The 227,997-nt window shown below is 63.9% G+C and carries 210 protein-coding genes, 3 tRNA genes and 1 riboswitch (2 of these 214 running past the window's edge); of the genes, 66 read left to right on the forward strand and 147 right to left on the reverse strand.

All coding sequences use genetic code 11. The features are described 5' to 3' along the window. From RQP54_RS01525 to RQP54_RS01540, 4 genes are all read right to left on the reverse strand, one after another. Positions 1–700, reverse strand: the 5' portion of a protein-coding gene (locus tag RQP54_RS01525) for an ATP-binding protein (protein ID WP_315677732.1). Its footprint begins 182 nt before the window's first position; 700 of the gene's 882 nt are visible here — the first part of the coding sequence; it begins with the start codon at positions 698–700; its stop codon lies off the left edge, out of view. 24 nt (positions 701–724) lie between these two features. Beyond that, positions 725–1,954 carry a bifunctional glutamate N-acetyltransferase/amino-acid acetyltransferase ArgJ gene (gene argJ / locus RQP54_RS01530; RefSeq protein WP_315676404.1) on the reverse strand — a complete coding sequence of 410 codons (1,230 nt, stop codon included), beginning with the start codon at positions 1,952–1,954 and terminating at the stop codon, positions 725–727. A gap of 15 nt (positions 1,955–1,969) precedes the next feature. Further along, a complete protein-coding gene (secA, locus tag RQP54_RS01535; protein ID WP_315676405.1) occupies positions 1,970–4,711 on the reverse strand; it encodes a preprotein translocase subunit SecA in 2,742 nt (913 codons plus the stop codon). Positions 4,712–4,818: 107 nt separating this feature from the next. Further along, positions 4,819–5,742, reverse strand: coding sequence for a M23 family metallopeptidase (locus RQP54_RS01540; protein ID WP_315676406.1), 924 nt, complete (start codon positions 5,740–5,742; stop codon positions 4,819–4,821). Positions 5,743–5,769: 27 nt separating this feature from the next. Between RQP54_RS01540 and RQP54_RS01545 the strand changes: the two genes are divergently transcribed. Next, the gene (locus RQP54_RS01545; protein WP_315676407.1) at positions 5,770–6,066 is read left to right on the forward strand and encodes a hypothetical protein; all 297 of its coding nucleotides are present in this window, start codon (positions 5,770–5,772) and stop codon (positions 6,064–6,066) included. Positions 6,067–6,084: 18 nt separating this feature from the next. Here the strand turns inward: RQP54_RS01545 and RQP54_RS01550 are convergent. From RQP54_RS01550 to RQP54_RS01585, 8 genes are all read right to left on the reverse strand, one after another. Then, a tRNA-Thr gene (locus RQP54_RS01550) sits at positions 6,085–6,160 on the reverse strand. 63 nt (positions 6,161–6,223) lie between these two features. Beyond that, positions 6,224–6,691 carry a ClpXP protease specificity-enhancing factor gene (locus tag RQP54_RS01555; protein WP_315676408.1) on the reverse strand — a complete coding sequence of 156 codons (468 nt, stop codon included), beginning with the start codon at positions 6,689–6,691 and terminating at the stop codon, positions 6,224–6,226. 27 nt (positions 6,692–6,718) lie between these two features. Next, on the reverse strand, positions 6,719–7,330 hold the full coding sequence (locus RQP54_RS01560) for a glutathione S-transferase N-terminal domain-containing protein (RefSeq protein ID WP_315676409.1): 612 nt from the start codon (positions 7,328–7,330) through the stop codon (positions 6,719–6,721). Between the two features lie 97 nt (positions 7,331–7,427). Next, positions 7,428–8,174, reverse strand: a complete 747-nt coding sequence (locus RQP54_RS01565) for a cytochrome c1 (protein ID WP_315676410.1) — start codon at positions 8,172–8,174, stop codon at positions 7,428–7,430. 18 nt (positions 8,175–8,192) lie between these two features. Then, entirely contained in the window at positions 8,193–9,605 is a 1,413-nt protein-coding gene (locus RQP54_RS01570) for a cytochrome bc complex cytochrome b subunit (protein ID WP_315676411.1), read from the reverse strand. A gap of 11 nt (positions 9,606–9,616) precedes the next feature. Continuing rightward, complete coding sequence (petA, locus tag RQP54_RS01575) at positions 9,617–10,213, reverse strand: ubiquinol-cytochrome c reductase iron-sulfur subunit (protein WP_315676412.1); 597 nt, start codon at positions 10,211–10,213, stop codon at positions 9,617–9,619. Positions 10,214–10,290: 77 nt separating this feature from the next. Next, positions 10,291–11,346, reverse strand: a complete 1,056-nt coding sequence (pdxA, locus tag RQP54_RS01580; protein ID WP_315676413.1) for a 4-hydroxythreonine-4-phosphate dehydrogenase PdxA — start codon at positions 11,344–11,346, stop codon at positions 10,291–10,293. A gap of 16 nt (positions 11,347–11,362) precedes the next feature. Beyond that, on the reverse strand, positions 11,363–12,172 hold the full coding sequence (locus RQP54_RS01585; RefSeq protein ID WP_315676414.1) for a Nif3-like dinuclear metal center hexameric protein: 810 nt from the start codon (positions 12,170–12,172) through the stop codon (positions 11,363–11,365). Positions 12,173–12,585: 413 nt separating this feature from the next. On the opposite strand from RQP54_RS01585, the gene RQP54_RS01590 reads away from it, so the two are divergent. Then, complete coding sequence (locus RQP54_RS01590) at positions 12,586–13,725, forward strand: S1C family serine protease (protein ID WP_315676415.1); 1,140 nt, start codon at positions 12,586–12,588, stop codon at positions 13,723–13,725. Positions 13,726–13,791: 66 nt separating this feature from the next. On the opposite strand, the gene tatC is transcribed toward RQP54_RS01590, so the two are convergent. The 14 genes from tatC to RQP54_RS01660 all read right to left on the reverse strand — a co-directional run bounded on the left by tatC (position 13,792) and on the right by RQP54_RS01660 (position 21,841). Further along, a complete protein-coding gene (gene tatC, locus RQP54_RS01595) occupies positions 13,792–14,580 on the reverse strand; it encodes a twin-arginine translocase subunit TatC (protein WP_315676416.1) in 789 nt (262 codons plus the stop codon). 33 nt (positions 14,581–14,613) lie between these two features. Continuing rightward, positions 14,614–15,066 (reverse strand): Sec-independent protein translocase protein TatB, encoded by a 453-nt coding sequence (gene tatB / locus RQP54_RS01600; RefSeq protein ID WP_315676417.1) that lies wholly within the window; start codon positions 15,064–15,066, stop codon positions 14,614–14,616. 31 nt (positions 15,067–15,097) lie between these two features. Further along, the gene (gene tatA, locus RQP54_RS01605) at positions 15,098–15,349 is read right to left on the reverse strand and encodes a Sec-independent protein translocase subunit TatA (protein ID WP_315676418.1); all 252 of its coding nucleotides are present in this window, start codon (positions 15,347–15,349) and stop codon (positions 15,098–15,100) included. 49 nt (positions 15,350–15,398) lie between these two features. Further along, the gene (locus tag RQP54_RS01610; protein WP_315676419.1) at positions 15,399–15,776 is read right to left on the reverse strand and encodes a histidine triad nucleotide-binding protein; all 378 of its coding nucleotides are present in this window, start codon (positions 15,774–15,776) and stop codon (positions 15,399–15,401) included. Next, complete coding sequence (locus RQP54_RS01615) at positions 15,773–16,180, reverse strand: hypothetical protein (RefSeq protein WP_315676420.1); 408 nt, start codon at positions 16,178–16,180, stop codon at positions 15,773–15,775. Before RQP54_RS01615 ends, RQP54_RS01610 begins: the two co-directional genes overlap by 4 nt. 31 nt (positions 16,181–16,211) lie before the next feature. Then, positions 16,212–16,601, reverse strand: a complete 390-nt coding sequence (locus RQP54_RS01620; protein WP_315676421.1) for a phosphoribosyl-ATP diphosphatase — start codon at positions 16,599–16,601, stop codon at positions 16,212–16,214. A gap of 5 nt (positions 16,602–16,606) precedes the next feature. Then, a complete protein-coding gene (gene hisI / locus RQP54_RS01625) occupies positions 16,607–17,020 on the reverse strand; it encodes a phosphoribosyl-AMP cyclohydrolase (RefSeq protein ID WP_409997537.1) in 414 nt (137 codons plus the stop codon). A 61-nt stretch (positions 17,021–17,081) separates the two neighbouring features. Continuing rightward, the gene (gene hisF / locus RQP54_RS01630; protein ID WP_315676423.1) at positions 17,082–17,861 is read right to left on the reverse strand and encodes an imidazole glycerol phosphate synthase subunit HisF; all 780 of its coding nucleotides are present in this window, start codon (positions 17,859–17,861) and stop codon (positions 17,082–17,084) included. Positions 17,862–17,864: 3 nt separating this feature from the next. Next, a complete protein-coding gene (gene hisA / locus RQP54_RS01635; protein ID WP_315676424.1) occupies positions 17,865–18,605 on the reverse strand; it encodes a 1-(5-phosphoribosyl)-5-[(5-phosphoribosylamino)methylideneamino]imidazole-4-carboxamide isomerase in 741 nt (246 codons plus the stop codon). Between the two features lie 60 nt (positions 18,606–18,665). Beyond that, positions 18,666–19,325, reverse strand: a complete 660-nt coding sequence (gene hisH / locus RQP54_RS01640) for an imidazole glycerol phosphate synthase subunit HisH (RefSeq protein WP_315676425.1) — start codon at positions 19,323–19,325, stop codon at positions 18,666–18,668. Positions 19,326–19,388: 63 nt separating this feature from the next. Next, positions 19,389–20,018 (reverse strand): imidazoleglycerol-phosphate dehydratase HisB, encoded by a 630-nt coding sequence (gene hisB, locus RQP54_RS01645; RefSeq protein ID WP_315676426.1) that lies wholly within the window; start codon positions 20,016–20,018, stop codon positions 19,389–19,391. Beyond that, on the reverse strand, positions 20,015–21,151 hold the full coding sequence (hisC, locus tag RQP54_RS01650) for a histidinol-phosphate transaminase (protein ID WP_315676427.1): 1,137 nt from the start codon (positions 21,149–21,151) through the stop codon (positions 20,015–20,017). The genes hisB and hisC overlap by 4 nt, the downstream gene beginning before the upstream one ends. Beyond that, positions 21,148–21,624 carry a PIN domain-containing protein gene (locus tag RQP54_RS01655; RefSeq protein WP_315676428.1) on the reverse strand — a complete coding sequence of 159 codons (477 nt, stop codon included), beginning with the start codon at positions 21,622–21,624 and terminating at the stop codon, positions 21,148–21,150. The genes hisC and RQP54_RS01655 overlap by 4 nt, the downstream gene beginning before the upstream one ends. Continuing rightward, positions 21,614–21,841 (reverse strand): CopG family transcriptional regulator, encoded by a 228-nt coding sequence (locus RQP54_RS01660; protein WP_315676429.1) that lies wholly within the window; start codon positions 21,839–21,841, stop codon positions 21,614–21,616. The genes RQP54_RS01655 and RQP54_RS01660 overlap by 11 nt, the downstream gene beginning before the upstream one ends. A gap of 278 nt (positions 21,842–22,119) precedes the next feature. Between RQP54_RS01660 and RQP54_RS01665 the strand changes: the two genes are divergently transcribed. Beyond that, entirely contained in the window at positions 22,120–22,860 is a 741-nt protein-coding gene (locus RQP54_RS01665) for a hypothetical protein (protein WP_315676430.1), read from the forward strand. Positions 22,861–23,002: 142 nt separating this feature from the next. Next, entirely contained in the window at positions 23,003–23,272 is a 270-nt protein-coding gene (locus RQP54_RS01670; protein ID WP_315676431.1) for a hypothetical protein, read from the forward strand. Positions 23,273–23,291: 19 nt separating this feature from the next. On the opposite strand, the gene RQP54_RS01675 is transcribed toward RQP54_RS01670, so the two are convergent. From RQP54_RS01675 to RQP54_RS01805, 27 genes are all read right to left on the reverse strand, one after another. Continuing rightward, positions 23,292–24,035 (reverse strand): YdcF family protein, encoded by a 744-nt coding sequence (locus RQP54_RS01675; RefSeq protein ID WP_315676432.1) that lies wholly within the window; start codon positions 24,033–24,035, stop codon positions 23,292–23,294. A gap of 51 nt (positions 24,036–24,086) precedes the next feature. Continuing rightward, positions 24,087–24,467, reverse strand: a complete 381-nt coding sequence (locus RQP54_RS01680; RefSeq protein ID WP_315676433.1) for a Rap1a/Tai family immunity protein — start codon at positions 24,465–24,467, stop codon at positions 24,087–24,089. Positions 24,468–24,515: 48 nt separating this feature from the next. Next, positions 24,516–25,832 carry a histidinol dehydrogenase gene (gene hisD / locus RQP54_RS01685; RefSeq protein WP_315676434.1) on the reverse strand — a complete coding sequence of 439 codons (1,317 nt, stop codon included), beginning with the start codon at positions 25,830–25,832 and terminating at the stop codon, positions 24,516–24,518. A 16-nt stretch (positions 25,833–25,848) separates the two neighbouring features. Then, positions 25,849–26,487: an ATP phosphoribosyltransferase gene (gene hisG / locus RQP54_RS01690; RefSeq protein ID WP_315676435.1), complete on the reverse strand. Its 639-nt coding sequence runs from the start codon at positions 26,485–26,487 to the stop codon at positions 25,849–25,851. Positions 26,488–26,489: 2 nt separating this feature from the next. Continuing rightward, positions 26,490–27,767 carry a UDP-N-acetylglucosamine 1-carboxyvinyltransferase gene (murA, locus tag RQP54_RS01695; RefSeq protein WP_315676436.1) on the reverse strand — a complete coding sequence of 426 codons (1,278 nt, stop codon included), beginning with the start codon at positions 27,765–27,767 and terminating at the stop codon, positions 26,490–26,492. A gap of 14 nt (positions 27,768–27,781) precedes the next feature. Continuing rightward, a complete protein-coding gene (locus RQP54_RS01700; protein ID WP_315676437.1) occupies positions 27,782–28,021 on the reverse strand; it encodes a BolA family protein in 240 nt (79 codons plus the stop codon). Positions 28,022–28,035: 14 nt separating this feature from the next. After that, complete coding sequence (locus RQP54_RS01705; RefSeq protein ID WP_315676438.1) at positions 28,036–28,791, reverse strand: ABC transporter permease; 756 nt, start codon at positions 28,789–28,791, stop codon at positions 28,036–28,038. Further along, positions 28,788–29,726 (reverse strand): ABC transporter ATP-binding protein, encoded by a 939-nt coding sequence (locus RQP54_RS01710; RefSeq protein ID WP_315676439.1) that lies wholly within the window; start codon positions 29,724–29,726, stop codon positions 28,788–28,790. Before RQP54_RS01710 ends, RQP54_RS01705 begins: the two co-directional genes overlap by 4 nt. A gap of 38 nt (positions 29,727–29,764) precedes the next feature. Then, on the reverse strand, positions 29,765–30,031 hold the full coding sequence (locus tag RQP54_RS01715; RefSeq protein WP_315676440.1) for a lipid asymmetry maintenance protein MlaB: 267 nt from the start codon (positions 30,029–30,031) through the stop codon (positions 29,765–29,767). Between the two features lie 3 nt (positions 30,032–30,034). After that, positions 30,035–30,664, reverse strand: coding sequence for an ABC transporter substrate-binding protein (locus RQP54_RS01720; RefSeq protein WP_315676441.1), 630 nt, complete (start codon positions 30,662–30,664; stop codon positions 30,035–30,037). Positions 30,665–30,698: 34 nt separating this feature from the next. After that, positions 30,699–31,439: a VacJ family lipoprotein gene (locus RQP54_RS01725; protein ID WP_315676442.1), complete on the reverse strand. Its 741-nt coding sequence runs from the start codon at positions 31,437–31,439 to the stop codon at positions 30,699–30,701. Beyond that, positions 31,440–31,916 (reverse strand): outer membrane lipid asymmetry maintenance protein MlaD, encoded by a 477-nt coding sequence (gene mlaD / locus RQP54_RS01730; RefSeq protein ID WP_315676443.1) that lies wholly within the window; start codon positions 31,914–31,916, stop codon positions 31,440–31,442. 10 nt (positions 31,917–31,926) lie between these two features. Beyond that, a complete protein-coding gene (gene mlaE / locus RQP54_RS01735) occupies positions 31,927–32,709 on the reverse strand; it encodes a lipid asymmetry maintenance ABC transporter permease subunit MlaE (RefSeq protein WP_315676444.1) in 783 nt (260 codons plus the stop codon). Continuing rightward, positions 32,706–33,548: an ABC transporter ATP-binding protein gene (locus tag RQP54_RS01740; protein ID WP_315676445.1), complete on the reverse strand. Its 843-nt coding sequence runs from the start codon at positions 33,546–33,548 to the stop codon at positions 32,706–32,708. Before RQP54_RS01740 ends, mlaE begins: the two co-directional genes overlap by 4 nt. Before the next feature lie 59 nt (positions 33,549–33,607). Further along, on the reverse strand, positions 33,608–35,074 hold the full coding sequence (locus RQP54_RS01745; protein WP_315676446.1) for a glutamate synthase subunit beta: 1,467 nt from the start codon (positions 35,072–35,074) through the stop codon (positions 33,608–33,610). Between the two features lie 12 nt (positions 35,075–35,086). Continuing rightward, positions 35,087–39,859, reverse strand: coding sequence for a glutamate synthase-related protein (locus tag RQP54_RS01750; RefSeq protein ID WP_315676447.1), 4,773 nt, complete (start codon positions 39,857–39,859; stop codon positions 35,087–35,089). A gap of 168 nt (positions 39,860–40,027) precedes the next feature. Beyond that, positions 40,028–40,735: a transposase gene (locus RQP54_RS01755; RefSeq protein WP_315676448.1), complete on the reverse strand. Its 708-nt coding sequence runs from the start codon at positions 40,733–40,735 to the stop codon at positions 40,028–40,030. Positions 40,736–40,749: 14 nt separating this feature from the next. After that, a complete protein-coding gene (locus RQP54_RS01760; RefSeq protein ID WP_315676449.1) occupies positions 40,750–41,220 on the reverse strand; it encodes a hypothetical protein in 471 nt (156 codons plus the stop codon). 37 nt (positions 41,221–41,257) lie between these two features. Further along, positions 41,258–42,166, reverse strand: coding sequence for an SAM-dependent methyltransferase (locus RQP54_RS01765; protein WP_315676450.1), 909 nt, complete (start codon positions 42,164–42,166; stop codon positions 41,258–41,260). 41 nt (positions 42,167–42,207) lie between these two features. After that, complete coding sequence (locus RQP54_RS01770) at positions 42,208–43,428, reverse strand: deoxyguanosinetriphosphate triphosphohydrolase (RefSeq protein WP_315676451.1); 1,221 nt, start codon at positions 43,426–43,428, stop codon at positions 42,208–42,210. 47 nt (positions 43,429–43,475) lie between these two features. Further along, positions 43,476–44,579, reverse strand: a complete 1,104-nt coding sequence (gene aroB, locus RQP54_RS01775) for a 3-dehydroquinate synthase (protein ID WP_315676452.1) — start codon at positions 44,577–44,579, stop codon at positions 43,476–43,478. Between the two features lie 60 nt (positions 44,580–44,639). Next, a complete protein-coding gene (locus tag RQP54_RS01780) occupies positions 44,640–45,185 on the reverse strand; it encodes a shikimate kinase (protein WP_315676453.1) in 546 nt (181 codons plus the stop codon). Between the two features lie 93 nt (positions 45,186–45,278). Beyond that, positions 45,279–47,378: a type IV pilus secretin PilQ gene (pilQ, locus tag RQP54_RS01785; protein ID WP_315676454.1), complete on the reverse strand. Its 2,100-nt coding sequence runs from the start codon at positions 47,376–47,378 to the stop codon at positions 45,279–45,281. Next, a complete protein-coding gene (locus RQP54_RS01790; protein ID WP_315676455.1) occupies positions 47,375–47,929 on the reverse strand; it encodes a pilus assembly protein PilP in 555 nt (184 codons plus the stop codon). The genes pilQ and RQP54_RS01790 overlap by 4 nt, the downstream gene beginning before the upstream one ends. Continuing rightward, entirely contained in the window at positions 47,926–48,606 is a 681-nt protein-coding gene (locus RQP54_RS01795) for a type 4a pilus biogenesis protein PilO (protein WP_315677733.1), read from the reverse strand. The genes RQP54_RS01790 and RQP54_RS01795 overlap by 4 nt, the downstream gene beginning before the upstream one ends. Before the next feature lie 13 nt (positions 48,607–48,619). Then, positions 48,620–49,261, reverse strand: a complete 642-nt coding sequence (locus RQP54_RS01800) for a PilN domain-containing protein (protein WP_315676456.1) — start codon at positions 49,259–49,261, stop codon at positions 48,620–48,622. Beyond that, a complete protein-coding gene (locus tag RQP54_RS01805; protein ID WP_315676457.1) occupies positions 49,258–50,337 on the reverse strand; it encodes a pilus assembly protein PilM in 1,080 nt (359 codons plus the stop codon). The genes RQP54_RS01800 and RQP54_RS01805 overlap by 4 nt, the downstream gene beginning before the upstream one ends. Before the next feature lie 260 nt (positions 50,338–50,597). Between RQP54_RS01805 and RQP54_RS01810 the strand changes: the two genes are divergently transcribed. Continuing rightward, positions 50,598–52,964 (forward strand): penicillin-binding protein 1A, encoded by a 2,367-nt coding sequence (locus RQP54_RS01810; protein ID WP_315676458.1) that lies wholly within the window; start codon positions 50,598–50,600, stop codon positions 52,962–52,964. On the opposite strand, the gene cyaY is transcribed toward RQP54_RS01810, so the two are convergent. Beyond that, on the reverse strand, positions 52,954–53,289 hold the full coding sequence (gene cyaY, locus RQP54_RS01815; protein ID WP_315676459.1) for an iron donor protein CyaY: 336 nt from the start codon (positions 53,287–53,289) through the stop codon (positions 52,954–52,956). The genes RQP54_RS01810 and cyaY overlap by 11 nt on opposite strands. Positions 53,290–53,298: 9 nt before the next feature. Here cyaY and lptM point away from each other — a divergent pair, with 9 nt between their 5' ends. Further along, entirely contained in the window at positions 53,299–53,439 is a 141-nt protein-coding gene (lptM, locus tag RQP54_RS19795; protein WP_409997518.1) for an LPS translocon maturation chaperone LptM, read from the forward strand. 19 nt (positions 53,440–53,458) lie between these two features. Here lptM and RQP54_RS01820 read toward each other — a convergent pair whose 3' ends face one another. The 3 genes from RQP54_RS01820 to RQP54_RS01830 all read right to left on the reverse strand — a co-directional run bounded on the left by RQP54_RS01820 (position 53,459) and on the right by RQP54_RS01830 (position 55,951). After that, entirely contained in the window at positions 53,459–54,094 is a 636-nt protein-coding gene (locus tag RQP54_RS01820) for a protein-methionine-sulfoxide reductase heme-binding subunit MsrQ (RefSeq protein ID WP_315676460.1), read from the reverse strand. Then, positions 54,094–55,086, reverse strand: a complete 993-nt coding sequence (gene msrP, locus RQP54_RS01825) for a protein-methionine-sulfoxide reductase catalytic subunit MsrP (protein WP_315676461.1) — start codon at positions 55,084–55,086, stop codon at positions 54,094–54,096. The genes RQP54_RS01820 and msrP overlap by 1 nt, the downstream gene beginning before the upstream one ends. A gap of 226 nt (positions 55,087–55,312) precedes the next feature. Then, the gene (locus tag RQP54_RS01830; RefSeq protein WP_315676462.1) at positions 55,313–55,951 is read right to left on the reverse strand and encodes a c-type cytochrome; all 639 of its coding nucleotides are present in this window, start codon (positions 55,949–55,951) and stop codon (positions 55,313–55,315) included. A 140-nt stretch (positions 55,952–56,091) separates the two neighbouring features. Here RQP54_RS01830 and yihA point away from each other — a divergent pair, with 140 nt between their 5' ends. Continuing rightward, positions 56,092–56,748, forward strand: a complete 657-nt coding sequence (gene yihA, locus RQP54_RS01835; protein ID WP_315676463.1) for a ribosome biogenesis GTP-binding protein YihA/YsxC — start codon at positions 56,092–56,094, stop codon at positions 56,746–56,748. Here the strand turns inward: yihA and RQP54_RS01840 are convergent. Then, on the reverse strand, positions 56,742–57,605 hold the full coding sequence (locus tag RQP54_RS01840) for a lipid A biosynthesis acyltransferase (RefSeq protein ID WP_315676464.1): 864 nt from the start codon (positions 57,603–57,605) through the stop codon (positions 56,742–56,744). The genes yihA and RQP54_RS01840 overlap by 7 nt on opposite strands. Beyond that, positions 57,602–58,441, reverse strand: coding sequence for a lysophospholipid acyltransferase family protein (locus RQP54_RS01845; protein WP_315676465.1), 840 nt, complete (start codon positions 58,439–58,441; stop codon positions 57,602–57,604). Before RQP54_RS01845 ends, RQP54_RS01840 begins: the two co-directional genes overlap by 4 nt. A gap of 180 nt (positions 58,442–58,621) precedes the next feature. Between RQP54_RS01845 and metK the strand changes: the two genes are divergently transcribed. The 5 genes from metK to RQP54_RS01870 all read left to right on the forward strand — a co-directional run bounded on the left by metK (position 58,622) and on the right by RQP54_RS01870 (position 65,593). Further along, the gene (metK, locus tag RQP54_RS01850; protein WP_315676466.1) at positions 58,622–59,803 is read left to right on the forward strand and encodes a methionine adenosyltransferase; all 1,182 of its coding nucleotides are present in this window, start codon (positions 58,622–58,624) and stop codon (positions 59,801–59,803) included. Positions 59,804–59,966: 163 nt separating this feature from the next. Continuing rightward, entirely contained in the window at positions 59,967–61,193 is a 1,227-nt protein-coding gene (locus RQP54_RS01855; RefSeq protein WP_315676467.1) for a glycosyltransferase family 9 protein, read from the forward strand. Next, positions 61,190–61,684, forward strand: coding sequence for a GtrA family protein (locus RQP54_RS01860; protein WP_315676468.1), 495 nt, complete (start codon positions 61,190–61,192; stop codon positions 61,682–61,684). The genes RQP54_RS01855 and RQP54_RS01860 overlap by 4 nt, the downstream gene beginning before the upstream one ends. 30 nt (positions 61,685–61,714) lie before the next feature. Continuing rightward, the gene (locus RQP54_RS01865; RefSeq protein ID WP_315676469.1) at positions 61,715–63,472 is read left to right on the forward strand and encodes an ArnT family glycosyltransferase; all 1,758 of its coding nucleotides are present in this window, start codon (positions 61,715–61,717) and stop codon (positions 63,470–63,472) included. Positions 63,473–63,685: 213 nt separating this feature from the next. Continuing rightward, positions 63,686–65,593 (forward strand): GspE/PulE family protein, encoded by a 1,908-nt coding sequence (locus tag RQP54_RS01870; protein WP_315676470.1) that lies wholly within the window; start codon positions 63,686–63,688, stop codon positions 65,591–65,593. A gap of 60 nt (positions 65,594–65,653) precedes the next feature. Here RQP54_RS01870 and RQP54_RS01875 read toward each other — a convergent pair whose 3' ends face one another. Together RQP54_RS01875 and RQP54_RS01880 are read right to left on the reverse strand one after the other, a co-directional pair. Next, positions 65,654–66,352: a hypothetical protein gene (locus RQP54_RS01875; protein WP_315676471.1), complete on the reverse strand. Its 699-nt coding sequence runs from the start codon at positions 66,350–66,352 to the stop codon at positions 65,654–65,656. Then, a complete protein-coding gene (locus RQP54_RS01880) occupies positions 66,349–67,530 on the reverse strand; it encodes a sialidase family protein (RefSeq protein WP_315676472.1) in 1,182 nt (393 codons plus the stop codon). Before RQP54_RS01880 ends, RQP54_RS01875 begins: the two co-directional genes overlap by 4 nt. Positions 67,531–67,604: 74 nt before the next feature. Here RQP54_RS01880 and RQP54_RS01885 point away from each other — a divergent pair, with 74 nt between their 5' ends. Next, positions 67,605–68,648 (forward strand): pirin family protein, encoded by a 1,044-nt coding sequence (locus RQP54_RS01885; protein WP_315676473.1) that lies wholly within the window; start codon positions 67,605–67,607, stop codon positions 68,646–68,648. A 28-nt stretch (positions 68,649–68,676) separates the two neighbouring features. Here RQP54_RS01885 and RQP54_RS01890 read toward each other — a convergent pair whose 3' ends face one another. From RQP54_RS01890 to RQP54_RS01910, 5 genes are all read right to left on the reverse strand, one after another. Then, entirely contained in the window at positions 68,677–72,333 is a 3,657-nt protein-coding gene (locus RQP54_RS01890; RefSeq protein ID WP_315676474.1) for a DUF748 domain-containing protein, read from the reverse strand. 34 nt (positions 72,334–72,367) lie between these two features. Next, positions 72,368–73,066, reverse strand: coding sequence for a Crp/Fnr family transcriptional regulator (locus tag RQP54_RS01895; RefSeq protein WP_315676475.1), 699 nt, complete (start codon positions 73,064–73,066; stop codon positions 72,368–72,370). Positions 73,067–73,279: 213 nt separating this feature from the next. Next, positions 73,280–73,963: a response regulator gene (locus RQP54_RS01900; RefSeq protein ID WP_409997519.1), complete on the reverse strand. Its 684-nt coding sequence runs from the start codon at positions 73,961–73,963 to the stop codon at positions 73,280–73,282. Further along, complete coding sequence (locus RQP54_RS01905) at positions 73,960–75,828, reverse strand: type IV pili methyl-accepting chemotaxis transducer N-terminal domain-containing protein (RefSeq protein ID WP_315676476.1); 1,869 nt, start codon at positions 75,826–75,828, stop codon at positions 73,960–73,962. Before RQP54_RS01905 ends, RQP54_RS01900 begins: the two co-directional genes overlap by 4 nt. Before the next feature lie 4 nt (positions 75,829–75,832). Continuing rightward, positions 75,833–77,737 (reverse strand): c-type cytochrome, encoded by a 1,905-nt coding sequence (locus RQP54_RS01910; RefSeq protein ID WP_315676477.1) that lies wholly within the window; start codon positions 77,735–77,737, stop codon positions 75,833–75,835. 66 nt (positions 77,738–77,803) lie between these two features. On the opposite strand from RQP54_RS01910, the gene RQP54_RS01915 reads away from it, so the two are divergent. Further along, positions 77,804–78,604 carry a crotonase/enoyl-CoA hydratase family protein gene (locus tag RQP54_RS01915; protein WP_315676478.1) on the forward strand — a complete coding sequence of 267 codons (801 nt, stop codon included), beginning with the start codon at positions 77,804–77,806 and terminating at the stop codon, positions 78,602–78,604. Here RQP54_RS01915 and RQP54_RS01920 read toward each other — a convergent pair. The 6 genes from RQP54_RS01920 to RQP54_RS01945 form a co-directional block, all read right to left on the reverse strand. Continuing rightward, the gene (locus RQP54_RS01920) at positions 78,601–80,403 is read right to left on the reverse strand and encodes a hypothetical protein (protein ID WP_315676479.1); all 1,803 of its coding nucleotides are present in this window, start codon (positions 80,401–80,403) and stop codon (positions 78,601–78,603) included. The genes RQP54_RS01915 and RQP54_RS01920 overlap by 4 nt on opposite strands. 15 nt (positions 80,404–80,418) lie before the next feature. After that, positions 80,419–81,258 carry a 2OG-Fe(II) oxygenase family protein gene (locus RQP54_RS01925; RefSeq protein WP_315676480.1) on the reverse strand — a complete coding sequence of 280 codons (840 nt, stop codon included), beginning with the start codon at positions 81,256–81,258 and terminating at the stop codon, positions 80,419–80,421. 71 nt (positions 81,259–81,329) lie between these two features. Then, complete coding sequence (locus RQP54_RS01930; RefSeq protein WP_315676481.1) at positions 81,330–81,701, reverse strand: response regulator; 372 nt, start codon at positions 81,699–81,701, stop codon at positions 81,330–81,332. A gap of 26 nt (positions 81,702–81,727) precedes the next feature. Next, positions 81,728–82,693 carry a chemotaxis protein CheX gene (locus RQP54_RS01935; RefSeq protein WP_315676482.1) on the reverse strand — a complete coding sequence of 322 codons (966 nt, stop codon included), beginning with the start codon at positions 82,691–82,693 and terminating at the stop codon, positions 81,728–81,730. Between the two features lie 130 nt (positions 82,694–82,823). Further along, positions 82,824–83,375, reverse strand: coding sequence for a cytochrome b (locus RQP54_RS01940; RefSeq protein ID WP_315676483.1), 552 nt, complete (start codon positions 83,373–83,375; stop codon positions 82,824–82,826). A 71-nt stretch (positions 83,376–83,446) separates the two neighbouring features. Further along, positions 83,447–84,517, reverse strand: a complete 1,071-nt coding sequence (locus tag RQP54_RS01945; protein WP_315676484.1) for an AraC family transcriptional regulator — start codon at positions 84,515–84,517, stop codon at positions 83,447–83,449. A gap of 127 nt (positions 84,518–84,644) precedes the next feature. Here RQP54_RS01945 and RQP54_RS01950 point away from each other — a divergent pair, with 127 nt between their 5' ends. From RQP54_RS01950 to lnt, 6 genes are all read left to right on the forward strand, one after another. Beyond that, positions 84,645–85,256: a DedA family protein gene (locus RQP54_RS01950; RefSeq protein WP_315676485.1), complete on the forward strand. Its 612-nt coding sequence runs from the start codon at positions 84,645–84,647 to the stop codon at positions 85,254–85,256. Next, positions 85,253–86,716, forward strand: a complete 1,464-nt coding sequence (locus RQP54_RS01955; protein WP_315676486.1) for an aspartate aminotransferase family protein — start codon at positions 85,253–85,255, stop codon at positions 86,714–86,716. The genes RQP54_RS01950 and RQP54_RS01955 overlap by 4 nt, the downstream gene beginning before the upstream one ends. Before the next feature lie 10 nt (positions 86,717–86,726). Continuing rightward, complete coding sequence (locus RQP54_RS01960; protein WP_315676487.1) at positions 86,727–87,455, forward strand: sulfite exporter TauE/SafE family protein; 729 nt, start codon at positions 86,727–86,729, stop codon at positions 87,453–87,455. A gap of 169 nt (positions 87,456–87,624) precedes the next feature. Then, positions 87,625–88,701, forward strand: coding sequence for an SGNH/GDSL hydrolase family protein (locus RQP54_RS01965; protein ID WP_315676488.1), 1,077 nt, complete (start codon positions 87,625–87,627; stop codon positions 88,699–88,701). A 147-nt stretch (positions 88,702–88,848) separates the two neighbouring features. After that, positions 88,849–89,388 carry a hypothetical protein gene (locus RQP54_RS01970; protein WP_315676489.1) on the forward strand — a complete coding sequence of 180 codons (540 nt, stop codon included), beginning with the start codon at positions 88,849–88,851 and terminating at the stop codon, positions 89,386–89,388. A gap of 10 nt (positions 89,389–89,398) precedes the next feature. Continuing rightward, positions 89,399–91,861 carry an apolipoprotein N-acyltransferase gene (gene lnt / locus RQP54_RS01975; RefSeq protein WP_315676490.1) on the forward strand — a complete coding sequence of 821 codons (2,463 nt, stop codon included), beginning with the start codon at positions 89,399–89,401 and terminating at the stop codon, positions 91,859–91,861. On the opposite strand, the gene RQP54_RS01980 is transcribed toward lnt, so the two are convergent. After that, positions 91,858–93,153 (reverse strand): FAD-binding oxidoreductase, encoded by a 1,296-nt coding sequence (locus RQP54_RS01980; RefSeq protein ID WP_315676491.1) that lies wholly within the window; start codon positions 93,151–93,153, stop codon positions 91,858–91,860. The two genes, lnt and RQP54_RS01980, sit on opposite strands and share 4 nt — an antisense overlap. Positions 93,154–93,184: 31 nt before the next feature. Continuing rightward, on the reverse strand, positions 93,185–94,594 hold the full coding sequence (locus RQP54_RS01985) for a glutamine synthetase family protein (protein WP_315676492.1): 1,410 nt from the start codon (positions 94,592–94,594) through the stop codon (positions 93,185–93,187). 248 nt (positions 94,595–94,842) lie between these two features. On the opposite strand from RQP54_RS01985, the gene RQP54_RS01990 reads away from it, so the two are divergent. Both RQP54_RS01990 and RQP54_RS01995 read left to right on the forward strand, forming a co-directional pair. Continuing rightward, complete coding sequence (locus RQP54_RS01990; RefSeq protein WP_315676493.1) at positions 94,843–96,357, forward strand: PLP-dependent aminotransferase family protein; 1,515 nt, start codon at positions 94,843–94,845, stop codon at positions 96,355–96,357. Positions 96,358–96,493: 136 nt separating this feature from the next. Continuing rightward, positions 96,494–97,738, forward strand: a complete 1,245-nt coding sequence (locus tag RQP54_RS01995; RefSeq protein WP_315676494.1) for a GGDEF domain-containing protein — start codon at positions 96,494–96,496, stop codon at positions 97,736–97,738. 241 nt (positions 97,739–97,979) lie between these two features. Here RQP54_RS01995 and RQP54_RS02000 read toward each other — a convergent pair whose 3' ends face one another. Further along, entirely contained in the window at positions 97,980–100,220 is a 2,241-nt protein-coding gene (locus tag RQP54_RS02000; RefSeq protein ID WP_315676495.1) for an NADP-dependent isocitrate dehydrogenase, read from the reverse strand. Positions 100,221–100,488: 268 nt separating this feature from the next. Here RQP54_RS02000 and RQP54_RS02005 point away from each other — a divergent pair, with 268 nt between their 5' ends. Beyond that, positions 100,489–101,109 carry a hypothetical protein gene (locus tag RQP54_RS02005; RefSeq protein ID WP_315676496.1) on the forward strand — a complete coding sequence of 207 codons (621 nt, stop codon included), beginning with the start codon at positions 100,489–100,491 and terminating at the stop codon, positions 101,107–101,109. 30 nt (positions 101,110–101,139) lie between these two features. Here the strand turns inward: RQP54_RS02005 and RQP54_RS02010 are convergent, their stop codons facing one another. From RQP54_RS02010 to RQP54_RS02030, 5 genes are all read right to left on the reverse strand, one after another. Continuing rightward, positions 101,140–101,445 carry a DUF2798 domain-containing protein gene (locus RQP54_RS02010; protein ID WP_315676497.1) on the reverse strand — a complete coding sequence of 102 codons (306 nt, stop codon included), beginning with the start codon at positions 101,443–101,445 and terminating at the stop codon, positions 101,140–101,142. A 55-nt stretch (positions 101,446–101,500) separates the two neighbouring features. Then, a complete protein-coding gene (locus RQP54_RS02015; protein WP_315676498.1) occupies positions 101,501–101,653 on the reverse strand; it encodes a hypothetical protein in 153 nt (50 codons plus the stop codon). A gap of 4 nt (positions 101,654–101,657) precedes the next feature. Continuing rightward, a complete protein-coding gene (locus tag RQP54_RS02020; RefSeq protein ID WP_315676499.1) occupies positions 101,658–103,238 on the reverse strand; it encodes a DUF3369 domain-containing protein in 1,581 nt (526 codons plus the stop codon). 2 nt (positions 103,239–103,240) lie between these two features. Next, the gene (locus RQP54_RS02025) at positions 103,241–104,818 is read right to left on the reverse strand and encodes a HAMP domain-containing sensor histidine kinase (protein ID WP_315676500.1); all 1,578 of its coding nucleotides are present in this window, start codon (positions 104,816–104,818) and stop codon (positions 103,241–103,243) included. Between the two features lie 235 nt (positions 104,819–105,053). Continuing rightward, a complete protein-coding gene (locus tag RQP54_RS02030; RefSeq protein WP_315676501.1) occupies positions 105,054–108,293 on the reverse strand; it encodes an error-prone DNA polymerase in 3,240 nt (1,079 codons plus the stop codon). Positions 108,294–108,455: 162 nt separating this feature from the next. Here RQP54_RS02030 and RQP54_RS02035 point away from each other — a divergent pair, with 162 nt between their 5' ends. Then, positions 108,456–113,072 carry a CHASE domain-containing protein gene (locus RQP54_RS02035; RefSeq protein WP_315676502.1) on the forward strand — a complete coding sequence of 1,539 codons (4,617 nt, stop codon included), beginning with the start codon at positions 108,456–108,458 and terminating at the stop codon, positions 113,070–113,072. 12 nt (positions 113,073–113,084) lie between these two features. Here RQP54_RS02035 and RQP54_RS02040 read toward each other — a convergent pair whose 3' ends face one another. Then, the gene (locus RQP54_RS02040) at positions 113,085–114,485 is read right to left on the reverse strand and encodes a DNA polymerase Y family protein (protein ID WP_315676503.1); all 1,401 of its coding nucleotides are present in this window, start codon (positions 114,483–114,485) and stop codon (positions 113,085–113,087) included. After that, a complete protein-coding gene (gene imuA / locus RQP54_RS02045; RefSeq protein ID WP_315676504.1) occupies positions 114,454–115,182 on the reverse strand; it encodes a translesion DNA synthesis-associated protein ImuA in 729 nt (242 codons plus the stop codon). Before imuA ends, RQP54_RS02040 begins: the two co-directional genes overlap by 32 nt. Positions 115,183–115,328: 146 nt before the next feature. Between imuA and RQP54_RS02050 the strand changes: the two genes are divergently transcribed. Further along, complete coding sequence (locus RQP54_RS02050) at positions 115,329–118,553, forward strand: EAL domain-containing protein (RefSeq protein ID WP_315676505.1); 3,225 nt, start codon at positions 115,329–115,331, stop codon at positions 118,551–118,553. A gap of 20 nt (positions 118,554–118,573) precedes the next feature. Here RQP54_RS02050 and RQP54_RS02055 read toward each other — a convergent pair whose 3' ends face one another. From RQP54_RS02055 to RQP54_RS02065, 3 genes are all read right to left on the reverse strand, one after another. Further along, entirely contained in the window at positions 118,574–120,727 is a 2,154-nt protein-coding gene (locus tag RQP54_RS02055) for a methyl-accepting chemotaxis protein (protein ID WP_315676506.1), read from the reverse strand. A 165-nt stretch (positions 120,728–120,892) separates the two neighbouring features. Continuing rightward, complete coding sequence (locus RQP54_RS02060) at positions 120,893–121,672, reverse strand: hypothetical protein (protein WP_315676507.1); 780 nt, start codon at positions 121,670–121,672, stop codon at positions 120,893–120,895. A 100-nt stretch (positions 121,673–121,772) separates the two neighbouring features. Then, a complete protein-coding gene (locus RQP54_RS02065) occupies positions 121,773–122,999 on the reverse strand; it encodes a multidrug effflux MFS transporter (RefSeq protein WP_315676508.1) in 1,227 nt (408 codons plus the stop codon). A gap of 94 nt (positions 123,000–123,093) precedes the next feature. On the opposite strand from RQP54_RS02065, the gene RQP54_RS02070 reads away from it, so the two are divergent. The 3 genes from RQP54_RS02070 to RQP54_RS02080 all read left to right on the forward strand — a co-directional run bounded on the left by RQP54_RS02070 (position 123,094) and on the right by RQP54_RS02080 (position 126,983). Next, positions 123,094–124,224, forward strand: coding sequence for an aminotransferase class V-fold PLP-dependent enzyme (locus tag RQP54_RS02070; RefSeq protein WP_315676509.1), 1,131 nt, complete (start codon positions 123,094–123,096; stop codon positions 124,222–124,224). 160 nt (positions 124,225–124,384) lie between these two features. Beyond that, the gene (locus RQP54_RS02075) at positions 124,385–126,064 is read left to right on the forward strand and encodes an AMP-binding protein (RefSeq protein WP_315676510.1); all 1,680 of its coding nucleotides are present in this window, start codon (positions 124,385–124,387) and stop codon (positions 126,062–126,064) included. A 13-nt stretch (positions 126,065–126,077) separates the two neighbouring features. Then, positions 126,078–126,983, forward strand: a complete 906-nt coding sequence (locus tag RQP54_RS02080) for an oxidoreductase (protein ID WP_315676511.1) — start codon at positions 126,078–126,080, stop codon at positions 126,981–126,983. Between the two features lie 94 nt (positions 126,984–127,077). On the opposite strand, the gene RQP54_RS02085 is transcribed toward RQP54_RS02080, so the two are convergent. Continuing rightward, the gene (locus RQP54_RS02085; protein ID WP_315676512.1) at positions 127,078–129,600 is read right to left on the reverse strand and encodes a cation-translocating P-type ATPase; all 2,523 of its coding nucleotides are present in this window, start codon (positions 129,598–129,600) and stop codon (positions 127,078–127,080) included. Between the two features lie 143 nt (positions 129,601–129,743). Between RQP54_RS02085 and rpoH the strand changes: the two genes are divergently transcribed. Next, positions 129,744–130,685: an RNA polymerase sigma factor RpoH gene (gene rpoH, locus RQP54_RS02090; RefSeq protein WP_315676513.1), complete on the forward strand. Its 942-nt coding sequence runs from the start codon at positions 129,744–129,746 to the stop codon at positions 130,683–130,685. A 48-nt stretch (positions 130,686–130,733) separates the two neighbouring features. On the opposite strand, the gene RQP54_RS02095 is transcribed toward rpoH, so the two are convergent. Genes RQP54_RS02095 through RQP54_RS02120 form a run of 6 tightly spaced genes read right to left on the reverse strand, consistent with a single transcriptional unit; the run spans position 130,734 to position 135,617 of the window. Continuing rightward, positions 130,734–131,558 carry a DNA alkylation repair protein gene (locus RQP54_RS02095; RefSeq protein WP_315676514.1) on the reverse strand — a complete coding sequence of 275 codons (825 nt, stop codon included), beginning with the start codon at positions 131,556–131,558 and terminating at the stop codon, positions 130,734–130,736. Between the two features lie 10 nt (positions 131,559–131,568). Further along, positions 131,569–132,138: an SCO family protein gene (locus RQP54_RS02100; protein ID WP_315676515.1), complete on the reverse strand. Its 570-nt coding sequence runs from the start codon at positions 132,136–132,138 to the stop codon at positions 131,569–131,571. A gap of 53 nt (positions 132,139–132,191) precedes the next feature. Then, positions 132,192–133,088: a heme o synthase gene (gene cyoE / locus RQP54_RS02105; protein WP_315676516.1), complete on the reverse strand. Its 897-nt coding sequence runs from the start codon at positions 133,086–133,088 to the stop codon at positions 132,192–132,194. Further along, positions 133,085–134,224 (reverse strand): COX15/CtaA family protein, encoded by a 1,140-nt coding sequence (locus RQP54_RS02110; protein ID WP_315676517.1) that lies wholly within the window; start codon positions 134,222–134,224, stop codon positions 133,085–133,087. The genes cyoE and RQP54_RS02110 overlap by 4 nt, the downstream gene beginning before the upstream one ends. After that, the gene (locus RQP54_RS02115; RefSeq protein WP_315676518.1) at positions 134,221–134,901 is read right to left on the reverse strand and encodes a hypothetical protein; all 681 of its coding nucleotides are present in this window, start codon (positions 134,899–134,901) and stop codon (positions 134,221–134,223) included. The genes RQP54_RS02110 and RQP54_RS02115 overlap by 4 nt, the downstream gene beginning before the upstream one ends. Further along, entirely contained in the window at positions 134,898–135,617 is a 720-nt protein-coding gene (locus RQP54_RS02120; RefSeq protein WP_315676519.1) for an SURF1 family protein, read from the reverse strand. Before RQP54_RS02120 ends, RQP54_RS02115 begins: the two co-directional genes overlap by 4 nt. 51 nt (positions 135,618–135,668) lie before the next feature. Here RQP54_RS02120 and RQP54_RS02125 point away from each other — a divergent pair, with 51 nt between their 5' ends. After that, positions 135,669–135,881, forward strand: a complete 213-nt coding sequence (locus RQP54_RS02125; protein WP_315676520.1) for a DUF2909 domain-containing protein — start codon at positions 135,669–135,671, stop codon at positions 135,879–135,881. Between the two features lie 50 nt (positions 135,882–135,931). Here the strand turns inward: RQP54_RS02125 and RQP54_RS02130 are convergent, their stop codons facing one another. From RQP54_RS02130 to RQP54_RS02160, 7 genes are all read right to left on the reverse strand, one after another. After that, a complete protein-coding gene (locus RQP54_RS02130; RefSeq protein ID WP_315676521.1) occupies positions 135,932–136,795 on the reverse strand; it encodes a cytochrome c oxidase subunit 3 in 864 nt (287 codons plus the stop codon). A gap of 37 nt (positions 136,796–136,832) precedes the next feature. Then, positions 136,833–137,402 carry a cytochrome c oxidase assembly protein gene (locus RQP54_RS02135; protein WP_315676522.1) on the reverse strand — a complete coding sequence of 190 codons (570 nt, stop codon included), beginning with the start codon at positions 137,400–137,402 and terminating at the stop codon, positions 136,833–136,835. After that, positions 137,381–137,536 (reverse strand): hypothetical protein, encoded by a 156-nt coding sequence (locus RQP54_RS02140; RefSeq protein WP_315676523.1) that lies wholly within the window; start codon positions 137,534–137,536, stop codon positions 137,381–137,383. Before RQP54_RS02140 ends, RQP54_RS02135 begins: the two co-directional genes overlap by 22 nt. Positions 137,537–137,547: 11 nt before the next feature. After that, positions 137,548–139,152 carry a cytochrome c oxidase subunit 1 gene (locus tag RQP54_RS02145; protein WP_315676524.1) on the reverse strand — a complete coding sequence of 535 codons (1,605 nt, stop codon included), beginning with the start codon at positions 139,150–139,152 and terminating at the stop codon, positions 137,548–137,550. 65 nt (positions 139,153–139,217) lie between these two features. Further along, the gene (gene coxB, locus RQP54_RS02150) at positions 139,218–140,033 is read right to left on the reverse strand and encodes a cytochrome c oxidase subunit II (protein ID WP_315676525.1); all 816 of its coding nucleotides are present in this window, start codon (positions 140,031–140,033) and stop codon (positions 139,218–139,220) included. A gap of 133 nt (positions 140,034–140,166) precedes the next feature. Further along, positions 140,167–140,397: a cytochrome c oxidase subunit II transmembrane domain-containing protein gene (locus RQP54_RS02155; protein ID WP_315676526.1), complete on the reverse strand. Its 231-nt coding sequence runs from the start codon at positions 140,395–140,397 to the stop codon at positions 140,167–140,169. After that, positions 140,394–141,320 carry a biotin synthase gene (locus RQP54_RS02160; protein WP_315676527.1) on the reverse strand — a complete coding sequence of 309 codons (927 nt, stop codon included), beginning with the start codon at positions 141,318–141,320 and terminating at the stop codon, positions 140,394–140,396. The genes RQP54_RS02155 and RQP54_RS02160 overlap by 4 nt, the downstream gene beginning before the upstream one ends. Before the next feature lie 55 nt (positions 141,321–141,375). On the opposite strand from RQP54_RS02160, the gene RQP54_RS02165 reads away from it, so the two are divergent. Genes RQP54_RS02165 through RQP54_RS02175 form a run of 3 tightly spaced genes read left to right on the forward strand, consistent with a single transcriptional unit; the run spans position 141,376 to position 143,353 of the window. Beyond that, positions 141,376–142,080 carry a ComF family protein gene (locus RQP54_RS02165; RefSeq protein ID WP_315676528.1) on the forward strand — a complete coding sequence of 235 codons (705 nt, stop codon included), beginning with the start codon at positions 141,376–141,378 and terminating at the stop codon, positions 142,078–142,080. A 25-nt stretch (positions 142,081–142,105) separates the two neighbouring features. Continuing rightward, entirely contained in the window at positions 142,106–142,579 is a 474-nt protein-coding gene (locus RQP54_RS02170) for a tRNA (cytidine(34)-2'-O)-methyltransferase (RefSeq protein ID WP_315676529.1), read from the forward strand. Positions 142,580–142,627: 48 nt separating this feature from the next. Next, positions 142,628–143,353, forward strand: a complete 726-nt coding sequence (locus tag RQP54_RS02175) for a hypothetical protein (RefSeq protein ID WP_315676530.1) — start codon at positions 142,628–142,630, stop codon at positions 143,351–143,353. A 24-nt stretch (positions 143,354–143,377) separates the two neighbouring features. Here RQP54_RS02175 and RQP54_RS02180 read toward each other — a convergent pair whose 3' ends face one another. Then, positions 143,378–143,833 carry a MaoC family dehydratase gene (locus tag RQP54_RS02180; RefSeq protein WP_315676531.1) on the reverse strand — a complete coding sequence of 152 codons (456 nt, stop codon included), beginning with the start codon at positions 143,831–143,833 and terminating at the stop codon, positions 143,378–143,380. Between the two features lie 196 nt (positions 143,834–144,029). Between RQP54_RS02180 and RQP54_RS02185 the strand changes: the two genes are divergently transcribed. The 5 genes from RQP54_RS02185 (at position 144,030) to RQP54_RS02205 (ending at position 147,473) form a co-directional block, all read left to right on the forward strand. Continuing rightward, a complete protein-coding gene (locus tag RQP54_RS02185; protein WP_315676532.1) occupies positions 144,030–144,293 on the forward strand; it encodes a hypothetical protein in 264 nt (87 codons plus the stop codon). 62 nt (positions 144,294–144,355) lie between these two features. After that, positions 144,356–145,216 carry a DUF692 domain-containing protein gene (locus RQP54_RS02190; protein ID WP_315676533.1) on the forward strand — a complete coding sequence of 287 codons (861 nt, stop codon included), beginning with the start codon at positions 144,356–144,358 and terminating at the stop codon, positions 145,214–145,216. Beyond that, positions 145,213–145,983 (forward strand): DNA-binding domain-containing protein, encoded by a 771-nt coding sequence (locus RQP54_RS02195; RefSeq protein WP_315676534.1) that lies wholly within the window; start codon positions 145,213–145,215, stop codon positions 145,981–145,983. The genes RQP54_RS02190 and RQP54_RS02195 overlap by 4 nt, the downstream gene beginning before the upstream one ends. 19 nt (positions 145,984–146,002) lie before the next feature. Further along, positions 146,003–146,470, forward strand: coding sequence for a DoxX family protein (locus tag RQP54_RS02200; RefSeq protein WP_315676535.1), 468 nt, complete (start codon positions 146,003–146,005; stop codon positions 146,468–146,470). Between the two features lie 112 nt (positions 146,471–146,582). Beyond that, positions 146,583–147,473 (forward strand): hypothetical protein, encoded by an 891-nt coding sequence (locus tag RQP54_RS02205; RefSeq protein ID WP_315676536.1) that lies wholly within the window; start codon positions 146,583–146,585, stop codon positions 147,471–147,473. Positions 147,474–147,491: 18 nt separating this feature from the next. Here the strand turns inward: RQP54_RS02205 and RQP54_RS02210 are convergent, their stop codons facing one another. Further along, positions 147,492–148,109 (reverse strand): ParA family protein, encoded by a 618-nt coding sequence (locus tag RQP54_RS02210; protein WP_315676537.1) that lies wholly within the window; start codon positions 148,107–148,109, stop codon positions 147,492–147,494. A 60-nt stretch (positions 148,110–148,169) separates the two neighbouring features. On the opposite strand from RQP54_RS02210, the gene RQP54_RS02215 reads away from it, so the two are divergent. Continuing rightward, positions 148,170–148,865, forward strand: a complete 696-nt coding sequence (locus RQP54_RS02215) for an NAD(P)H-dependent oxidoreductase (protein WP_315676538.1) — start codon at positions 148,170–148,172, stop codon at positions 148,863–148,865. Continuing rightward, positions 148,865–150,700, forward strand: coding sequence for a glutathione-regulated potassium-efflux system protein KefC (gene kefC, locus RQP54_RS02220; protein ID WP_315676539.1), 1,836 nt, complete (start codon positions 148,865–148,867; stop codon positions 150,698–150,700). The genes RQP54_RS02215 and kefC overlap by 1 nt, the downstream gene beginning before the upstream one ends. Here kefC and RQP54_RS02225 read toward each other — a convergent pair. Genes RQP54_RS02225 through pcaF form a run of 3 tightly spaced genes read right to left on the reverse strand, consistent with a single transcriptional unit; the run spans position 150,689 to position 152,868 of the window. Next, complete coding sequence (locus RQP54_RS02225) at positions 150,689–151,135, reverse strand: hypothetical protein (protein WP_315676540.1); 447 nt, start codon at positions 151,133–151,135, stop codon at positions 150,689–150,691. The two genes, kefC and RQP54_RS02225, sit on opposite strands and share 12 nt — an antisense overlap. Then, positions 151,132–151,662: a GNAT family N-acetyltransferase gene (locus RQP54_RS02230; protein ID WP_315676541.1), complete on the reverse strand. Its 531-nt coding sequence runs from the start codon at positions 151,660–151,662 to the stop codon at positions 151,132–151,134. The genes RQP54_RS02225 and RQP54_RS02230 overlap by 4 nt, the downstream gene beginning before the upstream one ends. Continuing rightward, positions 151,663–152,868: a 3-oxoadipyl-CoA thiolase gene (pcaF, locus tag RQP54_RS02235; RefSeq protein ID WP_315676542.1), complete on the reverse strand. Its 1,206-nt coding sequence runs from the start codon at positions 152,866–152,868 to the stop codon at positions 151,663–151,665. A 119-nt stretch (positions 152,869–152,987) separates the two neighbouring features. On the opposite strand from pcaF, the gene RQP54_RS02240 reads away from it, so the two are divergent. Continuing rightward, complete coding sequence (locus RQP54_RS02240; RefSeq protein ID WP_315676543.1) at positions 152,988–153,422, forward strand: DUF1841 family protein; 435 nt, start codon at positions 152,988–152,990, stop codon at positions 153,420–153,422. Between the two features lie 2 nt (positions 153,423–153,424). Beyond that, entirely contained in the window at positions 153,425–155,407 is a 1,983-nt protein-coding gene (locus RQP54_RS02245; RefSeq protein ID WP_315676544.1) for a site-specific recombinase, read from the forward strand. A 56-nt stretch (positions 155,408–155,463) separates the two neighbouring features. Here the strand turns inward: RQP54_RS02245 and RQP54_RS02250 are convergent, their stop codons facing one another. After that, positions 155,464–156,126 carry a c-type cytochrome gene (locus tag RQP54_RS02250; RefSeq protein ID WP_315676545.1) on the reverse strand — a complete coding sequence of 221 codons (663 nt, stop codon included), beginning with the start codon at positions 156,124–156,126 and terminating at the stop codon, positions 155,464–155,466. 135 nt (positions 156,127–156,261) lie between these two features. Between RQP54_RS02250 and RQP54_RS02255 the strand changes: the two genes are divergently transcribed. The 7 genes from RQP54_RS02255 to RQP54_RS02285 all read left to right on the forward strand — a co-directional run bounded on the left by RQP54_RS02255 (position 156,262) and on the right by RQP54_RS02285 (position 161,658). Next, the gene (locus RQP54_RS02255) at positions 156,262–157,116 is read left to right on the forward strand and encodes a MoxR family ATPase (RefSeq protein WP_315676546.1); all 855 of its coding nucleotides are present in this window, start codon (positions 156,262–156,264) and stop codon (positions 157,114–157,116) included. A gap of 15 nt (positions 157,117–157,131) precedes the next feature. Next, on the forward strand, positions 157,132–157,353 hold the full coding sequence (locus RQP54_RS02260) for a hypothetical protein (protein WP_315676547.1): 222 nt from the start codon (positions 157,132–157,134) through the stop codon (positions 157,351–157,353). Position 157,354: 1 nt separating this feature from the next. Next, positions 157,355–157,948, forward strand: a complete 594-nt coding sequence (locus RQP54_RS02265; RefSeq protein WP_315676548.1) for a GNAT family protein — start codon at positions 157,355–157,357, stop codon at positions 157,946–157,948. A 10-nt stretch (positions 157,949–157,958) separates the two neighbouring features. Next, positions 157,959–159,173 carry a VWA domain-containing protein gene (locus tag RQP54_RS02270; protein ID WP_315676549.1) on the forward strand — a complete coding sequence of 405 codons (1,215 nt, stop codon included), beginning with the start codon at positions 157,959–157,961 and terminating at the stop codon, positions 159,171–159,173. 137 nt (positions 159,174–159,310) lie between these two features. Beyond that, a complete protein-coding gene (locus RQP54_RS02275) occupies positions 159,311–160,066 on the forward strand; it encodes a substrate-binding periplasmic protein (RefSeq protein ID WP_315676550.1) in 756 nt (251 codons plus the stop codon). A gap of 76 nt (positions 160,067–160,142) precedes the next feature. Further along, a tRNA-Arg gene (locus RQP54_RS02280) sits at positions 160,143–160,217 on the forward strand. A gap of 85 nt (positions 160,218–160,302) precedes the next feature. Next, positions 160,303–161,658, forward strand: a complete 1,356-nt coding sequence (locus tag RQP54_RS02285; protein WP_315676551.1) for a tyrosine-type recombinase/integrase — start codon at positions 160,303–160,305, stop codon at positions 161,656–161,658. 97 nt (positions 161,659–161,755) lie between these two features. On the opposite strand, the gene RQP54_RS02290 is transcribed toward RQP54_RS02285, so the two are convergent. The 5 genes from RQP54_RS02290 to RQP54_RS02310 all read right to left on the reverse strand — a co-directional run bounded on the left by RQP54_RS02290 (position 161,756) and on the right by RQP54_RS02310 (position 165,608). Next, the gene (locus RQP54_RS02290) at positions 161,756–162,217 is read right to left on the reverse strand and encodes a lysozyme inhibitor LprI family protein (protein ID WP_315676552.1); all 462 of its coding nucleotides are present in this window, start codon (positions 162,215–162,217) and stop codon (positions 161,756–161,758) included. Positions 162,218–162,389: 172 nt separating this feature from the next. Further along, positions 162,390–163,187 carry a ParB N-terminal domain-containing protein gene (locus RQP54_RS02295; protein WP_315676553.1) on the reverse strand — a complete coding sequence of 266 codons (798 nt, stop codon included), beginning with the start codon at positions 163,185–163,187 and terminating at the stop codon, positions 162,390–162,392. Then, complete coding sequence (locus RQP54_RS02300; protein ID WP_315676554.1) at positions 163,184–163,852, reverse strand: hypothetical protein; 669 nt, start codon at positions 163,850–163,852, stop codon at positions 163,184–163,186. Before RQP54_RS02300 ends, RQP54_RS02295 begins: the two co-directional genes overlap by 4 nt. A gap of 94 nt (positions 163,853–163,946) precedes the next feature. Then, on the reverse strand, positions 163,947–164,531 hold the full coding sequence (locus RQP54_RS02305; protein WP_315676555.1) for a recombinase family protein: 585 nt from the start codon (positions 164,529–164,531) through the stop codon (positions 163,947–163,949). A gap of 60 nt (positions 164,532–164,591) precedes the next feature. Next, positions 164,592–165,608: an SIR2 family protein gene (locus RQP54_RS02310; RefSeq protein ID WP_315676556.1), complete on the reverse strand. Its 1,017-nt coding sequence runs from the start codon at positions 165,606–165,608 to the stop codon at positions 164,592–164,594. A gap of 189 nt (positions 165,609–165,797) precedes the next feature. Between RQP54_RS02310 and RQP54_RS02315 the strand changes: the two genes are divergently transcribed. Together RQP54_RS02315 and RQP54_RS02320 are read left to right on the forward strand one after the other, a co-directional pair. Continuing rightward, on the forward strand, positions 165,798–166,385 hold the full coding sequence (locus RQP54_RS02315; protein ID WP_315676557.1) for a hypothetical protein: 588 nt from the start codon (positions 165,798–165,800) through the stop codon (positions 166,383–166,385). 274 nt (positions 166,386–166,659) lie between these two features. Next, entirely contained in the window at positions 166,660–168,843 is a 2,184-nt protein-coding gene (locus RQP54_RS02320; protein WP_315676558.1) for an ATP-binding protein, read from the forward strand. Here RQP54_RS02320 and RQP54_RS02325 read toward each other — a convergent pair whose 3' ends face one another. From RQP54_RS02325 to RQP54_RS02350, 6 genes are all read right to left on the reverse strand, one after another. Further along, positions 168,844–169,620, reverse strand: a complete 777-nt coding sequence (locus tag RQP54_RS02325; RefSeq protein WP_315676559.1) for a lysophospholipid acyltransferase family protein — start codon at positions 169,618–169,620, stop codon at positions 168,844–168,846. Next, entirely contained in the window at positions 169,617–170,912 is a 1,296-nt protein-coding gene (locus RQP54_RS02330) for a dihydroorotase (protein WP_315676560.1), read from the reverse strand. Before RQP54_RS02330 ends, RQP54_RS02325 begins: the two co-directional genes overlap by 4 nt. Beyond that, complete coding sequence (locus RQP54_RS02335; protein ID WP_315676561.1) at positions 170,906–171,871, reverse strand: aspartate carbamoyltransferase catalytic subunit; 966 nt, start codon at positions 171,869–171,871, stop codon at positions 170,906–170,908. Before RQP54_RS02335 ends, RQP54_RS02330 begins: the two co-directional genes overlap by 7 nt. A gap of 85 nt (positions 171,872–171,956) precedes the next feature. Then, the gene (gene pyrR, locus RQP54_RS02340) at positions 171,957–172,460 is read right to left on the reverse strand and encodes a bifunctional pyr operon transcriptional regulator/uracil phosphoribosyltransferase PyrR (RefSeq protein ID WP_315676562.1); all 504 of its coding nucleotides are present in this window, start codon (positions 172,458–172,460) and stop codon (positions 171,957–171,959) included. After that, positions 172,457–172,876, reverse strand: coding sequence for a Holliday junction resolvase RuvX (ruvX, locus tag RQP54_RS02345; protein WP_315676563.1), 420 nt, complete (start codon positions 172,874–172,876; stop codon positions 172,457–172,459). The genes pyrR and ruvX overlap by 4 nt, the downstream gene beginning before the upstream one ends. Further along, entirely contained in the window at positions 172,873–173,475 is a 603-nt protein-coding gene (locus tag RQP54_RS02350) for a YqgE/AlgH family protein (RefSeq protein ID WP_315676564.1), read from the reverse strand. The genes ruvX and RQP54_RS02350 overlap by 4 nt, the downstream gene beginning before the upstream one ends. 21 nt (positions 173,476–173,496) lie before the next feature. Between RQP54_RS02350 and RQP54_RS02355 the strand changes: the two genes are divergently transcribed. Then, positions 173,497–174,975: a deoxyribodipyrimidine photo-lyase gene (locus RQP54_RS02355; RefSeq protein WP_315676565.1), complete on the forward strand. Its 1,479-nt coding sequence runs from the start codon at positions 173,497–173,499 to the stop codon at positions 174,973–174,975. A gap of 83 nt (positions 174,976–175,058) precedes the next feature. Here RQP54_RS02355 and RQP54_RS02360 read toward each other — a convergent pair whose 3' ends face one another. From RQP54_RS02360 to RQP54_RS02380, 5 genes are read right to left on the reverse strand one after another with little or no spacing between them, the layout of a single operon-like run. Further along, positions 175,059–181,271 carry an Hpt domain-containing protein gene (locus RQP54_RS02360; protein ID WP_315676566.1) on the reverse strand — a complete coding sequence of 2,071 codons (6,213 nt, stop codon included), beginning with the start codon at positions 181,269–181,271 and terminating at the stop codon, positions 175,059–175,061. 19 nt (positions 181,272–181,290) lie between these two features. Further along, on the reverse strand, positions 181,291–183,558 hold the full coding sequence (locus tag RQP54_RS02365; protein ID WP_315676567.1) for a methyl-accepting chemotaxis protein: 2,268 nt from the start codon (positions 183,556–183,558) through the stop codon (positions 181,291–181,293). 21 nt (positions 183,559–183,579) lie between these two features. Continuing rightward, positions 183,580–184,110 (reverse strand): chemotaxis protein CheW, encoded by a 531-nt coding sequence (locus RQP54_RS02370; RefSeq protein ID WP_315676568.1) that lies wholly within the window; start codon positions 184,108–184,110, stop codon positions 183,580–183,582. 11 nt (positions 184,111–184,121) lie between these two features. Further along, positions 184,122–184,487, reverse strand: a complete 366-nt coding sequence (locus RQP54_RS02375) for a PleD family two-component system response regulator (RefSeq protein WP_315676569.1) — start codon at positions 184,485–184,487, stop codon at positions 184,122–184,124. Beyond that, complete coding sequence (locus tag RQP54_RS02380; RefSeq protein WP_315676570.1) at positions 184,487–184,885, reverse strand: PleD family two-component system response regulator; 399 nt, start codon at positions 184,883–184,885, stop codon at positions 184,487–184,489. The genes RQP54_RS02375 and RQP54_RS02380 overlap by 1 nt, the downstream gene beginning before the upstream one ends. Positions 184,886–185,126: 241 nt before the next feature. Between RQP54_RS02380 and RQP54_RS02385 the strand changes: the two genes are divergently transcribed. The 3 genes from RQP54_RS02385 (at position 185,127) to RQP54_RS02395 (ending at position 188,139) form a co-directional block, all read left to right on the forward strand. After that, positions 185,127–186,026 carry a hydroxymethylpyrimidine/phosphomethylpyrimidine kinase gene (locus RQP54_RS02385; protein ID WP_315676571.1) on the forward strand — a complete coding sequence of 300 codons (900 nt, stop codon included), beginning with the start codon at positions 185,127–185,129 and terminating at the stop codon, positions 186,024–186,026. 11 nt (positions 186,027–186,037) lie between these two features. Further along, the gene (gene hemL / locus RQP54_RS02390) at positions 186,038–187,339 is read left to right on the forward strand and encodes a glutamate-1-semialdehyde 2,1-aminomutase (RefSeq protein WP_315676572.1); all 1,302 of its coding nucleotides are present in this window, start codon (positions 186,038–186,040) and stop codon (positions 187,337–187,339) included. A gap of 65 nt (positions 187,340–187,404) precedes the next feature. Continuing rightward, the gene (locus RQP54_RS02395; RefSeq protein WP_315676573.1) at positions 187,405–188,139 is read left to right on the forward strand and encodes an FFLEELY motif protein; all 735 of its coding nucleotides are present in this window, start codon (positions 187,405–187,407) and stop codon (positions 188,137–188,139) included. A gap of 109 nt (positions 188,140–188,248) precedes the next feature. Here the strand turns inward: RQP54_RS02395 and purH are convergent, their stop codons facing one another. Genes purH through dusB form a run of 3 tightly spaced genes read right to left on the reverse strand, consistent with a single transcriptional unit; the run spans position 188,249 to position 191,173 of the window. Beyond that, positions 188,249–189,847: a bifunctional phosphoribosylaminoimidazolecarboxamide formyltransferase/IMP cyclohydrolase gene (gene purH / locus RQP54_RS02400; protein WP_315676574.1), complete on the reverse strand. Its 1,599-nt coding sequence runs from the start codon at positions 189,845–189,847 to the stop codon at positions 188,249–188,251. Between the two features lie 43 nt (positions 189,848–189,890). After that, positions 189,891–190,124: a helix-turn-helix domain-containing protein gene (locus RQP54_RS02405; protein WP_315676575.1), complete on the reverse strand. Its 234-nt coding sequence runs from the start codon at positions 190,122–190,124 to the stop codon at positions 189,891–189,893. Next, positions 190,121–191,173, reverse strand: a complete 1,053-nt coding sequence (dusB, locus tag RQP54_RS02410; RefSeq protein ID WP_315676576.1) for a tRNA dihydrouridine synthase DusB — start codon at positions 191,171–191,173, stop codon at positions 190,121–190,123. The genes RQP54_RS02405 and dusB overlap by 4 nt, the downstream gene beginning before the upstream one ends. A gap of 160 nt (positions 191,174–191,333) precedes the next feature. On the opposite strand from dusB, the gene RQP54_RS02415 reads away from it, so the two are divergent. Then, complete coding sequence (locus RQP54_RS02415) at positions 191,334–191,810, forward strand: YqaA family protein (RefSeq protein WP_315676577.1); 477 nt, start codon at positions 191,334–191,336, stop codon at positions 191,808–191,810. A gap of 7 nt (positions 191,811–191,817) precedes the next feature. On the opposite strand, the gene RQP54_RS02420 is transcribed toward RQP54_RS02415, so the two are convergent. Next, positions 191,818–192,873, reverse strand: a complete 1,056-nt coding sequence (locus RQP54_RS02420; RefSeq protein ID WP_315676578.1) for an ABC transporter ATP-binding protein — start codon at positions 192,871–192,873, stop codon at positions 191,818–191,820. A gap of 50 nt (positions 192,874–192,923) precedes the next feature. Between RQP54_RS02420 and RQP54_RS02425 the strand changes: the two genes are divergently transcribed. Beyond that, positions 192,924–194,576 carry an iron ABC transporter permease gene (locus RQP54_RS02425; RefSeq protein WP_315676579.1) on the forward strand — a complete coding sequence of 551 codons (1,653 nt, stop codon included), beginning with the start codon at positions 192,924–192,926 and terminating at the stop codon, positions 194,574–194,576. A gap of 140 nt (positions 194,577–194,716) precedes the next feature. On the opposite strand, the gene RQP54_RS02430 is transcribed toward RQP54_RS02425, so the two are convergent. The 3 genes from RQP54_RS02430 to ychF form a co-directional block, all read right to left on the reverse strand. Then, positions 194,717–195,760, reverse strand: coding sequence for an extracellular solute-binding protein (locus RQP54_RS02430; RefSeq protein WP_315676580.1), 1,044 nt, complete (start codon positions 195,758–195,760; stop codon positions 194,717–194,719). 70 nt (positions 195,761–195,830) lie between these two features. Next, on the reverse strand, positions 195,831–196,736 hold the full coding sequence (locus tag RQP54_RS02435; RefSeq protein WP_315676581.1) for a DMT family transporter: 906 nt from the start codon (positions 196,734–196,736) through the stop codon (positions 195,831–195,833). Between the two features lie 40 nt (positions 196,737–196,776). Continuing rightward, positions 196,777–197,868, reverse strand: coding sequence for a redox-regulated ATPase YchF (gene ychF, locus RQP54_RS02440; RefSeq protein WP_315676582.1), 1,092 nt, complete (start codon positions 197,866–197,868; stop codon positions 196,777–196,779). A 31-nt stretch (positions 197,869–197,899) separates the two neighbouring features. Between ychF and RQP54_RS02445 the strand changes: the two genes are divergently transcribed. The 7 genes from RQP54_RS02445 to RQP54_RS02475 all read left to right on the forward strand — a co-directional run bounded on the left by RQP54_RS02445 (position 197,900) and on the right by RQP54_RS02475 (position 206,406). After that, positions 197,900–199,654: a 7TM-DISM domain-containing protein gene (locus RQP54_RS02445; protein ID WP_315676583.1), complete on the forward strand. Its 1,755-nt coding sequence runs from the start codon at positions 197,900–197,902 to the stop codon at positions 199,652–199,654. Beyond that, on the forward strand, positions 199,651–201,603 hold the full coding sequence (locus RQP54_RS02450; protein WP_315676584.1) for a 7TM diverse intracellular signaling domain-containing protein: 1,953 nt from the start codon (positions 199,651–199,653) through the stop codon (positions 201,601–201,603). Before RQP54_RS02445 ends, RQP54_RS02450 begins: the two co-directional genes overlap by 4 nt. A gap of 31 nt (positions 201,604–201,634) precedes the next feature. Next, on the forward strand, positions 201,635–202,762 hold the full coding sequence (locus tag RQP54_RS02455; RefSeq protein ID WP_315676585.1) for an FAD-dependent monooxygenase: 1,128 nt from the start codon (positions 201,635–201,637) through the stop codon (positions 202,760–202,762). A 21-nt stretch (positions 202,763–202,783) separates the two neighbouring features. Next, positions 202,784–203,506 carry a DsbC family protein gene (locus tag RQP54_RS02460; protein WP_315676586.1) on the forward strand — a complete coding sequence of 241 codons (723 nt, stop codon included), beginning with the start codon at positions 202,784–202,786 and terminating at the stop codon, positions 203,504–203,506. A gap of 59 nt (positions 203,507–203,565) precedes the next feature. Beyond that, the gene (locus RQP54_RS02465; protein ID WP_315676587.1) at positions 203,566–205,449 is read left to right on the forward strand and encodes a peptidase M61; all 1,884 of its coding nucleotides are present in this window, start codon (positions 203,566–203,568) and stop codon (positions 205,447–205,449) included. A 24-nt stretch (positions 205,450–205,473) separates the two neighbouring features. Then, positions 205,474–206,253 (forward strand): enoyl-CoA hydratase, encoded by a 780-nt coding sequence (locus RQP54_RS02470; protein ID WP_315676588.1) that lies wholly within the window; start codon positions 205,474–205,476, stop codon positions 206,251–206,253. Positions 206,254–206,329: 76 nt separating this feature from the next. Continuing rightward, positions 206,330–206,406, forward strand: a tRNA-Met gene (locus RQP54_RS02475). 47 nt (positions 206,407–206,453) lie between these two features. On the opposite strand, the gene RQP54_RS02480 is transcribed toward RQP54_RS02475, so the two are convergent. The 4 genes from RQP54_RS02480 to RQP54_RS02495 all read right to left on the reverse strand — a co-directional run bounded on the left by RQP54_RS02480 (position 206,454) and on the right by RQP54_RS02495 (position 209,606). Then, the gene (locus tag RQP54_RS02480; protein WP_315676589.1) at positions 206,454–207,464 is read right to left on the reverse strand and encodes a site-specific integrase; all 1,011 of its coding nucleotides are present in this window, start codon (positions 207,462–207,464) and stop codon (positions 206,454–206,456) included. Further along, complete coding sequence (locus RQP54_RS02485) at positions 207,461–207,676, reverse strand: hypothetical protein (RefSeq protein WP_315676590.1); 216 nt, start codon at positions 207,674–207,676, stop codon at positions 207,461–207,463. The genes RQP54_RS02480 and RQP54_RS02485 overlap by 4 nt, the downstream gene beginning before the upstream one ends. Further along, entirely contained in the window at positions 207,673–208,851 is a 1,179-nt protein-coding gene (locus tag RQP54_RS02490) for a replication initiation factor domain-containing protein (RefSeq protein WP_315676591.1), read from the reverse strand. The genes RQP54_RS02485 and RQP54_RS02490 overlap by 4 nt, the downstream gene beginning before the upstream one ends. A 431-nt stretch (positions 208,852–209,282) precedes the next feature. Further along, positions 209,283–209,606: a hypothetical protein gene (locus RQP54_RS02495; RefSeq protein ID WP_315676592.1), complete on the reverse strand. Its 324-nt coding sequence runs from the start codon at positions 209,604–209,606 to the stop codon at positions 209,283–209,285. 420 nt (positions 209,607–210,026) lie between these two features. On the opposite strand from RQP54_RS02495, the gene RQP54_RS02500 reads away from it, so the two are divergent. Beyond that, positions 210,027–211,481 (forward strand): DUF1254 domain-containing protein, encoded by a 1,455-nt coding sequence (locus RQP54_RS02500; protein ID WP_315676593.1) that lies wholly within the window; start codon positions 210,027–210,029, stop codon positions 211,479–211,481. A 15-nt stretch (positions 211,482–211,496) separates the two neighbouring features. On the opposite strand, the gene RQP54_RS02505 is transcribed toward RQP54_RS02500, so the two are convergent. Genes RQP54_RS02505 through RQP54_RS02540 form a run of 8 tightly spaced genes read right to left on the reverse strand, consistent with a single transcriptional unit; the run spans position 211,497 to position 218,035 of the window. Continuing rightward, positions 211,497–211,916: a YchJ family protein gene (locus RQP54_RS02505; RefSeq protein WP_315676594.1), complete on the reverse strand. Its 420-nt coding sequence runs from the start codon at positions 211,914–211,916 to the stop codon at positions 211,497–211,499. Continuing rightward, entirely contained in the window at positions 211,916–212,341 is a 426-nt protein-coding gene (locus RQP54_RS02510) for a rhodanese-like domain-containing protein (RefSeq protein WP_315676595.1), read from the reverse strand. The genes RQP54_RS02505 and RQP54_RS02510 overlap by 1 nt, the downstream gene beginning before the upstream one ends. A 17-nt stretch (positions 212,342–212,358) precedes the next feature. Continuing rightward, positions 212,359–213,402, reverse strand: a complete 1,044-nt coding sequence (locus RQP54_RS02515; RefSeq protein WP_315676596.1) for an amidohydrolase family protein — start codon at positions 213,400–213,402, stop codon at positions 212,359–212,361. 19 nt (positions 213,403–213,421) lie between these two features. Continuing rightward, positions 213,422–214,030 carry a YitT family protein gene (locus RQP54_RS02520; RefSeq protein ID WP_315676597.1) on the reverse strand — a complete coding sequence of 203 codons (609 nt, stop codon included), beginning with the start codon at positions 214,028–214,030 and terminating at the stop codon, positions 213,422–213,424. 30 nt (positions 214,031–214,060) lie between these two features. Beyond that, the gene (locus tag RQP54_RS02525) at positions 214,061–214,981 is read right to left on the reverse strand and encodes an MBL fold metallo-hydrolase (protein ID WP_315676598.1); all 921 of its coding nucleotides are present in this window, start codon (positions 214,979–214,981) and stop codon (positions 214,061–214,063) included. A gap of 3 nt (positions 214,982–214,984) precedes the next feature. Then, positions 214,985–216,112: an acyl-CoA dehydrogenase family protein gene (locus tag RQP54_RS02530; protein ID WP_315676599.1), complete on the reverse strand. Its 1,128-nt coding sequence runs from the start codon at positions 216,110–216,112 to the stop codon at positions 214,985–214,987. A gap of 24 nt (positions 216,113–216,136) precedes the next feature. After that, positions 216,137–216,808, reverse strand: coding sequence for an SDR family oxidoreductase (locus RQP54_RS02535; RefSeq protein ID WP_315676600.1), 672 nt, complete (start codon positions 216,806–216,808; stop codon positions 216,137–216,139). A 45-nt stretch (positions 216,809–216,853) separates the two neighbouring features. Further along, complete coding sequence (locus RQP54_RS02540; RefSeq protein WP_315676601.1) at positions 216,854–218,035, reverse strand: acetyl-CoA C-acyltransferase; 1,182 nt, start codon at positions 218,033–218,035, stop codon at positions 216,854–216,856. A 124-nt stretch (positions 218,036–218,159) separates the two neighbouring features. On the opposite strand from RQP54_RS02540, the gene RQP54_RS02545 reads away from it, so the two are divergent. After that, the gene (locus RQP54_RS02545) at positions 218,160–219,236 is read left to right on the forward strand and encodes an amidohydrolase family protein (protein WP_315676602.1); all 1,077 of its coding nucleotides are present in this window, start codon (positions 218,160–218,162) and stop codon (positions 219,234–219,236) included. An 18-nt stretch (positions 219,237–219,254) separates the two neighbouring features. Here RQP54_RS02545 and RQP54_RS02550 read toward each other — a convergent pair whose 3' ends face one another. The 7 genes from RQP54_RS02550 to RQP54_RS02580 all read right to left on the reverse strand — a co-directional run. Continuing rightward, positions 219,255–221,222: a methyl-accepting chemotaxis protein gene (locus tag RQP54_RS02550; protein ID WP_315676603.1), complete on the reverse strand. Its 1,968-nt coding sequence runs from the start codon at positions 221,220–221,222 to the stop codon at positions 219,255–219,257. A gap of 89 nt (positions 221,223–221,311) precedes the next feature. After that, positions 221,312–222,781: a thiamine phosphate synthase gene (thiE, locus tag RQP54_RS02555; protein ID WP_315676604.1), complete on the reverse strand. Its 1,470-nt coding sequence runs from the start codon at positions 222,779–222,781 to the stop codon at positions 221,312–221,314. A 91-nt stretch (positions 222,782–222,872) separates the two neighbouring features. Further along, complete coding sequence (locus RQP54_RS02560) at positions 222,873–223,775, reverse strand: thiazole synthase (protein ID WP_315676605.1); 903 nt, start codon at positions 223,773–223,775, stop codon at positions 222,873–222,875. 3 nt (positions 223,776–223,778) lie between these two features. Beyond that, entirely contained in the window at positions 223,779–223,994 is a 216-nt protein-coding gene (gene thiS, locus RQP54_RS02565) for a sulfur carrier protein ThiS (RefSeq protein WP_315676606.1), read from the reverse strand. Beyond that, positions 223,991–225,040: an FAD-dependent oxidoreductase gene (locus tag RQP54_RS02570; RefSeq protein ID WP_315676607.1), complete on the reverse strand. Its 1,050-nt coding sequence runs from the start codon at positions 225,038–225,040 to the stop codon at positions 223,991–223,993. The genes thiS and RQP54_RS02570 overlap by 4 nt, the downstream gene beginning before the upstream one ends. A gap of 14 nt (positions 225,041–225,054) precedes the next feature. Next, the gene (gene thiC, locus RQP54_RS02575; RefSeq protein ID WP_315676608.1) at positions 225,055–226,929 is read right to left on the reverse strand and encodes a phosphomethylpyrimidine synthase ThiC; all 1,875 of its coding nucleotides are present in this window, start codon (positions 226,927–226,929) and stop codon (positions 225,055–225,057) included. Between the two features lie 89 nt (positions 226,930–227,018). Next, positions 227,019–227,119: riboswitch (TPP riboswitch) on the reverse strand. A 35-nt stretch (positions 227,120–227,154) separates the two neighbouring features. Next, on the reverse strand, positions 227,155–227,997 hold the 3' portion of the coding sequence (locus RQP54_RS02580; protein ID WP_315676609.1) for a diguanylate cyclase. 450 nt of this gene lie beyond the right edge of the window; the window shows 843 of its 1,293 coding nt (coding positions 451–1,293); the start codon falls outside the window, past its right edge — the gene reads right to left on this strand; it ends in the stop codon at positions 227,155–227,157.

Here is a 227,997-nt window from a genome sequence, read left to right on the forward strand (position 1 = left end):
GGCTGAAGGGGTAGAAGCTCACCCACAGACCAAAGCGCTCGGAGAGCGAAATCTTTTCCTCCACCACTTCCCCAGGGTGGATTTCTCCATCCGCGGTGTGCTTGTAGCTCAGGTTCTCCGACTGGTATTCCGGCAGCAGGTGGCGCCGGTTGCTCGTAGCCACCACCAGCACGTTCGGGGTGGCGGCTGCCACCGAGCCATCGAGTATGGACTTCAGCGCCTTGTACCCGGCCTCGCCCTCTTCAAAGCTCAGGTCATCGCAGAACACCAGGAACTTTTCGGGCCGCTGAGCCACCAGTTCGACAATGTCGGGCAAATCCAGCAGATCGGCCTTGTCGACTTCGATAAGCCGCAGTCCCTGCGCAGCAAAGGCATGCAAGCAGGCCCGAACCAAGGAAGACTTACCGGTGCCGCGCGCCCCGGTCAACAACACGTTGTTTGCTGGCAACCCCTGCACGAACTGGGCCGTATTGCGAAAGATCTTCTCTTTCTGGGCATCGATTTCCCGCAGCTGGTCGGCATCGATGCGCCCCACATGCCGTACCGGCATCAACGCGGCATGGCCGCTGCGGCGGCGGTGGTAGCGAAAGGCGATGGACTGGCTCCAATCCGGCTCAGCAATGCCATGCGGCATCGCGGCTTCCATGCGGTCCATGAACTGCAGGGCGCGGTGGATAAAACGCAGCCAATCGGTTTCCATCATGCAGCCAGTGTCAAGCCTCGTTCAGGAGCGGTAATCTGCGTTGATGGTGACGTAGTCGTGGCTCAGGTCGCAGGTCCACACCGTGTCCACGGCCTGGCCGCGACCAAGCCCCACGCGGATGGTGATTTCGCTCTGCTTCATCACGCGTTGACCGTCTTCCTCACGGTATTGGGGGTTGCGTCCACCGGCCGTGACCACATGCACATCATCCAGGTGCAATTCGATCTGTGTCTGGTCCAGGTCGGCAATGCCGGCATAGCCGACCGCGGCCAAGATGCGCCCCAGGTTCGGGTCACTGGCGAAAAACGCCGTCTTCACCAAGGGGGAATGGGCAATCGCATAGGCCACCTGGCGGCACTCTTCAGTGTTGCGCCCACCTTCGACGCGGATGGTGATGAACTTGGTTGCGCCTTCGCCGTCACGGACGATGGCATGCGCGAGCTCTTGTGCCACCTCCACCAAGGCCTGGCGCAGGACAACGGCCTCCGCGCTGGTTTCCGAATCGACTACCGGGTTTCCAGCCTGGTTCGTTGCCACCAGCACGAAGGAATCGTTGGTTGACGTATCTCCGTCGATGGTGATGCGATTGAAGGACTGGTCGGCCAGCGAGCGCACCAGTGCATTCAGCACCGCGGGAGCAATACAGGCGTTGGTCGCCACAAAGCCCAGCATGGTGGCCATGTTCGGGCGAATCATGCCCGCGCCCTTGCTGATGCCAGTGACCACGACTTCGCGATCACCGAGACGCACGGTCCGCGATGCTGCCTTGGGTTGGGTGTCGGTGGTCATGATCGCCTGGGCGGCGTCGAACCATCGGTCTGGATGAGCGCCATCGATGGCGTCGCCCAGACGATCGATGATCTTCTGCACCGGCAACTGTTCCATGATGACGCCGGTCGAGAACGGAAGCACCTGCTCAGACGCTACGCCCAATCGTGCGGAGAGCGCCTCACAGGTACGCTTGGCATTGGCCATGCCTTCTGCCCCTGTACCGGCATTGGCGTTGCCCGTGTTGACGACGATGGCACGAATACCCTTGCCTGCAGCCAGGTGATCACGGCACACCTGCACCGGGGCGGCACAGAACCGGTTCTGGGTGAAGACACCCGCCACGTGGGCGCCCTCGTCCAGCAGTATCACGCACAGGTCCGTGCGCCCCACTTTGCGTACCCCCGCTTGCGCGGTGCCAATGCGTACCCCAGGCACAGCGGCCAAGGCACTACTCACAGGAATCGGAAGATTGACGGGCATAGGAATTCCAAAGGTTCAGGACAGCTTGCCGTGGCACTGCTTGTATTTCTTGCCGCTGCCGCAGGGGCAGGGATCGTTGCGCCCCACACGGGGAACATCGGAGGCTGACGGACCCGCGGCACTGGTGACCGCAGCGCCGGATTCATCGGGTGCGGTATAGGTGACATTGGCAATGTGCTCGGCCTTCTCTTCCATCGCTTCCGCGGCCTGCGCAATCTGCTCATTCGACTGGATGCGAACGGTCATCAGCACCTTCGTCACTTCGTTCTTGACCGCATCGAGCATCTGGCCAAAGAGCTCGAACGCCTCGCGCTTGTACTCCTGCTTGGGCTGCTTCTGTGCATAGCCACGCAGGTGAATACCCTGGCGCAGGTAGTCCAGCGCGCTCAGGTGGTCGCGCCAGTGCGTGTCCAGGCTCTGCAGCAATACCATGCGCTCGAACTGGGTGAAGCTCTCGGTTCCCACCAGTTCCACCTTGGCGGCGAAGTGCGCATGGGCGGCGGCGACGACGGCTTGGACAATGTCGTCGTCTGCGATCGCAGTTGCCGCACTGACCTTGCCCGCCAGATCCAGGTTCAGCTGCCACTCGTCCGCCAGGACTTTCTGCAAGGCTGCGATGTCCCATTGCTCTTCGACGGATTCGGCGGGTACGTACTGTCGCACCAGGTCTTCGAAGCAGCCTTCGCGCAGGGCGGCTACCTGTGCATCGAGATCTGCGGCGTCGAGGATGGCATTGCGCTGCTGGTAAATCACCTTGCGCTGGTCATTGGCCACGTCATCGTATTCGAGCAGCTGCTTGCGCATGTCGAAGTTGCGTGCCTCCACCTTGCGCTGCGCGCTCTCGATGCTGCGCGTCACGATGCCGGCCTCGATGGCTTCGCCTTCGGGCATCTTCAGCCGATCCATGATGGCCTTGACGCGATCACCGGCAAAGATGCGCATCAGCGCGTCATCAAGGCTCAGGTAGAAACGCGACGAACCCGGGTCACCCTGGCGCCCCGAACGACCGCGCAGCTGGTTGTCGATACGGCGCGACTCGTGCCGCTCGGTCGCAATGATGCGCAGACCACCAAGCGCCTTGACCTTCTCGTGGTCTGTCTTCCAGCGGTCCTTGATATCGGCGATTCGTGCCTGTTTTTGCTCGTTGGTCAGGCTCTCGTCGGCCTCGATCGCTTCCACTGCCTTCTCGATGCTGCCGCCCAACACAATGTCGGTACCGCGGCCGGCCATGTTGGTGGCAATGGTGATCATCTTCTCGCGCCCGGCCTGGGCAACGATGTCGGCCTCCCTGGCATGCTGCTTGGCGTTGAGCACCTGGTGCGGCAGCTTTTCCTTCTCGAGCAAGCGCGCGATGATTTCCGAGTTTTCGATCGACGTGGTACCTACCAGCACCGGTTGTCCGCGCTCGTAACACTCACGGATGTCAGCGATCGCCGCGGTGTATTTTTCCGCTGTCGTCTTGTAGACGCGATCCAACTGGTCTTCGCGCTTGCTCACGCGGTTGGGCGGAATCACCACCGTCTCCAGGCCATAGATCTCCTGGAATTCGTAGGCCTCGGTATCCGCCGTTCCGGTCATGCCCGCGAGCTTGGAGTAGAGGCGGAAATAGTTCTGGAACGTGATCGACGCCATGGTCTGGTTTTCCGCCTGGATCGCCACGCCTTCCTTGGCTTCGACCGCTTGATGCAGCCCATCGCTCCAGCGGCGCCCCGTCATCAGGCGCCCCGTGAATTCGTCCACGATGACAATTTCGCCCTGTTGCACGACATAGTGCTGGTCGCGCAGGTAGATGTGGTGGGCTCTCAGCGAGGCGTAGAGATGATGCACTAGCGTGATATTGGCCGGGTCATACAGTGACGCCCCTGCGGGGATCAATCCCAGTTCGGCAAAAATGCGTTCCGCTGTCTCATGCCCCTGCTCCGTCAGGAACACCTGGTGGCTCTTTTCGTCGACCGTGAAATCCCCGGGTTTCGTCACACCCTCACCCGTACGCGGGTCCGCCTCGCCTTCTTGGCGCACCAGGCGGGGGGCCACCTTGTTGATGGCCAGGTACAGGTCGGTGTGGTCCTCCGCCTGACCGCTGATGATCAAGGGGGTACGCGCTTCGTCGATGAGGATCGAATCCACCTCGTCAACGATGGCGTAATTCAGTTTGCGCTGTACACGGTCTGCGGTTTCGTAGACCATGTTGTCACGCAGATAGTCAAAACCGTACTCGTTGTTGGTACCGTAAGTGATATCTGCGTTGTAGGCCGCCTGCTTTTGCTCGCGCGACATCTGTGGCAGATTCACACCGACCGTCAAACCCAGGAAGTTGTAGAGGCGGCCCATCCAGGCCGCGTCGCGGTTGGCCAGGTAGTCGTTCACCGTCACCACGTGCACACCCTGCCCTGACAGGGCATTGAGGTAGACAGCCAGCGTCGCTGTCAGCGTCTTGCCCTCACCGGTGCGCATTTCGGCGATCTTGCCCTGGTGCAGAGCCATGGCACCTATCAACTGCACGTCAAAGTGACGCATCTTCATGACCCGCTTGGAGGCTTCACGCACCACGGCAAAAGCTTCCGGCATCAGCGCATCGAGTGATTCGCCTTGTGCGATCCGGTTCCGGAACTCCTGGGTCTTGCCTTGAAGCTGTTCGTCACTCAGGGCCGCCGTGCGGTCTTCCAGCGCGTTGACCTTGGCAGCGACGGCCCGGTATTGTTTCAGAAGACGGTCGTTGCGACTGCCGAAAATCTTGGTGAGGAAATTTGTGGCCATGAATCAGAGGTATTCGCAGGCAGTCCGGAGCAACCGCCTGGCTAACAGTCCCGCGACTGGGTAGATGGGAACGCCCCTGCCGCCTTCAAGGCCGCAGGGATAACCGTTCATTTTACTGCGGCAATTCGGCTACCCGCGTTGAGAAAGCGTTGAGGATCCTGCGGTACCCCATTGACGAGCACCTCAAAATGCAGGTGGGGTCCGGTGGAACGCCCGCTGGTACCAACGTCAGCGATGTGCTGACCGCGCTTGACCAGATCACCCTTCTTCACATAGACCTTGGAAGCGTGGGCATAACGGCTGATCAGGGCATTGCCATGGTCAATTTCCACCATGTTCCCGTATTGTGGATGAAACTCCTGCGTCACGACTCCCCCCCCCGCGGCGGCCACGATCGGCGTTCCGACTGCAGCCGAAAAGTCCAGACCTGTGTGCAGTGCCGATTGGGCCGTGATGGGATCGATGCGCCAGCCAAAGAGCGACCCGAGGTTGGCCTGCGCGACCGGTTGCTGGGTAGGAATCATCATCTTCTTGACCTTCTGCTCCACCAACCGCGACTCGACTGCAGTCAACCAATCCACTTCGGCATTAGTGCTCCCATCCACAGCCTCTACCAGCCGCGCCAACTCTTCCAGGCTGAGGTCATGGGACAGTACCAGCGCGCCACCCGAGCCTGGTGGTGTCTGGAAATCCGGTTTGGGCATGCCCGCGAGCGAGGACACGCGCTCGCCCAGAGACTCCAGTTGGCGCAGCTTCGCCTGCATTTCGCCGGTGCGACGCGCCAGAACTTCGATGTTTTCCTTCAGGAAGCGGTCGCGCTGGGCGAACTCATCCTTCACCACGATACGCACCAAGGTACCGATGATGGGCCAGCCCTCACGCGCGCCCTTGAGGAAGATCCAGTGGTACATGAATGCCGATGCCAGCATCAGGGCGAATGCACAGGCAATGAAGAAACCGATCAGCTTCAGTCCGCTGAGATGAAAGGCACGGGTCTTTGCGAGCCACGTGTCCGTGATAATCACCTGCATCCGCTTTCCCCACACTGTTGAAATGCCATGCCGCGCACCACTTCCAAAACGCTGATTCAGGCCACCCTGGAAGCCCCAGGTCTGGCACGCTACGCCAGCCTCATCGATCAGTCCCAGAAAATGCTCGCGGCGGTACAACCTCTGTTGCCACCCCATCTGCGAAACCACATAAAAGCTGGGCCACTCGCACCGGAAAACTGGTGCCTGTTTGCGGCAAACAACTCCGTCGCTGCGAAGTTGCGTCAGCTGCAACCCACTCTGGAGGCCCACCTCCGTAGCAAAGGATGGGAGACCACTTCCATTCGCGTCAAGGTACTTGCTTGAACAACCAAGGCGAAGAAGTGGTGCCGATTATCGGATTCGAACTGATGACCTACCGCTTACAAGGCGGGTGCTCTACCAACTGAGCTAAATCGGCACAGCTTCGCATTGTAGCGCAGAACACCTAGCTCGCTGCCCCACGCACCGCTGCGTCGTCAGCTCATTTGATCCGGGTCAGGGTCGGGCGAGCGCCTCCGCTCGGTGGGCGCGGCGGAGGTTCTGTTGCGGCATCGCTGCTCTTGACTTCCTTGACCACTGCAGCCTTTACAACCGAACCCGCCGCTTCCGGCTGGGCGGGCGCGGTCACGCCACCCTCCGCTGGCTGCAAGGGGAATGCCATGCCCTGACCATTTTCCCTGGCGTAGATGGCCAAGACGCGATGAATGGGCACATAGAGGTCGCGGGCAACGCCACCGAAACGGCCCTTGAATTCGATCGCATCGTTGCCGATGAGCAATCCGCTGGTGGCGTCCATGCTGATGTTCAGCACGATTTCGCCATCACGCACATACTCCATCGGCACACTCACGGTCCCATCCACCGCGACTGCGATGAAGGGCGTCAGACCGTTGTCCGCGCACCATTCGTACAAGGCACGGATCAGGTAGGGGCGGGTCGAACCCGGCATGGCGCTTTCGGACATCGGTGGTGCGCGTTACTTGCGCATGACCTTTTCGGAGGGCGTCAGCGCCTCGATGTAGGCTGGGCGCGAGAAGATGCGCTCGGCGTATTTCAGCAGCGGGGTGGCATTCTTGCTGAGCTCGATGCCGTAGTAGTCCAGGCGCCACAACAGGGGGGCGATGGCGACGTCGAGCATCGAGAAGTTCTCGCCCATCATGTACTTGTTCTTCAGGAACACGGGGGCCAGCTGGGTCAGACGGTCGCGGATATGGGCACGTGCCTTTTCCAACGCCTTCTCGTTGCCCTTGGCAGCGCGCGATTCGAGCGTGATCACATGGGTGAACAGTTCCTTCTCGAAATTCAGCAGGAACAGGCGCACGCGGGCGCGGTCCACCGGGTCGCCAGGCATCAGTTGCGGATGCGGGAAGCGCTCGTCGATGTACTCGTTGATGATGTTCGATTCGTACAGGATCAAGTCGCGTTCGACCAGGATTGGCACCTGGCCATAGGGGTTCATGACGCTGATGTCTTCGGGCTTGTTGTAGAGATCGACGTCGCGGATCTCGAAATCCATGCCTTTTTCAAACAGCACAAAACGGCAGCGGTGCGAAAAAGGACAGGTGGTACCCGAATACAAAACCATCATGGTCAAACACTCCTAAAAATCAAAAAGAGTGGACTGCAGCGCAGCCCACTCTGTCGTGCAATGCGTTCCGGCCCTCAGCCGGCAACCACGTCAATGCTTACTTCACGTCTTTCCAGTAAGACTGGTTCAAGCGCCAGGTCACAAAAATCATCAGTGCCAGAAACGCCATGACGAAATAACCCAAGTTCACACGCTTGGTCTGGGCGGGCTCTGCCATCCACTGCAGGTAATTTACCAAATCCGCCACCGCCTCGTCATACTGCTGCGGTGTCATGGTGCCAGGAGTGATCTGCTCCCAGCCGGTCACGTGGCCGCCATGGTCGAGCGAACCCTCGATGACGGGCTTGCGCAGACCCTGCAGTTCCCACAGCACATGCGGCATGCCCACATTGGGGAACACGAGGTTGTTCCAGCCGGTTGCCTTGGTCTCGTCCGGATAGAAGGTGCGCATGTAGGTGTACAGGTAGTCTGCGCCGGTACCGTTGGCGCCGGCACGCGAACGCGCAATCACGGTCAGGTCGGGCGGGTTGCCACCAAACCATTCCTTGGCCTGCTTGGGATCGATGGCTGCCTGCATGGTCTCACCGACCTTCTCGGTCGTGAACAGTAGGTTGTCCTTGATCTGCTGCTCGGTCAATCCGATGTCCTTCAGGCGGTTGTAGCGCATGAAGGCGGCCGAGTGGCAGCTCAGGCAGTAATTCACGAACAGCTTGGCGCCGTTTTGCAGCGCAGCCATGTCATTGATCTTGTTGGGCGCCTTGTCCCAGGCCATGCCGCCGGAGCTGGCATGCGCGCCCATGGCAAAGCCAAGGACCGAGAGGAGAACCAGAATTGTCTTTTTCATCATCGTCATCTCCAAAGCTCAGTGGGCGGTATAGGTCACACGGTCCGGCACCGGCTTGGTTTGGCCCTTGGCGCTCCACCAGGGCATCAGGAAGAAGAAACCGAAGTAGAACAGGGTGCCGACCTGGGAGACACGCTCACCCACGGGGGACGGGGGCTGCACACCGAGGTAGGCCAGCACCACGAAGTTCACCACGAAAATGGCATACAGGTACTTGTGCCAGTCCGGACGGTAGCGGATCGACTTGACCGCGCAGTTGTCCAGCCAGGGCAGGAAGAACAGGGTGATCACGGCACCACCCATCACCACCACACCCCAGAACTTGGCTTCGAAGATGTACAGGGCAGCGGCACCGACCACGGTGGCACCGGCGATGACTGCCTTGAACACGCTGGGCAGCTTGAGCTTGAGCACCGAGAAGGCACCCGCACCGATCACGCAGAGGATCAGGACGATCTTCATTTCATCGGTGATGGCGCGCAGCATCGAGTAGAACGGCGTGAAGTACCAGACCGGCGCAATGTGCAGCGGTGTCTTCAGCGGATCAGCAGGGATGAAGTTGTTGTACTCGAGGAAGTAGCCACCCATTTCCGGCGCGAAGAAGATCACGGCCGTGAACACCAGCAGGAAGCAGGACACCATGAAGATGTCGTGCACGGTGTAGTAGGGGTGGAAGGGTACGCCGTCCAGCGGATGGCCCTGGGCATCGCGCGGAGCCTTGGGGCCCTTGATTTCGACCCCGTCAGGATTGTTGGAACCCACGTCGTGCAGGGCCAGCAGGTGGGCGACCACCAAGCCGAGCAATACCAGCGGAACGGCAATCACGTGGAAGCTGAAGAAGCGGTTCAGGGTGGCATCGCCCACCACGTAGTCACCACGGATCAGCAGCGCCAGGTCCGGACCGACGAAGGGAACGGCGGCAAACAGGTTCACGATCACCTGGGCACCCCAATAGCTCATCTGGCCCCAGGGCAGCAGGTAGCCCATGAAGGCTTCGGCCATCAGCGCCAGGAAGATGGCGCAGCCGAACAGCCACACCAGCTCGCGCGGCTGGCGGTAGCTGCCGTACATCAGGCCGCGGAACATGTGCAGGTACACCACCACGAAGAAGGCCGAAGCACCGGTGGAATGCATGTAGCGGATCAGCCAACCCCAGGGCACATCACGCATGATGTATTCGACCGAGGCAAACGCCAGGTTGGCGTCCGGCTTGTAGTGCATGACCAGGAAAATGCCGGTCACGATCTGGATCACCAGCACCAGCAGGGCCAGCGAGCCGAAGGCGTACCAGAAGTTGAAGTTCTTCGGAGCGTAGTACTCCGACATGTGCACCTTGTAGGCGGAAAACGCGGTCGGAAAACGGTTCTCGAACCAGTTGGTGAGCTTTTCACCCGCCGACGCGTTGGGGGAAACTTCCTTGAATTCAGCCATGTTCTTGTTCCTCAGGCTTTCTTGTCTTCACCGATGAGCAGCTTGGTATCCGACAGATACATGTGCGGCGGGATCTCGAGGTTGTCCGGTGCGGGCTTGTTCTTGAACACGCGACCGGCCATGTCGAAGGTGGAACCGTGGCAGGGGCACAGGAAGCCGCCTTGCCAGTCATCCGGCAGCGAAGGCTGGGGACCAGCCTGGAACTTGTCAGAAGGCGAGCAGCCCAGGTGGGTGCAGATACCGACGGCCACGAAGTACTCGGGCTTGATGGAGCGGCCTTCGTTGCGGGCGTAGGGAGGCGTCATTTCCAGCTTGCGCTTGGACTCCGGGTCGGCGACCTTGTCGGTCAGCTTGGACAGCGCTGCCAACTGCTCCGGTGTACGACGGATGATCCACACCGGCTTGCCACGCCACTCCACAGTGATCTTCTCACCGGGCTTGAGGCTTGCGACATCCACTTCCACTGCCGCACCAGCGGCCTTGGCGCGCTCAGAGGGCTGGAAAGTGCTTACAAAAGGAACGGCGGTCGCTACACCGCCCACTGCGCCAGCGCATCCAGATGCGATCAGCCATGTGCGCTTACTGGAGTCGACAAGGGTTTCACTCATGAGAATCCTCAATGAACATCACTACTAGGGGAAGGGGCAATTGTAGCCGAGCCCACCAGCCCCTCATGACCGCCGGCTTACGACAATTGGCGGGCCATGCGGATCGCGGCCAGCAGGCTGGATGGATCGGCCAGCCCGCGACCGGCAATGTCGAAGGCGGTACCGTGGTCCGGGCTGGTCCGCACCAGGGGCAGCCCCAAGGTCACATTCACGCCATTCTCGACACCGAGGTACTTCACCGGGATCAGTCCCTGGTCGTGGTACATGGCGACTACCGCGTCGACCGGATCCGCACTGGCGGCCGACTGGCGCGCCTTCATGAACACCGTATCCCCCGGGAAAGGTCCCTCGATCCGCATGCCTTGCCGGCGCGCGGCCTCGATGGCGGGAGCGATGACCTGCTGCTCCTCGTCCCCGAACAGACCGCCCTCCCCGGCATGTGGGTTCAGGCCTGCCACGGCTATGCGCGGCTGCCTGCCCAGCATGCGACCGAGCGCCCGATGGGCGATCTGCAAGGTCTGCAGCACGTTGGCGTAGGTCACCGCTTCAATGGCTCGGCGCAGGGACACATGGATGCTGACCAGGACCGTGCGCAACTCCTCGTTGGCCAGCATCATGCGCACGGGCATGTCAGCCACGTCGCATCCTGCATGACGTGCTGCGGCATGCTGCAGCAACTCCGTGTGCCCGGGAAACGCATCGTAGGGTGCACCGGCAGCCGAAAGCGCTTCCTTATGCAGGGGGGCCGTCACCATCGCTGCCACCTGACCTTCCAGCGCCGCCTGGGCCGCCCAGGCTACGCAGTCACCAGCCAGGCGACCAGCCAGCGCATGCACCTGCCCCAGCGCCAGCTCTGGCACGGCGTCACCCACCTGGTACAGCGCCATGACGCCTTCAGGGCAGTGCCGTGCCTCGCCCGGATCAGCGATCAATCGCAGCACCGGAGCGCGAGCCAGGTGGCCACCGGCAACGAGGCTGTCGATGCAACGCTGCATCACACCGGCGTCACCCACCACGAAGCAATGGCGTACCGAATCAGGTGCCTGCACAAAAGCCTTGGCGATGATTTCGGGCCCGATGCCGCAGGGGTCCCCCAGGGTGACCGCAATCGGCTGCAAGCTTGGTGCATTCATGGTCGGCATCGTGGGCTCAAGCAGGGTTGTCGATGTCAACAAACTGGTGCTCCACGCCCCATTGGCTGGCGAGGTACTCGCCCAATGCCTGCACCCCGTAGCGCTCGCTGGCATGGTGGCCGCAGGCGATGTAGGCCACCCCGCACTCCCGGGCGTAATGCGCCTGGGGCTCGGAAATCTCCCCGGTGATGAAGGCCTGGGCACCGGCGGCAATGGCGGCCTCGAAGTAGCCCTGCGCACCGCCCGTGCACCAGGCAATGCGGTCGATCGGCCCCGGATGTCCTTCCACCAGCAACGACTGGCGGCCCATGACCTGCGTGACGTGGGATGCCAGGCTCTGCGCGCCCGCAAACTGCAGCGTGCCGTCGGCCGCACGTTGCAATCCCTCGGTGTCAGGATGGAACAGGTCAGCGTGCGGCCGCCCCAGGAAACCCAGCTGCTGCTCGCCGAAACGGGTGTCTGCGACCAGGCCGAGGCGCGCCCCCAGTTGCACGTTGTTGCCCCACTGCGGATGGGCATCCAGCGGCAGGTGGTAGGCCAGCAGGTTGATGTCGTGTTGCAGCAGCAACCCCAGGCGTTTGCGCATCCAGCCCGTCACCCTGCCATCGTGGCCACGCCAGAACAGGCCATGGTGGACCAGGATCGTGTCGGCACCCAAGACGATGGCCTGCTCGATCAGAGCCTGGCTCGCGGTCACACCGCTGACCACCCTGCGCACCCGGTCACGCCCCTCGACCTGCAAGCCATTGGGGCAATAGTCCTTGAATTTGTCCACCTCCAGCAGGGTGTGCAGGTGTGCGCAGAGTTCAGTGCGTTGCAGGATCATCGTTCACGGGCGGTTGTCATCGGTTCTCCAACGATGATGCCACGGACGCCTCCCAGTCACAGTCGCAACCAGCGCCCGCCGCAATCCATCGCTGCACCAAGCGTGCACACCAGCGACGCCACCAGCCACCACCGGCGTGGGCCAAATCGAGGGCGCCACAGCGGTAGCGGCTTGACTGCGCCTCCCAGCGCAGCATCCGGCAAGCACCGCGGCGGCGCAGGCTCAGTACCACCCCCAATGGGCAGGGCTCGGCAGCGCAGCAGACCCCACACCCGTTGCAGGGCTGGCCCACCGACGGCTTGGGAGGGGCCTCGCAATGGAGGTGAATGACGCGTTGGCGCATAAACCCCATTCTGCACTGCCTACCCGACCTACAATTTGTGCCAACGCGCCCTTTAGCGCGCCCCCGCACCATGAAGCGCACCTGGCTCCTGTTTTCCCAAGCCGTCACCGTCCTGCTGGCGGCCTATTTCGTCGTTGCCACCCTCAAACCCCAGTGGGTGGGCGGACCTGGCACGCGTAGCGGTACCGTGCCATTGATAGAAGCAGCATCCAATGGCGCGCAGGACATTCCGGCCGCCAGCTTCCGCCTGGCAGCACAGAAGGCGTCGGTTGCTGTGGTCAGCATCAGTACCCAGTCGGCACGCCAGGCTGCGCCGGGGGGCGACCCCTGGTCGCGCTTCTTCAACAGCGACCCCAACGACCAGCCCAGCGGCGGTCTGGGCAGTGGCGTCATCGTCAGCCCCAGCGGCTACATCCTGACCAACAACCACGTGATCGACGATGCCGACGAGATCGACGTGCTGCTGCAGGATGGCCGCCACGCCTCGGGCAAGGTCATCGGCACCGATCCCGACAGCGATCTGGCCGTGCTCAAGATCGAACTCGACAAGCTGCCGGCCATCGTCTGGGGCAACTCCGACACGGTGCAGGTGGGCGATCAGGTGCTGGCCATTGGCAACCCCTTCGGTGTCGGCCAGACGGTGACCAGCGGCATCATCAGCGCACTGGGACGCAACCAGTTGGGTATCAATACCTTCGAGAACTTCATCCAGACCGACGCTGCCATCAACCCAGGCAACTCGGGCGGCGCCTTGGTGGACACCGCTGGCAACCTGCTGGGGATCAACACCGCCATCTATTCGCAATCCGGCGGCAGCATGGGCATTGGCTTCGCCATTCCGGTCAGCACCGCCCGCCTGGTGCTGGACGCCATCGTCAAGGACGGCAAGGTCACCCGTGGCTGGATCGGCGTCGAGCCCAACGAACTCACTGCGGAATTGAAGGAAACCTTTGGCGTCAAGACCGACAGGGGCGTGATCATCACGGGTGTGCTGCAGAACGGCCCGGCGTCACGCGCTGGCCTGCACCCCGGCGACGTGATCGCCCAGGTGGAGGGCAAGCCGGTCAACAATGTCAGTGAACTGCTGACTGCCGTGGCCGCCCTCAAACCCGGCACGGCGGCCAAGTTCCAGCTTGAGCGGCAGAACCAGGCGCTGAGCCTGGACATCACCCCCGGTGTGCGGCCAAAGCCGAAGGCCATCCAGCGCTGAACGCGCGCTGATTTGCTACGGCTTTAATAGCTGCCTACGCAGCATCCACGCGGGCTACAGCCCGATTCAACGGGGAGCAACTTCCTCTTCGGCAGGCGCCTGGGTGTGCTTGATGAAGAGTTGCGCGGCCCAGATACCCACCTCATAGAGCAGGCACATCGGGATGGCCAGCGCCAGCTGCGACACCACGTCGGGTGGCGTCACCACGGCTGCGATGACAAAGGCCACGACGATGAAATAGCTGCGGAAGGCCTTGAGCTTGTCGATGCTGACGACGTTCATGCGCGCCAGCACAATGACCACGATAGGCACTTCGAAGGCCATGCCGAAGGCAAGGAACATCGACAGCACGAAGCTCAGGTAAGCCTCGATGTCCGGTGCGGCCGTGATGGACTTGGGCGCAAAACTCTGGATGAACTTGAACACCTGTCCGAACACGAAGAAGTAGCAGAACGCGACACCGATGAAGAACAGCACGGTGCTCGAAATGACCAGCGGCAGGACCAGCTTCTTCTCGTGCGCATACAGGCCTGGCGCCACGAAGGCCCACAGCTGGTACAGCACGACGGGCAAGGCCATCAGGAAGGCCACCATCAGCAGGATCTTGAGCGGCACCAGGAACGGGGAAATGACCGAGGTGGCGATCAGCGTGGCCCCCTTGGGCAGGTGCGCCACCAGCGGCGCGGCCAGGATGTCGTACAGCTCACCGGGGCCGGGGTACAAGGCCAGGGCAAGCGTACAGACAGCAATGGCGATGGTGGCCTTGACCAGGCGGTCACGCAGCTCGATCAAGTGCTGCACGAACGGCTGCTCGGTGCCGGCCAGTTCGTCCGGCGGGGTGTCGTTGGATGCCATGGGTCAGAAAATGTTCGGTGCGCCCGACGCTGGTCAGCGCGCTTTGGGCGGGCGGAAACGCGCCACACGCGCCGCTCCCGACTGGGCCTTGGTGCGCACGCCCATGCGGGCCTTGTACCACTGGGGTACCGCGCCCTGCTTGAGGCGGAAATTCTTGCGCGGGTGCTGGTACTGCGGATAGACCGGTGTGGCCTCGGGCAGGGCCTGGTCGGTGGCCTCCTGCCAGGACTTCTCGAACTCGGAGGCCTGGGTCTGGATGCTGTTTTCCATGTCGCGCGCGGCCCCTTCGACCGATTCGCGCATCTTCTTGAGCTCGTCGAGCGCCATGGAGCGGTTGACCTCGGCCTTGACGTCGGCCACGTAGCGCTGCGCCTTGCCCAGCAAGGCGCCCAGCGTGCGCGCCACGCCCGGCAGCTTTTCCGGGCCGATGACGATCAGCGCCACGGCGCCGATGAGCGCCATCTTCGATATGCCGAGATCAATCACGCGTGCAGTGCTTGCAGGAACTCAGGAGGAATCAGGACTTGGGCGTGGCTTGCACGTCGATCGTGTCCTTCGCAGCAGTCTGCGGTGCTGCGTGCGACACCTGCTGAGCAGGCGGTTGCGGTGTAGCAGGTGTCTCCGGTGCGGCGCCGTCCCGCATGCCGTCCTTGAAGCCCTTGACGGCACCACCCAGGTCAGAGCCGATGTTCTTGAGCTTCTTGGTGCCAAAGACCATGACCACGATCAACAGAACGATCAGCCAGTGCCAAATCGAAAACGAACCCATGATGAACTCCTAAAGTCGGTGACGGATTTTAGACTGCCGCTGTGCCGAATCAGCCACGCAACCAGGGGCGGCTGCCCCCCATGACATGAAAATGCAAGTGTCGCACTTCCTGCCCGCCTTCCACGCCGGTGTTGGTCACCAGCCGGAAGCCCCCATCGGGGTAAGGGTTGCAGCCTTCCTGCGCCGCCAGCTTCGGCACCAGCGCCATCATGCGGCCCATCAGGCCCGCATGCGCATCCGTAATGTGCGCCATGCTGGGGATGTGCGCCTTGGGAATGATCAAGAAATGCACCGGCGCCCACGGGGCAATGTCGTGAAAACAGTAGAACTCATCGTCCTCGTAGACCGGCCGCGACGGAATCTTCTTGGCAACGATCTTGCAAAACAGGCAATCGGGGTCGTGGTCGACCACTCCATGGGTGCTCATGCGTGAATCTCCTGGCCTTTGTTCATGGCGATGAAACCGGTGGCGATGCGGTAGAGGAACCACACCGAAATGATGATCCAGGCAATCATGCCAGGCAGCAGCAACAGCGCCCACAAGGGCAGCGTCACCAGGTACAGCACTCCCGCTGTAACCACAGAGCGGATGCGGTAACGGAAATGCGAGGCGTGCCAGGTGCCCTCGGCACTGTCGCGCTGGGTCCAGTCAATGAGCAGCGCCACGATGAGCAAGGTGGTGCCGAACTGGGCACCGGGCACCATGGCTGCCACCGCCACGAGCAAATGCAGCACGTAGCTGATGACGCCAATGGTGTTGAGGCGCTGCAGCAACGCCAGGTCAACCGGGGCTACCGCCTTGGGTGTCACATCGGTGAAATCTTCGCTCATGGGAAAACCTCCAGAGTTCGGGTTCGGGCAATCAGACTGCGCCACCCTCTCGGGCCGCGAGTTTGCGCAGGGCCTTTTCCTCGATGCCACTGGTGCCTTCACGGCGCTCGAGCTCGGCAATCACGTCGGCAGGCGTCAGGCCATAGTGGGCCAGCGCGATCATGCTGTGGAACCACAGGTCGGCCACCTCGTAGACGATCTTGGTCGCGTCGCCACCGTGGTCGGCATCCTTGGCGGCCATGACGACCTCGGTAGCCTCTTCGCCGATCTTCTTCAAAAAGGCGTCCGGCCCCTTGGCCAGCAGCTTGGCCACGTAACTGGCGCTGGGGTCGCCCCCAGCCGCTGGCTTGCGGCTTTCGATCACGGCAGCCAAGCGCGCCAGCGCATCCTGGGACAAAGAAGTGGGTGTATTCGCAGACATGGTGCTTACTTGTAGATGCTCTCAGGGTCTTTCAGGACCGGATCCACCGCCGTCCACTGCCCGTCGCGCAATACGCTGTAGAAGCAGCTGTGGCGGCCGGTGTGGCAGGCAATGCCGGGCGTGTGCCCGGTCTGGGTCACTTCCAGCAGGATGACGTCGTTGTCGCAGTCGATGCGGATGGCGTGCACAGTCTGCACGTGGCCCGACTCCTCGCCCTTGAACCAGAGCTTGTTGCGCGAGCGGCTGAAGTACACCGCACGGCCCAGCTCGGCGGTCTTCTGCAGGGCCTCGCGGTTCATCCAGGCGAACATGAGAACGTCGCGGCTGCCCTGCTCCTGCGCGATCACGGGCACCAGCCCCTTCTCATCCCACTTGATCTGATCCAACCACTGCATGCTATGTTCTCGGTGGTGCGCCAGTTGCTACCAATTCAGTAGCTGCCTACGCAATTTCTACGCGGGCCAGAGCCCGATTTCATGGTCAAAGCCGTACCGGAATGCCACGCGCAGCCATGCGCGCCTTGGCCTGGGCCACGGTGTATTCGCCGTAATGGAAGATGCTGGCGGCCAGCACCGCATCCGCCCCGCCCTGCTGCACGCCATCGGCCAGGTGGTCGAGGTTACCCACTCCACCGCTGGCAATCACCGGCACGCTCACGGCGTCTGCCACGGCGCGGGTCAGTTCCAGGTCGAAGCCGCTCTTGGTGCCGTCACGGTCCATGCTGGTCAGCAAAATCTCGCCCGCGCCCCGGCGCGCCATCTCGGTCGCCCAGGCCACGGCGTCCAGACCGGTGTTCTTGCGTCCCCCGTGGCTGTACACATCCCAGCCGGCACCCCGGGCGAGCGCATCTTCGGCACTGCGTCGCTTGGCGTCGATGGCCACCACGATGCACTGCGAGCCGTACTTTTCCGAGGCGTCGTTGATGACCTGCGGGTTGGCCAGCGCAGCCGAATTGAAGCTGGTCTTGTCGGCCCCTGCGTTGAGCAGGCGGCGCACGTCTTCCACCGTGCGCACCCCACCGCCTACGGTGAGAGGAATGAATACCTGGGAGGCCACGGCCTCGATGATGTGCAGGATCAGGTCGCGCCCGTCACTGGTGGCGGTAATGTCCAGAAAGGTCAGCTCGTCGGCACCCTGGTCGTTGTAGCGCGCGGCAATCTCGACCGGGTCGCCCGCATCGCGCAGCTCGACGAAGTTGACGCCTTTGACCACGCGACCACCGGTCACGTCCAGGCAAGGGATGATTCTCTTGGCAAGCACCGGTCAGCCGTTCAGTTCGTCAGCGCGCTCTTGCGCCTTCTGGAAGTCCAGATCGCCACTGTAAATAGCGCGGCCGCAGATGACGCCTTCGACACCCTCATCTTCCACCGCGCACAGCGCCTCGATGTCGGCCATGTTGGACAGGCCGCCCGACGCGATAACGGGAATGGTGAGCGCCTGCGCCAGCTTGACCGTAGCCTCGATGTTGATGCCGGTGAGCATGCCGTCGCGGCCGATGTCGGTGTAGATGATGGACTCGACACCGTAGTCCTCGAACTTCTTGCCCAGGTCCACCACCTCGTGGCCGGTGAGCTTGCTCCAGCCGTCGGTGGCTACCTTGCCGTCCTTGGCGTCCAGGCCCACGATGATGTGGCCGCCGAACGCAGTACAGGCGTCACGCAGGAAGCCGGGGTTCTTGACCGCCGCGGTGCCGATGATGACGTAGCGCAGGCCGGCGTCGAGGTAGCGCTCGATGGTGTCCAGGTCGCGGATGCCGCCACCGAGCTGCACGTCGATCTCGTCGCCCACGGTCTTGAGGATCTTCTTGATGGCCTGCTCGTTCTTGGGCTGGCCGGCAAAGGCACCGTTCAGGTCCACCAGGTGCAGGCGACGCGCCCCCTTGTCCACCCAGCTGCGCGCCATCACGTCCGGTTGTTCACCAAACGTGGTGGATTGGTCCATATCACCTTGTTTCAGGCGCACACAGTGGCCGTCCTTGAGGTCAATTGCGGGGATTAAAAGCATGATGCTTCAGAGCGTGGGGAGTGGAGGAAAAAGAAGCGCGCAGCGTCGCCAGGAAAGAAATCAGGGGTTCCAGTGCAGGAAGTTGCGGTACAGGGACAAACCGTGGTCGGCACTTTTTTCGGGGTGGAACTGGGTCGCGAAAATATTATCGCGTGCCACCGCACAGCTGAAGCGTGCGCCGTAGTCGGTTTCGCCCACACTGTGGCGTGCATCGGACGGTTTGGCGTAGTAGCTGTGCACGAAGTAGAAGTAGCTGCCATCCGGCACATCGCCCCATACCGGGTGTCGCTTGTCGGTGCCCGCGCCGGTCTGCCAGACCTGGTTCCAGCCCATCTGCGGTACCTTGAAGCGGCTGCCGTCTTCCTGCAAGCGGCCTTCGAGCTCGAAGCGCACCACGCGACCCGGAATCAGCCCCAGGCAGTCCACGCCCTGCTCTTCGCTGTGGTCCAGCAGCATCTGCATGCCCACGCACACGCCCATGAGCGGCTTGTTGGCAGCGGCGTGCATCACGGCATCGAACATGCCGCTCTCATGCAGGTCGCGCATGCAGTCGCGCATGGCGCCCTGGCCTGGCAGCACCACGCGCTCGGCATCCATCACTTCCTGGGCCGTGCGGGCCCAGACCACGTCCACGCCAGCGTCTGCGGCCACATGCATCACGGCCTGCGTCACCGAGCGCAGGTTGCCCATGCCGTAGTCCACCACTGCCACTTTTTTCATGCTACAAATTTACTAGCTGTTTACGCTGTATCGACGCGGGCCAGACGGCCTTTTGGCTCGATTCTACAGACTACCCTTGGTCGACGGAATGACCCCGGCCGCACGGGGGTCGCGTTCGAGCGCCGCACGCAGTGCCCGCGCGAAGGCCTTGAACACCGTCTCCGCCTGGTGGTGGGCGTTGTGGCCCTTGAGGTTGTCGATGTGCAGCGTCACCTGTGCATGGTTCACGAAGCCCTGGAAGAATTCGTGCATGAGCTGGGTGTCAAAGCTGCCGATCATGCCGCTGGTGAATGGCACGTCCATCACCAGGCCCGGCCGGCCGGAAAAGTCGATGACCACGCGGCTCAGGGCTTCGTCCAGTGGCACATAGGCGTGGCCGTAGCGGTAGATGCCCTTCTTGTCACCCACGGCCTTGGCCACCGCCTGCCCCAGGGTGATGCCCACGTCTTCGACCGTGTGGTGGCCGTCGATATGCAGGTCGCCATCGGCTTCGATGTCGAGGTCGATCAGTCCATGGCGGGCGATCTGGTCGAGCATGTGGTCGAAGAAGCCGATGCCGGTGGACAGGCGGCTCTGGCCCGTGCCGTCCAGGTTGACGCGCACCCGGATCTTGGTCTCGTTGGTGTTGCGCACCACCTCGGCCACGCGGGGCAAGGCGGTGGAGGGAACTTCGGTCAGGGCGTAATCGGTCATAGTGTGTCCTGCAGGGCCGCGAGCAGGGCGCGGTTTTCGTCGGCGGCGCCCACGGTCAGGCGCAGGCAGTTGGCCAGCAATGGGTGCATTTTAGAAACGTTCTTCACCAGAATGCCACGGGCCTTGAGGCCGTCGAACACCTGTTGTGCCCGGTCCACAGCGCCTTCGAAGCGCACCAGCACCATGTTGGCGTCGCTCTCGAACGCCCGCACGCCCGGCATCGCCCGAAGTGCTTCCAAAAGAATAGCGCGCTGCGCACAGATTTCGCGGGCCTGGGCCGCAAACACCTCCTGGTGTTCGAGCGCGAACAGCGCGCATTCGTAGTTGAGTACGCTCACGTTGTAGGGCGGGCGCACCTTGTCCACCTCGGCCACCAGGGCGGCGGGGCCCACCATGTAGCCCAGGCGCACCCCGGCCAGGCCGAACTTGGAGAGCGTGCGCATCAAGAGCACATGGCCATGGTCCTGCGGGCGGGCACGAATCTCGTCGATCCAGCTGTGGCTGGAAAACGGCTGGTAGGCCTCGTCCACGGCCACGATACTGCCCGCGCTGGCAGCTGCCTCGATGACCGTCGCCATGGCGCCGCGGTCCCACAGGTTGGCCGTGGGGTTGTTCGGGTAGGCCAGGTAGACGATGGCCGGTTGGCGGGTCTGGATGGCCTGCACCATGGCCGGCACATCGAGCGCAAATTCGGGGGTGAGCGGCACGCCCATGAAGTCCAGCCCCTGCAGCGCGGCGCTCATGGCGTACATCACGAAGCCGGGCACGGGGGCCAGGATGGCGGGGCGCGCTTCACCGGCCGCCACCGGGCGGTCGCAGGCCATGGCCAGCAGCGAAATCAGCTCGTCCGAGCCATTGCCCAGCATGATGTCGTAACCCGCGGGCATGTCGGCGTACGCGGCCAGCGCCTTGCGCAGGTCGTTCACGCGGCCATCGGGGTAGCGGTTCAGCGCCAGGGCACCCAGGCGCTGGCCCAGTTCAGCCTGCAGTGCGGCGGGAAGCGGGTGCGGGTTCTCCATGGCGTCGAGCTTGACCATGCCCTTGGAATCCTGGATGGCATAGGCATGCATGGACTGCACATCCTGGCGGATGCGGCGTGCAATCACAGCGTCGGTGCTAGCGGTCGTACTCATGGTGCGGGGGTCTCCACGGCGAAGCCAGCGCCTGCCAGCGTGCCGACAAAGGGGTTGAAAGCGGTCACGCCGTCAATCTGCTGCAGGTGGGTAAGCTCCGTGCTCAGCACGTAGCGGGCGCCGCTCTGGGCGGCAGCGGCCACCACCAGGGCATCCCAGTACGGCAGGCCAAAGCGCGCTTCCACGCCCCAGGCGGTTTCCACCGTCTGGTGGTCCACCTGCCAGGGCTTCCACAGCTGGTAGCGACGCAGCTTTGCGCGGGCATCCCCAGCGGGCATGCCAAAGCGCTGGGTGGCAATCACGTAGTACTCGGACAACACCTGCGTGCTCACGCGCCCGCAGCGCCCCTGCCACAGCGCTTCCATCCAGGCGCGCGCCGTGGCGCGGCGGGTGGCGTCGTGGGCGTCATCCACCGCCAGCAACACCGCGGTGTCGACAAAACACACCGGGGCCAACGCAGTTTCAGCGGCCATGCGTCACCTCGCGGGCGGGCAACGGCTGGCCGTTGGAGTCGAATGTGGACGTGTCCGCCTGCCACTCGCGCTGCGCGCGCGCATAGGCGTCGTCGTGCTGCATCTTCTCGGCCAGCATCTCCCCCACCAGCCGCGACACGCTGCTGCCGCGCTTGGCCGCCTCGATGCGCACCCATTCGAGCACGGTGTCTTCCACGGTGATGGTGACGTTTTTCACGAAATCAGTGTAACACGAAATTCGTGTAACACTGATTTCGTGGTTAATACCTTCAATCAGTTCCGGGCCGTGCCAGTGCTACAGTCCAACGCAAAACAACGCATGCTCGCCATGGCACTATCCCCACCCACCGCTCCGTCAAGGCATCTGCCGGGTTTGTCGCTATCTTTAGATGAGCGCCTTGCGCATATTCCACGCGGGCTGGAGGCTGTTTTTATGGGTTTTCAACCGAACGAATTGGCGGAATCCTGCCGTCTACATTACGTTGGGCACGACACATGATTCGCTTTTTTGCTTTGGCTGTAGTCGTTCTGACCCAAAGTTGGCCCGTGATCGCCGCACCTGAGGAAGTGAAGCCGGGAACATACTACCGAGAGGGCGGCTCCGGAACACTTTTGATCGAAAAACAGGGCCTAGACGGGCAATTCTTTCAGATCGAGACCATCGGTGGCAACTGCCACCTGTGCTCAGTTGGCGGCAGAGTGCACCAAACGTCAGGGCACGCAGACGAGGGCAACGGCCTGACGTGCACGGTTTCGTTCCAAACAGTCGGCACATCGATCAAAGTCGAACCGCTAACGGAGGAGGGTTGCAGAGACTTCTGTGGCGCGCGGGCCGGCTTCGACGGCGTGTATCGAGCACTTTCCAAATCATGCACACCGGAAGGTCGCCAAACACGATGGGACCAGTCCCTGTCCCACTACAAGGCCAAGCGCTACAAGGCATCAAAGAACGCGTTGCGCAGTCTCATATCCGAGTGCAAGGCGCACATGAACTGGATTGAGATCGATCAGGTGCGAAATGACCTTGCCCTGTCGCAGTATCACGACGGCTCCCCCGCTGATTGCCTTGCCACCTTGAAGTCAACGTTGGCGGGTCGCCTCGACGACGAGGAGGACCTTAAGAGGGGCGACACCATCTTCCTGCCGCCATGCGATTTCGACAACTACATCACTGTGGCGAAGGCTACTTGGTTCAATCGGGCGTTGTGCGAGAAAGCCCTTCATCCGTCACGCTGAGGCCGGCGAAGCCCAACCCCTCGCTGGAGCGGACCTGCACCGGCGTGGCACTTTACCCGGGAAGTGCTAGCTATCAACATGCTCGCCACGGGCCAATCGCAATGCAGTGTCTGGCCTGCTGAACTCAATAGCTAAATCGCATATGAACTTGCTCCTTCTGATTGCAGCCTTGGTCTTCACATGCCTGGCCTACGACGCGTGGAAGCTCTCCGTCCCTGCGGACAAGGTTCCCTATTCAGTCACAGCGGACGATTTAGGACAACCGCTCGATGGCATCCCGTTGATGGAGCAATCCAAACGAAAGGATTGGAATTCGCGCTATGGCTTGGGCGATCTGAGCCAGACATTCTGGCTTTGGACCATCCTGGCGCTGGCCTGTGCCATCGGCGCGGTCGCTGGACTGGTCGGATAGCCCGCCGCTGGCAGCGACTTCAACTGCCTCGCACCCAGTAATACACCCGCCCAATCCCCTCACGCACCGCCACATCCGTCCAGCGCAACGCATTGGCGTCGGGCAGGAAGTCCATCACGGTGGTTTGCTTCTCCGGCACCTTAAAGTCCACCGGAAACGGAAGCACGCGCAGGCCCTGGGCTTCGAACAAGGCCCGGGCGCGGGGCATGTGGAAGGCGGAGGTGACCAGCAGCACCGTGGCACCTTCCGTGGGAAACAGGCGGCGTACCTCGGTGGCTTCCTGCTGGGTGTTTTCCACCGGGCCGGTCAAGACGATGGCCTGTGCAGACACGCCCTGCTTCACCGCAAGATCACGCAGGATGTCACCCTCGGCGGTCTCGGTCACCTCCCACGGCAGCTTGCCGCGCGTGAACACGAGCTTGGGGGCCTTGCCCGCGGCGAACAGTTCCAGCCCACCAAAGAAACGGTCCGGGTCGCTCCACTCCTGCACCACGCCATGGGCGCCGGGCACGGCAGCGAGCATGCCGCTGAGCACCACCACGGCATCGGCGCGCGGCATCTCCGACGCCACCTGCCGCACGGCGTGCCGCTCCACTGAGCGAAACACCATGTCCGAAAACCATGGGGAAGCACAGAGCCACAGCAGCGCCACCCCGCATACGGACAGCCAGCGCCTGCGCGTCAGCACACCGGCCAGCACCAGGGCGCAGACCAGCACGATGGGGGACAGCAGCAAGGGAAGGAGCTTGTGCAGGTAGATCATGGTGTGGATCGGAGGCGGCGAAAACAAGCCAGGGCACGGCGCCCGGGCAGATCATTCACACGGGTAGGCGGACGTGAGCGCCTGCTGCATGACGAACTGCACCGGCATGTCGGCCTCGTACAGGTCGCGGTTGCGGCGCAGTTCGCTGTCAAACAGGTCACGGGCCATGCGCGGCTCCAACCGGCGCCCGCCCAGGCAGACGACGGGCTGCCCGCCTGCACGCTCGGCCTGCGCACTGGCTTCCAAAGCGCCTTCCATCACGCCCACGAGGTAGTAGCGCACATACAGGTCGCCATGCTTCTTGTCCGACTTTTCCAGGGCGCGCAGTTCGCGCAGGGACATGGCCTGTACTGGTGCACAGACGTTCCAGAGCAGACAGACCAAGCCCATGACGGCCAGGATGCGGGGGAGAAAACGGGGTGAAGGGTTCATAGGGGTAGGTCGTACTGCGTGGCGAACTCTTACACCCCATGCGGCCGTTTACTTCAGCCGCATCTCGGCCGCACGGGCATGGCCTTGCAAGCCTTCGCCGTAGGCCAGTTCGGCCGCGACCACACCGAGCTTCTGGGCCCCGGCTTCGCTCACCTCAATGAGGCTGGAACGCTTCTGGAAGTCGTACACCCCCAGCGGGCTGGAGAAGCGCGCCGTACCGCTGGTGGGCAGCACGTGGTTGGGCCCGGCGCAGTAGTCGCCCAGGCTCTCGCTCGTATAGGCGCCAAGGAAGATGGCACCGGCGTGCTTGAGCAGCGGCTCCCAGCGGTGCGGATCGGTACTGCTGACTTCCAGGTGCTCGGGCGCAATGCGGTTGGAGATGGCGCAGGCCTCTTCCATGTTGCGGGTATGGATGAGCGCGCCACGGCCGGTGAGGCTCTTGGCGATGATCTCGGCGCGGGGCATCTCCGGCAGCAGGCGGTCGATGCTGGCCTGCACCTGGGCGATGTAGGCCGCGTCGGGGCACAGCAGGATGCTCTGGGCCAGTTCGTCGTGCTCGGCCTGGCTGAACAGATCCATGGCCACCCAGTCGGGCGGTGTGCTGCCATCGGCCAGCACCAGGATCTCGCTGGGCCCGGCAATCATGTCGATGCCCACCTTGCCGAACACGCGGCGCTTGGCCGCCGCCACATAGGCGTTGCCGGGCCCGGTGATCTTGTCCACGGCCGGAATGGTGGCCGTGCCATAGGCCAGCGCGGCCACAGCCTGCGCACCGCCGATGGTGAAGGCACGGGAAACACCGGCCACATAAGCGGCCGCCAGCACCAGCGCGTTCTTCTCACCACGTGGCGTGGGCACCACCATGATGATTTCACCCACACCGGCCACGTGGGCGGGGATGGCGTTCATCAGCACGGACGAGGGGTAGGCGGCCTTGCCACCGGGCACGTAGATGCCCACGCGGTCCAGCGGCGTGACCTTCTGGCCCAGCAGGGTGCCTTCCTCGTCGCGGTAGCTCCAGCTCTCACCCGAGGCCTTTTTTTGCGCTTCGTGGTAGCTGCGCACGCGGCGTGCGGCGGCTTCCAGGGCACTGCGCTGCTTTGCGGGGATGCTGTCGAACGCTGCTTTCAGTTCGGCCTGGGTCAGCTCCAGCGCGCGCATGTCGGCGGCCTGCAGGGCGTCGAAACGCGCGGTGTACTCCAGCACCGCGGCGTCGCCGCGGGCCTGCACATCGGCCAGGATGTCGGCCACGCGCTGCTCGATGGCGGCATCGGTATCGGCAGACCAGTGCAGGCGTGCCTGAAACAGTTGCTCAAAATCGGCCGCAGCCGTGGAAAGATGTGCGGGAGCAGCTACCAAACTCATAGCAACAGTCGGTTCTTTAGGGAGTGACGGCACCGGCAAAGGCGTCGATGATCTTGCGCAGCGGTTCGCGCTTGAGCTTGAGCGCAGCCTGGTTCACCACCAGGCGCGAGCTGATGTCCATGATGCGCTCCACCTCGACGAGCTTGTTGGCCTTGAGGGTGTTGCCGGTGGAAACGAGGTCGACAATCGCGTCGGCCAAGCCCACCAGCGGCGCGAGTTCCATGCTGCCGTAGAGCTTGATCAGGTCCACGTGCACGCCCTTGCTGGCGAAGAATTCACGGGCAATGGCCACGTACTTGGTGGCCACGGTCAGGCGCGAGCCCTGCTTCACGGCTGACGCGTAATCAAAGTCTGCACGCACCGCCACGCTGATGCGGCACTTGGCAATGTTCAGGTCCAGCGGCTGGTACAGGCCGTCTCCGCCATGCTCCAGCAGCGTGTCTTTGCCCGTAATGCCGAGGTCGGCACCGCCGTACTGCACGTAGGTGGGAACGTCGGTGGCACGCACCACCAGCAGGCGCACGTCGGGCAGGTTGGTGTCGAGGATGAGCTTGCGCGACTTTTCCGGGTCGTCTAGCACCTCGATACCGGCCGCCTTGAGCAGCGGTACGGTTTCTTCAAAGATGCGGCCTTTGGACAGTGCGAGGGTAATCATGTCTATTTGATGCGTTCAATGTCTGCGCCGATGCCGCGCAACTTGGCTTCCATCTGGTCGTAGCCGCGGTCGAGGTGGTAGATGCGGTCCACCACAGTCTCCCCGTCTGCCACCAGGCCGGCGATCACGAGGCTGGCCGAGGCCCGCAGGTCGGTAGCCATGACGGTGGCGCCCGAGAGCTTGGGCACGCCCTCCACGACCGCCACCTTGCCGTCGATCTGTATATGCGCACCCAGACGCACCAGTTCGTTAACGTGCATGAAGCGGTTCTCAAAGATGGTCTCGGTCACCTTGGACGCCCCCTGCGAAATGCAGTTGAGCGCCATGAACTGGGCCTGCATGTCGGTGGGGAAGCCTGGGTACTCGTGGGTGCGGAAGCTTTGCGCCTTGAGGTGGGTGTAGGCCGGCCCCTGGGCCTGGATGCGGATGCCGCCGTTCACCGCGGTCACCGTGGCACCGGCATCGCGCAGCTTCTCCACCACCGACTCCAAATGGTCGATGCGGCCGTGCTGCAACACCACATCGCCGCCCGTTGCGGCCACGGCACACAGGAAGGTGCCGGTTTCGATGCGGTCCGCCACCACCGTGTGGGTGGCGCCGTGCAGGCGCTCGACACCTTCGATGCGGATGCGGCTCGTGCCGTGCCCTTCGATCTTCGCGCCCATGGCAATGAGCATTTCGCACAGGTCCGGAATCTCGGGTTCCTGGGCGGCGTTTTCCAGAATGGTCTCGCCTTCGGCCAGCGCGGCCGCCATGAGGAAGTTCTCGGTGCCGGTGACGGTGACCATGTCGGTGGCAATGCGCGCGCCCTTCAGGCGCGTCCAGCCCTTGGGCAGCTTGGCGATCATGTAGCCATGCTCGACCACGATTTCGGCGCCCATGGCGGCCAGGCCCTTGAGGTGCTGGTCCACCGGACGCGAGCCGATGGCGCAGCCACCGGGCAGCGACACGGTGGCTTCACCGAAGCGTGCCAGCAAGGGGCCCAGGGCCAGCACCGACGCACGCATGGTCTTCACCAGCTCATACGGGGCCTCGGGATTGGATAGCTGGCCAGCATTCACGGTGACGGTGCCGTCTGCCCCCTGCTCCACCTGCACGCCCATGTTGCGGATGAGCTTGAGCATGGTGTTCACGTCCTGCAGGCGCGGCACATTGCGCAGCGTGACGGGGTCGGCCGTGAGCAAGGTGGCACACAGCTCCGGCAGGGCCGCGTTCTTGGCCCCGGAAATGGCGACGGTGCCGTTCAGCGGCAAGCCGCCGCGAATGAGAAGTTTGTCCATGGTGCTTGTGTGGTTCAGGCCTGCTGGGCCCATTCAGCCGGGGTGAACGCGCGGATCGAGAGCGCATGCACTTCGTCGGTCTTCATGCGGTCGCCCATGGTGGCATAGACCGCCTGGTGGCGCTGGATCAGACGTTTGCCTTCAAAAGCGCTGGAGACCACGGTGGCATACCAGTGGCGGCCATCACCTTCAACGACGCAGTGGTCACAGGCAATGGCGTTGGCAATGAGGGATTGGATCTGGTCTGCGGTCATCGTGAAAAAGGAAATTAGCTGCGGATCTTGTAGCCGGTGCGCAGCAGGTGGATGGCCACGGCACTGACCAGCGCCCAGGCCACCGCCACCACGCCCAGGCTCAGCCAGGGCGACACGTCGCTCACGCCGAAGAAGCCGTAGCGGAAGCCGTCGATCATGTAGAAGAACGGGTTGAAATGACTCAGCCCCTGCCAGAAGGACGGCAGGGAATGGATGGAATAGAACACGCCGCTGAGAAACGTCATGGGCATGATGATGAAGTTCTGGAACGCGGCCAGCTGGTCAAACTTTTCCGCCCAGAGCCCGGCAATCAGTCCCAGGGTGCCCAGCAGGGCCGCGCCCATGATGGCAAACACCACGATCCACAGCGGTGCCACAAAGCTCAGGTGCGCAAACCAGGCAGTCACGAGGAACACACCACCGCCCACCACCAACCCGCGGGCGATGGCCGAGCCCACGTAGGCCACGAACCAGTGCCAGTGCGACAGCGGTGTGAGCAGCAGGAACACCAGGTTGCCCATGATCTTGCTCTGGATCAGCGACGAGGAGCTGTTGGCAAAGGCGTTCTGCAGCACGCTCATCATCACCAGCCCCGGCACCAGGAAAGCCGTGTAGCTGATGCTGTCGTACACCTTCACGTGGTCTTCGAGCACATGGCCGAAGATCATGAGGTACAGCACCGAGGTGAGCACGGGCGCCGCGATGGTCTGGAAGCTGACCTTCCAGAAGCGCAGCACTTCCTTGTAGAGCAGGGTTTGCCAGCCGTTCATGCTGCGGCTCCCACGGGTGCCTGCGAGCGCGTCATCACGTCCAGGAATACGTCTTCGAGGTCGGCCTTGCGGATTTCCACGTCATGGGCCACCAGCCCGGCTTCGCGCACGGCGGCCAGGTAGTGTTCGATGGCTGCTGCGTCGTTGGCGGGGAACTGCACCACGCGGCCGGTGATACGCGCCTGGCGCGCCAATTCGGGCGGCAGGTCAGCGTCGAGCTTGAAACGCAGCACGTTGCTCGACGCGTTCTTGAGCAGGCTGCTGGTGCTGTCCAGCGCCACGATCTTTCCGGACTTGAGCATGGCCACGCGGTGGCACAGGGCTTCGGCCTCTTCCAGGTAATGGGTGGTCAGCAACACGGTGCTGCCCTGCTTGTTGAGCTTGGCGATGAATGCCCACAGGGTCTGGCGCAATTCCACATCGACGCCGGCCGTGGGCTCGTCCAGCACGATGACGGGCGGCTTGTGCACCAGAGCTTGCGCCACCAGCACGCGGCGCTTCATGCCGCCCGAGAGCTGGCGCATGTTGGCATTGGCCTTGTCGGCCAGGCCCAGGCTTTCCAGCAGCTCGTCGATCCAGGCCTCGTTGCCCTTCACACCGAAATAGCCGGACTGGATGCGCAAGGTTTCGCGCACATTGAAGAAGGGGTCGAACACCAGTTCCTGCGGCACGACGCCGAGGTTCTTGCGGGCCTGGGCATAGTCGGCCTGCACATCCGCACCGAGCACAGCCACACGGCCGCTGGTGGCACGGGTCAAGCCGGCCAGGATGCTGATGAGGGTGGTCTTGCCGGCCCCGTTAGGCCCCAACAGGCCGAAGAACTCGCCTTGCTCGATTTGGAGAGAGACCCCATCCAGCGCCGCAAACGTGCTGCCCTTGGGGCCCCGCGGAGAAGGATAGTGCTTGGTGACGGACTGGAAGGAAATGGCAGGCATGGGAGGGGTGATTTTACCGCCCCAGGGGCATGGCCCTGTCAGGCGCTAGGCAGCAACCCCGAAATGCCGTAGAGCTTGGCCAAGTCCAGCAGGCGGCTGGGAAGCCCCTGCACCGCAAATCGCTTGCCGGCACGGGCGCACTCCCGGCGCAATTCGAGCAGCACCGCCAAGGCTGACGAGTCGAAGTGACGCAGCTTGGCCGCATCCACCACCACCTGCGCCGCTTCCGAACGCAGACCGTCCGTGAGCTGCTTGACGCAGGCCTTGGCTTGCTCGTGGGTCAGGGTGGCGGGCAGGCTCAGCATGGTTTACCCCTTCTTGGCGGCATTGCTCTTGTTCAGGTCGACCAGCATGGTGATCAGGCCGTCGATGCCCTTGGCGTTGATCTGCGGACCGAACTGGCTGCGGTAGTTTTCCACCAGCCAGACACCCAGCACGTTGAGGTTGTAGATGCGCCAACCGGTGCCTTGCCCAGGCGTTTTTTCCAGGCGGTAGTCCAGTTGGATCGGATCACCCCGGCCCTTGATTTCAGTCCGCACCAGCACTTCCTTGTCTTCGGGTGCCGCGCGCAGCGGCTTCATGGCTATGGTCTGGTCGCTGACCTGGGCCAAGGCACCGGCATAGGTGCGCACCAGCAGGGTCTTGAATTCGTCCTGCAGCGCCTTCTGCTGTTCGGGTGTGGCCTGGCGCCAGGCCGGGCCCACGGCCGATGCCGTCATGCGCTGGAAGTTGACGTTGGGCATGATGCGGTTATCGACCAGCGCAATGATCTTGTTGAGATCGCCGGAGCGCAAGGACTTGTCGGCCTTGATGGTGTCGAGCACATCGTTGGACAAGCGCTTGACCATGGCGTCGGGCGCTTCGTCTTCGGCATGCGCCCACCCGGCAAACAAGGCCAACCAAACCACCGCAACACCCCACCACACACGCTTCAACATCAGACGCTTCCTTCTTTCTCCGTGATCCGCCCTGTTACTGCCCAGGTTCCGGGGGCAGTTCATCATCCGGCGGGTTTCCATCGTACACCTGATTGCGTCGGCGTTGCAGATAGGCATCCCGCATGAAGGTGTACTTGTCCAAGGCAGCGCCATCCAGCACCTTGCTGGCCCCCAGCAACTGGGCACGCGTGTCCACAACCTTAAGTACCACTGCACCGGTGCGGCTTTGTTCATCCGTGATCTGATTCACGGGATTGCCCCAGTTATCCACCGGCAAACCTGCCGTATCCCGCAGGGTGGACGGGCCCAGCAGGGGCAGAACCACATAGGGCCCGTTGCCCACCCCCCAACGCGCCAGCGTGAGCCCAAAATCGGCCGTATGGCGTTCGATACCGAGATCACTGGCCACGTCAATGAAACCGAGCAGGCCCACCGTCGTGTTGAGCATCACGCGCCCAATGCTGTCGCCGGTTTCACGCGGGCGCAGCGCCAAGGCATTGTTCACCACGGACCACATGTCGGTCAGGTTGCCAAAGAAATTGCCGATCCCTTTTTGCACTACCGTGGGCGTCACCTTCTGGTAACCGGTCGCTACGGGCTTCAGAACCGCGGTATCCAGGGTGTCGTTGAATCCGAAAACGCCCCGATTCCAGGACTCCCAGGGGTCGCGCGGATCCGGGTTGGCAACCGTGGCACAACCGGTCAGTGCCAATGTGCACAGCACCAATACAGCCTGTAGCCAAGGCATCCGCCAGCGACCCTGCATGACTTGCATTTACTTGCCGTCCTTGCTCGGGCCATCGGCGGCCTTGCTGTAGAGGAACTGGCTGATCAGGTTTTCCAACACCACGGCAGATTGGGTTGTGGTGATGGTGTCACCCTCCGCCAAATTGGCGCCATCCGCGCCAGCCTCGATTCCGATGTACTGCTCGCCCAGCAGACCGCTGGTCAGGATCTTGAGCGAACTGTCCTTGGGAAAGGCATAGCGCTTGTCCATGGCCAATCGAACGCGTGCCTGGAAGGTCTTGTCATCAAAGCTGATGGCCTCGACCCGCCCGACCACGACACCGGCACTCTTGACGGCCGCCTTGGGCTTGAGACCACCAATGTTGTCGAACTTGGCGGTCACCAGATAGCCGCGGTCAAAGCTCAGGGACAGCAGGTTGGCCGACTGCAGGGCCAGGAACACCAGCGCCAGCGCCCCGATCAGGACAAACAGGCCAACCCACACATCGTTTTTGGAACGTTGCATACCGATTCCTTCAAATACTGAACATCATGGCGGTCAGGACGAAGTCCAAGCCGAGCACCGTGAGTGACGCCACCACCACCGTGCGCGTAGTGGCACGGGCCACGCCTTCCGGCGTCGGCAGCGCCTCGAAGCCCTGCAGGAGAGCAATGAAGCTCACCGCCAGACCGAACACAAAACTCTTCACCACGCCGTTGCCAACGTCCTGCCAGACGTCCACACCGCCTTGCATCTGGCTCCAGAAACTGCCGGCGTCGATACCGATCATGACCACACCCACGAGCCAACCGCCCAGGATACCCACGGCACTGAATACCGCCGCCAGCAGCGGCATCGCGATCACGGCGCCCCAGAAGCGCGGGGCCAGGATGCGACGCACCGGATCCACCGCCATCATTTCCATGGCCGCGAGCTGCTCGCCGGCCTTCATGAGCCCGATTTCCGCCGTGAGCGAAGTTCCCGCCCGTCCGGCAAACAGCAGGGCGGTGATGACCGGCCCCAGCTCCCGCACCAGGCTCAGGGCCACCAGCAGCCCCAAGGCCTCAGCCGAACCGTAGCGCTGCAAGGTGTAGTAGCCCTGCAGACCCAGCACGAAACCGACGAACGTGCCGGATACCGTGATGATGGCCAGGCTGTGGTTGCCCATGAAGTGGATCTGGTCGCGCACCAGACCAAAGCGAGCCATGGTGCTACCCAGGCTGCCCAACAGGCGCAGCATCAATCGGGCCCCATAGCCCCAGCCAGCCAGCATCTGGCGCACCTGCCAACCGAGTTCTTGGGGGCGCAGCAGCTTCATGCAGCAGTCTCCACGCCGAAGTCGGCTTCCATCGTTGGCGCCGGGTAGTGGAAGTGCACCGGCCCTTCGGGCAGGGCGTGCACAAACTGGTGCACCAACGGATCCTCGCTGTGGCGCACTTCGTCCGGGCTTCCCTGCGCGACGATGCGGCCGTTGGCCAGGATGATGACCTTGTCGGCAATATGAAAGGTCTCTTCCAGATCGTGCGACACGATCACGCTGGTAAGTCCCATGGCGTCGTTGAGTTCGCGGATCAGCCGCGCGGCCGTACCCAGGGAAATCGGATCCAGCCCGGCAAAGGGTTCGTCGTACATCACGAGCTCCGGGTCCAGGGCAATGGCGCGGGCCAGGGCCACCCGGCGGGCCATGCCGCCCGATACCTCGGCGGGCATGAGCGCATGGGCACCACGCAGGCCGACGGCATTGAGCTTCATGAGCACGATGTCACGGATCAGCGGCTCGGGGAGGTTAGTATGTTCGCGCAAGGGGAAGGCCACGTTGTCGAACACGCTGAGGTCGGTAAACAGGGCACCGAACTGGAACAGCATGCCCATGCGACGGCGTGCCGCATACAGGGCTTCGCGACCCAACCGGGCCATGTCCTGGGGGGGCAACTGGCTATCGTGGGCACCGTGGAGCAGCACCTGCCCCGCCTGGGCCTGGACCTGCCCCCCGATCAGGCGCAAGACCGTGGTCTTTCCACCGCCCGACGCGCCCATCAGCGCCGTTACCTTGCCGCGTGGAATGGAGAGCGACACGCCGTCCAGAATGCAGCGGTCCCCGTACCCGAAGGTTACGTCCTGCAGTTCTACCAGCGAAGAGGAATGTGCGTCGACCATAAAAAAAGAGGCCGGGTCTGAAACCCGGCCCCGCATGATAAGGGATTACCCTTTGGCTTTCATCGTGGCAGGTTGCTGCTTCCCATCAGGAATGCATCCACCGCGCGGGCGGCCTGGCGGCCTTCACGGATGGCCCAGACCACCAGGCTCTGGCCGCGACGCATATCACCGGCGGCAAACACCTTGGCCACGTTGGTGGCATAGCCCCCTGCGTCTTCCGTGCTGGCCTTGGCATTGCCACGTGCGTCCTTGTCGACACCGAAGGATTCCAGCACGGTGGCGACCGGGTTGGTGAAGCCCATGGCCAGCAGCACGAGGTCGGCCTTGAACTCTTTCTCGGACCCGGCCACTTCGACCATCTTCCCGTCCTTGAATTCCACCTGCACAGTCTTGAGGCCGGTGACCTTGCCGTTCTTGCCGATGAATTCCTTGGTGGAGATGGCGAACACGCGCTCGCAGCCCTCGTCGTGGCTGGAGCTGGTACGCAATTTGAGCGGCCAGTAGGGCCACACCAGGGACTTGTTTTCCTGCTCGGGTGGCATGGGCATCACTTCGAACTGGGTGACGCTGGCGGCACCATGGCGGTTGCTGGTACCCACGCAGTCGGAACCGGTGTCGCCACCGCCGATGACGATGACGTGCTTTCCGTCGGCGCGAATCTGGCCCTTGAGCTTGTCGCCGGCATTGACCTTGTTCTGTTGCGGCAGGAATTCCATGGCGAAGTGAATGCCATCGAGGTCACGGCCGGGCACAGGCAGGTCGCGCGATTGCTCGGCGCCACCGGTCAGCAGCACGGCGTCAAAGTCCTTCTGCAGCTGGGCCGCAGACACAGTCTCCTTGGCCCAATTGGTCACCTTGGAGTCCTTGGGCCACTCACCCACCACCACACCGGTGCGGATCGTCACGCCTTCGGCCTTGAGCTGCTCGACGCGGCGGTCGATATGCGACTTCTCCATCTTGAAGTCGGGAATGCCGTAGCGCAGCAGGCCACCGACGCGGTCATTCTTCTCGAACAGGGTCACGTCGTGGCCGGCACGCGCCAGCTGCTGGGCTGCAGCCAGACCTGCGGGGCCCGCCCCCACCACGGCAACTTTCTTGCCGGTCTTCTGCGCAGCAGGCTGCGGCACCACCCAGCCTTCGGCCCAACCACGGTCAATGATGGCGTGCTCGATGGACTTGATGCCGACCGCGTCGCCGTTGAAGTTGATGGTGCAGGCCGCTTCGCAGGGTGCGGGGCAGATGCGCCCCGTGAACTCCGGGAAGTTGTTGGTGCTGTGCAGCGTGTCGAAAGCCAGCTTCCAGTCGCCGCGGTACACCAGGTCATTGAAATCCGGAATGATGTTGTTGACAGGGCAGCCGTTGTTGCAGAACGGCGTGCCGCAGTCCATGCAGCGAGCCGCCTGCTTGGTGGCCTGCTTGTCGTCGAGCCCGATGACAAATTCCTTGTAGTGCTTGAGGCGTTCGGCCACGGGCTTGTAGCCCTCTTCGATACGCTCGAACTCCATGAAGCCAGTTACTTTTCCCATGATTCTTCCTTCTTACTTGGCTTGAGTCGCTACTTTTTTGGTAGCTGTCTTCGCAGTATTCACGGCGGCTGCAACCTCTTTCTTGGCATTGATCTCGCCCAGGGCACGCTTGTACTCGTGCGGAAATACCTTGACGAACTTGGCTCGCGAGGCTTCCCAGTTGTCCAGCAGTTCGCGGGCGCGGCGGCTGCCGGTCCAGCGGTTGTGGTCTTCCAGCAGCTTGCGCAGCTGGGCTTCGTCGCTCAGGCCTCGGTGCCATACGGCGCGGTCCACGGTGGCTTCCTGCTCGTAGGACGGCAGAACCTTTTCCAGACCGACCATCGCGGTGTTGCAGCGTTGTGCAAACAAGCCGTCCTCGTCGTAGACATAGGCAATACCGCCGCTCATGCCGGCCGCGAAGTTGCGCCCGGTCTTGCCCAGCACCACCACGGTACCGCCAGTCATGTACTCGCACCCGTGGTCACCGGTGCCTTCGACCACCGCGGTGGCACCCGACAGACGCACGGCGAAGCGCTCGCCCGCCACGCCGCTGAAGAAGGCTTCGCCCGTGGTGGCACCGTACATGACGGTGTTGCCGACGATGGTGTTGCCCGTCGCAACACCACGGAAGTCGATGCTCGGGCGCACCACCACGCGACCGCCGGAAAGACCCTTGCCGGTGTAGTCGTTGGCGTCACCGATCAGGTACAGCGTGATGCCATTGCATAGGAACGCGCCGAAGGATTGACCGCCCGTACCTTCCAGCTGGATGCGGATGGTGTCATCCGGCAGACCTTCAGGGTGCACCTTGGTCACCGCGCCGGACAGCATGGCGCCCACCGAACGGTTCACGTTGCGTGCCACTTCCATGAACTGGACGCGTTCGCCCTTCTCGATGGCCGCCTTGGACTTGGCGATCAGCACGTTGTCGAGCGACTTCTCCAGCCCATGTTCCTGGGTCTGGGTGTGGAAGCGCGGCACATCGGCACCAACGGCGGGTTGGGCGAACAAGCGCGTAAAGTCCAGTCCCTTGGCCTTCCAATGGGCCAGACCCTGGCGCATGTCCAACAGGTCGGAACGTCCCACCATGTCGTCGAACTTGCGGATACCCAGCTGCGCCATGATCTGGCGCACTTCCTCGGCAATGAAGAAGAAGTAGTTCACCACATGCTCGGGCTTGCCGGAGAACTTCTTGCGCAGTTCGGGGTCTTGTGTGGCCACACCCACGGGGCAAGTGTTCAGGTGGCACTTGCGCATCATCACGCAACCTTCGACGACCAGCGGTGCCGTAGCAAAGCCAAACTCGTCAGCACCCAGCAACGCGCCAATGGCGACATCGCGACCGGTTTTCATCTGGCCGTCGGCCTGGACACGGATGCGGCTGCGCAGGCGGTTCAGCACCAGGGTCTGCTGGGTCTCGGCCAAGCCGATTTCCCATGGAGAACCGGCATGCTTGATGGACGACCACGGCGATGCTCCAGTACCCCCGTCGTGGCCGGCGATCACCACATGGTCGGCCTTGCACTTGGCCACGCCGGCGGCGATGGTGCCAACACCGATCTCGGACACCAGCTTCACGGAGATGTCACTGTGCGGTGCCACGTTCTTCAGGTCGTGGATCAGCTGGGCCAGGTCCTCGATCGAGTAGATGTCATGGTGCGGCGGCGGCGAAATGAGGCCCACGCCCGGAACGGAGTGACGCAGCTTGCCGATGTACTCGGACACCTTGCCACCCGGCAGCTGGCCGCCTTCACCGGGCTTGGCACCCTGGGCCATCTTGATCTGGATCTGGTCCGCGCTGGACAGGTATTCCGCGGTCACGCCGAAACGACCCGAGGCCACCTGCTTGATGCGCGAACGCAGCGAATCGCCATCCTGCAGCGGCAGGTCGACTTCGACGACGTCCTTGCCGATCACGGAGGCCAGGGTATCGCCCTTCTTGATCGGAATGCCCTTGAGCTCGTTGCGGTAGCGCGCTGCGTCCTCACCGCCTTCACCGGTGTTGCTCTTGCCGCCGATGCGGTTCATGGCCACTGCCAGCGTGGCATGGGCTTCGGTGGAGATCGAACCGAGCGACATGGCGCCCGTGGCGAAGCGCTTGACGATTTCCTTGGCGGGCTCAACTTCTTCCAGCGGGATTGCCTTGGCGGGGTCGATCTTGAACTCGAACAGACCACGCAGCGTCAGGTGGCGCTTGCTCTGGTCGTTGATGATCTGGGCGTATTCCTTGTAGGTATTGAAGTTGTTTGCGCGGGTGGAATGCTGCAACTTGGCAATCGCATCCGGCGTCCACATGTGCTCCTCACCGCGGGCGCGCCAGGCGTACTCGCCGCCAGCGTCCAGCGCATTGGCCAACACCGGATCAGCACCGAATGCGGCCTTGTGCATGCGAATGGCTTCTTCGGCAATCTCGAACACGCCAATGCCTTCCACGCGGCTGGGGGTGCCGGTGAAGTACTGGCTGACGGTCTTGGAAGACAGGCCGATGGCTTCGAACAGCTGGGCACCACAGTAGCTCATGTAGGTGCTCACGCCCATCTTGGACATGATCTTCGACAAGCCCTTGCCGATGGCCTTGATGTAGTTGTAGATCGCTTTCTCGGCACTCAGGTCGCCAGGCAATTCCTTGTGCATGTCGGCCAAGGTTTCCATCGCCAGATAGGGGTGCACGGCTTCGGCGCCGTAGCCGGCCAGCACGGCAAAATGGTGCACCTCGCGGGCTGTTCCTGTCTCGACCACCAGGCCTGCCGTGGTGCGCAAACCTTCACGCACCAGGTGCTGGTGGATGGCAGACAAAGCCAGCAATGCGGGAATTGCCACCTGGGTCGCGCTCAAGGCGCGGTCGCTGATGATCAGGATGTTCTTGCCGCTCTTGATGGCATCGACCGCTTCGGCGCATAGCGAGGCCAGCTTGGCCTCTACGCCTTCACGCCCCCAAGCCAATGGGTAGGTGATGTCGATGGTGTAGCTGCGGAACTTGCCCTGTGTGTGGGCTTCGATGTCGCGCAGCTTGGCCATGTCCGCAAAGTCCAGCACCGGCTGACTGACTTCCAAGCGCATGGGCGGGTTGACCTGGTTGATGTCGAGCAGGTTCGGCTTGGGTCCGATGAAGGACACCAAGGACATCACGATGGCTTCGCGGATCGGGTCAATGGGAGGATTGGTCACTTGCGCGAACAACTGCTTGAAGTAGTTGTACAGCGGCTTGTTCTTGTCGGAGAGCACGGCCAAGGGGCTATCGTTACCCATGGAGCCAATGGCTTCTTCTCCGGCCGTGGCCATGGGCGACAACAGGAACTTGATGTCCTCCTGGGTGAAGCCGAACGCCTGCTGGCGGTCCAACAGGGTTGCGCGGTCCGTGACGCGCTTGGGTTCGACGCCTGCCACAACCTTTGCCAGCGCCTCTTCCGTGCGACGCTCGGTGAACGACACATCGTCGAGCTTGATGCGCAGGTTCTCGATCCACTGCTTGTAGGGCTTGCTGTTGGCCAGCCCTGCCTTGAGCTCCTCGTCGTCGATCATGCGACCCTGTTCCAGATCGATCAGGAACATCTTGCCGGGCTGCAGGCGCCATTTGCGCACGATCTTGTTTTCCGGCACCGGCAGCACGCCGGACTCGGAACCCATGATCACTAGGTCGTCGTCCGTGATGCAGTAGCGCGAGGGGCGCAGACCGTTGCGGTCCAGTGTGGCGCCGATCTGGCGACCGTCGGTGAATACGATGGAAGCCGGACCGTCCCAGGGCTCCAGCATGGCAGCGTGGTATTCGTAGAACGCGCGGCGTCGGGCGTCCATCATGGTGTGTTGTTCCCAGGGCTCGGGAATCATCATCATCACCGCTTGGCTGATGGGGTAGCCTGCCATGGTCAGCAGTTCCAGGCAGTTGTCGAACGTAGCAGTGTCGGACTGTCCAGCGAAGCTGATCGGGTAGAGCTTCTGCAGATCGGGGCCGAGCACCGGGGAGGACATGACGCCTTCGCGCGCCTTCATCCAGTTGTAGTTGCCCTTGACCGTGTTGATTTCGCCGTTGTGCGCAACATAGCGGTAGGGATGTGCCAAGGGCCACTCGGGGAACGTGTTGGTCGAGAATCGCTGGTGCACCAAACCGAGTGCGGACACGCAGCGGGGGTCCTGAAGGTCCAGATAGTAGGTACCCACCTGATCGGCCAGCAGCAGCCCTTTGTAGACCACGGTGCGGCTCGACATGCTGGGCACGTAATACTCTTTGGAGTGGGTGAGCTTCAAGGCCTGGATGTTGGCGCTGGCGGTCTTGCGGATGACGTACAGCTTGCGCTCCAGCGCGTCCTGCACGATGACGTCGTTTCCACGACCAATAAACACCTGGCGCAAGATCGGCTCTTTCTCGCGCACGGTGGGCGACATCGGCATGTCGCGGTTCACGGGCACATCACGCCAGCCCAGCAGCACCTGCCCTTCGGCAGCGATTGCGCGCTCCATCTCCTGTTCGCAGGCAAGTCGGGATGCGTGTTCCTTGGGCAGGAAGATCATGCCGACGCCGTATTCCCCCTGTGGCGGCAGCGTGACGCCCTGCTTGGCCATCTCTTCGCGGTATAGCGCGTCAGGGAGTTGGATGAGGATACCGGCACCGTCGCCCATGAGCTTGTCCGCCCCCACCGCACCACGATGATCCAGGTTCTCCAGAATCTTCAGTGCGTTCTTGACGATGTCGTGCGACTTCTGGCCCTTGATGTGGGCGACAAATCCAACGCCGCATGCGTCGTGTTCGTTGTCGGCCGAATACAGACCGGTTTCCTGAAGGTGGCGAATCTCGGCAGCCGTAGTCATGGCGCACTCCTAATGAATGTCAGAAAACCGCAGGATACCGCACTGCAGCATGGTTTCCAAAGTTTTTAAATGGGGACAGACCCTAAATTAAAAGACAGGAAGTCAATCAGTACTTTATTGGGGACACATTTAATTTGATAGCGGTAAGCACTTATCCATCAATGGATTTCAAAGGTTCGATGAGTTTTTCACTGCCGCCGCGGGACGGCCAGGACGGCCTTTGGTCATGCGACGGGTGGTTGCCATTTGCAATTTGGCAACAAAATCCGGATCGCCTAGAGCCCAGCCTCTAAGTGCACTGGAAGCAATTTCCTCGTGTTCCTGCGCCGTTAACCCCTGCTCTACCAACACTGCGTACTTGGCTTCTCGGGCAAAGGGGGTGTTCCCCAGACTCCAGTACTGGGCTGGAGAAACAAGAAACGAATCAACTCTATGCCCAGCATAGTGGCCATGGCTCGACCAGGCGTAGTCAGACGGACGGGCAGCCTGAGAACGTAAGACCGGGTTCCAGTCAAACGACACCATGCAGGGCAACATGTATCGGGCCGCTTGGATAACGGTAGACCGGTACCGCCCCTCCCAAAGGGTCCCGCGACGGCGGTACCGATCGTTGAAATAGCGCACGTAGGCCCTGCCGACCGCCTGCATGGCTTTCGCCAGTGACTCTGCCTCTGCGATAGTGACCAACAATTGGAAGTGGTCATCCAAAAGAACATAGGCATGAAGTTGCACACGATGGCCGCGACAGGCACTGGCCAGACACTCGAGAAAGAACAAGCGGTCGGCCACCTCGGGAAAGAGGTTCACCCCACCCAACCCTCGTTGAATGACGTGATGGGCCTGCCCTGCTATGGCAAGCCGCGCCAGTCGGGCCATGGCAACGCCAGCGTCTACTGTTTCGGAGCCTTGCTGACGCGCACTTTCGATCCCGTCGTCACAATGATGACCGGCTCACCCGCTGCAAACACCTCCGCACCTTTGGCCTGCACCACCGCACGACGTTCGCCATTCTTCAGCTGAACGAGGATTTCCACCGCTTCTTCTCGTGTAGACATCCGCTCGATCGCATTGCCTGCGGCAGCGCCAGCAACACCGGCCAGCACACCCAACACTTGCGCCTCGCGCTGCACCCCACTGCCACCGTACCCCCCGATGGCACCGACCACACCACCCACCGCGGCACCGACGCCGGACTGGCTGCCGTCAACGGTCACCGTGCGAACCGAAAGCACCGTACCGTCCTGCACTTGCGCCATGCGCTGCGCGTCACCACGGGCAATCACATCCGGGTTGCTGCTGGCACAACCGACTACCATCGCCGCCACCAACACCACACCAAGCAGTTCCAATCGCAGTTTCATTTCTTGCTCCATTGCATTTCAACCCAGACTTAACGCCTCATTGCGTCGATTGGTTGTCCACCCCATTGTCCGGCAGATGTGTAAAGCGGCGATGAAGCAGGTCTTCTAGCCCAAATTGCTCCAGCAACTCGCGCAGACGCCGCCCAGCGCTTCTGTTCATACGGCCGGTGAATCGAGCAAGGATGAGCTCGTTCTTCATGCTGTGCTCCCAGCCAACCAACTCGGTTACTGTCACGTCGTAACCACAGGCTTCAAGGTATAGGCAACGCAGAACGTTCGTCAATTGGCTTCCCATCTCGCGCGTGTGGAGTGGGTGGCGCCACAGCTCGGCCAAGGACGATTTGGACAGCTGCAACGCCTTGCTGCGGTTCAGTTCGCGGGCCATCTCTGCCTGGCAGCAGGGTACCAGCACCATATGCTTTGCGTGTTTCGCCAGGCCGAAGGCAATCGCGTCGTCTGTTGCCGAGTCACAGGCATGCAATGCGGTGACCACGTCGATGCGCTCCGGCAGCTCCGCGCTTTGGGTGGCATCTGCCACGGAAAGATGCACAAAGCGCATGCCGTCAAAGCCCAGCTTTGCGGCCAGGGCCTGCGAACTGGACACCAGTTCACGGCGCGTCTCAACACCATAGATGGCATCTCCAGGCACCCGTCGCTGCCTGAAGAACAAATCGTACAAAATGAACCCAAGGTAGGACTTTCCCGCGCCGTGGTCGGCAAGGGTCAACGCGGTCTGTTGCTTGGCCAAGTCTGTGAGCAGTTTTTCGATGAAGCCATAGAGGTGATTCACCTGCTTGAGCTTGCGCCGGGTGTCCTGGTTCAACCGTCCCTCTCGCGTGAGGATATGCAGTTCCTTGAGCAATTCAATGGACTGCCCATCCCGCAGATTGAGCTCTTCAAGCGGGTTCGAAGGCGTGTTGTGCTTGCGCTTGGGGACACCAGTCATAGTGATGAAATGGAAATCAATATTCGAGCCGGATGCTGGATTTACCCGGCCATTCCCGGTTTCCCGGTCAGGCGACTGTATTCACGGGACGCAAACCTATCGGTCATACCTGAAACATAGTCAGCCACTATGCGTCGCAACTTCGATGGTGAGGACGGGTCTCCCGCTACGAGTGCGTTAGCCTTAGCCGCATACCCAGACTGCATTTCGCCAGGTTCGGCGCTGTAGATGTCGAACAATTCGCGCAGCATGGCTTTTGCGCCTTCTCTCGAAGCGATCACCTGGGGATGACGATACAGGTTTGCAAACAAGAAAGACTTCATAGCCTTGGTTTGTTCACGCATTTCCGGGCCGAACACCACGATGCGCGGCGAAAGGCGCACTTCGTCGACGTTCTGGGGTGCAAACTCTGATAAACGGCCATTCACACTGCGGATAACGTCGTACACCTGCTCGCTCAACATCAACCGCACCGTCTCATACAGGCAACGACGCTGGCTACTGGACAAGGCCAATTGGGGAGCATCCCGAAGAGCAGCCTCGTGGAAGCGCCTAAAAAGGGGAACCTCACGCAACTGATCGATAGTCAACAGACCCGACCGGACGCCATCGTCGATGTCGTGTGCGTTGTAGGCAATCTGGTCAGCCAGATCGCATAACTGAGCCTCCAGACTGGGCTGCTGGCCCGTCAAGAACCGCGCTGCCACCCCCCCACGATTCCCATCTGCCACGGGCTCTTGCGCTTCGATCAAGCGGGCATTTGCGAGCGAGCAGTGTTTGAGGATGCCTTCCCGGGACTCAAAACACAGATTGAGTCCATCAAAGTGCGGATAGCGTTCTTCCAGCACATCGACAACGCGAAGACTCTGCAGGTTGTGTTCGAAGCCTCCATAGGGTGCCATGCATTCATGCAGAGCGTCCTGCCCTGCATGGCCAAAGGGAGTGTGTCCTAGGTCGTGAGCCAGGGCGATAGTCTCGACGAGATCCTCATTCAGTCGCAACGCGCGTGCCAGAGAGCGCCCCAATTGGGCCACTTCAAGGGAGTGCGTCATTCGCGTTCTGAAGAGGTCACCTTCATGATTCAGGAATACCTGCGTCTTATAGACAAGGCGGCGAAATGCCGTGGAATGAACGATTCGATCGCGATCACGCTGAAAGTCATCCCGGGTCGGAGCCTGCGCTTCCACCAATCGACGGCCCCGCGTGCGTTCCGCATGGCACGCGTACGTGGCAAGGTCTCTGCTGCTGGTCACCACTTGCATGGCGCTGTGTGTGCTTTCAAGGGGATCACCGTTGTGCGAACAACTTCCTAGGCACAGCATCTCTCGATGACCTGCCTGACGATATCATCGTCAACGGCTTGCATCGTTGCCCTGCCACTACCGTGAACCACGACATAGCGTATTGCCCCTGCGTCCGCTTTCTTGTCCACGCGCATCAATTCAAGGTAGCGCCCAGCATTGTCTGTCGAGTCCAGAACCGGCCCTTTCATTGGCAACCCAGCGCGCTCTATCAGCCGACGAACCCGAGACAGGAGATCTCCGTCGATGAGCTCCAATTGGGCTGACAACTCAGCCGCCATGACCATACCGCAACCCACCGCCTCGCCATGCAGCCACCGCCCATATCCCATACCAGCTTCGATGGCGTGGCCAAAGGTGTGCCCAAAATTGAGAATGGCTCGCAGCCCTGACTCTCGCTCGTCCTTCCCTACCACCATGGCCTTGATCTCACAACTGCGTCGAATCGCGTATGCCAAAGCCTCGGCATTACGAGCGAGCAATGCATCCATGTTGGATTCGAGCCAGCCCAAAAAATCCATGTCCGCAATGGGACCGTATTTGATTACCTCGGCCAATCCGGCTTTCAGTTCGCGCTCCGGAAGCGTATTAAGGGTACCGATATCGCACACCACCATCAGAGGCTGGTAGAACGCACCGATCATGTTCTTGCCCATCGGATGATTGATACCGGTCTTCCCTCCCACCGATGAGTCGACCTGCGAAAGCAACGTCGTCGGCACCTGCACGAAAGGTACCCCCCGCATATAGCAGGCGGCGGCAAAACCAGTCATGTCACCAACGACCCCTCCCCCCAAGGCAAAGAGAGTGGTTTTGCGGTCACACCGTGCTGACAGCAGAGCGTCAAACACCAGATTCAGGGTTTCCCAGTTTTTATAGCCCTCACCATCCGGCAATTCGATGATGTGCACCTGTTGGAACTTGCTCTCGATGGCATCCCTCAGGGCTGCCGCGTAGAGTGGTCCAACCTGCGTGTTAGTCACGATCAGTGCATGATTTCCTGCGGGAAGACCGGCGAATACATCGCGGTTTAACAGTCCGCGCCCGATGCAGATTGTGTAGCTTCTCTCGCCTAGGCTGATAGGAACATGCTGTGTTGCAATCTCGGTCATCCACCGAGTTTACTTGCTAACCCGACACCAATGCCCCACTCGACCAGCCAACACGCCCCCTTAGGACGCTGTTCTACCAACTGTGTCGAAGTGACATCCAGCCAAGTCAAGTTGCATCACGATCATGTTGACCAACGTAGACACAGAAGGCCGGCCTGTTTCCATTACAAAATGGGCCGTTTCTCGGTAAAGAGGATCACGCTGGTCAAGCAGTGCACGCAATTTGTCCAGTGGGTTGCCTCCTTGCAGTAGCGGACGGCTGGTGTCATTTCGCAACCTGCGAAAAATATCTTCAGCGGTGGAATGCAGATAGATGACCTTGCAGTGGTCACGCAAACATCGCCGGTTCGCCTCCTTCAACACTGCCCCGCCGCCCGTAGAGATCACCCGATCCTCTAGAGAAGTGGTGATTTCGGCAATCACGAGCTGTTCCACCTCACGAAAGCTCTGCTCACCGTGCCGCTCAAAATAGTCCCGGATGGGCATGCCGATGCGAGATTCAATAACGGAGTCTGAATCAATGAACGGCAACCGTAGCCTCTTCGCGAGTTGCCGACCGACCGTGGTCTTTCCGACTCCAGGCAAGCCAACCAAAGCTATGTGCATACAAAACGTGGGCGACAACGTAGTCGCGCTTGCTCAGTCTGACCGGCAACGCAGAGCCCATTGGGCCCCACGAAAGCTGCCTAGTGACCTCTGTTACCGGGTTCCTTTGACGTCACCCAGCACCTTGGGCGTAATAAATACCAACATCTCACGCTTTTCCTGCGAGGTCGAATTGCGACGGAAGAGGGCACCAATTCCGGGAAGATCACCAAAGAATGGGACTTTGTCCACCGTGTTGACCTGATCCTCGGTAAATATACCGCCAATTACCACAGTACCGCCGTTGTCCACCAAGACCTGCGTTTGAATATGCTTGGTATCGATGGCGTATCCGGCCGTCGTTTGGATACCACGGGTATCCTTGTTCACGTCGAGATTGAGAATGATATTGCCTTCAGGTGTGATTTGAGGGGTCACTTCCAGCTTTAACGAAGCCTTTCTGAATGCAATCGATGTCGCTCCACTCGCTGATGCCACTTGGTATGGAAACTCCGTGCCTTGCTCGATCAGTGCCTTGTTCTTGTCAGCAGTGACCACACGCGGGCTAGAGACCACCTTGCCTTTGCCATCAGATTCCATTGCGGAAATTTCCAAGCCCAAGAACCGATCTGCCCCCGCGCCGAATAGAGCGATGGCAAACGTTCCAGTCGCACCAGTCGCGGGAAGATTCACGAACTGGCTGAGGTTGTCATAGGTCGCGCCCGACACCCCTGCCGCCCCCAAGGCGTTGGAGTAGGTCGTGCCGACGTTGGCACCCTCGCTTGCCGTGGAGGTGGTAACTGGCCTACCCCCGAGTTTGACACCCAACGCTTTTGCAAACGTATCCGATGCTTCGACAATACGTGCTTCGATCATCACCTGAGGCACAGCTATATCTAGCTTCGCAATCAAAGCTTGAACCTGCTCAAGCTTTGATGGTATATCAGTAACAAAGATTTGGTTGGTACGTGGCTCTGATATCACACTGCCCCGCGAACTAAGCAGCCTTGCGTTGGATGACGCCCCGCCGCCGCTACCGGAAGAAGTCAGCTGAGTAGCGATGTCCGCCGCTTTCGCATAGTTAATCTGAAATGACTGCGTGCGCAACGGTTCGAGGCTTTGAACAGCGGCCTGCGCCTCCAGATCAAGCTTTTCCTTGGCAGCGATTTCATCCTTGGGGGCCACCCAAAGCACATTGCCAGATTTACGCATGCCCAAGCCCTTGGCTTGCAAGATGATGTCCAAGGCCTGATCCCATGGGACATCCTGCAATCGCAAGGTTACAGATCCAGTGACAGAATCGGAGGTCACGATATTGAAATTCGTGAAATCGGCAATCACCTGCAACAGGGCACGCACTTCGATATTCTGGAAGTTCAGCGACAATTTTTGTCCGTTGTAGCCAACGCCTTGCGTGAGCTTTTTGGGATCGTCACGAACTTCCTTCACCTCAACGACGAACTGCTCATCACTCTGGTAGGCACTGTGCTCCCACTGGCCGCGTGGCTCGATCAGAACGCGGACGCGGTCACCCTGCTGCGTCGTGGTGACCGTCTTGATCGGTGTTCCGAAATCACCCACATCCATTCGGCGGCGAAGACCCTCAGGCAGCGTGGCCTTTTTGAACTCGACCACCAAGTTCTGTCCTAGCTGCCGTATATCCACACCGACCTGATTGTTGGGCAGGGTAACTATCAGACGGCCAGCGCCATCATTGGTTCGCCGGAAATCCATGTCCCGCAATGGCGCATTGTCCTTCGCCCGGACTTCGGCAAACACCGTGGGTGAATTGGGTTCCGCAGCCGACTGGACCGGTTGATCCAACAACACCAAAAGGGATTTTCCCTGCAACTGCGCCTTGTAGGTTGCAGCGGCTTTCAGGTTTAAAACGACGCGCGTGCGCTCACCGGCCTGGACCACTGTAATTGACTTCAGGTTGCCCTGATTGACCTCGACACTGGAACGCCCCATGGCATTGGTTACTCCCGGAAAGTCCAGGGCAATGCGTGCTGGCGATTGGATGGCGAAGCCTGTGGGAACAGAGGACAAGGCGTCCGACAAGTCAATCTTGACGGCCTCCGTTCCGCCCTGAACCAGTCCCACCACAGATTCGATGGCGATTTGTGCATACGCAACGCCTGAGGCCATAAACAGCACCAACGCACCAATCGCTCGTGACAGTCGGACTCCTCGCTCAACCGCATCGTTCTTCATTTCGACCCCTCTTGCAACTGCATGGTTGCCACACGTTCAATCCATTCGCCGACGGCGTCCTGTACGATTTCGCGCAGAACCACTTCTGTCTCTGAAATCTTCGTCACTTTCCCGTAATTCTGGCCAAGGTAACTGCCAACCCGCACCTGGTACAGCAGGTTATCAACCTTTACCAAAGCGACGTGCTGTCCCGCCTTGATGATGCTTCCCACCAGCACCATCGTGTCGAGCGGAAAGGCCTCCAGTGGCTCCTTGCGTCGCGCCAACTCGGGCGCAATTAACGCTGCATTTGCCGCGGCCTGGGAAGAATCGCGCTTCAATGCCTGCGTCAGTTTCTGGTTGCTGAATGGCTCGATCGCCGTCGCATTGGTGTACGGCTCTGGCTTGAACTGTTTGGGCGCCGGAATCGGTGCGACTTTGGGCTGGGTCTTGTTCCGTTCGTCGGCCATCCACTGGCGAATGTCGTCTTCTTTGGAAGCACCACACCCGGAAAGCAACACCGCCCCCCAGAGAACTGCGAACGGTACGCGAGCATGAGAAGGCAGTTTCATTTCTCACCCTTTCCGCCAGCTTTAGCTTTTCCCTTGCTCTGGGCCGCGACTTCGTCTTGATCCAGATACCGGAATGTTTTGGCGGTGGACTCCAAAATGAGCGTCCCATCATTGCGCGGAGTAATGCTCAAATTATTGAGAGTAACGATGCGTGACAGATGCGCGATATCTGACGCAAAAGCTCCGATATCGTGGTACCTGCCACTTACCTTGAGGGCAATCGGCAACTCCGCATAGTAGTCCTTCACAACCAGCTGCCCGGGCCGAAAGAGGTCAAACTGTAGGCTTCGACCAACCCCTGCCTGATTGATGTCAGACAAGAGTGCATCCATTTCTGCCTTGCTTGGCAGCTGCTTCTCCAACTGACTCACGTATTGCTGCACTTGCTCACGCTGCTTTTTCAGTACATCTAGATTGACCGCCTTGGCCAATTTGGTGGTGTAGTCCGCCCTCAGCTTTTCCTCTTTCTGCTGCTCTTCTTCCAATGAAGCCTGCGAGGAACTTAACCACGCAAACCACAACACTACAACGACACTAACAGCCACAACCGCGTAAAGAGCATAACGAGGCAATGCGGGCCACATGGATGGATCGCGCGGATCCAGATCCTTGAACTGGGCAGCGACCTGGACTTGTAAATCCTGGAAGTCAATTTTCTTGGGGAAGTTGTTCACCATCACGCCACAGCCTTCACAGTTTGGATGCAGCCATCGCCGGCCCTGATGCCGCAGAAGCGGGCGAGGTAGCAATTGCCGCCGCTTTTTCTGCCTCACTTGCACGCACAAGCTTGACTCGAACGATGAAGTTATATACACGCTTTTGTTCACGCGGCGACAAGGCTACTGTCCCCGATACGATTTCCAGCAATTCAGGCTTGGCAAACCATGGCGTGTTATTCGCGAAATTTCGCAGCAACTCCGAAACCCGGTCATTCGATTGAGCCACGCCGTTGATCGTGACAAGTTGATCCAACTGCACCAGCTTTGCAACGTAGACCCCATCTGGCAACTGGTTGACAATTTGGGTCAGCAAATGAACTGGCAGATTTCGGTCAGACTGCAGGTCTTCCACGGCTTGTTGCCGCGCACGCAATGCCCTGATCTCCGATTCAAGCCCCGCAATGTCCTTGATCTGGGCTTCCAGTTTCTTGATTTCGCTCTCGAGCAGAACATTGGTTTCCTGCTGAAGCGTGATTGCGGCCTGGTACCACAGGAAAACAGCACCCGAAACGATTCCCCCCAGCAATGCGGATGCCGCCAACAGCGCATGGAACAAGTCGCGCCGACGCTTTCGGGCGGCTTCGCGATGCGGAAGTAGATTGATCAGTATCACTGCGCAAACCTCCGCAAAGCCAAACCACACGCCGTCAAATAAGATGGAGCCTCCCTCGTCACCTTCTTCAGTTTGATGGAGCCCCCCATTTCCATACCCTCAAACGGATTGAGCAGACTGCACGGGAAACTGGTGTGCTGCGTCACTGCGGCGGTCAGACCTGGCAATGCTGAACTCCCGCCCGCCAACATGATGTAGTCCACTTTGTTGTGCGGAGTACTGGTGAAGAAAAACTGCAAGGCTCGACCAAGCTCCTGCACCATGGAATCAATGAAAGGCCGCAACACCACCGATTCGTAATCTTCAGGCAACTCACCGCTGCGCTTCTTGGACTCAGCCTCTTCCTGGGAAAACCCATACTGACGAACCAGCAACTGGGTCAATTGCGCCCCCCCAAAGGCCTGGTCCCTGTCATACAGGACCTCCTCGTTGCGCAAAACCTGCATCGACGTCGTGAAGGCTCCGATTTCAAAAAGGGCAACAATGAGATCCTGTCCCCCTTCAGGGAGCTGTTCCACCAAACGTCCTGCAGCCAGGCGAGATGCATACGACTCCACATCAACAATCACCGGCGTCAGCCCGACCGACTCGGCCAGCCCTTGAACATCCTGAACCTTTTCCCGCCGGGACGCCGCAATCAGAACCTCCACATCTCCAGGCGACGACACGCTCGGACCGATCACGCAAAAATCCAAGGCAACTTCTTCGAGCGGAAAGGGTATGTATTGATTGGCCTCAGTCTCCACCTGCTGTTCCAGCTCCGCCTCCGACAAACCGCCTTGAAGAATGATCTTCTTGGTAATCACAGCGGACGGCGGCAACGCCATAGCCACATTCTTAGTCTTGGTCCCGCTTTTCTTGATCAATCGACGCAACGCCTCGGTGACTTCATCAAATTTCTCGATGTTGCCATCACTGATCCACCCACGCTCAAGAGGCTCAATGGCGCAATGTTCGAGCACCAAGTTCCCCGCCTTGTCATGCCCCAATTCAACGAGCTTGACACTGGACGAGGAAATGTCCAATCCCAACATCGGCGCTGGTTTACGACTAAACAACGTCCCCAATGCGATCAACTCAGTCCCCTGTAATGCCCCCCAAAGTCGGGGGAAAACTTAAGAATTCACTTCAATGCTATCAGCAAGATGCTTGTCCGGTAAAGATTTTTTCCGTCTTTCAGCAGTCAATTCGTTGCCAAATGTTCACGAGTCTACGCCGTTCAAGCAGACAAAGAAACCCATGGCCACCCCGCTTCGCGCATTGCGACCGCGTTTTTGTCGCGGTCCGCAGGGCGGATGCGCCATTTTTATAATGCGAGAATCGCATGACCGAGCCTATGACAAAACACAACGACGCCCCCCAAGAATCACCCAAACCGCACAAGGCCCTGCACTGGGCGGTTGACGTCCTGATCTGGAGCGCCGGGCTCGCCACAGCCTTGGTACTGAGTCTGGGCATCGTCATCGCTATCGCGCTGGCGGTGGCCTACCCTAGCCTTCCAGACATTTCCGATCTGTCCGATTACCGGCCGAAGCTGCCACTGCGTGTCTTTTCTGTCGAGGGTGATCTTTTGGGCGAATTCGGCGAGGAACGCCGCAATTTGACGCCAATCGCGGAAATTCCAGAGGTCATGATTAACGCTGTCCTGGCGATCGAGGATGCACGCTTCTACCAGCACGGCGGCGTCGACTACATCGGCGTGATCCGTGCGGGTCTTGCCAATGTGGGCCGCGTAAAAAGTCAGGGCGCCTCCACCATCACCATGCAGGTCGCACGCAATGTGTACCTGTCATCCGAGAAGACCTTTACGCGCAAGATCTATGAAATCCTGCTGACATTCAAGCTCGAGCATCTCCTCACTAAAGACCAGATTCTCGAGATCTACATGAATCAAATCTACCTGGGCAACCGCGCCTATGGCTTCGCGGCCGCCTGCGAAACCTATTTCGGCAAGCCGCTCAAGGACATCACCATCGCCGAAGCCGCCATGCTGGCGGGGCTGCCCAAGGCACCTTCGGCCTACAACCCGATCGCCAACCCCAAGCGCGCACGCAGCCGCCAGCTCTACATCATCGACCGCATGGAAGACAACGGCTTCATCACGGCAGAACAGGCGAGCGAAGCCAAGAAGCAAACACTCAAGCTCATGCATGGCTCGTCCAGCCAGCGCATCCACGCCGAGTACATCGCCGAAATGGTTCGCCAGCTGATGTATAGCCAGTACGGCAATGAGACCTACACCCGGGGCCTGGACGTCCATACCACCGTCAGTTCCAGCCTCCAGGACGCAGCCTACAAGGCATTGCGCCGAGGCATCATGGACTACGAACGGCGCCAGCATTACCGCGGCCCCGAGAAGTTCATCCAGTTGCCTGCAAACGCTGGGGAAACCGACGATGCCATTGACGAGGCACTGGAAGAGTTTCCCGACAATGGGGATGTGCTGACGGCTGTGGTGCTGCAAGCCGACGCCAAGCTGGTCAAAGCCGTGCGCCAAAACGGTGAAGTGCTGGAAATTTCAGGCGACGGTCTCAAGCCAGTCCAATCCGGCCTGTCGGAAAAAGCGCCGCCCCATCTCAAGATTCGTCGCGGTGCGGTGGTACGGGTGGTTCGTACGCCCAAGGGCAGCTGGGAAATCACTCAGCTTCCCGAGGTGGAGGGCGCTTTCGTGGCCATTGACCCCAACAGCGGCGCCATCAAGTCCTTGGTCGGGGGCTTTGACTTTGCCAAGAACAAGTTCAACCACGTGACCCAAGCTTGGCGCCAACCTGGCTCCAGCTTCAAGCCCTTCATCTATTCTGCAGCGCTTGAAAAAGGCTTCAATGGTGCTACCGTCATCAACGATGGGCCGTTGTTTTTCGACGCTGGCGTGACTGGGGGCCAACCCTGGGAGCCCAAAAACTATGACGGCACGTTCGAAGGTCCGATGACTTTGCGCCGCGGTTTGGCGAAGTCCAAAAACATGATCTCCATCCAGGTGCTCAATTCCATTGGTCCAGCCTATGCCCAGGAGTGGATCACTCGCTTTGGGTTTGAAGCCGAACGCCACCCTCCCTACCTCACCATGGCGCTTGGGGCCGGTTCGGTCACGCCCATGCAAATGGCCAGCGCTTACTCGGTGTTTGCCAACGGCGGTTATCGAGTCAACCCCTGGCTGATCGCGCGCGTCAGCGAGCAGCGCGGAAAAACCTTGCTGGAGACCACGCCACCGACCCTGGAGGGAGCGGAGCGGGTCATCGAACCGCGCAACGCCTTCGTCATGACCAGCCTGCTTCAGGAAATCACCCGCTCCGGCACGGCAGCGCGGGCCCAAGTAACGCTCAAGCGCCCCGATCTCTACGGGAAGACCGGGACTACGAACGACTCCATGGATGCCTGGTTCGCTGGGTTCCAGCCCACCATCACCGCAGTCACATGGATCGGCTACGACACGCCACGCAAACTGGGCGACCGGGAGACTGGCGGCGGACTGAGTTTGCCGATCTGGATCAGTTTCATGGAGACAGCCCTGAAAAACATCCCTGTCATGGAGCCTAGCGCGCCCGAGGGCGTGGTGTTCTCGGGCGGCGAATGGTACTTTGAGGAGTTTGCCAAAGGGCACGGTGTAAGCAGCCTGGGCGACACCCCGAAACCCGAAGCCGAACCCGGCGCGGCCGGCGCCTCCGAGGACAAGAAGAAGATTCTGGACTTGTTCAGGAACTAGGCCTAAAGGCTAGCGCCATACCGCTCTGGTCGCTGGCACAGCGCGAGAGTGTGGCGAAAAATTCAGCGCCACTCTTGGTGTCATACCAAGCCTGTTCACGCCAAACGAAGTGGTATCCCCCGTCACGCGCTGCCAGCCAGACTTCGTGCAGGGGTTTTTGCAGGTTCACCACAATCTGGCTGCGGTTGGCAAACGTGATCGTGACCATGCCCCCTACGCGCTGGTTGTCCAGGTCCGCGTCCGTCGATTCATTGAGCGTGTCACAGCCCTGCTCCACCGCCCGCAGCAGTGCTTCAGCGCGGTCCAAATACTCCAGATCATTCATAATTTACCTATGCATCGATACAAAAAAGCGACTTTCCTGGCAATCGTCTGCATGCAATTCTTGCAGGCCTGCGGCCAGACCGGAGCCTTGTACTTGCCCGCACCCGACTCGAGGCCGAGCCCACGCCCCCCCACGACATCGCCACAATAGCTATACCATTTATAGCTGTCTACGATCGTGCTTCCGAGACTTGCAGACGATTTCTTGCCCATCGTAACAGTCTGAATGCCAGCAACAGAAAGAGGATGCTGGCGTACCACCAGACCTCGGTGAAATTGTGTTTACCCTGGCGCATCCAGTAGAAATGCAGCACCACAACTGGTACCACGACAAACACCAGACGGTGCAATTGCCGCCAGCGCTTTCCCCCGAGCCAACGCACAGCACCGTCCCAGGATGTGGCGGCGAGCAGCAGCAACAGACACCAGGCGCTAAACCCAAGCAAGATAAAAGGACGTTTGCGGATGTCCGCGCCTATCCCCCCCCAGTCCAAGCCCATATCCAATCCGGCGTACAGGCTGGCGTGCAGCATGGCATAGAAGAAACAGAACAACCCCAGCATCCGCCGCAAACGCGCCAGGCCAGACCAGGACATGACAATGCGCACCGGCGTCACAGCCAGGACAATGCACAGAAAGCGCAGCGTCCAATCGCCGCTGGCACGGATCAAGGCTTCGGCCGGATTGGCCCCCAATCTATCCAACAGTGCCAATCCGAGCAGCTGAGCCGCTGGCAGCAGTGCCAGCACGAATACCAGCACCTTGGTTCGCGCCCCCCAATCAATAGCGCCATGGTCAGCGGACATCAGAAATATCGGCGCAAGTCCATGCCTGCGTACAACTGTCCAACCTGGGCTTCGTAGCCGTTGAACATCAGGGTTTTGCGCTTGCGGCTAAACAGGCCATCTTCACCCAGGCGCCGTTCGGTCCCCTGACTCCAACGGGGGTGGTCCACATTGGGATTGACGTTGGAGTAGAAACCATATTCGCCAGGCGCTGCCTTGTTCCACGCCGTCGTCGGCATTCTGTCCGTCAGGCGAATCCGCACGATGGACTTTGCGCTCTTGAAACCGTACTTCCAAGGCACCACCAGTCGTACCGGTGCACCGTTCTGGTTAGGTAGCACTTCGCCATACAAGCCCAGGGCCAACAACGTCAGCGGATGCAATGCTTCATCCAGACGCAGACCCTCGGTATAGGGCCAATCCAGCACATTGGAGCGCACCCCGCGCATACTGTTCGGATCCACGGCACTGGTGAACTCCACGAACTTCGCACTGCCTAGTGGCTCAAACTGCTTGAGCAGAGCCGACAAGGAATAGCCGACCCAGGGAATCACCATCGACCAGCCCTCGACGCATCGCAGCCGATAGACACGCTCTTCCAACGGCGCCAGGCGCAGCAGTTCGTCCAGACCCAATTTGCCAGGGCGACGCACCAAGCCCTCGACTGCGATCTCCCAAGGCTTGGTTTTCAGGCCATGGGCATACTGGGCCGGCTCGCTCTTGTCGGTACCGAACTCGTAAAAATTGTTGTACCCCGTGACATCCTTGTACGGTGTCCACTTCTCCATGGTCTGGGCGCCGTCCACACCACTGGTCTGGCGCACCAGCGCTTGGAGTTTTCCCGACCCAGGGGCCTGGGAATCGGCGGCACTCGAAACACCAGGAGCAAGCCCCAGCAAACCGAGTCCGCCGCCAAATTGCAACAAGGTACGACGCTGACGGAACAGGTGCTCAGGGGTGATTTCGGTTGCCTGGGGCGGCTGGTAACCGTAGGGGTGGCTGTGGATCAACATGGGTGGCCTTTGCGTGTGTTTTCCCTTGGTCGGGGAAGCCGGCAGGTTTCTTACACAGCCCATTGTCGGACTTCATGACCACGATTGCATGGCATCACAGCGGAGCCCCTTACACCCCAGGTGCTTCCCTGACTTCAACAACAGGTCCGCCTCGGAAAAACAAAGGCCACCGCGATGGGTGGCCCTTGTGTGACTGTAACCGCAGCGAATGCGGCGCGATGAGGAATCAGCGCAGTCCGGCGATGTAGTCCGCCACCGCCTTGATTTCCTTGTCGTTCATCTTGGCCGCGATTTGCGCCATCTGGGTGCTGTTACCCCGTGCGCCATCACGGAAGGCGGTCAGCTGGGCCACTACATAGTCTCCCCACTGGCCAGCCAAGCGCGGGTACTGGGCGGGGATACCGGCTCCGTTCGGGCTATGGCAGCCCGCACAAGCGGCAATCTTGCGGTCGGCAATCCCACCACGATAGATGCGCTCTCCCAAGGTCACCAGAGTCTTGTCGGCCGATGCACCAGCCGCAGCCTTCTTGTTGGTGATGAAGTAGGCCACGTTCTTCATGTCATCGTCTGACAAAGCGGTGGCGAAACCTTGCATCACCGGGCTGGCGCGCTTGCCGCTCTTGAATTCCTGCAACTGCTTGATGATGTACTGTGGATGCTGTTGTGCCAGCTTCGGGTAGGTGGGCGCGGGAGAGTTGCCGTCCATGCCATGGCATCCAGCACAAACGGCAAAGGTGGCTTCACCCTTGGCGAGGTCCGGCTTGGCAGCGGCCGCAGGCGCGGCGGCGGGATGGGCTTCCTGCGCAACGGCCGACAAGGCCAAGGCAGAAGCAGCAGCGAGAATCAGGGGAGCAATCAACTTCATGGGATTACGATGGTCTGTGGGCAAAACAGCGCCATTCTACAATGGCGCCATCGGGCACCAGAAAGCATTCCATGACCTCTCCGCAAGCTACTTCACCTTCCGCCCGCCAACCCGCCGACAAAAACAGGGAAACGATAGCCATGGGCTGGTTGCACACCGCCCGCTTTCTGACCACTGCGCCCCAATTGCACTTTCTTCCGGCGCTGGATGTACCCGAAATCGCTTTCGTGGGCCGCTCCAACGCAGGCAAGTCGACCTGCATCAATACGCTGACCCAGCAAAAGCAGCTGGCCTTTGCCTCCAAGAAACCCGGACGCACCCAGCACATCAACCTTTTTTCCCTGGGCAAGCAAGGGGTGACCGACGCAGTACTGGCCGACCTGCCTGGCTATGGCTACGCCGCAGTGCCCATGCAGGACAAACTGCGCTGGCAGAAGGTCATGGCCAATTACCTGGTCACACGCGAAAACCTCAAGGCCGTCGTGCTCATGTGCGACCCACGCCATGGCATGACCGAATTGGATGAAATCCTGCTCGACGTGATCCGTCCCCGGGTGGAGGAAGGCCTGAAGTTCCTGGTCATCCTGACCAAGGCCGACAAGCTCACGCGTGCAGAAGCCAGCAAGGCTCTGGCCATTGCAAAACTGCAGGCCGGTGGCGGTGAAGTGCGGCTGTTTTCGGCTCCCAAACAGATCGGAATTGCCGACGTGGCGACCCTGCTCTGGGATTGGACCCACGATGCATCCATCCCCGCTGCACCCCCTCCCGCAAACGAAGCGCAGAACACCGGTCAATAAGGCGATTGCATTCCTTCGGGTCGGTCCTTGAAGCGTTTGTGCACCCAGTAGTACTGGGCCGGGTCGCGTTCAATATAGGCTTCGAGTTCCCGGTTCATGCGCCGGGTGTCGGCTTCCAGGTTGTCACTGGGAAAATCCGACCATGGGGGCAGAATCCGCACTTCGTATCCGGCAGGTGTCAGCGTCGTCACCACCGGCACCACTTGCGCCCGCCCCAGCTTGGCAAAACGCGCCAGCGAAGGCACGGTTGCCGCTGGTTCACCGAAAAACGGCACGAACAGCGATTCCGATGGATCGAAATTCATGTCCGGCAGCAGATACAGCGGTTCACCTGCGCGCACGGCCTGCACGATGGGTTTGACCCCAGCCAAACGCGCCACCATTTCGGGCGCACCAAAGCGTTGGCGTCCCTGGTAGATCCAGGCGTCGGCCGCTGGGTTGAGCTGGGGCGAATAGATGGTGGCAAATCGCCGCTGCAGCTGTTGGGTCAGGGCGGTCCACGCCGCATCCAAGCCCATGAAATGCGGAGCAAACAGCACCGTGGGCGTCTGCCCAGTCAAGGCATCGAACGCCCCCACGATCTGCAGTCGCGCGCGCACCGTGGCGGCAGGCGCATGCCATAGCCAGGCGCGGTCCAACCACGACTGTCCAAACAGAACAAACACCCGCCGCACCACACTGCGACGATGTTCTGGCGTCCATTGGGGAAAGCACAGGGCCAGGTTGGTCTGGACCACGCGCCGACGCGACGCCACTGCGGCGTACAGAAACCAACCCAATGCGGCACCCAGCGCCCGCACCACAGGCAAGGGCAAGCGCGCAGCCAAGCGCATCATCATCAATAGCAGCTTGGTCATGCAATGCCCTCAGGGGCAGTTTTGGGCGCCTTGTACCGGGCGTAACCCCACAGGTACTGCGCAGGCGCCAGACGCACCAATGCTTCCATGGCCTCGTTGACCTGGGTTGTGGCGCGCGTCAGGTCGGCCTCCAGATCGTGGCGAAGCGGCTGCACGTGCACCGTGTAACCGCGCCCCCAAGGCAAGCGCTCTCCCCAACCGAGCAACACCACGGCCCCCGTCTGCAGCGCCAGGCGGGCAGCCAATGTCATGGTGTAGGCGTCGCGCCCAAAGAAAGGCACCCAGACCCCCATGCCGGCCGGTGGCACCTGGTCGGGGAGCAGGCCGACACAGCCTCCGGCCCTGAGCGCCTTGATCAACTGCTTGACCCCGGCCAACGTGGTTGGTGCCGTTTCCAAGCCCGGGCGATGGCGCGCATGGTCCACCAAGGGTCGCAGCCACGCCTTGCGCGCGGGCCGGTACAACACGGTGATGGGGCGTTTGGCGCCATAGCGCTGGGCATAGGCCTGCGCGGTAATCTCGAAGCAGCCCAGGTGGGGTGTCAGGAATACGATGCCCCGCCCAGCCGCCAGCGCTGCCTCGATGTGCTCCGCCCCCTGCCATTGGACTGGAACTGGCGCCCCGAACCATATCCGTGGCAGCTCACTGACCATGCGCCCCGCCGCAAACACCGCACGCCAACCAACCTGCGCTTGCAAACCCGCCTGCGCCACGTTATCGCGAAAACGCTGGCGATAGTCCGGCGAGAACAGGTAGGCCAGCAAACCCAGCACGCTCCCCAAGCCATGAAGCAGGCTCAATGGCACCAAGGCCAGGAATCGGAAAAGGGCTTGCATGGGTGGGCTAGAATCCGGGCGTCGCTGAGTTATGGAACTACTTGCAGGGCGACAGCGCAGGGGCCGGCCGCCAAAGGCCGCCATTGTGCCCTGTCTGTGAAGACAGTTCTGCTAAAGCGTTCGCTGCAGGCCCCAAGCCCAGGCAACGCGAGAGTTGTACTTTTTTTGGAGCACTGCCACATGTCAAACGACTTCCTTTTCACGTCCGAATCCGTTTCCGAAGGCCATCCCGACAAGGTGGCCGACCAGATTTCCGACGCCATCCTCGACGCCATTTTCAAGCAGGACCCCAAGTCCCGCGTGGCCGCCGAAACCCTGACCAACACCGGCCTGGTCGTGCTGGCCGGTGAGATCACCACCAATGCCCACGTGGACTACATCCAGGTGGCGCGTGACACCATCAAGCGCATCGGCTACGACAACACGGAATACGGCATTGACTACAAGGGCTGTGCCGTGCTGGTGGCCTATGACAAGCAGTCCAACGATATCGCCCAGGGCGTGGATCACGCCTCGGACGACCACCTCAACACCGGTGCCGGCGACCAGGGCCTGATGTTCGGCTATGCCTGCGACGAGACACCTGAGCTGATGCCCGCGCCCATTTACTACGCCCACCGCCTGATGGAGCGCCAAGCCCAGCTACGCAAGGATGGCCGCCTGCCTTTCCTGCGCCCCGACGCCAAGAGCCAAGTGACCATGCGCTATGTGGACGGCAAGCCCCACAGCATCGACACCGTGGTGCTGTCCACCCAGCACAGCCCCGACCAGTCCGAGACCCAGACCACGATGAAGGCCAGCTTCACCGAGGCCATCATCGAGGAAATCATCAAGCCGGTGTTGCCCAAGGAATGGCTGCAGAACACCCGCTACCTGATCAACCCAACCGGCCGCTTTGTGGTGGGTGGCCCTCAAGGCGACTGCGGTCTGACCGGCCGCAAGATCATCGTGGACACCTACGGTGGCGCCTGCCCCCACGGCGGCGGCGCGTTTTCCGGCAAGGACCCCTCCAAGGTGGACCGTTCCGCCGCTTACGCTGCCCGCTATGTGGCCAAGAACGTGGTGGCTGCAGGGTTGGCGCGCCAATGCCAGGTACAGGTGGCCTACGCCATCGGCGTGGCCAAGCCCATGAACATCACGGTCTACACCGAAGGGACCGGCGTCATTTCGGACGACAAGCTCTCCGCCATCGTGGCCGAGGTGTTTGACCTGCGCCCCAAGGGCATCATCCAGATGTTGGACCTGCTGCGCCCTATCTACGAGAAGACCGCCGCCTACGGCCACTTCGGCCGCGAAGAACCCGAGTTCACGTGGGAAAAGACGGACAAAGTCGCAGCCCTGAAGGCTGCGGCCGGGCTGTAAGCCCGCGGCACAAGGTGCCGTGTCCGTCTTTGGGCGATGCCCATATGGCGAAGCCATGTGGGCAGAGACCACAAGACGTATCGGTACAGGCTCACATCGGCTCTGCCGATGTGAAGGGCCGCAAGGCCCGGCCAAAACCAATAGCTGAAACGATAATCCCACCATGAAAATCCAGACACAACGCTTCATCGACCGCTGGGTCGGCCAGCTGCTGTGTGCGTTGGTGTCTGCGTGGGTGCGTTTCACCGGACTCTTCGGTAGCCCTGCCCGCATGGGCCAGGCACCGAAAAACATCCTGGTCATCCTGCTGTCCGAAATGGGCAGTATCGTGCTGGCCGGGCCAATGTTTGCCCAACTGCGCCGCCAGTACCCCGGCGCCGCGATCCACATCCTGCAACTCAAGAAGAACCAGGAAGTCTCCAGGCTGCTGTCGCTCACATCGCCCGAGTACATGCATTCGCTCGACGACAGCTCGGGCGGCTCGCTGATCCGCGACATCCTGGCCGTGAGCCTCACGATGCGCCGTTTGGGACTGGATGCGGTGATTGACTGCGAGCTGTTCTCGCGTGTCAGTGCCCTGCTCTCCTTTTCCACCGGGGCACCGGTGCGGGTGGGCTTCACACCCCACACCCAAGAGGGGCTGTACCGCGGCAGCTTCATCAACCACAGCATTCCCTACAACCCGTACCAGCACATCAGCAAGCAATTCCTGTCGTTGGTCGATGCATTGCAATCGCCCGACGCAATGCCACGGAATCGCGCCGGGGCCATTCGCGACATTCCGTCCGAGCCTGAACTTGCCGTGCCGTTCACGCCGCAAGAACTGGCTGCCTACCGCAGCAAGGTCGAGAGCGACCACCCGGTGACGGCAACCCGCAAGTTGGTGCTGGTGTATGCCGGGGGAGGCATCCTGCCCGAGCGCGCCTGGCCGGCCAGCCACTACGCCCGCGTGGTGCAAGGCCTGTGTGCCGAAGGGTACGCGGTGGGCCTGATCGGACTCAAGGACGATGCGGCACTGGCCCGTGACCTGAAATTGCAGGTTGGCAGTGAGGCCTGCATCGACCTCACCGGCTACACCAAGAGCATCCGCGAACTGCTGATGCTGATGCACGCCAGCCGCCTGCTGATCACCAACGATGGCGGACCCAGCCACTTTGCCACGGTCACTCCGATCCAGACCATGGTGTTCTTTGGGCCCGAAACAGGCAAGCTGTACGGACCCTTGGGCAAGCGCACCATTATTCTGGAAAGCGGCATCGCCTGCTCGCCGTGCCTGACGGCCTACAACCACCGGCTGACCTTCTGCGACGGAGACAACCAGTGCCTCAAGCGCATTGCCCCCGACCCCGTGTTGGCCCAGGCGCTGGACTACCTGCGGACGATTGCATGAGCATGCTGTCCTCGGTGCAGCGCACCGTGCTGTGGGGCCTGCGCCTGCTGGAACGCTACCGATTCCTCAAATTCGGCATCGTCGGCGCCAGTGGTGTCGTGGTCAACCTGACGGTGCTGTACCTCGGACACGAATACCTCTTCAATGCCATCGAGGCCAGCTACAAGAAGCCTTACCTGTCGCTGGCACTGGCCATCACGCTCGCCACGCTCAACAACTTCACCTGGAATCGGCTGTGGACCTGGGCCGACCGTGTGCGCGTGCTCGAAGCCGGCGAAAGCCACCCCATCAGCCCGCGACTGCTGGCCAAGGAGTTCGGCCAGTACGCCACGGCGTCGGCCTTCGGCAGCGCCTTGCAATACGTGCTGACCCTGCTGCTGTCGAGTTCCATGGACTACCGGGTGGCCAATATCATCGCCATCGTGGCCGCCAGCGTCAGCAATTTCCTGGCCAACGACCGCTGGACCTTCAAGCGCAAGTCGGACGACTGAGCGCGCGCCGTGGCCATGCCGCCTGACTTCATGCCATTTCGCCACCAAGCCCGCGCCAATATTGCGTTGATAGCTCTTGTTTTTATAGCAGCCCTACTGTACCTGCTGGGCCTGGGCAGTCCCTATGCGCCCACCAATGGCGACGAGATGGTGTACATCCACATTGCCCGCATGACTGCCGAGAGCGGCCACTGGCTGCCGCTGCAGTCCGAGCTGGTGGGCACGCGCAACACCAAGCCCCCGCTGCTGATCTGGCAGGCCATGGTCGCCGGTGGCTGGGGCCAGTGGTGGTCGCTGGCGGCACTGCGCCTGCCCAGCGTGCTCTATACCTTCGCAACGACGGGCATGCTGGCCTTCTTCGCCCACCGCCTGCAGACCGATGCCGCACAGAAGTGGCGCACGGCCTGCATCGCGGCCGCGCTGTACCTGTTGTTCTTCTCGACCTTTCGCTATGGCCGGGCCTACCTCACCTCGGCCCCGGAGACCTTCTGGCTGGCCCTGCCCATGTGGTGGGTGCTGTGGCAACGCCTGCGCCAGGCCGAGCAGCAACACATGGGCTGGCTGGCCGCCACCCTGATGGGCGTGGCCATGGGCCTGGGGGCCGCCTACAAATCCTTCGCCCTGGTAGCACCCGCCGCTGCAAGTGTGTGGGCGGCTTGGCTGCTCACGGCCCCCCGCATCACCTGGCCGCTGCTGTGGCGCACCAGTCTGCAGCTGGCCTGGAGCACCTTGATCGGCGTGGGCCTCTTCGCCCTGTGGTTCGTGCTCGATCCCGATCCGGCCGCAGTCTGGCAGGAATTCGTGGTCGCTGAAAACGCCGGAAAGATGTCCGGCGGGCTGGGCTACTGGCACGCTGCCCTCTTCGGCGCCTACCCGATGTGGACACAGCTGTATGCCTACCCGGCCAATGGGGGGCTGCTGGTACTGGTGGTGGGCGGCTTTTGTCTGTGGGCCGTGTGGCAGTTGCGCCAGCGGGGGCAACTGGCAGCGCTGGCGCATCCGCAGCGGGTGGTGTTGGCCTGGGTGCTGGTCTGGCTGGTCGTGTTCACCCTGCCCAGCCAGCGCTCCGAGCGCTACCTCATTCCCGCCATGCCCGCCATCGCCATCGCCATGGCATTGGTCTGGGACCGCATTCCCCGCATCTGGTTTGCGCTGACCCTGCTGCTGCTGGCCCCAGCCCTGATACTGCTGGCCCGCATCGGCTGGGTCATGGCCGACATGGGTGTGTCCGGGAACACCGATGTTGCTCTGGTTTTGGTAGCTTCCAGCACAGGTATTACGGCGGTTTCAGCCGGATTTTTCTTCAGAAACTGGACCAGGACCGCCGCCCTGGCAGCCACCGCCGCCGTGTACGCCTGCTTTGGCGCGATGGTGGCGCCGCTGTCCGCTGCCGATACCGCCTGGGGGCCGGACATTCAGCAGGCGCTCCGTGACAAGCGTGTGGCAGTGCCCAATGGGTTTACCGGCCAGTACGAACGCTTCCATTTCCGCCTGGACCATGCGCGTATCACGCCCTATGACGCCGAGGGGCGCAACACTGGCGCGCTCTACCCCGACATGGCAAGCGATGCGCGTCTGATGCGTTTGTTGCGGGAATTCGATGCCGTGGTCTGGCTGCAGGACGATCTGGCTGAAACGGAGCCTAGCTGCACACCGCAGTGCCGGGTATTGGCGACGCGCTGGCATGTGAAAAGCCGGCACAAGACGGGAGAGGTCACGCTGGACAACCTGTGGTACCCGCAGCAATGGCTGTTCCGGCGCGAATGGTTGCTTGTTCCTGCCATGTGAGCAACAAAGATAAAGCCACACCCGGAACGGGAGCGGCTTTGAGGAGGACCATTCGCTGGTCCTGCCAATACTGTGCGCGATCGGAACATCGGGAAGACAAGTAGTGGATGGGCTTCACCTGCGACATCGGAAGCAACGCTGCACGAAGTTGACACAAATCAACCATCGGTCATAGTGGAAGTGCGAGCATGAAGCAACCTGACAGAGCATTCCATGAGCCACTACCCCCACGACCAGGATGTCGATCCGCTGCTCAGCGGTGATTTTGCTGCCCCCGTTGCAGCCCCCCAGCAGTGGCCCGAACATGACACCAGTCCGGCGCCACTGCTCCCACCCTCCGTGGGATGGGATGAGCGCAACGACGGGCGCGCTCGGCATCTGGACGCCCTGCGCGACATGCTGCACCACGGCACCTACCATGTCATGCCTGCCGAAAGCTGCAGCGCCATGCTGAAGGTGGCTGGGCAAGCCTGCCTGGAGAAGGCGTTCGAGCTACGCATCAGCCATCCGCACGAAGACACGGCCGAACTCGCCGCCCATCTGGTGGCGATGCACCAGCAGGGCGTTTCGCAGGCCTGCGACATGAACAAGGCCTTGCGCATTGCCAGTGTGCTGGCCCATGTTCCGGTCGTCGACCTGACCGAGATGCAACCGACACCGCAGGCACTGGCCAGCCTGCACTCCGACATTGCCGAACGTCTGCAGGTTCTACCCTTGATGCGCGAGGCAGACGTGCTGCTCGTGGCCCTGGGTTCACCCATGGACGGCGATGCCCAACGCATGCTGCGATTTGCCAGCCAATGCCGCATCGTCGCTGTCCTGGCGCAGGCGACGCAGATCCATGCTGCCTTGCCGCGCTGCTATGGCAGCCACACCGAGTCCGAGGAGTTGGAGTCGCTGGCCATCAGCGCCATCGAAGCCGACAACGATGCCGACGAGCAGCGCCTGTGGAGTGAAGCCGAGGCGCTGGCGCGCCAGGCGCCCATCGTGCGCCTGGTCAACAATATCCTGAGTGAAGGCATCTCCCGCCAGGCTTCCGACATCCACCTGCGCCCAGGCCCACAGACCTTCCAGGTGCTCTACCGCATCCATGGCACCCTGGTCGTCGCGCGCACCATGCGCCGCGCGCTGCTGCCGCCGGTCGTTGGGCGCATCAAGATCCTGGCCAGCATGAACAGCGCCGAACACCGGCTGCCCCAGGACGGGCGCATCCGCTACAGCGAAAGCCAGGCCGATGTGGACCTGCGCATTTCCATCATCCCGTCCCAGTTCGGCGAAAGTGTGGTGATACGCGTCCTGGCGCGGCGCGCCGACATGCGCAACCTCGACGCCATCGGCTTCGAGTCGACCGACCTGGCCCGTCTGCGCGATCTGCTCCGACGCAGCATGGGCATCGTGCTGGTGACCGGACCGACCGGCTCAGGCAAGACCACGACACTGTATGCAGCCTTGCAGGAAGTGGCCCAACAGAACGTCAACATCATCACGGTCGAAGATCCCATCGAGTACGAACTCGAGAACATCATCCAGATCCAGGCCAACCCAGTGATCCAGTTCACCTTTCCGCGGGCCCTGCGCCACATCCTGCGCCACGACCCCGATGTCATCCTGATCGGCGAGATGCGGGATTTCGAAACCGCCAAGATCGCCGTGGAGAGCGCCCTGACCGGGCACCTGGTGTTCTCCACCTTGCATACCAATGACGCCCCAAGCGCTCTGGTGCGCCTGATCGAAATGGGTGTGGAGCCCTACCTGATCCGCTCCGCCGTCATCGGTGTGCTGGCTCAGCGCCTGGTGCGCAGCAATTGCCCGCACTGCCGCGTGGAGGAATCGGTCGATGTCCTGATGCGGTCCAACCTGGGGGTCGGCCCCGACGAAGTGTTCTACCGCGGTGCAGGCTGCGAACACTGCCACGGCACCGGTTTTTCGGGTCGTCAGGCGATCTACGAGCTCATGACCATGGACAAGGCCCTTGCGCAGTGTGTGGGCGCCTCCGTGGCGGCCGACGTCTACCGCGAATCGGCCGCCGCCAGCGGCATGGTCAGCCTGGCAGCGAACGGCGTCAAGCTGGCGCGCACCGGAGCCGTGTCACTGGCCGAAGTCTACCGGGCCTGCATGTAGCCGTACCACCAGCCCCATGAACATAGTAAACCGGCCCAACCCGGCGGAATGAATGCGTAGTCAGCTACCTTTTCGGTAGCAACACCACAACCTGTGCAGCAACAAACCATGGCACAGCAGCATCAGCCATGGATCCAGCATGGCATCCCAGACATTGCCGCTGGGAAGGTGCATCAACCCGTAGCACAGCAGCACCACCACACCCGTGAGCGCCGCACGCTGCTGCTGCCAGCTGCCGCCCCGCCAGGCCCATGGCGCCAGCAGGCAGGCAAGCAACAGCACCAGTGCGCCCGGGGCAAATCCTGCCGGATAGAGGTAGAACGGCCACAACGCAAAGCTGTCCAGCAGCAGTACCCAGCCCAGCAGCGCACCCGCCCCGGCCCAGTCGCGGGCCTGCGTCAGTGCGGCCTGCGCCCCACGCGCCCACCGAAGGCCTGCCGCCCCCGATGCTGCCAACACGCCCAGTGCCACAGCACCCGCCGCAAGGCTCGGTGCCTGGAAGGCCAGGCCGAGCCAAAACGCCGGCGACCACGCTCCGGGCAACAGACACCATCCACAGACCAAACCGCTTGCAGCCAGTACCACGGCCCTGGACGGTACCCCTGCACGTCGGCGCCCCAGGCACCCCAGCAACGCCACCCCCACTGCCGACAGCACCAGGCCCCAGCCCAGGCGCAGCCAGGATTGCTGCCAGCCCAGCGCAGGCAGGGCCGCACTCGCTTCCCCCCAGAACTGCCACAACACGGTCGGTAGGTTCACGGCGTCTCCTGCGGAGCCAGTCGCTGCCAGGCCAGGCGAGCACGGTCTACGGTATAGGCCACCCACAGGCTGCCCTCGGCCCACAGCAGGGCCGGATAGGAAAACTCGTCCTCCACCTGCCCGGTGCGCAAGGCCAGTTGCTGCTGCCAGTGGATGCCGTCATGGCTGCGGGCCAGGTCCAGGCGCTCACGTCCACTCTCGATCGGGTTGTAGGCCAGCAGGTGCTCGCCCGCACCGAGGCTCCATGCCGCGACGGAGGCATCCGGGTTGGGGAGGTCCAAATCCGGCAAGTCCTGCCAGCGACGCCCGCCGTCGGTGGTTTCGGCCACCGCCACGCGGTGTTTGAGGCTTTCGTCGCGCATCAGCGCCAGCCAATGCTGCGGGCCCAAGGGGAGCAAGGCCGGCTGCAGCACATGGTCGCGTGACGACACCCGCGCCATGCCCACCAGACGGCCTTCCCGGTCCAACCGCAGCACGGCCGGAATCTTGGCGCCCAGTTCGAAATGCACCGGCAGTGCCATGCCACCATCGTCCAGCGGCAGTGGCCCGTTGCGCACCAGGAAACTCGTGTTCCACAGCCACGACAGCGGGAGCACCCGCTCTGGCTCAAATTGCAGTTGCTCCAGCGCCTGTGACGGCCCCTTCTGGCGCAGGTGCAGGATGCGGGCCGCAGCCCAGCCCCCGCCCCCCGTAGCCACCACATAGAGGTGCATGCGGCCCTGCGCATCACGCCAGGCCACCGGATTGCCCAGTCGGCGGATGCCGTGGCCCAGCAGCTCCCCCATCGCATGGCGGTTGACCACCGTGCGCGGCGCAGTCCAGGCCTGCGTGGCGCGCAGCCACTGGGCGGCGACGATCTGCACCTGCGGTCCGCTTTCGCGCTCACCCGAGAACCAGAACAAGGTCAGCAAGGCCGGATCGTCGGGTGCCATCTCCACCAGCGAAGCCGCATGCCCGGCCTTGGCGCCGTCGGGGTTGGGCACATCGCCCTGCGCCACGCGCTGCAGCGTCTTGGCACGCACCGGTGTGCCCTGGGTTGACTGCACCGCCGGCATGCGTGCCGCCGAACTGTCCATCGGTGCTTGCAGCCACACACCGAGGGCAGCGGCCAGCACCACGCCCGTGGCCCACAGCCCCAGGCGCACACTGCGGTAATGCAATAGCACGGTCCGATCCATGCGCCGATCTTAGTCGCTGGCACCGCAGTTCCCCCACGCCACAGAGGCGAAACCAATCGGGCGACAATGCCGCCATGTCCAGCACCCCCCTGATCCTTTCCGCCGCAGCCCTTCAACCCGGCCCCTGGCCCACCATCGACCCGTTCCTGTTCTGTGTCCACCACCACGACGCGTACCCCGAGGGCACACCCGAGCAAGGCCTGGCGCCGCAGCATTTGCGTGGACGGGACCTGGGCCAGGACTTCAGCGGCCAAAACGGTTTCAGCCTGTACCACGGCCACCCCGTGCCGGGCTTTCCGGCCCACCCCCACCGGGGCTTTGAGACCGTCACCGTCACCCGCGCCGGAATGATCGACCACAGCGATTCCCTGGGCGCCACCGCCCGCTATGGCGAAGGCGATGTGCAGTGGCTCACTGCGGGTGCCGGCATCCAGCATTGCGAGATGTTTCCGCTGCGCCACACCGACCGCGCCAACCCGGCCGAGCTGTTCCAGATCTGGCTCAACCTCGACGCCCGCTTCAAGATGGCCACGCCGCACTTCTCCATGTTCTGGGCTGAGGACATTCCCCGCGTCACCCACACCGATGCACAGGGCAAGACCACCGAGGTGGTGGTCGTGGCCGGGAACCTGCACGGCACCCAGGCACTGCCGCCACCACCCGAGTCCTGGGCCAGCCGCGCGGGCAGCGACGTGGCCATCTACACGGTGCGCATGGACGCAGGCGCGCAATGGACCCTGCCCGCAGCAGCCGGCTCGGACACACGGCGCATGCTGTACTTCTTCCTGGGTGACCAGCTGCGCTTGGGTGATCAGGTAGCCGACCGCCACTGCGCCGTGGAGGTGGATGCGGCCCAGGACTGCCCTTTGCATGCGGGCGGCACGGCCTGCGAGGTGCTGGTGTTGCAGGGCCGCCCCATCAGCGAGCCCGTCGCCCAGTACGGCCCCTTCGTGATGAACACCCGGGCCGAGATCGAACAGGCATTTGCCGACTACCGCCGCACCGAATTCGGTGGCTGGCCTTGGGGACGCCCTGACCCGGTACACCCCGCCACCCAGGGGCGCTTTGCACGGCGACCGGATCACAGTGTCGAGGAGCCGCGCGGCGCCAGCGCCTAACGCGCAGGGGCGCTGACCAGCGCCCGGCTCAAGGCATCTGCAAGGACAGCTCGGCGCGCGGCGCCCAGGTCACGTCGAAGCCGCTGGTCTTGATGGCCCCCAGGAACACCCGCTCCACGGGCACCTGGCGGCTCGCCAGGTACTCCTTCACCGCCACGCCACGGGCCAAGGCCAGCTCACGTACCGACTCCTCCGAGACGGTGATGCTGTCCAGCAGCAGCTTTTCCATGTCGGCATCGCTCAGGTCCTTCACCATGCCCACCAGGTTGCGTGGCTTCTTGACGTCGGAGCGGCGATACACCTGCTTGAGCAACGCGGAATACTCACCCGAGTCAACAGACACCACTGCCGTAGCGTCCTGCCCGTCAATCACGGCACGACGGCGCTTCTCACCCAGCAGCAGGGTATTGAGCCGCTCGCGCTTGAGCGCCTCGCGCTCAAGCGCGAAGCTGGCTTCGCCCACCACGGTCATGCGGATGGATGGCCGCTCGACCAGCGCTTTGGCCAGCTTGTCCAGAGTGGCCGTGGCATCCTTGCCCAAGCTGCTCTTGCCGTCGGGAAAGGGCACGGCGTTCATCTCGTCACCGCCGCCACCACCGAAGGCACTGGCCAGCAGGTTGAACGGCGCCGTGACGGCCTTGACGATCAGGTTGGTGATGATCTTCCAGACCACGGCGCCGATCTTGAACTCCGGGTCGTTCAGCGAGCCACTGATGGGCAGGTTGATGTCGATGACGCCATTGCGGTCGGCCAGCAAGGCCACCGCGAGCTTGACCGGCAGGCTATTGGGAGCGCCTTCGACCTTGTCGCCAAACTGCAGCTGGTTGAGCACGATGTTGTTGGTCGCATCGAGCTTGCCGTCGGGCTGCACCTTGTAGCCCACGTCCACGCTCATCTTGCCGCGTTCGATGCCGTAGCCCGCGTACTTGATGGCATAGGGCGATAGCGGCGAGAGTTCCAGGTCGCGCACCTTGCCCTGGATGTCCAGCGCCAAGGGCTTGGCCAGGGGGTTGAGCTTGCCGCCGATGAACAGCGTGGCCGTTCCTTCGGCCCGCCCGCGCACTTCCAGATCGGCCAGCTGCACCGCACCATCCACGGGGCGCGACGAAAACTGGCTCAGGCGCCCGTTGAGTTCACTGAGGTTGGCCGAGTAGTTGGGCTGGATGAACCGGTCCGAGAACTGCACCCGGCCGTGGGCCAGCGTGACTGGCCCGACGTCGATCACCGGCTCGCCCACGGCGGCCGCAGGCGCAGCTGGCGCCGAAGCGGCCACAACGGGCGCTGCAGACGAGGCCGACGGGCTGTCGGTCTTGACGATGTCCTGCAGGTTCAGGCGGCCTTGCGGGTTCACGATGACACGGGCATAGAAGTCGTTGAGGCCCACTTCCCGCAGCTTGAGCTGCAATGGCGCACCCGGCGTCATGCGCAGCACCACGCCCGGCAGGTTCAGCGCCTTCCAGCTCAGCAGCTCGTCGCGCCCCTCGTCCCCGCTGAGGGTGTTCATGCGCAGGTCTTCCAGGGCCAGGTCCGCATCGACCTGGACGCTGGGGCCCTGGGGGGTGTCGCGGTACTGCACACTGCCATCGAAATTGGCGTCGGCGCGCACCACCTCCACGTTGAGGCGGTCGGCCACATAGGGCACCAAGGCGTGGGCGGGCACGTCCTGTGCCAGCAACTTGCCCTGCACCGCCAGCGGCGACCAGGCGGCAGTGCCGTTGAACTGCAACTGCCCGGCAGTCACTTCACCCGACCGCAGCTTGGCCCCGAGGCGGATGCTGGCCGGCTCCTTGCCGGCGGCACTGAATTTCTGAACGTGCACCTGCAGCGCGCTCAGCTCCAGCCGCACGCTCGGGCGCACACTGCGGTCGCGCAAGCGCATTGTGCCGGCATCGACCAGCGCCTCATCCACACGGATATCCCAGGGCTTGCCTGCTGCCTGCGCTGGCGCATCAGCTTGCGAGGGTGCGGTGGGGCGCAACCAACGCTCGAACATCCACTGGCCTTCGGGCCCACGCTCCACGTCGGCCGACGGGCCAGCCACACGGACCTTGCCCACACGCAGCGTGCGCCGGGCCAGATCCACCTGGGCATTGTCGACCTCCAAGGCCTTGACCTGCGGCAGCGCCGCGCCCTCGGTGCCTGCTTGCACCAATGCCAGGTCGCGGGCGCGCAGGCGCTCCAGCGTAGCCTGCAGCTCGCCCCCCTTCCAGCGCAGGGCGGCATTGGCGTCCAACACACCCGCCAGCTCAGGCACCAGGAATTGCGCCACATAGGGTGCACCCATGGCCAGCGACAGCTGCTGCACCGCCAGCGAGGCCTGGCCCGCATCGGACGTACCCTGGGCCTGGAAGCTCAGCTCGGCCGGTTTCTTGGCGGCAATGCGCAGGCTGCCCTGGGCCTGGGCAGCCTGGTCGCCTGGTGGCCACTGGAGCTGGCTGGCTTCCAGTGCCATCTGTTCCAGGCGCAGCTGGGCCCGCGGGGTGGTAGTCTGGTCGGTCCATTGCAGCTCGCCACCGTGCAGCTTGAGCTGGGCCAGCGCCACACGCCAGGGTGTCGCCCCAGTTTTGGAGTCATTTTGGCCTGTAGCCCGCGTATTTACTGCGTGAACCGCTTCTTTTTTCGTAGCGACAGTTACCGGCTTGGAGCCTGCATCGAAATTGAACTGGCCATTTTTCAGCCGCTCCAGGGCGAGCTTGGGTCCGTCCAGCTCGACCGAAGCCAGCTCCACCAGTCCAGCCAGCGGCTCGATGCGGGCAGCATTCACGCGCAAGGCATCCAGGTCCAGCAGCGGCTGACCACGGGCGTCCGTGACCGAGACTGCACCCAGCGCCACGCTACCGGACACCTGGACGCTGGCAGATGGGGCTTGCTCGAACTTCGCGCGCAGGTCAGCGTCCAGCACCGCGCTCTGCAGGCGCACCGGCAAGGCGGCGGGCCAGTAGGCCAGGTAAGGTTTCACATCAAGCTGATGCACGGCCAGTTGGACTTCTCCCTTGCGGGCCTCGGCAAAAGGGGTGGCTTGTGCCGCGGAGTCCCAGGCGCTGCCATTCACTTCCAGCGCCAGATGCGGCTCCACGTTCACGTTGCGCTGGGTCGGCAGGGTGCTGACAAAGGGAACCGCCAGATGCAGCTTGCGCACGCGGTGCTGCACCACACCCTTCGGCGTGGTATCGGCAAAGTCCAGCGCGCCGTCGTTGATGACCAGGTTGTACAGGGCCAGTCGCGCCGGGCTGCTGCTTGGCGTGTCGGACGGTTGGTTCAGCTTGGCCAGAATGTCATCGATGTCGTAATGCCCATCGCCCTGGTGGGTGAGGCGCACGTGGGGCGCATCGATCTCCACCGCGTCGATCACCGGGGCCAGGTGCAACAGCGACTCGAGCTCGGCGTCGACGTAGATGCGCGCGATTTCCAGCTGTGCCGCAGCCTGGGCAGGGTCTGCCCCAGACACACGCACGTCACGCAGCGTGAGCTCCAGCGACCAGGGTCGAAAGTCCACCGCGCCTATCGTCAGCGCACGCCCCAGCGCAGCACTGCCTAGCCTCTCCGCCTGCGCCTTGACCACGGCCGGTACCACCAGCCACGCGATCAGCCAGCCCAGCAGCAGGCCACCGGCACCCCAGGCCAGTCGCCGCCCCCAGGCAGATTGGAAAACTCTCTGGAATGGTGTGTGCGCATGCGTGTCCATGCGCACATGATACGGACTGGCGCCCGCGTTGGACTCAGTGCGTGCCGTAGCGCGCCAGTCGATGCACGTCGAGCAGGCGAATCTCGCGTCGGCACACCTCGATCAGACCGTCGGCCTCCAGTTGGTGCAGGACGCGCGAGAAGTATTCCGGGGTGAGTGAGAGCCGCGAGGCAATCGTTGCCTTGCTGACCGGCAGCGCTACCGTGACCACACCCGGATTGGCCTTTGCGCCAAGGTCCACGTCACGCAGCAGGTAGCCAATCAGGCGTTGCATGCCGTTCTGCAACGAATAGCTTTCCACGTCCATCAGCAGCCGCTGGAACCAATGCGAGATGCCACTGAGCATGCGCAGCGAGAACCCGGGATTGCGCTGGATTTCCTCAAACACGGCTTCCTTGCTCACGGAGAGGATCAGACTCTCCTGCAAGGCCTGCGCATTGAGCAGGTGCGGTTCGGGCAGGAACATGGTGGCTTCTGCAAAGCTCTGCCCGGGTCCGACCAGCTCCACCACCTTCTCCATGCCGTTGCTGGAGGCCACGTACAGCTTGACCTGGCCGGAGATGACGAAGTGGAACGCATCGCAGTGTTCGCCAGCCCAGTACACCATGTCGCCGCGCCCGAACCGTCGCAGCTGGCTGCCGCGCGCAACCTGCTCGCGCTCGGCCTGCGAGAAGCCGCTGAACAGCGGCATGTTGGACAAGTGGCGTTGTGCATCGAAGCATTCTGCGAGCATGGTGCAATCCCTGTGGTGCGTTGATTTGTGTCAACTTTAGGGGGGCAAGCCCGTCGTGAAACTAGCTCTCTAGGGGGTAAAACAGGCCGCGAAGAACTACCCCGCGACAAGACAGCCTAGTTCGAAAGAACTAGCCGGCAAGGGATTCAAATTCGCTTGATCTGGGTCAACTCCAGGCCGCCAGACCTGCCCTAAAAGCAGTCTGGAACGGCGTCAGTTGAGCCCGTTTTCCACGGCCACCACTGCCGCCTGCACCCGCGAACTGACCTGCAGTTTGCGCAGCACCCCCTGCACGTGGATCTTGACCGTGGCTTCGGCAATCCCGAGATCACGGGCAATTTCCTTGTTGCTGGCACCGCGCGCGATGCCACGGAGAATTTCCCGCTCACGGGCCGACAGGCTGTCCAGCGGCGAAGCGGCGGCCAAGGGCTGTTCGAGTGGCGCCGGAACGGACGCGGCACCAAGGTAGGCCGTCACCAGCTTTCCAGTCATCTCCGGCGCCAGCACGGTCTCTCCGCGTGCGGCGCGCACCATGGCGTCAATCAGCTGGTCACCATCCATGGTCTTGAGCAGGTAGCCGGCAGCACCTGCGCGCAGCGCAGCGGCCATGTCCTGGGCGTCTTCACTCACCGTGAGCATGACCACACGGGTACGCGGCGCCAATTCCAGCAAGGCAGCAATGCTCTCCACCCCGGTGACTCCTGGCAGATGGTTGTCCAGCAGGATGAGGTCCGGCTGCAATTCCAGCGCGCGGCGCTGCGCGACACCTGCGTCGGCCGCGTCGCCCACGACCACGATGCGCGGATCGCGCGCCAACAGTGAACCCAGGCCACGGCGGAACAGGGTGTGGTCGTCGACGATGAGCACACGCAGAGAATTCGACAGACTGATGTTCATGCCCGCGACAATACCAGCACTACCTTGGTCCCATGGTGCCGCTGTGAATCGACCTCCAACCGCGCCCCGATGCGTTGGGCACGCTCGGCCATGATGCCCATGCCCACGTGGGTCTCGGCACGGGGAGCATCGGTGGCAAAGCCCAAGCCGTCGTCCTCCACCTCGAAGCGCCAATGCGGCTGCCCGCGCACCCGCAGGTACACCTGCTTGGCACGCGCATGCTTGCGCACGTTCGACAGCGCTTCCTGCAGGATGTGCAACACCTGGATCTGTACGTCCGCGTCCAGAGGGACGCCCAGACTCTCGACGTCCAGCACCGCACGCACACCGGTCTGGTGCTCGAACTTGCGCAGCGTGGTCTCCAGAGCCGGGACGATGTCCTCGGTGTTGGTGCGGGTGCGGAAATGCATCAGCAGTTCGCGCACATCGCCATAGCATTCGCGCACACCGGCATCGATTTCCTCCACCACCGTGTGGACCTGCGCAGGATCACCGCCCGATACGGCGTCACGCAGCAGGTTGACCTGGATCTTCAGGAACGCCAGCGACTGGGCAATCGAATCATGCAGCTCGCGGGACAGGTGGTGCCGCTCGCCCGATACCGCTGCTTCGCGCGCCAGGGCCGAATGGCGCAGGTTTTCCATCGCATTCGCCAACTGGGTATTGAGCGACTCCAGCAGCGCACGCTCTGCGGCCGTCGGCTCGGTGGGACTGCGGAAGAAGAAGTTCACTTCACCCAACAGACGGTCGTGAAGCAAGATGGGAACGGTGTAGATGGAGCTGAACCCGGCGCGCTCGCAATGGCGAAGCGATGTCGCCGGCAAGCTATGGATCGGAATCACCCGCATGCCCACGTCGTCGGGCGTCGGGCGTCCGCAATAGCATTGGCCCGCATCGAGGCAATTTTCCGCCTCTACCATGGCCTCGGGCAGGCCGTTGGAAGCGAGGATCAGGTAGCGCGCATTGGCCTGGTCTGACCAGCGCAGCGCCACTCCGTCCGCCTTGGCGATGCCTTGCACTGCACCGGTGAACGCCTGTGCAAGTTCGTCCAGCTTACTGGCCCGACCCACCAGGGCGCTTACTCCGTAGAGCTGCTCCAGGCGCTCGTGCTTTTCGTGCAATTCTGCCGTCTTTTCCTGTACCTTGCGCTCCAGTGAACCGTAGAGCTGTTCCAAGTGTTCGATCAGGGCATTGAAACCCAGCGCGAGGTCATCGAACTCCAGGGTGCTGTCGCGGGAGACACGGGTGTTCCATTGGCCACGTTGCACCTGACCCATGGCACGGTGCAATGAACCCACCGGCTCCAGAACCACGGAGTAGGCCCCGACCATCAAGCCGATCACCCAGATACTGAACACGACCAGTACCCCCGTGTGCAGGAACTGCAGCAGCGATGTCCACTGGGCCAGCTGCAATTCGACCGTCTGGACAAAGGCTTCAATCGTCGCAACGAAGGCCTGTGTGTCGGCCCGCAGTTGGCGCGTATCGCTGGCGGAACCAGCAATCCACCGCGCCGAATAGGCTTGCCAGCTGCGATCCACCTCCATAAACCGTTCGCGGCTCGTCCCGTCCCAGGGCACAGCCAGCGGCCGGACCGGATTTCCATGACGCAGCAGGTCAAGGCTTTGGTCGAACTCTGACTTCAAGGCACTGACTTCTTCCGGATCACCCTGCATGACTGCCAGTGAAAGGCGGTAGGCCTGCATGCGCATCCGACCGGCCTCGTTGACCGCGGCGACGCCGCCATCCAACTGGAACGACAGCCACAAGGTCAAGGCCATCGCCGCCAAGGCACACACCACCAGGGGCACGCCCAGCACGGCCAGCTTGGTCGCCAGCCCCCATCGTCGTTGTGGGTTTGCCATGGTTTCAGCGACCTCTTTGGTTGCGCGCCAGCGTTACCTGCGCCTCATCCACGCCACGCGCCTGGTTGCCCCAGGATTGGCGCACGTAGCTCAACACGCGCGCCACCTGCGCATCGCTCAGGGTCAACACAAAAGGCGGCATGCCGAAAGGCCTGGGGTTACGCTGCGTAACCGGTGCAAAGCCGCCATGGAGCACGGTGTATATCAGGTTGTTGGGCTGCGCGGACTGGACTGCACGGCTACCCGCCAGGGCAGGATAGGCACCGGCCACGCCCTCACCGGCTGTGCCGTGGCAATCGGCACAGTGCTTGCGGTAAAGGGCCTCTCCCTCGGCATGCTGTGAGGCCGACAGCGTGGTGCCTCTGGGCGCAGGCGCTACCACCCCTTGCGGCACCAGGCTTTCCAGGTATTCCGCCAAGGCCTGTGCATCATCGGGACGCAGGTATTGGGTGCCGCCCTGCACCACTTCGGCCATCGGCCCACTGGCCTGACCATGGTCGGCCATGCCGCTCAGCAGCAGGCGCACGGTGGCGTCGCGCTGACCCGCGGGCGTGCCGGCTGCCGCGGCGTCGCGCAGCGACGGCGCCCACCAGTTGCCCACCGGCATGCGTGCACCCGACAGGGCCTCACCCGTACTGCCACCCAGCGCGTTGCGCGGCGTGTGGCATTCACCACAATGCCCCACACCCTGCACCAGGTAGGCACCGCGGTTCCATGCAGCGCTGCGTGCGGTGTCAGGCACATAAGTCTGCGGGCTGAAATACAGAGCCCGCCACACGCGCAGTGCGGCCTGGCTACCGAATGGCCAGGCCAGCGCATGGGGACGCTGGGGTTGCACCACCGCCGGCACCGTCTTGAGAAACGCCAGCAGCGCATCGCTGTCCTCGCGGGTCATGCGACTGAAACTGGTGTACGGAAACGCCGGACTGAGCAACCGCCCGTCGCGCGAGCGTCCATGGTGCAAGGCCTGCCAGAAATCCTCGCTGCTCCAGGCACCGATACCGGTACTGGCGTCGGACGTGAGGTTGCTCGAATACACCACACCAAACGGCGTCTCGATGGGGCGCTGGCCGGCATACAGAGCACCGCCCTGCGCGGTGTGGCAACTGGCGCAATTGCCCAAGCGGGCCAGATAGGCTCCTTGTTGAACCTGCGCATCCTTGCCTTGCGGCAAGGCTGTCACGGCTGCAGGCACAGGGGCAGTACCGCAACGACGGGGTGTTACGCCCTGGGGCCAGGGCGTGGGCTGTGCTTGCGGTGCCGCATGCGCAGGGACGGGCTGTGACGCCAGCCAGTGGGTGACGGCTGCCACGTCCTGGGCCTGAAGCGCCTGGGCCACTTCGGCCATGCAGTCGGGCGCGTGGGCTTGGCGCTGGTGGGTTCGCCAGGCACCCAACTGGGCATTGAGGTAGTCGCGCGGCAATCCCAGTAGGCCAGGCACCTGCGGCAGGGTGCCGGTCAGGGATCTGCCATGGCATTGGGCGCACGCAGGCAAGCCCAAGGCCGGATCGCCCTCCTGGGCCAGTTGGCGCCCCCGGCGCAGCAGGGCGGCGTCCACACCCGGCGTGCTGGGTGCCGGGTAGGGCACCTGCAATTGTGAAAAATAGTGTGCGATGTCGTGCAGGTAGGCATCGGGCAAGGGTGCCAGCAAGGCCTGCATGGGGGCGTAATGGCGCCGACCCTCGCGCAGGTTGAGCAATTGGTTGTAGAGGTAGGCTTGGGGTTTCCCGGCCAAGCGTGGGTAGTAGCCATCCGGACCGGCGCGACCCTGTGCGCCATGACAGCCGGTACATGCCAAGGTGCGCTGCGCCATGCTGTCTTCGAACGGTGCCGCGAACACGCTGTGGACCACGCACATCAGCACACTTGCCAACACGGTACGGAAAGGGACAATGAAGCTTTCGAACATGGCACGGATTATCAATACTCCGACCCCTATCTGCCGCCCAATGGCGCCTTAACCCAGCATGCCCCTATGACATCTGCCGTTACCCTGGAGCGCGTCGACTCCATCACCGTGGTGACCCTTGACCGTCCCCAGGTCCGCAATGCAGTCGATCGTGAGACCGCGCTGGCACTGTATGCAGCGTTTGCCGCGTTCGACCAGGACGCGGACAGCCCCGTCGCAGTCTTCCATGGCGCACACGGAAACTTCTGCGCCGGATGGGACTTGCAGGCAGGTGCGCAACTTGCACAGGATCCCCAGGCGCGGGACCGGATGGACTACCTGCAGTGGCCTTCCGACCAGCCCCATCCTGCAGGCCCGATGGGGCCTTCACGCATGCTGCTGTCCAAACCCGTGATTGCTGCCGTATCCGGTGCTGCGGTGGCCGGCGGCATGGAGCTGGCCCTGTGGTGCGACCTGCGGGTGGTGGAGCAAGACGCCTACTTCGGCGTCTACTGCCGCCGCTTCGGCGTGCCGCTGATCGACGGTGGCACCGTGCGCCTGCCACGACTGGTGGGCATGGGCCATGCAATGGATCTGATCCTGACTGGACGCAAGGTGGAGGCCAGCGAGGCATTGGCCATGGGACTGGCCAACCGCGTCGTGCCGACTGGGCAGGCCCGCACGGCTGCCTTGGAGCTGGCCCAGCAACTCGCGCGCTTCCCGCAGGCCACGCTGCGTGCCGACCGCGCCAGCGCCTACGCCCAGTGGGACGTGCCCCTGGAGCAGGCCTTGCGCCAGGAATGGGACGCAGGCCGCAGCCGAATTGGCGATGCCCTGGAAGGTGCAAAAATGTTCAGCCGCGGCACCGGGCGCCACGGGCAGTTCTAAAGCCTGCCGCCGTCGCTTTCCTGAACCGCAAAGTGGGCAGGCGCCAGGCCCGACCGGTGGCGCATCACCATCGCTTCCCAGGCGGCTTCGAGACTGCGGATGTAACGCCGCGTATCGAACAGGGGGGCACTGGGCCGCGCCGCAGTCAGGCGCGTGCGCAAGGCCGTCCGCTGCGCTTCGTTGCGGGAAAGCTCGATGACTCGCTGCACATAGTGCGTCGCATCACGACACACCAGTTCGGGCATCCCCACCGCAAGGACTGTGCTGGCAGCGACCCGGCTGGCAAAACTGCGGCCAGCCCAAGTGACCAAGGGCACTCCCATCCACAGGGCATCACTGGCCGTGGTATGGGCGTTGCAGGGCCAGGAATCGAGCGCGAGATCCGCCAGCGGAAGACGCGCCAAGTGCTGGGCCTGGGGTAACCAGGGCGCAAACACCAGCCGCGTTGCTTCTATACCCTGGGCTTGCGCGGCGTCCACAAAGTTCTGCCGCGCCAGCGGGTGACCTTCCAGCAACCAGAGTACGGCATGCGGAACGGCGCGCAGGATCTCCAGCCAAGCCGAGAACACCTCGGGGCCAATCTTGTAGTGGGCATTGAAGCAGGCCAGCACCACCGCTGTCTCGGGCAAACCCGCGGCAGCCCGCGAAGGAAAAGCGTCAGGCAGCACCCTTGCGGCATCATTTGGTTGGTAGCAGTGGGGCAAGCGTGCAATCCGTTCACTGAACAGCCGTTCATCGCCTGCCGGGATCACGCAGGCGTCCGCTATCAGGTAGTCCCACCAGCAGGTACCCATGCTGCCAGGGTAGCCGAGGAAATTCACCTGCACAGGAGCAGCGTGGGCAGCAAAAATGCCTGGACGTCCATTGTGGGTCGCGCCCTTGAGGTCTATCGCAAGGTCAATCTCCAGCGCACGGGCCCGATCGGCCACCGCCTGGTCAGAAATGTCGTGGACTTCAATGAATGCATCGGCTGCGCCCATGGCCCGCAGCTGGTAGGCATCGCGGGTTGGCGGCCCCCAGGAAAAGCACAGCACTTCAAAACGCGCTCGATCATGGTTATCCAGCACGCCGGCCAGCAGGTGCATGGTGGCATGGTCATGAAAATCGCTGGAGAAATAGCCTATGCGAAGCTTGTCGCCGGCTGTCACACCGGAGGCTGGGCGCACTGCATGCCGTGCCTGTGCACGCGAATTCCACAGCCGAGCGGCAGTGCGTTGCACCTCAGGCTCATCGCAGAGCGCGAGGGTCGTAAACGCCTCTGCCACCGGCATCTCGCACTGCAATCCCTGCAGCACCAGCGTGGCATGTCGCTGGGTATGCTCGTCCCATTGGGCAAGATGGCGCCGCGCCAACCAGCACGCCCCGAGCACACCCGCATGGTCGCAGTAGGGGTCAACGACCGCCTCCAGCACATCACGGGCGGCGGGATAGTCCTTTCGCTCCAGCAAGACGGCCCCGAGATTGACCCGGGACTGCTGATGGTCCGGCGCAAAGTCCAGTGCCCGCGCGTAGGCCTGCTGAGCATGTGCCAGAGCCCCCTGCATTTGCCAGATGACACCCTCTTGGCAGGCGACCTCCGCCGCTGGCATGCCCAGTTGCGCAGCCTGCGCCAGCGCCTCCAACGCCTGATCAAAGCGATGCAATTGCGCAAGCACCAGCGCCCGGTTGTAATGCCAGGCGCCCGTATGCCCCAGGCGCGGACCAATCGACTCAATCTGCCCAAGGGCTTCGTCAAATGCCCCTCTCGCGTACAAGGCAGCTGCGTAGTGCTGCGCGGCCTGGATGTCCTCTTCCTGCATCGCCAGACAAGGCCGCTACTTGACGCCCAACTCCCGCAATCTCTCGAGCAGGTAACTCTGCGCGGTGTGACGCGGTGACAGCACCACTTCATCACGCGGGTGCAAGAACAACGGCAGCGACACCCGGCTGTGCCGTGCCTCCTCACCGCTGGGGTTGATCACACGGTGCTGGGTAGAGGGGTAATAGCCCCGCGACGCCTCGGCCAGCATGTCTCCAGTATTGATGATCAGCATACCGAAATCGCAGGGAACGTCCACCCAGCGTCCGTCGCGTCCGAGCACCTGAAGACCAGGGGCGTTGGCTGCGGGAAGAATGGTCAGCAAGTTGATGTCACCGTGTGCAGCGGCCCGCAGCGCCCCCGGGGCTTCATCGCCGCGCAGGGGCGGATAGCGCAACACGCGCAGCAGGCTGTTATGCCGACCGGAAATCATCGACGGCAGCGGTTCGCTGAACTGTGCTTGCACATCCGCGGGTGTATGGTCCTGCACCCAGCCCAACAGTTCCGACGCCAATGCCGTGGCCTCCGCGTAATAGGTCAGGGCATCGTCACGCAGGTCCGCAGGAATCCGCCCCCACGGATAGACGTGAAAGAACTCCTTCAGGTCCTTGAGCGCATGTCCCTTGGCTGTCTCGGAAACCTCGGTGGAGAAATATCCATCCTGGGTCTCCTTGGAAAACGCAAAGTGGTGCTTTTCGTCACCATCAAAGAACGCGAGCCAGTCGCGATAGATCTTCTCGACCAGGCTCTGCGACAACGGGTGGTTCACCAAGACTCCAAATCCGGTATCCCGAAGCGATTGGGCAAACCGAGCAGGGGCATCGGCTGCCGCATAGTCCACCACCTGCACCTGCATGCTGTTCTCCTGTTGAATTGCTGCAATAACCAGGGTAGCCGGACCGTCTTGCCGCCCCAGCAGTCTGGGGTTCAGGCCAGCCCGCAGAACTTCTTGAACGGGCCAAGCACGGCCTCGCCCCGAAACGGCTTGACGATCCAGCCATTGACACCGACTTCCTTGCCGCGTTCTCGTATGTGCGCGTTGTCCTCGGTGGTTAGCATGATGATGCGCACGGCCGTGTTGCCCAATTCGTTACGAACCTTTTCGGCCATGGCCAGGCCATCCATGACCGGCATGTTGATGTCGCTGACCACCAGCTTGATGTCGGGGTCGTTGCGCAGTTGCTGCAGTCCGTCGCGGCCATCGGTTGCCGTGACCACATCAAAACCGTTCTTGCTCAGGAACCCCGAAACCAGCTCCCGCATGGTGTTGGAATCATCCACGACCAGAACATTCGCCATTGCCTTTTCTCCTTGTGCCCGACCCTTCAGAAAAGGTCCAATTCACCCGTGTTGTCCGATTCTGCCGTAGGGACAGAAAACTCTGCAAACTGCTCAGGTGACCAGTGCAGGTTGAAGATGAAACGCTGCACGATGGTCAACGGAACAGCGTGCGATCGCGTGCGGTCGCGCAGGTGGTAGCGAATGCACAGCTGCGGGTCCGGCGACCCAAACGAAATGTATCTGTGCGCATGATTGATGACGATGGGCACCTGGGTCTGCTGGTTGGCAAAAGCCTGTGGGGGAATGTAGCGGTTTTTGAACGCGCCCCAGATCAGGTTGGTGATCTCGCCCAGCATGTTGTTGATTTCGCGAAAATTGAAATCGCCCCCCACACCTTCGTAGCTGAGGCCCTGAACGAGCCCCTGGCGCAAGGCATCCTCCTGCGTCTGCAACATCATGTACCCACGGCACCAGGTGCTCTCCAAGGCAATCAGCGTCGAGATTTCACCGTGGATGATCCGGTCGTGCACCACATAGGGAGGGTCAGCGTCGACCTGGGCATTCGGGAACATGGAACGCAGGCTCGACAAGGACAGGTCCACCACGCCCCGCACCAGACTCACCGGGTACAGCAGACTGAAGATGGTGCGTTCCACGGCGGTGCGTAGCGCATCCATGTCACCCGCTTCCCAAAGCAGCGCAAAAGTCTGTTTTTCGTCCGCGCTCGGCTCGCGCCCAGCGCTGCGGCGCAGGAACACCGGCAACTCCGGTCGCTGGGCCCGAATGGCCAGCCCCAGGCCAATCCCATCGCCCTGGGCACAGGGCATGTCCTGTGCCAGCAAGACGCCCGCCAGATCCTTGTGTTCGTCCAAGGCCAGCAGTGCCTCAGCCGCCGATCTTGGTAGCGCCACCAGCCCCAGTTCGGCACAGAACGCACGCAATCGATCACGCTGGACGGAATCACTTTCCAGCAGGAGAACTTTGGCTTCCAGTCGCGTGATGTCCGTCATGGCTGTATCCCCAAAAGGTGGATAAATGGCATGACGGCCATGCTACACCGGCAGCGCCCCCACCGCGCTCAGGATTTACACCAAAGCCAACACCCTTTGCACTTCGATGCCCCGGTTGCGTCAAGCCACTTCAGCGCTTGCCGAACCACATGCGCCCGAGCGTTCCATCACGATTGACGAAATGCCGCATCAGGGCGCCTGCGACATGCAAAACCACCAGCAGGGCAATTCCCTTGGCGATCCAACCGTGGGCGATGCGCGGCGCGACCTCATGCAGATTTGCAGGCACCGCTCCGCCCACGCCGCCCCACACCACCTCGGACAGCCCCGTGGTCAATGAGGTGGCCAATCCAGAACCCACCATCGCAAACACCAATACGTACAAGCCAACGTGCACGACCTTGGCCAGTGCATCCTTGGCGGCACTGCCGCTGCTTGGCGTGGGCTCGACCGTTTTCACGGTCAGCACATGCACGCCCAGACGCACGAGCATCAGGACCCCGAGCAAGACACCGAAGCTCATGTGCCCCTTGAGTGCCCCCACCTTATCCGGCGCATCCAAGGGCATGGGGGCCAGGGCAAAGGTTCCCATGCCCAATGCGAGCAACAGCATCAGACCCGTGAGCCAATGCAGTCCCACGAGCAAGGGATGGTGGCGAGTGGCTTTTCGTGCGTTTGTCATAGCGATTGACTCCGTGCGTTGTTGAAGTGTGTGGCATGCTAAGCGAACAACGTCGGCATTGGGGTGCCACTTTATGGTGCTGTGGTGTTTTCCCCTTCGCCGCCAAGCACCTTCCGCAAGTGCCCCTCGCGCGCGCGTTGTCGCATGCTGCGCGGACTGCACCCGAACCATCGTTGGCAGCTACGCGCCAGGACGGAAGGTTCGGCATACCCTAGCATGTAGGCCATCTCGGTAAAACTCGGGGTGGTCGGCTGCTGCAGAAGCTCCACAAACCGCTCCCGCCGGACTCGGTCTGCCAACTCATCAAATCGCACGCCCTCTGCAGCAAGACGGCGCTGCAAGGTCTTGGGATGCATGGCCAGCGTCGCGGCCACGCTGACCTGCTGCACCCGCCCGAGCGCCAGGCGCTGTCGCAGCAGGCGGCGCACCTGCTCGACCACGGACTGCATGGCTGCACCGTAGCGCTGCTCGATGTAGGACTGCGCCATCTGCAACAGCAAGGGGTTGTGCTGGGGCATCGGCATTGACAAGTCGCTGCGCTGCAGGCGCACTGCGACAAACGTCGCTCCGAACTGCACGCCACATCCCATGTAGTGGTGGTAGGTCGCACCGACGCTGGCAGCGCGGTGCGGCAACAAGACCAGCTCCGGGCGCACGGATCCATCCGATAGCCAGCGCAGCACCTGCACGATCCCGAGGACAACAAATTCGGTGCTCTGCACTACGCTGATATCCCTACCGGCGCTGGTATTGACCACCACATCCACCAAGGATGGATCGGAGCTGACCGGAACCAAGGAGGCGCGCATTGCCGGACTGAAGACATAGCCATATTGCGCTCCCAGGGCCAAGGCCTGGCTGAGCGTCTGCGCATGGCGCATGACCAGTGTGAGGGGGCCTTCGAGATAGGCGTTCTGATGCTGTGCAAGTCTCAGCCCGAAGTCGGCGCAGCCTGCCTCCTCGGCACAGGCCTCAAGCAGCCGCGCAAAGGCACCGTAGGGAACGAAACCCTCCGGGTCAGTCAGGACGTCTGGTGCCAATCCGGCGGCCCGCAAGGCCGCAGGCACCTTGAGTCCGACTTCGCGGGCCGCTTCTGCAAAACCCTGCAAGGCGGCTGCGCGGATGAGTTCACCATGGTCCATGCCGTTTGTCCTTAAATGTCAAATCATTGTCCATTAATGTCAAGAATATTCCTACCCACCAGCGCACACTTGGGTGCAGCGTTTGACGCTCAGGACCCTGCGCCTGAGCCCCCACGGAGACCTGCCCATGATGGAAGCTATCTGGCCGGTACTGCAGTCACTGCAGGGCCTGCCTGCCTATGCGCTGCTGCTGGCGCTATTGTTCGGGTGCGGCATCGGACTGCCCATGAACGAGGACATCGTGCTGCTGGCCGCAGCGGCACTGACCCTGCAGGGCATCATGGAACCGGTTGCACTGATTGCGGTGGCGTGGGTCGGACTGATCGCCGGTGACGCGCTGATCTTCCACTGGGGCTATCGCTATGGCGCGCAGCTGCTGCGCCACCGCTTCTTCGCACGCATGCTGCCGCCGCAGCGTTTGGCCGCCATGCAGGCCACCATGACACGTTTTGGGCCCGCCTACATCTTCGTGGTGCGCTTCCTGCCTGGCATCCGCACGGCCCTGTTCCTGGTGGCAGGGATGTCCCGCATGCCCTACCGCTATCTGTTCATCTACGACGGCCTGGCCGCCTGTATCGAGCTGCCCCTTCTGGTATACGGCGTGCGCTATGTCGGCGGGCGCTGGCAGCAGATTCTCGATGCGCTTCAGCAGGTCCAAGGCTATCTGCTACCGGCCGTGGTGGTGCTGATCAGCGCAGCCTGGCTGCTGCACCGCCGAACCCAAAGGAAACCCACATGAAATCCAAGCACTCCACGGCGCTGCCGCGCAAAGGCCGTGCCACTGCCGACGTCCTGGCTGACTTGCACACCTATGGCGCCGACGACCCCGACTACAAGCACGGCAGGCTATGGAGCCTGGTGTACTACCTCGACGAGGACTATGCTGATTTCCAGGCTCAGGCATACCAGGCATTTTCGTCGGCCAATGGACTGAACCCGACGGCCTTCAAGAGCCTCAAGCAGTTCGAGACGGAAATCATTGCCGGCGTCTCCGAGATGCTGCATGGCACGCCCGAGGTCTGCGGCGTCGTGACTTCCGGCGGCACCGAAAGCTGCCTGTTGGCCGTGAAGACCTACCGCGACATGGCGCGCGCACGCGGCGTCAAGCAGCCAGAGATGGTCCTTCCCGTGACCGCCCATGTCGCCTGGTTCAAGGCTTCCGAGTACTTCGACGTCAAGGTCCACCTGCTGCCCTTGGACGAGAACCTGCGTGCCGATGTGCGGAAACTGCCCGGCCTCATCAACCGCAACACGGTGATGATTTTGGGTTCGGCGCCCGAATACCCGCACGGCACCATCGACCCGATCGAAGCCTTCGGAGCCATCGCCGTCAAACGCGGCGTACCGCTGCATGTGGACGCCTGTGTCGGCGGCTTCATCCTGCCCTTCATGGAAATGAACGGTCGCACCCTGCCCTTGTGGGACTACCGCGTGCCCGGCGTAACGTCCATCTCGGCGGACATCCACAAGTACGGTTTTGCGTCCAAGGGTGCCTCCACCATCACCTACCGCAATCTGGACTACCTCAAGCACCAGATGTTCGTGCAGCAGGACTGGCCCGGTGGCGTGTTCGCTTCCCCCGCGCTGCTCGGCACGCGCCCGGGCGGCGCCTATGCTGCCGCCTGGGCAGCCATGCAGCACTTCGGCCAATCCGGATACCGCGATCTGGCCAAGCGCACGATGAAGGCCTTCGACACCATGAAGAAAGGTATCGAGGCCATACCCGACCTCTACGTCATGGGGTCCCCCTCGGGGCCGCTGCTGGCCTATGGCTCGTGCAACCCGGACGTCAACATCTACGCCGTGGGCGACCAGATGGACGCCAAGGGCTGGAAAGTAAACCGCCTGCAGAACCCCGACGGCCTGCACGCCATGATCACGGCCGGCCACCTGGAGGTGGTCAACGACTACCTGCGCGATCTGCGCGAGGCAGTGGCTACCGTCAAGGCCCACCCGGAACTGGCCCAGAGCGGGAGCGCGGCCACCTACGGCCTCATGAGCCATCTGCCCTTGCGTGGCATGGTGCGCCAGAAAGTGCTGGACATGTTTGCCCAGATGTACCGCGCCGGTGGACAGGACATGGACCTGCATGCATCCGCCACGCCAGCTACGGGCTGGGTAGGCCGCGCACAGGCACTGGCCGAGAAGGCCGCCCACTGGTACGTCGAACGCGCCCAACGCAGAGCCACCCTCCGCTGACCGCTTGGCAATGGACACCGCATGGATCGCCCTGGGCGGATTCATCCTGCTGGGCTTCACCCTCGAAGCGATCACTGGTTTCGGGGGCACGGTCATAGCACTGGCACTCGGAGCGCTGCTGCTACCGATTGCCACACTGGTCCCGGTGCTCGTACCCTTGTCACTGGCCATGGGCATCGTGCTCGCCTGGCGCCACCGCGGTCACCTGGACCAACGCCTGCTCTGGGCCTTGATCCTGCCAGCGATGACGGCAGGCACCGCACTGGGCTATGTCCTGCGTCCGACCTTGGACCCCGCAGCCATGAAAACCGTGTTCGGTCTGCTCGTCAGCTGGACCGCCGCACGCACGCTGTGGCAACGCCTACGGAGTCGACCCCCCTCGCACCGACCGGCGTGGCGGTCGCGTGCGATCACGTTCGTGGCAGGCATCACCCATGGTCTCTACGCCAGTGGCGGACCCTTGCTCGTCTATGCCCTGTCAGGCATGCGCCTGGACAAGGCGCGTTTTCGCGTCACGCTCATCGCTGTCTGGCTGGTGCTCGATGGCGCCCTCAGTGCCGCGTTCTGGCTCGATGGGCGTTTGCAGACAGCCTGGCCTTCGGTATTGCACTACCTTCCCATCGTCGCCCTCGGTACCTGGCTCGGTGAAAGCTTGCACGCCCGTGTCAGCGAACGCCACTTTGAGACCCTGACCGCCCTACTGCTCCTGGTCACGGGCATGCTGCTGACGTTTCGGTAAGCCCTCTTTCCGAGGGTTTTCACCAAAAATCTGCCGCCCCTAGGGTAAGCCCCATAACCGCCTACGCCGCAAGCACGCAGACTCCGCGCCGGTCAGTATTGTTCGTTTGCCGTCATATTGGTTCGTTTTCTACCGTAAACCACTTTGCTTTCACGAAAGGTGACAAGACATGATGACTCGATTCCAAGCGGCCCTGCTGGCCGTAGCGACGCTGGTGTTGGCCAACGGGGCCTCGGCAAGCACCCTCAACCAGAACGTGTCCTGGACCATTGACCGGGCCGGAACCACCACAAAATACCGCGTGGTCGCCTATGGTGATTCCATCTACGCCGGCTACAACGGTTCCACCACCAATGCGGCCAAGTACTCCGCGCCGACAGTCGACGCCGAATATCTTTCAGCGCTATGGAACGCCGACATCGAGAGTGTGCGCCGTACCAAGTCCGGCGCCGTGGCCTCGGACATCTACAACAACAAGATCGTCGCCGAGCGCTCCTACATGCAGGCCACCAGCACGCGCGCCGTGACCTTCGAAATGTGCGGCAACGACGGCCTGCAGGCCCGCACCGCGTTCAAGAAGCAGACCGGCACCTGCGACTACAGCGGCATGGATGCCGGCGTGAACAGCTGCAAGACCTATGTGGCCATGGCCATGGACTACATCAACGCCAACGCCTACTCCGGGGTCAAGGTCAAAGTGATCTCGAACCTGCACTACCCTGGCTACGACGCTGACAACGTACAGAGCACCTGCAAGGATGCCACCACAGGCACCACCGTGAACCTGCGCGACAAGTTCCTGCCCAAGCTCGCCACCATGAACTACTGGATGTGCGAATACGCCCGCCAGAAGGGCTTCAAGTGCGCCGACAACTTCGCCCAGTACATGGGCGCGGACTACGACGCCAATGGTGACGGTCAAGTGGACTCGGAAGCGTTGCGCTATGTGGCCGGCGAAAGCGAAGCCAGCTACCTGGCCCGCATCACCGGCACGCTGAAGTCGACCATCCGCGACTCCAACGCCCACTTTGTCTCGGCCAGCACCAGCTACGACTACATCCAATCCGACGACACCCACCCCACCTATACCGGGGGCACCGTATCCGCCGGCCTGCTGGGCGGCACCACGGGCTCCGGTGCGCCGCGCTACACCTCGTTCACCAGCGGCAAGAGCCCGATCTGGAACCAGTATGGTCATGAGCGAATGGGCTGGTCGGTGTCCACCTTCAACCCGACGGCACCCTGATTGGCATTGAAAAACCACAAGTCTCCTCCGCCGGCCGCCGGGCCGACGGGGACCACGCACTGGGGCCCCAATCGGGCCCTTCTTGTTGTCGCCGTCGCACTCGCGCTGGCCGGGCTGGCGTACCTGCTTTACCCTGCAGACGGTGCCATGGACACTGCTGCAGTGCCGGTGACGGCTGCCGTTGCCCTGGCAAGCCCGCCCCAAACCGCAGCCGCCGAGACCTCGGTGTGGCAATTGCAGGCCCAGGTTCCTACCGCGAAGTCGGCCACCGTCGGGCAGACGGGAACCGACGCCCCTCCCGGCATCGACCCCACGAAAGATCTCTCCCACTACGTGCCGCGCGGTGCCAAGCCCACCATGCCGCAGGTGATTGAACGACTGCATGAGGCCGGGGTGTACACCGGGCTAGGCGCCTTCAACCCGCCCGGTACACGACCGCCCAAGGTGGGCCTGGCGGTCCCTGAGGACTACCCCCTTCCCACCGGCTATGTGCGGCATTACCAGTCCACTGACGATGGCCAGCGTGTCGAGCCCATCCTCATGTTTGCGCCCGACTTTCAGCTCTACGATGCCCAGAAGCGCCCCATCGACATGCCCAAGAACCGCGTAGTGACCGCTGAACTCGCGCCGCCCGGCTTCCCGATCCGGCTGATCGCCATACCGGCACCGTTGGCCAACCCGCAGTGAGCCCATGGTGATGGACAGGCTTCGTCGATACGCTGGTCTCCACCTGGTAGGCGGCCCGATTCTTTCAGCGGTCTTGTGCGGCTTGTGCGCCTTGGGCGGTGGGGGCTGGATGCTCAGCTTCGTGATGCTGGTGCCGTGGCTGCGCAGCCTGGACCGTCTGGCCACGGTGCGTGCGACCCTGCTCAGCGCCTGGCTCATGAGCATCGCGTTCACGGCGGCTGCCTTCTGGTGGTTCGGCATGGCCATTGGCGACTACACCGGGGTCGGCGCGAGCACCGGCATTGTCGTGCTGCTGGTCGCAGCGCCCCTGTTCCAACCCCAGATCCTGCTGTTCGCACTGGTGCAGAGGCTAGCGCTGGCACGGTGGGGGAGCCGTGTTGCAGCGCTGGCCGCAGTCGCGGCGTGGGTCGGTACCGAATGGCTCTGGCCCAAGATGCTGGGCGACACGCTCGGGCATGGCCTGTATCCATCGGTCGTCCAGCGCCAGTTCGCCGACCTCGGTGGCAGCGCCGCGCTGACGGTGTGCCTGCTGCTGTCGAACATGGCACTGGCAGCCGCCTGGGCCCGGCGGCACACGCCACACCGAGCTTGGCTGCGCCCGCTGCTGGCGGCGCTGGGTGTGCCCGTTCTGCTGGGGAGCTACGGAGGCTTCACCCTGCTGATGCACCCCCTTCCCGCCAGCGAATCCCTGCGGGTAGGCCTGGTGCAGGCCAACATCGTGGACTACGAGCAACAACGCCAGCGCCTGGGTGCCGAGCAGGTCGTGCGTGACGTACTCGACACCCATTTCGCCATGAGCTATGACGCGGTGGAGCGCCAAGGTGCCGATGTGGTCCTGTGGTCGGAAACGGTGTATCCCACCACCTTCGGCAACCCCAAGAGCGAGGCCGGTGCGGAGTTCGATGCCGCGATCCGCAGCATCGTCGATGCCGCTAACGTGCCCTTCGTTATCGGTACCTATGACCGCGACACTCACGGCGAGTACAACGCCGCCGCGTTCGTCCAGCCTGGCAGTGGTCTGCTGGGGTTCTACCGCAAGACCCGTCTGTTCCCTCTGACAGAGTACGTACCCGCCTGGCTCGACAGCGCCTGGTTGCGCGAATGGTTGCCCTGGACTGGTAACTGGCGGGCTGGCAACGGTGCGCGGGTGTTCCCGTTGCGCCTGCGTGACGGACGTGAGGTACCGGTGATGACCGCCATCTGCCTGGACGACGTCGATACCCAGCTGGCGCTCGACGGCGCCCAACTGGGTGCGCGGGCGCTACTGATCCTGTCCAACGACTCCTGGTTCACGCGCTACCCGCAAGGCGCTGCTCTGCACCAGGCCGTTGCCGCCTTTCGCAGCATCGAGACGCGCCTGCCCCAGTACCGCGTAACCACCAACGGCTACAGCGCCGTGATCGACCCCACGGGAACGGTGGTAGTGGCTTCCGCCATGGGAGCCCAGGCGCTGGAGGTCGGAGAACTACCCCTGCCTGCGCGTTCAGGCACGTTGATGACCCGCTGGGGCGACTGGGTAGGGCCAGCCGCCAGCGTGTTCCTGGCCTGGCTGAGCCTATTGACGGCGGCGGGCTGGTGGCGCACGCTGCGAGGGTCCACTGCGGCGCTTGATGTGACCATTAGACCCCTTCCCTCCCACGTGTTCGTACTTTCCGCACCGGCCCGAGCTGTAGCGGCTGGGCTTCGCGCCATCGCACGCCTGAGTCTGCTTGGCCTGGGCGCTGCCATGCTGCTCGACGACAACCTGCGCGGCAATACCCTGGCCCAGATGCGTCTGTTCGCACTGTGGTTTGTACTGCCCGAACTGCTCTGCTGGGCCGTGCTGTGGTCCTACCGGGCACGCCTGCACCTGACCGGCGAAGGACTGGTGCTGGAGCGTGGTCCACAGCGCATGGAGCTTCCCCTGCGTACGGTGAGCCGGCAGCAGCTGTGGGATCTGCCGTTGCCAACAGGAGGGTTGACACTGCTGCGAGACACTGCAGGAAGCTCGGCACTGCATCTGGCCACGCGCCAGCCCTTGGCGCTAGCGCATGCCCTGGCCTTGCGGGGGGTGGCACCAGTCGCGCCCGAGCCCGCCGCACGCACACTGCACCACTACGCCCTCACCCTGTATTCAGCGGCACGCGGGCGCCTGGATTCCCCTGTGGTCAAGTACCTGCTGTATCCGCTGCTTCTGGCCATCCCGGCGTTCCATCTGCACCAGAACATTGCCTACGGCGGCGGCCTGGGCGAGCTCTACACCTTTGGCGCCCGTGCCTACCTGGTGACCTTGGGGCTGTGGTGGGGGGCCTGGGCCATGGGCGTGTTCCTCACTGCTGCAGCGTTGCGGGCTGCCATCGAGGTCGGATCACTGCTCTCCGTGGCGATCCGCCCCGAGGCCGCGCCTGGGGCCCGCTTGCATCTGGAGCGGGTCGGGCGAGCCCTGCTCTACCTGGCACTACCCGGCTGGCTGGCGCTGCACGCCAGCTTCTAGACGAAATCGCGCACCCGGTAGTAGCCCATCCCGACGGCCTGCATGAGGCCGCCGAGGCGCTCGCCGCCAGGGAACGGAGGATTCACGATGCCGGCAAACCAGTCCAGGCGCTCGGTGTTGCCCTGCATGGCTTCGGTCACCAGGGTGGCGGCCACGCGCGTGGGCACCAGGCCGTGGCCGCAGAAGCCCTGGGCCCAGAACACGCGCTTGTTGCGGTGGCCCCAATCCGGCATGCGGCGCATGGTGATGTCGATGTGCCCGCCCCAGGCATAGTCCATCCTCACGTTCTTGAGTTGCGGAAAGGCGCGCAGGATGTTGGTCTTCATGGCCTGCGGCAGGTTGGTCGGTGTACCGCCAAGGTAGGTGCACTTGCCCCCAAACAGCAGGCGGTGGTCGGCCGTGGTGCGGAAGTACTCCAGGATGAACTGGTTGTCGTACACCGCGTGGTTCTGCGGAATCAACGAGCGGCATACCGACTCGCCCAGTACCTCGGTGGTACCGATGAAAGTGCCCACCGGCAGCATGCGTGCCGCCAGTCGTGGCTCCACCCGGTCGACATAGGCATTCGCCGCCAAGACCAGTTGGTCACACTGCACCTGCACACCGCCGGCCACGCGCACGGTGATGGCCTGCGGCCCCTCCACATAGCTCTCCACCTTGCTCTGCTCGAAAATCTGCACGCCGGCGCGTTCCGCCGCACGCGCCAGGCCAAGCACGTATTTGAGCGGATGAATGTGTGCGCCCTCCGGATCAATGATGCCGGCCTGGTAGCGCTCCGAGTTCAGGTACTGGGGCAGGCTGGTATTGTCCACAAAGCGCAGCTTGTCGTAGCCCCATTCCTGCTGGCATTCGCTGATCCAATCGGTCAGGTCGGCCACACGGCGCTGCAGCACCGCCACCTCGAGATGTCCTTCGACCAAATCGCAGTCGATCTGCTCCTCGCGCATCAGGGTGCGCATGCGCTGCACCGCGCGGCGGGATTCGTCGAACATCTCCTTGGCTCGTGCATAGCCCATCACGCCCTTGAGACGCTGCATGCCGCAGGGAAAGCCGATGATCATCTGCCCCCCGTTGCGCCCCGACGCTCCCCAGCCGACGCGGCTAGCCTCCAGCACTGCCACCTTCTTGCCGGCCCGCGCGAGGTCAAGCGCACAGTACAGACCGAAGAAACCGGCGCCGACGATACACACGTCCACGCGCAAGGACTCCGCCAGGGAAGGCCGAGGCAGCAGGCGGTCGCCCGCCGTGGCGGCGTAATAGGTATCGGTGTGTTGGGTATCGCTGCGGAACATGAAGGGCTACTTTCTACGGGGGTGGGAAAAATCAGGCCAGTTCAATCAGGTGGGTCAGGTCCCACTGCTGGCGCGGGTCGGCGAGAGCGGCACGCTCGTCATGCTCATGCCGCTTGATGGCCACATAGGTGTCCACCAGTGCATCGCCCAGCAGGGCGCGCATCACCGGGCTCGCTGCCATAGCTTCCAACGCCACCAACAGATCGGTGGGCAAAGCATGGGCTTGCGGGTCGGTAGCCTGGGGCGGCTGCGCCGCTTGCAGCCCCACCAGCCCCAGGCCCAGGGTTGCAGCGACGGTGAGATAGGGATTGGCGTCGCCTCCGGGCAAGCGGTTCTCCACCCGGCGCGCCAGGGCGCTGGACGACGGAATGCGAAACGCCAATGCGCGATCTTCCGCGCCCCAACTGGCATGCGAGGGCGAGGCATTGCTCAGTGCGATGCGATCGAACGCCATGTCATAGGGAGCAAACACGGCCATGGCCGCCGGCGTGTGGGCCTGCAAACCCGCAATGAAATGACCCAGGGCGTCGCTACTCTCGCCATCGGGGTGTGAAAACAGGTGCGGCCAGTCGCCATCCGATGCGTCGCGCCGCTGCACGCTGAAATGCCAGTGCATGCCGGTACCGGGCTGGTCGAAAAAAGGCTTGGCGGCAAAGCTGGCCAGAAAGCCATGGCGGGCCGCAATTTCGCGGGCCAGCCGCTTGAAGCGAAACACGGCGTCGGCCTGTTGCAGTGCTGGCCCGGGCAGGAAGTTCACTTCGTATTGGGAGAAGGCCGATTCATGCGCATGGCCGGACAGCGGAATGCCCATGCAGGCACAGGCGGCGTACAGTTCATCGAAATAGGCATCGAAATGGCTGGCACGCTCCAGCGACAGGGCTTCACAGGCCGACTCACGGGCCGGGGCCCCGGGGTAAGCACGGGCTGCGCCCAAGCTCACTTGCCCGGCAGATTCCTCGCGACTGAGCAGGAACAGCTCCAACTCTGGCGCCACCAGTGCCTCCAGCCCCTGCGCGGCCAGGTCGGCCACCACGCGGCGCAACGCGGCGCGCGGCGACAGTTCGCTGGCATCGATTTCTCGGCCCAGGTGCGGCGACCACCAGCGGCCCGTAGGTTCGCAGATGACGCTGGCCTCGCCCGTGCGACCCGGTCGAGGTACCAGCGTGCCCAAGTCTGGCACCAGGTGCATGTCCACATAGCTCTCGGGCAGCAGCGGGCCAAACACGGCCTCGGGCTCGCCGCCGGTCAGGGTCAGCCCCAGCACCACGGATGGTAGCTTGCAGCCCCCCAGGGCCAGGAAGTCGTCGGCGTGGACACGCTTGCCACGCGCCACCGAAGTGAAATCACCCAGGGCGCATTCAATGGAACGGGCACCGGTGCGTTCCAGCGCGGTGCGCGCCTGTTCCGTGTCAACAAGGGGAAGAGGGGTGGTGGGGTTCATGACGAGCTCGTATCCGTTGCTGAGCGATGGTATGGCCATATTGGACCATTCATATAATCCACTTTATTATTTTTTCGATGGTCCAATTTTGAATTGGGCCAGTGGTTCAAAAGTGGCCTGTGGCGCAAGCCGCAATGCTGTACCCACGGCGAAGCAGTGCTTGTCACACAATCCACGCCAGATCCACCCCCCTTGCTTCTGGAAATCCACCGTGCGCACCAAGCCGCAGCACCCGCAGGAACACCGCCATGGCTGAGGCCAGCTCTGCCCATACTGCGCTGGCCACTTGGCTGTCTGCGCGCCTGCGGGCCCAGCCCGGGCAGCCCCTGGGCACGGCACTGGCCCAGGCCTTGCGTGATGGTGTCCTGCAGGGTGCACTGGCGGGCGGTCAGCGCTTGCCGTCTACGCGCTGGTTGGGTGAGCGCCTGGGCGTAGCCCGCAACACGATCGTGGCGGTCTATGCCCAGCTGACCGACGAAGGCGTGCTGGTGGCTGGTCTGGGTTCGGGTACGTTCGTCAGCCAAGCCCTGCCCGCACGCGTACCCGCATCCCCCACGGAAGTGGCCCCACATGCCACGCAAGCGCCATTGCTGTCGGCACGCGGCCAGCGTTACCAGAACCACCCGATCCACCGCTTCTGGAGCAAGGAGCCCTTCTGTCCGGGTGGATTTGACGCCAGCCTGTTTCCGCAGGCGCTGTGGAACCGCCTGCTGGCCCAGTCTCTGCGCCAAACCGATGCCGGCCTGCTGGGCGCTGGCGAGCCAGGAGGAGCACCCGCTTTGCGCATAGCCATTGCCGAGCACATCCGCACCAGCCGCGGGGTGCGCTGCGAACCACGCCAGATCATCATCACCGATGGCACAGCCCAGTCGCTGGAACTCATTGCACGACTGCTGTGTGACCCGGGTGACCGGGTCTGGGTCGAGAACCCCTGCTACTGGGGGGCCAGCCAGACACTGTCCGATCTGGGACTGCAACTGGAACCACTGGATGTGGACGACGACGGCTTGCCGCTGCCGCCCTCGCGCACCGCGCTGCGACCACGCTTGGCCTACCTGACGCCCTCGCACCAGTTCCCCACCGGCGCCGTCATGCCCTTGGCGCGACGCTTGCAGTGGCTGGCCCATGCGCGAGAGCATGGGCTGCTGCTGGTGGAAGATGACTACGACAGCGAGTACCGCTACACCGGCAAGCCTTTTCCTTCCCTGCTGGGTTTGGACAACGAGGTGGATGGCGGTGAACACGTGCTGTACCTGGGCAGCTTCAGCAAGACCATGTACCCCGGCATCCGGGTTGGCTTCATGGTGGTCCCTCCGACACTGGCCGAGGTGTTCGGCCAGGCCTCGGCCGACTTCTACCGCGACGGTGACCAACTGGTGCAGCAGGGGCTGGCGCGCTTCATGGCCGAAGGGCACTACGCCACCCATGTGCGCGCCCTGCGCCGCGAGTTCGGTGCCCGCCGCCAGGCCCTCGTAGCGGCGCTGCACCAGCACCTCCCTCAACTGATCACGCCAGAGGGGCCGTTGCGCCTGCTCGGAGGCGAACGTGGCGTGCACCTGACCCTGGGCTTGCCCGACGCCGTGGACGACCAGGCCCTGGCTCTGGCTTGTCGCGCACAAGGGGTGACGGTGGTACCACTGTCGGTGTACTGTGTCGGGAATATCCACTGCGGGCTAGTCATGTCCTTTGCTGCCAGCCCCATCGACCAGCTCGAGGCCCTGGTAGCCCGCATGGCGCCGGCACTGCGGCAGTGCCTGTCTTAGCCGTCGATGCCGCAGGGGGCACCGAAGCGGTGCGTGTGACGGCCCATGCAGCATCGGCGCGACGCTACCCAATCTCGTCCGTGACTGCGGCAGGGCTTGTTGATAGGATGGCATTCAGACGCCGCGCTCATTTTCCATGCTGGACATCCGAACCCTCCTGATTGGCCTTGCTCTGCTGTGGGTAGTGCGTGCCGCGGCGCTGGTGCTCGCCTACCGCCTGCAGAAGCACTATGCCCCGATACGGTACTGGGCCATCGGGTCCAGTCTCGTCGCCATCGGATTCCTGGTCGTGGCGCTACGCGGCCCCATCCCCTTGGCGGTATCCGTGCTGCTCGGCCACGGGCTGGTGCTATGCGGGTGGGCATCCATCGATCTGGGCCTGGTGCGTGCTGCAGGCTGGAGGCCACCGCAGCAGGCGTTTGCCTGGTTGGTGGTGCTGACCTCGCTGGGGCTGGCCTGGTTCGTTCTGGGCGTTGACGACTACCAGACCCGTACCGTGCTGATCACCGTCACGCCCGGCATCATGGATGTCTATGCCGCTTATTGCTGCCTGCGCCCCCGGCAGGCATCCGCAGCCCGGCATGCCGTGCTGCGCTGGATCGGCTGGATGCAAGTCGGTATCACCCTGGCCAACGGCATCAAACTCTGGTTCGTCCTGCAGCACTCAGGCCCTGTGCTCTTTGCCGCCGACTGGCGCAATGCCCTGTTCTACCTGTACGTGATCGCCTACGCGGCATTGCAGACCGCACTGCTCATCCTGCTAGCGGCCCAGCGCATCGAAGACCGCCTGGGGGTCTCCATCCGGGCCCAGGCCAGGGCCCAGGAAACGGTGCGGCGGTTGGCCTATTTCGACCCCCTTACCCAGTTACCCAACCGCCGTCTGCTGGATGACCGCCTGCAGCAAGCACTGTCGCTGGCCCGCCGCAACCGGCAATGTGGGGCTGTGCTGATGCTGGATCTGGACAATTTCAAACCGCTCAACGACAGCCAGGGCCACGCAGTGGGCGACCTGTTGCTGCAGGAAGTGGCCCACCGGCTGACGGCCTGCCTGCGTGCGGCCGATACCGCTTCCCGCGTCGGGGGAGACGAATTCGTGGTCGTGCTGTCCGGTCTGTCGGCGACCATACCGGAGTCCGAAAGCCAGGCCTTGGCCGTAGCGGAAAAGATCCGCCTTGCACTCGGAGCGACCTACACCCTTTCGATAGGCACCCAAGTGGAACCGATCGAGCACCGTTGCACGGCCAGCATTGGTGTCGCGTTGTTCTGCACCGGCAGTGCCGGCGATGCGCTCAAGCAAGCCGACCAGGCCATGTACCAGGCCAAGGCGGCAGGCCGCAACCGCGTCGAACTGTTTCGATCGGCTGCACCACAAGCAGCCTAGGTCAGGCCGCAGCCGAGCGGGCTGTGCCTGTGTTGCAAGCCTCGACTACCCAATGCGCGATGCGAACACCGATCCAGCGTGCACCGTGGCTTTGCCTGCAGGGCGCGCAAACGAACTCGTGCTCTGCTTTTCATAGTAGCCCGCACAGAACCCATGTGGGCCAGAACCAACAACTACCCATCAATGCAGCGAGACCGCTGGTATCGTGCCACGGCACCAGCGGTCCCGCCTGGCAGTGGCCTCAGCCCCCGCTGACGGCCGCCAGGGCCGCGTTGAGCGTGGCGCTGGGGCGCATGACCTGGTCGAGCTTGGCCAGGTCAGGCCGGTAGTAGCCGCCGATGTCGGCCGGTTTGCCCTGCACTGCAGCGAGCTCGGCAACGATGGACTGCTCCTGTTCGGCCAGCGACTTGGCCAAGGGCGCGAAATGGGCTGCCAGCTCGGCGTCTTCGGTCTGTGCTGCCAGGGCCTGGGCCCAGTACAGGGCCAGGTAGAACTGGCTGCCGCGGTTGTCGAGCTGGCCGGTGCGCGGAGACGGGTTCTTGTTGTTGTCCAGCAGTTGGCCGGTCGCTGCGTCCAGGGTCTTGGCGAGCAGTTTGGCCTTGCCATTGCCGTTCTTCAGGCCCAGGTCCTCGAGTGACACCGCCAAGGCCAGGAATTCACCGAGCGAGTCCCAGCGCAGGTGGTTCTCTTCCACCAGCTGCTGCACGTGCTTCGGTGCCGAGCCACCGGCACCGGTTTCGTACATGCCGCCACCGGCCATGAGCGGAACGATGGACAGCATCTTGGCGCTGGTGCCCAGTTCCATGATGGGGAACAGGTCGGTGAGGTAGTCGCGCAGGATGTTGCCAGTGGCGCTGATGGTGTCCAGACCGCGGATGACGCGCTCCAGCGTGTAACGCATGGCACGCACCTGGCTCATGATCTGGATGTCCAGACCGGAGGTGTTGTGCTCGTGCAGGTACATCTTCACCTTGGTGATGAGCTGCGCCTCGTGGGGGCGGTACTGGTCCAGCCAGAACACCACGGGCATGCCCGAGTTGCGGGCACGGTTCACGGCCAGCTTGACCCAGTCGCGGATGGCGGCATCCTTGACCTGGCACATGCGCCAGATGTCGCCTGCTTCCACGTTCTGGCTCATCAGCACTTCGCCGGTGTTGATGTCGGTGATGTTGGCCACGCCGTCTTCGGGAATCTCGAAGGTCTTGTCGTGTGAACCGTACTCTTCGGCCTGCTGGGCCATGAGGCCCACGTTGGGAACGGTACCCATGGTCTTGGGGTCGAACGCGCCATGCCACTTGCAGAAGTTGATCATCTCCTGGTAGATCCGGGCGAAGGTCGATTCGGGCATCACCGCCTTGACTTCCTTCAGACGGCCATTGGCATCCCACATCATGCCGCCGTTGCGGATCATGGCGGGCATGGAGGCGTCCACGATGATGTCGTTGGGCGAGTGGAAGTTGGTGATGCCCTTGGCCGAGTCCACCATGGCCAGCTCGGGGCGGTGGGCGTGGCAGGCGTGCAGGTCCTGCTTGATCTCGTCCTGGGTACTCTGGGGCAGCGTGGCAATCTTGTTGTACAGGTCGACCATGCCGTTGTTCACGTTGATGCCCAGTTCGTCGAACAGCTTGGCGTGCTTGGTGAAGGCGTCACGGTAGAAAATGCGCACACAGTGGCCGAACACGATGGGGTGCGAAACCTTCATCATCGTGGCCTTCACGTGCAGCGAGAACATGACACCGGTCTTGCGGGCATCCTCGATTTCCTTTTCGTAGAACTCCAGCAGGGCCTTCTTGCTCATGAACATGCTGTCGATCACCTCGCGGTCCAGCAGCGACACCTTGGGCTTGAGCACGATGGTCTTGCCGCTCTTGGTGATGAGCTCCATCTTCACGTCACGGGCGCGGTCCAGGGTCATGGACTTTTCGCCGTGGTAGAAGTCGCCATGGTGCATGTGGGACACGTGTGAACGCGAGGCCTGGCTCCACTCGGCCATGCTGTGCGGGTTCTTGCGCGCGTATTCCTTCACGGCCTTGGGCGCACGGCGGTCGGAATTGCCCTCGCGCAGCACCGGATTCACGGCGGAGCCGATGCACTTGCCGTAGCGTGCACGGATGCTTTTCTCCTCGTCGGTCTTCGGGTCTTCGGGGTATGCCGGCACGGCAAAGCCCTGACCCTGCAGCTCCTTGATGCAGGCCTTGAGCTGGGCCACGGAAGCACTGATGTTGGGCAGCTTGATGATGTTGGCGTCCGGTCGCAGGGTCAGCTGGCCCAGTTCGGCCAGGGTGTCGGGTACGCGCTGTTCTTCCTTGAGGTATTCCGGAAATTGCGACAGCACGCGCGCCGCGACGGAAATGTCGGCGGTCTCCACCTTCAGGCCCGCAGGTGCGGTGAACGCACGAACGATGGGCAGAAAGGACGCGGTGGCCAGGAGGGGCGCCTCGTCGGTCAGGGTGTAGATGATGGTGTTTTTCTGGTCACTCATGGGAGTCTCCTGGTTTTGATGGGTATGCAGCAGGCACCTGCTGCGTCGTGTGCGGGCGCGAGCCCGTGATCTTGAGCGAATTTTCTTGCTTCGGTCTGACCGGTATCATATATTTTGCAATTAGATTTCACATTGCAAAATATCAATAATCGCTGCCACCTGGCCCTCAAGGTCGCCCTGATTCGGTTGGGGCCATGCTCGTAGCATGCCGAAGCTGCCGAATGACCGCAACTACCATGCGAGACCATTCTTGATGCAGGACAATGGCATGACCCATCTCGATTGCTCAGCACGCGGCACCTTCCGAGGTTTGTGGCTTTTCGTTTCTGCCACAGCATTGGCCGTGCCTGTGGCCGTATCGGCCCAAACCGCCAGCCCGGACTGGAGCCTGGGGGTATATGCCGGCAAATACCATGATGCCGAGCCGGCGGGTGCCCTGACCGGGAAGGCGAATTACGTCGAGCACTACATGGTCGCACTCACTGGCAGCAAGACACTCTGGAAGCACCCACAGTGGCCGGTTTCGCTGGAACTCGATGGCATGCTCGGGCAACAGTCCGGCAAGGCCACGCTGACCGAGGTGGCAATTGCACCGGCACTGCGCTTTACCGCGTTCCAGTGGAAGGATGCGATACGTACAGACCTGCGGCTCGCGCCATTGGGGCTTTCCTACACCAGCGAGGTCGGTCCCATGGAATACGGGCCCGATGGACGCGGCAGTCGCACCCTCAACTACCTGTTTGTGGAAGCCGCCTTTTCCCGCCCCACATCAGCGTCCAATGAATTCTTTGTTCGCCTGCACCACCGTTGCGCCATCTACGACCTGCTCAACAACTACGGTGCCAACGGTGAGGACTTCCTGACACTGGGCTGGCGGCACAGGTTCTGAATCGACCGGCCGCGCTGTCCTCGTGCCTGCCTACACAGGCATGCCGAGCAAACGGCCCGTAATCTTGCGGGCCAGGGGAGCCACGAAGAAGATCACGGGCACCGCCACCACGTAGGCGATACCGAATGCCGTTGCCCAGCGATGCAGAAAATCCGGAGAAAAGCCAACGTTCACTGCCGTAATGACAAAGGTCATGATGAACACCATCATGGCGCCCATGACCAGGGAGAAGACGATCTGGAATTTTTTCTGGGGCTGCATCGGCAAGCTTTCGTTGAACGGAACAACACCACGGCAGAAGGTGCCAGCGTGCTGACCTACCACGCTGGGTCGCACGGGAAGGATTGTCGCATCCCGGGACTGCGCGGAAGCGGCAAGCCCGATCCGTCGCTCAATGACAATCCCGACGCCGGGTCGCCAGCGCACCCAGCAGCGGCGTAAGGTCTTCGAGGTGGTGGGCGACGAGGTGGCGCAGCTGGCCACCAGTCTCACCGTCGCGCTGCCACGGGCCGGCCACCGCCATCAGGCGGCTCTGGTAGACCACGACGCTAGTGGCCCTCGTCCACAAGCCAATCCGGCATTCCGCGATCCAGAAAGGCCTTCAGGGCATCCACAACGTCTGGGTCAAACTGCGTCCCCCGCCGCTCCAGGACATAGGCCAATGCCTGATCGAACGGCCACGGCTCCTTGTAGGGTCGGCTGTGCAGCAAGGCATCGAATACGTCCACCACAGCCACAATGCGCGCCGCCAGTGGAATGGCGCTTCCCTTGAGGCCGCGCGGGTAGCCACGGCCATCAAAGTGTTCGTGGTGCCCCCCGGCAATGGCCGCTCCCAGGCTCAGGGAACTTTCACCTTCCACCATCTGCGCCGCCCGGGCGAGCACCGTCTCACCAACCAGGGCATGCTGCTCCATGATCTGACGCTCCTCGGGCGTGTGCTTGCCCGGCTTGAGCAGAACCGCGTCGGGTGTACCCACCTTGCCGACATCGTGCAGGATGCTGGCCAGGCCCACATAGGACATGAAAGTGGTCGTGGTTTCGTTCGGGAACTTCTGCGCCGCCCTGAGTTCGACGGCAATGGCCTCGGTCAGCTTGCAGACCCGCCGTACATGGCCACCCGTCGTGGCGTCGCGCGATTCCGCCAGATCCGCCAATGCGACGACGGTAGCCTCCTGCGTCATCCGCAGCTGCGAAAACATGTGCAGGTTGTCAAACGCTGCGGCGATCCGGTCGCAAAACACGTTCAGCAGGCTTCGCTCGACGTCGCCCAGCGGCCACGGCGGGGAGAATGCCACGGCGAACTGGTGCCCATGTGCTGCCTCGATGAACAGCACATCGACCGCTTCGCTGAAGTGGTTCTTGCGCTGCTGGATGGTGCTGCCAATGATGTCGTACCAGGGGTGCTCAGTCGGCAGCAGCGCGTGCTCGACCAAAGGCGTAGCACTTCCGGTGGATGCCATCACGATGGGAACTGGCTGCGTGCCGGCGGTGTCCTTGCGCATGACGCACAGCACGCCGTCCGTACCAAAGCTCAGAATCGCCCCGACCTGCGTCAATACCCCGGAAGCCAACTCCTGCAACGAGCTCATCTGGTACAGATTGCTGGACGCCTCCAGAATGCGGTTGAGGCCCCGACGGTTGGCATCGATGGTCACCAAGCCTTCGTAGCCACGCAAGGACGTGATCAGCGTGGTGAAGAGCTTCTGGGTGGTGAGTTCGGTCTTGGCCTTGTAGTCATTGATGTCGTAGTCGACGATGACCTGCTGCTCGGGCGCCTGCCCGGGCTGACCGGTGCGCAGCACGATGCGCACCAGGGTGTTGTTGAGCTCGTCCCGGATACGCCGCGCCAACCGCAGGCCCGCATCCTCGGTTTCCATGACCACATCCAACAGCACCAGGGCGATGTCGGGCTCGCGCGCCAGCAGTTCAAAGCCTTGTTCGCCCGAATAGGCCGAGAGTATTTCGATGCGCCGCCCCTTGAACACCACCTGGCCCAGCGCCAGACGCGTGACTGCATGGATGTCGGGTTCATCGTCCACCACCAGCAGTCGCCAAGGCTTGAGCGCCTGGGCCGGCGCCTCCTGGGGAACGTCATCTTCCAGCCAGTCATCACTGTCCGTGGTATCCATGTTCATCTTTCTCCAACGTCGGACACAGTTTTTGTGGAGCCTCGTTGAGGCTGGGGAGCCACACGCGGAACAGTCAACTCAAAACACGCCCCATGGGGCACCACGTTCTGTACCGCGATGGTTCCACCAAGGTGTTTGGTGACGATGTTAAACACAATGTGCAACCCCAGTCCAGTGCCGCCCTGCCCACGCCGTGTGGTGAAGAAGGGTTCGAAAATCCGGCCCAGGTGCTCGGCGGGAATCCCTCGCCCGTCATCACGCACAGCCAGGCAGACCTGGTCCGCCTTTTGGGAGACGATGACCTCAATGGTGCCGGTCTGTCCCGGCTCGAAGGCATGCGTGATGGCATTCATGATCAGATTGGTGAGTACCTGGGCCAATAGCCCGGGGTAGCTGTCCATCTGAATGGCATCCGGGCAATTCAGCACGACTTGCGCATGGCCCTTTTTCAGGGCCGGATGCAGGCTGGTAGTGAGCTCGTCGAGGTAAACCCGCACATCGAAGGCCCGGCGCTGTTCGCTGGTCTGGTCGACCGCCACCTGCTTGAAGCTCTGGATCAGATGGGCCGCGCGCTCGGCATTGGCCATGATCAGCTTGACGCTCTCGCCGGCGGTTTGCAGGTACGCGGCTATTTCGGACTTGCGCACGGCCCCCTCTGCCATGGCCTGGGTTGTGCGCAGCGTCTCCTGTTGCAACACCGATGCACTGGTGATCAGTATGCCCACCGGCGTGTTGATCTCGTGGGCAACGCCTGCAACCATGCCGCCCAAACCTGCCAGCTTTTCGGACTGGATGAGTGATTCCTGTGCGGCCTGCAGGTCATGGTATGCCTGCTCTGTTTTCTTCATTGCTTCACGCGCAGCGTCTTCGGCCTGCGCCCGCCGAGCAATCACCTGACGCAGACGCCGCTGCGTTTGGTTGAAGCCGCGTATCACCTCTCCGAATTCGTTGCGGCTGGTTTCCGGTAGCTCCTCGGCATCCTCCCCATGGTGCTGGGCCAGTTCGAACAGCGCGTCGCGCAACTGGCCTATGGGTTTGAACACCATGTTCAGACTGATGATCAAGGCAACGACCAACACCGCATCCAGCAGCACGATTTCCACCATGCGGTTGACCAGTGACGCCCGCAAAGCGGCGTCAATGCCGGCGCGGGTGAATACCACTTCGACCCGGCCGATCGCCACGCGGGCGTCGCTTGTGCTGGAACGGTCCTGCGTATCGGCATCGACGAACAGCGTGGCGGTGGTGGTGGTATGCAAGGCGCTGGCCCCTGCGCCAGGTGCAGCATCGGCTTGGATACCTGCCAGCCGCACCGATTTGGCGTCGAACACCGTGATGGCGACGACTTCGCTGGAACCCATTTCCGCCTCCATGATGCGGCGGGATTGGGGAGCGTCGTAGTTCCAGACACTCGCGGGCAAGGAGGTGGTCAGGCGCAAGACCACCGCTTTTTGGCGCTCTACAAACCCTTGCTCCAGTTCGCGCGAGAGGCGTAGCTGGCTGTAGACACCGAAGCCGGCCAAGGTGAGCGTGACCAGCAACACAAACAACGCAGTCAACCGGAATCGAATGGAATGCATAAACCCCGTTCAATGGGACGCCCAACCCAGTCCTCGCAGTCCACCGTGGCCTGAGGCGATTCGATGGGACTGCGGGTCAAGTATTGCACGAGTATGTGGCCACCGGATGCTTTTTTCCCCCGATGCACGCGACCCCTTCCTTGCCTGGGAAACGCTTCGACTGGCTCCCCACATGGGTTACTGACCGGGCTGCGCCCAGCACCCCAGAGCGCGGGCGGTTTCAGCCGCACCGAAGTCAATGGAAGTCCCGGCTTCGGGTCGCCAGCTCACCCAGCAGCGGCGTGAGGTCTTCGAGGTGGTGGGCGATGAGGTGGCGCACCTGGCCGCCGGTCTCGTCGTCGCGCTGCCACTGCCCCGCCACGGCCATTAAGCGGCTCTGGTAGACCACGTCGCGAAAGCGCTCCTTCACCTTGGCCCAGACGATGACGTTGACGCTGCCGGTCTCGTCTTCCAGCGTGACGAACACCACGCCCTTGGCGGTCTGCGGGCGCTGGCGTGCCGTCACCAGGCCGCAGGCCCGCACCCAGCGCCCGCTGGCAACATCCGCCAAATCTGTCGAGCGCAGGAAATTTCTGTTCCGCTTCCATTTTGACAGCTGCTCACGCAATAAAGTCAAGGGGTGAGCACGCAAACTCAAACCCGATGCGGCGTAGTCGAACACCACTTCCTCGCCCAGCGGCGCGGCATGCAGCACCAGCGGCAGTTCGTCCACCGGCGCTTCGCGCAGCAGTTCGGGCGCGGCGTGCAGGGCCGAGGCTTCCCACACCTGCTGGCGGCGGTGGCCGCTCAGACTGTGCAGCGCATCGGCACTGGCCAGGGCACGCAGGTCGCCGGCGTCGAGGCGGCAGCGCAAGGCCAGGTCCTGCACGCTGGCAAAGGGCTCCACCCGGCGCTCCCCTGCAATGCGCTCGGCCACCGCCTGGTGCAGCCCGCCCACCATGCGCAGGCCCAGGCGCACCGCGGGCTGGGGCGCCAGGTCGGCCCACACCAAACCGTGCTGGCTGCCGGGCGTGGCGGCCTCCAGGCTGCAGTCCCAGTCGCTGTGCTGCACATCCACCGCGCGCACTTCCACGCCGTGGCGGCGGGCGTCCTGCACCAGCTGCGAGGGGCCGTAGAAGCCCAGCGGCTGGCTGTTGAGCATGGCGGCCAGAAAGCAGGCCGGCTCGTGGCGCTTGAGCCAGCAGCTCACGTACACCAGCAGCGCAAAGCTGGCGGCGTGGCTTTCGGGAAAGCCGTACTCGCCAAAGCCCTCGATCTGTTTGAACAACTGTTCGGCGTATTCGCGCGTATGCCCGTTGGCCAGCATGCCCTGCACCATGCGCTCGAAGAACACAAGCACGCCGCCCTTGCGCTTCCAGGCCGCCATGGAGCGGCGCAGCTGGTCGGCCTCGCCCGCACTGAAACTGGCCACCGCCATGGCCACCTGCATCACCTGCTCCTGGAAGATGGGCACGCCCAGCGTGCGTTTCAGGGCCTCTTCCAGCCCCGGTGAGGCATAGGTCACCGCCTGCGGATTGGCGCGCGCCTTCAGGTAGGGGTGCACCATGCCACCCTGGATGGGCCCTGGGCGCACGATGGCGACCTCCACCACCAGGTCGTAGAAGCAGCGCGGCTGCAGGCGCGGCAGCATGCTCATCTGGGCGCGGCTCTCGATCTGGAACACGCCCACAGTGTCAGCCGCGCACACCATGTCGTAGGTGGCGGCATCCTCCGCCGGGATGTCCTGCATGCGCCAGGCAACACCGCGCCAGGCCGTCATGAGCTGCAGGCAGCGGCGGATGGCCGAGAGCATGCCCAGCGCCAGCACGTCCACCTTCAGGAGGCCCACCGCATCGAGGTCGTCCTTGTCCCACTGGATGATGGAGCGATCCGGCATGGCGGCGTTTTCCACCGGCACCAGGGCCGTGAGCGGGCCTTGGGTGAGCACAAAGCCACCCACGTGCTGGCTCAGGTGGCGCGGAAAGCGCTGCAGCGTGCGCGCCAGTTCCAGCCAGTGCTGCAGGTGCAAGGGCTCCAGGCCCAGTGCCGCCACCAGCGCATCCATGTCCTGCGCATCCACCGCTAGCCCCCGTGCTTGCGCCACCTTGGCCAGGGCCGTGTGCAGCCGCTCGGTCAGCACCTCACGGCTGTACATGCCCGGGTGCTCCTTGCATAGGGCGGCCACCACGTCTTCGGGCAGGCCCAACGCCCGGCCCACGTCGCGCAGGGCGCTGCGCGGGCGGTAACTGATGACGGTGGCGGCAATGGCGGCGCGCTCCCTGCCGTACTTGGCGTAGATGTACTGGATGACCTCCTCGCGGCGCTGGTGCTCGAAATCCACGTCGATGTCGGGCGGCTCGTCGCGCTCGCGCGAGATGAAGCGCTCGAACAGCACGCTGGAACGCGCCGGGTCCACCTCGGTCACGCCCAGGCAGTAGCACACCGCCGAGTTGGCCGCCGAGCCGCGCCCCTGGCACAGGATGCCCTGGCTGCGCGCAAAGCGCACGATGTCATGCACGGTCAGGAAATACATCTCGTAGCGCAGCGCAGCAATGAGTTCGAGCTCATGCTCCAGCTGCGCACGCACCTTGTCCGGCACGCCCTGCGGGTAGCGCACTTGCGCGCCCTCTTCGGTGTAGTGGCGCAGGGTCTGGGCCGGAGTCTGGCCCGGCAGCACGGCTTCCAGCGGGTAGTGGTAGCGCAACTGGACCAGGCTAAAGCGACAGCGCTGCGCCACCTCTGCCGTGGCCGAGAGCCAAGGCTGCGGGTACAGCGCCTGCAGGCGGTCGAGGGGGCGCAGGTGCGCTTCGGCACTGGGCTGCAGCGCCGTGCCGCACTGCGCCACTGAGCACCCCAGCCGCACGGCGGTCAGCACGTCGTGCAGGGGCTTGCGGCTGCGCACGTGCATCAGCACCCGGGGCAGCGCCAGCACGGGTACGCCTGTGAAGCGCTGCAGCTGCTCCAGGCGCAGGCGCTGCAGGTCCGCATCGTGCGTGGCCCCAAGCTCCGCCCCCAGCCACAATTCACTGCCAAATTGGCACCTGGCCCATGTCAATATTGCGTAAGCAGCTTCTATTTTGATAGCAAAAGGAAGCTGCAGCAGCACTACACAGTGCTGCAGGCTGGCCCAGCCGGAGTGCAGCCAGTCCACCCGGTACTGCCCCTTGGGCGCACTGCGCCGTGCAGCGGTGATGAAGCGGCACAGCGCCCCCCACCCGGCCAAGGTACGGGGTAGCACCACCACCGTGAAATGCACCGCAGCCTGCCCCGGCAGCGGCACCTGGAACGAGGCCCCGGGCAGCAACGGCAGCCCCAACGCCTGCGCTGCACCGTGGGCGCGCACCACCCCGGCCACCGAGGCCTCGTCGGTGATGGCCAGCCCACCGTAACCCAGCTGCTGCGCCCGCGCCACCAGCTCTTCGGGCTGCGACGCCCCCTGCCCGAAGCTGAAGCTGCTCAGGCTGGCGAGTTGGACAAAGGGGCAGAGGTCGGACATGGTTGAATACTGTATTTTCATACAGTATTTTCCAGGGTGAAATACCCCTGCCGCGTGATATTGCTTTTTGCCCGCTTCCGTTTAGCATGGCGCCAAGGTCCGCCGGTACACGCTCTTCTGGCAGGCTGACACCGCCACCAAGCGCACTACAGGGAGAGTCATGTGAGTCCACTGCAGCGGAACCTGCGCTTGCTGGGAGAAGTCCTCCTGATTCTGGTGCTGGCCGAGTTCGGCATCATGCTGCTGCTGTCCTGGCTCGCCCCCGGGATTGCGGGGCTGACCGAAGCCGTGGTCGATGCGGCACTGCTGGCCTGCCTCACCACCCCGCTCATCTTCTGGCGTGCCAGCACCGCCCTGCGCCACCAGGCCGCCTCCACCGAGCCGTCGCATGCCGATGCCGTATCGCGCCGACGCGCCCTGGCCATGGCGCTGGGCGCGCAGGTACTGGGCCTGGCACTGACCGGCGGCCTGCTGCACTGGAAGATGCAGGATGCGCAGCAGGAGCAGGATACTGAACTGCAGTGGCGCGTGGGGCGCCTGAGCCAGGAAATCGAGCGCCGCTTCACCCAACCCCTGTACGGACTGCGGGGTCTGCGCGCGACCTATGCAAGTACCTCCGACATGACCCATGCCGAATTCCGGCGCTGGGTGCTGAACCGCAACCTGCCCGTGGAGTTTCCCGGCATCCGCGGCTTTGGTTTCATCGAGCGCGTGCCGCGCGCGCACCTCGACGCCTACCTGCAGATTGCCCGCCAGGAAATCGGCCCGGAATTCCAGGTCCGTACCCAGGGCCAGGCCAGCGACCTGCTGGTCATCCGCCACATCGAACCATTCGAGAACAACCGGGCCGCACTGGGCTTCGATATCGGCTCCGAGCCCCGCCGGCGCGAAGCCGCCGAACGGGCCATCCACAGCGGACAGCCGGCACTGACCGAACGCGTCGAACTGGTGCAGGACAGTAGCAAGACGCCCGGGTTCCTGTACCTGTTGCCGGTCTACAGCACCGACACCCCTTCACCAGACACCCTGCGCGGTCTGGTGTATGTCCCCATCGTGGCCCGGGAGTTGCTGGAAGGCGCTACCGCGGTAGCTGGCGACCTGGTGGACTTCGCCATCTACGACGGCCCCGCCGACGCCGACCACCTGGTCTACCGCAGCACGCCCCATGCGGTGGGCCCGGCCGAGGCCCAGGCCAGCACCACCTACCTGGCGGTAGGTGGGCGCAACCTGACGCTGCAGTTCTGGCCCTCGCCACTGGGAGTCAGCTCGATGCAGAAAGACTCCACCCTGCTGGTCATGGGCGGTGTGGGTGCCCTGGCCAGCACCTTGCTGGCGGCGGCCATCTGGCTGCTGGGCCAGTCGCAGCAACGGGCCCAGCGCCTGGCCCAGGCCATGACACAGGACATCCAGCGCCTGAACCAGGTGGCCAACCATACCCAGGACGCGGTGGTCATCCTCGACCCCACCGGCCACATCACCTGGGTGAATGAAGCCTTCAGGCGCATGCGCCCCGACCCCACCCTGCCGCTGCTGGGGCAGCACATGCTGGAGATGCCAGTATTCGTGGACGGCACCGATGAGGCCCGCGCCACACTGACCCATTTGCTGGAACAGGGCAAGGCAGGAACGATTGCACTGTCGTTCACCGCACGCTCGGGCCGAGTCCGCTACATTGATGCCCAGTTCACGCCCTTCCAGGACGAGCGGGGCCAGCTGGCAGGTTTCATCGGCGTGGGTTCAGACATCACCGAGCTCAAGTCCACCGAACTGCGGCTGCAGGCGGCCCTGCGCAGCTCGCAAGCACTCCTCACCACGGTGGAAACGCATGCCATCGTGTCGTTTTCCGACCGCCATGGCACCATCACCGACGTCAACCAGAGCTTTTGCGCGGTGTCGGGATACAGCAAGGAAGAATTGGTTGGGCAGAACCACCGCATCGTCAACTCGGGCGAACATCCCCCTGCGTTCTGGTCCGAGATGTGGGGCACCATTTCCAGCGGCCGCCCCTGGCGTGGAGAGATCTGCAACCGGCGCAAGGACGGCGCGCTGTACTGGGTGGACAGCATGATCGCCCCTTTCATCGGCGACGATGGGCTGGTCGAGCGCTACGTATCCATCCGCACCGAAATCACCGAGCGCAAGGCCAACGAAGCGGCCCTGCTGCAGGCGACCCACCGCCTGGAACTGGCCGTCGAAGGCAGCAACGAAGGCTTGTGGGACTGGATGGACATTGGCCAGGATGCGCAATGGTGGTCCCCCAGCTACTACCGGCTGCTGGGCTACACCCCGCAAGAACTGCCGGCCCGCGCCAGCAGCTTCCGAGACCTGCTGCACCCCGACAGCGTGGAGCCGAACCGGCGCATGCTCGACGCCGCACTGGCCAACTCGGCCGAGTTCAACCTGGAGGTGCAATTGCGCACCGGGTCGGGCGCATACCGCTGGTTCCACACCCGTGCCAAGGTGTACCGCGACAGCACTGGCCAGCCCCGGCGCATGGCCGGTGCCACCCAGGACGTGACCGAACGGCGCCAGGCCCAGACCCAGCTGGAACAGGCCATGCACGCAGCCCAGGCCGCCACGGTGGCCAAGGGCCAGTTCCTGGCCAACATGAGCCACGAACTGCGTACCCCCATGAATGCCGTGCTGGGCATGCTCAGCCTGCTCGACAACACCGAACTCAATGCGCAGCAGGAAGACTATCTGCGCAAGTCGCGCAGCGCCGCCGAATCGCTGCTGACCCTGCTCAACGACATCCTGGACCTGTCCAAGGTAGACGCCGGCAAGATGGAGCTCGACCCCCAGCCCACGCCGCTGGACCCTTTCCTGCAGGACCTGTCGGTGTTGCTGAGCGCCTATGTCGGCAAGAAGCCGGTGGAATTGCTGTTCGACATTGACCCGGCCTTGCCCGACACCGTGCGCGTGGACGCCAACCGTCTGCGCCAGGTGCTCATCAACCTGGCGGGCAATGCCGTGAAGTTCACCGAACAGGGCAACGTGGTGGTGCGCCTGGCGCTGCTGGAACGGCTGGGGGAACGGGTGCGCATAGCCTTTTCCGTGTCCGACAGCGGCATCGGCATCAGTGCCGAGCAGCAGGCCCGCCTGTTCCAGTCCTTTTCCCAGGCCGAAGCCTCCACCACCCGCCGCTTCGGCGGTACCGGGCTGGGGCTGGCCATCAGCCAGCAACTGGTGCAGCTCATGGGTGGCAAGATTGGGGTCGACAGCCAAGTCGGCCGCGGAAGCACCTTCCATTTCACCCTGGACATGGTGGCGGTGGCAGACGCAGAGGCTGCCACGGCGCAGCCTGCGCAGCAGGCCCTGCACGTACTGCTGGTGGAAGACAACGCCCTGGCGCGCCAACTCACCGAAGCCATGTGCGCGGCCAATGGCTGGCAGTGCACGGCGGTCGACAGTGGCGAGGCCGCACTGGCCCTGCTGGAAGCCTCGCCCCAAGGCACGCCGCCCCACTTCGACGCCGTGCTCATGGACTGGAACCTGCCCGGCATCGATGGCTGGCAGACCGCCGCGCGCCTGCGTGCACTCGCAGCCCCGTCGGGAACGCACACCCCACCGACCATCATCATGGTCACGGCCAATGCGCGCAGGAACCTGGACCAACTCTCGGCGCAGGACCAGGTGCTCGTCAACGGCTACCTGGTCAAGCCCGTCACCGCGCACATGCTGCGCGATGCCGTGCTCAACCGCGCCGAAGGCCGGCACCGCGTCCGGCAAAGCCGGCGCAACAACGCCTCGCACCCGCTGCGCGGCCTGCACATCCTGGTGGTGGAAGACAACCTGATCAACCAGCAGGTAGCCGAAGAACTGCTCAGTGCCCAAGGCGCGCGGGTGTCGCTGGCAGCCAACGGGCGCGCCGGTGTGGAAGCGATCGCCGCAGCCAGTCCGCCGTTCGATCTGGTGCTGATGGACATCCAGATGCCGGTCATGGATGGCTATGCCGCCACGGCGTACGTGCGCCAGCAACTGCAGCTGCCGGATCTTCCGATTGTGGGCTTGAGCGCCAACGCCATGGCCAGCGACCGTGCCGAGTGCCTGGCCGCGGGCATGAACGACCATATCGGCAAGCCCTTCGACCTGCACCGGCTGGTGGCCCTGATCCTGCGCCTGACGGGGCGCACGGCGGCACCGGACGACGCTCCCGCCGCAGCACAGGCCAGCACCAACCAGAACATGGACCTGCCCGCCGCGCTGGAGCGCATGGGCGGCAAGAAAGACTTGTTCCTGCGCAGTGCCCAGGAGTTTGCGGCCCAGTTGGGCCAGCACGCGCCGCAACTGCGTGAGCAGCTGGCACGTGGTGACCTGGCCGCAGCACGCATGCTGCTGCACACGCTCAAGGGCACGTCGGCGCTGGTGGGCTGCTTTGCGCTTTCACGCCAGGCAGCGCAGCTGGAAAGCCAGGCGCAGCGCGGTGACACCGCCGGGCTGCTGGCTGCGCTGGAGCCGCTGGACCGGCTGCTGGCCCAGACAGGCACCGATCTAGCGGTGGCGCTGGCCGCGTTGGGCGGCACAGCGCGGCCCGACGCCGCCCCTCCGCCGTCGACTGCACTTTCGGATGCGGCTCGCCAGGCGCTGGAACGGCTCGCCCCCTTGCTGCACGCCGAAGACTTTGGCGCGCTGGAGTGCTACGCCGAACAGCGCGTGCCGCTGGAAAGCCTGCCAGCCACCGAACTCGCCGATCTGGACGCGGCCCTGCAGGCGCTGGAATTCAGCCGCGCCCACGGCATCGTCCAAACACTGCTCGCCCACGAAGACACCAGCAGCTGAGCGGGCCCGCAGCTACCCCCACACCCCGTGCAGGTACCACGGGGTTTCGGCATCGCTGCGGGCAGCCAGACGCTCGCGAAACACCCACACCAGCCCCACACCCGCTAGCTGCGCCAGCCGGTAGTCGCGCAGCACCGGCACCCCGTCCAACCACCCCGTCTCCAGCCGCTGCACCGGGCCCAGCAAGCGCAGCCGCTGGGGCGCGACCCGGCTCGGCGGCTCCAGCAGCAGGGGCGGCAGCAAGCGCGCGGCCTGCGCCAGCGCCGCAGGTGCAGCCGCTGCATCCATGCCCCATTGAGCACCAGCCCAGGAAGAATGTGCGTGAACAGCTCTTTTTTTAATAGCAACTGGATGCGGAGGCAGGGTTCCGGTGTGGGGGGCCCAGTGCTGCATGGCCTCGGGCTGGTGTGCGTCGCACAGCTGCACCCCCAGCACCTGCTCGGCACCCAGCCGCGCCGCCAGCCGCTCCAGCGTGGGCTGCAGGGCTTCACCCTGGCGCTGCACCTGCGCCAGCAGGCTGTGGCTCTCGCCGCCCATCGGCGCCGTCTGGCGGCTGTGCAGCTGCAGCACCAGCACCGGTGCCGGCAGCTGCACCCGGGCCAGGTGCTCGGCCAGCAGGCGCTGCAGGTGCGCCATGTCCTGGGTCGGCTGCGCCGTGCGCAGCAGCAGGCGTCCGCAGTGGTCGCCCTGGTGGTAGGCATCGCGGTGGCGCAGGTTGGCCCGGCGTGCGTCGAGCTCCCACACCAGCTCCAGTGCCAGCACCCCATGCTGGCGGGCGCGCAGCCACTCCAGCAGCAGCGCCAGCAGGCGCCGCGCACCGAACAGCAGGCCCGGCGCACTGTCGACACTGGCGGCCAGCTCGACGCGCTGTGCAAACCGCGCCGGGGCCTGGAGCCAGTCGTAGGTCTCGGGGGCATCGCCCCAGGCGCGGTCCAGGGCATCGAGCAGGCCCTGCCCGAAACGGCGCACCACCCCGCCCCGTGGCAAGGCCCGCAGCTGCCCCCAGGTGCGCACCCCCATGCGCGCCAGCAGCTCCGCATGGGGCCGCGCCGCAGCCAGGGCCTGCAGCGGCAGCGCCTCGGGCGGCAGGGGCGCATGCAGTGGCGAACCGGCCAGCAAACGCCCAACAGCTACCAAAGATGTAGCGCCTTGCGCATATTCCACCGGGGCCAGCGGCTTGTTTTCGATGTAGATCCGGCGCAGCAGGGCAGCCTGGCCACCAAACAGGCGCACGCTGCCCGAGAGCTCCATGACCAGCACACCATCGACCTGCGCCACCAGCGGCGTGCGTTGCAGGCAGCGCCAGGCCAGCACGGCGGCCACGTTCTCACTGCCGGGGGCAGGTGCCAGCGGCTGCACCGGGCCGGGCGCCGCCGCGGCCTCAGGCGCGGTGCGCAGTGCCAGCCACCACATGCGTGTCTCCCGCCGCCAGTACCGTCGCCACGGCCGCCACCCGGGCGCCCAGATGCACCGGGGCCTGCAGCGGCGGCCCGCGGCGCTTGATTACCTCGACCTGCAGCGCGCTGTCCGTTCCATGCGGCGCCAGCCCCAAGCCCAGCCGCAGCACCGCCGCCGAAGCCTGCTGGCGCGCACTGTGCTCACGCAGGGCAAAGAACAGGCTGCCATGCTGCACAGCGGCCAGGTGCAGACGCCGCAGGTGGGCCGCCTGTGCGCCGTGCGCCGGGCCAGGCAGCCACAGCAGCACCGCATCGGCCTGGGCACAGCGCAAGGCCTGCTCGGCAGCCCACAAGCGCTCGTGCTCCTGGTCGGGTGCCAGGCGCAGCCACACCAGGCGCTGCGCCGCCAGGCCCTGGGCCGCGAGTGCGGGCGCAAACGGAACCCCAGGGGGTGCCACCAGCACCACCGCCCCTTGCCCGCTGCGCGCCAGCGCCGGCAGCAAGAGCCGCCACTCGCTGTGCTGCCCCGGAGGCTGCAACAGCTCGCACAGGGCCCCCACCGGCCACCCTCCGCCCGGCAGCACGGCGTCGAGCGCTGCATGGCCGCTGGCCAGCACCGGCTGGGGCGCCGCCGACAGGCTGTCGGCACGCCACAGACCGGCATGCAAATGGGCAAGGGATGCAGCCGTTGGAGCATCCGGAAGGGCAGACATGGTGGAAGAAGCCAGGCATTTATACTGTGTTTTTGTACAGTATATCGAGGCTTTTCCCTGCTGTACAGCCCTGCCCTGGCCTGCATTGGCACAAAACATGCGTACTGCGGCGGCATCCGTTCGACCAAGGTGCAAAGGCTCCACGCATGACGCTATCGCAACGCTTTCTGAAGTGGCTCGGAACCCTGAGAGTGAGCCGCAAGCTCATGCTCATCTACCTGCTCGACCTCACTGCGGTGATCTACGTCTCGAGCATCCTGATCCACGAGAAATACCTCGGGATCGATTTCGCCCGCAAGGAAATTGTGGGAACCCACTACATCGAGGCGGTCCGGGCCACACTCATGACGGCGTACACCTCGCCGGGCGCCGATCTCTCGGCCCCGCTGCAGAACCTGGCCTTCATCCGCAAGGACGAGGACGACAACCTGCAGGCGCACCGGGAAGCCGATGCCTTCGAGATGGCCCTGGGCCAGGCCCGGCAGATGCACCACGAAGCGGCTTCGCAGTCACAGCAGTGGCAGAGCATCCAGGCCCTGAACGACTCCGCGTCGGAGTTGATCCGTACTGTAGGCAACCAGTCCAACCTGATCCTGGACCCGGACCTCGACAGCTATTACGTGATGTCACTGGTCGTGCTGCGCTACCCCGAACTGCTGCGCTCGATCACCTCCATCGATGCCTATTTCCAGTCTCCGTCCGCGCACCCGCATGCCAACCAGACCGTGGACATCCTGCGCCTGCGGGGCGGACTGGACGCCGCATGGGCCGGCATCGAGGCCGATCAGATACAGGCGCAGCGCGCCGGTACACCCCAACTGCAGGGGCGGCTGCAGCCATCGCTGCGGTACCTGCAGCAGTCGGTGGGCAAGTTGCAGAGCTATCTGGCAGAACAGGCGCAGGCCCCGACCGAGCGGGACGCGGCACAGACCTCACAGCTGACGCGGGCCGCCATGCTTGCGCTCGACAGCGCCTGGCACAACCAGCTGGAAGACCTGGAAGGCCTGCTGCATACGCGAGTCTCGGGACTGTTTGCCCGCATGTGGCTGCACCTGGGAACCGCCCTGCTGCTGCTGATCGGCATCCTGACGCTGGTAACGGTCGTGGCGCGTCAGATCGCCACGCCCCTGGACCACCTGGCCAAGGTAGCCAACAAGGTGCGCAAGAGCAATGACCATACGCTGCGCGCCCACTGGGACAGCCAGGACGAGATCGGCCAGCTGGTGTGGGCCTTCAACGACATGCTCGAACAGCTGGACCGCGACCGCCTGATCCAGCAGGAACTCGCCGCCAGTGCCCGTGCTGCCCAGGCACAGAAGGAGTTCGTGGAGGCCCTGCCTGTGCCGCTGGTGGTGACCTCGGTACCGGAACACCGGGTACTGCATTCGAACGCATTCGCCCAGCCGTGGCTCAACGACCAGCAGCTCGACCCGTGGCGCCACGGTCTCGAACCGGGTGTACGGGCACGCTTCTTCCAGCGACTGGCCGACCAGGGGCACGTGGACGAGTTCGAGGCACGCTGGAAATCTCCCACCGGTCCGATGTGGGCCGTGCTCTCGGCCCGGCGCCTGCAGTACCAGGGGCAGGACGCCTTGCTCACCGCATTCACCCCGATCAACATGCTCAAGGTCATGGAGCAACGGCTGGAGCTGTGGGCCAAGGTGTTCGAAGCCTCCAACGAAAGCATCATGATCATGGACGCGGGCCTGAAGATCGTGAGCGTGAACCGGGCCTTCTGCCGCAGCACCAGCTACGACTTCTATGAAGTCGTGGGCGAATCGCTGACCACCCTGATCAGCGAGGGCGACCAGGCGCTTTCGACCCAGCTACCCGAACTGCTGCAGAGCCAGGAGTCGTGGCAAGGGGAAGTCTGTCTGCGCCGACGCTCCGGCGAAACCTACCCGGCCTGGCTCATGGTATCGGCAGTGCGCGACAAGCAGAAAGACGGCGCGATCACCCAGTTCATCGGCATCGCGCTGGATATCACCGACCGCAAGAAGAACGAGGAACGCATCCGCTTCCTGGCCCTGCACGATGTGCTCACCGAGCTGCCCAACCGCTCGCTGTGCGTGCAACGCCTGGATCAGGCACTCAACCAGGCGCGCCAGACCGGCGAGCAGGTGGCCGTGCTGTTCATCGACCTGGACCGTTTCAAGGCCATCAACGACACCCTGGGTCACCACATCGGCGACGGGCTGCTGCGTTCGGTGGCTGCACGGCTGGGCCAGGCCGTGCGCAGCCGCGACACGGTCAGCCGCCTGGGTGGCGACGAGTTCGTGGTCATCCTGCGTCACGTGGTCAGCAAGGACGAAGTGACGGCCCTGGTCGAGCGGCGTTTGATCCCCCTCATCCGCCAGGCGCACGAGGTGGAAGGCCAGGAACTGCACGTCTCCTGCAGTGTCGGCATCGCCGTCTATCCGCATGACGGCAAGACCATCGAAGAACTGATGCGCCGCGCCGACGCAGCCATGTACGAAGCCAAGACGGCCGGGCGCGACATGGCACGCTTCTACTCCCCAGAAACCGATGAGCGTGCACTGCGGCGCCAGGCCATGGAGGCCCAGCTGCGCAAGGCACTGGAGCGCAACGAGCTTCACCTGTGCTACCAGCCGCGCCTGCAGGCGGGCAGCCTGCAACTGCTCAGTGCCGAAGCCCTGCTGCGCTGGAACAACGCCGAGTTCGGTGCCGTTCCTCCGTCGGAATTCATCCCCCTGGCGGAAGAGGCAGGGCTGATCCGATCCATCGGTGCCTGGGTCATCCAGCAGGCCTGCCTGCAACTGCAAGCCTGGAGCCTGCGGGAGCAGGAAGGCATGCCCAGCCCGCTGCAGGAGGTGCGCATCTCGGTCAACCTGTCGGCAGCCCAGCTCGGCGACCCGGAACTGGTGCCCGAGATCCGCGCCATGCTGCAAGATGCCGGCATCCGTCCGGACCGGCTGGAACTCGAGATCACGGAGTCCCAGCTCATGGACAACGCATTGGTGGCACAGCAGCAGATCAGTGCCCTCAAGGCACTCGGGCTGCACCTGTCGATCGACGACTTCGGCACAGGCTACTCCAGCCTGGCCTACCTCAAGCGCTTCGACATTGACCGGCTCAAGGTGGACAAGTCCTTCGTGCAGGACATGCTGCACGACAGCGCCGACATGGCGATCGTGCGTGCCGTCATTGCCTTGGGGCACTCACTGGGCCTGGAAGTGGTGGCAGAAGGGGTGGAAAACCTGGCCACCGCACAGGTGCTTACCGCGCTCAACTGTGACGAGCTGCAGGGCTACCACTTCAGCCGCCCGCTGGCCAGCGATGCCTTCGCCGCCTGGGCCGAAGCGCCACGCAACGATATCGGCACCGCATCGACCCGGCAGGGACAGCGCTGAACAGGTTGGGCGCTACCGCCTCAGAAGGTCTCCCACCCGTCATCCCCGCCCGCGGCCTTGGGGGCCGGTGCCGGTTTGGGCGCAGCCACCGGCGCGCTCTTGGGTGCGGGTTTCGGTGCCGGCTTCAGGGGCGTGGTGTGGGCCATTGCGCTTTTCGCAGTGGCGCTTTCGCGCCGCTCGGTGCCGGCGAAGGGCTTGGCACTGGAGTTCGGTGCGCGTACCTGCATCTTGCTCGGGGCCTGGTGGCCGTCGGCCAGCTTGAACACCGCCACCGTCTGCACCAGTTCCTGCGCTTGGGATTTGAGGCTCGACGCTGCAGCCGCCATCTCTTCGACCAGGGCCGCGTTCTGCTGCGTGGTCTGGTCCATGGAGCCGATGGCCTCGCTGATCTGGCTCACGCCCAGGCTCTGTTCGTTGGAAGCCGCGCTGATTTCGCCCATGATGTCGGTGACGCGCTGGATCGAGGCCACGACTTCGGTCATGGTGCTACCGGCCTGGTCCACCAGGGTGGTGCCGTGCTCTACCTTCTCCACGCTGGCAGTGATCAGGGCCTTGATTTCCTTGGCGGCTTCGGCAGAGCGCCCGGCCAGGGCACGTACTTCGGAGGCCACGACAGCGAAGCCTCTTCCCTGTTCTCCGGCACGCGCGGCTTCCACCGCAGCGTTCAGGGCCAGGATGTTGGTCTGGAAGGCGATGCCGTCTATGACGGAGATGATGTCGGCGATCTTGCGGCTGGAGTCGTTGATGTCCTTCATGGTGTCGACGACCCGACTGACGACTTCACCGCCCTGGACGGCGACGGAAGACGCATTGGTGGCGAGCTGGTTGGCCTGGCGGGCGGCGTCGGCGTTCTGGTTCACGGTGCCGCCGAGTTCGCTCATGGAGGCGTTGGTTTCCTCAATGGCAGCGGCCTGCTGCTCGGTGCGGGCGGAGAGGTCGTTGTTGCCTTGGGCGATTTCGGCGGAGGCGGAAGCCACGGACTCCGAGCCCTGGCGTACCGACGAGACCACCTGGGCCAGGTGCTGGCGCATGTCGTCCATGGCCTGCATGAGCTGGCCGAACTCATTGGTGCCGCGCACCGGCACAGCCACCGACAGGTCGCCCTTGGATACCGCGGTGGCCACTTCCACCGCCTCGCGCACGGGTTCGGTGATGCTGCGAATGAAAGCCCAGGACAAGGCAACAGCGCCCCCCAGGCACAGTACCAGCACCGCCAGCACCAGGTACTGGAACCGCTGGAAGCGGGACACCCGCGACTGCAGCGAATCCGCCAACAGGTTCATGGCATCGGCATTGAAGGCATACAGACCTTCAATGGTGCGCGTGAACTCGTCGAAGTACTGGGGCGCCGGGAAGATGAGTTCTTCCGCATTGAACACCTTGGTGTCGGCCAGCCCGCGGGCGCCCTCCACCAGAACCTTGGCCGCATCCGCCTTGGCAGACAGCGCGGCCTTCAGGTCCGGGTTCAGGTTCATGGCACGGTTCAGGTTACGGTACATGTCCCCCAGCTGCTCGCCAATGCGCTTGTCCAGCGCGATCAGACCGGCCCGCGCTCCGGGTGTCATGTTGCCCACGGTCAACAGGTTGGCCCCCTGGGCTCGCATCTGCCCCAGACTTTCCCCCAGCGCGAGCATGTTTACGAGCGACGACTGGATCAGGAAGAAGGCATCGGCTTCGCTGTCGGTGGCCAGACCGAAATCGACCAGCACCCCTTCGTTCATGACCAAGATCTTGGAGATCAGCTGGGTGTGCAATCGGGTGCTGTCCGCGGCCTTGAGTTCCTTGCTGTCCACCCCTTTTTCCACCACCACCCAGGCTTTGCGGATTTCGTCCCAGGCAGCCATCGTGGGTGCCGAGACACCGATGCGCTTGAACTCTGCCTCCAGGGCGTCCATGTGCTTGTTCACGGAGTCGCGTGCGGCAGGCCGACGCTGTGCCAACGTCTCATTGCCCCCCAGCGCTCCGGCCGACAGGCCGCGGTGGATCTGGGCAAAGCGCACCACGTTGTTGAGGCTGGCCACAGCCTCGCGGGCACTCGCCTCCCGTTGGGCCGTGCGGACTTCGGAGAGTGAGTTCTGCAGGTACAGCGTGGTCGGCAGCGCCAGCATGACCAGCGAAATGACGCCCAGGATCAGAAACTTGGACGCCAGCGAAAGACGATGCAGCAACGGCATGATCTCCTCCCTTGGAATTTACATTGCACACAAAGCGTCGTGCATGTTCTTGGAAATATACAAGGCTACCACCACGCGTTCCATTGGAACATGACTTGAGTCAATACACCCAGGAGAATCCGGACGTCTGTCGCACTCGCCCTGCTGCGCGCGACCCGCATGGTGTCAACGCCCCATCCCTGCGGGGTTCAGTGCATCTTTCCAGGCCGGGTCACTGGCCAGCTTGCGCACCATACCCTCAAGGTAACGCTGCAGGGCTGGCTGCCCTTTGGGCAGCATGAAGCTGCGCTCGAAGCTCTCCACCGGACGCACAGACACCTCGATGCTGGTGTCGAAATCACTGACCTGCTTGCGCAAGTAGCCGATCGAACCGCTGGGGACCCAGGCGAAATCCACCCGATCGCGCTTGAGCTTCTCGACGTTGCACAGCAGGTTGTAGCAATCCTCGCGCATCAGGCGACCGGCCTGGACCAGCGGGTCGAGCAGCCCATAGCGGTGCCCGAGCGTGGCCCCAAACCGCAGCCCGGCCAACGATTCAGGGCCGGTATAGCGAATGGCGCTTCCCTTGCGCGTGAGCAGGTGGTTGCCATCGGCCATGTAGGGCGGGCTCCAGGCATACGTGCTCGTCGCATCCGGCCCGAAAAAACGCGGCACAGCCCAGGGCACCACCCACAGGGCGGCCGGATCGGCCAGGTACAGGTCCAGGCGCTTGCGCGGCAGCACTTCGGCCACAAAACGGTACTGGCCATTGGCATGGCGTGTGAGGTATTCGGCCAGTTCGAAGGTCAGGCCTTCTTCGGCACCGGTCTGGAATGGAGGGTAGTCGTATTGCGACATCAGGCGAACGGTCACCGCACCCGATACCGGTGTTTGTGCCCACGCCATGCCACACGGCAGGCTGATCAGCAGCAGCCACCACCATCGAACGCTGTGCAACACCCTCATGGACACTCTCCTGGGACGGACCGGATTCGGAATCGGTACCGCACCATGGTACCGACCTCCCAGGCCAAATGCCAGCGGCCCGAGGGCGCCCACCTGCCCCTCAGTGGCCGGTTTCGCCTATCGTCGGCCAGCGCCAGCGGATGTAGAACCACGAACACAGGCCCAGGCCCATCATCAGCAGCGACGCCAGCGCCAATGCCACCGTGGAGTGCATGACCAGCGGAGCCACCACACCGGCCACCAAGCCGTTGGCACTGGAGCCAATGAACATCTGCAGGCTCGACGCCATGCCACGGCGTTCGGGGTGCAGGTCCAGCACCAGCAGGGTCACCACCGGCACCATCAGGGCCCAGCCGAAGGCGAACACCGCAATCGGGAACAGTGCCCAACGCACGTCGGCCTGGAACAGCGCATTGAGCACCAGGTTGAGCACCCCGATCAGCAGCATGATGACAAAGCCATGGCGGATCTGGCGCTTCGGGGCCATCTTGCCCGCCAGGCGCCCGCTCACCGCCGCGCCCCCCATGATGCCGCTGATGGTGAGGATGAAGAACCAGAAGAAATGCTGTGGCGTAAGCCCCAGGTGCTCGCCCAGGAACACCGGGGCGCTGAGCACGTAGAGGAACATGCCGTTGAACGGGATGCCACTGGCCAGAGCCAGCAACAGGAAACGCGGGTCCGACCCAAGCTGCCAGTAACCGGCCAACAGGTTGCTGGGGTGGAAGGATTGGCGCTGCTCCTCGTGCAGGGTTTCGGGCAGCAGGCGGTAGATCGCCAGCCACAGCGCCACACCGATGGCACTGAGGAACCAGAAGATCGCATGCCAGCTCACCTGCACCAGCAGCCAGCCCCCCACCATGGGAGCGATGGCCGGGGCCACGCCGAAGAAGATGGTGACCTGGCTCATGACCTTCTGGGCCTGGTCAGGCGGGAACATGTCGCGGATGATGGCGCGTGAAATCACGATGCCCGCCCCCGTGGACAACCCCTGCATGGCACGGAAGAAGATCAGCTGCCCGATGGTCTGCGACAGTGCGCAGCCCACGCTGGCCAGGGTGAACACCGCCAAGCCCCACAGCACCACGGGGCGCCGCCCCACGCTGTCGGAGATGGCGCCGTGGAACAGGCTCATGAAGGCAAAGGCAAACAGGTAGGCGGAGAGCGTCTGCTGCAGCTGTACCGGGCTGGCGTCCAGCGTGCGGCCCATGTCGGCAAAGGCCGGCAGGTAGGTGTCGATGGAAAACGGCCCCAGCATGCCCAGGAGAGCGAGCAGGATGGCAAAAGCCCACTGCGGGGCCTTCCACAGGTCTTTGGCGTTCGGATTCATGGCATTCGGGTGTGCGGACAGCACCCCATTGGAACACGACGGCGGCATCTGCTAAGCTGATCCGCATCATTTGCCCCTATGGATTGGAGTGACCATGCCCGGACTGCTGCCCCACATCGACCCCGACGGACTGCTGGAGTTTTCGGTGGTGTACACCGACCGTGCGCTGAACCACATGTCGCAGCGCTTCCAGGGCGTCATGAAGGACATTTCCGCCATCCTGAAGGAGGTGTACCACGCACGCTCCGTGGCCCTGGTACCGGGCAGCGGCACCTTCGGCATGGAAGCCGTGGCGCGCCAGTTCGCCACGGGCAAGAAGGCGCTGGTGATCCGCAACGGCTGGTTCAGTTACCGCTGGACCCAGATCTTCGAGATGGGCAATATTCCTGCCGAATCCACCGTGCTCAAGGCGCGGCGCACCGGCACCGAGAAGCAGTCGCCCTGGATCCCCTGCCCGATCGACGAGGTGGTGGCCACCATCCGCACCCAAAAGCCCGACGTGGTGTTCGCACCGCATGTGGAAACGGCCGCCGGCATGATCCTGCCCGACGACTACCTGAAGGCCGTGTCCGACGCCGTGCACGAACACGGCGGCCTGTTCGTGCTGGACTGCATCGCCTCGGGCGCCATGTGGGTGGACATGCAGGCCACCGGCGTGGACGTGCTGGTGAGCGCACCGCAAAAGGGCTGGAGCAGCTCGCCCTGCTGCGCCATGGTCATGCTCAGCGAGCGCGCCCGTACCGCCATCGACAGCACCACCAGCACCAGCTTTGCCTGTGACCTCAAGAAGTGGCTGCAGATCATGGAAACCTACGAAGGCGGTGGCCATGCCTACCATGCCACCATGCCTACCGATGCGCTCACGCGCCTGCATGCCGTGATGCAGGAGACGCGCGACTACGGCTTCGAGAAAGTTCGCCAGGAACAGCAGGAACTCGGCGCCAAGGTCCGTGCCCTGTTCGAGAGCCGGGGAATCCGAAGCGTGGCGGCCGATGGATTCAAGGCCCCAGGCGTGGTGGTGAGCTACACCGAAGACGCCGGCATGCAGTCGGCCAAGAAGTTCATCGCGCTGGGGCTGCAGACGGCCTCGGGCGTACCGCTGCAGTGCGACGAACCCGCCGACTTCATGACCTTCCGGGTGGGCCTGTTCGGGCTGGAAAAACTGCACAACGTGGACCGCAGCGTGGCCCACCTGGCCAGCGCGCTCGACCAGATGCAGGGCTGATGCACACAACAGTGCCATTCCTGAGACGGCGCTCTAACTGGCACTAGGATTTACCCGAATTTAGCGGTTTTTGGTGCCGATTTTGGGGTTATTCAGCGGGGGTTTCGCTTAATTCGAACGACAATGCTTTTCAGTGTTCGTTCCTTTCCCGGAGATATTGATGGCTGCCCAAAAACTGATTCTCGATTATGTCTACGACCACGAAGCCAAGCTGGCCGACCAGGTTTTCATGACCCAACCCCTGGGTGGAGACGCTGTGGCGGACTACACCTGGGCCCAGACCATGGACCAGGCACGGCGCATGGCGGCCTACATCCAGGCACAGAACTTCGAACCTGGTGCGCGCATTGCCATCCTGTCCAAGAACTGCGCCCATTTCATCATGGCCGAGCTGGCGATCTGGATGGCTGGCGGTACCACCACGGCCATCTTCCCCACGGAAACCGCCGACACCGTGAAGTTCGTGCTGGAGCACAGTGGTGCGAGCATGCTGTTCGTGGGCAAGCTCGACACCTTTGACCAGCAAAAGCCCGGCATCCCCGCAGGCCTGCCCTGCGTATCCTTCCCGCTGGCACCCAAGAACGACTACACCAGCTGGGACTCCATCGTCGCCAAGACCCAGCCGCTCAAGGGCAAGGTGTCCCGCAAGCCAGAAGACATCGCCATCCTGATGTACACCTCGGGCTCCACCGGCACCCCCAAGGGTGTGATGCACAACTTCAAGGGGGTGACCGAAGCCGCCAGCATCGAGATCGACGCGGTGCGCGATTTCATCGGACGCGACGTCCCGATCCGCATTCTTTCCTACCTGCCGCTGTCGCACGTGTTTGAACGTGCCTGGGTGGAGTGCACCTCGCTGGTCTATGGCAAGACCCACCTGTTCTTCGCCGAGTCGCTCGACACCTTCGTCAAGGACCTGCAGCGCGCCAAGCCCACCGTGTTCCTGTCGGTGCCGCGCCTGTGGCTCAAGTTCCAGCAGGGCGTGTTTGCCAAGATGCCGCCCAAGAAGCTCGACCGCCTCATGGGCATCCCGATCCTGGGCAGCATCATCCGCAAGAAGGTGCTCACGGGCCTGGGTCTGCAGCACGTCAAACTGGCCGGCTCCGGCTCCGCGCCCATTCCCGCCGAGCTGATCGCCTGGTACCGCAAGCTGGGCCTGAACCTGATGGAAGGCTACGCGATGTCGGAAGACTTCGCCTGCTCGCACTTCTCCACGCTGGAAATCAACGCCCCCGGTGCCGTGGGAACCCCGCTCAAGGGCGTGCAGGTGCGCATCAGCGAAGAAGGCGAAGTGCAGATCAAGTCCCCCGGCACCATGGCCGGCTACTACAAGCGCCCCGACCTGGACGCTGAGGTGTTCACCGAAGACGGCTACTTCCGCACCGGCGACAAGGGCGAACGCCGTGCCGACGGCCTGCTCAAGCTCACCGGCCGTGTCAAGGAACTGTTCAAGACCGCCAAGGGCAAGTACGTGTCGCCCGCCCCCATCGAGAACAAGATCAACGCCAACCCCATGATCGAGCAGAGCATGGTGTCTGGCGTCGGCCAGGTGTCTGCCTACGCCATGGTGGTGCTGAACGAGACCCTGCGCCCCAAGCAGGACAACCCCGAAGTCCGCAAGGAAGTCGAGGCCGAGCTGTCCAAGATGCTCAAGACCATCAACAGCGAGCTGGCGGACTACGAGCAGCTGCGCATGTTCGTGGTGGTGCGCCAACCCTGGTCGATTGAGAACGGCTGCCTGACCCCAACCATGAAGATCAAGCGCGCCAAGATCGAGAACGTGGCCGAAGCGCAGCTGGAAGCCTGGTACAACACCAAGGGCGCCGTGATCTGGGCCTGAGGCACAGCGCCCGATGGCCTTCGACCTGAGCCAAGCGCCCCGCCAGAGCGGGCGCTGCGCGCTCATCACCGGGGCCAACATCGGCCTCGGCTATGAAACCGCCAAAGCCTTTGCGGGCTTGGGCGGTTCTGTCATTCTGGCCTGCCGCAATGTCCAGAAAGCCCAGGCCGCCCGCGACAGCATCCTGGCCATCCATCCGCAGGCTGAAATCCTCGTCGAGCAACTCGACCTCAGTGACCTCGCCAGCGTGCGGGCCTGTGCGGCACGCATCCTGGCCCAACGCCAAACCCTGGACCTGCTGATCAACAACGCCGGCATCATGATGCCGCCCTACAGCCTGAGCACGGACGGATTCGAGAGCCAGTTCGCCGCCAACTACCTCGGCCACTTCGTGCTCACCGGCGCCCTGCTGCCCTTGCTCAATGCCACGCCGGGCGCCCGCGTGGTCACGCTCAGCAGCCTGGCCCACCGCTGGGGCCCGATCCGCTACGACGACCCCCATTTCACCCAGGGCTACGACAAGCGCCGCGCCTACGGACAGAGCAAGCTGGCCTGCCTGGTGTTCGCACTGGAGCTGCAGCGACGCCTGGCTGCCAGCGGCGCGGGCACCCTGTCGGTCGCAGCCCACCCGGGTGTGGCCGCCACCAACCTGGGCCAGCACTTGCCTGGGGTGGCCCGCTGGCTCATGCCGGTGGCTGGGCTGATTTTCAATACGGCCGAAGGCGGCGCTTGGCCTACGCTGTACGCAGCACTGGGCCAGGACATTGCCGGGGGCGACTACTGCGGACCCTCGCGCATGCGCCAGATGAGCGGCCCGGCCACCAAGGTCGGCTGCAGCCGCACCGCCCGCGACCCCGAGCAGGGCCGCAAGCTCTGGACGTTGTCCGAACAACTCACGGGCACCCACTACCTGGATTGACTGCGGCTGCGCCAGGGGCGGTGCAGCACCGCTGCGGATGCTACCGTTTTGGTAGCTGCCTACGCACTATTTTCGCTGGCTAGCGCCCGATTTGTCACGCCGCGGCCGAAACTGCGGACTGCAGTGGCAGCAGGCGCTTGTGCAGCAGGAACACCGCCAGCATCGCCACGCCTACGCCCGCGGACAGCAGCCACTGCCACCCGGCCAGCACGGCAAAACCAAAGGCCGCGGCCACCGGTGCCACGGTGGTGACCAGCAGCAAGGCCGCCAGCGTGCCGCCGAGCACCGCGAGGCTCACGCCAGGCAAGTCCCGCAGCAAGGGCACGTCCCAGTGCGCAAACCGACTGGGCAGGATCAGCATGGCATTGCCCACCACCAAGGCCACGAAGGCGGCACTTGCTGCAGCGCCCGTGGCCCAGCCCTGCTGCAATGCGGCTGCGTACAGGCCCAACACCGCCAGCGTGATGCTGCTGCCCTGCAGCACCGCCAGGAGCGCCTGGCGCCGCCCCAGCAAGGGCTCGGTGGCGCGGCGTGGCGGTCGGCGCATCAGATCCTGCGTGCCCCGCTCGGCCTCGAATACCAGCGTTCCCGTGGGGTCGATGATGAGTTCCAGAAAGGCGATGTGCAGCGGCGCCAGGATCAGCGGCAGCCCCAGCAGCACGGGAATGAGCGACAGCCCCACGATGGGCACGTGCACGGCGAGGATGTAGACCATGGCCTGGCGCAGGTTGGCAAAGGTGCGCCGCCCGCTTTCGATGCCGCGCACGATGGAGGCAAAGTCGTCGTCCAGCAGCACCAGCGCGGCCGCCTCACGCGCCACGTCGGTACCGCGCTGCCCCATGGCCACGCCGATGTGGGCCGCCTTCAGGGCCGGGGCGTCGTTGACACCGTCTCCGGTCATGGCCACCACCTCGCCATGCGCCTTGAGGGCTTCGACCAGCGCGAGCTTCTGCTGCGGCCGCACCCGGGCGAACACGTTCACGTCCACAACCTGGGCGCGCAGGGTGGCCGCTTCCATGGCGGCCAAGTCGTCACCCGTCAGGACGCCCGTGGTGGCAATACCGGCCTGCGCGGCAATGGCCGCTGCCGTGCGCGGATGGTCACCGGTGATCATCACCACCCGGATGCCCGCCCCCTGGCACTGGGTGATGGCAGCTGGCACTTCAGCGCGCAAGGGGTCGGCCAAGCCCACCAGCCCCAGCCATTCGTAGTCGAAATCGTGCTGGATGAGCGGCCACTCACTTTCCTTGGCGTGGCGGCCCTTCGCCACGGCGAGCACCCGCAGCCCCCGCGCGGCCATGGCCTGCGCCTGGGCTGCGACTTGCGCGCTCTGCACCGCATCAAGGTGGCACAGGTCGGCCACCGCTTCGGGCGCACCCTTGCAGGCGACCACATCGTGGGTGCCGCCCCCCATGCGCCAGAGGTGGCTCATGGCCAGGAGTTCGGGTGAGAGTTCATATTCCCGCGCCAGCGTCCAGGCGGCGCGGCGCTCACCGGCGGCCGGCGCCAGGTGCTGGGCAGCACTGCGGTGAAAGGCCTGTTCCATGGGGTCATGGGGCTCGATTTCGCTCGCCAGCACGCTGTATTCCAGCAGCTCGTGGAAGCGCGCTGACCACGGGTCCGTTGCCAGCGCGGCCGGATCGATCTCGCGGCCTTCGACGCACAGGGCCGCAACCGACATGCGGTTTTCCGTCAGCGTGCCTGTCTTGTCCACGCACAGCACCGTGGTCTGGCCTAGGGTCTCGATGGCGTTGAGACGGCGCGTGAGCACCTGCCCTGCGGCCAGCCGCCGCGCGGCCAGCGCCAGGAACACGATCATGACCACCGGCAATTCCTGCGGCAAGAGACCCATGGCCAGGGTGATGCCCGCCAGCGCCGCTTCCAGCACGCCACCCCGCAGCAGCCAGAACAGGGCTGCCAACAGCAGGCTCAGGGCCACCCCGATGACCAGCAGCCGCCGCGTCAGCAGCGCCATTTCCTCGCGCAAGGGCGAAGCCTGCAGCGCGATGCCCTGCAGGGACGCACCGATGCGGCCCAGCTCGGTATGCCTGCCGGTGGCCAGCACCCGCGCCACGCCTTGCCCCTGCACCACCAGCGTGCCGGCAAACACCCGCGCCGCCTCGCCGGTCTTGGGCACGGCCTCGGACTCGCCCGTGAGCATGGACTCGTCGGTGGCGAGTTCGTGCGCCTGCAGCACCTCGGCGTCGGCCGGCACGCGGTCGCCTTCGGCCAGCAGCAGCACGTCACCGCGCACCACCTCACGCCCCGCAATGCGCAGGGTATGTCCATCGCGCAGCACCAGGGCGCGGGGGCTGGAGAGGTCGCGCAGCGCCTCCAGCGCATTGTCGGTACGGCGCTCCTGCAGCACCGTGGTGCCCATGATGATGACCACGAAGCCCAGCAGCACCAGCGCGTCGTGCCCGTCGCCCATGGCCCAGTACAGGGCACCGGCCCCCAGCAGGAGCAGGAACATGGGCTCGCGCACCACTTCCCAGGCCACGTCCCAGACCGTGCGGCGCTGGTTCACCCCGAGTTCGTTGGGGCCGTCCTCGGCCAGTTGGCGTGCCGCCTGGGCGGCGCTCAGCCCCGCAGGGGGCGTAGTCGGTGGTGTACCCATCTGGGTATTGTGGCCCCATACCGCTCGCCCTGTCCGCCCTGCTTTTGGTTGGACAAACCTAGTATTAACCCTAGGTTACATGTTGTTTAGCACTCAACTCAGGAGAGTGCTAATATTTGCCCATGAACACAAGGAGTTCGGGTATGACTAACCAATTTGGATCGACCAGCACTGCCGTTGCCCTGCGCAATCCGTGGGCCGTGGTTCCCTCGTTGGGGAACCTGGATGCCTACATTACCGCGGTCAACCGCATGCCCTTGCTCACTTTGGAAGAGGAGCAGGAGTACGCACGCCGCTTCAAGGACGAACAGGACCTGGAGGCCGCCTCCAAGCTGGTGCTCTCGCACCTGCGCCTGGTGGTGTCCATTGCCCGCCAGTACCTGGGCTACGGCCTGCCCCACGGCGACCTGATCCAGGAAGGCAACGTGGGCCTGATGAAGGCCGTCAAGCGCTTCGACCCCGACCAGGGCGTGCGCCTGGTGAGCTACGCCATGCACTGGATCAAGGCCGAAATCCATGAATACATCCTGAAGAACTGGCGCATGGTCAAGGTCGCCACCACCAAGGCCCAACGCAAGCTGTTCTTCAACCTGCGCTCCATGAAGCAGCGCTACAAGAGCGACGACGCCGCCGCCGACCTGGACACCTACCGCGACACCCTGAGCAGCGAGCAGGTGGACGCCATGGCGCGCGAACTCAACGTCAAGGCCGAGGAAGTGATCGAGATGGAAGCGCGCATGGCCGGTGGCGATGTGCTGCTGGACCCCAGCCCCAGCGACGACGGCGAAGAGGCCTTTGGCCCGATCGCCTACCTGAGCGACGAGCGCCACGAGCCCCTGGCCGTGATCGAAGCGCACCAGCGCGACGTGATGGCCTCGGACGGCCTGGCCGCCGCCCTGGACGTGCTCGATGCCCGCAGCCGCCGCATCGTGGAAGAGCGCTGGCTCAAGGTCAACGACGACGCCACCGGTGGCATGACCCTGCACGAACTGGCCGCCGAGTACGGCGTGAGTGCCGAGCGCATCCGCCAGATCGAAGTGGCAGCCATGAAGAAGATGAAGACGGCGCTGGCGGCCTACGTCTGAGTGCGGCGCACAACCCTCCGCTGAAAAACCGGGCCCTGCCCGGTTTTTTTACGCCTGCTCGGCCTTGCGCAGCGTACGCAGCGCCCGGCGAGTGATGTAGCCAGTCGCCCGGCCCGGAGATTCACGCTCCCAGCGCGCACAAAGCTCTGCCACCCAAGCTGGCTGTGTCTTGCTCGCATCGTTGAGCCAGTTGGCTACCGAGTTCTGCACGTAACGGCTGGGGTCGGCGCGCAACGGTTCCAGCAAGGCCAACACGCGCCAGGGCTCGGCCTTGAGCACCTCGATCTGCGCACACCACACGCCGCGCGGGCGAGTGACCTCGGTGGCGAAGCGACGCAGGTTCTCGTCCGCTTCTCGCGTCCAGGGTTGCAGCAGCCCCAGGGCCTCGTCCAGGCGGGCGATCACGTCGTTCCGTACGGCTGACCAAGCCATCTCGCGTACGCCGAAATGGGGGTCCGCAGCGAAGGGGCGCACGCGCTGCAACTGAGTGGCCATATCCGCAGGCGCGCACTGCAGCCAGAACGCCGCCCAGCAGCGTGCGACATCACTGGGGTGCTGCGCCAAGCGCGTCGCCACTGCATCGCGCTGCGGGTGCTGCTGCGCCATGTCGTACAGCGCACGGGCCACGTGATTGTGGCGCTGCAGCGGCTTGATGGCGTCGAGCATGGCCAGGGTATCAATCAGCCGCTCGTCGCTGGGGTTCAGCCCAATCTGCGTGGCCACTACCGGCGCCAGCAGGCGCACGTCGATGGCCATGTACTCCACTAGGTTGACGGTGGCGACCTCGCCCGCATGCAAGGCGCGCAGCACCTCTGCAGGAATGGCGGAAAAGCGCACTGCGCCCGTGCGGCCATCGAGCGGGTGTGCGGCCACGATCAGCGCCTCAGTGCGCTTCGTCGAGCAGCAGATTGATGTCACCCGCCAGCACCTTGGCGCCGCTGCCATAGCGGGTGAACAGGCGCAGCTGGCCCTTGGTGTCGTAGACGTAGCTGCCGGCCGAGTGGTCCATGGTGTAGCTGGTGGCGGTCTTGCCTTCGACCTTCTTGTAGTAGATCTTGTACGACTTGGCCAGCTCGGGCAGCTGCTCCGGCGTCGGCCGCAAGGCGATGAAGCTGGGGTCGAAATTGGCCATGTAGGCCTTGAGCAGTTCGGGCGTGTCGCGCTGCGGGTCTACGGTGACGAACACGCCTTGCAGCTTGTCCCCCCGGGGCCCCAGCAGCTGCTTGACCTCGGCCAGTTCGCCCATGGAGGTGGGGCACACGTCCGGGCACTGGGTGTAGCCGAAGAACACGACCACCACCTTGCCAGCAAAGTCTGGCAGCTTGCGAAGCTGCCCGTTGTGGTCCGTCAGCTCGAAGCCGGTGGCGTAGTTGGCGCCGGTGACGTCGATCGAGGCGAACGCTGCCTTTTGCTGGGTGCACGCAGAAAATAGGGCTATACCCCCCGTAACCATTGCAAAGCTAGCTATGGATTTAAGAGCGTTTCGTTTGGAGTGCATGGTGTGGTTCAGAGCAGGTAGTGGTCCAGCAGCAGGGCCGAGAACAGGCAGCTCAGGTGGATGAGCGAGAAGCGGAAGGTCTTGCGGGCCAGTTCGTCCGAGTAGTTCTGCAGCAGCTTCCAGCCATACCAGCAAAAGCCCAGGCTCAACACCAGGGCCGCGAGCAGATAGAGCCAGGAATTCATGCCGTAGATGAAGGGCAGCAGGCAGGCCGCCATCAGCACCAGGGTGTACAGGAAGACCTGCAGCCGGGTGAACTCGCTGCCGTGCGTGACCGGAAGCATGGGCAGGCCGGACTTGCGGTAGTCCTCCACCCGGTACAGGGCCAGGGCCCAGAAATGCGGCGGTGTCCACAGGAAGATGATGAGGAACAGGATGAGTGCCTCCGGCCCCACCTCGCCCGTCATGGCGGCCCAGCCCAAGACCGGCGGCATGGCCCCCGACGCGCCGCCGATGACGATGTTCTGGGGGGTGAGCGGCTTCAGGATCACGGTGTAGATGACGGCGTAGCCGACGAAGGTGGCAAAGGTCAGCCACATGGTCAGCGGGTTCACCCACACGTACAGCACGGTACTGCCAATGGCGCACAGGCCCACCGAGAACAGCAGCGTCTGCAGGTCGCCCAGTTGCCCCTGGGCCGTGGGCCGCCAGGCGGTGCGCTTCATCTTGGCGTCGATGCCCTTTTCCACCAGACAGTTGAAGGCGGCGGCGGCACCGGCCACCAGGTAGATGCCGAAGCAGGCGATCAGGATCAGGCGCAGCTGGGCACCGTCCGGGGCCCCGGGCACGGCCAGCACCATGCCGATGAGCGCGCAGAAGACGATGAGCTGCACCACCCGCGGTTTGGTCAGGGCATGGAACTGGCGCCAGATCTCGCGCGAGAACAGGTCGTTTAGGAAGCTCATCGCGCGCCCTCCCAGGCTCCGGCAGGCACTCGCCGCTGCGCTGCATGGACTTGCGGCACCGCCAGCACACTGGTCAGCACCACCAGCATGGCCCCGGCACCGCCAGTGTGCAGCAGGGCCGCCAGCAAGGGCCAACCGAGCACGACATTGCTCACGCCGGTCAGCACCTGCAATGCCAGCAAACCCGCAAGCCAGCGCCCCTGGCGCAGGCCGGCCACATGCAGGCGCCAGGCCGTGCATGCCAGCACCAGCACGGTGACCAGCGCCAGCAGCCGGTGCATGAAGTGGATGGCCGTGATGCCAGCGGTACTCAGGGGTGTGCCATCGGCCAGCGTGCCCAGCGGACGCCACAGGCTCAGTGCCTGGTTGAAATCCATCTCAGGCCACCAGCTGCCATGGCAGGTGGGGAAGTCGGCACAGGCCAGCACCGCATAGTTGGTACTGACCCAGGCGCCCGACAGGGCCTGGAGCACCAGCATGGCGGTGGCCAATGCGGCCAGCGAGCGCAAGGCCGGAGCGGGTGCCGCAGGACGCTGCGCTTGCCCACGCACCGCCTGCATGGTCAGCAGTACGAGCAGGCCGTAGCCGCCCAGCAGGTGCAGTGTCACGATGGCCGGAAAGAGCTTCATGGTGACGGTGAGTGCGCCGAAGGCACCCTGCATGCACACCCACAGCAGGGTCAGCATCGGCAAGCCCAGCCCGACATCGGCCTCACCCGCGCGGCGCAGCATCCAGGCCATCGCCACCATCACGATGATCAAGGCGCCCACACTGCTGGCCAGGTAACGGTGCACCATCTCGATCCAGGCCTTGCGGTGGGTCACCGGCCCGGTGGGCATCTGGGCCTGGGCCTGGGCGATCTCGCCATGCGCACCGACAGGCGAGGCACTGCCATAGCAGCCAGGCCAGTCGGGGCAGCCCAAACCGGAGTCCGTCAGGCGCGTGAAGGCACCGAACAGCACCAGGTCGAAGGTCAGGAACAGGGTCAGCACCACCAGGGCCTGCAGGCGGGCACGGGGCTGCTCCGAGCGCTTGCGCCACCACACCCAAGCGATCGGGCCCGCAGCCAGTGCGGCACCCAGCAGCAGCAGGTGCAACACCGGCGAGAAGTCGTAGTTGGGAACCGTCGGCATCATGGTCGTCCCGGTCCGTCCCAGGCCACGGAGGCCCGCAGCAGACGCTCAATGTCACGGCGCGCCTTGGTCGAGTCAGCCACGCTGAAGTTGGCTGGCAGGCGCATCATGGTGTTGCCCATGGGGTCCACCACAAACAGGTGATCGCTGACCGACTTGCCGGCGGCCGGTTCGAACCAGGCCTTCAACACCGATTCGTCCACACGCAGCACCACCGCATCCCCCAGCGGTTGCTTCATGGCCGGATCGACCGGTGCGGCGTCCGGAATCAGCCAGACCCAGTCCACGCGTTTCTTGTCCTGCCCGAGGCTGGCGCGCAGCTGGCGCGCCAGGAACAGGCGCTGCTGGCAGGTGGGGTCGCAGGCACCGCCCTGCACGCTCACCAGCAGCCACTGGCCCTTGAGCTGGGCCAGGGGCATCGGCTTGCCCTCCAAAGCGGTGGCCTGCAGGGATTCCACGGGCCGAGCCGGGTAGATCAGTTCACCAAAACCCGCCTTGCCCTGCGGACGCACGACAAAGTAGGCGTAGTAGGAAGCGATGACCGGCAGCGAACAGACCAGCATGATCGCCAGCAGTTTCAGGCGACCCGAAGGGCGCGGCGTCTCGGCCACGGATTCCTGCGGGGTGGGCAGGCTGTGGACCACCAGGCCCAGGGGCTCGTCTCGATCGAGTTGACTCATGTCGGTGTCTGTCGGCGCACACTCGCCGCTCCATAAAAAATCAGCAATGCCAGGGCCATGCCCCACCACTGGTAGGCATAGCTGCGGTGGCGGGCCACGCGGTCTTCGGGTGGCGGCCAGTGTTGCACCAAGGGCTGCACTGCGTCGGGGCTGGTCTGCAACAGCACTACAGGCTGTACGGGGAACTTCTGCTCGGAGGCAAAGCGCTGCAGGTCCAGGCGCGGCCAGAGGCGGGGAAACTGCTCATGGTTAGGCATCAGCAGGAAGTTCTTGTTGACCGGCACGGTGGCGATGCCTTCGATGGTGACCGTACCGGCGGGCGTCTGTACCGCGGGCAGCGCCTTGCGGCTGCCTCCGGGCCAGGCAATCCAGCCCCGGTTCACCAGCACCCGCATGTCGCCACCTTCGATGCGCAGGGGAGTAACCACATGCACACCGGGCACGCCGTTTTCCTGGCGGTTGTCGACGAAGAACTGGCCTTGCGGTTCGAACTGTCCGCGCACGGCCACCGGCGCGTCCTGCAGGCCGTCAGCAAGCACCGGCTGCGGTGTCAGCATGAAAGGCCCCTGGTGGGTACGCGCTTCGAACTGGGCAATCTCGGCCGCACGCCGGTCGGCCTTGCCGTCTTGCCACAAGCCCAGATTCACGAACACGACCAAGCCCACCAGCGTCGCCAGTGTGGGGGCCAATCGGGGTTGAAACTTCAGGGTGGGCACGAAAAATCTCTGGCGGGGATAATGGGCGACTATCTATTGCTGCCCCGCCCTATGCTGACGAAGTTGCTCATTGTCGCCGTTTTGGTGTTGATCGTTTTTAACCTGTTCCGTGCCCTGGCAGCCTTGCTGAACAAGGACAAGGCCAAGGACCCTTCGGCTGTCGTCAGGGCACTGACGATCCGTGTCGCACTCTCGGTGGGGCTGTTCGTCGCGCTGCTCGTGGGGGCCTACTTCGGGATCATCCCGACCCACGGCCTGCGCTAAAAAAACGGCCCGCCGTACAGTGCACGGCGGGCCGCAGTGGGTTTTGACGTTTACAGCCAGTAGACAAACACGAACACGATCAGCCAGACCACGTCCACGAAGTGCCAGTACCATGCCACCGCTTCGAAAGCGAAGTGGTCGTCCTTGGAGAAGTGGCCCTTGAGGCTGCGGCCCAGGATCACGGCCAGCATGATGGCACCCAGGGTCACGTGCAGGCCGTGGAAACCGGTGGTGATGAAGAAGGTGGCACCGTAGACACCCGCGCCCAGGGTCAGACCCAGCTCATGGTAGGCGTGGATGTATTCGTAGGCCTGGAAGCCCATGAACACGGCACCCAGCAGGATGGTGGCAGCCAGGCCCCAGACCAGCTTGGTACGCTGACCAGCGATCAGGGCGTGGTGCGCAATGGTCAGCGTGACACCGGAAGTCAGCAGCAACAGGGTGTTGATGGCGGGAATGCCCCAGGCACCCATGGGGGTGAAGGCTTCACCCAGCGGGCCGGCATTGGGCCAGGCAGCCTTGAAGCCAGCATAGGGGGTATAGGCCTCTTCGTAGCCACCGAGTTCGGGCAGGGAGATGCGACGGATGTAGAACAGCACGCCGAAGAAGCAGGCGAAGAACATCACTTCCGAGAAGATGAACCACACCATGCCGATGCGGTAGGAACGGTCTTCCCACTTGGTGTACTTGCCGCTGCGGTTTTCGGCGATGACCTCACCGAACCAGCCTACGATCACGTACAGGATGAAGGCGGTACCGAGCAGCATGCTCCACACACCAGCTGGCACGCTGTTGAGCTTGAAGATGAAGCCCAGCGCCAGCAGGAAAATGCCTGCAGACAGGAAGGTGGAATAGTTGCTCGCGGCAGGGACAAAGTAATGTCCCTTGGCTTGCTCGTGGGTTGCGTCAGTCATGCTTACGTCCTTTTGATACCTGTCTCAATTTTCAAATTCAAGTCCGCGCTTTCGGTGCCTCGAAGAAGGTGTACGAAAGCGTCACGGTTCCCATATCCCGGCGCAACTCCGGGTTCACCACAAACACCACCGGCATGGTACGCACCTCGCCGGGCTGGAATGTCTGCTGGCTAAAGCAAAAACACTCGATCTTCTGGAAGTACGGCGTGGCCACGGCGGGTGTCACACTGGGTACCGCCTGACCGACAAACACTTGCCGGCTGTTGTTCTTCACGGTGTAGGTGGTGTGCACCACCTCACCGGGACGCACCTTCATGGAAAAGGTTTCGGGGGCCAGTTCCACCGACACACCGGGCATGGTGTGGCTCAGGAACTCCACCTTGACCCAGCGGGTCATGTCGACCTGCGTGTTCAGCGGTGCCGCCACAGCCTGCGCATTGGTACGGCCATTGAAGCCGGTGATGCGACAGAACACGTCATAGATCGGCACCAACGCGAAACCAAAGCCAGCAAAGAAGACCGACACGCCGACCAGCTTCCAGGCCAGGCGGCGGTTGTTCCTCTTGCGGGGCCCTGCGGCCAGGGTCACATCGGCCGCAGTTTCCATAGCGCCATCACAAACAGGAAGATCGCGACACCACCAAAGGCCCATGCCAGGCGCACGTTGTTGCGCTTGCGGGCCACCCAGACTTCTGCCGGAACAGAGGCCGTTGGGGTGGTGTCTTTCACGTTCTCAGACATGCGTACCCTGCTTACTTGATGGTGGGCTGCACGTCAAAGGTGTGGTAGGGCGCGGGCGACGGAACCGTCCACTCCAGGCCGTCAGCACCTTCCCAGGCCTTGGCTTCGGCCTTCTGGCCACCGCGCACGCACTGGATCACGTTGTAGATGAAGATGAGGTGCGACACACCCAGGATGAAGGCACCGATGGTGGACAGCTGGTTCCACTCGGTGAACATCAGGGGGTAGTCAGGGATACGACGCGGCATGCCGGACAGACCCACCAGGAACTGGGGGATGAAGGTCAGGTTGAAGCCGACCATGACGACCCAGAAGTGCAGGCGCCCCATGCGCTCGTTGAGCATGTGACCGGTCCACTTGGGCAGCCAGTAGTACACGGCAGCCATGGCACCCATCACGGTGGTGGGGTACAGGGCGTAGTGGAAGTGGGCCACCAGGAAGTAGGCATTGTGGTACTGCGGGTCAGCCGCGGCGTCGGCCAGCACCAGGCCGGTCAGACCACCCCAGCCGAACAGGATGACGAAGCCCACGGCGAACAGCATGGGGGTCTCGAAGCTCAGCGAACCGCGCCAGATGGTGGCGATCCAGCAGAAGAACAGCACCGCCAGCGGCAGCGAGATCAGCATGGTGCTGTACATGAAGTACAGCTGGCCACCGGTAGACATGCCGGAGGTGAACATGTGGTGGGCCCACACGACCACGGACAGACCGGCGATACCCCACATGGAATAGACCTGTGCCTTGTAGCCGTACACGGGCTTGCGCGAGAAGGCTGACAGCACGTGGGGCACGGCGCCGCAGATGGGCAGCAGCAGCACGTACACCTCGGGGTGGCCCATGAACCAGAAGATGTGTTGCCACAGCACCGGGTCACCGCCACCAGCGGCATTGAAGAAGTGGGTGCCGAAATGGCGGTCCATCAGCACCATGGTCACGCCACCAGCCAGAACGGGCATGATGGTGATGAGCAGGATGGCGGTCATCAGGAAACCGTGGGCGAACAGCGGCATCTTGAACAGGGTCATGCCAGGGGCACGCATGTTCAGGATGGTCACGATCACGTTGATGGAACCCAGGATGGAGGACACACCCAGCATGTGCACGGCGAAGATGGCGAAGTCCATGCCCCAGCCACTTTGCACCGACAGAGGCGCGTACATGGTCCAACCCGCGTCCACGGCACCCGGGCCGATGCCGGCCAGGCCCAGGAAGAACGGCAGCACCAGCATCACAGCGGCGGGCGGCAGAATCCAGAAGCCCCAGTTGTTCAGTCGGGGCAAGGCCATGTCAGGCGCACCGATCATCATGGGCAGCATGTAGTTGGCCAGACCGGTGGCGGCAGGCATGGCCATGCCGAACACCATGATCAGGCCGTGCAGGCTGATGAGCTGGTTGAACAGCTCGGGCTGCAGCAACTGCAGACCGGGCTTGAACAGCTCGGCACGTACCGCCAGGATCATCGCGCCGCCGATGAGCAGCATGACGAACGAGAAGATCAGGTACATGATCCCGATGTCTTTGTGGTTGGTGGTCTGGATCCAGCGCAGGAACCCGTAGGGGTGGTGCGCGTCGTGACCGCCGTCGTGGGGCATATCAGCTGCCAAATCGTGTGCCATGGGCAACTCCTTCTTTCTCAATATTCCGCGTTCCAGGGGGCGCTGCCATGCGGCGCCCGTCAGCTTCAGGTCTTGGAAGCTGCCTCGATCTCAGCCTTCTTGGTTTTCAGCCAGGCTTCGAATTCGGCCGGCTCCACCACGTTCACCACGATGGGCATGTAGCCATGCTCCTTGCCGCACAGCTCGGAACACTGACCGCGGTAGGTACCCTTGGTATCGACCTTGGCCCAGAATTCGCGCAGGAAGCCGGGCACGGCGTCGCGCTTAACACCGAAGGCGGGCACCCACCAGCTGTGAATCACGTCGTTGGAGGTCGTGATGAAGCGCACCTTCTTGCCCACGGGCAGCACCAGGGGCTGGTCCACTTCGAGCAGGTAGTGTTCGCCCTTGGGAGCCAGGTTCTCGATCTGCTCGCGGGGAGTGGACAGGCGGCTGGCGAACTTCACGCCCTGGCCCGGGAACTCGTATTCCCACAGCCACTGGCTACCGGTGACCTTGACCACCAGATCGGCGTCGGTCTTGGTGTCTTCGTACATCAGCACGGCGTGGTAGGCAGGAATGCCGAACACACCGTAGTCGAGGATCAGCAAGGCGGCGAACGGTGCCAAGGTCCAGAGCCATTGCTTGCGGCTCTTGGGCTCGGTGAAATCGGCCGCCTTGTGGCCGACCGACTTGCGGTGCTTCCAGAAGGAATACAGCATGAGCGCCAACACGCCAAAGAACAGCGTGAGTGCGATCACCATGAAGAGGTTGTGCACATGCAGGGTTTCATGTGCAATGGGGGTCACGGGCTGGGGAAAACTCCACCGCATTTCAGCCGACGCCACCACCGAACCCAGCGCCAACGCAGCGCCAAGCGCCGACTTTTTCAAGCCATTCATACTCACTTCCTATTGTTTTTTAAAGCGGATTCCGAGCCTTACCGCCTTCAGCCAGATCAAGATTATTCCATTAAATGCGGCAGGGCCATTCGGCAAAACCCGCAAGGTTTGAAGGGCACTGCCCTTCGCGCACTCAAAAATTGAAGACGGCGCGGGCTGCAGGCCACACCAGCATCACGACGATGACCAGCGGCGCCACGGCCCAGGACACCTCCACGGCCACCGACGGATGGAAGTTGTCGGCCTCGCCGCCACGTCGGTGCTGGCGCCAGGCCGACACCAGCATCACGCCGAACACCACGGCAAAAATGACCAGACACAGCACCATCAGCGCCCAGCGCAGTTCAGCCAACCAGACGATCATGGGGTAATTCCTTTTTCCTTGAGTCCCAGCGCGGAACGCATCTGCGCCAAGGGAATACTGCTGTTTTCCCGCACCGCCATGCGCGGCTGCGGCTTGAATGCGTGGCCGTACACCACCTCGAAGGTGAGCTGGATGCGCCCACCATCGCTTTCCTGGGCCAGGTCCCGGGCCATGGCAGCGTGCAAGGCATCGCGCCAGCCGCGTGAACGCAGGCCGGGCTGACGCGCCACATGCAGGTTGCGGCCCAGCCCGCGCAGTTCCTGCAACGCCCGCTGCGGTGTCTCGAAACTCAGGGTGATGCGTTCCATGTCCATCACCGGTTCGGCAAACCCGGCCTGGACCAGCATGTCGCCCCAGTCGTGCATGTCGGTGAACTCGTGGCTCGGCTCGCCCCAGCCCTGTGCTGCATACAGGGCCCGCAACTCGCGCAGCGTGTCCGGCCCCAGGCAGGAGAACATCAGGAAGCCGTTCACCTGCAGCAATTCCAGCCAGCGCGCCAGCAGCGCCTGGGGGTCCGCATCCATGTGCAGGGCCATGTTGGCCCAGACCATGCCGGCGCCGCCCTCCGGCAGCCCGAGACGCAAGCCCGGCGCCTGCCAGCGCTTCGGACTCCACCACGGTTTTGCTACTGAATCAATAGCTGCCTGCGCATATTCCGTGCGGGCATCCTGCACAAAACTGCGTGCATCCGGAAAGACCTCCTGCACCCGCGCGTGGCCCTGCATGCCACCGGCGGCCGGCGCCCAGTGCACCCAGCTCGCGGGTGGCCGTGCCATCCAGCCCAGGCGCTCGGCCATGCGGCGCGCCACTTCCTCATGCAACCACGGCGCCCCGTCGCGCAGACCCTGCACGTGGGCATGCCGCTGCCAGCGTGCAGCAGCAACGGCATCCAGCGAAGGCGGGCGGAGGGTGGTTTCGGGCATGGGGTGTGATCGGCCCGGCAGGCGGCGGGCCCGAGGCGGCGAGTATATTGGCAGCATGCCACCAGGCTTGTTCACAGGGCTATTGCGCCGCATTCCCAGCCAGTGTGCGGTGTGCCGCCGCTGGCCCGCCACGCCTGTGTGCGAGCAGTGCGTGCAGGCGTTTGCCCAGCCGCAGTCGCGCTGCACCACCTGCGCCTTGCCGGTGCCCTCCGGGGTGGAGCGCTGCGGCAGCTGCCTGCGCACCCCGCCCCCGCTCGACCACTGCCTTGCCGCCCTGCCGTACGCCTTTCCCTGGGCACGCCTGATCGCAGACTTCAAGTTTCACGCCCAGACAGCGCTGGCACCAAGCTTCGCCACCCTGCTGCGCAGCACCCCCTGGGTAGAGCCGGAACTGGAGGCCTGCGACGCGGTGTTGCCCATTCCGCTGGGGGCACAGCGTTTGCGCGAACGTGGCTACAACCAGGCCGCGGAACTGGCCCGTGCGCTGGAGCCACGCAAGCTCCAGACCCAATGGCTGCTGCGCACCCGCGACACCCCCGAACAACACCAGCTGGCACGCAGCGAGCGACTGAAGGCGCTCAAAGGCGCCTTCGCGCTGGACCCGCTGCACGCGCCGCGCCTGCAGGGCGCCCGGGTGGTCCTGATAGACGATGTCATGACCACCGGCTCCACGCTCTTTGAAGCTGCGGGCGTGCTGCGCCAGCACGGCGTCGCGCACATCACCGCGCTGGCGCTGGCCCGCGCCGACGCGCTGGACTGAAGCCGCAGACTGCGACAATCCGGTCATGTTCCATATCGTCCTGGTCGAACCCGAAATCCCGCCCAACACGGGCAACGTCATCCGCCTGGCCGCCAACACCGGCTGCACCCTGCACCTTGTCGAGCCATTGGGCTTTAACTTCGACGACAAGCACATGCGCCGCGCCGGGCTCGACTACCACGAATACGCCACCCTGCGCCGCCATGCCGACTGGGACGCCTTCTTGGCCACCGAGCGCCCGGACCCGGCGCGCATGTTCACCCTGACCACGCGCGGCACCCGCAGCCCCTACGAAGTCTCCTTCCAGCCCGGCGACTGGCTGGTCTTCGGCTCCGAGAGCAAGGGCATTTCGGACCACGTGCGCTCCCACTTCACGCCGCAGACCAGCCTGCGCCTGCCCATGCTGTCCGGACAACGCAGCCTGAACCTGTCCAACGCCGTGGCGGTGACGGTGTTTGAGGCCTGGCGGCAGAACGGGTTCGGCAGCACCGACCGCTGACCGCATGGAGCCCAAGCGCAACTTGCGGAAAACCGCCACAATACCTACATGAATACGCAGCCCACCGAGACGCCCGCCACCGGCCCCGAATCCGACCAGGCCGAACAGGCGTTTCGGCGCCTGTTTGCCGAGCAGCTGAACACGGCGCTGGACCGGCACCGCCATATCCCGCAGGGGCATGGGCGGGTGCAGGCGGTGGCCTCGCTGTTCGGCATCACGCGCATCACGGCGGGCAAGTGGCTCTCGGGCGAAGGCCTGCCCGAGCTGTGGCGCCTGCCGCAGATTGCACAGCTGCTCAATGTGGACGCCAATGAGCTGGTGGGCAGCACCACCAACCCCATGCTCATCGACGACCGCTACATCGCACTGCAGATGCACGGCCAGGACACACCCGATGAGCTGATGCCGCTGTTCCTGCAGCCGGGCACGCTGCAGCACACCAGCATCGTGCCGGGCTGCCTGATCATGCAGGTCAACGCCACCGACATGCCAGCCTTTGCCGCCGTGGGCGACCTGGTGGTCTACAACCCGGGCATCAAATGGTTCGGTACCGGTGCCGACGTGTACGTGCTGCGCGTGCAGGGGCGCTATGTGTTGCGCCGTGCCGTGCGCACGCTGCGCGGCGAGATCGTGCTCAGCACCGACCCGGGGCAGATGCAGGAAAGCTTCAGCCCCACCGACTTCACCTCCGACACCGACCCGGCCAGCCCGCTGATCCACGTGGTGGGCCGGGTGGTGGCCCGCATCCTCACACGCGGCAGCAGCGCCGCCTGACGCCCCGCGCTGCGGCGCGCGGCGCTATTCGTACTGCCGCACCAGCGACTCGGCCACGCACACGGGCTTGTCGCCCCCCTCTCGCTCGATCGCCACTTCCCAGGTGGTCTGGGTGCCGTTGTCGGCAATGGCGCGGCTTTCCAGCAGCTTCAGGCGCGCGCGCAGGCGGCTGCCCACCGGCACGGGGGCCACAAAGCGCACCTTGTTCAGCCCCACGTTCACCCCCATGCGCACCGAGGACACCACCAGCGCCTCCTCGAAAAAGCGCGGCAGCAGCGAGAGCGTGAGAAAACCGTGGGCAATGGGTGCACCGAACGGCCCGGCCTGGGCGCGCGCCACGTCCACATGGATCCACTGGTGGTCGCCCGTGGCCTGGGCAAACAGATTGATCTGCTCCTGCGTCACGGTGACCCAGTTCGATACGGCCACTTCCTGGCCCACACACGCGGCCAGTTCGGCCAAGTTGGCAATGGTTTTCATGCCGCGACTGTACGACGGCCACTGTGCGGGAAGCTGTCGATGCGGTGACAGGCAGGGGCCCGCAAAATTTTTTTCACTGGCTGTGTAAGAAGTGGGCGCAGCGCCCGACTACTCCCTGCAAACCGCTGCAAACGCAACGGGGCCAGGCCTTCTGGCTGCACCTCCCTCTGTTCACACACTCTTTTCAGGAGACACCATGTCCACATCCCTCAAGTCCACCCTCGCCCTGGCCAGCGCTGCTGCCGCCCTATTTGCTGCCGGTGCCACCCTGAGCACCACGGCCCAGGCCGCCAGCGACATGTCGGTGAAGTGCGCGGGCATCAACAGCTGCAAGGGCACTTCGGACTGCAAAACCGCCAAGAACGAATGCAAGGGCCAGAACAGCTGCAAGGGCATGGGCTGGAACATGAAGGCTTCCGCCAAGGAATGCTCCGCCGCCGGTGGCACCGTGCTGAAGTAATTGCACCGCACCCAGGGCTGCCCTCGGGCAGCCCTTTTTTCACCCAACCTCCAAACCTGCCCATGAGCCCCCTTGCCGGATTTGGCCTCGGTCTGCGCACCGAGCACTACGCCGCCTTTGAAGCCAGCCCGCAGCCGCGCGTGGACTGGCTGGAAATCATTTCCGAGAATTACCTGGTGCCGGGCGGCGCCCCGTTGCACCACCTGGACCGCATCCGGCGTGACTACCCCATGGTCATGCACGGGGTGTCGCTCAACATTGGCTCCAGCGACCCGCTGAACCGGGACTACCTGCGCGAACTCCAGGCCCTCATCCAACGCGTGCAACCGGCCCTCGTGTCCGACCACCTGTGCTGGACCGGCACCCAGGGCATGAACCTGCACGACCTGCTACCCGTGCCCTACACCCCTGAAGCGCTGCAGCACATTGCCCAGCGCATCCTGCAGGTGCAAGACATTTTGGGCCGGCGCCTGGTGCTGGAAAACCCCTCCACCTACGTCGCCTTCGCCGCCGACCAGATGCCCGAATGGGAGTTCCTGGGCGAGCTGCTGCGCCGTGCCGACTGCGAACTGCTGCTGGACGTGAACAACGTGTATGTGAGCAGCGTGAACCGCGGCTTCAACCCGCGCGACTACATCGACGCCATTCCCGCCCAGCGCGTACGCCAGATCCACCTGGCCGGGCACGAAACCCACGACGGCTACCTCATCGACACCCACGACCAGCCGGTGTGCGCCGCCGTGTGGGACTTGTACGCCTACACCGTGCAGCACTGCGGCCCCGTGCCCACCATGATCGAGCGCGACGACAACATCCCCGCGCTGGACGTGCTGCTGGACGAACTGGACCACGCCCGCCAGGTGCAGGCCCGCACACTGGCAACCCTGGCCGCACAGGCCCCAGCCGAGGCCTGTGCCGCATGAGTACGCTCGCTGCCCAGCAGGCCGAATTCCAACGCGCGCTGCTGCACGACCAGCCCCTGCCTGCGGGCCGCCTCACCGCGCGCAGCGCGGCCCAGTTTGCCGTCTACCGCGAGGCCTACCGTGCCCGGCTGCGCGCCGCCCTGCGCGACAACTACGAGGTGCTGCCCCGCGTGATGGGCGACGACGCCTTCGACGCCCTGGCCAACGCCTACCTAGCCGCCCACCCCTCGCAGCACTTTTCGCTGCGCTGGTTTGGCCACCAGCTGCCCACGTTCATGCTGCAGCACCAGGCCCTGGTGGACCACCCCGCCTTCACCGACCTGGCGCGCATTGAGTGGGCCCTGCGCCAGGCCTTCGACGCCCCCGACACCCCCGCGCTGCAGGTAGCCGAGCTGCAGGCCCTGCCGCCCGCGCGCTGGACCACGCTGCAGCTGGCCCTGCACCCCAGCGTGCAGCTGCTCACCCTGCAGTGGGCCGTGGGCCCGGTGTGGCACGCGGTGCAGTCTGGCGCCGACGAACTGCCCCCGCCCCCGGCGCTGGAGCACCCCTTGCTGGTGTGGCGCAAGGGACTGCGCACGCAGTGGAAGTCGCTTTCTGCCACCGAAGCCGAACTGGTGCGCGGCATCGCCGCCGCCCACACCTTCGGCACCCTGTGCCAAGACCTGGCCGCCCATGTGGGCACCGAACACGCCGCCGCCACCGCTGCGTCCCACCTGCGCACCCTGGTGCAGGCCGAAGCCCTGGCCGCCCTTCCCCCTAGCACCTGACCCTAGATCGAGGAACCCCATGACGCCCTCCCTGCCCCACCGCCTGATCGCTTTGCTGGCCCAGCTGCGCGGCCTGCTCGAAGCCCTGCAATCCCCGGCCCAGCTGGGTGCCCGCCTGTATGTAGCCAGCGTGTTCTTCAGCTCGGGCCTGACCAAGATCCGCGACTGGGACACCACCCTGGCCCTGTTTGCCGACGAGTACCACGTGCCCCTGCTGCCCCCGCACATCGCCGCCGTGGCCGGCACCTTTGGCGAACTGGTCTTTCCTGTGCTGCTGGTGCTGGGCCTGGGGGGGCGCTTTGCGGCGCTGAGCCTGTTCTGCGTCAACATCGTCGCCGTGCTGAGCCTGCAGGACATTGCCCCCGCCGCACTGCAGCAGCACCAGTTCTGGGGCGCGCTGCTACTGGGCCTGCTGCTTTGGGGCCCGGGCCGCTGGGCCCTGGACGCCTGGTGGTGGCCACGCGCCAGCGGCCAGCCCCCACGCTGACTGCACCCCACAGGCTGCTACGCTACGCCCTGCCATCAACGGGGCGCGCTGGGCGGCAGAAGGCCAGGGGCTTCGGGTGGCGCAAAAAGCAGAAACAGGGAGCACCGGCACCATGCAGCACACCACCAGCGCACGTCCACCGAGGCGAAACCTCGGTGCAGTCGCTACGTATTTCATAGCTGCCTACGCAATCTTTGTGCGGGCTAATGGCCATTTTGACCATCAAAGATGGGCCAGACACGCCCGCAACGCGCTGCTGACGCTGGGGCTGCTGAGCAGCCTGCAGGTGGGGGCGGAAGGGGTGGGGGCGAGTCCCGGTTGGGCGGGATTCGTCTGGCAGGAGCAGGTGTTGTTGCACGACGGGCAGACCCTGCTGGTGCAGCGCGCGGTACGCCGCGGTGGACGGCATGAAGTGGGGCAAAAGGGAGACTACGTGGCCCAGAGCCTGCAATTCACCGTTCCACGCACAGGCCAGACCATCGTTTGGGAGGACAACGCTACCGACGACCTGCGCAACTCCAGCTTCCTGCCCATGGCTTTGGAACTGGTGGGCGGAACACCGTATCTGGTGGCGAACACCATGGGCTGCCTGGCCTACAACAAGTGGGGGCGCCCCAATCCGCCCTACGTGGTGTTCCGGTACCAAGGTGCGAAGTGGGAACGCATTGCCCTGAGCGACCTCCCGGCCGAAGTCTCAACCCCGAACCTCGTGCAGTCCATGCCTGACCTGGTGGCAGAGAAGGAGCCCGGTCGCGTGGTAACGGCCCAGCGGATTGCCCAGATCGTGGCGGAATACCGGCAACCTGAATACCGATCGATCCTGCGGGAGCCGATCAACTACGACCCGGAGTGCATTCCCATGGTCACCAACGGAAAGGGCCTGTGGTTGTCCGAAGGTTGGTTCAGAAGGAAATCCAGTCTGCAGGCGTGCTTGAACGGGTGCAAAGACGAAAGCTTTGGTGACGACACCTGCCCCTGCAAGCAGTTCTTCCAAGCCGACTGACGGCCCGGCATCGGCCCCCTACTCCCCCAACCACGCCACCAACGGCCCCCACTGCTCCAGGTCGCGCTCCACCTTGCCCTTGGCCACGTCAAACAGCGTGAGGCCACTGGCGGCGAGGTGGACGTAGTTCTGGGTGTCGCGCAGCATGGTCAGGAGCGGCCAGCCCAGCTGGTCGGCCATGGCGCGCAGTTTGTCGGCGCTCAGCGTATTGGCGTGCACGCGCATGCCCACCAGGGCCACGGGCACGTCGTCGGCCTTGCGCGAGGCGGCCAGCTCGTCGAGGAAGGCGCGGGTGGCAAACACGTCGAACACGCTGGCCTGCAGCGGCACCACGATGCGGTCGGCGCGCTTGAGCACTTCGCGCAGGCGCTTGCCGTGCAGGCCGGCCGGGGTGTCCAGCACCACATGGGTCACGCCCTTGGGCGGCTTGGCAATGGCGTCGGCGTCCACCGCCCAGCTCTGGATGGGGCGGGCCTGCGGCGGGCGCAGCTGCAGCCATAGTCTGGACGACTGCTGCACGTCCACATCGCCCAGCATGACGGCGTGGCCGCGCGAGGCGTAGTAGCCCGCGATGTTGGTTGAGAGGGTGGATTTGCCGACCCCGCCCTTGGGGTTGGCGACAACAATGACTGGCATGCGGGTTCCCTTTGCTGGTGCTCGGTGCACTGATTGGAGCAATGCGCTATTGTTGCCCCCATGAACGAGCCCGACAAGCCCATGGCGCCCCCCAGCGGCAGCCACACCACACCTTTGGCCGCAAACACTCCACCCACGCCCGCCCCCGCCGCCCCGATCTACGTGGTGGCGGCCCACCCGCACTGGGAACATTCGCGCGTGAACCGGGCGCTGCGCGACGCGGCCCAGGCCCTGCCCACCGTGGCGGTGTGCGACCTGTTTGGCCGCTACCCGGACTACGCCATCGACACCGCCCGCGAGCAGCGCGCGCTGGAGGCAGCGCAGCTGGTGGTGCTGCTGCACCCGGTGCAGTGGTACAGCATGCCCGCACTGCTCAAACTCTGGCTGGACGAGGTGCTGGCGCTGCACTGGGCCTACGGCGGCGGCCACGCGCTGCGCGGCAAGGACCTGTGGCTGGTGGCCAGCACCGGCGGGCCCGAGAGCAGCTACCACCCGCAGGGCTATAACCGCTATTTCTTCGACGCCTTTTTGCCGCCCTACGAGCAGACCGCGGCGCTGTGCGGCATGCGCTTTCTGCCGCCCATGGTGCTGCACAGCGCCCACACCGCGCCCGACGCCGTGGTGGCCGAGCACGTAGCCACCTTTGCCGAGCGGCTGCAGAGCTACCCGCACTGGAGCGAACTGGACGAGCTGGAGCAATGCCAGCAATGCGAAGTGCCGGGCAGCGACCGGCCGAATGACGCGGAGGTGGCGTAATGGAACACGCACCGGGTTGGCTGATCAACAGCCTCATTTACCTGAGCGCCGCCGTGATTGCGGTGCCGCTGTCCAAAGCGCTGGGGCTGGGGGCCATCATCGGCTACCTGGCGGCGGGCATTGCCATCGGGCCTTGGGGCCTGGGGCTGGTGACCAACGTGCAGGACATCCTGCACTTTGCCGAATTCGGCGTGGTGCTAATGCTGTTTCTGGTAGGGCTGGAGCTGGAGCCCAAGCGGCTGTGGAGCCTGCGCCGCCCCATCTTCGGCTGGGGCACGGCGCAGGTGCTGGCCTGCACGCTGGCCATCTTTGCCGCCGGGCTGCTGCTGGGGGCCGACTGGCGCCTGGCGCTGGTGGCGGGCATGGGTCTCGCCTTGTCCAGCACCGCCATTGCGCTGCAGGTGATGGGCGAGCGCAACCTGCTGCCCACACGCAGCGGGCAGTCGGCGTTTTCGATTCTGCTGTTCCAGGACGTGGCAGCCATCCCGATCCTGGCGTTGTTGCCGCTTCTGGGCCAGAGTTTGGAGCCAAATCAGGCCTCTTCCGGCGCGGATACTGCGTGGGCAGCTCTGAAAATCATAGCGACGATTGCCGCCATCGTGGTTGGTGGGCGCCTGGCGCTGCGGCCGCTGTTCCGCTGGATTGCGCGCTCGCGCACGCCCGAGATCTTTACCGCCGCCTCGCTGTTGCTGGTGGTGGCCATTGCCGCGCTCATGCTGTGGGTGGACCTGTCGATGGCGCTGGGGGCCTTCCTGGCCGGGGTGCTGCTGGCCGAGAGCGAGTACCGGCGCGAGCTGGAGACCGACATTGAGCCCTTCAAGGGGCTGCTGCTGGGCCTCTTTTTCATTGCCGTGGGCATGAGCATCGACTTTGGCGTGCTGCTGGCCTCGCCCGGCGTGGTGGCGGTGGTGGTGCTGGGCTTTCTGGCGCTCAAGGGCGCGGTCATCTGGTGGCTGGCGCGGCGCATGGCGCTGCCATTCCAGGAGCGGCCGGTGTTCACCCTGCTGCTGGCGCAGGGCGGCGAGTTTGCCTTCGTGGTGTTCCAGGCCGCCAGTGGGGCCAACGTGTTTGCGCCCGCCACGGCGTCGCTGCTGATCGGTGCGGTGGCCGTGTCCATGCTGGTGAGCCCCTTGCTGCTGGTGGCCATCGACCGTCTGTTGCTGCCGCGTTTTGCCAACTGCAACACCCCTGCGCTGGAAGAGATCAGCGAGCAGCAGGAAGCGCCCATCATCATTGCCGGGTTCGGGCGCTACGGGCAGATCATTGCCCGCGTGCTGCTGGCCGAAGGCATTCACCCCACGGTGCTGGACCACGACGCCGAAATGATCGAGACCGCGCGCAAGTTCGGCTACCGCGTGTTCTTTGGCGACGCCACCCGGCTGGACCTGCTGCGCACCGCGGGTGCTGCCACAGCCCAAGTGCTGGTGCTGGCGGTGGACGACGTGGAGCAGTCGCTGGAGGTGGTGGCGCTGGTGCGCGAGCACTTTCCGAACCTGCACATCGTGGCCCGTGCCCGCGACGTGACGCACTGGAACAAGCTGCGCGAGATGGGTGTGGAGCGCGTGGAGCGCGAGCTGTTCGAGAGCAGCCTGCGCAGCGCCCGCAGCGTGCTGGAGTTGCTGGGCCAGAGCCCGCACACCGCACGCCAGACCGCCATGCGCTTCCGGCACCACAACCTGGCGCTGCTGGAGACGCTGCGCCCGCACTTCCGCGACCAGGCCCGCCTGATCGCCGCACAGCGCGAAGGCCGCCAGCAGCTCGAACAGCAGATGGCGCAGGAGCGCGCCGAGCGCACCCGGCAGCGGCCCAAGGGCTGGGACGGCTCAGGAACCTGAAGGCGCGCTGGCCGACACGGCGCGGCGCTGGCACACCACGCTGGCCTGGGCGTCGGTACGCAGTTCGAGCCGTTGGGCGGCCTCGTAGCGCAGGGCGCGCGGCAAGGCGGCCTGGCGCGCAGCACCCAGCGCAGCGGCCTCATGCCACTCGATGCGGTCGGGAAAAGATTCGCCTTGCAGGCGCGTGCCGTCGCTCCATTGCAGGCCAATGCGGTCGCTGCCCTGCAGGTACTGCAAGGCATAGCGCTGGCCAGCGGCCTCGCAGTCGTACCAGGCCGGTGATTGGGGGGCAGGCAGGGCGCCCCAGCGGTCCCAGGCACCCACACCCCAGCTCAGTGCCAGGCCCAGCACCGCGGCCCCGGCCAGGCTAACGGCCCACCAGCCAACGACGCGCCGTGGTGCGGGGGCTACGGAAGGCTCGGGGGTGGGGGTCATGGGACGGTGGTACGCAGCGGCAGCAGCATCAGCACCTTGGCGTAGTGGCGATCCCCCACGCGGATGGCGTCGGGGTGCACACCGAACACGGTGAACCCGGCGGCTTCGTACAGGCGCTGGGCGCTGTCGTTGCCCTGCGTGACGGTGAGGTCGATGTGCGTGAGGCTGGGGATGGCGCGGGCCCGTTCGAGCACGGCGTCGAGCAGTTGCTTGCCCACGCCGCGGCCGCGTGCGCGGGGGTGCACCATCATGCCCACCAGGGTGGCGTTGTGGCGCTCCTTGGCGCGGTAGCGGCCGGCCAGCCCCACGCAGCCCACCAGCACGCCGTCGTCAAAAGCACCCAGCCACAGGTCGTGCGGCTTGTCCGCGCTGGGGGTGATACGCTCTTCGGTCCAGGCCAGCAGGCGCTGCGCCTCTTCGGCTGCGTCGGAGGTGAAGGCCTCGGGGTGCAGGGCCAGCATCTCCAGCCGCAACGCACGCTTGGCCCGGGCATCAGAAGGCGTCAGGGCTCGGATGTCGATCGCCATTCACACGCGCTCCAGCACCAGGGCAATGCCCTGCCCCACACCGATGCACATGGTGCACAGGGCGTAGCGCTGCTGCGTGCGGTGCAGCTGGTTGACCGCGGTGGTGACCAGGCGCGCGCCCGAGGCGCCCAGCGGGTGGCCCAGGGCGATGGCGCCCCCTTGGGGGTTCACGCGGGCGTCGTCGTCGGCCACACCGAGCTGGCGCAGCACGGCCAGCGCCTGGGCGGCAAAAGCTTCGTTGAGTTCGATGATGTCCATCTGCGCCAGCGACAGGCCGGTCTGCGCCAGCACCTTCTGCACCGCCGGTACCGGGCCGATGCCCATGATGCGTGGCGCCACGCCCGCCGTGGCCATGCCCACCACGCGGGCGCGGGGGGTGAGGCCCTGGCGCGCCGCAGCCGCTTCACTGGCCAGCAGCACGGCGGCGGCACCGTCGTTCACACCGCTTGCATTGCCCGCCGTGACCGTGCCGCCCGGGCGCACGATGGAGGCGAGCTTGGCCAGGGCTTCGAGCGAGGTGGCACGGGGGTGTTCGTCCTTGGACACCACGACCGGGGGTGCACCGCGCTTGGAGGCGAGTTCGACCGGGCAGAGTTCGGCATCGAACCAGCCCGCGGCTTGCGCAGCCAGGGCCTTGGTCTGGCTGGCCAGGGCAAAGCGGTCCTGGTCCTCGCGCGAGATGCCGAACTGGTCGGCCAGGTTTTCGGCCGTTTCGGGCATGGAGTCGGTGCCGTATTCGGCCTGCATGCGCGGGTTCACGAAGCGCCAGCCGATCGTGGTGTCATACACGGCGTTGTTGCGGGCAAAGGCCGCATCGGCCTTCGGCATGACGAAGGGTGCGCGGCTCATGCTCTCGACCCCACCCGCGATCAGGAACTGGGCTTCCTGGGCCTTGATGGCACGGGCGGCAGTGCCGATGGCGTCCAACCCCGAGCCGCACAGGCGGTTAATGGTGGCGCCCCCCGCTTCCTGCGGCAGGCCTGCCAACAAGGCAGCCATGCGCGCCACGTTGCGGTTGTCTTCGCCTGCCTGGTTGGCGCAGCCCAGCAGTACGTCGTCCACGCTTTCCCATTCGGCACGGACATTGCGCGCCATGAGCGCGCGGATGGGCAGCGCGGCCAGGTCATCGGTGCGCACACTGCTCAGGGCACCGCCGTAGCGGCCGATGGGGGTACGGATGGCGTCACAGACAAAGGCATGGGTCATGGAAAAAACCTCGCGATCAAAGGGACAGGCCGAAGGGCGACCAAACTGCAACTGTAGCGGGGTTTTGGAGCCCGCTGCCGCAGCGGTGCGTGCCAGGCAGCGCGTGGTACCCTTGCGCCATGTTTACCCCCTCGCAGGCGGACGTCCGCCGATTCTTCTGCTCCGTTTACGCCAAATCCCGCGCAGGACAAGCGCTGGAAGCTATTGAAACAATAGCAGCGCAATGGATGGACGAGCACCCGGAATACGCCGCCGACTTCTGTGACGTGGACGCCGCGCTGGCCGCCATGGGCAAGCCCGAACCGGGGCGCGAAAACCCGTTCCTGCACCTCTCGATGCACCTGTCGATCAGCGAGCAGTGCTCGATTGACCAGCCGCGCGGCATCCGCCAGGCGGTGGAGTTGCTGACGCACCGGCGCAATTCGCTGCACCAGGCCCACCACGAGGTGATGGAGAGCCTGGGCCGCATGCTGCAGGAGAGCCAGACCACCGGCCGCGCGCCCGACGGCGGCGCCTACGTGGCCGACATCCAGCGCCGCGCCACGCGCGACTGAGCATGGCACGACCGCCCGACCTCTCCGAACTGCTGGAACAGATCGACCCGGAAGCGGACCGCATCCGGCGCAACCTGTGGCTGATGCAACTGCTGCAATGGGTGCGCGGCGACGGGGACGATGCGGCCCAGTCCGCCGCGCGGGTCGAGCTGTTGCTGGATGCGCTGCAGTCGCGCGCCGACCGCACAGCCCAGATCCAGCGCCTGTGGTCCCGCACCATGGCCGATGTCGACGCCAGCATCGTGCTGTCGGACTACGGGTTGCCGTCACGCGCCGCCTTCGTGAGCGAGCTGGCGGACCGGCTGCAACGCAAATGGCTGCCTTCCTCACCCGACACCTCGGATGGCGGCGAACTGTTCGACCAACTGTTCTCCCATGCCAAGGACCCGCAGTGGATCGAGGCACTGCCACAGCAGACCGTGCAACGCCTGGCTGCGCTGCTGCAGCTGCCAGGTGCCGACACCACGCCCCACAGCGCGACGCAATGGGAACATGCCGTGGCCCAGGCCATCACCTTCTGCACCAGCCAGATCCGCGCCATTGGTTTTTCTCCCGAGGTACGCGCGCGCCTGTCCCCCCAGACATTGGAGGCCAACCCGTTCCTGCATCTGGCGCCCGACTGGGAGGGCGTGGTTTCCCGGTGGCAGGCCGGCCAGGATTTCAGCGCTGCACTGCAGCGCTACAAGGCCTGCCTGGACGCCTGCCGCGCCGCCGCGCAGGAAGTGCATGCACACCTGGAGGAAAACGGCGTATCGGTGGATCTGGTCTTCCGCCTGCGCCAGTTGCGCGAGCGCGTGCTGCGCATACGCCTGCTGCTCGACTGCCTGCTCGACGACCCCGACCGGCACCGCTGTGCGGCCCTGGTGCGGCAACTGTGCCTGTACGGGCAGGCGCAACGCAGCGTGCGTGCCCTGATCAATGCCAATTCCTCGCTGCTGGCTGCCAAGGTGGCCGAACGCAGCTCGGAAACCGGTGAGCACTACATCACCCGCAACTGGGACGAATACAAGACCATGCTGCGCCATTCGGCCGGGGGCGGCGCGGTGCTCTCGCTGACCACCGCCATGAAGTTCGGGGTCATGGCGCTGGGGCTTTCGGCGTTCTGGTACGGGTTCTGGGCCGGGGTGGCGTACGCGGTGAGCTTCGTGCTGATCCAGCTGCTGCATTTCACCGTAGCCACCAAACAGCCCGCCATGACAGCACCGGCCATGGCCGCCAAGCTGCGCGACTTGCAAGGCCCGGCGGGATGGAACGAATTTGCCGACGAGGTCGAGCATCTGGTGCGCTCCCAGGTGGCCTCGGTCATCGGCAACCTGGCACTGGTGGTGCCCTGCGCACTGGCCCTGTGCGTGGTCTGGGCGGTCGCCACGGGGGCAGCGCTGATCGGCGAGCAGGAGGCCCGCTACGTCCTGCACTCGCTGGACCTGCGGGGCCCGACCGTGGTGTTTGCCGCGTTCACGGGCGTGCTGCTGTTTGCCAGCTCGATGATTGCGGGCTGGGTGGAGAACTGGTTTGTGCTGCACCGGCTCGACAGCGCCATAGCCTACAGTCCGCGCATTACCGTGGCACTGGGTGCCGCGCGGGCACAGCGCTGGGCACGGTTCCTGCGCACCCATGTGTCCGGATTTGCTGCCAACATCTCGCTGGGGCTGATGCTCGGCATCGTGCCGGTGGTGCTGCAGTTCTTGGCCATCGGGCTCGATGTGCGCCACGTGACGCTGTCGGCCGGGCAGTTGAGCATGGCCTTGGCCAGCCTGGGCACGGCAGCGCTGTACCAAGCTGAGTTCTGGTGGGCCGTGGCGGCACTGCCGCTGATTGGTGCGCTCAATATCGTATCGAGTTTTGTGCTGGCCTTCCGGGTCGCGCTGCGCGCCCACAACGTGGCCGTGAACGACCGCCGCGCGGTGTACCGCACCCTCGGCCAGCGCCTGCGCTACCAGCCGCTGCGCTTTTTCCTGCCGCCGAGGAATTCAGCCTCCCCCTGAAAGCAAAAAACCGCTGCAGCGCAGCGGTTTTTCATTTGGGGGCGAACCCGAGGTGCTTACTTGCGGATACGGTCACGCTGCACGGTCTGCAGCTGGCCGGGCAGGCTGCCCACGTAGTCGGCCAGCACCTTCAGTTCGGCATTGGTGAACTGCTTGGCCACGCCCGACATGATGGGGTTGTTGCGGCCGATCAGGTTCACGCCTTCGGTCTTGTAGGCCTTGAGCGCGAAGTACAGGTAGTCGGAATGCTGGCCGGCGATCTTGGGGTAGGCCGGGTCCATGGGCTTGCTGAAGTTCTCGCCGTGGCAGGTGGTGCAGCCGCCCTTGGTGACCAGCTCCTGGGCTTTCTCGCTGCCGCCAGCGGCCTTTTCGGGGTCGGGCAGCAGGCGGCCGTTATTGGCGTAGTAGGCGGCCAGGTCGGCCATGTCCTGCTCGGTCAGGTTGGCTGCCACGCCGCGCATGCTGGGGTGCTTGCGCTCGCCGCTCTTGTAGGCCTTGAGGGCATTGACGATGTACTTGGCGCTCTGGCCGGAAATCTTGGGCACCTTGTGCACTTCGGGGAAGCCGGTGTGGTAGCCGGTGATGCCGTGGCAGCCTACACACAGCGCATTCTTCTTCTCGCCTGCATTGGGGTCACCCACTTTGTCTTGGGCGAAGGCAGTCGTGGCGGTCACGGAAGCGACAAGGACCGTGCACAGGGAGAGAAGCAGTTTTTTCATTTTGAGAGGACAATCAACCGGTTATTAAGATGGTTCAAGCCGCTTACCAACAGCTTTGGTTAAGAAAACCATTATAGAGATCAGGCCTATTTTTTGTTTTTGAGGGGTTTCCCTCGCCCCACAACCTGCACAGCTATGAAATTTCACGGTACCCAGAACTACGTTGCCACCCAGGACCTGATGCTGTCCGTCAATGCATCGATCACGCTGCAGCGCCCGCTGCTGGTCAAGGGCGAACCCGGCACCGGCAAGACCATGCTGGCCGAGGAAGTGGCACAGGCACTGGACATGCCGCTGCTGCAGTGGCACATCAAGTCCACCACCAAGGCGCAGCAGGGCCTGTACGAGTACGACGCGGTAAGCCGCCTGCGCGACTCCCAGCTCTCGGACCTGGACAGCGGTGAGCGCGTGAAGGACATCAACAACTACATCGTCAAGGGCGTGCTGTGGCAGGCCTTCACCAGCGACAAGCCGGTGGCGCTGCTGATCGACGAGATCGACAAGGCCGACATCGAGTTCCCCAACGACCTGCTGCGCGAGCTCGACCGCATGGAGTTCTACTGCTACGAAACCCGTGAACTCATCAAGGCCAAACACCGCCCGCTGGTGTTCATCACCTCGAACAACGAGAAGGAACTGCCGGACGCCTTCTTGCGCCGCTGCTTCTTCCACTACATCAAGTTCCCCGATGCCACCACCATGCAGAGCATCGTGAACGTGCACTTCCCCAATATCAAGCAGGAACTGCTGGCCGCGGCCATGAAGACCTTCTTCGACGTGCGCAACCTGCCGGGGCTGAAGAAGAAGCCTTCCACCAGCGAACTGCTGGACTGGCTCAAGCTGCTGATGGCCGAGGACATCGGCCCCGAAGTGCTGCAGAGCAAGGACGACAAGATGGCCATCCCGCCGCTGGTGGGGGCGCTGCTCAAGAACGAGCAGGATGCCACGCTGTTCGAGAAGCTGATGTTCATGCAGAGCCGCAACCGCTGACCAGGACTGCGCACCATGGCAAACAAGTTGTTGGTGGAAGGGCTGTCGGACGCCGTTGGCTTTGTGGGCGGGGCCCTGCTGGGCTTCTGGGGCGGGCAATTGCTGGGCTGGAGCGTCTTTGCCCCGGGCTATGGCACGGCGTCGATTGGCGGCATCGTGCTGGTGGGCCTGGGTGGCGGGCTGGGGCTTCAAGTGGCCCGGCGCTGGCGCGCGGCACAAGGCGACAAGAAGGACTGACATGGCATTCGTAGAACCGGTGATCCTGCGCGACCGTGGCGTGGCGCTCGTCCCCTTGGCCTTGGAACACGAGGAAGGGCTGAAAGCCGCTGCCGCCGACGGCGCGCTGTGGAACCTGCGCATCACCTCGGTGCCCGAACCGGAGGCCACCCGCAAATACATCGAAGACGCGCTGGCCATGCGCGAAGCCGGCAACCGCTTTGCCTTTGCCGTGACCGATGAGGCCAGCGGCAAGGTGCTGGGCTGCACCAGCTACCACGACATCGTGCCGGCGCTGCAGCGCGTGGAGATCGGCTGGACCTGGTATGCCCAGAGCGTGCAACGCAGCCATGTGAACACCACCTGCAAACTGCTGCTCATGACCCATGCGTTCGAGACCCTGCAGTGTGCGGTGGTGGGCTGGCGAACCGACAACTTCAATTTCAAGTCGCAAGCCGCCATCGAACGCCTGGGCGCCAAGAAGGACGGCGTCATCCGCCACCACGCCCTGCGCCGCGACGGCACCGTGCGCGATACGGTGATGTACAGCATGCGCGCTGGCGAATGGCCCGAGGCGAAGGCCCAGCTGCTGTACCTGCTGAACAAGCCCCGCTGAGAACCCTGCCATGCTGCTCGACTTCTTCTACACCCTGCGCTCCGCCAAGGTACCTGTGTCGGTGCGGGAATACCTGACCCTGCTCGAAGCCCTGAACAAGGGCGTGGTCGGCCCCAAGACGCCGCAGCCGGATGCCGACAACGAGCCTTCGGGCTACAAGATCGACGACTTCTACTACCTGGCCCGCACCGCGCTGGTGAAGGACGAGAAGCACTTCGACAAGTTCGACCGCGCCTTTGCCGCCTACTTCAAGGGCGTGGAGATGATCGTCGACATCCAGAAGGAGATTCCCGAAGACTGGCTGCGCAAGAACCTGGAAAAGGTGCTGAGCCCCGAAGAGCTGGCCAAGCTGGAAAAGATGGGCTGGGACGAGCTGATGAAGACACTCAAGGAGCGTCTCGAGGAACAGAAAGAGCGCCACGAGGGTGGCAACAAGTGGATCGGCACCGGCGGCACCAGCCCCTTTGGGGCCTACGGCCAGAACCCGCAAGGCGTGCGCATCGGCCAGGACAAGGGGCGCAACAAGAGCGCCGTGAAGGTGTGGGACCAGCGCGCCTACCGCGACTACGACGACAGCCAGGAGCTGGGCACACGCAACATCAAGGTGGCACTGCGCCGCCTGCGCAAGTTCGCACGCGAAGGCAACGAACTGGAGCTGGACCTGGACGACACCATCCGCTCCACTGCGGCCAACGCGGGCTTCCTGGACATCAAGATGATTCCGGAGCGCCACAACAACGTGAAGGTGCTGCTGCTGATGGACGTGGGCGGCACCATGGACGAGCATATCCAGCGAGTGGAAGAACTGTTCAGCGCCACCAAGAGCGAGTTCAAGCACCTGGAGTTCTACTACTTCCACAACTGCGTGTACGACTTCGTGTGGAAGAACAACCGCCGGCGCTTTGCCGAGAAGTTCGACACCTGGGACATCATCCGCAAGTACAACAAGGACTACAAGCTGATCTTCGTGGGTGACGCCACCATGAGCCCCTACGAGATCCTGCAGCCTGGCGGAAGCGTGGAGTACAACAACGAGGAAGCGGGGGCCGAGTGGCTGCAGCGCCTGACCCACGCCTTCCCCAAGTACGCCTGGATCAACCCCGAACCGCAGGGCGTGTGGCAGTACCGCCAGAGCATCAGCATCATCCAGCAGATCATGTCCAACCGCATGTACCCGCTCACCATCAAGGGCCTTGAAGAAGGCATGCGCCAGCTGACCAAATAGGGCGCGTTCGCCCCATTGGGCGGAGGATGTGTTCCGAGAAACACCGCATGCTCCATTGACGGGCTCGTGCGCATGCAGACATACTTGGCCATCCTGCGCGGGCCGCCAGTGGCCCCTTGTTTCCGGAAAGGAATACGGTGAGACGCATTTGGCGAACCCCTGTCGTACCCACGCTGGCGTGGTTGCTGGCTTGCCTGCTCCTCAGTGCACAGGTGAATGCGGCAGAGCGGCGGCTGGTTGTCGTCGGAGTGCATGAGTCCTACCCCTGGTCGTACAGCGGCGCAGGCAACGTGATTCGGGGGATTGAGCACGACATCATTGCCGCAGCCTTCGAATCGCAGAACATCGACGTGCAGTTCCAGTCCATGAGCTACAGCCGTCTGTTGACCGAGTTTCAGGGCAAGCGCCTGGATTTCGCCAGCCCGGTGGCCATTGACGTTCCGGGGGCGTTCTTCACTGAGAAATACCTTCCCTTCCATGACGTGGCGGTGACACTCAAGTCACGCGGAATTGCCATCGACCGGGTATCCGACCTGTCCAACAAAACCGTCATTGCCTACCAGGAAGCCACCAAGGTCTTGGGTGCCGAATACAGCGCCGCTGTGTCCACCAGCCGCTACACCGAGATGGCCAACCGCGGTGAGCAGATCCGGCTGTTGTTTGACCAGCGCGTTGACGTGGTGGTTGGCGAATCCCGATTATCCCAGTGCCTTGCCGAAGTGCTTTTCGGGCGCGACCAGTTGACGCGGCACACCGTGTTCCCCCAAGTATCCTACGGCGGTGCCACCTGGGATAGGAAGCTGCTGGACCAGTTCCAGGCTGGACTCAAGGCCATCCGGCTGACTGGCCAGTACCAGAGGATCTTGAGTCGCCCTTGCCCCCCGCTGCAGTAGGCACGCCCCTTCCATTGGCCCGCGCGCTGCCGCTCGCGGCGCCTTGGTAGCCACCGCGTACAATCGCGGCCCGGTTGTCCCCGTAGTTCAATGGATAGAACGGCCCCCTCCTAAGGGGCAGATACAGGTTCGATTCCTGTCGGGGGCACCACGGAATCGGCCGGAAACCCGCATGGATACTGGGTTTCGGCTGGATGAGGGGCGGTCATCCGTGGTAATTTTCGTGGTAACGCCCCATGCAAGTGACCCTCGGCCCTCTGACCTTGACGCTCAAGTACACAGTTGTTCGAAAAGACACCGGAAGCATCGTCTACCAGCGCCCTGTCCCCAAGGCCCTACAGCAGCACTACTCCGGCAAACTCATCAAGAAAGACCTCGGCACCAAGGACTGGGCAGTGGCAGCCCCGCAAGTGCTGAAGTTGACCAAGCAACACACTGCAGAGTTCGCTGCCCTGCTCAATGATTCAGATGTCACTCCCGCTGCAGTTCGTGCTCGGGCTGCCTTACTGTTGAAGAAGCACGGAGTCCCCGAGGGGGACACAACCTCCCCCGCTGCAGACTCACTGCTGAACCAGTTTGAAGACCTGCTCGAAGCCTACGCAAGGGGCGACGAGTACAAGTACAGGGACGCGATCCCCTCCGATTACCTCTCACCTGTCCAGCAGGAAGCCTTGAGAATGATGCAGGGGAAGAAGCCTCTACCGCTACTCTCTGACGCTCTGGAACTGTATCTAGAAAACCACGACAACGGCGACAGTGCCAAGTTCGTGGCCTACACCCGTGCCCGTTTTGACGAGTTGGTTGCGTTCAAGGGAGACATTCCCCTAAGCACCTTCACCAAGGACGAGGCACAGGGATACGCGGACATGATGCTTGCTCGGGGTGTCAAGACCACCACAGTCATCCGCTACATCCGCACTCTGTCGGCCATTCTGAACCACTGGAAGAAACACAATGAGAGCGGCTATGAGAACCCGTTCCCCCTGGTGGTCATCCGTAGGGCTGGCAAGGACCAGAAGAAGCGTGTCCCGTTCTCCGAGCCAGCCCTGAAAGACCTGTACTCCCAGTGCCGCTCAGTTGACGACCCTCTCCGCTGGGTGTCTGCGTTGATGATTGACACCGGAGCGCGTCTAGCCGAGGTCGTGGGTCTTGCACTGACCGACATTCGCATAGATGACGCTGTACCCCATTTGGTCATCCAGCCCCACCCATGGAGACCACTGAACAAGAGCGCGGAGAGCACCCGTAAGGTGCCGCTTGTCGGTGCCTCGCTGTGGGCAGCCCAGCGGGTGGTAGAGACCGCAGGACCTGGGCAAGTGTTCGCTTTCCCTCGCTACACCACCCAGGCCACATGCAAGGCGGATTCCGTATCGGCTTCCCTGAACAAGTGGATGAAGGCCCGAGGCATCAACCATGTGAACCATGAGTTGCGGCACACCATCGCTGACCGCCTCCGCAATGCAGGATGCCCCTTAGAGATTCGCTATGCAATCGAGGGGCATGCCTTGGGGGGCGCGGGGGCTGGCTATGGGTTTGGCCATGGTCTTCCAATCATGCATGAGTGGTTGCTGAGGGTGGCGCTGCACGACTGACTGCTCTAGGCTGCAAGCGGACGTTTTGCGCGCTCTAAAGCAGACTCACCACCTTGAGTTGACGTTGCTAGTCCGTTTCACGCGCGGGGTTAACAGATCATTTTCGCGCTGGGCAGCCATTGCAGTCCTGCGCAAGATGCCACCGTAGATGACGAATACGCTCCTCGGTGAATTCAATCATGCAGGAGTGATAGGCATATGGCTGAAGGCTACCTTGTCCCAACTGCATGACGTCATCTGAACATTCAGCATCGCGGTACTTCAGCCAAGCACGCTGCGATGCGCGTATGCCACGAGCATCCTCGAGAACTGAAGTCAACTCCATGTACAGAGAATTTAGGCGACGGTCGACTTTACGATACTCAATCGCCATGCATTGATTCATCTCGCTCTGGCCGCCAGCCGAGCAAATCGCCTTCTGCTTCTCAGCAAAAATGAAGTCGCCCTCACGCGACATCGCAGACTGCGAAATGGCAGCTAACGCGAGCAACACCAGCAAACAGCGAATAAGTCGATGCGAGCGCATAGTTAGTTGACGAACAATGATTGGAAGAGTCATAGAAATCCTACCGAGCTGGACAATGTCGCTCAATGTCAGCTCCCGCCCCAATTCTGCCGTTCCCACTCTTACCTGCCCATCCCCCAATCGGGTGAATCTGCACCCCACAGGCCAAGGGTGTCACTACATCCGCCTATGCAATTGCACACCTATAGCAGTGCATAGCTGGTGGCTACTCCTCGTACTCTTCCTCTGGCTCATCCTGCAGATAGGCCACCAGTCCCTCGTAGAGTAGTGGGCTGTATATCTCCACTGCACGGGCAAAGACATCAACCTTGCTGCTGGCACCCATGCCCAGTGCCTTATGCAGCCTTGTCGCCATCTCTTGGGCACGCTTCTCGGTCTCCCCTTCATCCCAATCCGGTTGTGCACCTTCCCCGGCTGCCATCCTTCGAGCTTCTTCCCAGCTCATGTCCTCCAAGTTTGCCACCCCCTTGGCCTCCAAGGTGGCCTTGGCACTGCGCATGTGGGCCACTAGACGCTCAGAGATACCACTGGCCTCAGCTTGTGCCGCCTTGGAGAGGCTGGTCTTGACCACAAGGTGCCAAGCTGCATTTGACTTCTCCCCTCGGCCCATAGGCAGCTTGTCCCGGGTGTTGGCCTTGGCGGACAGGACCAAGGCTTCCTCTAGGCTGCCCTCAAAGACCACCACGGGGATGTCCCTAGTGCCCACTGCACGATAGGCATCCATACGATGGTGACCATCAATGCATGCCCAAGTCTTGCCGTCCCACCAGACAGTCAACGGGTCAAGGGGACTAACCTTGGCTTTGCTTGCCAGGGAGCGGACATGGGCTTCGCTGAGGTGCTTGGCAGGGCGGCGCTGCTGGAACACTTCCGGCCACTGCTTGACCTGCCCCAGTGCCAGTGTGGTGGGCTTGGTGGCTGGCTGAGGCTTGCCTTTTCGGAGTTGCAGGTTCAGCTTGAACCATGCATCACTGCGAGTCATTTGCTTGTTGGGGCGGCTCATTGCAGTGCCTCCAGTGCCTTGCACAGGGCCTGTTGGTCCTCTCTGGCCTTGTCAGCTTCCGTGCGCTCCAGTCCTGCAATGAAGACCCCAGCGCCCCCGAATGTCGCTGCCAGTTGGGCTGCAAGGTGCTCCATGGCCTTCGGTGTCAGGTCCCTGTAGACCCGCTTTGCCTTGCCTGTCTTGGCATCCCAGTAGGTTCCTGCGTTGCAGTCGGTCAGGCCACGCACCCGCCTTGCCAGTTCGAAGGCGAAGGCCCGGTCAGACTGGAAGCGGGCTGGTCGCTCCTCACGCAGCAAGTACATCGCCAAGGTGGTCTCAAGGACCACCCCAGCTGATACCGCTGCAGCAACGCGTTGGACCTGTTCAGCAGCTTTGACAATGTAGCCAATGGACACTGCACCCCGCTGGTAGGCTGTAGTTGTCTCCATCGAGCTATCAACCAAAGTCTGCCAGCGTTGCTGTAGCAGGGACCATGCGGGGTTGTTGGGGTTCTTGGCCTGTCTGGCCGCTACCCGCATGCGGTAGGGCTTGAGGTCATGGACGGTGATGCCAAGTTGTTCGGGGTGTCCGTGGCGTCTTTGGGTTCTCTTGTGGCGCTCGCACAGGGTGCTATGGCCCGCCGCAGCGGCCCCACAGGAGGGGACCGCACATTGTCTGACTTTCACTGTCGTTGGTTCCTTGTTGTTGGATTTGTCCCCACCCCGTCTTAGCGGCAGGACAGAAAACATTTTGAGTATGGTCGCGAGGTGCTAACTGCCCTCACTCTGCAAGGGCTTTGTCCCGCATACGCATGATGGTCTGCCTGCTGGTGTCGAACTCGCGTGCTATTGCCGCCACGGTGGCCCCCTCGGAGATACGTTGCATGACAGCGTTGTACTGCTCCCAGTTCAGGCTGGGCTTCCTGCCCAGTGTCTTTCCCTCGGCCTTGGCCCGCATCAGCCCTGACTGTGTGCGCTCTATCAGCAAGTCCCGTTCGAACTCTGCTACGGCAGCAATCACGCCCATGGTCATCTTGCCTGCGGGGCTGGTGAGGTCCACGCCACCCAGTGCAAGGCAGTGAACCTTCACGCCCATGCCTGTCAGCCCCTCCACGGTGGCCCGCACATCCATGGCATTGCGCCCTAGTCTGTCAAGCTTGGTGACTACCAGCACGTCCCCAGCCTCCAGCTTGTTCAGCAACAGGCTGAAGCCCTTGCGCTCCCCTGCTGCAACTGAACCTGACACGGTCTCGGTGATGGTGCGCTGCGGGGTTACGCTGAAGCCAGCGGCAGCAATCTCTTGAACTTGATTATCAGTAGTCTGGTCGCTGGTGGACACACGGCAGTAAGCGAAGACACGGGACACGGTGGACTCCTTAGATGTACGATATGGATGTCCGAATTGTGTTGCATGTCCGAATTGATGTCAAGCTATATTATGGACATATCTATCAGATGTGTACGCAATCGGTGGTTTGTGGACAGCGCCTGCTAAGTTGCCGTCCAGCCACTCCTCGATGCTGGCGTAGGCGTTTACCTTCCGAGCAAGAATGCCACTCACCTTGCCCGCCACTGCTGCGGCATCTGGGTTGATGACCTCCACAGTCACCGCAGACCGCATCCAACTTCGGTAAATCTCAATAAGGTCAACATCGCTGTCAGTTAGACCTACTCCCCAAAAGGTCAGATTCCGTGGTTGGGTCCGCGCGATGCTCTGAAAGATGATTTGTGCGATGGGATGCTGCGCGTAGGACTTGTTGAAACGTGGGGGCACGATAGCTACATGGTTGCGATAGTCATCTTCGCTGGATGGAAGCGCCCCAATGCTGTCCGGTTGGGCGAACCAGAATGACTCGCTATTGGCCAAGAGGTTGATGGACCCGTGGGGTTTCGCTACCAGCACCCCATCGCCGTTAAAGCTGTTGGGCGCGTAGGTGACTCTACGCCCAGCCTGCTCAAGCGCAATTTCAAACAGAGTGTCGTAGTTCAGGTTCAGAACGATGTCGCCACTTCTCAGCTTGCTCGCTACCAACTTCCCAGCCTCGAGCTGGTTAATGCCCTCGCCTTGGCTGTAGAACGCCTGAGACATCAAGAACGTTAACGGCGAGAGAATCCCATGGTTGATAAGGTCTGCCCAATCCCCTTGGTGATAGCGGAACCCCTCCCCTCGGTTGGCCCAGCAGTATTCGAAAAGGCGTTCAACGTTGATGCCGCTATCGGGGTTCCGTGCCAGTTCGATGAAGAGTGTTGTAGGGTCTGGTCCAGGGTCAATATGCAAAGAGCGCAAGTAGTCTGGTAGCCAGTAGACGAAGAACTGATTGTGGGGGCTGCCCCACAACTTCTCAGCGAAGTTCCCAATCGAAGGGGGCCAGAACTCTTGCGGGGCACCTGCCCTCCTAGCTTCCTCAATGCTCGCCCCAGCGCCAACCACAAGTATTCTCATCTCCCTCTCCCTGCTCTCATCGCCGTGCTAAGGTACCATGCCCTTGGTAGGTGCATTAGATACCCATCAGCACAAGCCTCCTAGGCAGCACTCCACCTGAGAACCAAGGGGGGCATGGGGGGAATCCAGCCGCTTTGGCACATCCGATACCCTCTCGCAATTTTGCGGTAAATCTTGTTGGGTGAGCCTATGGAAGAACTCAAGCCTCTGGTTGCGCTGTCCGAACCGGACGACCGCCAACGTTTCTTCGTATCAAGAGATATAGCAACAGGCATCACGCGGCCGCTGAGTGTCGGTGACATCTACGAGCGTGCGGCCGCAGCTTCCTTGCACCTTGGCGTGCCGGAGGATGTCCGCAGTCACTTCGCCATGGCACAGAACCTACTGGCTTACTCTTGGTACTGCTACCCGTTCAACGTGGCGGCGGAACTGCATGGCTACATCTCGGTAGAGTTTGCGCTGAAGAAGCGTTTTCCCCAAAAGGCCCGCGCCAATTTTCACGACCTCCTGAATCACGCGGTATCAGCTGGTCTGCTTACATCCGAGGGCTTCACGTACGGGCGTACTCAGGTCAGGCAAGACTACCCGCGAGAAACCGAATCACCAACAGCGATTCCCCCAATCCGAGACTACGTAGCAGACATCGCAAAGGCGATGCGCCTCCTGCGCAATGACCTCGCGCACGGCTCGACCTCGCTTCACATGAATGGAGGCACAGTGCTTCTCGTCTGCTCCGAGCTAATCAATCAGCTTTTCACACCGCCCGCCACAGAGTAGCAGCGTGGTAATCTTCGTGGTAACTCCAACCCCATCACGGTTGGCAGCCCCTTACGAATCAACACGTTAGGTGATGCTTGCAGGTTCCTTCGTTCCTGTCGGGGGCACCATAGGCAAGACTGCTCGGCTGTGCTATGGTAGGCACAGCTCGCCCAGTACCTTTGCCATGAACAATGAGGCCACCGCCCACTCCCTAGGCGCGAGACGTTGGAAGCCGACACTGCGCTGGTTGCTCGCCTACTGGCCCGTGTGGTTCTGTCTCGCTGCCAGCCTGATGACAGGCGGACTCCTGCAGGAGGCACACCACCTCCGCGGCGTAGCGGCGCAGCAACGCGAACGCGAGTTGCAGGCACTGGGCATGCGCGACCGCCTGCAGGCCCAGGCCGCGCGCGCATTCGCACCGACCACCGGACTGTCGACCCTGATTCACGTGGACGGAACCCTGTCGCGCGAGCGCTTTGCACTGCTGATCGAGCGCAGCGTCGGGCTGGTGCCCTTCATGCGCAGCGTGGTGGCTGCCCCCGATGACGTTGCGCGCTATGTGTACCCCCTGGCCGGCAACGAACGGGTACTCAACCTCGACTACCGGCAAGTCCCGGTCCAATGGCAGCAGATCCAGGAAGCACGGGCACGCCAGAGCCCCATGCTGTTTGCTCCCGTCAAGCTGGTGCAGGGCGGCCTGGGCGTCATCCAGCGCACACCGGTATTCGTGCACGACCCGGTCTCACGTGCCCAGCAGTACTGGGGCGTGATCTCGGTGGTGGTGGACCTGGAGCAATTGATCACCGCCGCCGGCATCGCCCAGGACGACCAATGGGATACGGCCCTGTTTGCCTATCCGGCTGGCGGCAGCGAGACCCTGGTGTGGGGCGCGTGGCCGCAGCGTGACGCCACGGCAGTGACGGTTCCCGTGGAGTTGCCGGGTGGCCGCTGGGTATTGCGAACCCGTCCCCATGAGAACTGGGCTCCGACCGGACTCGCGCCGGAGGCGATGGCGGTGTGGCTGGGTGGCAGCATCGTGGCCCTGCTGGTCGGTCTGCTGGTGCGCCAGTCCAACAGCCTTCGTCGCGGCAACGCAGCGCTTTCGCAGGAAATGCTCCGTACCCAACAGGTCCAGGCAGACTTGGAGCTGTCGCGCGCCGAATCCCAGGCCATGCACGACCGCCTGCAATCCGTCCTCGATGCCGCCACCGAAGTCGCCATCATTGCCACCGACGTCGGCGGCCACATCACGGTCTTCAACCGCGGCGCGGAGCGCATGTTGGGCTACACGGCCGACGAGGTGCGTGGCGGCTCACCGGCGCTGTGGCATATCGAATCGGAAATCGCTGCTGTGGGGCAGCGCATGGCCGAACCGGGAACCCCGGCCCTCAGCGGTTTTGCCGTCTTTGCGCAACTGGCACAGACCCGGGACGCGCTGCCGCTGGCGTGGACCTTTGTGACACGCAGCGGGGCCGAGCTGCAGGTATCCCTGGCGCTGAGCACGGTGCGGGCAGCCGACGGCAGCCACACAGGCTACCTGGGGGTGGCGCGCGACCTGACGGCACAGAAGCGGGCCGAAACCGAACTGCACCAACTCACCCAGGACCTGGAAAGCCGGGTGGAACTGCGCACCCAGGAACTGCGCAATGCGCTGCAAACCTTGCAGCAAGCCCAGGAGGGACTCACGCGGGCCGAAAAACTGGCAGCGCTGGGCTCCCTGGTGGCAGGCATGGCGCATGAACTCAACACGCCCATCGGCAACTGTCTGATCACGGCGTCCACGCTGCAGGAACACACCCATACGATCACCCAGAGTGCCGCCAAGGGGGAAATGCGCAAATCGTCCTTCGATACCTACCTTCAGGACATGCAACAAGGCACCGACATCCTGATGCGGGGCCTGACTGTCACCGCAGAACTGGTGCAGCACTTCAAGCAGTTGGCGGTCGACCAGACCAGCGAACAGCGGCGGCTGTTCCAGCTAGGATCGGTGGTCGACGATGTGGTGACGCTGTCCAAGGCGGCCTGGAAGGGACGCAACCACCGGATTGAAGTCGTCATGGACCTGACAGCGCCGTTTGACAGCTACCCTGGCGCGCTCGGTCGGGTGTTGAGCAATTTGATGCAGAACGCCCTGCTGCACGGATTCGAGGGACGCACGGGCGGTCACCTGCGCATTTCCGCCCGCGCCCTCAACCCGCTGATCGCCGAAATCGTGGTGGAAGACGACGGGGTGGGCATGAGTGAGGACGTGCGGCGGCGCGCATTCGACCCCTTCTTCACGACCAAGCTGGGGCGTGGGGGCAGCGGCCTGGGACTCAACATCGTCTACAACACCGTCACCGGCGTGCTGGGAGGAACGGTGGACATTGTGTGCGCGGCCGGTCAACCGGGAACCCGCTTTGTGCTGCGCATCCCGATGGTGGCTCCGCAAAGCCTGCGCGATGCGCCGGCCAGCGTCAACGCTGCCATCTGATCAAGCTCGCCCGCCCTCGTCCAGCGTCGCCGCAATGGAGGCCCGCAGGTCCTGGGCCCATTGGCGACGTTCACGCCCCTGGGCACGCTGCGCGGGCAAGCTGACCAGACGCACCTGAAGCCCAGGTGTGCGCAGGGTGCGCCACAAGGTATCGAGCAGGCTGTCGTCCCCCACATAGGCGGGCGCCAGACTGGGTTCACCGCTGTCGCTGTCCTGATAGCGCAGTGCCAGTGGCTGCACCAGCGTGTCGGTGACGATGGCCGCCTGCAGCAGGTTGCCGTGGAAGGGCAGCAGCGCCCTTCCGTCGCCCGTGGTGCCTTCCGGAAACACCGCCAGCACCGCCCCCTCACCAAACGCCTCGGCCATGTGGTGCACCACACGCATGGCGTCACGGCGCGACTCGCGCTCGATGAACACCGTGCCCATGGCGGCAGCCATGGGGCCGATCAGCGGCCAGTGGTGCACGTCGGCCTTGGACACCAGACGGCACGGACTGGTCGCCAGCAGGACCACGATGTCGATGAAGGAGATGTGGTTGGCCACCAGCAGCAGCGGGCCGTGCTGCTGCGGCAGCACAGGCGCTTCCAATTTGATAGCTAACAGCACAAGGAATTGGCGGGCCCAGGCCTGAATATGCTGGTAGCGACGGTCCGCATCCAGCGTGGGCAACACGTTGCGGATGACCCAGGCACCGTGCAGCACATGCGCCGCAATGCGCAGCAGACGCCACGCCGCGGTCAGCGGCGAACGCTGCGGCAGCTCGGCGCGCCGAGTCACGCCACCTGGTACGCCAGGTGGCCGTGGGCCACGGTGGCACGCACCCGGCCCAGCAGCTCGTAGCCCTCGAACGGCGTGTGGTGCGAGCGGCTGCGCAGCGTGTCCGCACCCACCACCCAGGCCGCCTGCGGGTCGAACACGCAGACATCGGCCACACCGCCCACGGCCAGACCACCGGGGCCGCCTTGGGCCGACTTGGACTGCACCAGCGCCGCAGGCGCGGCCGTGAGCAGACGCACCAGCTGGGGCAGCGCCACGCCACACTCGTTGGCCCATTTCAGGCCCAGCGGCAGCAGCAGCTCCAGCCCAGTGGCGCCAGGCTCCGCCTCGGCAAAGGGCAGGGCTTTCTCGTCCTCGCCTACGGGCATGTGGTCGGACACCAACGCGTCGATGGTGCCATCAAGCAGGGCGGCCCGCAGGGCGTCGCGGTCGCGGGTCTGGCGCAGCGGCGGCGTCAGGCGCGTGCGGCTATCGAAATAGCCCATGTCCACATCGCTCAGGTGCAGCGAGTTGATGCTCACGTCGCAGGTGACGGCCAAACCTTCTGCCTTGGCCTGGCGCACCAGCGCCACGCCCGCGGCGCTGGAGAGACGGCACAGGTGCACACGCGCACCGGTGGAGCGCATCAGCTCGAAGATGGTGTGCAGCGCAATGGTCTCCGCTGCCACCGGCACGCCGGCCAAGCCCATGCGGGTGGCAAAGGGGCCGCTGGCTGCGACGCCCTTGCCCAGGTGGTAGTCCTGCGGGCGCAGCCACACGGTGTAGCCGAAAGTACTGGCGTACTGCAGGGCACGCTGCACCACCTGGGTGTTGGCCAGCGCAGCTTCGGCCTGCGAAAAGCCGACGCAACCGGCCTCCGTCAGGGCGTGCATTTCGGTCAGCACTTCGCCCTGCAGGCCCCGGGTCAGCGCGCCCAGCGGAAACACCCGCGCCTGGTTGAGGCTGCGCGCACGGTAGCGCAGCATTTCCACCAGGCCGGGCTCGTCGAGCACCGGGTCGGTGTCGGGTGGGCATACCAGTGCGGTGACGCCACCGGCCACGGCGGCGGCCAGTTCGCTTTGCAGCATGCCCTTGTGTTCCTGGCCGGGCTCACGCAAGCGCGCGCACAGGTCCACCAGGCCGGGGGCCACGATGCAGCCTTGCGCGGCAATGGTTTCGTCGGCCACAAAGCCGGCCGGTGCTGCGCCCACGGCCAGTACCTTGCCGTTGGCAATGGCCACGTCGGCCACTGCATCGAAGTTGGTCGCCGGGTCGATGACACGGCCGCCCTGGATCAGTAGATTTTTCAGCATGCTTCGTTCCCCGCCACAATGCTCATCACGGCCATGCGCACGGCAATCCCGAAGGTCACCTGCGGCAGGATCACGCTCTGGCGCCCGTCCACCACCTCGGAGTCGATTTCCACCCCCCGGTTGATGGGCCCGGGGTGCATCACGATGGCATCGCTCTTGGCCCATTGCAGCCGCTCGGGTGTCAGGCCAAAGCTCTTGAAGAACTCCTGGCTGGAGGGCAGCAGCGCGCCGCTCATGCGTTCGTTCTGCAAACGCAGCATGATGATCACGTCACAGTCCTTGATGCCCTCCTCTAAAGAGTGGCACACGCGCACGCCCATCTGCGCCATGTCGGACGGCACCAGGGTCTTGGGGCCAACCACACGCACCTCGGCCGCGCCCAGGGTGGTGAGCGCGTGGATGTCGGAGCGGGCCACGCGCGAGTGCAGCACGTCGCCCACGATGGCCACCGTGAGGTTGGAGAAATCCTTCTTGTAGTGGCGGATGGTGAACATGTCCAGCAGGCCCTGCGTGGGGTGTGCATGGCGGCCGTCACCAGCGTTGATCACATGCACGTGGGGGGCCACATGCTGGGCAATCAGGTAGGGCGCACCCGACTCGCTGTGGCGCACCACGAACATGTCGGCCGCCATGGCGCTCAGGTTGGCCACGGTGTCAAGCAGGGACTCGCCCTTGGATGCACTGGAGCGCGCAATGTCGAGGTTGATGACGTCGGCCGACAGGCGCGTGGCCGCGATCTCGAAGGTGGTGCGGGTGCGGGTGCTGTTCTCGAAGAACAGGTTGAAGACACTCTTGCCGCGCAGCAGCGGCACCTTCTTCACTTCGCGGTCATTGACCGAGACGAAGTTGGTGGCGGTATCGAGAATCTGCGTCAGGATGGCCTTGGGCAGGCCTTCGGTGGAGAGCAGGTGCACCAGCTCGCCATGCTTGTTGAGTTGGGGGTTGCGTTTGTAGAGCAAGGTCAAGCCTCCTGAAGGGCCGCCCCGAAGGCGGCTTGCGCCCCCTCGGGGGGCAGTGAAAACACGCAGTGATGAACGTGGGGGCTCACAGAGCACTTCCCTTCACATCAAAACTGAACACACCGGCGTCGCTGCGGGCCAACGCCAGTGACTGGCCTGCTCCGAGCGCGACGCGGGCGGCGGCAAAGTCGGCCTGCACCGGCAGCTGGCGACCACCGCGGTCCACCAGCACAGCCAGCCGCACGCTCGCCGGGCGGCCGAAGTCGAACAGCTCGTTGAGTACGGCACGCAGGGTGCGGCCGGTGTAGAGCACATCGTCGAGCAGCAGGATGTCGGCACCGTTCACCTCGAACGGCAGCGAAGTCTGGGCCGATGCCGCCAAGCCACGCTGGGCGAAGTCGTCACGGTGCATGGCCGACGAGATGGCGCCGGGCGCGTCGGGCAGATTCAGGTCCTTGTGCAGGCGCTGGGCCAGCCAGTAGCCACCGGAGACGATGCCCACCAATCGGGTCTGGGGGGCGCACAGGCGTTGCACGCCATTGCGAAGCTCTACGTACAAGGCTTCGGCATCAAGTGCCAGTTGGGTCACGTCAAACTCCTCAAAAACTGTTCCAGGATGATGCAGGCACTGGCGGCGTCGGCATCGCGGGCACCGCCAGCCAGCGCTTCGGTGGTGCTGTAGCGCTCGTCCACCTCCGCCACGGGCAGGCCGAAGCGACCACGCAACTGGCGGGCGAACTTCTGGGCGCGGGCGGTGTTCTCGTGCGGGGCACCATCGGGATGGAAGGGCACCCCGACCACGATGGCGTCGGGCTGCCACTCGGCAATGCGCTTGCCGATCTCGGCAAATCGCGCATCGCCCTGCAGCTGTATCGTGGACTGCGGCTGGGCCGTACCGAGCATGCGCGTGCCATAGGCCACGCCGGTGCGTTTGGTGCCGAAATCGAAGGCCAAGAAGGTGGCGCAGGAAGATGGAACGGTGGCGTTTTGCGGATCAATGCTCATGCATGCCCCGCTTCCGAGCTGATCATCCAGGACTGCAAGCCCAGCAGGGCCAGCGCATCGTTCCAGCGGCGTTCGACCGGGCTGTCGAAGATGATGGCCTTGTCGGCCGCCACGGTAAGCCAGGCATTGGCGCTGAGCTCGGATTCGAGTTGGCCCTCACCCCAGGACGAGTACCCCAGTGTGAGCAGCAGCTTGCGCGGGCCGGCGCCGTTGGACAGGGCTTCCAGTACGTCGCGCGAGGTGGTCATTTCCAGCCCCGCTTCCGGAATCAGCATGCCCGAGGCATAGACCTGTTCGGCGGTATCGCCGTCGGATGCCGACTGGGACGGGTGCAGCACGAAGCCGCGGTCCAGCTGCAGCGGACCGCCGTGGAACACCGGGGCGTCCTTGAGGTCGGTGCGCCCCAGCGGCAACTCGACCTTGTCGAAGAGTTCACCGAGCGAAAGGTCGGCCGGCTTGTTGATGACCAGGCCCAGCGCCCCTTGGGCACTGTGCTCGCAGACGTAGACCACGCTCTTGGTGAAAAGCCCGTCTTCCAGGGCGGGCATCGCTATCAAAAAGTGGTTGGTGAGGTTGATAGGAGCAGAATCGCCGGGCATAGGGCAATTTTACCTTCCACCATGGATTACCTTTTCGATGTCGGGCTGGTCTGGCTGCGCCGCGACCTGCGCCTGCAGGACAACGCGGCCCTGGCCGCGGCCCTGCAGCAATGCCGACAGGTGCATTGCCTCTTTGTGTTGGACCGCGACATCCTCGATCCCCTGCCCCGCCAGGACCGGCGTGTGGCATTTATCCTGGAAAGCCTGGCCGCGCTCGATAGCGAATGGCGCGCTTTGGCAGGAAGTGACGCCCACGGCTTGCTCGTGGCGCATGGCAACGCTACGGAATTAGTAGCTACTTTCGCAATATCCACGAGGGCCCGCGCCGTTTTCCATGCCGAGGACTACGAACCGCAAGCACGTCAGCGCGATGCGGCTGTCGGGCGGGAACTGCAGGCACGGGGCATCGCCATGGTGGCCGTCAAAGACCATGTGGTCTTCGGGCCGCAGGAGGTGCGTACCCGAACCGGCGCCCCGTACACCGTCTTCACGCCCTACCTGCGGGCCTGGGTGCAAGCGCTGGATGCCCGGCCGCCGGCCTGGCAGCCGCTCGACGTCGACCTGCGCGGGCGCACGCTGGCTCGGCCCTCAGGCTGGGCCGCGAACATTCCGCGCTTGCAGGACATCGGGTTCGAGACCCCCACACCCAGTGCCGCCCTCCAGGGGGGGCGGCCTGCGGCCCTGGCGCTGCTGGAGAGTTTCCAGGATCGGATGGATGCCTATGACGAGCGCCGCGACTATCCCGCGCTGAAGGGACCGAGTTACCTCAGCGTGCATCTGCGCTTCGGCACGGTGTCGATCCGTGAATTGCTGCAGGCTGCCCAAGCCCGCATCCGCACTGGCAGCCGCGGAGCCGAAGTGTGGCGCAGCGAACTGGCCTGGCGCGACTTCTATTTCCAGATCCTGGCGAACTTTCCCCATGTGGTTGATCGTGCGTTCAAGGCACCCTACGACGCGATCGTCTGGGATGAAGGGTCCGAGGCCGATGCGCTGTTCGACGCCTGGTGCGAGGGTCGCACGGGCTACCCCTTGGTGGATGCAGCAATGGCGCAACTGAACCAGACCGGCTACATGCACAACCGCCTGCGCATGGTCGTTGGGAGCTTTCTGGTGAAGAACCTCGGCATCGACTGGCGTCGCGGCGAACGCTACTTTGCCGAGAAGCTCAACGACTTCGACCTGGCAGCGAACAACGGCGGCTGGCAATGGGTGGCGTCCAGTGGCTGCGACGCCCAGCCCTATTTCCGCATCTTCAACCCGGTGCGTCAGAGCGAGCGCTTCGACCCCGACGGCAAGTTCATTACCCGCTACCTGCCTCAGCTGGCCGCGCTTGGGGCTCGCCACATCCATGCACCCTGGCTGGCGGACGCGGACACGCTGGCCCGTGCGGACGTGTCACTGGGCGGCAACTATCCCATGCCCGTGGTGGACCACGCCCGCTCGCGCGCCAAGACGCTGCTGCGCTATGGCGTGGTGGGTGCCAAGACCAGCGCTGAGTAGCGGCGCCACGAGTCTTCGATCAGCCAAGAAAAAAGGCCAGAGGGAACACCCCCTGGCCTCATTCGGCCCACTGATTTCGATCATCAGTGCACAGGTTCCTCGGATTTGGCATAGCGCTGGACCAGCGCCAGCAATTCATCTTCGGAATACGGTTTGCCCAGGTAGTGGTTCACGCCGAGCTCCTTCGCATGGTCACGGTGCTTCTGGGCGATGCGCGACGTGATCATGATGATGGGCAGGTCTTTCAGGCGCGCGTCGTTGCGGATGTTGCGCGCCAGGTCGAAGCCGTCCATGCGGGGCATCTCGATATCCGACAGCACCACCTTGGGTCGCTCTTCCATCAGTACTTCCAGCGCATGCAAGCCGTCATTGGCGGTCGCTACGCGGTAGCCCTCGCGCTTGAGCAGGCGCTGCGTCACGCGGCGCACCGTGATCGAGTCGTCCACAACCAGCACCAGCGGCAGCTCTGCCGCCGCATCGGCCGCCCGGATCACCGGAACCGGCACCGCCGCAGGCGCGGCGTCCTGCACCTGCTGTGCCAGTGCTATGGCGCGCTCGCCGTACACGGTGGCCAGGGCCACCGGGTTGTAGATCAGCACCACGGCGCCCGATGCGAGCACGGACATGCCGGTCAGACCCGGCAGACGCGACAGCTGCGGCCCCAGGTTCTTCACCACGACTTCTCGGTTGCCCAACACATCGTCGACGTGCAGAGCCAGGCGCTGGCCCGCGCTTCGCAGGATGACCACTTGCTGGGTCTTGGCCGGAGGCTCGTGGCTGCGGCTGGACACCTGCAACAGCGCACCGGCCCAGTAGAACGGCAATTGTTCGCCGCCATACAGGTATTCGCCGGTGCCGTAGGCATGTTGCACCACTGCCTCCGCCGCGCGCTGCACGGTCTCGATCAGGTTGGACGGGAGGCCAATGGTCAGTTCACCCATGCGAACCATGACCACCTGCGTCACCGCGGTAGTCAACGGCAGGATCAGCTTGAAGTGGCTTCCCTGCCCCGCTTCCGAGGTGGTCTCGATGCGGCCACCCAGTGATGACACCTCGGCACGCACCACGTCCATGCCGATGCCACGGCCAGACAGCTCCGTGACCTGCTCCGCGGTCGAGAAGCCAGGCATGAAGATCAGGTTGGCAGCATCCGCGTCACTGAGCTCCTGCTCTGCAGTGATCAGTCCGTTGGCAATCGCCCGGGCCCGGATGCGATCCATGCGCAAGCCCGCACCATCGTCGGCAAAGGACACCGACACATCGTTGCTGTGCTGGTCCACCTGCACCGTGATGGTTCCGATCGCCGGTTTGCCGGCCTGGGCACGGGTGGCGGCGTCTTCGATGCCATGCGACACCGCATTGCGCAGCATGTGCTCAAACGCCGGAACCATGCGTTCCAGCACGCCACGGTCCATTTCGATCGAACCCCCGACGATGTCGAGCTTGACCTGCTTGCCGGTGTCCTTGCCGGCCTGCCGCACCACGCCATACAAGCGCTCGGACACGCTATCGAATTCCACCATGCGGGTACGCAGCAGATCGCGCTGCAGTTCACGCGCCTGGCGCCCCTGGGCGATCAGGTCGTCTTCCGTGCCGTCGATCTCACGCTGCAGGTTGCGCTGCACCGTGGCCACGTCGTGCACCGATTCGGCCATCATGCGGGTGAGTTCCTGCACACGGGTGAAACGGTCGAATTCGAGCGGATCGAAGGCCTGCGCCGTATCCTTGGCTTGCTGTGCCAAGCGCGATTGCATCTGCGATTCCGACTGCAGTTCCACGTCGCGCAGCTGCTGGCGCAGGCGCTCGAGGTTGCTGCCCAGGTCTTCGAGCGAGGAACGGATCTGGGCCAGACGACCGTCCATCCGGGAGCGGGTAATAAGCACTTCGCCGGCCTCGTTGACCAGACGATCGAGCAGACGCGAACGTACACGCACGGTCTGGTTGGCGCTCTGACGCTGCTGCGGCACCATGGCGGCCGCCTGCACACCACGCAATGCGCCCGAGATGGTGATCGGTTGCCCGCGCAAGGCTTGCGTGGGCGCAGGTGCTTCGGACTCGGCACCAACCGAGCCGGTCGCGGCCATCTGCACAGGAGTGTCTTGCGTGAGACCGCGTTCCACCGGCAGAGCGAAGGCTTGTGGCTCGGCCTCGTCTTGGGCGTCTTCCTTGCCCAGGCGTTCGAAAACGGCCTGTATGCGGTCCAGACGGTGCTGCAGTGGTTCGATCTGTGCAGACTGGAGGCCCTCAGCGCCGAGTTGCTCGATGCTGGTCTCCATATGGTGGGACATTTCCCCCAGTCGCATGGCACCAGCCAATCGGGCACTGCCCTTGAGCGTGTGCAAGGCACGCAGTACCTCGTTGCGGGCTGCGTGGTCCTGCGGGTTGCTTGTCCACTGGCGCAGTGCGGTAGCCAGTTGGGGCAGCAGTTCCTGCGCTTCTTCCTCGAATATGGGGAATAGATCCTGATCGAGGTTGTCTACGGCATCGAGGTCCTCGTCGTCTTCATCGGCAACATGCAGAGGCGCCGCCGCTGCGATCGCCGGCAACGCCAGCTCACCGACTGGGAGTACCTGCAAAGGCGACGGCGCTGGCTGATCTGCAGCCTCCGGCAGCACTGCGGGGGACTCCACGACCAGATCGCCCAAGTCCATGTCCATGTCGGGCAAGTCGTCACTGCCCAAGGCGCTCGACTCGACCCCTTCAACCGCAGCAAACTCGGTGTCCCGAATGGCCTGCAGCGACTCGACCAGACCGGGCTTGGATTCCTTGATGAATCCGGCTGCAAACTGGTGCAACAGGCGGCGGATATCTTCCGCGGCATCCACAAACACGGCAGCGATTTCCGTGGAGCCGGCCCGATGCAGCTGCACATGCTCCAGTGCGTGTTCGAGTGCCCTGCCCAGTGCGGAGAGGCCGGTGAACCCCACGGTGGCGGAGCTTCCCTGCAGGGAGTGCGCCAACGCGATCGCCGTGTCGGGCACAGCTTCGGAGGTCTGCAACGCCCATTCGCTGAGTTCGGTCTGCAGCCGTCGCGACCATTCGTCGGCTTCGTTGAGGTAGACGTTGTAGAGCGGGATGCTCAAGCGCAGGTCACCAATCACCTTGACCGATTCGTCTACTTCACCGGACTCGATCTCCAGCGATTCTTCAGCCGGGGATTGCGACGCCCTGTCATCGACCTCAGGGCCATCCAACGAGGCCAGCTGGGTGGATGCCATGGCCACTTCGAACGACTCACGCGCCTGGGGCGATGCAAAGTCATCGAGTGTTGCCAATTGGGTCGGCGCGTCCATATCGAGCGCAGGAGCATCCACTGCACCGATATCCAACAGCCCGAACGCATCCTCCGGGGCCTGCGCGGCGGGCTCTTGGGGTTCCAATTCCGCGGGCTGGGTGGCTTGTGCCGGAAAGCTCAAGCCAAAGTCTGCGTCCGCGTGGTCGACCTCCGGTGCCGCTACACCATCGAGATCCACCGCCGAGGGTTGTGGGCTGGCTTGCTCGGCCGGTTGGGGCTCCAGATCTCCGAGGTCAAAGTTTCCGATGTTGAATTCGTCCTGTGACGATACTGCAACGGCTTCCGGGCCCGCTGCAGACAGGTCCAACTCAGCCATCTGATCCAAACCGATGGTCTGGGTCGACTCGAAATCGCGGCGCGGCTCCAGCGGCTGCTCGGGTTGCGCTTCAAAATCCAGCAGGGCGCCAAGTTCCTCAACGGGTCCGGCTGCAGGGACATCGGGCGTATGGAGTGAATCTCCGATTTGGGTGGCAGCGAACTCCACCGACTCCACGACTTCGGCATTGTCCCAGTCAAACTCGGCTTCTGGCAGTTCCGCGGAAGCGGCTGCTGCGGGCTCGACCGGCTCCGCAGCCATCGGCAGCGCCAGAGATTCGTCGGGGCCGATGGCTTCGCTGACCTCGGGCTCGGAGGGGGCGGCAGCCTCCTGCTCGCGCACCTCGTCGGCAGGCGCCGTGTCCGGTTCCGACACTTGCGCTGGCGCATCGCCAAAAGGCAGAGGGACATAGCGGTTGTCGACGCGCATGGCGTCCGCGCTGATCCGGAAGTCGGCCGCCTTCCAGCCGTCTGCCTGCCCCGACGCAATATCGTCGACCCACCGTCCAAACGCTTCCATGGCACTGCGGGTGAGGGCCAGCAGCTCATGGGTGGCAGCCTTCTGCTCAGCCAGTCGGGCATTCATGATCTGCTCGAATGACCAGGCCGCCTCACCAAACTCGGTGAGGCCAACCATACGCGAACTGCCCTTGAGGGTATGGAAGGCGCGACGCAATACGGTCTGCTCTCCCATGTCAGCGTGCGCATCCGCCAGGTTGGCGATGGCCGCCAGACCGCTGCTTACTACCTCGCGCGCTTCCTCGAGGAAGATATCGAGCAACTCTGCGTCATCGTCATCGTCCGCCGTCGCTGACAGGGTGGCCGGGGCTGCCGCTGCAGGTTCGGGTGCTGCAACGGCCGGCAGTGCGTCGACCGCCTCTGCAGCTGCGGGCGCGCCTGGACCAGGTACTGCCGACGCACTTGCCGGAGCCTGCTCACGACCCATCAGCGGCTTGAGCTCGGAACTTTCCTCGTCAAAGACAAACAGCTTCTTGGCCAACTCGCGCTGGTAGCTGAGCATGTCGATGAGGAAGCCCATCGCACCCAGGTTATTGCCAAGTTGATTGAACACGGGCGCAGAGGCGGACGCATCGACTTCATCGACCAGCAACTGCTCGACCTTGGCGCGCATGCGCAGTGCCGCCGTTGAAGGCTGGTCCAAGCCGAGCACGGAAAACACACCGCGCATGGCCGCCAGATGGTTCGGCACCTCCCGCAGAGGGGTCTTGTCCTGGGGATCCCGGAAAAACGCGTCCAGCGACTTCTCGACTTCGCCCAAGGCACCTCGCAATTCGGCCACGACGCTACCCATGGTCTGCCGATCGCTGACGCGCCGGTACAGATCCTCCATCCAGCTCTCCATCGGCTCGGAAGGATTGCCAGCGGCCACCTGATCCAAACGCTGCGCCAGCCGTGCCGACCGAAGGGCTAACTCCGAGTCCGTGGGGTCCAGATCCTCGTAAACAGCTTCCAGGTAGAGCACCGTGGTAGCCACTTCCATGGCCACGGCCGGATCGGGCACAGTCCCTTTCCTGATGCTGGCATCGACCGTCCGCGCCAGCGCCTGGGCCAACTCCTTGCTTTCGGGGTGCAGTTTGGCCATCAGGTCCGTGACCGCCGCGAACTGCTCTCCTGCCAACTTGAGCTTGTGGGTGTCACCGCCACTGAGTGCCGACCACGACTCGGATGCCGAAGCAATGCGCTTGCGCAGCATCTGCAGCAGTGCCGGGTCATACCGTCCAAACTGCTCCTTCTCGTAATCGACCGGCTTCGCGCCACCCAGCGCAAAGGCCGAGCGCACAGCCTCCAGCGCAGGCATCGATGGATCCGCATGGGCGGTGGCACAGAAGAACAGCAGGTCCTGCGCCAGACGCTCCGAAACCGCGGAGTCGCCGCGGCTCAACGTGGCGTATTGCTGGAGCACCCGCGATGCGGCCCGCTTGGTGTAGACGTTTGGCTGGATCGCTCCGCCGGCCAGGGCCTCGAAGAAACCAGCAGCAATCGCCCAGAAGGTGCGTGGCTGCAACCGGTCCTGGCCGTTGGCCAGGCCCAGGCTCACGTCCACCATGCGCCTGGCAGCTGCCACATTGGCCGACTTGACGATATTGAGAATCGCCCAGTCGATCTTCTCGCGGGTGGTCGTGGCATAGGCCATGGCGGGCGCCACGGGCAAGTCATTGACCTCACACCAGCGCCAGTCATACGCCCACAGGTCCGCCGGATGGACCCGCTCGACGGCCGCCAGCTCAGCCACAGCGCGGTATTGGGGGAACAGGGCCACTGCCGAAGCGTGCTTGCCCTTGACCAGGCCTTCCAGGTATTCGTTCAGCGCGAAGCTGGCACGCTCCAGCACGGTCGCCGCCTCGTCGCTGCACAGTTCAGGGCGCTGGACAAAACGTTGCACCATGGATTCCATGGTCCGCAACATCTGCGCCGGCACGCGCAAGCCCACCATCTCCAGGGCGCCCACGGCTTGGTGCAATTGCTGACGGGCGATGCGCAGCTGGCTGGCATCGAGGCTGGCAATGTCGGAACCCAAGGCCATTTCGGCGTCCCGCACAAATCGGCGCGTCGCCTTGGTGGCCCCGTCGAGCGACTTGCGGAGCTCGTCCAGAACCCAGGCCAGGGGCCCCAGATCGGTGGCAGCCAGATCGGTATCGACGGGGGCCGCGGTGTTGGAGGACATGGGTCAGGAACTCCTGCGCTCAGGCAATCTTGAATCGGGATACGGATTGGCGCAGCTCTTCGGCCATGCGCGAGAGTTCACGCACCTGGTTGGCCGTGACACGGGTACCTTCACCGGTCTGTTCGGTCACCGCAAAGATGTGCTGGATGTTGTCGGCCACTTCGTTGGCCAGCGCCGCTTCCTTGGAAGCCGATGCAGAAATCTGCTCAATCAGCTCTGCCACCTGGCGCGACACGCGGTCAATCTCGGACAGCGCAGTACCGGCGTTGTCGGACAGCTTGGCTCCTTCCACCACACCCTGGGTGGAACGTTCCATAGCGCCGATGGCGTCCTGGGTGTCGGTCTGAATCGCCTTCACCAGCGCCGAGATCTGGCGCGTCGCATCGGCGGAACGTTCGGCCAGACGCTGCACTTCCTCGGCCACCACCGAGAAGCCGCGGCCGGCTTCACCGGCGGATGCCGCCTGAATGGCAGCGTTCAAGGCCAGCACGTTGGTCTGTTCGGTAATGTCCGAGATCAGCTCAGTGATTTCACCAATCTCCTGGGACGATTCGCCCAGACGCTTGATGCGCTTGGACGTTTCCTGGATCTGGTCACGGATGGTGTTCATACCGCCGATCGCGTTCTGCACCGCCTGCAGGCCAGACTCTGCGGCCTTGAGCGATTGACGCGCTACCTCGGCGGATTGCTGCGCTTCGGCCGACACCTTGTTGATGCGGCCGGCCATGTCCACAACCGCGCGACCGGTTTCGCGAATCTCGTGCAGCTGCTCGTTGGAGGCTGCCAGCAGTTCGGTCGACGTGGCATCCACCTCGGTGGTGGTCTGGGCCACCTTGGCTGCCGTGCTCTGCACGTTGGTCACCAGAGAGCGCAGTTCCTCCACCGTGTAGTTCACGGAGTCGGCAATGGCGCCGGTGATGTCTTCGGTCACCGTGGCTTCCTGGGTCAGATCCCCTTCCGCCACCGTCTGCAGTTCATTCATCAGACGCAGAATCGCGGCCTGGTTGGCGTCGTTGACGCGCTTGGCTTCCTGCTCCTGGGCTTCGGCTTCCTGCTTCTGCACTTCCGCGACCACCTGGCGCTTGCGGCTGTCGAGCAGCTGCACGTAGGACAGTCCACCGGCAAACACCAGCGCCAAGGCAGCGGATGCCATCAACACCAGCAATTGACCGCCGCCGATACCTGCCTGGTCCGACAACTGGGTTTGCAGGTCTTCCAGACCACGACGCAGCGGCTCGCTGTCTTCGATGATCTGGCCCTGCGCTTCACGCGCTGCCACCAGGCCCTGCAGGTTACCCAAGATGGCACCGGCCTGGACCTTGGTTTCACCGTACATCGTCAACAGGGCTTGCAGTTGCTCCTTGGTCGCAGCATCCTTGGCCGGACTCAGCCGCAATTCCGAACTGCCGGACAGCAGCCCCTCTGCCACTTCCTTGAAGGTGTTCAAGTCCTTACCCAACAGGAACACGGCCTCGGGACTCACCCCCTCGGACGTCAGGAACTCGTTGGACGACTTGCCGATCCGCTGGGTCAACATCACCAGCTGGCCCACGGCGGAGATTTCGACGGCAGGGGCGTTCTGCTGCAGCTTGAGCGACGAAATGGTCTCCGCGATTTCCAGCAGGTCCGAAGACTGGCGGTTGATCAGGCGCAAGGCAGATCCGATCTGGGTCAGGATCTTCTGCTGCCCCATCACCACCTTGGCATTCTTTTCGGCACGGTCAACCAGCGGCAGCACCTTCTCCAAGCTCGGCGCATATTCGTCACCCAGGGGAGAAAGACGCAGTTCATCGTCGCCGGCTTGCAAGCCATGGGCCGTCTTGGACAGCACGCCCGAACTGTCGGACACGTCGGGGAATGCCTGCGCACTGCCCACCACCGCCTGCGACACGGCCTTGGCCAGACGTTGTGACTGCATCAGGGCCTGACCCAGCGAACCCTGCTGCTGCGCCACCTTGTTGGACTGGCTCAGCGTGTAAGCGGTTGCGCCTGCCAGAACCAGCAAGGCACCACCCAACAGGGAAAACAGCACGCGCTGGTGCTGTGCAACGGTCCTGGCCCCGAGCACCGGCAGCGTGATGCGATCACTGCTGTCGATCAGTTCCGACGCCGACACTTCAGGCGCCAGGATCGACGCCGGCGCGTCCGCTTCCGGCGTCGGCTGCACCCGCATGCTTCCGGTGGCATCGGGGTTGCCATCCGGTGTCGCCAGACTCAAACCAGAGTCGACTTGCGATTCCGCTGGCTTCTTGGAAAACAACTTCTTGATGTTATCTACAACTGACATGGTGCAGCCTTTGCTAGAAAACTAAACGCTGATGCTCAAAAATTGGGGGGAGAGGGACAGGGTGCGCAGGTTGATTTCCTGCCACCGCTGGCCGCTCGCGTCGGCAAACTGGTTGCCATAGAAGTCCGGCGCATCGGCTGCGGCGGGCTCGTAGGCCACAAAGTCCTCAGGACCGCGCAAACCGGCCAGGGCATCCACCTGCAGCGCGCAGTTGACTTCCAACGCCGGATTGAGTGTCACGACACTGGGCTCGGCACCCGCCACCGCCTGGCGTGGACGCTGGGCCACCTCGTGCAGAAAGCCCGCCAACTCCACAACGCCAAACAGGCCGCCACGGATGTTGATGACACCGTGAAACCAGGGTTTGGCATAGGGGACAGCCTGCAACCCACTCACAGGGAAGATTTCACCGGATTGGCCCAACGGAAACAGGAAGTTGCTCCCTCCCGCCTTCACGGCGAGCCAGGATACTGCCACACCTTCGGTGCGCGCTGCCTGCAGACGGCTGGCAAGCCGGGTTTGAAGTTCGCGGATCGCGTCGCGGTTAGCCATGTATCAACGCATCAACCCAGGGCTTTGATCTTGCCCAGCAGTTCTGCGGCATCCACCGGCTTGGTGATGTAGTCCTTGGCGCCTTGGCGCATGCCCCAAACCCGGTCGGTCTCCAGGTTCTTGCTGGTGCACATGATGATGGGCACGTCGGCATATTCAGGCGTGCGGTTGATGGAGCGAGTCAGCTGGAAGCCGTTCTGGCCTGGCATCACCACGTCCATGAGGATGAGGTCGGGCTTCTGCTCGGCCAGGCGCTTGAAGGCGTCGTCGGCATTTTCTGCCGAACGCACCGAGTAGCCTGCCTTCTGCAGCAACTCGGACAAGAACATGATTTCGGTCTTGGAATCGTCAACGATCAATACATTGTGAATGGCCATCAGGTCGCTCCTTGCAAAACTGCCCCAAATTGCTGCACGGCCTGCAGCAACTGATCTTTCGTGAATGGTTTGGTGAGGTAATCCTGCGCCCCCACCATGCGGCCGCGCGCCTTGTCGAACACACCATCCTTGGAGGAAAGCATGACCACAGGAACCTGCGCGAACTTCGGATTGCGCTTGATGATGGCACAGGTCTGGTAGCCGTCCAGACGCGGCATCAGGATGTCGCAGAAAATCAGCTGCGGCGCGTAGTCATTGACCTTGGCCAGCGCATCAAAACCATCCTCGGCCAGAAGCACCTCATGCCCGCCTTGCTTGAGAAAGATCTCCGCACTGCGTCGGATCGTATTGCTGTCGTCGATCACCAAAACCTTGTAGCTCGATGCAGGTGTACTCACAAAAATTGGCTCCTGAAGTGGCGCGTGCAAAACCGGTCAACCTACCATCGCCTATTGCTTGTCGGGCGCTGTACCTATGGACAGCCAGTCCCAACGACGTTCAAGCTTAAAAGCCCTTCGCATAGAATGCAACGATTGTATAGAGGGCCTTGGCCCATCAGCACGGCAATCGACCGCATTTTTGACACATTTGCCCGAGGGTTAACCCTAGAGCGGCAAGGACTGCAGCGACACCCCGACCATGAGTGAAACCGACCACGAAGACGACGAGGGACCGGGCGCTTGCGTGCTGGTGTTCAACGCCAACGACCCCAGTGCTGCCGGGGGCCTGGCCGCTGACATCAGCGCAGTGGCATCGATTGGCGTGCACGCATTGCCCGTGGTCAGCGGCACCTACATCCGAGATACCGCCGAGGTCGTCGACCACTACGCTTTCGACGACGAGGCGCTGGGCAGCCAAGCCCGCACCATCCTGGAAGACGTGCCGGTACAGGCCATCAAGGTCGGCTTCGTCGGGTCGCCCGAAAACCTGGCTGTGGTGGCAGAGATCGCCAGTGACTACTCGGAGCTGCCCCTCATTGCCTACCTGCCCGACCTGTCCTGGTGGAAGGACGATCTCACCGAAGCCTACCTGGACGCCTGCACCGAACTGCTGCTGCCGCAGACCACGGTGTTGGTAGGTAGCCACACGACGCTGAGTCGCTGGCTGCTGCCGGACTGGGTCCAGGACAAGCCACCCGCTGCCCGCGACATTGCCAAGGCTGCCAGCGAGTTCGGTGTGCCCTACACCCTGGTCACCGGCATCGCTCTACCGGACCAGTTCATCGACAACATCCTTGCTGCACCCCATGCGGCCCTGTGCAGCCACAAGTACGAACGCTTTGACGCCCACTTCATCGGCGCCGGAGAAACCCTCTCGGCAGCCCTGGCCGCCCTGATCGCCAGCGGCACCGAACTGACCGAAGCCGTCGCCGAAGCCCTGGGCTACCTCGACCAATGCCTGGGCAATGGCTTTCGGCCCGGCATGGGCCATGTGCTTCCCGACCGCATGTTCTGGGCCCAACCCGAATCCGACGACGACGCCGACGAGGACGGCGAGTCCGCCTCCATCGACATTCCTCCCAACGCCACACGGCACTAAGAACATCTCCCATGACCAGCATCGACCGCAACCAGCAATTGTTTGACCGCGCCGCCCAGGTGATCCCCGGTGGCGTGAACTCTCCCGTGCGCGCCTTCCGCGCCGTGGGTGGCACGCCACGCTTCGTGCAGCGCGCACAAGGTGCCTACTTCTGGGACGCCAACGGCAAGCAGTACATCGACTTCATCGGCTCCTGGGGCCCCATGATCCTGGGCCACGGCCACCCCGCCGTGCTCGAAGCAGTGCAGAAGGCCGCCGTGGACGGTTTCTCCTTCGGCGCCCCGACCGAGCGCGAAGTGGAACTGGCCGAAGCCATCCTGGAGCGCGTACCGAGCATGGACATGGTGCGCCTGGTGAGCTCCGGCACCGAAGCCGGCATGAGCGCCATCCGCCTGGCGCGCGGCGCCACCGGCCGCAGCAAACTCATCAAGTTCGAAGGCTGCTACCACGGTCATGCCGACGCCCTGCTGGTGAAGGCCGGCTCGGGCCTGGCCACCTTCGGCAGCGCCACCAGCGCCGGTGTGCCGCCCGAAGTGGTGCAGCACACCCTGGTGCTGGAGTACAACAACGTCGCGCAACTCGAAGAAGCCTTTGCGCTGCACGGCAAGGACCTGGCCTGCCTGATCATCGAACCGATTGCCGGCAACATGAACTTCGTGCGCGCCTCGGTGCCGTTCATGCAGCGTTGCCGCGAACTCTGCAGCGAGCACGGTGCCCTGCTCATCATGGACGAGGTGATGACGGGTTTTCGCGTGGCCCTGGGCAGCGCCCAGAGCGTTTACGCCAAATCCATTCCCGGCTTCGAGCCCGACCTCACGGTCATGGGCAAGGTCATCGGCGGTGGCATGCCGCTGGCGGCCTTCGGTGGCAAGCGCGCCATCATGCAGCACCTGGCACCGCTGGGTGGCGTGTACCAGGCCGGCACCCTGTCGGGCAATCCGGTGGCCACGGCCTGCGGCTTGGCCACGCTGCAGGAAATCGGAAAGCCCGGCTTCTACGAAGACCTGTCGCGCAAGACCCAGGCCTTCATGTCCGGGCTGCAGGCCGCGGCCGACAAGGCCGGTGTGCCCTTCTGCACCGACAGCGAGGGGGGCATGTTCGGCTTCTTCCTGTTCCCGGAGCTGCCGCAGAACTACGCCAAGGTCATGACCACCGACAACAAGCGCTTCAACACGTTGTTCCACGGCCTGCTGGACCGCGGTGTCTACATTGCCCCGGCACTGTACGAAGCCGGTTTCATGAGCGCTGCCCACACCGATGCCGACATCGCTGCCTCGGTGACAGCGGCAGCCGAAGTTTTTCAATCACTATAATTTTTGTAGCTAAGTACGCAATAAATTTGCGGGCTAACGCTCGATTTTTCTGGTAGCACCGCCCCATGAGTGCCTCTGAAGCCATCCGCTCTGCCGTGGCCGAAGTCACGCAACTGCGTGCGCAGGCCGCGCAAGACCCCGTGCTGCGCAGCACCGTCGCGGCGGTCAAGGCCTTCCAGGCGGCGCGTTTCCGCACCACCTATGGTGACCTGCTGGCCACCGAGCGATTCCGCCCCGCGGTGCTGTTCTTCCTCAACGAACTCTACAGCGACAAGGACTACACCCAGCGCGACGCCCAGTTCGTGCGCATCGCCGGCCCCCTGGAGCGACTGTTCCCGGAATCGGTGGTGGACACGGCTGTATCCATGGCCGAGTTGCATGCCATCACGGAACGCCTGGATGCGGCCATGGCGCGTGCCCTTCTCGCCAGCGGCCCCTTTGCGACGCTGGACAGCGCGCACTACGTCGAGGCCTGGCAAAACGTCGGTCACGCCGACTCCCGCCAATTCCAACTCGCCACCGTGCTGCGCGTCGGCCAGGACCTGACGCAGTTCACGCGCAAGCGCGGGCTGCGCACACTCTTGCGCATGATGCGCCCGGCGGCGCGTGCCGCCGGCCTGGGCGCGCTGCAGAGCTTTCTCGAAGCCGGTTTTGATACCTTCGGCGCCATGACAGCCCAGGGCGATACGGCGCAGGCGTTCCTGGGTTTCATCGCGCAGCGCGAAGGCGCGCTCATCGACACCCTCTTCAGCGCCGATGTGGCAACCAGCGTGCAGGCGCTGGAACGCACGGATTGGTAGCCCCAGGACCGCGACGGCACAAAAAAAACCTGCGCAATCGCTACCAATCCAGTAGCTACTCACGCAGGTTTTACGCGGGCCAGAGGGCAAAATCACCCTCAAAAACGGCTTAGTGGCGGAAGTGGCGCACGCCCGAGAACACCATGGACACGCCGCGCTCGTTGGCAGCGTCAATCACTTCCTGGTCGCGCATGGAACCACCGGGCTGGATGATGCAGGTGGCACCATGGTCCACCACCACGTCCAGTCCGTCGCGGAACGGGAAGAAGGCGTCGCTCGCCACCACCGTGCCCGCCAGGGACAGGTTGGCATGGCCGGCCTTGATTGACGCAATGCGGGCCGAGTCCAGACGGCTCATCTGGCCAGCACCCACGCCCATGGTCATTCCGTTCTTGCAGAACACGATGGCGTTGGACTTGACGTACTTGGCCACGTTCCAGGCGAACAGCAGATCGTTCAATTCGTCCGGGGTCGGCTGCTTGGTGGTTACCACCTTCAGGTCGGCCAGCGTCAGCTCGTGGTTGTCGGCGGTCTGCAGCAGGATGCCCGAGCCGATGCGCTTCATGTCCATGGCGTTGCGACCCTGCTCCCAGGCCGATGCGCCGCCCTTGGGCAGGTCGATCTGCAGGATCCGCACGTTGACCTTGCTCTTGAACACTTCCAGAGCACCAGCAGTGAAGCCAGGGGCCATCAGCACTTCGACGAACTGCTTGGAAATTTGCTGGGCCGCGGCCTCGTCCAGCTCGCAGTTCAGGGCGATGATGCCGCCAAAGGCGCTGGTGGGGTCGGTCTGGAAGGCCTTGCTGTAGACCTCCAGCGCATTGGCGCCCACGGCCACGCCACAGGGGTTGGCGTGCTTGACGATGACGCAGGCGGGGGTGTTGAAGCTCTTCACGCACTCCCAGGCGGCATCGGCGTCGGCGATGTTGTTGTAAGAGAGTTCCTTGCCCTGCAACTGCTTGGCCGTGACCAGCGAGCCGGGCGCAGGGTACAGGTCGCGGTACAGCGCGGCCTGCTGGTGGCTGTTTTCGCCGTAGCGCAGGTCCTGCACCTTGATGAAGCGGCCGTTGCTCTGGCCGGGGAACAGGTCGAGCGTGGGCGCTTCGGCATCCGCCGGGGCATCCTCACCCACCTGCACGGCCGAGAGGTAGTCGCTGATGGCACCGTCGTACTGGCTGATGCGGTTGAACGCAGCCACCGACAGCGCGAACTTGGTCTTGCGCGACACCTGGCCATTGGCCTTGAGTTCGGCAATCACGGTGGCGTACTGCGAGGCGTCGGTCAGCACCGCCACGTCCTTCCAGTTCTTGGCGGCGCTGCGCACCATGGCCGGGCCACCGATGTCGATGTTTTCAATCGCATCTTCCAGCGTGCAGCCTGCCTTGGCCACGGTGGCCTCGAACGGGTACAGGTTCACCACCAGGAAGTCGATGGTATCGATGCTGTGTTCCTTCAGCGCGGCCATGTGCGCGGGCACATCGCGGCGTGCCAGCAGGCCGCCGTGCACGCGCGGGTGCAGGGTCTTGACGCGGCCGTCGAGCATTTCGGGAAAGCCCGTCATCTCGGCCACTTCGGTCACCGGCAGGCCCTTCTCGGCCAGCAGTTTGGCGGTGCCGCCGGTGGACAGGAGTTTGACGCCCTGGGCGTGGAGCGCCTGGGCGAGTTCGACGATGCCGGATTTGTCCGAGACGGAAAGCAGTGCTTGCATGGTGGGAAGCTTCAGAGTTTAAAAATCGGTTGGGGGCGCGCGGTCAGAGCAGTTCGTGGTCGACCAGCTTCTTGCGCAGGGTGTTGCGGTTCAGGCCCAGCCACTGGGCGGCCTTGCTCTGGTTGTTGTCGGCCTGGTGCATCACGAACTGCAGGAGCGGGCGCTCCACGGCGCGCACCAGCATGTCGTGGATGCCATGGGGCTCTTCGCCACCGAGGTCGCGGAAGTAGGTTTCCAGGCTGGAGCGTACGCAGTCTTCCAGGTGCTGCTTGCTCATACGGTGCATTCCTTCATGGTCTCTCGCTCCTCCAGGGCCGTCGCGCCGTGCAGGGCCGGCAGGCGATCGGTGGTGTCATTCATTTGGTCAAAAAAAGTCGCCACGGCGTCGAGCTGCGCAGCAGCCGACTCCAGGGTGTTCATGCGGGCGCGGAAGTCCTCGCCGCCCGGCAATTCGTCCACATACCAGCCGATGTGCTTGCGCGCCGAGCGCACGCCGGTGTACTCGCCATAGAGCGCATAGTGGTCGTGCAGGTGCTCGATCAGCCAACGCTTGACCTCCAGCACCAGCGGCGGTGCCAAATGGCTTCCGGTGGCCAGGAAGTGCGCGACCTCGCGGAAGATCCAGGGCCGCCCCTGCGCAGCGCGGCCGATCATCACCGCGTCGGCCCCGGTGGCGCGCAGCACGGCTTGGGCCTTTTCCGGGGAGTCGATGTCACCATTGGCCACTACCGGAATGCGCAGCGCGGCCTTCACCGCAGCAATGGTGTCGTACTCGGCCTGGCCGCGGTAGCCCTGGTCGCGCGTGCGGCCATGCACCGTCACCATCTGAACCCCGGCGCTCTCCGCGCCACGCGCCAGCACCAGCGCGTTCTTTTCGGTCTCGCACCAGCCGGTGCGCATCTTCAGGGTAACGGGCACACCATGCGGCGCGCAGGCCGCCACCACGGCGTCGACAATTTCCAAGGCCAGCGGCTCGTTCTGCATCAAGGCTGAGCCGGCCCATTTGTTGCACACCTTCTTGGCCGGGCAGCCCATGTTGATGTCGATGATCTGGGCGCCACGGTCGATGTTGTAGCGGGCGGCGTCGGCCATCATGGGCGCGTCGGTGCCGGCAATCTGCACCGCAATCGGGCCGGGTTCACCCTCGTGGTTGGCCCGGCGCGAGGTCTTGAGGCTGGCCTGCAGGTCCGGGCGCGAGGTCACCATCTCGCTCACGGCATAACCGGCACCGAGTTGCTTGCACAACTGGCGGAAAGGCCGGTCCGTCACGCCGGCCATGGGCGCAACAAACAGGGAATTCGCCAGCGCGAATGGGCCGATCTGCATGGACGGTGTCGAGGAGAAGGTGGGGGACAAAAATGCCCCAGGGAATTTGGGGCTGTGCCGATTTTACCTGCCCAAAATTTCAGCAATTGAAATCCGGCCACTGAACGCTGCAATCACCCAGTCCGCGCGGGGCCACGGGCTTCCGATACAGTGCACCCCCATGGACTCCTGGATCGCTCCCCTGCTGGAATTTCTGGCCGTGCCGCAAGCCAGCCTGGGCGCCATTTTCGTCATTGCCTTCCTTTCGGCCACGCTGCTGCCCATGGGTTCGGAGCCGGTGGTCTTTGGCGTGGTGCAGCTGCACCCCGAACTGTTCTGGAGCGCCGTGCTGGTGGCCACGCTGGGCAATACCCTCGGTGGTGCGCTGGACTGGTGGATGGGCTACGGTGCCCACCGCGTGGCCGACAAGTACACCCACCAGCGCTTTCATGCCCGCGCGCTGGACTGGCTGCGCTCGTTGGGCCCCAAGGCCTGCCTGCTGTCGTGGCTACCGCTGGTGGGCGACCCGCTGTGTGCCGTGGCAGGCTGGCTGCGGTTGCCGTTCTGGCCCTGCCTGGTCTATATGGCCATCGGCAAATTCGCCCGCTACGTCCTCATGACGGCCGCACTGACGGGCCTGTTTCGTTGGTGGAGCTGATCGCCGCTCATTCGGCGGCGAAAGTCACCACATGCTCGACATCGGCACGGATGCCGATGCAGTCTCCCACCGCATGGTCATGGTGCGAAGGGATGAGCGCCAGCACCTGCGCTCCACTGGCCAATTCCAGCGTACACAGGAACTCGGCCCCCCGGAAGGCGCGGCGCACGATACGGGCCTGCACCGGCGACTGGTCGTCGTGCACGATGTCGTCGGCGCGCAGCAGCAGCTGGCAGGCGCCGTCCGGGTAGGCCTCGGGCAGGGGGCAGTTGCGTGGATCCTGCAGTGGCCCCACGGGGGTTTGCACCACCACACCATCCCCCTGACGCACGATGCGTGCCGGCAGGAACACCCCGTGGCCAATGAAGTCGGCCACGAAGCGGGTGGCCGGGCGGTGGTAGAGCGAGAACGCATCGTCCCACTGGTGCAGGTGCCCTTCCTGCATGACCCCGATCGCGTCGCCCACGGCAAAGGCCTCGTTCTGGTCATGGGTCACGAACAGGGCCGTGGCACCGGCAGCTTTCAGAATGTCGCGCACTTCGTGGGCCAGGCGTTCGCGCAGTTCCACGTCCAGATTGGAAAACGGTTCGTCCAGCAGCAAGAGTTCCGGCGCTGGCGCCAAGGCGCGCGCCAGCGCCACCCGTTGCTGCTGGCCACCCGAGAGTTCGTGCGGCATGCGCCGCGCCAGATCCGACAATCCCACGCGCTGCAGGCACTCCGACACCCGCTCACTGCGCTGCGCGGCCGGGCGGCCATGCAGTCCGAAGCCCACGTTGTCCGCCACGCTCAAATGGGGAAACAGCGCGTAGTCCTGGAACACCATGCCCACCCGGCCGTGTGGGGCGCCATCCGCGCTGGAAAGCTCCCGCTGGTTCAGCCACACCGAGCCGCCACTGGGCGCTTCCAGCCCCGCAATGGCGCGCAGCAAGGTGGTCTTGCCACAGCCGGAGGGACCGATCAGCACACCGATGTCGCCCTCGGCCAGGGTCAGGGACACCTCGTGGACAGCGGGGCGTGCCGCGCCGGGATAGCGCACACTGAGTTGGCGGACTTGCAAGGACATGCAGCGATTCTAAGTGCCTACAATTCTCATTTACCTTCCGCGCCACACCCATGATTGCCCCAACCGCCCCGATCCGCCGCCCCCTCGCCCCAGGCGGCAGTCTGCGCGGCACCGCCGTCCTGCTGTGGCTGCTGGGGGCGGGCCTGGCACTTCCGCTGCTCGCCATCGCAGCCAGTTGGCTGCAGCTGGATGCGGCGGGCTGGCAGACGCTGCGCGATCTGGGAGACACGGTGCTTCCGCGCTATGCACTGACCTCGCTGTGGCTGTGCCTGGGCGTTGGTCTGGGCGTGGCCGTAGTGGGCACCGGCGCGGCCGTGGCCGTAACCGTGTTTGACTTCCGCGGGCGGCGCGGCTTCGAATGGCTGTTGCTGCTGCCACTGGCCGTGCCCCCCTATGTGGTGGCGTACGGCTACACCGACTTCCTGCAATACGCAGGCCCGGTACAGACGGCGCTGCGCACGCTGCTCGGGCGCGAAGGCGCCATGCTGCCGGAGGTGCGCAGCCTGGGCGGCGCCATCTGGGTGCTGACTTTCACGCTCTACCCCTATGTGTACCTGTTGGCGCGCACCGCACTGGCCGAGCGTGCGACCAGCTTGCTCGAAGCCGCCCGGCTGCTGGGCGCCTCCGGCACCCGCACGCTGTGGCAAGTGGCCCTGCCCCTGGCGCGTCCGGCCATCACGGCGGGCGTGGCGCTGGCCCTCATGGAAACGCTGGCCGACTACGGGGTGGTCAGCTATTTCGGCGTGCAGAGCTTCACCGCCGGCATCTACAAGGCCTGGCTGGTGTTTGACGACCGCTACGCCGCCGCGCAGTTGGCCACGGTGCTGCTGCTGTGCGTAGCCGCCTTCCTGGCCTGGGAGCAGCGCGCACAACAGCGCCTGCGTTTCAGTACGCGCCAGGGCGGCCCTGGCGCGCGTAGCGGCCACGCCGTGCGGCTGCACGGCCGCCGGGCACTGCTGGCCTGGCTGGTGTGCGGCCTGCCGGTGGTGGCGGGCTTTGTGGCGCCGGTGCTGTTCATGTTGCGCCCGCTGCTGGGCGAGTGGACGACGCTGCCCTGGGCGCCCTTTGCGTCCTGGGCCTTGAACAGCCTGCGGCTGGCCGCGCTGACCGCGGTGCTGGCCAGCGGGGTCGCGCTGGGGCTTGGTCTGCTGGTGCGCGTGCAACCCAGCGGCTCCGGCCCTTGGCTGGCACGCATCGTCGGCCTGGGGTATGCAGTACCGGGCGCGGTGGTGGTGGTGGGCCTGCTGCTGCCGCTGGGCTGGGTGCAGGCCTGGTGGCCCACCAGCCCCCTGGGTGCCTTGCTTACGGCCACCAGTTTCGGGCTGGTCTGGGCCTATCTCGTGCGCTTTGTGTCGGTGGCCCTGCAGTCGGTGCACAGCGGCTACAGCCGGGTGCCGCGCAGTCTCGACGAGTCGGCCCGGCTGCTGGGTTGTACCGGCTGGGCCCTGCTGTGGCGGGTGCACGCACCACTGCTGCGCCGCCCCCTGGCCGCGGCCCTGCTGCTGGTGTTCGTGGACGTGATGAAGGAGCTACCGGCCACGCTGGTGCTGCGGCCCTTCAACAGCGACACGCTGGCCGTCATGGCCTACCAACTGGCACGCGACGAACGCCTGGGCGAAGCGGCATTGCCCGCACTGGCGCTGGTGCTGGTGGGGCTGGTACCGGTCATCCTGCTCAGCCGCACCCTGCGGCGGCCGGCCTGAGCGACTGAAGCCCCTTCCATTCGCTATGGTTTTGGAAGCTTGCAGCGCAATATCTGCGCGGGCTTCAGGCCAATTTGCCCATGAAAAAGGCCGATCCGCCTTGCTCGGCGAATCGGCCTGGGAGCGCGCTGTGCCGCCGCTTACTTGAATCCCACCTGGTCGAGCATGCGCTGGATCTTCACCTGGTTCATGCCGACAGCACTTACCGGAATCAGCTCGCTCTTGAAGCTGCCGCCCGACATGGCCTGCAGCGCCGGGTTGTCGAGCTTCACGCCCTTGGCCACCGGCCATTCGTTGTTGCCGTTGGCGAAGTGGTTCTGTGCCTGGGCGCTGACGAGGTATTCCAGGAACTTGACCGCGTTGTCGCGGTTCTTGGCGTTGCGGGCCACGCCGCCGCCGGCCACGTTCACGTGGGTTCCGCTGCCGGCCTGGTCGGGAAACACCACGCCGACTTTCTCGGCCACGGCGCGGTCATCGGGATTGGTCGAACGCATCAGGCGCGCCATGTAGTAGCTGTTGGTCACGGCAATGGCGCATTCGCCACTGGCCACGCCCTTGATCTGGTCGGTGTCGCCGCCCTTGGGCGCGCGCGCCAGGTTGGCCACCAGTCCGCTGAGCCAGTTCTGGGTCTTTTCCGTGCCCCAATGCTCCAGCATGGCGCCGAACAGGCTCAGGTTGTAGGGGTGCGAGCCGCTGCGAATGCAGAGCTTGCCCTTGTTCTGGGGCGCTGCAAGTTTCTCGTAGGTGTCCACGTCGCTGCGGGCGACCTTTTGCTTGTCGTACACCACGATGCGGGCCCGGGTGGACAAGCCGAACCAGGCGCTGCCTTCGGGCGTGGCCTTGGCGCGCAGGTGTTCCGGAATCGCATCTTCCAGCACCTTGGACTTGACCGGCTGGAACAGCCCATCGACTTCGGCACGCCACAGGCGCGAGGCGTCCACCAGCAGCACCAGGTCGGCGGGCGAGGCCGCGCCCTCGGCCTTCAGGCGCGCCAGGATGCCGGCGTCGTCCGCATCGACACGGTTGATCTTGATGCCGGTGGCCTGGGTAAAGCCGCTGTACAGGGCCTCGTCGGTCGGGTAGTGGCGCGCCGAGTAGAGGTTGAGCTCATTGCTCTGGGCCAGGACGTTGCCGGCCAGGCCTGCCGTGAGGCACACACCGGTGATGAGGGAAGTGAAACGCATGCACATTGCTCCAAGAAAGGGGAATGGCACGAGTTTATCGCAAATGCGACTAATTCCTATTTGCCTTAAATCAAGAATGGCTTCTCAACAACACCAGCACCGTCCCGCCCACCGTCATGGCCGCTCCCCACCAGGCGCCGCGCGCGGGGGCACGGCCCATGGTGAGCCAGAGCAGCGGCAACACCAGCACCGGCGACACGGACGAGAGGATGCCGACCATGCCGACTTCGCCATGGCGCAAGGCCAGCAGGATCAGGCTCATGCCCAGCCCCATGCCGATGGCGCCACTGAGCAGCACCAGGCCCAGCACCCGCGGCGTCATCGTGCCCTGGGCGCGCGCCAGCCCGACACCCGACCAGAGCAGCAGCAGGTGGGCCAGGCAGGTGACACCCACCCGCACCACCATGGCGGCCATCGGGTCCACACCAGCCGCCATCACCGGTTTCGCAATGAACGAGCCGCCCGCCTGGCACAGCGCCGCCAGCAACCCGAGCGCGACGCCCGTGGGCCAATGGCCCTGCAGGCTTTCGAACGCATGCGACTCGTCCTTGCGCGCTCCCCAGGCGATGGCCGTCATGACGCCCGCCACGATGAGCACGCCGCCCACCAGGGCCTGTGCGCCCATGCGTTCGTCCAGAAACAGGAAACCCAGCACGGCACTGAAAAAGGCGTGGGTGGCAAACAGCACCCCGGTACGGCGCGGCCCGAGGCGGTTCATGGACGCAAACAACGCCGTGTCGCCGATGAAGATGCCCACCAGCCCGCTCAAGACCAGAATGCCCAGTTGCACCAGCGAGAGTTGCTGCAAGCCACCGGACAGCCAGGCCACCGGGGCCAGCGCCAGGAAGACCAGCCCCATGCGCCAGCGCGTGAACGCAAAGGCGCCGAGATGGCGCGATTGGGGCGCGGAAATCAGCCCGGTGACGGCCCAGCAAGCGGCCGCGCCAAGCGCCAGCCAGTCGTAGGCGATCGTCACGCAGGTGGGCGCGGCGAACGCGGGGTTCGCTTGCGGTGCATCAGGAGCTGAACAGGAAGTTCATCACGTCGCCATCCTTGACGACATAGTCCTTGCCTTCGGCGCGCATCTTGCCCGCGTCCTTGGCGCCCTGTTCACCCTTGAAGGCAATGAAGTCGTCGAACGCAATGGTCTGGGCCCGGATGTAGCCCTTCTCGAAGTCGGTGTGGATCACCCCTGCGGCCTGCGGGCCGGTGTCGCCGACATGGATGGTCCAGGCGCGCACTTCCTTCACACCGGCGGTGAAATAGGTCTGCAATCCCAAGAGACTGTAGGCGCTGCGGATCAGGCGGTTCAGGCCGGGTTCGCTCTGGCCCAGTTCCTTCAGGAACTCCAGTCGGTCGGCATCGTCCATCTCCGACAACTCGGCCTCGATCTTGGCGCAGATGGCCACCACGGGCGCGTTCTGGGCCTTGGCAAACGCGGTGAGGCGGTCCAGTAGCGGGTTGTTCTCGAAGCCATCTTCGGAGACGTTGGCCACGAACATGGCGGGCTTGGCCGTGATGAGGAAGAACTGCTTGAGCTGGGCCTGCTCTTCCTTGCTGAAGTCGATGGTGCGCACGGGCTTGCCTTCGTTGAGCGCTGCCAGGCACTTGTCAAGCAGGGCCACCTGCTTCTGGGCTTCCTTGTCACCGGCGCGGGCCGGCTTGGAGACACGGGCGTGGGCTTTCTCCACGGCAGCCAGGTCAGCCAGGCACAGCTCGGTCTGGATGACCTCGATGTCGGCAATCGGGTCGACCTTGCCGGCCACGTGCACCACGTTGTCGTCCTCGAAGCAGCGCACCACGTTCACGGTGGCGTCGGTCTCGCGGATGTGGGCCAGGAACTTGTTGCCCAGGCCTTCGCCTGTGCTGGCGCCAGCCACCAGGCCGGCAATGTCCACGAACTCCACAATGGCCGGGACCACGCGCTCGGGCTTGACGATCTCGGCCAGCTGCGCCAGACGCGGATCGGGAACCTCCACCACCCCCACGTTGGGCTCGATGGTGCAGAAGGGGTAATTCTCCGCAGCGATGCCGGCCTTGGTCAGGGCGTTGAAAAGGGTGGATTTACCCACATTGGGCAGGCCTACAATGCCGCACTTCAAACTCATAAAAACCTCACGAATACGAGGGGACAAGTGTATGACATCCTGTGTGGCGCGCCTGCTTCTGGCCGCTGCCTGCCTCCTGGGGCTGGCGGGGCCGTCGGCGTGGGCACAGCCACCGCGGGCCATCGTGCTGAGCGCCGACACACCGTCCTTCACGCTTGCGGACGAGGTACAGAGCTGGCTTGAACCCGGCAGCGCCAGCAGCATCGAGCAAGTCTCGGCGCGGCCGGACAGTTTCCAGACGGTACCGGCCCTGCACCGGGAAGCACTGACGAGCACGGACACCTTGTGGCTGCGGCTGCGATTGGTCCGCAGCATCGATGCGCCTGCGCAATGGACGCTGAACCTGCCTCTGCCCTTTGTCGACGACGTCCAGCTGTTCCAACGCGATGCGCAGGGGCGCTGGCAGCGCCAGCAGGCCGGCGACACGCTGCTGCAATCGGCCTGGAGCCTTCGCGGCCCCTACCCCGACTTCATTCTGGACCTGCCGGGCACGCAGGAACACGAGGTCTACCTGCGCGTGCGCAATTTCAAGCACCTCAGCATCCCGATCCGGGTGGCCAGCTGGGATACACGCGCGTTCCAGCGCCTGACGGAGTTCGTAAGCCTGGGGCTGTTGCTGGGCGTGCTGGCGGTGCTGGTGGTGCTGTCACTGATCCGCTATGCCGAACACCGCAGCCCGTCCGATCTGGCGGCTTCCGCATTCAGCTTCCTGGTGCTGATGACGGTGGCCCAGATCAACGGCATCCTGAACATGCTGGTCTGGCTGCCTTGGCCGCGCGTCGGCGACTATGCCAACAGTGTGCTGCCCGTGCTTGCCGTGGGCGCGTCCCTGTTGTTCGTGCGCATGCTCTATGCGATTTCGACCCACTTTTCGCGCTATGACCGCTTCCTGCGCGGAGTAGGAATAGTCACCATCGCATCGACACTGACCTACGCCATTGACCGCGTGGCCGCTGACAAGATCGGCGCCATGGTGCTGCTGGTGGCGACAACCACCGGCCTGATCGCAACGTTTCTCAGCTGGCGCAGCAACTCACGCATCTGGTACTGGCTGATGGCCGCCTATGTGCCGCAGTACCTGTGCCTGCTGCGTCTCATGTGCGAGGCGCTGGGGTGGCTGCCCAACTGGTGGGAAATGCGTTATTTCCTGTCACTCAGCGTCGCGCTGTCGGTACCGGTGCTGGTCTATGCCCTGAGCCGGGCCACCCACGACCGCAAGGAACTGCAGTCCCGTGCACGCCACCTGCCCACCCAAGATGCCCTGACCGGGCTGCTGACGCGAGAAGCGTTCGCCACGGAGCTGGAAAAGGCCCATGAGCGCGTGGCCAGCGGCGGCGAGCGCATTGCGCTGGTCGTGGTCAAGGTCGTCAACTACCAGCACATCCGCAAGGGGCTGGGAGACCCTCTGGCGGAGAACTGCCTGTTGCGCGCCGTGGTCAAGCTGCACCGCATCCTGCGCGACATGGACCCCGCGGGTCGCCTTGCGGCCGATGAATTCGGCCTGATCCTGGACGGTGTGATGACCCGCCAGGCTTTGACCGAACGCCTGGTGCAGCTCATCGGCTCCGGGTTGATCCCCCTGCCTGGCTTGCACCCGCCGGTCACACTGCAGTTCCATGCCGCCTGCTTGCTGATGCATGAGTACCTGCTGGAGCCGACGCAAGCCCTGCAGGAACTGGAAACCATGCTCGAAGGCATGTCCAGCCACACGCGCCGGCCGATCCGCCATTTGGAGCCCCCCCAGACCATGCCCGCATCCCTGGCAGACAGCAGCACAACGCCATGAGCTCCATCCATCCATTCGCGCCTTACCGCTGCTGGCACGCCCTGCGCCGGTGGGTGATGCCGCTGCTGGTGCTGCTGTGGGGCCTGCAGGGTATGGCGGCTACGCCGGTGATCACACTCAGCGGCGACACCGCAGCGTTCACGGTGGACGGCACGGTGGACGTACTGGCAGAGACCGGGCCCACGTCGGGCCTGCTGCCCGTCATGCGTGGGGCGCGTGGCACTTTTGTGGAGAAGCCCGCCGACGAACGCTTTGCCCTGGGGCCGGAGCGCGCCATCTGGATCCACCTGCGGGTGCAGCGCGGTGCCGACACACCTGCGGACTGGTCGCTCAATGTACCCTTGCCCTACATTGACTCCCTGGAGCTCTACGTTGTCGACAGCCATGGTGCCGTGCAGACCCAGAAAGCCGGCGACACCCTGGCCTTGCGCCACTGGGACTACCCTTCGGTCTACCCCGATTTCCGTCTGTTCCTGCGCGATACCCGCCCCGTCGACCTCTACCTGCGCGCCAGCAACTACCGCGACATCGAGATCCCGCTGAGACTGTCCACGGGTGCCGAGCGCGAGCAGCAACGCACGTTGGAGCTGGTGTTCTGCGGCACCATGCTGGGCAGTCTGCTGATGCTCTTCACCTGGTGTGGCCTGCGATACTGGGAAACCCACGAAACCACCGAAGCCTGGTACCTGGTGTACACCGTGCTCATGGCCCTGGTCAGCGCGCAGGCCATGGGCTTGGCCAACCAGTGGTTCTGGCCCTATACGCCAGGATGGGCCAACTACGCCTCGGTAGTACTGCCGCTGATGGGGGTGGGTGCGAGCACGCTGTTCCTGCGTACCGTCAGCGCCACGGACGTCCGTCACCCGGTACTGGACAAGGTCCTGCTCTGGTTCGGCGCGGCCAGTGCGGCCCTGATCCTCATGGAGTGGGCCCTGCGCCGCGACGTGGCCGCCCAGCTCCACGGCATCTATTTCCTGCTGGGCCCGCTGCTGGCCGTGTTTGCCACGCTGCGGATCTGGCGCGATGGCAGCCCGCTCGGCCCCTGGCTGTTTGCCGCCTACGCCCCCCAGGGTCTGGCGGTACTCTACATGGCGGCTCAGATGCTGCACCTGTTTCCGGTGGCATGGCAGTCCCGCTACTACATGATCTTTGCCGTCACGCTGTCGATTCCGCTGCTGCTGCATGCCCTGACCCTGCGCATCAGCCAGCGTCTGAACATCCGCGGGCGCGCCCGGGTGTCCGACACCCAGGACGCCTTGACCGGCCTGCTGGTGCGCGAGCGGTTCATGGACCACGTGCAGCACGCTGTGCACCGCGCGTCCTACGACCGCCTACCGGGCGCCATCGTGGTCATCGAAGTTGCCAACTACCAGCACATCCAGGCGCAACTGGGCCTGACGGTGGCCGAGCAGTGCCTGCTGCGCGGCGTGGTCAAACTGCACCGCGTGCTGCGCGACGTCGACCCGGCCGGGCGGCTGGACATCGCCCGCTTCGGCGTGGTGCTGGACGGCGTTGGCAGCCGTGACGCGGTCAACGAACGCATGGTCAGCCTGATTGCCTCCGGCCTGATCCCGCTGCCCGGGCTGCACCCGGAGGTGACCCTGCACTTCCACGTCGCTGCCGTCGTGCTCGACGAAGTTCACCCGGATCCACGCACCGTGATCGACGAGCTGTGCGATCTGCTCGATGGCATTGCGCCGCGCAGCCGACGCCCGATCCGCTTCCTGGAGGCGCCCACCACGCTGCCTGCTCCACTCGAGCGCGACTCCGACTTCGATCCGCCCGAAGCCGAACTGGTCGAAACGCCGCCTATGGCGCGACCGCCCGCACCCAGCCAGCCCCCGCGACCGCTGACACCCATGCCGAAACTGGCCTCGCGCACTGACACCACATCATCGAATCCCGCCTTTGACCCCACGGTTCCCGCTGCGTTGGACGAGCGCCCCTGACCCCTCCTGTGCGGGCTCCTACAATGGGGCCATGGCTTCCCCTTTCGACATCTGTATCCGTGGCGGCGGCATCGTCGGCCGCACCCTGGCGCTGCATCTGGCGGCCAAGCGGTTGCGCGTGGCGCTGCTGGCGGCCCCGCCCTCCACGACCCAGGGGCCCGATGTACGCGCCTACGCGCTCAACACGGCGTCGCGCCGACTGCTCGACGCCGTGCGCTGCTGGCCCGACGAGACCCATGCCACCCCCGTGACCCGCATGCAGGTGCATGGCGACGACGGCGCGCAAGTGCAGTTCAGCGCCGCGCAGCAGGACGTGGCCGCACTGAACTGGATCGTCGATGTGCCGGCGCTGGAACGCTTGCTCGCGGAAGCCGTGCGCTTCCAGCCACAAATCGAGGTGGTTTCCGAGCCAGTGCCTGCCACGCTGACCGTGGTCTGCGAAGGCCGCTACAGCGCCACCCGCGAGGAATTCGGCGTGGCGTTCGACACTGCGCCCTACGGCCAGCACGCCTTGGCCACGCGCGTCGTGTCGGTCTTGCCCCATGAGCAGACCGCCCGCCAATGGTTCGGCCCCGAGGGCGAGATCCTGGCCTTCTTGCCGCTGGGTGGACCGCAGGGTAAGGAATACGCCATCGTCTGGTCCGTCAGCCCCGAGCGTTGCCGCGAGCTGCTGGCGCTGGATGACACCGCTTTCTGCGAAGCGCTGCAGAACGCCAGCCACCACGAACCGGGCAGCCTGCAGCTCAGCGGCCCACGCGCCAGCTGGATGCTGCAGCACGCCCTGGCGCAGCGCTGGAGCGGCCAGAGGCCGAACGGCGCCTGGGTGCTGGCCGGTGACGCCGCCCACAACGTGCACCCCTTGGCCGGACAGGGCCTGAACCTGGGCCTGGGCGACGTGGCCGAGCTGGTGCAGGTGCTCGACACCCGCCCCTACTGGCGCAGCGTGGGTGACCCCAAGCTGCTGCGCGCCTACGAACGGGCCCGCAAAGCCGACTTCGCCCTGGTCGGCGGCTCGGGCGACGGTATCCAGCGCCTCTTCACCCATCCCCACCCCGCCGCACAGGCCTTGCGCAATGCGGGAATGCAAGGCTTCAACAGCCTCACCCCGATCAAGAAATGGGTGGCACGCCGGGCCATGGGCCTGCCGACGCTGCCCTGACACCCCTTACCGGAGACCCGAATGAAATTTCTACCCGCATTGGCCGCAGCAGCAGCCCTCTACGCCTGCGCAGCCGTAGCCTCCGCCCAGGACGCGCAGATCAAGAAAAACATCGACACCCACCTGCCCCAACTGCAAGGCGTGCAGGAAGTGCGCAAGACCCCGATTCCCGGCATCTTCGAAATACGCGTCCAGGACTCGGAGATCTACTACACCGATGCCAAGGGGGAGTTCCTGATTCAGGGCCAGGTCTATGACCTGAAGAACAAGCGCAACCTGACCAAGGAACGCGAGGACAAGCTCACGGCCGTCAACTGGGACAGCCTGCCGGTCAAGGACGCCATCACCTTCACGCGCGGCAACGGCGCACGCAAGCTCGCGGTGTTTGCCGACCCGAACTGTGGCTACTGCAAGAAGTTCGAGCGCGACCTGCTCAAGGTCGACAACATCACCGTGCACGTGTTCCAGATCGGCATCCTGGCGCCCGACTCCAAGACCAAGAACCGCGCCATCTGGTGCGCCCGCGACAAGGGCCAGGCTTGGCTGGACTGGATGGTCAAGGGTGCCCAACCCGCAGAGGCCGCGGCCATGTGCGACTCTTCAGCCGTGACGCGCAACGAAGCCTTCGCCAAGAAAAACAAGATCAACAGCACCCCCACGCTGCTGTTCGAGGACGGCAGCCGCACGGCCGGAGCGATTCCCATGGAAGAGCTGGAACAGCAGTTCGCCAGCATCAAGAAGTAATTGCAACGCTACTCATTTCATAGCTGCCTGCACAATGAATACGCGGGCTGGAGCCAAAATTGAGCACCAAGAAGCACACTGGCACCGCACCGGTGCAGTACCAGGTGGAGTGCGCCGACCTGCACGCCCACCTCTACGCCGTCACCATGACGGTCGAAGCCCCCAACGCGATGCAGACCCTGCGCCTGCCGGTATGGATTCCCGGCAGCTACATGGTGCGCGAGTTCTCCAAGCATGTGCAGGAGCTGCAGGCCCGCCAGGGCGGCAAACCGGTGGCACTGCAGCAATTGGACAAGTGCAGCTGGCAGGTCGCTTGCCAGCCCGGCGCGCCGCTGACGCTGCAGTACCGCGTCTACGCGTTTGACAACTCGGTACGCACCGCTTGGCTCGACAGTGCGCGCGGCTTCTTCAACGGCACCAGCCTGCTGCTGCGCGCCGAAGGGCTCGAAGACCAGCCGCACACACTGGACGTGGTGGCGCCCGACACGGCACCGCGCTGGAAGCTGGCCACGGGCCTCGCACCGCACAAGGTGGACCGCCAGGGCTTTGGCCGCTATACGGCGCCCGACTACCACGCGTTGATCGACTGCCCGGTGGAGATGGGCGACTTCTGGAGCGGCAGCTTCACGGCCCACGGCGTGCCCCACCGCTTTGTCGTGGCTGGGGCAGCTCCGGGCTTTGACGGTGAGCGGCTGCTGGCCGACACGCAGAAGATCTGCGAAGCGCAGATCGACTTCTGGCATGGCAAACGCTCCGAAAATGGAAGCGCATCACGCAGCAAGGAAGCAGGCTACCGCCCGATTCCATTCCAAGGCTACACCTTCCTGCTCAACGCCGTGGGCGACGGCTACGGCGGGCTGGAGCACCGCAATTCGACCGCACTGATCTGCCAGCGCGCCGACCTGCCGCGCAAGGCCTCGGTACTCGATGCAAAGACCGCGTCGGCCACCAAGAGCGAGGGCTACACCACGCTCCTGGGCCTCATCAGCCACGAGTACTTCCACAGCTGGAACGTCAAACAGCTGCGCCCGGCCGAATTCGCCCGCTTCGACTACCAGCAGGAGAACTACACCGAGCTGCTGTGGTTCTTCGAGGGCTTCACCAGCTACTACGACGACCTGTTCCTGCGCCGTGCCGGTCTGATCGACGACGCCACCTACCTGAAGCTGCTGACCAAGACGCTGCAGCAGGTGGCGCAGACGCCGGGGCAGCAGGTACAGAGCGTGGCCCAGGCCAGTTTCGACGCCTGGGTGAAGTACTACCGCCAGGACGAGAACACGCCCAATGCCACCATCAGCTACTACACCAAGGGCTCGCTCGTGGCCCTGTGCCTGGACCTGACGCTGCGCACCGAAGGCCACACCACGCTCGATGATGTGATGCGCGCGCTGTGGGAGCGCACGGCAGGCGGCCCGCTGGCCGAGGCCGACGTGGCGGCCGTGCTGCAGCAACTCGGTGGCCGCAGCTTCGCCAAGGAACTGCGCCAGTGGGTGCACGGCACCAAGGCGCTGCCCTGCACCACGCTGCTGGCCGGATTCGGCGTGGAAGACAAGCCCGAGGCCGTGGCGTTGGACCAGCGCCTGGGCCTGCGCACCAAGCCAGCCGCCGGTGTGATGGTGCGCCAGGTGCTGCGCGGCGGTGCGGCGGAAGCCGCCGGCTTCTGCGCCGGAGACGAATGGCTGGCCGTGGCCCCGAAATCGCGCCCGGACGACCTGTGGCGCCTGTCCGCGCTCGCCGACCTGCCGCTGTACGCCAGCGAACGCGACCTCATCGCCCTGGTGCACCGTGACCGGCGCGTGCTCAAGCTGCCCCTGCGTCTGCCTCCTGACGCCACCCAGCCGCGCCTGACCCTCAAGGACAGCGCCGCCTTGCACCGCTGGCTGGAAGACGCTGCGCATGCGCCGGCCACCCCACCCGCACGCCGTGCGCGCAAGAAAACCTGAACCCCATTTTCCCTGGAGAACGCCATGAACTACGAATGCATCCTCACCCGCGTAGAAGCCGAAAAGGTCGGCATCATCACGCTCAATCGCCCCAAGGCGCTCAACGCGCTGAACGACCAGCTGATGGACGAACTGGGCCACGCACTCAAGGCCTTCGATGCCGACCCCGCCATCGGCTGCATGGTCATCACCGGCAGCGAAAAGGCCTTTGCGGCCGGAGCCGACATCACGGCCATGGCGAAGTTCAGCTTCGCGGATGCCTACCGCGGCAACTTCATCACCCGCAACTGGGAAACCATCCTCACCATCCGCAAGCCTGTCATCGCTGCGGTCAGCGGCTTTGCCCTGGGCGGTGGCTGCGAGCTGGCCATGATGTGCGACTTCATCATCGCCGCCGACACGGCCAAGTTCGGCCAGCCCGAGATCAAGCTCGGCATCATCCCCGGTGCCGGGGGTACCCAGCGCCTGCCGCGCGCCGTGGGCAAGGCCAAGGCCATGGACATGGCCCTGACCGGTCGCATGATGGGCGCCGAGGAAGCCGAGCGTGCCGGGCTGGTGGCCCGCGTGGTGGCCGCCGACAAGCTGCAGGACGAAGCCCTGGGTGCCGCGCTGCAGATCTGTGACTTCTCGCAGATAGCCACCATGGCCACCAAGGAAGCCGTGAACAAGGCCTTCGAGAGCAGCCTCTCCGACGGTCTGGGCTTCGAGCGCCGCCTGTTCCACGCCCTGTTTGCCACCGAAGACCAGAAGGAAGGCATGGACGCTTTCGTGAACAAGCGCAAGGCCGAGTTCAAGCACCGCTGACAGCCCTGTCCCCCGGGCCGGTGCGCCCGGCTTGACGCAGGCCCCAATTTTTTGGCTATAATTGCGGTCTTTGCTAGGTCGTATAGCTCAGTTGGTTAGAGCGCAGCATTCATAATGCTGATGTCCCAGGTTCAAGTCCCGGTACGACCACCACTCTTAAAAGCCAGCTCTCCCCTAGGAAGCTGGCTTTTTTCATGTAGTCAATACGTAACCGACAGCACATTATCGAGTCTGCTTGCCGCAGCTTGCAAGCCTTCAGGCGCCAAATGTGCATAGCGCTCGACCATGGATTGCGACTTCCAGCCACCCAGGCGCTGGAGTTCATAGGTAGGTGTTCCGGCCTGCCGATGCCACGTGGCAAAGGTGTGGCGCAGGTCGTGCCACCGGAAATCCTCGATCCCTGCCCGCTTCAAAGCGGCATACCACGCCGTATTGCTGGTCTGAACCATGGCTTGGCCCTCGTACGTGAAAACGTAGGTAGGGTGATCGCCCTTGCGCTTCTCCAGCACCTGCATAGCTGCATCGTTCAACGGCACGGAGTGCGGAGCGCCGTTTTTGTGGTCTTTGGCAGCAACCCACAAGTGCCGCCGCTCTAGGCTCACCTGCGACCATTTGAGCTGCGTCACATTGGAACGGCGCAGGCCGGTAGCAACGGAGAACAGGGCCATGTCCGCCAAGTGGGGCGGCAGCTCGCGCAGCAGCCGTGCGAACTCTTCGCGGGTCAGCGACCGGATACGCCCTCCCCCTTGCTTGTACATGCCGACCTTGGGCACCCGCTCGATCCACTCCCATTCGTTGCAAGCCTTGTTCAGAACGGCCCGTATCAGTGCCATGTTGCGATTCACTGTGGGCAACTTCACCACCTTGGCGCGTTTGGCCCGTATCGCATCCAGCAACGCCCGGTCTATGTCATCCAGGACTTTCCCCCCTAGTAGGGGGTGGAGCAGTGCCAATGTCCGTTTGTCGTTCTCATGGTTGCGATTGGCGCAGGTCTCCAGCAACCATTTTTCGACAGCATCGTCCCAGGTGCGTTTGGGCTTCAGATCGAGTTTGTCCAAATCCCACCGCTCTGCCTTGATCTTGTCGTGTAGCTGCTGTGCCTGCCGTTTGTTGGCTGTGCCCGACGAAATTTGCAGGGGCTTCAGCTCCCCCTTGATCGCAGGGAAACGCATCCAGTAGAAAGGGGAATCCTTACGCTTGTAAAGGCTCATAAACCACCCCCATTCCGCCCGGAGGACTGGCGTTTTGCCCGCTCTATTGCAGCCCCCGACGTTGCTGACACCCCCACAAACTCAAGCCACTCAACTGCTTGGGCAGCACATGGATGTGCGCCTTGTTGCTGTTGAAGCTTGGCAAGAACAAGTAGCACCCGCGCATATTCCGCCGTACCTTCCAGCAACTCCAAATGATCAATCGCACTCATACCGGCACCCCCTGCATACTGCGATCAAGCATTGAGGGATTGCGCTTCACGTGGTACGAAAACGGGTCTATGCGGGACGGATAGCCCGGACGCATGAGCGTTTCCACAACCTCGGCATAGTCGCCGCCGTACACGTCCAACATCAGGGTAACCATGCGGCCACAGGCGCGTTTGGCGTTCTCGACCGCTGTGTCGTAGGCGATCTGCGCCCCCTTGGCGATGGTCTTGATTACCGATTGCACTTCAGCCAGGAAGGCCATGCACGGATAAGCCCCGGCGAGGTAGTGTCCTGGCCGTGTGAGTATGTCCAGAGGGATGACGCGATCCTGTGCACGCCATTCGACTTCAAAGCGTGTCCAACGGCTGATGGCCTCGCCAAGCTGCTTTCCCTTCTCGTAGATGCGTGCGTACTTGCCACTTTCTCGATTGCCTATTGCCAGGGTGCGGCCCTTAGTGGAGCCGTCCCCCTCCAGCCAGTCCCCCATGCACGTATGGCTGGGCCTGCGACCACCAGCCGTAAACCCATCGTCCTGATACTGCTGCACCGCCCATGCAATGGACAGCACTTTGCCGTCGTAGTCGTCATATGCAACGTCTGCGCGTTTGAGCTGCGCCCGGCTTTCCCCCAGCCAATCATGCAAGCCCTGCCAGTCGCGCACCATGGCGCACCCTTTGCCCATGAGGCTGAAAAACACGCGTCCGCGCTGAGACTCGCCTCCCCACGCAATGACGCCTGCACCATCCCCGAAGCGGGCCGAGAACTTGAAGCCGAAGAGGCCACGGCGATGCTCCAACGACTCAATATCTATGAAGCGCCGCATGTTGGCGATGACCCACGGATACGACTCTTCATCGGGTGGCACGACTGAAAAGGCCATGGCATCAATGAAGGCCGCAGAGGGGTCGCGGGACTCGTCAGGGAGCAGATGGCGCACAACTTTTACACCGTGTGAACCTTGTGCCACGAGTTGAACCGCCTCCCCGGATTCTTCATCCACAGGCCAACGGCTTTTAGGGAACTTTCTCCCCGTAGTTACTACACGGGGCGCGACCTCGACCGCTGCGCCGCTCGTGCGAGCTGAAGCTACGCCCGGCGTCGCAGCGCTGCGGGCCGCTTCGCTGATGCCCGCGCGCGCTACGTCGCCGGACTTATTTACGTCATTGGAAACAAACATACGAACTCCGCAAAAGGGGGTTCGCATTAGCAATTTAGACATGCAGCAGCGAACCCGGTTAAAGGGATTCGCAAAAGCATTGTTTCTTTGTGGGAAGCATCAGCCCAATGCCGCAGCAGGCTACTCGACGCGTTGTGTCACCCGGGCGATTTTCTGACCGGGACGCCATACCCGTTATTTGCAATTGCAATGCTATGCGAACCGCTCGAACTACGTAAAGAAAAATTGGCGTAGTCAGTCGGGTGCTGTGTCGTCTACGCTACGAAAAGACAAGTGCACCCTTCCCGTGTTCTCGTCACGCGTAGCAATGCACTTCATGTTTGGTTGAGCCATCAACATGCGCACCATGGGATCAGCAGATAGCTTTGCCTTGATGCGATCAATCTCCGACTGTGGGATTGGCTTCAAGCTGGACGGTTTCGCGCTCTTCTTCATTGCAACACCTCGCCACCAATGCAAGATGGTTGATCAAGGCGCGAAAGTACTGCCAAGGCTTGCCACGTTTGGCGTTCGCGGCACACACAGTCATCGTGCAAACGGTGATCTGTTGCGCTTCGCTGCATGGGGGGCATACCCCCCATTCCCCCGTTCAACGACTCAAACACTCCCGAGCCGAGCGCTTCCAAATAGCGGACTACATCGGGCGACACGCCATGGTGATCAACCGAAAATTGTGCGATATCCACCAACCATGCACATGCCGCAACTGTTCTCTCTTGTGCCTCGATAGAAGGCGTGAAATTTTCAAGATTCATACGTAACTCCGACGTTGTAAAAACCACTAAAAACGTCGGTTTCGTACTGACTTCCCCCTCTGAAGCACTGTCAGAGGCGGATTCATAATGCTGATGTCCCAGGTTCAAGTCCCGGTACGACCACCAAATAACGGAAAAGCCGCTGATTCGAAAGAGTCAGCGGCTTTTTTCTTGGCTACGCCCTGCCTGTAGGCAAGGCGCCTCTTCGCGGTTGCACCGCGCATGTCGGGGCGCAGGCTCCAGACGCACAGTCATGAACGAAATTCATGGCCGTTCATGAACATACTTCATTTGCGTGCATGGCCATGAATCCCTACCATGCAACTCCTGATGCGCCCGCCTTGTGCGGCGCCCACACCCAAGCAGGGCCCCAAGCCGGTCCGCACACCACTTCCAAATCCATTGCCAGGAGAACCATGCATGGGCGCGAACAAGAAAGTCTGGATTGCATTCAGCGTACTGATCATCGGGTTTCTCGCCACCGGAGCGTTCGTCTGGAAACGCTACATACGCACGCCCTGGGATGAGGAGCACGCCTACACCAAGGGCTTGCAAGCAGTCGTCTATGCGTTCCCCTACGTGCTCAACAGCTCCGTGCGCTGGGCGTGGTCACAGCCGCAGAAAGAGGGGGAGCCGGTCGTCGCGCCGACCGATGCCATCAACCATTTCTTCCACTCGCCACGCCTGACCGGACCGCAGTACCGGGATGGTGGCACACCGAACAATGACACCGCCTACTCCACCACCTGGGCCTATGTCGAAAAGGAGCCGCTGGTCATCAGCGTCCCCGAGGTGGGCAACCTACCAGGAACCCAGAAGCCGCGCTATTACAGCCTGCAACTGGCAGCCTTCGACTCCGACAATTTTGCCTACATCGGCACCCGCACCACGGGCAATGGAGCCGGCCACTATGCCATTGCCCCCAAGGGCTGGCATGGGAAGCTGCCGGCCAACGTGAAGTTGCTGGCGGAGGCTCCCACTCCCTGGTTCCTCATACTGGGCCGCACCCTGGTCACCAGCAACGACGACTTTCCGGCCGTGGCGGCCTTGATGCGCCAGTACGACCTGCAAACGCTGAGTGATTTCGAGAACAAGGTCCATCGTCGCCCGCCGGCCCCGCCGCTGACACCGGTGCCGCATTACAAGAAGGAACAACTGGCGCTGCTCGGCAATTTCTGGTCGATCGCCAATGCCGCCATGACGGCCAATCCACCCGGCGATGAGGACGCCCGTCTGATGCGCTTCTTCCGTGACATCGAAGTCGGGCCGGGTCGCGATCTCTCCCGGCTTAGCGAAGGCATGGTGCGTGGCTTGGACCGCGCAGTGCTACGGGGTCTGACGATGCTGCCGGAAGTCAACCAGACCAGCTTCGGAACCAAGTCGGTCAACGGCTGGAAGTACCCGCCGCGGGACTATGGCCGCGCAGGCACCCATGGCGCCTGGCTCACGCGTGCTTCGCTGCAGTCGCTCGGAGGCATCGTCGCCAATGACCCGGAAGAGGCGGTGTACATCGTGGCCCATGCCGACTCGGCCGGGCAACTGCTCGATGGAAAGTCGAATTACCGCATTGACTTTCCGAAAGGCCAGATTCCCCCGGTGCAGGCGTTCTGGTCCATGAGCCTGTATGACAACACCAACAACCTGGTCGACAACCCGCTGAACCGCTATTCGCTAGGCGACCGCAGTCCGGGTCTGGTGTTCAACCCGGACGGCAGTCTGACGCTCTACGTGGGCCATGAATTGCCGCAGGGCGCTGCCCAAAGCAACTGGCTGCCCGCGCCGGCCGAGGAGTTCTACCTGGTGCTGCGCGCCTACCTGCCCGGCAAGTCCATCGTGGACCAGGTGTGGGAGCCGCCGGCGGTGGTGCGCCAATAGGCACTCGGGGGCACTTCAGGCCCCGCGCAGGTCACCATCCACGTACAGCCACCGCCCGCCCTCTTGCACAAATCGGCTGCGCTCGTGCAGGCGGATCGCCGCGCCGCTGGTGGGCTTCTGACGGGCCACGAACTCCACTTCGGCGTGGGTGGCATCGGTCAGCACCGCATCGCGCACCTCCAGCCCCAGCCACTTCACGCCGGGCTCGAACTCCACCGTGACAGGGCGCTGGCTTGGGTGCCAGGTTTGCAGCAGGTAGGCCTCGCGTTCCAGCACGAAGGCGCTGTAGCGGCTGCGCATCAGGCTTTCCGCGTCGGGCGCGCTTTGGTCACCGTCCAGGAAGCGCCCGCAGCACTGCCCATAGTTCTGAGGCTTCCTGCCCACCAGGCGAGCGCAGGGGCACGGCGCGGTGGCCGCCAGGGTCTTCATGGCCATCAGGCCTTCTTGGCGGCGCGTTTGGCCTTTTGTTGCTCCAGCGTTTCCGTCGGTGCACCGGCCTTCACCCACTCGGTGAAACCGCCGTCGATGTGGGCCACGTTGCGCATGCCCATGTCCTGCAGCGTCTTGGTAGCCAGGGCGCTGCGCCAGCCCGCGCCGCAGAACAGGATGAACTCCTTGTCCTCGTTCGCGAAGATGGGCTTGTGGTACGGCGAGGCGGGGTCAACCCAGAATTCGAGCATGCAGCGCGGTGCATGATAGGCCCCCACCACGGTGCCGTCGGCCAGCTCGCGGATGTCGCGGATGTCCACGATCTGCACCGTGGGGTCGTCGAGCCGCTCCAGCACCTCCTGCACTGTGTAGGTGGTGATCTGTTCCATGGCTTCGTCGACCAGCGACTGGAATCCTCGGGTGATGGGCATGGGCACCTTTCTGTATGTCAGTTGAGTTTGTAGAGCCGCTCGGCGTTCTCATAGCCTACCTTGCGCGCTACATCGGAGCGCAAGGCAGACAGAACCTCACGGATGGCCTGCCGCTGCCTGTGGGAGTTGGCGGAAAAGATACGTGCGGCGCCCACACGTTGTGCAGCATCGGCCACCAGGAAGCTGTCGCTGCCCAGCACGAAGCGGTCCGGGTACTTTTCCACCACATTGACCCACTCGGGGTTCAAGCGCCGCTTCATCGGCCCACCGCCGGCCTGCAGCATCACACCCGGTTCCCTGCCCATGGGCCGCAGGCTGAAGAACAGGTTGGGGTGCCGCTCCAGCAGGGACTGCACCAACTGCGGCGTGTAGTTGCCCAGCATGTCGACGCCACCCGCGTGGGCCCAGACAATGCGCGCCTTGCGGTTGTGGGCCAGCATACGCTCGAAGGCCTCGAAATTGGGCTCGAACTCAGCGGGGTTGTTCGGTGATGTCAGGCTGGCGGGCCGTGCCATCTTCGCCAGTACGGGGTCGAAATGCACGTCCAGCACCAGATCCTGCTCAGCGACGACATCCACCAGCACGCGCACCAGGGCATCATCTGCCGGGATGGCTTCGTAGGCATGCTGATCATTCAAAGACAGGTGGTGCAAGGCAATTTCACCGAAGCCCTTGACGCCGCTGGCAGCAGAACGCTGCGCCAAGGCGCGGAACTTCTCCACCGCTTCTGCAGGCGCCTTGCCTTCATGGATCTGGTGCATCAGTGGATTCAGGGAGTTTCCACCGGCCAACACGGCAAATCGCTTGCCATGCTGCGCAAGCTGTTTTTGCACCTCCAGAAAATCCGCGCCCGCCTGCCCAGGCCGTGGCTGCGACGAGACCACCAGCGTACGGATGTTCTCGGACTGCATGATGGCCAGGGACTTCTCCACCAGTTCCTGGGTACTGCCTGCATCATCCATCGTCCAGTGGAAATGGACATCTACCCATTCCTGCGCATTGGCAGCGCCCACCAGCAACATCAGCCCACCCAGAACGCCAGTCCAAGCCTTGCCTCGCATTGCCTCGCCTCCTTTTTATCTACATGGCCACGTAGCGCCCGGCCCGGTGGTTGGTGGCCAGGGTCTGGTTCACCACCACGGCGCCAAGCACCGACAGCGCTATCAACTGCCAGTCTCGCAGGAAAAATGACACCAGCACGATACTGCAATCCAGCGCCATCTGCAGCATGCCAGCGCGCCAACCGTAGCGCTCCTGCAGGTAGAGCACCAGCACATTGAAGCCGCCCAGGCTGGCACGGTGGCGGAACAGGATCAACATGCCGCAGCCGATGAGCGAGCCCCCCAGCAATGTAGCCAACAGCGGGTGCAGCACATCGAAGTGGATCCATTGCGGCAAGGCGTTGGTGAACACCGCCAGCAGGGCTACAGCGGCAAACGTCTTGACCGTGAACGCCGGCCCCATGCGGCGCCAAGCCAGCAGATAGAAGGGCAGATTCAACACAAAAAACACGGCGCCGAAATTCCAGCCGGTGCCATAGTGCAGCAGGAACGCGATGCCGGTGGTGCCGCCCGTGACGAGCCCGATCTGCTTGAACATGAGCACGCCGAGTGCGGCGAACAGGGTGCCCGTGAGCAGGGCCAGGACATCTTCGTAGCGCCGATGGCGCGTGCTGGGAGTGGAGGACATGGCTCGATTGTCCCAAATCGCCGCGGGGTATCAGCGGTTGAGTACCCACTCGCCATCGCGCTCGGCAGCGCCGGAGCGCACCAGGTCGCTGAGCAACTGGTCCACGGCCTGTTCCACAGGCTGCCCCGGGAAGCAGCACTGCAGCATGCCCTGTACATAGGGGGTGGCACCGACCCAGCCGCGCAACTGCGCGAGTGGCACACGCTGCAGATCCAGCAGCTTGAACTTGATGAGCACCTTGGTGGCGTACTGGTAGTGCTTGAGCGGACTGCGCACAAAGCCATCAAGACGCTGCCGGGCCACCTGCAGCGCCTGGGCCACATCGGTGAAAACGCCGCCATGGCCGGGGATGACCACGCTTGGCTGCAGGGACTCGATCAGGTCCAGCGTGGCGCCCACTTCGTCGAATGCACAGACCCCGTCGAGCTCCGGAAACACCACGCCGAAGCCGCGCTCCCACAGGGCATCGGCCGAAATGAGGGTGCGGCTAGCGGGCTCGAACAGGATGACCGAGTGCGAGTCGTGCCCAGGGGCGGCATGCACCTGCCAATGCTGCGCGCCCAGCAGCAGGGTCTGGCCCGGTACCAGGGCCGCGTCGTAGCGGTACTGCGGGCACTCCTGCCCGGTGGGGGTGTAGCTCAGCGTGTGCGGGTCCCACTGCGCCACAAACGGAGCATGGCCTGGCGGAATATGGGTCTGCAGCGCCGGGTAGTGCGCCTGCAGCGCGGCGTTGCCGCCGCAATGGTCACTGTGCAAATGGGTGTTGACCAGCACATCCAGGGGCCGGCCTTGCAAGACGCTGTCCACCAGCGCCAGGGTTTGCGCGGCATGGCTGCAGTAGCCGCTGTCCACCAGCGCGGTGTTCTGCGGCCCGACCAGCAGCACGTTGTTGCTGGAGAGCCAGCCGCGCTCGAAAACGCTGACGCCCGCAGGCAAGGCCACGGCCGACATGGCTTAGAGCGCGCGCTGGATGATGATCTTCTGCACGTCGGAAGTGCCTTCGTAGATCTGGCACACGCGCACGTCGCGGTAGATACGCTCCACGGGGAAGTCGCTGACATAGCCATAGCCCCCCAGGGTCTGGATGGCGGCGGAGCATACGCGCTCTGCCATCTCGCTGGCGAACAGCTTGGCCATGGCCGCTTCCTTGAGGCACGGACGACCGGCGTCGCGCAGGCTGGCGGCATGCCAGATGAGTTGGCGCGCCGCTTCAATTTCGGTAGCCGCCTGCGCAAGACGGAAGCCCACAGCCTGGTGGTTGAAGATGGGCTCGCCAAAGCTCTCACGGTCTTTCGCGTACGCCACGGCCACATCGAGCGCGCTGCGGGCCATGCCCACGCTTTGCGCGGCGATACCGATGCGCCCGCCTTCCAGCCCGCCCAACGCGATGCCATAGCCCTCGCCCTCTTTGCCGATCAGGTTGTCGGCGGGGATGCGGCAGTTGTCGAAGTTGATCTGCGCAGTGTCGCTGGAGTGCTGACCCAGCTTGTCTTCCAGACGCGCCACCACATAGCCGGGGGTGTTGGTGGGCACCAGGAAGGCGCTCATGCCTTTCTTGCCCGCGCCCTTGTCGGTGACAGCGATGACGATGGCCACGTCGCCGTTCTTGCCGCTGGTGATGAATTGCTTGACGCCGTTGAGCACATAACTGTCGCCTTCCTTGACCGCGGTGGTGCGCAGGCTCGAGGCATCGCTGCCCACGTGCGGCTCGGTCAGGCAGAAGGCCCCGAGCAGCTTGCCCTGCGCCAGGGGTTCCAGCCACTGCTTCTTCTGCGCGTCGTTGCCGAACTTCATCAGGATGGCGTTGACGGGGCAGTTGGTTACGGAAATCACAGTGCTGGTACCGCCGTCACCGGCGGCGATTTCTTCCAGCACCAGCGCCAGGGTCACGTAGTCGAGCCCGGCACCGCCCTGGTGTTCGGGCACGCAGATGCCGTAGGCGCCCAAGGCCGCCAGGCCCTGGTGCACATCCTTGGGGAAGTGGTGTTCCTTGTCCCACTTGGCGGCGTTGGGCCACAACTCGGCTTGTGCAAAGGCACGCACTGCGTCGCGCACCATTTCCTGGTCTTGGGTCAACAACATGTCTGTCTCCTGAAAATCCGTTCGTTACCACTGCGAGTAAGGTTGGCCGTCGTGCATGAAGAATTTGCCACTGTCGGCAGGTGTCAATTGCGTCAGCGTCTGGCGCATGGCGGCCACACTTTCCCGCACGGTCAAGGGGGCGTCTGCGCCGCCCATGTCGGTCTGCACCCAACCCGGTGACAGGGCCACCAGGGTGGCACGCGGGTAGTCAAAGCGTGCTGCAGCCACGGCCATGTTGAGCGCGGACTTGCTCACGCGATAGACCCAGCTGTAACTCGACGGCACCCCGGCAATGTGGCCCATGTCGCTGCTGATGAAGGCAAAGCGCCCCTGCGCTTCCTCGACCAACGGGGCCACCTGCGGAATCACCTGCATGGCACCCAGCACGTTGGTGTGCATCACGCGGTCAAAGTCGGGCTGGGTGGGGGGCATGCGGGCGTCGCCGCGCGACATGACACCGGCCACATACAGGGCCACATCGAGCTTCTCGCCGTCGAGCTGCCAGGCCAGACCGCTCACGCTGGCCGGGTTGGCCACGTCCACGCGCAGCGGAATGGCACCCAGCGCCTGTACCGCCGCCAGCCCCGCGTCGCTGCGCGCGGTGGCAATGACGCGGGCACTGGCCTCGCGGTACTGGCGCACCAGTTCCAGGCCAATGCCGCGGGAAGCCCCGATCACCAGAACGTTCAGTGCCAAATCAGCCCCCAGCCCTCATGAATATTGCGTAGACAGCTACTGCGTTTATAGCAACTCCAAGGCCACAGCGGTCGCCTCGCCTCCGCCGATGCACAGCGTGGCCAGGCCCTTCTTCAATCCGCGGGCCTGGAGGGCATGGATCAGCGTGACCATGATGCGGGCACCGGAGGCGCCAATGGGGTGGCCCAGGGCGCAGGCACCGCCGTTCACGTTCACCTTGTCGTGCGGCACGTTCAGGTCTTTCATCAGGGCCATGGGCACCACGGCAAAGGCTTCGTTCACTTCCCACAGGTCCACGTCACCCACAGCCCAGCCGGCCTTGGCCAGGGCTTTCTCGGTTGCGCCGACCGGGGCGGTGGAGAACCACTCGGGTTCCTGCGCATGGGTGGCGTGGCTCACGATGCGGGCCAGCGGCTTGCAGCCCAGCTTGGCGGCGGTGGAGGCGCGCATCATCACCAACGCGGCGGCGCCGTCGTTGATGCTGGAGCTGGATGCGGCAGTGATGGTGCCGTCCTTCTTGAAGGCAGCTTTCAGCGTCGGAATCTTGTCGAGCTTGACCTTGCCCGGGCCTTCGTCGATGGAGATGACGGTCTCGCCGGCACGGCCCTTGACGGTAACGGGGGCGATTTCGGCTGCAAAGGCACCGCTCTCGGTGGCGGCCTTGGCGCGCTGCACGCTGGCGGTGGCAAAGGCGTCCTGCTCGGCGCGGGTGAAGCCGTACTTGGCGGCGCAGTCTTCGCCGAAGGTGCCCATGGAGCGTCCCGGCTCATACGCGTCTTCCAGGCCATCGAGCATCATGTGGTCGAAGATGCGGTCGTGGCCGATGCGGTAGCCGCCGCGTGCCTTGGGCAGCAGGTAGGGCGCGTTGGTCATGCTTTCCATGCCACCGGCCACCAGCACGTCGTGGGTGCCAGCCACCAGCATGTCGTGCGCAAACATGGCCGCGCGCATGCCCGAGCCGCACATCTTGGAGAGGGTGACGGCCCCTGCGCTCTTGGGCAAGCCACCCTTGAACGCCGCCTGGCGCGCCGGGGCCTGGCCCTGGCCGGCCATCAGGCAGTTGCCGAAGATCACTTCGGTAACCAGTTCGGGGCTGATGCCGGCGCGCTCCACGGCGGCCTTGATGGCCACGCCGCCCAGGTCATGGGCTGCCAGACTGGCGAAATCACTCTGGAAGCTGCCCATGGGGGTGCGGGCGGCGCTGACGATGACGATGGGGTCGGACATGGAAGGCTCCTTGAGAACGGAAAAACGAATTGACGTTTACGTAAACGTCAATTGTGGCAGAAAAGCCCTTGCCGTGCGCTGACAGCTTTCTAGAATCTGCGGCTTGTACAGGGAGACCCGAACCATGAGGAAAACACTGCTAGGCCTGACATTCCTGGTGGGACAGGCATGTTGGGCACAAACCGCTGCCTACCCCGTCACGACGGAACCCTCGGACCCGAGCCGCCCGGCACGGGCGCTGGAAAAAGGCAATGGCTACAAGGCTGGCCTCACCGATGTACTGCTGCACATCGACCCATCGTTTGACGGTGACCGCGTACCCAAGATTCTGGGCGACGAAAAAGTCCGGCACGCCGTCATCATGCCGGTACCCAACGAAGGCACAGGAAACCGGAACGACGCAGGCACGATTCAGAAAATAGCCTTGGCACAGGCCCAACCGAAGCAGGTCAAGGTGATGTGCGCTGGCGACTACCTGAGCAACTGGCTGGCCGACGCCATGCGCTATGGTCTCGTCGAGTCTGCAGTGCAGCAGAAATTCGCCCGCCTGGAAGCCGACCTGGACAGCGGCCGGTGTCTCGGTGTGGGGGAGTTCGGTCTCTTCCACTTCAACAAAAAGGGCGACCAGAACATCATCCAGAACCGCTACGACCACCCGCTCGTGCTGCGCATGGTGGACGCCATCGGCACACGTGGCGCATGGATCCAGCTGCACGCCGAGCCACGGGAACCCAATGGTCGCTCCCACGAAAAGGAACTCTGGGACACGCTGCAAAACTGGACACAACGACAACCCAAGCTCCGCATCGTTCTGTCGCACACGGGCATGACTTCGGCCACCAATGCACGGCGCATCCTCGAAACTTTCCCCAACGTCTACCTGAGCATCAAGCTGATGTCGACCAAGGTTTCCAGCTGGACGCACCTGGAACCCTTGCTCAATGAAGACGGTGCCCTGTTCGAAGACTGGGCCCAGCTCATGGAGGCCATGCCCGAACGCTTCATGGTCGGTACCGATTCGAAATTCGGGCAAAGCGGGCACGAAGGCGTCGGGGAAGAGGCCTACGACAAGACGGTCCACCGGTACAGACGCATGCTGGGCAGCCTGGCACCCGAGGCCGCGAAGCGCATCGCCGCGCAGAACGCCAATCGCCTGTTTGGCTTCAAGGGCACGCCGCAGGAGTCTGACCCGGCGGACTGACCCTTCTACGCCGCAGCATCAGCCATGCGGCAAGGCCAGCATCCCGTTGTGCGCCTGGGCCAGCCTGAACACCGATACCGCCTGCGCCACCTGCCGCGCCTGCTCCTGCAGGCTGGAGGCCGCAGCGGCGGACTGCTCCACCAGCGCTGCGTTCTGCTGCGTCATCTGGTCCAGTTGCCCGACGGCGGTATTGATTTCGCCAATGCCGTCGGACTGCTCGGCCGCTGCCGCCGTGATGGCACCGATGGTGTCGTTCACACGCTGTACGGCGCCCACGATTTCGCCCATGGTCTGGCCCGCGTTCTGCACCAGGGTGGACCCGGACTCGACCCGCTCCACCGAGGTCTGGATCAGGGCCTTGATCTCACGCGCCGCTTCGGCACTGCGACCGGCCAACGCGCGCACCTCGCTGGCCACCACGGCAAAGCCACGCCCCTGCTCACCCGCACGGGCGGCCTCGACCGCAGCATTCAGGGCCAGGATATTGGTCTGGAATGCGATGCCATCAATGACGCCGATGATGTCGGCAATGCGGCGCGCGCTGGCGTGGATCTCATCCATGGTGCGCACCACCTCGCCCACCACGGTGCCACCACGCTCGGCCACCGTGGCCGCTTCGGTGGCCAGCGTGCCGGCCTCTCGCGCGGCCTGTGCCGACTGGCGCACCGTGCCGGTGAGTTGCTCCATGTTCGACGCCGTGCGCTGCAGGCTGCTGGCAGTCTGCTCGGTGCGGTTGCTCAGGTCCTGGTTGCCGCTGGCAATTTCGGCGCTCGCGGTTCCCATGTTGTCCACCGCGGTGCGCACCTGGCCCAGCGCGCTCTGGTAGCGCTGGCGCATGCCTTCTACAGCGCGCACCAGCGCACCGATTTCGTCCTTGCGCTGCGACTGGTAGGTATGGGTGAGGTCACCGCTGGCCACTTCCTGCACCACCCGGGCCAGTTCGCCCAAGGGCTGGCCCACGGTGCGGCGCACCACCAGGTACACCGCCACGCCGCAGGCCAGCGTGGCCAGCGCCAACAGCCCAGTGATGATCAGCATGTTGCTGCGATGGCGCGCGGTGGACTCGGCCTGCGACACCTCACCCACCACCCAGTTGCCACCAGACTGGGTCTTGCGCAGCAGGGCCCAGCGGGCGTCGGCGGTGGAGGCCAGCACGGGGGCTGCATCGTCCACGCGGCCATCGCTCGCGGTGTCGAGCGCCTGCAGCAGGCCTTCGGCCTGGGGTGACACCTCCACCACCTTCTTTCCGGCCTGGGTGGCGTGCATGACCAGCACCGACTCGCCCCAGGGCTGGCGTGGCTCCAGCACATAGACACCGCCGCTGTCGAAGAAACGCGCGTCCGCCACCTGCTGCGCCAGGGCGGCCTGCGCCGCGCGCATGTCGGTAGAGACGCCAATGGCCGCCACCACCTGACCCGCGCGGTCGCGCACCGGTTCGTAGTGCGACATGTAGGGCTGGCCGCCGATCAGTTCACGACCCGAGTACGGCTTGCCGTCGCGCAGGGCCACGGCGGCGGGGTGGCTGCGCTCCAGCCCCTGCGACATCAGGCGCTCGCCCTGGGCATTCTTGAGCGAGGTACTGACGCGCACGAAACCCTCGCCCTTGCGGGCCAAGACCGAACCTGCGTGCCCCGTAGTGGCACTGAAGGCGTCGACTTCGCTGAAACTGTTGTTGACGGCAGCACCGTAGCTCTTGAGTTCGCCCGACGCTTCGTCAAGCGCCAGCGTGGCTTCGAAGGACTGCTGGAGGGTCTTGGTGGCGCGCTGGGCCGTATCGCGCAAGCTGGCATCGGCCGCATCCATGGCCTTGACGATGCCTTCAAGCTTGTCGGCCACGGCGCCCTGCACCTGGATGCGCGCATTGCGTGACGCCACGGCATTGATGGCGATCGCCAGGATCACCAGGATGGCAGCAATGACGCCAATGGACAGCACGGTCAATTGCCGCGCCACCGAGACCACCCGCTCTTGTGCCTGTGCCTGCATGAGCACCTCCTTGTAATTGACTGTCCATCACAACGACCGTGGACACGCGAAGGTTACACCCAATCCACCGCACGGCCCCAGCAAGAAGCCTAGCTCCGGAACCTGTCTGGCTTGCTTACAAGGCTGGCTGCACGGCCCCGGTCAAAGCATGCCGTCAATGCCACACACGCAGCTTCAGGGTCTTGCGCCTGGGTGATTGCCGAGATGACCGCAGCGCTGGCCACACCGGTGGCGGCGACCTCGGCCATCTGGGCTACGCCGATGCCGCCGATACCCACCACGGGCAGCGGCAGCACGCCAGCCCAGTAGCGCAGGTTGTCCAGCCCTTGGGGTATCCAGGGCATGTCTTTCGACTGGGTGGCGAACACGGGACCGCAGGCCATGTAACTGGGGCGCAGCGCCCAGGCGCGGGCCACCTCCCAGTAGCTGTGGGTAGAAACTCCCAGGCGCACCCCGGCGCGGCGCAGCGCGTCCAGATCCACGGTTTCCAGGTCTTCCTGGCCCAGGTGCACGCCGTAGGCACCGGCATCGAGTGCGAGTTGCCAGTGGTCGTTGATGAACAGCTGTGCGCCAGGGGTCTGGCGGGCCAAGGCCACGGCCGCGTGGACCTGTTGTGCCAGGGTGGGCGCAGCCGCGTCCTTGATGCGCAACTGCACCGTACGGATACCGGCGGCCAGCACCCGCGCCACCCATTCCACGCTGTCGACCACGGCGTACACGCCCAGGGCCGCATCGATCAATGGCGAAAAGGGAGGCGTAGTGCCAGGTGTTGCCTGCAGCCAGGGCAGGTTGTTGGCGTGCAGGGCCAAGTCGCTCTGGGCACAGACTGGCCCGGCCCCCTGCCCGGCCGCATAGGCATGGCGCAGGGCGTGGGTGGTGGCCATCTTGGCCAGCACCACGGCGTCCGCCACACAGTAGCCGCTGGCCAGGGCCGCCGCCGCAGTGGAGGCGAAGGTGCAGCCCGTGCCGTGGTGGTGGCGCGTGTCCACACGGGGCAGGCTGAGCCAGCCGCTGGCTTGCGGGCTGCTGAACCAGTCGCTGGCCAAGCCGGATTCGTCCAGCGCATCACCTCCGGTGATGACCACCGAAGCCGCTCCCAACGGGGACCCCAGCGCCAGTCCCAGGCGCTGGGCCTCGGCCCGGTTGGGGGTGACCACGGTGGCACGCGGCACGAGTTCTTCGCGGTACGCCTGCACCAGCGCGGCGTCGGCAAAGGCTGCCCCGGTGGTGGAGCCCAGCACCGGGTCCACCACCAGCGCCACGGGCTGCCCCTGGGCGCGCAGGCGGTCGACCCAGCGGCAAACCACGCGCAGGTTGTCGATGCTGCCCAGCAGGCCGGTCTTGATGGCGGCGGGGGGCATGTCTGCGGCCAGGGCGGCGAGTTGGGCATCCAGCAACTCAGCGCTTACCGGATCGACCCGCGTCACCGCCACCGAGTTCTGCGCCGTGATGGCGGCCACCGCCGTGCAGCCGTGCACGCCAAAAGCCTGCAGCGCCTGGAGGTCGGCCTGCAGCCCGGCCCCGCCGCCGCTGTCGGAACCGGCAATGCTCCACACCACGGCTCGCTCGGCGCCAGCCCTGATTTCAGTGCCAAATGTGCTTCTAGCCCGCACAGGAATTGCGTGAACAGCTTCTTTTTTCATAGCGCCTTCAGAGCAGGATGGGGTAACCCGCCACCGGGGTGGACGGCACGGCCATGTCCTGCGGGGGCATGATGCCGGCCTCGAAGCCCAGACGACCGGCCTCGATGGCCAGCGCAAAAGCGCGCGCCATGCGGACCGGGTCGACCGCGTTGGCGATGGCGCTGTTGAGCAGCACGCCGTCCAAGCCCATCTGCAGCGCCTGGGTCGCGTCCTTGGGTGAGCCGATGCCGGCATCCACCAACAGCGGCACACCGGGCAGGCGGGCGCGCAGGGTGCGCAGGGCGCTGGGGTTGAGCAGCCCCTGGCCGGAGCCGATGGGTGCGCCCCAGGGCATGAGCACGGTGCAACCGGCGTCCAGCAGGCGCTGGCAGCTCACCAGGTCGTCCAGGCAGTAGGGGAAGACGGTGAAGCCGTCCTTCACCAGTTGCGTGGCGGCTTCCAGCAGCGCGAACGGGTCAGGCTGCAGGGTATGGGCGTCGCCGACGACTTCGAGCTTGATCCAGGGCGTGTCGAACAGTTCACGCGCCATGTGGGCCAGGGTGATGGCCTCGCGGGCGGTGTGGCAGCCGGCGGTGTTGGGCAGCAGGTGCGCTCCGGTTTCGCGCACCAGGGCGAAGAAGTCACCCGCCTCGCTGCCTTGGGCCAATTGGCGTCGCAGACCGACGGTGACGACCTGGGCGCCGGAGGCAGCAATGGCGTCTTGCAGGACTTGGGGGGATGGGTAGCCTGCCGTTCCCAAGAAGAAGCGGCTTTGCAGGGTGCGGCCGCCGACTTGCCACGCTTGGGGAGCTAGTTCGGGGCCGAGCCTGGGAGGCGGCACGTTTTGCTCCGTGTCCCCCGCCCGCGCTGCGGGCTCCTCCTTTACCTGCGCAAAACGCGCCGCCTCCCAGTCTCTACGTGCGCTTGTCATGGTTCAGCCTCCAGTGATGGGTTGGAAGGTCAGGATGTGGTCGCCGGGGCGCAGCACCGTGGCAGCCCGTTGCGTGCGCGGCACGAACTGGCCGTTGACGGCGGTGGCCAGCGACTCGGGTGCCGCGTCTTGCGCAAGCACCCAGTCATGCAGCGTGGTGGCGGTGGTGGTCTGGGCCTCGCCGTTCACCTGGATGGCGATGGTGTCAGTGGTGCTCATGCCGCCAGCTCCTGTACGGCCTGCTCGACCAGCGCCGGGGCCAGCAGCCAGCCATGGCGGTACAGGCCGTTGATGCGCGTGCAGCCGGCCTCCGTACGCAGCAGCGGCAGGTTGTCGGGCAAGGCCGGGCGCAGGTTGGACTCGGAATGCACCACGCGCGCCTCCACCAGGCCGGGCAATGCACTGTGGGCGGCGCTGAGCAGTTCCAGCGTGGTGCGCAGGGACACGGGGGAGCGGTCTTCGCTCTCGATCTCGCTGGCGCCGACGACAAAGTAGTGGTCGGGGCGTGGCACGACGTAGACGCTGTGGCGCGGGTGCATCAGGCGCAGGGGGCGGCGCAGGTCGACATCGGGCGCGTGCAGCAGGAAGACCTCGCCGCGCACACCACGCACGGGCAGTTGGGGCCGAGCACCGACGCCGCGCACATCGAACACATGGTCAAGGCGCATGGACTCCACCCCGCCGTGCATGCGCACGGCTAGCACTCCCGCATCGGCCTGCTCCACGGCGTGCCCCCAATGCCAGCGCACGCCTTGGCGTTCGCCTTGTGCGTACAGACCGAGCAGAGTGTTGTGCACTTCGATGTAGCCCTCGCACGGCAGCAGCCAGGCCAGCGCAGGGCCTTGGACGGAAGGCTCCAGCGCGCGCAGTGCCTCCGGCGTCAGGGCCTGCGGTTGGTGCTGCGCATCGGCCTTGGCTTCCAGCAAACCCACCACCCGCTGCGCCGCCCCCGCGTCGGCGCGGTGCGCCACCAGCAGGCTGCCGTCAACGTGGCAGATCTCGCCCAATCCGAGGGCACGCGTGATCTCCGGCCAGAGTGCGCAGGAGCGCAGGCCCAGGCGAAACACGTCCTCATTGCCGCGGTCCAACTCGGCCACGGGGCTGAGCATGCCCGCCGCCGACCAGGCCGCGCCCTCGGTGCCCGAGGTCTCGCGCGGGCCGGGGCCGGTGGCGCTGTCGAAGACCTCCACACGGTGCCCTGCGCTGCTGAGCTGCACGGCCAGCAAGCGTCCCAGCAGGCCTGCGCCTGCAATGCCAATGTGCATGATCGACTCCCGACTCAGGCCTTGGTGATGGGGATGTAGATTTCGCCGCCTGCTGCCTTGAACGCCTCGGATTGGGTCTGCATGCCCGTCTCCAGCGCCTGCTCCTCGCTGACCCCCAGGTTCTGGGCGTACTCGCGCACCTCCTGCGTGATCTTCATGGAGCAGAACTTGGGGCCGCACATGGAGCAGAAGTGCGCCACCTTGGCGCTGTCCTTCGGGAGCGTTTCGTCGTGGAAGTCGCGCGCGGTGTCGGGGTCCAGCGAGAGGTTGAACTGGTCCATCCAGCGGAACTCGAAGCGCGCCTTGCTCAAGGCGTCGTCGCGCGCGCGGGCTCCGGGGTGGCCCTTGGCCACGTCGGCGGCGTGGGCCGCAATCTTGTAGGTGATGATGCCGGTCTTCACGTCGTTGCGGTCGGGCAGGCCCAGGTGTTCCTTGGGCGTCACGTAGCACAACATGGCGGTGCCGAACCAGCCGATCATGGCCGCGCCGATGCCGCTGGTGATGTGGTCGTAGCCGGGGGCGATGTCGGTGGTCAGCGGGCCCAGGGTGTAGAACGGGGCTTCGCCGCAGTGCTTGAGCTGCTCGGTCATGTTGGCCTGCACCATGTGCATGGGCACGTGGCCGGGGCCTTCGATCATCACCTGCACGTCCTGCTGCCAGGCCTTTTGCGTGAGCTCGCCCAGGGTGCGCAGTTCGGCAAACTGGGCCTCGTCGTTGGCGTCCGCGCCCGAGCCGGGGCGCAGGCCGTCGCCGAGCGAGAAGCTCACGTCATAGGCCTTCATGATCTCGCACATCTCGTCGAAGTGGGTGTACAGGAAGTTCTCGCGGTGGTGGGCGATGCACCACTTGGCCAGGATGGAGCCGCCGCGCGACACGATGCCGGTGACGCGGTTGGCCGTGAGGTGAATGAAGGGCAGGCGCACACCGGCATGCACCGTGAAGTAATCCACGCCCTGTTCGCACTGCTCGATCAGCGTGTCGCGGAAGATGGCCCAGGTCAGGTCTTCGGCCACGCCGCCCACTTTTTCGAGCGCCTGGTAGATCGGCACGGTGCCGATGGGCACGGGGCTGTTGCGCAGGATCCAGTCGCGCGTGGTGTGGATGGCTTTGCCGGTGGAGAGGTCCATCACCGTGTCCGCACCCCAGCGGATGGACCAGACCAGCTTTTCCACTTCCTCTTCGATGCTCGACGTGACGGCCGAGTTGCCGATGTTGGCGTTGATCTTCACGAGGAAATTGCGGCCGATGGCCATCGGCTCCAGCTCGGTGTGGTTGATGTTGGCCGGGATGATGGCGCGGCCCCGTGCCACTTCGTCACGCACGAACTCGGGCGTGACGACCTTGGGGATGCTGGCCCCGAAGCTGTTGCCGGCCAGGCGGGCTTCACGCTCGGCATTGCCTAGGTACTGCTGCGCCCATTCCAGCTTCTGGTTCTCGCGGATGGCCACATATTCCATCTCGGGGGTGATGATGCCCTTGCGTGCGTAGTGCATCTGCGTGACGTTGGCCCCGGGCTTGGCGCGGCGCGGCTGGCGCTGCAGACCTGCGGCCTGGGCACGCAGCGCGGCCAATGCGTCGGACTCACCCGACTTGATGCCATCGTCCAGCGCAAAGGGCTTGCGGCCTTCGTAGGCTTCGGTGTCGCCACGCTCGGCAATCCAGGCCTGGCGCAAGGCGGGCAGGCCGGCGCGCACATCGATGGCGGCGCGCGGGTCGGTGTAGGGGCCGGAGGTGTCGTAGACCGTGACGGCCTCGCCATTGCTCTGCAGGATTTCGCGCACCGGCACCCGGATGTCGGGACGGCTGCCAGGGAGGTAGCGCTTGCTGGATGCGGGCAGCGGCTCGCGGGTGAGCTGGATGAACTGGGCGAGTTTGTCGGGTGCGTTCACTGGCGTGTTTCCTCAGGTTAAGACCCGAAGAAAGAAACGGCACCAGCCCCCGAAAACTTGGAATGAGCGCACCCGCACGGCACGAGGCCTGGGGCGCTGCTCTGCACTTCTTACGCTGGTATGAACCAGATCAAGTTCACGGGTTTGGAATCCATCTCAGCGCAACCACTGCGCACCCCGGGCGGGGCGAAGTGTACGACAAAGCGGAACAGTGGCCGCAAACGCCTAGGCGGTGTCCGTGCCGGACGCAGGCATCTGGCTTTGCACGACGTGGGCGAAATAGTGGCGGTCGCCCAGCAGGATGTGCTTGGCGATCAGGTCCTGGGCCAGGAACTCGAACACGGCCCCGGAATCGACTTTCTGCTGACGGAAGTTGTCGGCCAGTTCCTGCGCCTTGCGCACCAGCTGGCGGTGGTGCTGCTGGTGGATGGCCGTACCGGGCCAGCCACTGCGCTCCAGGATAGCTTCCTCACGCGCAAAGTGGGCCTGCACTTCCTGCACCACGAAGTCCACCTTCCCGCACAGCTCGGCATGCGGCTTGGCAAACGCCATGGCATTGAGCAGGTCGTCGGCATGGGCAAACAGGGTGATGTGGTCCTTGTCGATCTGGTCAATGCCGCAGGCATAGGAGGGGTGCCATTCCAGCCGGAGCACCTGGGGTTCGCTCGGCGCCTCCGACGCCGACAGTCCTGCCGGCTCCGTCATGTCGCTGTCGTACTGCACCTGATTGCGTCCGCGCTCCTTGGCCTGGTAGAGCATCGCATCGGCACGCTCCAGGCACTGCCCCCACGTTTCACCCGCGTGGTACTGGGCCACGCCGATGCTCACCGTCACGGTACCTGCAGGTTCCACCGGGGCAGCACACACGGTACTGCGCAGGCGTTCGGCCAGCACGACAGCGGTACTCAACGGCGTATCGGGACACACCACGACGAACTCCTCGCCACCGTAGCGGCACAGTGAGTCCGAACTGCGCAGTGTCAGGCCCAGACGCTGGGCCACGGCCTTGAGCACGCCGTCACCCGCCGCATGCCCCAGGCTGTCGTTGACTGCCTTGAACTTGTCGAT

Origin of the sequence: Curvibacter sp. APW13, assembly GCF_032337135.1 — a bacterium.
GTDB lineage: Bacteria > Pseudomonadota > Gammaproteobacteria > Burkholderiales > Burkholderiaceae_C > Allorhodoferax.

Bases quoted from the DNA above. Each gene is read 5' to 3' on its own strand.
- argJ (WP_315676404.1), bottom strand. From the start codon at position 1,954: ATGCCCGTCAATCTTCCGATTCCTGTGAGTAGTGCCTTGGCCGCTGTG.
- secA (WP_315676405.1), bottom strand. From the start codon at position 4,711: ATGGCCACAAATTTCCTCACCAAGATTTTCGGCAGTCGCAACGACCGT.
- RQP54_RS01540 (WP_315676406.1), bottom strand. From the start codon at position 5,742: ATGCAGGTGATTATCACGGACACGTGGCTCGCAAAGACCCGTGCCTTT.
- RQP54_RS01545 (WP_315676407.1), top strand. From the start codon at position 5,770: ATGCCGCGCACCACTTCCAAAACGCTGATTCAGGCCACCCTGGAAGCC.
- RQP54_RS01555 (WP_315676408.1), bottom strand. From the start codon at position 6,691: ATGCCGGGTTCGACCCGCCCCTACCTGATCCGTGCCTTGTACGAATGG.
- RQP54_RS01560 (WP_315676409.1), bottom strand. From the start codon at position 7,330: ATGATGGTTTTGTATTCGGGTACCACCTGTCCTTTTTCGCACCGCTGC.
- RQP54_RS01565 (WP_315676410.1), bottom strand. From the start codon at position 8,174: ATGAAAAAGACAATTCTGGTTCTCCTCTCGGTCCTTGGCTTTGCCATG.
- RQP54_RS01570 (WP_315676411.1), bottom strand. From the start codon at position 9,605: ATGGCTGAATTCAAGGAAGTTTCCCCCAACGCGTCGGCGGGTGAAAAG.
- petA (WP_315676412.1), bottom strand. From the start codon at position 10,213: ATGAGTGAAACCCTTGTCGACTCCAGTAAGCGCACATGGCTGATCGCA.
- pdxA (WP_315676413.1), bottom strand. From the start codon at position 11,346: ATGAATGCACCAAGCTTGCAGCCGATTGCGGTCACCCTGGGGGACCCC.
- RQP54_RS01585 (WP_315676414.1), bottom strand. From the start codon at position 12,172: ATGATCCTGCAACGCACTGAACTCTGCGCACACCTGCACACCCTGCTG.
- RQP54_RS01590 (WP_315676415.1), top strand. From the start codon at position 12,586: ATGAAGCGCACCTGGCTCCTGTTTTCCCAAGCCGTCACCGTCCTGCTG.
- tatC (WP_315676416.1), bottom strand. From the start codon at position 14,580: ATGGCATCCAACGACACCCCGCCGGACGAACTGGCCGGCACCGAGCAG.
- tatA (WP_315676418.1), bottom strand. From the start codon at position 15,349: ATGGGTTCGTTTTCGATTTGGCACTGGCTGATCGTTCTGTTGATCGTG.
- RQP54_RS01610 (WP_315676419.1), bottom strand. From the start codon at position 15,776: ATGAGCACCCATGGAGTGGTCGACCACGACCCCGATTGCCTGTTTTGC.
- RQP54_RS01615 (WP_315676420.1), bottom strand. From the start codon at position 16,180: ATGAGCGAAGATTTCACCGATGTGACACCCAAGGCGGTAGCCCCGGTT.
- RQP54_RS01620 (WP_315676421.1), bottom strand. From the start codon at position 16,601: ATGTCTGCGAATACACCCACTTCTTTGTCCCAGGATGCGCTGGCGCGC.
- hisA (WP_315676424.1), bottom strand. From the start codon at position 18,605: ATGCTTTTAATCCCCGCAATTGACCTCAAGGACGGCCACTGTGTGCGC.
- hisH (WP_315676425.1), bottom strand. From the start codon at position 19,325: ATGAAAAAAGTGGCAGTGGTGGACTACGGCATGGGCAACCTGCGCTCG.
- hisB (WP_315676426.1), bottom strand. From the start codon at position 20,018: ATGACCGATTACGCCCTGACCGAAGTTCCCTCCACCGCCTTGCCCCGC.
- hisC (WP_315676427.1), bottom strand. From the start codon at position 21,151: ATGAGTACGACCGCTAGCACCGACGCTGTGATTGCACGCCGCATCCGC.
- RQP54_RS01655 (WP_315676428.1), bottom strand. From the start codon at position 21,624: ATGGCCGCTGAAACTGCGTTGGCCCCGGTGTGTTTTGTCGACACCGCG.
- RQP54_RS01665 (WP_315676430.1), top strand. From the start codon at position 22,120: ATGATTCGCTTTTTTGCTTTGGCTGTAGTCGTTCTGACCCAAAGTTGG.
- RQP54_RS01670 (WP_315676431.1), top strand. From the start codon at position 23,003: ATGAACTTGCTCCTTCTGATTGCAGCCTTGGTCTTCACATGCCTGGCC.
- RQP54_RS01675 (WP_315676432.1), bottom strand. From the start codon at position 24,035: ATGATCTACCTGCACAAGCTCCTTCCCTTGCTGCTGTCCCCCATCGTG.
- RQP54_RS01680 (WP_315676433.1), bottom strand. From the start codon at position 24,467: ATGAACCCTTCACCCCGTTTTCTCCCCCGCATCCTGGCCGTCATGGGC.
- hisD (WP_315676434.1), bottom strand. From the start codon at position 25,832: ATGAGTTTGGTAGCTGCTCCCGCACATCTTTCCACGGCTGCGGCCGAT.
- hisG (WP_315676435.1), bottom strand. From the start codon at position 26,487: ATGATTACCCTCGCACTGTCCAAAGGCCGCATCTTTGAAGAAACCGTA.
- murA (WP_315676436.1), bottom strand. From the start codon at position 27,767: ATGGACAAACTTCTCATTCGCGGCGGCTTGCCGCTGAACGGCACCGTC.
- RQP54_RS01700 (WP_315676437.1), bottom strand. From the start codon at position 28,021: ATGACCGCAGACCAGATCCAATCCCTCATTGCCAACGCCATTGCCTGT.
- RQP54_RS01705 (WP_315676438.1), bottom strand. From the start codon at position 28,791: ATGAACGGCTGGCAAACCCTGCTCTACAAGGAAGTGCTGCGCTTCTGG.
- RQP54_RS01710 (WP_315676439.1), bottom strand. From the start codon at position 29,726: ATGCCTGCCATTTCCTTCCAGTCCGTCACCAAGCACTATCCTTCTCCG.
- RQP54_RS01715 (WP_315676440.1), bottom strand. From the start codon at position 30,031: ATGCTGAGCCTGCCCGCCACCCTGACCCACGAGCAAGCCAAGGCCTGC.
- RQP54_RS01720 (WP_315676441.1), bottom strand. From the start codon at position 30,664: ATGTTGAAGCGTGTGTGGTGGGGTGTTGCGGTGGTTTGGTTGGCCTTG.
- RQP54_RS01725 (WP_315676442.1), bottom strand. From the start codon at position 31,439: ATGCAAGTCATGCAGGGTCGCTGGCGGATGCCTTGGCTACAGGCTGTA.
- mlaD (WP_315676443.1), bottom strand. From the start codon at position 31,916: ATGCAACGTTCCAAAAACGATGTGTGGGTTGGCCTGTTTGTCCTGATC.
- mlaE (WP_315676444.1), bottom strand. From the start codon at position 32,709: ATGAAGCTGCTGCGCCCCCAAGAACTCGGTTGGCAGGTGCGCCAGATG.
- RQP54_RS01740 (WP_315676445.1), bottom strand. From the start codon at position 33,548: ATGGTCGACGCACATTCCTCTTCGCTGGTAGAACTGCAGGACGTAACC.
- RQP54_RS01745 (WP_315676446.1), bottom strand. From the start codon at position 35,074: ATGGGAAAAGTAACTGGCTTCATGGAGTTCGAGCGTATCGAAGAGGGC.
- RQP54_RS01750 (WP_315676447.1), bottom strand. From the start codon at position 39,859: ATGACTACGGCTGCCGAGATTCGCCACCTTCAGGAAACCGGTCTGTAT.
- RQP54_RS01755 (WP_315676448.1), bottom strand. From the start codon at position 40,735: ATGGCCCGACTGGCGCGGCTTGCCATAGCAGGGCAGGCCCATCACGTC.
- RQP54_RS01760 (WP_315676449.1), bottom strand. From the start codon at position 41,220: ATGAAACTGCGATTGGAACTGCTTGGTGTGGTGTTGGTGGCGGCGATG.
- RQP54_RS01765 (WP_315676450.1), bottom strand. From the start codon at position 42,166: ATGACTGGTGTCCCCAAGCGCAAGCACAACACGCCTTCGAACCCGCTT.
- RQP54_RS01770 (WP_315676451.1), bottom strand. From the start codon at position 43,428: ATGCAAGTGGTGACCAGCAGCAGAGACCTTGCCACGTACGCGTGCCAT.
- aroB (WP_315676452.1), bottom strand. From the start codon at position 44,579: ATGACCGAGATTGCAACACAGCATGTTCCTATCAGCCTAGGCGAGAGA.
- RQP54_RS01780 (WP_315676453.1), bottom strand. From the start codon at position 45,185: ATGCACATAGCTTTGGTTGGCTTGCCTGGAGTCGGAAAGACCACGGTC.
- pilQ (WP_315676454.1), bottom strand. From the start codon at position 47,378: ATGAAGAACGATGCGGTTGAGCGAGGAGTCCGACTGTCACGAGCGATT.
- RQP54_RS01790 (WP_315676455.1), bottom strand. From the start codon at position 47,929: ATGAAACTGCCTTCTCATGCTCGCGTACCGTTCGCAGTTCTCTGGGGG.
- RQP54_RS01795 (WP_315677733.1), bottom strand. From the start codon at position 48,606: ATGGTGAACAACTTCCCCAAGAAAATTGACTTCCAGGATTTACAAGTC.
- RQP54_RS01810 (WP_315676458.1), top strand. From the start codon at position 50,598: ATGACAAAACACAACGACGCCCCCCAAGAATCACCCAAACCGCACAAG.
- cyaY (WP_315676459.1), bottom strand. From the start codon at position 53,289: ATGAATGATCTGGAGTATTTGGACCGCGCTGAAGCACTGCTGCGGGCG.
- lptM (WP_409997518.1), top strand. From the start codon at position 53,299: ATGCATCGATACAAAAAAGCGACTTTCCTGGCAATCGTCTGCATGCAA.
- RQP54_RS01820 (WP_315676460.1), bottom strand. From the start codon at position 54,094: ATGTCCGCTGACCATGGCGCTATTGATTGGGGGGCGCGAACCAAGGTG.
- msrP (WP_315676461.1), bottom strand. From the start codon at position 55,086: ATGTTGATCCACAGCCACCCCTACGGTTACCAGCCGCCCCAGGCAACC.
- RQP54_RS01830 (WP_315676462.1), bottom strand. From the start codon at position 55,951: ATGAAGTTGATTGCTCCCCTGATTCTCGCTGCTGCTTCTGCCTTGGCC.
- yihA (WP_315676463.1), top strand. From the start codon at position 56,092: ATGGGCTGGTTGCACACCGCCCGCTTTCTGACCACTGCGCCCCAATTG.
- RQP54_RS01840 (WP_315676464.1), bottom strand. From the start codon at position 57,605: ATGACCAAGCTGCTATTGATGATGATGCGCTTGGCTGCGCGCTTGCCC.
- RQP54_RS01845 (WP_315676465.1), bottom strand. From the start codon at position 58,441: ATGCAAGCCCTTTTCCGATTCCTGGCCTTGGTGCCATTGAGCCTGCTT.
- metK (WP_315676466.1), top strand. From the start codon at position 58,622: ATGTCAAACGACTTCCTTTTCACGTCCGAATCCGTTTCCGAAGGCCAT.
- RQP54_RS01855 (WP_315676467.1), top strand. From the start codon at position 59,967: ATGAAAATCCAGACACAACGCTTCATCGACCGCTGGGTCGGCCAGCTG.
- RQP54_RS01860 (WP_315676468.1), top strand. From the start codon at position 61,190: ATGAGCATGCTGTCCTCGGTGCAGCGCACCGTGCTGTGGGGCCTGCGC.
- RQP54_RS01865 (WP_315676469.1), top strand. From the start codon at position 61,715: ATGCCATTTCGCCACCAAGCCCGCGCCAATATTGCGTTGATAGCTCTT.
- RQP54_RS01870 (WP_315676470.1), top strand. From the start codon at position 63,686: ATGAGCCACTACCCCCACGACCAGGATGTCGATCCGCTGCTCAGCGGT.
- RQP54_RS01880 (WP_315676472.1), bottom strand. From the start codon at position 67,530: ATGGATCGGACCGTGCTATTGCATTACCGCAGTGTGCGCCTGGGGCTG.
- RQP54_RS01885 (WP_315676473.1), top strand. From the start codon at position 67,605: ATGTCCAGCACCCCCCTGATCCTTTCCGCCGCAGCCCTTCAACCCGGC.
- RQP54_RS01890 (WP_315676474.1), bottom strand. From the start codon at position 72,333: ATGGACACGCATGCGCACACACCATTCCAGAGAGTTTTCCAATCTGCC.
- RQP54_RS01895 (WP_315676475.1), bottom strand. From the start codon at position 73,066: ATGCTCGCAGAATGCTTCGATGCACAACGCCACTTGTCCAACATGCCG.
- RQP54_RS01900 (WP_409997519.1), bottom strand. From the start codon at position 73,963: ATGAACATCAGTCTGTCGAATTCTCTGCGTGTGCTCATCGTCGACGAC.
- RQP54_RS01905 (WP_315676476.1), bottom strand. From the start codon at position 75,828: ATGGCAAACCCACAACGACGATGGGGGCTGGCGACCAAGCTGGCCGTG.
- RQP54_RS01910 (WP_315676477.1), bottom strand. From the start codon at position 77,737: ATGTTCGAAAGCTTCATTGTCCCTTTCCGTACCGTGTTGGCAAGTGTG.
- RQP54_RS01915 (WP_315676478.1), top strand. From the start codon at position 77,804: ATGACATCTGCCGTTACCCTGGAGCGCGTCGACTCCATCACCGTGGTG.
- RQP54_RS01920 (WP_315676479.1), bottom strand. From the start codon at position 80,403: ATGCAGGAAGAGGACATCCAGGCCGCGCAGCACTACGCAGCTGCCTTG.
- RQP54_RS01925 (WP_315676480.1), bottom strand. From the start codon at position 81,258: ATGCAGGTGCAGGTGGTGGACTATGCGGCAGCCGATGCCCCTGCTCGG.
- RQP54_RS01930 (WP_315676481.1), bottom strand. From the start codon at position 81,701: ATGGCGAATGTTCTGGTCGTGGATGATTCCAACACCATGCGGGAGCTG.
- RQP54_RS01935 (WP_315676482.1), bottom strand. From the start codon at position 82,693: ATGACGGACATCACGCGACTGGAAGCCAAAGTTCTCCTGCTGGAAAGT.
- RQP54_RS01940 (WP_315676483.1), bottom strand. From the start codon at position 83,375: ATGACAAACGCACGAAAAGCCACTCGCCACCATCCCTTGCTCGTGGGA.
- RQP54_RS01945 (WP_315676484.1), bottom strand. From the start codon at position 84,517: ATGGACCATGGTGAACTCATCCGCGCAGCCGCCTTGCAGGGTTTTGCA.
- RQP54_RS01950 (WP_315676485.1), top strand. From the start codon at position 84,645: ATGATGGAAGCTATCTGGCCGGTACTGCAGTCACTGCAGGGCCTGCCT.
- RQP54_RS01955 (WP_315676486.1), top strand. From the start codon at position 85,253: ATGAAATCCAAGCACTCCACGGCGCTGCCGCGCAAAGGCCGTGCCACT.
- RQP54_RS01960 (WP_315676487.1), top strand. From the start codon at position 86,727: ATGGACACCGCATGGATCGCCCTGGGCGGATTCATCCTGCTGGGCTTC.
- RQP54_RS01965 (WP_315676488.1), top strand. From the start codon at position 87,625: ATGATGACTCGATTCCAAGCGGCCCTGCTGGCCGTAGCGACGCTGGTG.
- RQP54_RS01970 (WP_315676489.1), top strand. From the start codon at position 88,849: ATGGACACTGCTGCAGTGCCGGTGACGGCTGCCGTTGCCCTGGCAAGC.
- lnt (WP_315676490.1), top strand. From the start codon at position 89,399: ATGGACAGGCTTCGTCGATACGCTGGTCTCCACCTGGTAGGCGGCCCG.
- RQP54_RS01980 (WP_315676491.1), bottom strand. From the start codon at position 93,153: ATGTTCCGCAGCGATACCCAACACACCGATACCTATTACGCCGCCACG.
- RQP54_RS01985 (WP_315676492.1), bottom strand. From the start codon at position 94,594: ATGAACCCCACCACCCCTCTTCCCCTTGTTGACACGGAACAGGCGCGC.
- RQP54_RS01990 (WP_315676493.1), top strand. From the start codon at position 94,843: ATGGCTGAGGCCAGCTCTGCCCATACTGCGCTGGCCACTTGGCTGTCT.
- RQP54_RS01995 (WP_315676494.1), top strand. From the start codon at position 96,494: ATGCTGGACATCCGAACCCTCCTGATTGGCCTTGCTCTGCTGTGGGTA.
- RQP54_RS02000 (WP_315676495.1), bottom strand. From the start codon at position 100,220: ATGAGTGACCAGAAAAACACCATCATCTACACCCTGACCGACGAGGCG.
- RQP54_RS02005 (WP_315676496.1), top strand. From the start codon at position 100,489: ATGACCCATCTCGATTGCTCAGCACGCGGCACCTTCCGAGGTTTGTGG.
- RQP54_RS02020 (WP_315676499.1), bottom strand. From the start codon at position 103,238: ATGGATACCACGGACAGTGATGACTGGCTGGAAGATGACGTTCCCCAG.
- RQP54_RS02025 (WP_315676500.1), bottom strand. From the start codon at position 104,818: ATGCATTCCATTCGATTCCGGTTGACTGCGTTGTTTGTGTTGCTGGTC.
- RQP54_RS02030 (WP_315676501.1), bottom strand. From the start codon at position 108,293: ATGTCCGACCTCTGCCCCTTTGTCCAACTCGCCAGCCTGAGCAGCTTC.
- RQP54_RS02040 (WP_315676503.1), bottom strand. From the start codon at position 114,485: ATGTGGTGGCTGGCACTGCGCACCGCGCCTGAGGCCGCGGCGGCGCCC.
- imuA (WP_315676504.1), bottom strand. From the start codon at position 115,182: ATGTCTGCCCTTCCGGATGCTCCAACGGCTGCATCCCTTGCCCATTTG.
- RQP54_RS02050 (WP_315676505.1), top strand. From the start codon at position 115,329: ATGACGCTATCGCAACGCTTTCTGAAGTGGCTCGGAACCCTGAGAGTG.
- RQP54_RS02055 (WP_315676506.1), bottom strand. From the start codon at position 120,727: ATGCCGTTGCTGCATCGTCTTTCGCTGGCGTCCAAGTTTCTGATCCTG.
- RQP54_RS02060 (WP_315676507.1), bottom strand. From the start codon at position 121,672: ATGAGGGTGTTGCACAGCGTTCGATGGTGGTGGCTGCTGCTGATCAGC.
- RQP54_RS02065 (WP_315676508.1), bottom strand. From the start codon at position 122,999: ATGAATCCGAACGCCAAAGACCTGTGGAAGGCCCCGCAGTGGGCTTTT.
- RQP54_RS02070 (WP_315676509.1), top strand. From the start codon at position 123,094: ATGCCCGGACTGCTGCCCCACATCGACCCCGACGGACTGCTGGAGTTT.
- RQP54_RS02075 (WP_315676510.1), top strand. From the start codon at position 124,385: ATGGCTGCCCAAAAACTGATTCTCGATTATGTCTACGACCACGAAGCC.
- RQP54_RS02080 (WP_315676511.1), top strand. From the start codon at position 126,078: ATGGCCTTCGACCTGAGCCAAGCGCCCCGCCAGAGCGGGCGCTGCGCG.
- RQP54_RS02085 (WP_315676512.1), bottom strand. From the start codon at position 129,600: ATGGGTACACCACCGACTACGCCCCCTGCGGGGCTGAGCGCCGCCCAG.
- rpoH (WP_315676513.1), top strand. From the start codon at position 129,744: ATGACTAACCAATTTGGATCGACCAGCACTGCCGTTGCCCTGCGCAAT.
- RQP54_RS02100 (WP_315676515.1), bottom strand. From the start codon at position 132,138: ATGGTTACGGGGGGTATAGCCCTATTTTCTGCGTGCACCCAGCAAAAG.
- cyoE (WP_315676516.1), bottom strand. From the start codon at position 133,088: ATGAGCTTCCTAAACGACCTGTTCTCGCGCGAGATCTGGCGCCAGTTC.
- RQP54_RS02110 (WP_315676517.1), bottom strand. From the start codon at position 134,224: ATGATGCCGACGGTTCCCAACTACGACTTCTCGCCGGTGTTGCACCTG.
- RQP54_RS02115 (WP_315676518.1), bottom strand. From the start codon at position 134,901: ATGAGTCAACTCGATCGAGACGAGCCCCTGGGCCTGGTGGTCCACAGC.
- RQP54_RS02125 (WP_315676520.1), top strand. From the start codon at position 135,669: ATGCTGACGAAGTTGCTCATTGTCGCCGTTTTGGTGTTGATCGTTTTT.
- RQP54_RS02130 (WP_315676521.1), bottom strand. From the start codon at position 136,795: ATGACTGACGCAACCCACGAGCAAGCCAAGGGACATTACTTTGTCCCT.
- RQP54_RS02135 (WP_315676522.1), bottom strand. From the start codon at position 137,402: ATGGAAACTGCGGCCGATGTGACCCTGGCCGCAGGGCCCCGCAAGAGG.
- RQP54_RS02140 (WP_315676523.1), bottom strand. From the start codon at position 137,536: ATGTCTGAGAACGTGAAAGACACCACCCCAACGGCCTCTGTTCCGGCA.
- RQP54_RS02145 (WP_315676524.1), bottom strand. From the start codon at position 139,152: ATGGCACACGATTTGGCAGCTGATATGCCCCACGACGGCGGTCACGAC.
- coxB (WP_315676525.1), bottom strand. From the start codon at position 140,033: ATGAATGGCTTGAAAAAGTCGGCGCTTGGCGCTGCGTTGGCGCTGGGT.
- RQP54_RS02155 (WP_315676526.1), bottom strand. From the start codon at position 140,397: ATGATCGTCTGGTTGGCTGAACTGCGCTGGGCGCTGATGGTGCTGTGT.
- RQP54_RS02160 (WP_315676527.1), bottom strand. From the start codon at position 141,320: ATGCCCGAAACCACCCTCCGCCCGCCTTCGCTGGATGCCGTTGCTGCT.
- RQP54_RS02165 (WP_315676528.1), top strand. From the start codon at position 141,376: ATGCCACCAGGCTTGTTCACAGGGCTATTGCGCCGCATTCCCAGCCAG.
- RQP54_RS02170 (WP_315676529.1), top strand. From the start codon at position 142,106: ATGTTCCATATCGTCCTGGTCGAACCCGAAATCCCGCCCAACACGGGC.
- RQP54_RS02175 (WP_315676530.1), top strand. From the start codon at position 142,628: ATGAATACGCAGCCCACCGAGACGCCCGCCACCGGCCCCGAATCCGAC.
- RQP54_RS02180 (WP_315676531.1), bottom strand. From the start codon at position 143,833: ATGAAAACCATTGCCAACTTGGCCGAACTGGCCGCGTGTGTGGGCCAG.
- RQP54_RS02185 (WP_315676532.1), top strand. From the start codon at position 144,030: ATGTCCACATCCCTCAAGTCCACCCTCGCCCTGGCCAGCGCTGCTGCC.
- RQP54_RS02190 (WP_315676533.1), top strand. From the start codon at position 144,356: ATGAGCCCCCTTGCCGGATTTGGCCTCGGTCTGCGCACCGAGCACTAC.
- RQP54_RS02195 (WP_315676534.1), top strand. From the start codon at position 145,213: ATGAGTACGCTCGCTGCCCAGCAGGCCGAATTCCAACGCGCGCTGCTG.
- RQP54_RS02200 (WP_315676535.1), top strand. From the start codon at position 146,003: ATGACGCCCTCCCTGCCCCACCGCCTGATCGCTTTGCTGGCCCAGCTG.
- RQP54_RS02205 (WP_315676536.1), top strand. From the start codon at position 146,583: ATGCAGCACACCACCAGCGCACGTCCACCGAGGCGAAACCTCGGTGCA.
- RQP54_RS02210 (WP_315676537.1), bottom strand. From the start codon at position 148,109: ATGCCAGTCATTGTTGTCGCCAACCCCAAGGGCGGGGTCGGCAAATCC.
- RQP54_RS02215 (WP_315676538.1), top strand. From the start codon at position 148,170: ATGAACGAGCCCGACAAGCCCATGGCGCCCCCCAGCGGCAGCCACACC.
- kefC (WP_315676539.1), top strand. From the start codon at position 148,865: ATGGAACACGCACCGGGTTGGCTGATCAACAGCCTCATTTACCTGAGC.
- RQP54_RS02225 (WP_315676540.1), bottom strand. From the start codon at position 151,135: ATGACCCCCACCCCCGAGCCTTCCGTAGCCCCCGCACCACGGCGCGTC.
- RQP54_RS02230 (WP_315676541.1), bottom strand. From the start codon at position 151,662: ATGGCGATCGACATCCGAGCCCTGACGCCTTCTGATGCCCGGGCCAAG.
- pcaF (WP_315676542.1), bottom strand. From the start codon at position 152,868: ATGACCCATGCCTTTGTCTGTGACGCCATCCGTACCCCCATCGGCCGC.
- RQP54_RS02240 (WP_315676543.1), top strand. From the start codon at position 152,988: ATGTTTACCCCCTCGCAGGCGGACGTCCGCCGATTCTTCTGCTCCGTT.
- RQP54_RS02245 (WP_315676544.1), top strand. From the start codon at position 153,425: ATGGCACGACCGCCCGACCTCTCCGAACTGCTGGAACAGATCGACCCG.
- RQP54_RS02250 (WP_315676545.1), bottom strand. From the start codon at position 156,126: ATGAAAAAACTGCTTCTCTCCCTGTGCACGGTCCTTGTCGCTTCCGTG.
- RQP54_RS02255 (WP_315676546.1), top strand. From the start codon at position 156,262: ATGAAATTTCACGGTACCCAGAACTACGTTGCCACCCAGGACCTGATG.
- RQP54_RS02260 (WP_315676547.1), top strand. From the start codon at position 157,132: ATGGCAAACAAGTTGTTGGTGGAAGGGCTGTCGGACGCCGTTGGCTTT.
- RQP54_RS02265 (WP_315676548.1), top strand. From the start codon at position 157,355: ATGGCATTCGTAGAACCGGTGATCCTGCGCGACCGTGGCGTGGCGCTC.
- RQP54_RS02270 (WP_315676549.1), top strand. From the start codon at position 157,959: ATGCTGCTCGACTTCTTCTACACCCTGCGCTCCGCCAAGGTACCTGTG.
- RQP54_RS02285 (WP_315676551.1), top strand. From the start codon at position 160,303: ATGCAAGTGACCCTCGGCCCTCTGACCTTGACGCTCAAGTACACAGTT.
- RQP54_RS02290 (WP_315676552.1), bottom strand. From the start codon at position 162,217: ATGACTCTTCCAATCATTGTTCGTCAACTAACTATGCGCTCGCATCGA.
- RQP54_RS02295 (WP_315676553.1), bottom strand. From the start codon at position 163,187: ATGAGCCGCCCCAACAAGCAAATGACTCGCAGTGATGCATGGTTCAAG.
- RQP54_RS02310 (WP_315676556.1), bottom strand. From the start codon at position 165,608: ATGAGAATACTTGTGGTTGGCGCTGGGGCGAGCATTGAGGAAGCTAGG.
- RQP54_RS02315 (WP_315676557.1), top strand. From the start codon at position 165,798: ATGGAAGAACTCAAGCCTCTGGTTGCGCTGTCCGAACCGGACGACCGC.
- RQP54_RS02320 (WP_315676558.1), top strand. From the start codon at position 166,660: ATGACAGGCGGACTCCTGCAGGAGGCACACCACCTCCGCGGCGTAGCG.
- RQP54_RS02330 (WP_315676560.1), bottom strand. From the start codon at position 170,912: ATGCTGAAAAATCTACTGATCCAGGGCGGCCGTGTCATCGACCCGGCG.
- ruvX (WP_315676563.1), bottom strand. From the start codon at position 172,876: ATGAGCATTGATCCGCAAAACGCCACCGTTCCATCTTCCTGCGCCACC.
- RQP54_RS02350 (WP_315676564.1), bottom strand. From the start codon at position 173,475: ATGCCCGGCGATTCTGCTCCTATCAACCTCACCAACCACTTTTTGATA.
- RQP54_RS02355 (WP_315676565.1), top strand. From the start codon at position 173,497: ATGGATTACCTTTTCGATGTCGGGCTGGTCTGGCTGCGCCGCGACCTG.
- RQP54_RS02360 (WP_315676566.1), bottom strand. From the start codon at position 181,271: ATGTCCTCCAACACCGCGGCCCCCGTCGATACCGATCTGGCTGCCACC.
- RQP54_RS02365 (WP_315676567.1), bottom strand. From the start codon at position 183,558: ATGTCAGTTGTAGATAACATCAAGAAGTTGTTTTCCAAGAAGCCAGCG.
- RQP54_RS02370 (WP_315676568.1), bottom strand. From the start codon at position 184,110: ATGGCTAACCGCGACGCGATCCGCGAACTTCAAACCCGGCTTGCCAGC.
- RQP54_RS02375 (WP_315676569.1), bottom strand. From the start codon at position 184,487: ATGGCCATTCACAATGTATTGATCGTTGACGATTCCAAGACCGAAATC.
- RQP54_RS02385 (WP_315676571.1), top strand. From the start codon at position 185,127: ATGAGTGAAACCGACCACGAAGACGACGAGGGACCGGGCGCTTGCGTG.
- hemL (WP_315676572.1), top strand. From the start codon at position 186,038: ATGACCAGCATCGACCGCAACCAGCAATTGTTTGACCGCGCCGCCCAG.
- RQP54_RS02395 (WP_315676573.1), top strand. From the start codon at position 187,405: ATGAGTGCCTCTGAAGCCATCCGCTCTGCCGTGGCCGAAGTCACGCAA.
- purH (WP_315676574.1), bottom strand. From the start codon at position 189,847: ATGCAAGCACTGCTTTCCGTCTCGGACAAATCCGGCATCGTCGAACTC.
- RQP54_RS02405 (WP_315676575.1), bottom strand. From the start codon at position 190,124: ATGAGCAAGCAGCACCTGGAAGACTGCGTACGCTCCAGCCTGGAAACC.
- dusB (WP_315676576.1), bottom strand. From the start codon at position 191,173: ATGCAGATCGGCCCATTCGCGCTGGCGAATTCCCTGTTTGTTGCGCCC.
- RQP54_RS02415 (WP_315676577.1), top strand. From the start codon at position 191,334: ATGGACTCCTGGATCGCTCCCCTGCTGGAATTTCTGGCCGTGCCGCAA.
- RQP54_RS02420 (WP_315676578.1), bottom strand. From the start codon at position 192,873: ATGTCCTTGCAAGTCCGCCAACTCAGTGTGCGCTATCCCGGCGCGGCA.
- RQP54_RS02425 (WP_315676579.1), top strand. From the start codon at position 192,924: ATGATTGCCCCAACCGCCCCGATCCGCCGCCCCCTCGCCCCAGGCGGC.
- RQP54_RS02430 (WP_315676580.1), bottom strand. From the start codon at position 195,760: ATGCGTTTCACTTCCCTCATCACCGGTGTGTGCCTCACGGCAGGCCTG.
- ychF (WP_315676582.1), bottom strand. From the start codon at position 197,868: ATGAGTTTGAAGTGCGGCATTGTAGGCCTGCCCAATGTGGGTAAATCC.
- RQP54_RS02445 (WP_315676583.1), top strand. From the start codon at position 197,900: ATGACATCCTGTGTGGCGCGCCTGCTTCTGGCCGCTGCCTGCCTCCTG.
- RQP54_RS02450 (WP_315676584.1), top strand. From the start codon at position 199,651: ATGAGCTCCATCCATCCATTCGCGCCTTACCGCTGCTGGCACGCCCTG.
- RQP54_RS02455 (WP_315676585.1), top strand. From the start codon at position 201,635: ATGGCTTCCCCTTTCGACATCTGTATCCGTGGCGGCGGCATCGTCGGC.
- RQP54_RS02460 (WP_315676586.1), top strand. From the start codon at position 202,784: ATGAAATTTCTACCCGCATTGGCCGCAGCAGCAGCCCTCTACGCCTGC.
- RQP54_RS02470 (WP_315676588.1), top strand. From the start codon at position 205,474: ATGAACTACGAATGCATCCTCACCCGCGTAGAAGCCGAAAAGGTCGGC.
- RQP54_RS02480 (WP_315676589.1), bottom strand. From the start codon at position 207,464: ATGAGCCTTTACAAGCGTAAGGATTCCCCTTTCTACTGGATGCGTTTC.
- RQP54_RS02485 (WP_315676590.1), bottom strand. From the start codon at position 207,676: ATGAGTGCGATTGATCATTTGGAGTTGCTGGAAGGTACGGCGGAATAT.
- RQP54_RS02490 (WP_315676591.1), bottom strand. From the start codon at position 208,851: ATGTTTGTTTCCAATGACGTAAATAAGTCCGGCGACGTAGCGCGCGCG.
- RQP54_RS02495 (WP_315676592.1), bottom strand. From the start codon at position 209,606: ATGAATCTTGAAAATTTCACGCCTTCTATCGAGGCACAAGAGAGAACA.
- RQP54_RS02500 (WP_315676593.1), top strand. From the start codon at position 210,027: ATGGGCGCGAACAAGAAAGTCTGGATTGCATTCAGCGTACTGATCATC.
- RQP54_RS02505 (WP_315676594.1), bottom strand. From the start codon at position 211,916: ATGGCCATGAAGACCCTGGCGGCCACCGCGCCGTGCCCCTGCGCTCGC.
- RQP54_RS02510 (WP_315676595.1), bottom strand. From the start codon at position 212,341: ATGCCCATCACCCGAGGATTCCAGTCGCTGGTCGACGAAGCCATGGAA.
- RQP54_RS02515 (WP_315676596.1), bottom strand. From the start codon at position 213,402: ATGCGAGGCAAGGCTTGGACTGGCGTTCTGGGTGGGCTGATGTTGCTG.
- RQP54_RS02520 (WP_315676597.1), bottom strand. From the start codon at position 214,030: ATGTCCTCCACTCCCAGCACGCGCCATCGGCGCTACGAAGATGTCCTG.
- RQP54_RS02525 (WP_315676598.1), bottom strand. From the start codon at position 214,981: ATGTCGGCCGTGGCCTTGCCTGCGGGCGTCAGCGTTTTCGAGCGCGGC.
- RQP54_RS02530 (WP_315676599.1), bottom strand. From the start codon at position 216,112: ATGTTGTTGACCCAAGACCAGGAAATGGTGCGCGACGCAGTGCGTGCC.
- RQP54_RS02540 (WP_315676601.1), bottom strand. From the start codon at position 218,035: ATGTCCGACCCCATCGTCATCGTCAGCGCCGCCCGCACCCCCATGGGC.
- RQP54_RS02545 (WP_315676602.1), top strand. From the start codon at position 218,160: ATGAGGAAAACACTGCTAGGCCTGACATTCCTGGTGGGACAGGCATGT.
- RQP54_RS02550 (WP_315676603.1), bottom strand. From the start codon at position 221,222: ATGCAGGCACAGGCACAAGAGCGGGTGGTCTCGGTGGCGCGGCAATTG.
- RQP54_RS02560 (WP_315676605.1), bottom strand. From the start codon at position 223,775: ATGACAAGCGCACGTAGAGACTGGGAGGCGGCGCGTTTTGCGCAGGTA.
- thiS (WP_315676606.1), bottom strand. From the start codon at position 223,994: ATGAGCACCACTGACACCATCGCCATCCAGGTGAACGGCGAGGCCCAG.
- RQP54_RS02570 (WP_315676607.1), bottom strand. From the start codon at position 225,040: ATGCACATTGGCATTGCAGGCGCAGGCCTGCTGGGACGCTTGCTGGCC.